Source organism: Maribacter sp. BPC-D8 (assembly GCF_035207705.1).
GTDB lineage: Bacteria > Bacteroidota > Bacteroidia > Flavobacteriales > Flavobacteriaceae > Maribacter.
Genome location: NZ_CP128187.1, coordinates 1,153,429 through 1,384,114, shown reverse-complemented (window position 1 = coordinate 1,384,114; position 230,686 = coordinate 1,153,429). Strand labels below are relative to the sequence as shown.

Below are 230,686 nucleotides of genomic sequence, written 5' to 3'. Positions count from 1 at the left end.
TAATGAGGAATCCCTTCAAATTTTAAAAGACTGCGGAATTTCCATTGATAATGGTAAAGACCAGTTGAAGGCTTCATCAAGAAATTTCCCGATGGAAGTTTTCTATTTAAGAAATGGAGATATACCGCAATACTTGAGAGACGGAGTGGTAGATATCGCTATTATTGGCGAAAATGTATTAATTGAAAAAGGAGAAGATATTTCAGTTGCTGAAAAATTGGGCTTTTCAAAATGTAAGGTATCCTTAGCTGTACCAAAATCAGTGAAGTATAATTCGGTAAAGGATTTTGAAGGCAAGCGTATTGCAACATCCTACCCAAATACAGTATTAAATTATTTGAAAGAAAAAGGTGTGAAAGCCGATTTACACATCATTAGTGGCTCTGTTGAAATTGCACCTAATATTGGACTGGCAGATGCTATTTGCGATATTGTTTCTAGTGGTAGTACTTTATTTAAAAACAACCTGAAAGAGGTTGAAGTAATGTTGAAAAGTGAAGCTGTATTGGCAGTATCACCAAAGATAAATGAAGAGAGAAAAGAACTTCTTGAAAAGTTACAGTTTAGAATTCAGTCAGTTTTAAGAGCTAGAGGATCTAAGTATGTGTTGCTTAATGCACCAAATGATAAGTTAGACGGTATTCTAAAGCTTTTACCAGGTATGCGAAGTCCGACAGTATTGCCTTTGGCTGATGAAGGATGGAGTTCTGTACATACTGTAATCAATAAAGATAAATTTTGGGAAGTAATCGACGAGTTAAAGAAAGCAGGAGCAGAAGGTATTCTTGTTTGCCCAATTGAGAAGATGGTATTGTAATTAGGCTTTTAGCTTTTAGCCATTTGCTATTAGCTATTAGCTAAATTAGATGTTTGTGTTTTGCCAAAAGCCAAAAGCTTAGGGCTAATAGCTAGTTAAAGAAATGAATAAAATATATAATCCAGAGAGAGCAGATTGGTCGAAGGTTTTAAAACGCCCGACACAAACTGTTGCCGATATTGAAGGATTGGTCAACACTATTTTTGAGGAAGTTAAGCTTGGAGGCGATAGTATCTTAAAAAAGTATACTGAGCAATTTGACAAGGTGAGCTTAGATGATCTTTTGGTTTCAGAGGATGAAATTAAGGAAGCCAAAGCATTGGTTTCAGATGATCTTAAAGCTGCTATTCAATTAGCGAAATCGAATATTGAAGTATTTCATACCGCTCAGAAAACGGGTAGGGTTGAAGTGGAAACTACAGCGGGAGTTTCTTGTTGGCAAGAGAAAAGACCGATTCAGAAAGTCGGATTGTATATTCCAGGAGGAACGGCTCCTTTATTTTCTACTATCTTAATGCTCGCAACACCTGCAAACATAGCAGGTTGTAATGAAATTGTTTTATGCTCTCCTCCTGATAAAGAAGGAAAGCTGAATCCTGCTATTTTATATACAGCAGATTTATGCGGAGTTACCAAAATTGTAAAAGTAGGGGGAATTCAAGCGATCGCCGGAATGACTTTTGGAACAGAAACCATACCACAGGTGTATAAAGTTTTCGGACCAGGAAATCAATATGTTACTGTAGCGAAGCAAATAGCAACAAAACACGGTGTTGCAATTGATATGCCTGCAGGTCCATCAGAATTATTAGTAGTAGCCGATGATACTGCAAATGCTGCTTTTGTTGCTTCAGATTTATTGAGTCAGGCAGAACATGGTATCGATAGTCAAGTAATTTTAGTTTCTACTTCTAAAGAAATGATTGATGCAGTGGAGAAGGAAGTAGCCCTACAATTAGAAGATTTACCGCGAAAAGAAATTGCAAGACAAGCAATTGCCAATAGCAAGTTGATTTATGTTGATAATGATCAAGATGCTATTGATTTGATTAATGAATACGGACCAGAGCACTACATTGTTTGTGTAGAAAATGAAGATTTCTATATCGACAATACGCTGAATGCGGGTTCAGTATTTATCGGTAATTACACTCCAGAAAGTGCTGGTGATTATGCTTCTGGTACGAATCATACTTTACCAACAAATGGATATGCTAAGCAATACAGTGGTGTAAACCTTGATAGTTTTATGAAGAATATGACTTTTCAGAAGATCACAAAAGAAGGTATTCAAACTATTGGTAATGCAATAGAACTGATGGCAGAAGCAGAAGGTTTAGAAGCACATAAAAATGCAGTAACCTTAAGATTAAATAGTTTAAAATAATGTCATTTCGACTACGCTCAATGACCAACACCATATTGAACTAATGATTTTCAATTTAGATAATATAACAAGAGAAAACGTAAAGGGCTTGAGTCCGTATTCTTCTGCACGCGACGAATATGTTTCTGATGGGTCTACCATGGTTTTCTTAGATGCGAATGAGAATCCGTTTGAAAACGGAGTCAATCGCTATCCTGATCCTCAACAAAGAGGCTTAAAAGCGATATTGGCTGAACAGAAGGGTATAAAGGAGGAAAATATTCTTTTGGGTAATGGTAGCGATGAAGTTTTAGATTTGTTATTCAGAGCTTTCTGTGAGCCTAAACAAGATAATATCATTACACTACCACCTACATACGGAATGTACAAAGTGCTTTCGGACATCAATCTAGTTGAAAATAGAGAAGTCTTATTGACGCATGATTTTCAGCCTAAGGTTGAAGAGATCCTAAAAACCATTGATAGCAATACTAAACTATTGTTTATCTGTTCACCTAATAATCCTACAGGGAATAGTTTCTCAACTAAAGCTATTGAAGAACTTTTGAATTCTTTCAACGGACTAGTTGTTATAGACGAGGCATATATAGATTTTTCATTCGAAGAAAGCTGGACATCAAAACTGAATAATTATCCGAATTTAATTATCACTCAAACCTTATCAAAGGCATATGGTATGGCGGGTATACGTTTGGGTATTTGTATTGCATCTGCAGAAATTATTGCTGTGGTGAATAAAATTAAACCTCCGTATAATGTAAATCAATTAACACAAGAGAAAGCAACTACTCGTGTGTTAGATAAACAGGCGGTTAAAAACGAGGTTGATGATATTTTAGCGGAGCGAGCAAAATTAGAAGAGGCTTTAAAAACAATTTCTTTTGTTGAAAATATTTACCCTACCGATGCAAACTTTATTTTGGCAAAGGTAGATGATGCTACACTCAGGTATAATCAATTATTAGCCAAAGGGGTTGTTGTTAGAAATCGTACCACACAACCATTATGTGAGAATACCCTACGTTTTACTGTAGGTAGTGCTGTAGAGAATAAAACACTTGCTGAGGCGTTAAAAATGATATAACCTTTAAACCAAAACCAATGAAAAGCAAGTTCATTTATTTTATCGCCTTATTAGTAACTGTTAGTATAGCTCATGCTCAAGATATTGAAAGACTAGAATTTATAGCCGACAGTCTCAATTTAAGTGATGAAGAAACAGAAGATCTTATAAGTTTTAAACTGTATTCAGATAGTCTAGAGAACACCTTTACATATATTTATGATAGGTCTATGTTAAATGGAGATGTAGCCAAAATAATGGTGCCAGAAGGCTATAAGTTTTTAGATAGTGAACAGGCGCAACGTGTACTTACAGATATTTGGGGAAACCCTAGAGATGAGTCCGTTATGGGTCTTTTGCTGAAAGAAGATGAAACTCCGGTAGAGACAACTTACGCTATTGAAATATCATATTCAGAAGATGGATATATTGAAGATAACGATGCACAAGACATGGATTATGATGACTTGCTAAGTGAAATGCAAGATGATGTTAAAGAAGCAAATCCGCAAAGATCTAGTATGGGTTACCCGACTGTAGATTTGATAGGTTGGGCATCAAAACCTTATTATGATTCAGAAAACAAAAAATTATACTGGGCTAAAGAATTACTTTTTGAAGAGGAAGAAGCCAGTACTTTAAATTATAATATTAGAGTTTTAGGTCGTAAGGGTTACATGAATCTAAATGTTATTGGTGATATGGACACATTAGAAGATGTAGAGAATAACTTAGATCCAATTTTAGGTAGTGTATCATTTAATACTGGGTATAAGTACTCTGAATTTGATCCTGATTTTGATGATGTAGCAGCATATGGAATCGGTGGATTAATAGCAGGTAAAATTTTGGCTAAAGCCGGATTCTTTGCTCTAATACTAAAATTTTGGAAATTTATAGCCATTGGCGGTGTAGCGCTATTCGCAGGGGCAAAAAAGTTCTTTTTTGGAGCTAAAGAACAAACAGCAATTGAAGGTCCTAAAGATGATTCTAAATTGTCTTAGTATTTACTCGATAATCGAGATTAAAATGCTTCGACGCTTGCGTCGAAGTATTAATTATGTTTTCAATTCAATGCCTCGCGGACTTGTCCCTAGGTTATTTACTATTATATGAAAAAGCAATGAAAAAAAGAGTACTATTTATTGATCGTGATGGAACCATAATCAAAGAAACGGTAGATGAGCAGATAGACGGATTTGAAAAAATGATTTTCTATCCGAAATCGTTCACATTTCTTGGTAAAATAGCTAAAGAACTCGATTATGAGTTGGTAATGATTACCAACCAAGATGGATTGGGTACAGATGTATTTCCAGAAGATACCTTTTGGCCTGTGCATAATTTTATTCTTAAATCTTTTGAAAACGAAGGTGTTGTTTTTGATAAAGTGTTTTTAGATAGAACTTTTCCACATGAAAATGCCGATACTAGAAAACCTGGCACTGGCTTATTGACCGAGTATTTTTCTGATGAATATGATTTAGAAAATTCTTATGTAATTGGTGATCGATTAACCGATATGGAATTGGCTAAGAATTTAGGTTCTAAAGGTATTTTCATAAACGACGAAACCAACTTGGGTACTGGTGAAATTACGGTAAAACGTGATGAGCTAGATAGCCATATTGCTATTGAAAGTAATGATTGGGAGAAGATTTATGAGTTCTTGAAATTGAATGATAGAACTGCTGAAATTCATAGAAAAACCAATGAAACTGATATTGCCATTAAACTGAACCTAGATGGTACTGGTAAAAGTGATATTAAAACCGGATTGGCATTCTTTGATCATATGTTAGATCAATTGGCGCGTCATGGGCAAATGGATTTAATGATTAAAGTTGATGGTGATTTAGAAGTTGATGAACACCATACTATTGAAGATACAGGTATTGCTCTTGGCGAGGTATTTCATATGGCTTTAGGAAATAAATTAGGTATTGAACGATACGGATTCTGTTTACCAATGGATGATTGTTTAGCGCAATCCGCTATTGATTTTGGCGGTAGAAATTGGCTAGTATGGGATGCAGACTTTAAACGTGAAATGGTAGGTGATATGCCTACCGAGATGTTTCATCATTTCTTTAAATCGTTTACTGACGGTGCAAAAGCAAATCTTAATATTAAGGCAGAAGGTACTAACGAACATCACAAAATAGAAGCCATTTTTAAAGCTTTTGCAAAGAGCATAAAAATGTCGGTGAAGAGAGATGTTGAGAAAATGGTACTACCGAGTACGAAAGGAGTATTATAAGGTACGAGGTGTGAAGTTAAAAGTACAAAGTAATGCAAGATTTAAAAAAACGAACTAAACAATTTGCTATTGATTGTTGGATATTTTGTAAACAAGTTCCAAGATCAAGGGAATTAGATGCTTGGGTAAGACAATTAATTAGAAGTTCTAGTTCCGTTGGTGCAAATTATAGAGCTTCGCAAAGAGCAAAATCTACTGCTGATTTTATAAATAAACTTAAAATAGTTGAAGAAGAGATAGACGAATCTGCATACTGGTTAGAACTATTTTTAGAAGTTAATTCTGAAAGGAAAGAAGAAATAGACAAGTTGCATAAAGAGGCTAAAGAAATTTTGGCAATAATTGTTGCCTCCATAAAAACGTCAAGAGCAAATAGAAAGTAAAGAAATGAAAAATACGATAAACACCTTGTACTTTGTACTTTTAACCTTGTATCTGAGCTTATGAAAATTGTAATTATAAATTACGGAGCAGGAAATATTCAGAGTATCAAATTTGCTATTAAACGCTTAGGTTACGAAGCAGTTTTAAGTAATGATGTTTCTGAAATACAGCATGCTGATAAAGTAATATTCCCAGGAGTAGGCGAGGCGAGTAGTGCCATGCACAAACTTCGAGATAGCGGATTGGATAAACTTATTCCAAACTTAAAGCAACCTGTTTTAGGTATTTGCTTAGGTATGCAATTAATGTGTCATTCGTCTGAAGAGGGAAATACGAAAGGACTCGGAATCTTCGATGTTGATGTCGTAAAGTTTGATAAGACGGTAAAAGTTCCTCAAATTGGTTGGAATCAGATTACGAACCTGAAATCCGATTTATTTAATGGTGTTGAAGAAAAAGAACATATTTATTTAGTGCATAGTTTTTATGCGCCATTGTGCTCAGAGACCATTGCTGAATGTACGTATGGTTTAGATTACAGTGCTGCATTGAAAAAAGATAATTTTTACGGTACTCAGTTTCACCCTGAAAAATCTAGTGATGTGGGAGAGAAGATTTTGAAGAATTTTCTTTCTAGTGAACTGAAATAAAAATATGGACTAGGCATTATAAAGAAGTTTAAAATAATTAAAGTCATTACATTGAGAACTTATGACTTAGTACTTATTACTATAAAATATGAGAATAATACCAGCCATAGATATCATTGACGGTAAATGTGTTCGCCTTTCAAAAGGTGATTACGATACTAAGAAAATATATAATGAAAATCCGTTAGAAGTTGCGAAGGAGTTTGAAGCTCACGGAATTCAACATTTACATTTGGTAGATTTAGATGGTGCAAAGTCAAAGCATATTGTAAATCATAAAGTATTGGAGCAAATTGCATCTCAAACTGGTTTACGAATTGATTTCGGAGGAGGATTAAAAACTGATGATGATTTGCGTATTGCTTTTGAAAGTGGTGCGAAGCAAATCACTGGCGGTAGTATTGCGGTAAAAGACCCTGATACTTTCCTTGGTTGGATAGAAAAACATGGTGCTGATAAGATAATTTTAGGAGCAGATGCTATGGATGAAAAAGTAGCGGTTTCTGGTTGGTTAGAAGAATCTAAAGAGGAACTAATTCCGTTTATACAATCATATCAACAAAAGGGAATTCAATATGTAATTTGTACAGATATCAGTAAAGACGGTATGTTAGAAGGTCCGTCATTTGATTTATACAAAAAGATAATTGCACAAACGGATGTCAGTCTGAGCGCAGTCGAAGACCAATCTGTGTTACAAATAAAACTAATCGCCAGTGGCGGAATATCAACTTTTGATGAATTACCTAAATTAGCAGAAATGGGTTGCGAAGGTACCATTATCGGAAAGGCTATTTATGAAAATAGAATTAGTCTTAAGCAACTTGAATCTTACATTTTAAGCAATGGATAAGGAAGAACGCTTAGTTGAAGAAATTGTTGAAAATGCGATGTTTCGTATGGACGAAAGTACACGTATGATCAAGAAAAGTCTTGCTGAAATATCGGAAGAAGAAATCTGGCAGAAGCCTAATGCTTCTTTGAACAGTATGGCTAATCTCATTTTACACTTATGTGGTAATATGACACAGTATGTCATTTCTTCCATAGGCGAAATCGAAGATAATAGAAATAGAGATGCGGAGTTTTCAGTAAATTCTGGTTTAACGAAAGGGGAGTTGTTACATAAGTTAGAAGAGACAGTAGACTCGGTAAAACGTGTTATTTTTGATTCCACAACCGATAAGTTGATAAAAGTAAGATCAGTACAAGGAATGTCCTTTTCCGGAGTTGGAGCAATTATGCATGTTGTTGAACATTACTCATACCATACCGGTCAAATTGCGTTTTATGTGAAACTAATCAAAGAAAAGGATTTGGGATTTTATGACGGAGTGGATTTGAATATTAAAAATGAGTAAAAAGTATCAAGTACAAAGTATTAAGTAAAAAGTACAGCTTGATATTATGTGTGATATTTATTGAATACTTAGTGCTATTTAGGTAGTACTTAATACTAAAAAAATATGCTAGCTAAGAGAATAATACCTTGTTTAGATATCAAAGATGGTAGAACTGTAAAAGGCGTCAATTTCGTTGACTTACGTGATGCGGGTGATCCTGTTGAACTGGCTGAAATATATAGCCGCGAAGGTGCCGATGAATTAGTCTTCTTAGATATTTCGGCAACGGAGCAGAAAAGAAAAACATTGGCAGATTTAGTATATCGCGTAGCGGAAAAAGTAAATATTCCGTTTACTGTTGGTGGCGGAATCTCATCTGTTGAGGATGTAGATGTTTTACTGCATAACGGAGCTGATAAAGTTTCTATCAATTCATCGGCTGTAAAAAATCCGCAGTTGATTAATGATTTGGTTGCCAAATTTGGGTCGCAGTGTATTGTTGTAGCCATAGATGCTAAACAGATTGATGGAGAGTGGATTGTGCATTTAGTTGGTGGTAAAGTGCCGACGGACAGAAAATTATTCGAATGGGCAAAAGAAGTGGAAGAACGCGGAGCGGGAGAAATTCTATTCACTTCAATGGATAATGATGGTACTAAAGACGGCTTCGCAAATGAAGCATTGGCAAAATTATCGACGGAGTTAAATATTCCGATAATTGCTTCAGGTGGTGCTGGTAATAAACAGCATTTTACTGATACCTTTGTTGAAGGTAAAGCAGATGCGGCATTGGCAGCAAGTGTTTTTCACTTTAAGGAAATTGGTATTCAGGAGTTGAAACTTGAGTTGAAGGAAAATGGGATTCCGGTTAGGATTTAGTTTTTAGTAAACAGTTTACAGTTGGCAGTCGCAGTGTTCAGTATCAGTGCCAGTTTTCAGTAGGCAGTGTTCAGTTTACAGTTTTGATTATCGCACTTCGGCTACGCTCAGTGACCGAATTACAATAATGAATTAAAATGCCACTTCAGCTAGGTTGACTTACTAAATTTGAATTGTTAATCGAAATGTCATCCTGAGCGCAGTCGAAGGCTTGGGAACATCTATTTCACTTCGGCTATGCTTAGTGACAAATTTTGAAAACTGAAGGTTTAAAATAGAATAAAAATAAAATTAGAATACAATACATATGGAGTTTAATACACCAAATTGGGAGAAAATGAGTGACGGACTAGTACCTGCAATCATACAAGACGCACGTACGAAGAATGTATTGATGCTTGGCTATATGAATGCCGAAGCTTTGAAGAAAACTACTGATAGTGGTAAGGTTACATTTTTTAGTCGCTCTAAGCAACGCTTATGGACTAAAGGAGAAGAAAGTGGCAACTTCTTAAACCTGGTATCAATTAAAAACGATTGTGATAACGATTCTCTTTTAATTTCTGTAAACCCTGTGGGTCCTACATGTCATACCGGTACAGATACCTGTTGGAAAGAAGAAAACAGCTCTCAATTCGGATTCTTTTCTGAGTTAGAAGAGACTATTAAAGAAAGAAGAACTACTGCAGACGATAGTAAATCTTACGTAGCATCTTTGTTTAAAAAAGGTATTAATAAAATTGCCCAAAAAGTAGGGGAGGAAGCTGTAGAAACTGTTATTGAGGCAATGGATGATAATGATGAATTATTCTTGTACGAGAGTGCAGATTTACTTTTTCATTACTTAATGCTATTACAGGCAAAAGGTTTTACCTTAAAAGATATTGAAGCTGAATTAATGAATCGCAAGAAATAGGCGAACTACTTCTTATATTATTTGAGTACTGAATAAGCAGTTAAATACGTGTTTGCTTTTAGAAAATAAACACCCGTGTTTAATTGCTTTTTCAATTGTTGTACTACTTCATTGTATAAATCAGAGTATTTATAGGCTGCAGCGATGCTGCTATAATCATTTTTAGCTGAGAGTAATAAATGGGCTAAATCAGAGATGCTTATTTCAAATTCAACAGATTTTTGTGTTTGTTCCAATAATTGTAAAGCATCCGTTTTCAGTCCGGTAAAGTTTGTTTCATGATTGTAGTCACTAGCTAAAAATGAATCTTTACATACGCCTAGTGCCTTAAATACATCTTCCATAAGAACTTCAAAATCATACACTATAATTTTGCAATTCGGTTTAGAGACTCTAATTGTTTCATTAAGAATCTCTTGATATTTGGCATAAAATAAAGAACCAGCGAAGGTGATGATATCAAAAGTATCGGTATTAAAATCTAACGTATTCTTCTGCATCAATTGATACGAAATATCAGTATGATTAATAGAGTTTTGTATCATTTGTTTACTTGGGTCAACTCCGATTACTTTTGAGCACTGAGTAACTAAACTGATGGCGGTATATCTAAACCTATTTCAAAATATTCATCAGAATGTAAATAAGATTTTAGTATTTGAGAATGCAACGATGGTCTATAAGAAGCATAATGAAATGCAGTAGTTTGGTCGTATTCATGTGCCATTAGTATTTAGGTAAAATTTTCTCCATCACAACGAAATCTATTCCGCTTTTGACATAGGTTTTTTCAGTTATTGTCATTCCGAATTTAATATAGAAATCAGTTTTATTTTGTCTCGCATTACACCAGATTCTTGTTAGAGATTGGTTAGCGGAAATTTGCATTATTTCATTTAGAAGTAAACTTCCATATCCTTTACCTTGGTAATTTTCTAATGTAGCAAATTTTCTAAATTGAGCCTCTCCGTCATTAATAAATAACGAGATTACCGAAATTAATTCGTTGCCTAATATTAGTCCGTAATGTAGACCTTCATGGTCATTAGGTAGCTTTACGTAATCTAAAGGTTTAGTTGACCACATTACCTGATGTCTGATTGGTAATGTTTCTTTAGAAGTAATTTGTATGATTTTTGGGTTCATGATTCCTGTAATATTCCGACCCAAATATACTTATGTATTTGTGTTATTCAAGAACCAAACAATCTTGAACTTTACCAACAGATACCCATTTGAATTGTATTGGTGACCACATTTCATTGTTACTAGATGTTGACAAATTGGTCTCTTTTATATATACCTGATCATTTTCGGTAAACACATGCTGTGTTTCTATGACTGCTTGAGAATATACTCTGATAGGTTTCTTTTTTCTACTCATTGTACGTTTTTCTTATATCAGTTTTCCGTCGTTCCTAACTAATTACAATTGGCACGAGAAATATTAGTATTCAGCTAATTTGTAGTGGCTTTTTTATTTTCTGATTTATTACCTTAAAGACAATCTTAATAACAAATTGTTGCACCAAAAACTGATATTTTTTAAGTAAAACCTATAATTCTCAATTTTGTTGTGTAAAAAAGAATCTAATTGATTATGAGTTAGCTATTTACCGTATCGTTTACTCCCCAAGAATCTAAACTTAGTAGAATTTCTTTCAAGGTTTTTGCTCGGTTACTTAAGCTGTATTCTACTTTTGGCGGTACTACAGGAAATACTTCTCGGGTGATCAATCCGTCTTTTTCTAACTCTCTTACGGTTTGGGTAAACATTTTATTAGATATACCTGGCACTTTTTTCTAAAGTACTCCAGAGCGTATTGGTCCCTCAAGAAGATGAAAAAGTACAATGGGCTTCCACTTTGTGCCAATTAAATTCATGGTATGATCTAACGGACAATAATTTTTTAAACTCATATTAAATATAACTATCTATAAAACAGCAATTAACTCCTTTTGGTGACTATGGTACTTTTCGGTAAGTTATTGCCAATAAGGCAAATATAGATTTATTTTGTATTAAAATTAGAACTATGGATAAGATTAAAGAATACCCAAAATCATTTTCACATATTGGTATTACTGTACCAGATTTAGAGAAAGCAGTAGAATTTTATTCTGAGGTAATGGGATGGTACGTGATTATGAAACCGTCTAAAATTAAGAAAGAGAAAGAAACGGCAATCGGTTTAATGTGTATTGATGTTTTTGGTAACGACTGGGAAGAATTTGAAATTGCCCACATGTCTACATCTGATGGAATCGGAGTAGAATTATTCTCTTTTCCTCACGGAGTAAAAGAAGCGCCAGAATTCAATCCTTTCAATACAGGATTATTTCACTTTTGTATACAAGACCCAAATATTGAAGACTTGGTTGCCAAAATAGTGGCTCATGGTGGTAAACAACGTATGCCGATTCGTTCTTATTATCCTAATGATAAGCCATACAAAATGTGTTATGTTGAAGATCCATTCGGTATCGTGTTTGAAGTATACACACACAGTTATGAATTAACGTATTCTTCTGGAGCATATACCGAATAACTAGAAGATTGGAAATTAAAAAAGCGATTGATTACTAAGATGTAACCAATCGCTTTTATATTCATAGAGATACAGCATCTTTACTTCTTATCCATATCAAGATAATACTCTTGTAGTGTGAAAAACGCTTTCTTTTTCATGCCTTGTTCAGAAATCAATCCTTTTCTATTAAAATCGTCTTGAATTCTTCGTAGAGGGCGTCTTGATGAACGAAAATCCATCAGGATCCAAGGAGATAATCCTGCCATAAAATCAATATTTTTCATCATTTCAATATTAGATTTAAATAAAGCTTCTTGGTATTCTTCTGTCCAAATTTCATTCTTATCACCATGAAGACCAAATAAAGCACCACCACCAATTTCACTCATAATCATGGGCTTGTTGTAAGCACTTGCCCATTTAATACTGCTACATGCATCTACATCGGCATAATACCATCCGCAGTAATTATTAATACCAATAACATCTACAACTTCACCTAATGGGTCTTCAATTAAATTACCATCATCACTTGTACCTTGGGTATCTAAGGCAGCTGTAATTAGTCTGGTATTATCTAACTGACGTGCTTTCTTAGCTAAGTTGCCTATAAATGCTAGACGTGGTTCACTTTCAGGTGTTTCATTTGCCATAGACCATAAGACAACAGATGCTCTGTTTTTATCGCGTGAAATCATTTCGGTAAGTTGATTCTCAGCATTTGCATAGGTATCCTCATTCTCGAACTGAATAGTCCAATACACCGGGATTTCTGACCATATTAAAAAGCCCATTTTCTCTGCTTCTTTTACCATAGCCTCGCTATGTGGGTAATGTGCTAAACGTAGAAAATTACAACCTAATTCTTTTGCCCAATTCAATAGTACTTTACATTCTTCAACAGAAACTACACGCCCTGTTTTAAATGCCGCTTCTTCATGAATACTAATACCTTTAAGGAAAGTTTCTTTTCCGTTTATAAGTATTTTAGAGCCATCAGTGGTTACCGTTCTAAAGCCGATTTGATCTATAATTTTATCTGTAGTTGTTTCTAAAACCACCTCATATAACTTCGGGGAATCTGGAGACCATAAACTTGGTTTAGCATTAATTACAAAAGAAGCTTTCCCATCTTTTACAGTAGCTTTTACAGTTTTCTTAAGTTCAGGTATTTGAACGCTTACGGCGTCACCGTCTTTTGCATTGGCTACACTTACCCATCCACTTATTTTATTGGTCACTCCTTTTTCTAATTGAACCGAGTAATCTTCTATATGAGTTTTAGGTACGTTTATTAAATGAACCGATCTTGTAATTCCACCATAATTCCACCAATCTTGGTTTACTGTTGGTACATTTTCTTTTTTACGTTTGTTATCGACCTTTACAACAACAAAGTTATTGCCTTCAACAAGTTTATCGGTAACATTGAATTGAAATGGCGTGTAGCCACCAACATGTTTACCTAGTTTCTCGCCATTTAAATAAACGATTGCTTCGTAGTTTACGGCTTCGAAATATAGAAAGCTTTCTTCATTTGAAGTTGCAGTGTAATTAAAATCTTTCTTGTACCACAATGTACCTTCATAGTAGTAAAGCTTATCCATTTGAGTATTCCAATCACCCGGTACATTTAACTGAAGGCTGGTATCGAAATTGTATTCTACTAGGTCAGAGGGCGATTGCATTTTTGCGTTCTTAAAGTATCCTTTATCATACTCTTGTAGTCTATGGTTGTAAAATCCGTTTTCTAACGGATCTACGATAATATCCCATTTACCGTTTAAAGATGTTTTTTCTCTAGAATCTATGTTTTGAAGTAGATCGGCATATTTAGCTTCTTGAGCTGTTATTGTTACGCTGAAAATAATACATAGAAATAGTATACTATTACTTAAGCTTTTCATTTGGTTCATCTAATTTTGGTTCAAGACTGAAATTTACCCTTTTAATTAAATATAGACCACATTTTAAAATGTATTTTCTAAGCTTAATTTCTTTAGAATAACGCAATTATTGTCTTGAGTGCACTTCGTTTTTATCTTAAAAAATAGATAGCGTAATTTAAATTGTATTATTTAAGCAATCAAAATTTTGAAGTTACTCTGATTCAGAGGTTTGAATGTTACTATTTTCTTAAAAATAGAATAGAGGTGTAACCTTCTTAAAAAAAAGTTGTCAATTAGTAGCGTTAATCAATCAATTAAATAAACAACATGATCAAAAAAGGAAAACAAAAAGTACGCTTAAGGCGGTTACTAATGACTGCTATTTTTACATTCTTGCTAAGCAACTTGCAGTTAATGGCTCAAGAAAATTATACCATTAGTGGTAAAATTTCTGACATTGATAACGGGGAAACCCTTTTTGGGGCATCGGTGTTTTTAGAGGGTACAACAATTGGTGTAGTGACCAATGAATATGGGTTTTATTCTATAACAGCACCTGAAGGCGAATATCGATTACTAGTCACTTATATGGGCTATGCAGATATTAAACAAGATGTAAACTTGAATAAAAATCAGAATTTCAATTTCGAAATTTCTGAAACTTCTACAAAATTAGATGAAGTAGAAGTTACGGCAGAAGAATCTGAGATTGCCGTTTTACGTAAACCAGAAATGAGTGTTCTTAAAATGAACATTGAAACAGTAAAGCGAATGCCTGTTGTTTTGGGTGAAGTAGATATTCTAAAATCTTTACAAATGCTACCTGGTGTTACCAATAATGGTGAAGGTACAGGCGGTTTTCATGTTAGGGGTGGTGCCGGTGATCAAAATCTTGTTTTATTAGATGAGGCTATAATTTATAATACCTCGCACATGTTTGGTTTTTTCTCTGTCTTTAATGCCGATGCTATAAAAGATGTAAAGTTGTACAAGGGCGGTATACCTGCTAGATATGGCGGGCGTGTTTCTTCTGTTTTAGATGTACGTCAAAAAGATGGTAATAGTAAGCGTTTTGCAGCTACAGGTGGTATCGGAATTATATCTAGCCGGTTGGCTTTAGAAGCACCATTGTTTAAAGAAAAAGGATCTTTTTTAATTGCTGGTAGAAGCTCATATGCAAATCTATTATTAAAAGCGGCTGGCGAAGATAATAGTGTTGGTTTTTATGATTTAAACCTGAAAACGAATTATAAAATCAACTCGAATAACAGACTTTTTCTTTCTGGTTATTTTGGAAGAGATTCTTTTGAACTAGGGGATAGTTTCAGTAATTCTTACGGTAACTCTACCGGTAACCTTCGTTGGAACCATATTTTTAATGACAAGCTCTTTTCAAACCTTTCTGTTATTTATAGTAAATACGATTATAAGTTAGGTCTTACCTTTGCTGAATTCGACTGGGTTTCGTCTATTACCAATTACAATCTCAAATATGACCTTAAATACTATTTCAGCGATAAATTTAAATTAGATTTTGGGGCAAGCGGAATATATTATGAGTTTGATCCAGGCGAAATAAAACCAACTTCTGAAACCTCGGCTGTAAATCCGTTACTGCTAGATCGTAAAAAGGCAATCGAAAGCGGAGTCTATGTAAATGCCGAGCATAAATTGACAGATAAACTAACGGCGCAATATGGGTTACGTTATAGTGCTTTTACTAGATTGGGTGGGCAACCCATGACCGAATACGCAAATAATCAACCAGTAGTCTACAATTCAGCCTTAGGTGTCTATGAACGTGGTACAGAAATAGGAGAGACGGTTTATGATAATGGCGATGCCATTAAATCTTTCGGTAATTTAGAACCTAGAGCTTCTTTAGCCTATACTATTGATGACAACTCTTCTTTAAAAGCTGGCTTCTCTAGAGTAGCGCAATACATCCATTTATTATCGAATACTTCTTCTGCTACACCTTTAGATGTTTGGGCACCAAGCGGACAGTACATCGACCCACAACTATCTAATCAATATGCGCTTGGGTATTTTCGAAACTTTAAGAATAAGGCGTATTCTATGGAAGCTGAAGTATATTATAAGAATACCGATAATAGAATCGACTATATAGATGGGTCAGATTTAATTGGACAAAATACGATTGAAACCGAGATTTTAACGGGAGAATCTAGAGCATACGGATTAGAACTATTATTCCGTAAAAATGAAGGGAAATTTACAGGATGGATTGCTTACACCCTTTCTAAATCTGAACAAAGAACTCCCGGTGGTATAGCTGGCGGACTTGGTATTAACGATGGCAATTGGTATAACACTCCGTATGATAGAACTCACGATATTTCTATCTCTGGATCTTATCAATTAAATGACAAATGGAGTTTTGGAACCAACCTTGTTTTTCAAACAGGTAGACCCGTTACGTACCCAAATGGTCAGTATGAGTATGAGGGCGTTTCCATTGCCAGTTATGCCGATAGAAACTCTGATCGCCTACCTGCTTATCATCGTTTAGATCTATCGGTCAATTATAAACCAAATAAAAAACCAAATGCGAAATTAAAAGGAGAATGGGTATTAGGACTTTACAATGCATATAACCGTAAAAATGCGGCTTCCATTTCATTTGGTCAGAATATAGAAACAGGAGCTAATGAGGCTACTAGAACTGCTATTTTCGGTATCGTGCCTTCATTAACCTATAACTTCAAATTTTAAGACATGCAAAATCCAATAAAATTTATAACACTTTTGTTTTTATGTACCATAGTTTCATGTACAGATGTAATTGATGTTGATGTGCAGAGCGATAGCACTCGTTTGGTAGTAGAAGCGTCTCTAGATTGGGAAAAAGGTACTACCGGTAATGAACAAACCATTACGCTACGTACTTCTACACCATTTTTCGATACCCAAAGTACCGATGTCATTGGGGCACAGGTATCGGTTACCAATGATGTTGATGGAGAAGTTTATCTCTTTACAGACCAAGCTGATGGTACATATACTACCGATACATTCAATCCGCAATTACAGGCTAGTTATACTTTAGAAATTATTTATGACGGACAAACATATACTGCAAATGACACCATGAATCCGGTGGCAGATATTATAGATGTATTTCAAGATACGGAAGATGGATTCGATGATGAAACCATTGAATTGCATATTGTTTTTAATGATTTTGAGGCGGAAGGTGATAACTATTTTTTTAAGTATGAAAGACCACAAGATCTTTTACCAATACTAGAATCAGGTGATGATGAATTTATAAACGGTAACGAGGTAGATTGGTGGTTCGAGATAAATGACGATGAGGATGATGATGATGAAGGCAATATAAAACCATTAGCCCCAGGTGATGTGGTAACCATAAACATGCACAGTATTTCTAGACCATATTACAATTATATTGATATTGTAATCGATCAACTTGGCGGTGTCGGTATTTTTGAGTCAACGCCCGTAGCAATAAAGGGTAATTGTATTAATACCACAAACCCCGATAATTACGCACATGGCTATTTTAGGGTAACACAGAAAAACACGATAATCTATACGGTAGAGTAGTAGGTGTTTAAACTAGTAGTAGAAAAGCCAAGCCTTATTAGGGCTTGGCTTTTTAGTTTCTAAAGAAGTCTTTCAATTTATCAATATCACTATTGTTTCATTTCGCCTTTAGCAGCCCAATAGATTCCACCGAATAAATGGTCTAAATACCTTTGATCTTGAAAAGCTTCTGGTTTATGACCAAGTGTTGTATAAAATGAGCGTCCACCGTCGTATAATTGATACCACGCTATTGGATGATTTTTGCCCATACCTTCTAGCGGTATTTCATCATATCCTTTCTGGTAATCAAAGGTGCTTTCATCTACCGAAAGAAGTACTGTAATATCTTCAGATTTTAATGATTTAAAATTGTACCACTCCTCACTCCACAACCATTTTTCTGGTAGGTGTAAGTTTGATGGAAAATTAGAATCATGATTGGTTAATACAGCAGTTTGAAATTGAGGATGATCCTTAAAAACTCCGCCCACTAGATTATCGAACCAAAGGTTTCTAATATCACTATCAGATGTGGAATGGACTCCCACAAAACCTTTACCATTGTGTAGGTGCGCTTTTAAAACATCAAGCTGTTCATTGTTTAAATTATCTGTATTAGCATTTAAAAATACAACCACATCGTAAGATGGTAATTTTTCGGCTAGGTCTTCTGGGTTTTGGGTCCAATCGAATTTAAACTGTTGTTCTGCTGCCATTTTATGGAAAGCATCTACTGCACTAGGTATGCACTCATAATGCCAGGTGTCTTGTACTGTAAATAACAACACCTTAAATTGATCTTGGGCAAAAGCCATTTGGTTAAAAGTTATAATGATAAACAATGATAATTGTAGAATTCTGGTTTTCATAAAGTCAAGTGTTGCTAGTGAATTGTTATAGTATATTAAAGTATAAATAGTTCCATGCAGAATTGATGCTATACCATACTGGGTAATTAAAAGCTTCAACTTCTGCTACCGTATATTTAAGACCGGCGGTTTTCGCGTATTTAAAGTATAGTTCAAAGTCCATTTTACCACTCTGCCCTAGTTCTTTGTAATCTTTTACATGCCAGCTTATAAAACGGTTCTCATGTCTCTTGAAATAATCGATTGGGTCAACGTTAGAAAAATGCATCCAATAAAGATCAGCTTGAAAACTCACGTATTCCGGATCGGTATTTTCTAAGAGGTAGTCATAAATAACCTTGTTTTCTATGATCTTAAATTCATCGGAGTGATTGTGGTAGGCAAACCTAATTCCTCTTTCTTTACAAAGTTTTCCAATAGCATTGTAGTACTCTGAATACTCTTTGAGTTCGGCAAGGGTATTTATTTCTTTAATTTGATTGTTAGATATGGTAAGGTATTCGACACCTGCTTGCTTGTGGTCTTCTATACATTCTTGCCACCACTGCATCGCTTTTTTCCATGCTTTATTGTCATTAGAAGGAAGGTCGTAGAACGTCATGGACCCTGTAAATTTCAAGTCGTTATCCTCTACTAGTTTCTTAAAATCTAATGGAGATAATCCATAAAAAGAGTGGTCTTTATAAACAAAGGTTTCAATATAACTATAGCCCATTCTATCAAGATACTTTAAGGTCTCTTTAGGGTTTTTCTGCATTTGTTCATGTACCGAAACCAATTGAATACCAATATTCTTGTTCTTTGGATTTTTCTTGATATAACGGGTTTGCCAAAGAATTTCGTTCTGCGGGTTAACTCCCTTTAAAAGAACATCAGTTTGATTCTTAAAATCAAAAGTAACCGTCATGGTCTCTTTATCGGTAAAGTCACGGTCTTTCATTATCCATTCAGTTGCGCTCTTAAACCCTCCTTTACCAAGAAACATATCACCTTGTGCACTTTTACCTAATGCAAAAATAGAATCGGTTTTGGTGTCGTGCCCAATAAGCTCTGTCAAGGTATGTTTGTAGATATCTCCTTCCTTTTGAAATACATCAACAGACATTGCGGTATTGTCTATTTTAGGGTAGTTGTTCATTTTTATTAAAGGCACGTTGGCAACACTATCCGTTTTATAATCAATTGAACTGACCCAAAAACCTAAATACTGCTGCAATCTATCTGCCTGTTTTGAAATAGGTATTTGTGAGAAAACAGAATTTGTACCTATTAAAATCAGCAGTAATGTGATTCTATTTGTTAACTTTTGAATACTAAAATTGCGAATCATCCCTTCATATTTATGATAGTAAATATAAACGAGTTGCTTGTCTAAGATTATAACCAATCAAGCAATGACTGGTACTGGTGTTGCATATGGGTAACTATCTTCATCTGAAGCCAAATTAGAAAGCCAATTATATGAATCGCTCTATGTCTATAATTCTGAATTAAAGTACAGATTATACAAATATTTCTAAGAATAGGGAATGCCACATTTGTGTTATAGAATGCACAATTTATTATATAATCTAGATAGGATAACATTTACCTTCGAATTGAGCGAAACATAAGTATTGAATATCTTTTTTGCTGAAATATTGTAAAAGAATTAATCTGAGATACTATAAAATAGAAGAATATTTAATTATAAATTTTAAACAAATTCAACTTATGAAAAATTTACTTTTTACCGCATTGGCTGTAATATGCATTTCAAACTTCAGCTATGCCCAATCTTCTGAAAAAAAAGATGGTGATATAGAAAACACAGAGAAAATGCTTTTAACCATTTTCTTGAAACACGATCAATCAATGAATTTAAGTGAGATAGAAGCCGTTAGGACTAAACAGGGGTTTTATGAAAATTTTCCTCCAGAAGGAGTTTCGGTCGTTAATTGGTATGTAGTAATGGGTATTGGTCAAATGGTGGTATTAGAATTACCGGCTTCTAAACTTAGAGATGTGAACTTAGCGATAGAAAAAACGGCATGGAAAGCTTTCAAATCTGAATTTTATCCTACCTATGACTTGTACCCGCTTATGGAAAAAAAGTTAGATAATAAGTCTAAAGTAAGTTATTAAGTAGTGATTTAACTCATCCAAATTTCTTTAGTTCAAAGCGATTTGGATGAGTCAAAACTTACTCAAAATAGTCTAGATTTTATAACAGTATTCAATTAAACTATGTTCTTTAAACACTAGTTTTTAAGTGGTACCGCATATATTATACCTGCCATCATATCGGGCACCAATAATCTGTCTTTATCTTCTTCAAGATAGAAATCTGCGGCAGATTTTAGTCCTTCAATAAGTACGGTTGACACTTCTGTTTCAGGGTCTATTTTCCAAACTTTTCCAGAGACCCAACTGCTTACATAATAATTACCCTTACTATCTTGTTCTACGGCGTCAGCTCCTCTAAATTGACCTTTAAGCGGACTAAGTACACCATTTTTAGTAACCAAAAAATTACCATTAAAAAAAGCTGCTACCATAATATTTCCATCATTGTCAACACCTACGCCATTGGGGTTTAACATAAGTGGTGAAGTATCTTGTTTTATGGTGATGCGCCCATCTAAATCTACATGATAAATACGCCCTAATTCAGGAACATTTTTTGCTTCTTCACTGTCTAATGGCCATAAATCATTATTAGAATCACGCATGTATTGGGTAGCACCCATATCGGCTACGTACATTCCGTTTCCTTTACCATCTAATGAAACATCGTTTAGATAGAGTGCAGTTTCCGGAAAGTCGGCTTGATCTACAAAAATGCTTGCTTTTCCTTCTCTATCAACGCGCCATATTCGTGTAATATCAGAGAAATACAGATACCCATTTAAGTAAACGATTCCCTTAGGCTCATCAAAACCCTTGGCAAAAACCTTGACGCCGTTTTTAGATATTTCTATCAATTCACCATCTCCTGGTTCTTTTGCGTTCATTACAGTTACGTAATAATTATCGTGGAAACCTTTTGTGATACTCTCAGGTTTCATACCCACCTCAATCGGAAATGCTATTTCAGATTGTGCCTGACATACAAATGCAAATACTAAAGTGATTATGAATGTGATTGGTTTAATTTTCATAACTGTTCTTCTATAATGTTAAATTATTGATATGATGTAAATTTATCATCCATTAATTTGTCATTACAACAATTTTGAAGCAGATGCTAGGAAATTTGTAGCTAATATGGTTTTAGATTGAGCTGATAAGAAAATATATCTTTTAAGCTCTGTTTTTCATTATCGGAAAACCATATTACAATTATATTGATATTGTAATCGATCAACTTGGCGGTGTCGGTATTTTTGAGTCAACGCCCGTAGCAATAAAGGGTAATTGTATTAATACCACAAACCCCGATAATTATGCTCATGGGTATTTTAGGGTAACACAGAAAAATACAATAATCTATACGGTAGAGTAGAAGGTATTCAATCTAGTAGTAGAAAAGCCAAGCCTTATTAGGGCTTGGCTTTTTTTGGTTTGCTTAACTATTTTAATATAATAAACATGCAATAATAAATCATTGTATTTCAAACTAGCGTGTTTTTTAATGGTATCTAATTCTAAATTCAATTCTTGAATTTTACTTTTACAATACGCTATAACCTCAGGTTTATAATCACTATTTGATTCAATAATTTCTATCAATTCATACGCACCCAGATGGCTATAATATTTGTCAAAATCTATCATTATTTTTAGTAATTCTTTTAGTAAAATATTATAATACCTATTGATTTGAATTGTACTCTGATAAAGACATAGCTGCATAAATTTGTATGTTTTTATCTAAACTACTTATTTTTAGAGATTTTACTGCCGATTTGAAAAATGGCAATAGTGTATCGGTTAACATAATTTGGTATTTTCCTTCATATTCTGGGTGCGTACTACGAGACAACGTAATTATACCTTTATTAATTTCAAAGTCTGCATACAAATCTTCATTTCTATTTAGCTCAATAGTAATTTGATTAATCTTAAGTTGCTCGATATATAAGTTTCGAATTCTATATACCTCTTTTACTTTGTCGTTACCTAATACATCTACACCATCTTTATAAATATGTATCAAATTCCAGCTACCAATAATTTGTGGTTGCTTATTATTATTTACGCATGACATAAATATTAATAGTACAAAGAGATAAAATAAAGTTTTAAGCTTTTTCATGTGTAGTTTAAATAAATACTTTTCTAAACTAGAATGGTATGCCAACTGTTAGTCTAAGGGTAATTTTTTTACTCTAAAAAAGCGCTGACATTATTTGTCCATTGTTCGTTGTATTTTATTAAATAGTTTTCGTGTCCGGCCTTAGAGTATAACTCTAGTTGTTTTTTTCCTTTCAAGTTTCTAAATATTTCGTCAATTTCTTGTCGGCTTACTTTTTCATCTTGTTCACCATACATTAACAAGGTTGGACAATAAATGTTTTTGGCATATTCTGAGGGATTATGTCCAAATGCCCAAAATCCGTTCTGAATACCACCCCAAAACATTAATAAACCAGCCATAGGGAATGTTGGAGCATTCATAGTTTCAAATCTAGCACTAACAGTTTTATACATTGAACCAAAAGGACATTCTATTATAATTCCTTTTGGTTCTAATTTGAATTCATCTATAGCTTTTAAAATTGCAACAGCACCCATAGAAGTACCGAATAAATAGATATTTTTTTCTCCTTTTTTCTTCAAATACTCAATACTTTCTTTTACTTGTTTTGATTCATGAAATCCTATTGTTGTTTGATTTCCTTCTGATGCGCCAGAGCCCATGAAATCAACTAAAAGCGTATTGTACCCTAGATTAAGAAATATATTAGATTTATCCAATAATGAGGATTTTTCGCCGCCATACCCATGAAAAAGAATTACTGTTCCTTTAGAATTAATTGATTTTATATTCCAACACTCAATTCTTTTATCAGAATTTAATATAATAGTTTCAAAATTTTGGGTTGGCAATGTTTTGTTTAATGGCTTTGGATTATTTACTCCAAATATTAAAGTTTTGGTTTTTTCAATGGTCGTAAGCTCTTTTGGATTTCCTGTTTTTTCAATAGAGTTGATATCAAAATGAGTAAACTTATATGCATGAAAATATGCTATAAAATTTAACCCAATGAAGATTGTCATTATTAAAATTAAACCCTTTTTTAAAATTCTTTTTCTTTTTTGCAAGGGGTATTTTTTAAGTTGAAGATAAGGTTTAGTTAAAGCTTATTGTATAGTTTTATTTTTTCTTGTCCGAAGCTAAATCCATTCCCGATAGTTATCAGGATTAGCGGCTTTATAAATATATGTAGACCTTTCGGTTTAGCACAAATTCCCTATGTTTTTTTATACAGTAATATCAACTGGTTTTTTTGTTTTCAATATCGTCAAAATTACAAGTATTAGAAATGAAATAATTGATCCTATAATAAATCTGTCAGGGTAAAAGTATTCAGTTAAGGTTTTTGAATCCATTGAAAAAAACAGAACAGAATTACAAATAAATAAAATAGATAAAAAACTATTTATTATTAGTCCAATTTTATTTTTTGAAAACGAAAATCCGATTAATGAAATTAGAGATAGAATCAGCATTAATTCCGTTGAAATTTCGTTTGTAGAATATGGCAATATTTCAGAAACTAAATAAGACAAGTAACCTCCAAAATACCCGAAAACCATTTGTCCAATTGGTGAAGTCACTAAAAAAATAGCACATATTACTGCTGGTATTTTAAGTTTATTGGGTTTCATTTGTACTTGTTGCTAACGATTTGGTTAAGCGTAATATGGAGGCAAGAAACTTTTCGTTTCCGTCTGCCGACGTAGCTAAAGCTTATTGTTTTGCTTTTTCTTTTATTTTTACAAAGCTAAATCCATAAGATTTAGCGACATTATAAATATACACATACCTTTCGGTTTGATCCTAAAATCCGCATTTCGTATAGGTTGTGTTGGTAGTAGTAATTTATCACTCTGCTAGGAAAAAATATTTGTTCCTATCAATCTTGTTTTTTAGTTCTGCATGAAACTCAGCGTCAAATTGATAACCATAGTTAGATTCAATACCTCTACGAACTTCTCCTTTAACTATTATATTATACAGTCCATTTTTTCTTTCGATTTGAAATGAGCAATTTAAAATCAATAAATGTTCAAACTGGTAAAAGCTGCTGTAAACATACTTTTCCCAATCTTGATGGTTTGTATCCGCTTCTGGAAATTTAATAACTGACTTATTAGCAAGTTCATTTTTTTCTAAAGGCATAATCAAAGAGAAACTTAAATCTGGAATATATACTTTGTGTTCTCCATGAATTTCGTGGTGAGATGCAATAGCAGAAATATACAGAAGTGATTGTCCATTAATTTTTTCAACACATAATTCGCTTTCTGAAATTTCGAAAAAATCAGAACTATCTCCAGCTTTGTATTCGATTTTCCCCAAAGATGGATTTAGTTGGATTATATTTTCCATTTTTTGCTATTATTACTGTCAACGTCACTTGTATGGTGCCTTTGCATCCCGTAGGGTGCATATGCATTAGACAAACTGTTATGTGCTTTTTTATTTATCTTTTGGTTCAGGCATATCATCATATGGGTACTCATATCCATAATCGTCTTCCCATTCTTTTTTGACAATATCTCCGTATATTACTTGACGAACTTCATAGTCTTTAGTATCCATTGTTCCAACAAATATCCGCTTATGCTCAGGAACAGCTTCATAAGCTATTTTTAATTCCTCCATTAATTTAACATTAGGGTTATTTTTGTATTCTTCGAAAATTCTTGCGCATTTGGTAATGCTATTTTCTTTACCATTAAGTTCATTTAATTTATCTGTCAGTTCGTTTAACTTGAAATTTATATCAACTCCGCTTCCAGATTTAATTTTAAAAGAACCTAAATTTAGGATTGTAACAGTTTCTCCAATTTTTAAGTCACTAACTAAAACCTTCTCATTTATTAAGTTTTTTACATCCGAAAAATTAATAACTTTCTTAGTTGGCAGATTAGTTAATTCTACACGTCCACTTTCATAAATAGAGAGTTCTGTTAGGTAGGTTTTATTATCGTTGATTCTATAAAAGAAATGAAACTTTTCTCCGTTGACTTTATTTGGGAGTATTGAATCAAGATCATCATAATGGTAAGGTTTTGGCGAAGGATCAAAGTGCTTAGCAACGTCTACTTTTCCTATTTTTTTTGAATTATTTCCATTGTAATTATGAAGATTTTCCAAAGTAGGATTTAATCTTTTAATTAAGGACGAAATAAACTCATATAGAGATTCTTTTGTATGATCCCATTCTCCTTGTTCAATATACCAATTACCTAAATTAAAAATTGAAATTGCTTCTCCGTTTGGAATTTTGGTTACAATCCATCCTTGGTTAATTTTATTTCTTAGTATTGATAAGTCTACCATTTCCCAACAAGAAATTAAACCATCACTATAAACTTGTAAATCAGTAAAATGGTATTGCATATTGTGGATTATTCCAGGAATAGAGAATCCTTCAAAAGTTTCAGTCCTTGTTATAGTTGTCAGGTCTGAAGTCTTATCAACGTTCTTTTTTTTAAATATTTTATCAAATAATTTCATTCCTCTCTAAATGCCTTTCCGTATTGCACATATTCCCATTTTAAAAGTAATCTAATTCTCACCTAAGTAAAAATTGGTGGTTGTCAAAAACCATTAGCATTAATACCATACCATAAAATAAATGCTCAAATCTAGTTTTAAATATTATAGGAGCTATGTCATATTGTGATTTTTTACTGATGCTATCAATTGATGCTATCAGAGATTCAATCAGTTATTATTTTATGAGGCTTTTTTATGTTTTTTATTGTTATAACTAATCGGAATCTATATAATTACATATATCAAATATTTTAAAATTGTCTAATCAATACCTTCTAAAAATTTGATTTTCAAGAGTTACCACCAAACCACAAAAAACTTCTCAAATTCAGTATCACCTTTCATCATCCAAACCATAGGAGCACTTTTATTATTGAGGCGTTCTTCAATTATTTCAATAACAGCATCGTGAGAAATCCATGCTACTTCTTCAAAAGGATTAAACACCCACTCACTTTTAGTAGGTATGTAGAATTTGTGATCCATAAAGTCAGAAGAATTGAACTTCGCCATTCGTAACCAATAACCCACAATACAATGGGTGTTTATTGGTGAAATATCTAATGAAGCAATTTTATAGGGTTGAAACAATTGTGCTTTATAACACACCTGTTGTTTAATATTTGTAGTGTCTATTCCTTTTTCTAAAAGTGCTTTTTGACCAATACTGGTATGTATTAAAGAGAATTGATTGTTCTTAATTTTCTCTAACTTTTTATAAAATGCATCACTTCGATTTGGTCCGACTAATTGATGAATAGGATTCTCAATTGCTGTATCGATTAAGTAGAATTTATAGGTGAGTTCTACATGTATCAGTTGTTGCGTGGCTGTCTCTTTAAGTATAAAGTCTATTTCTCCAATAGTCTGTTTTCCGTCTCGTATTGGCATATTATGAAGTAAAACCTCATATGCATCACTAGTATCCAACAACTGCTTACATACATATTCCATCTGGTGCCCTAATCGTAATTTCTCAAGTATAGCTATCGGAGTAATCTCATTCAAATCCACCTCAGGAAATTCAAATTGCGACACGCCAAACTGTACACCTTCCCATATTGGTGGCGTAGCTAAAAAGCTTTTGAGCTGGTTGATAGTTGTTTGTTCTTTATTGATGATATATTGTTTAATTGTTGATTGTTGATTGATGGTTGCTCGTGAATTGAATCGTATTGATATTCGGTGACTGAGCGTAGCCGAAGTTACTTTTTAAAACGCTACGCGCAAAACGCAATCCGCTGAGCGCTAAATGCTACGCGATTATCACATGCATGCATTGTAATTTGTATCTTAGGTACACGAAACAAACAGATTGCTTCGTCGCTAAAAAGCTCCTCGCAAAGACGAACTTGAGAACGCCGCGAGCAAAACGCTTTACGCTATACGCCATGTACTAAACTCATATAAAATAGTTAATTGCGTCAAGCGCTTAGCGTCTAGCGAAAAGCGAACGTTAAACAACAACGTTAACATTTCTTAAATACTACGGGCATCCACTGTAAAAGTGTTAATTTTATACTATGGCTATGAATGAACGAAAAGGGTTCCGCTTTGAAACTTACAAAGCACCCGAACAATCAATTTTTGATAGGCTATTTGATATTTTTCAAGAGCTTATTACACATACATCCGGAGACTTTGACGAAGCTATAGATTGGTTACGTGAATTGGACAAGGAATATGAACTTACAACTGAAGATTATACTATTGAAGACTTTATTGAAGAATTAAAGGCGAAGGGTTACATACGCGAAGAGTTTAAAGATGGCGGTGGAGATGCTCAAGATGGCGAAGAGGGTTCTGGTGGTGGAGACATTTCTATTACCGCAAAAATGGAACGTATTATTCGTCAACGTGCGCTAGACCAAATTTTCGGCAAACTTAAAAGAAGTGGTGCTGGTAATCATAAAACGGGTAAATCTGGACAAGGAGATGAGCATACTGGAGACTTACGAGAGTACCGTTATGGTGATGGTCTAGAAAACATATCTATGACCGAGAGTATTAAAAACGCTCAGATTAATCATGGTATGGGAAGTTTTCAACTGAGTGAAGATGACCTTGTTGTAGAAGATACGCAGCACAAAGCGCAAATGAGTACTATTCTAATGATAGATATTAGCCATAGTATGATTTTGTATGGTGAGGATCGTATTACGCCCGCTAAAAAGGTTGCCATGGCTTTGGCAGAATTGATTACGACGAGATATCCGAAGGATACACTTGATATTTTAGTTTTCGGTAATGATGCCTGGCCAATACCGATTAAAGATTTGCCGTATTTAAAAGTAGGTCCGTATCATACCAATACCGTTGCAGGTTTGCAATTGGCGATGGATATGCTTCGTAGAAAACGGAATACCAATAAGCAGATTTTTATGATCACCGACGGTAAGCCAAGTTGTCTTCGCATGCCCGATGGTACATATTATAAGAATAGTGTTGGTTTAGATGATTTTATTGTGGAGAAGTGTTACAACATGGCGCGACAAGCACGTAAGTTGCATATTCCTATAACGACTTTTATGATTGCACAGGATCCTTATTTAATGCAGTTTATTCGTCACTTTACCGAAGCAAATAAAGGCAAGGCATTCTTTACGGGATTAAAAGGATTGGGTGAAATGATATTTGAAGATTACGAGGCGAATAGAAAAAAAAGACTGAAATAAGAACGGAGAATGAATTCTTATAAGAGACCTTGGTATAAGTTAAAAAGAACATGGATAATTCTGTTCTTATTGACTTTTATAGGTTTATTCGTTTCAACTTTGCCACCAGAATTGTCTCGTAATATTACTTATTTAACAAAGGCATATTCTGAGCCTGAAATATGCGAAGGTGCTTTAGCAATTGCAAAAACAGATACAACAGTTTTAAAATTGCTTGGTAATTTAGAGCCTTTAGGTTCTTTAGATATGTTAAATGGTTCTGTAGGGTATTCACAAAATGGTGATTCTGTAGGAATTACTATAAATGTTAGGGGAGATAAAGAAATAAATAATATCCGTTCAAAAATGGATGTTTTGGCTGAAAAAATAAATAACAAATGGGAATATATTTCCATAAATATTCGAATTAAGAAACCGGAAGCGTTAAAGCAAACGATTCCTATTTTAAAGAAATAAGACTAAGAAAATTTTATGAAATTAGATTATAAAAAAATACATACACTAGGGGAGTTAAAAGCTGCCGGATATAAAACAAAGAGTGTAAAAGACGAATTACGTGATAACCTTATTGAGAAAATTAAAAAGGGAGAAGATGCTTTTCCTGGAGTTTGGGGTTATGAAGACACCGTTATTCCTGAATTGGAGCGTGCTATTCTTTCTCGTCATAATATTAATTTATTAGGATTACGTGGTCAGGCGAAAACTCGTTTGGCGCATTTAATGGTGAATCTGTTAGATGAATATATTCCGGTTGTAGAAGGTTCTGAAATCAATGATGACCCGATGAAACCCATGTCTCGTTTTGCGATGGAACTTATCAAAGAAAAAGGTGATGATACTCCCGTTACTTGGATGCATAAAGACGAGCGTTTTGCTGAGAAACTGGCTACTCCCGATGTAACAGTAGCAGATTTAATTGGTGATGTAGATCCGATAAAGGCTGCAAATCTAAAATTATCTTATGCAGATGATAGAGTGATTCATTTCGGAATGATTCCACGTGCGAACCGTTGCATTTTCGTTATCAACGAATTACCAGATTTACAGGCTCGTATTCAGGTATCCTTATTTAATATATTGGAAGAAGGAGATATACAGATCCGTGGCTTCAAACTGAGATTACCTTTAGATATTCAGTTCGTATTCACTGCTAACCCAGAAGATTACACCAATAGAGGTAGTATTGTTACTCCGCTGAAAGATAGAATTGGCTCTCAGATATTAACGCATTACCCAGATGATATTGAAATAGCTAGAAAAATTACAGAACAAGAAGCGAAGCTAGATTCACGCCAGACTGATGCTGTATATGTGCCAGATTTAGCAAAGGACTTGTTAGAGCAGATTATTTTTGAAGCGCGTGAAAGTGAGTATGTAGATGCTAAGAGTGGTGTAAGTGCCCGTACCAGTATTACTGCCTTTGAAAACTTGTTAAGTACAGCTGAGCTTAGGTCATTATTAAACGGCGGAGATCATACGATGGTTCGCTTGAGTGATTTCTTGGGTATTATTCCTGCTATTACCGGTAAAATAGAATTGGTGTATGAAGGAGAGCAGGAGGGAGCAGATGGCGTTGCTGCGATATTAATAGATGATGCTGTTAAAACCTTATTCCCAAAATATTTTCCAATAATCAATAAACTGGAGCGTAAAGATGAAGAAACCGTTTATGACGAATTGTTGCATTGGTTCTTTCAAGGTGACGGAATTGAGTTAATGGATGACTTTACTGATGAAGAATATAAACGTGCTTTAGATAGCATACCTGCATTAAATCAATTGTTAAAAGATCATCAACCAGATTATGATTTGAAAGATGTTTACTTCTTAAAAGAGCTTTTGCTTTGGGGACTGGTTTCTTACAAAAAACTGAACAAACAACGTTTCACCGATGGGTTTGAGTTTAAAGACCTCTATAGCAGTTTCTTAAAAGATATTTAGTAAAAAAGCCCTTTCAATAATAAAAGGGCTTTTTTATTGCTCTAAATGTAAATTAATTAACGATTTGTTATATTTTGATATTCAGTGTGTTGTGTAGCTATTATAAGATTTTACTTACAATCACTTTTTATTATTGTTTTTGCTTATAAATGTATTAACATACCTTTAACTCAAACATTATATAAAATCATTAATTATTATGAACATTATGAGAAAACCCCTGATGTATTTATCAGTTGCTGCTTTGTTATTTTCGTGTACTAAAACGGAAGAAGTAGAAGTAGAAAGAATTGTAGAAACTGAAGTAGAAGTAGAAGTAGAGAAAATAGTTGAAGTGCCGACGGCAATAGATTTATCTCAAGTTTCTTTAGCATCAAGTGCATCGATGACAACAGAATCTGATGCGCAAATAATTATTATTTCTGCCGCAATTGAAACGGCACAAGAAGAAGATGCAGTTATTCAATTAAACTTTGCAGGCTCTGCAGTTTTAGAATCTGATTATTCTGTAAGTTCAAGTTCAATTACTGTTGCTGCTGGTGAACTTACTGGTACTACAGAACTTACCATTATTTCTGATGGTGTGTTTGAAAGTGGTGTAGAAAACATAGTAATCAGTTTAGCAGAATTATCTAATACTATTACACCTAGTGCTAATGGTAGTATATTACAAATTGATATTACTGACGGAGAAGCACTAATAGGTTTTGAATCTTCATCTATCACTATTGATGAGAGTTCATTTTATTCTCTAAACTTCGTATTAAGTAAAGCTTTAAATGAAGATATTGTAGTGTATTATACTGGCGAAACTTCAAATGATAGATATGGTTTAAGTGGTAATGGCGAGTTGATTATCCCAGCAGGTCAAACTACAAGGTCAATAACTATTGATGCAAATGATAGTCGTATTACTAGTACAGGAGAGAATACGATTTCAGTTTCTATAGATGCAGTAGAAAACGATGATGTTGTTATTGGTTCTAATAGTACTATTGCAATTACAACAAACGAGATTAGCGAAGGATTACAAATTACAAGTACTTGGACAACTCAAGATGATTTATTTGATTTAAGGGTTTACAATTCAGCAGGAGTATCTGAAGCATCTACACTTACAGGTACAAATGGTTCTGAAGAACTATTTATAAATAAATTAGATTTTTCTCCATTAGAAAATGGAACCTATACTATAGAATTGATTGCTTTTGACTTTGATGGTACAGTTTCTGAAACAGTAACGTTCACGTTCCTTGATGAAAATGGTGGAACTTATAATGGACCATATACATTTGTTGCAAACAATGCACCTGCAAATGATAGAATACCAGTTTTTGATTTAGTAGTATTAGATGGTGTGTATACTATTACACAAACCAGCACTTCTAACTAAGAATGTTGTTTTAGGTAGTTTTATTTTGACTATCTACATTATAAAAAAAGCCCTATCCAAATCGGATAGGGCTTTCTCTTTTTCACAGCAAAATTAAAATTATTGTAATTGATAAGCAGGCAGTTTAAATATGAAAGAACTTCCTTCATAGGGTTTGCTTAAAACTACTATGGTTGTATCATGTAAATCCATAATTTTTTTGACGATAGCTAAACCTAAACCGAGTCCTTGTTTCTTGGTATGTTCATCAACTTGCTTGTAGCGATCAAAGATAAAAGGTTGATCATTTACTGGTATACCATTACCGGTATCGGTTATATTTATTTCAATCTGTTTGCCCATTTTCACTAGACTTAAAGTAACCTTACCATTAGGCTCAGTGTATTTGATGGCATTTTCAATTAAATTCTGTAATGCTCTTTCAACCAAACCTATGTCTGCATAAACCATACAGTTTTCTTCAGGGTTCTCTAATTGTAATTGTATTTGTTTTTGTTCAGCCAATAGCTTGAATTTAGCTATTAGATCATGCGATAGTTCTGTAATTGAAAATGGCTCTTTAATAGGAGTTACTTGTTCAGCTTCTAATTTTGAGTATTCAAATAACTGGTTAATTAAACTTGAGAGCTTGTCTATATTATTATGTGTAATCTGTAAATATTCTTCTTTTTGAAGTTCGGTAAGCGAGTCTTTCTTAATCTGTAGTGTTTCAATATACCCTTTTAAAACAGCTAGCGGAGTACGTAAATCGTGAGAGACATTTGCAATTAACTCTCTTCGTAGATTATCTACAGATTTCATTTTATCCATGTTATCTACAATGGTATCTGCCATTTCATTAAAAGACAAGGCTACCACTTCAATATCTGATTGCTCAGGATTTTCGATTCTAATATCAAAATCACCTTCTTGAAATTTGCGTACTGTCTGGGTAATTAACCTAAGATTTTTGGTCAAGAACCAAATACTTAGAATACCGATCAATACAGAAAAAAGCATGGTCAGTACTATAGCACCGATGCTTAGCTTAGTAAAATAGATTCCGAATAAACTATCGCTTATCAATGCTAATTCTTTACCTGCTACTATAATATAAATAAAGCCTTCATGACCGTCGACAGAGAATGGTGCTGCAGAAAATATATTTTGCGCTTCACGATTCAGTGGATCATCACCTAAAATAAATTCTTCACCCTTGGTTTCTATAAACTTATTGATGGGTTCTAGAGATACCGACTTCATCGGCTCATTGTCATTGTGTTCGAGCACTACAGAATATAGAATGTCACCAGATTTGTCTAAAAGATAAACCTCTATACCACGATTTACAGCCATCATATCGTGCATAAGATCTCCGAAAAGTGCTTTGTTAACGGTACCATCTTCTAAAAACGGAGCGGCATTTTGAAATTTTTCTTGAATTACATGGTTTGCCACATTCGCATTAATACGCTGTGTAATAGCTTGGTTGTAATTCAATGTTAGGTAGCCCGTTATAAAAATATATGAGGCTCCCATTAGTACAATTAGAAATATGAAAGCTACCCATAGTTTCTTTACTAATTTCGGAGTAAGGGTTTTACCATTATCTATCATGCCATTATCTCTTCATTAAATTTATACCCAACGCCCCAAGTCGTTAATATGTAATTTGGGTTTGCCATATCAGATTCTATTTTTGCTCGTAACCTGTTAATATGAGAATTCACGGTGTGTTCGTAGCCTTCAAAATTATATCCCCATATAATATTTAGCAATTCGGTTCTGGTATAGTTTCTACCAGGGTTTGACGCCATTAACACCAATAATTCAAACTCTTTGGGTGATAATTCTATTTTGTAGTCACCTAAGACCACTTTTCGCTTATCAATATCAATTGAAAGTCCTTCTGCCAATATAATTGAAGTATCTGGCTGTTTCGTTTCCACTTTATTTGATCTTCGAAGTACTGCTTTTATTCTTGCCAAAAGCTCTCTAATACTAAAGGGCTTCGTCATATAATCATCTGCACCTATCTCTAAACCTAAGACTCTATCTATCTCTTCAGATTTAGCGGTCAACATAATTACGGGCGTATTTTTAGTAGCACGTAGCTTTCTACAAATCTCAACTCCGTCTAAGCCAGGTAGGGTAAGATCTAATAGAATTAGCTCGTAATCGTTTTCGAGAGCTAATTTTAGCCCTTTGTTGCCGTCCATCGCCATAGTGGTTTCATAACTAACATCTGAAAGATGCAGTTCTAATAGCTTAATGATTTCAGGATCATCCTCAATAATAAGTATACGTTTCATAATCAGTTACGAATAAAGAAAAAAAGTATCACAGAAAAATCACATTTAAAGAAAAACAGTTTTTACAAGGTGATTTTGCTTCTTAGTAGGTCGCATAATATTTTGATAATTACATGAACATCAAATAATTATTCCTGTTTATAGGCATCTAATCATAGGGTTGTCAAAAACTTTAGGGCAAAAAAAAACCTCGATAATTTCTTATCGAGGTCTGTATATTTTATTGATTTTTAATTATTCCAATGATCCACATGTTGGTTCATGTCGTCAAATATATAAGTGCCTACCATTTCTTTTCTATATGCAATGGCTAAAAATGTTACTAGTAATAACACCGCATATAAGGCTATCATTACAAATCCGAGAGGTAAAAATGTACTCGGTATAAGATGATTCTCAAAATCAGAATAGCTAGACAATACTATAATTGTCTCAACCATTTTATATATGTATACCAATGATATCGCGTAAAGTACATATTCTAAGGTTCGCATTGGTGGATCACTCAATTCGTTCTCACTTATCTTAAACCATAGTACATATAAAAATACCAAGTGAATAACTGATAAAATAGGAAAGATGTAGTTTTCTATTTTGAAAAAATAAAATTTATTGGTGTATAACCCGTAAAAACTAAAGATGTTCAGTAAAAAAAGCACAACAATAGATACAATTAATGTTCGCTTCCAAGTAAATAATCCTTTGATAGAATTCATAAAATTTAGTTTTCATGGGTTCGGGAGAACCTTATTTTCGATGCAATTACGGGGAAGCTATTGTATTACTTAAAACAATTCGATGAACGGTTAACTTTGTTGTTCAAGACCCTGATTTTAAGTAAACCATACCTTAATATTACTGTTTTTTATGAACATTAACAATAATTTACCTATAATAATAGTGTAGGAATGTATAATGTAATTACCACGTAAAATAAGGAATGTTATTAAAAGTAGATGAAGAGAATTTAAACGAGGTGTTTAGTAATGATTATAATGTAATTACATTTACACTATGAAGAAACAGCGTTTTTGTTATTTGGTACGTCTGCAGTATTTGGGCTTTAGATTTAATGGTTGGCAAGTGCAACCTAAGCTACGTACTATTGTAGGTATGCTCAATAAAACATTTACCTTTTTATACCCCGAAAGTCCCTTTAAAATATTGGGTGCAGGTAGAACCGATGCTAAGGTTTCTTCATTAGATGGTGCATTTGAACTTTTTGTTGAAGAACAATTGTTAGACTTAGCTATTTTCTTAAAAGATTTCAATAAAAATTTGCCTTCAGATATTCGATTGCTTTCTATTGAACCTATTGGTAAAGATTTTAATATTATAAAGGATAGTAAAACGAAGGAGTATAATTACTTCTTTTCTTTCGGATGCAAGAATCACCCGTTTAGCGCACCTTTTATAACCAATTATATAGATGAGCTAGATTTGGAGTTAATGAAAGAGGGAGCTTCTCTGTTTGTAGGTAAGCATGATTTTAGTGTTTATACAGCATCTTTAAAACCCACGACCATCGCAGTTAGAGAAATTGAAGGATGCACTATTGTAGCTAATGATATTTTAACAGCCAATTTTTTTCCAGAGCATAGTTATATTTTAAAAATTGAAGGAAAGGGATTTATGAGATATCAAATTCGCATGATAATGGGGGCATTAGTGCAACTTGGTAAACACGAGCTTAGCTTAGAAGAAATTAAGGCATCTTTAGTTACTGGATCCACCTATAAACTAAATAGTATTGCACCAGGTTCAGGTTTAATTTTAAACAAACTTGACTTTAATAAATAGTTTATAGTTTTAATATATTTATAAAAAATTGTTCATGGCTGTAAATAAGAAGCTCAACTTCCCAAAACGTAAAAAGAAAAAGTCTCGGCAGCATAATAAGCTTGGTAAAGCACCAGGAACCATAAGTTACATGGGTGATAAGGAGCGAAGTGATAGTTTAATCTATAGCACCACCTATAATGCTGATGGTTTTGAAACTAATGAATTTGCAAACTTGGATCAGTTTTTTAAAGAAGAGCGAGCCGACAAAATTTCATGGATCAATGTTGTTGGTATTACAGATGAACCATTTATTGAAAGAATAGGTAAGCACTTTAATTTGAATCCTTTAGTGCTTGAAGATATCGTTAATACCGAACAGCGCCCTAAAATAGATGAATACGAAGATTATATTTTCGGAATCTTTCGCATGCTATACATTTCTGATGAAGATGAAATTATAGGTGAACATATAGCACTTGTTCTGCATGAGAATACCGTTTTGGTTTTTCAAGAAGTTAAAGCAGATGTTTTTGACGGATTGCGTGATCGTATTACCGGTAAACTTGGTCGTATACGAACTAGGGGAGCTGATTACTTATTTTTCGCCTTACTAGATGCCATTGTCGATAATTACTTCTTAGCTATAGAAAATCTTAATAATAGAATTGAGAATTTAGAAGAAGAGGTGTATCAAAATCCTGAGCCGATAGTTGCTAAAAATATACAGCAGTTAAAAAAAGAGGTATTAAAGATTAGGCGATGGGTATTTCCCGTTAAAGAATTGATTAGCAGGTTAATTGATACAGAAAATCAGCTTATTACCAAAGACACTAAACTATTCTTGCGCGATGTATTGGATCACACCATTGAAATAAACGAAAATTTACAGATTTATCGTGAGATGTCTATGAGCTTAATGGAGATGTATATGAGTAATATGAGCAATAAGATGAACGAGGTCATGAAGGTTTTGACCATAATGGCGTCTATATTTATTCCGCTTACGTTTATTGCCGGTGTCTACGGTATGAACTTTGATCATATGCCAGAGCTTCATTATAAATACGGCTACTACGTGGTATGGGCTGTAATGATTATTCTTTTTATAGGAATGATGTTTTATTTTAAAAAGAAAAAGTGGTTGTAAAACCTTATTCTATATTTAGAATATATAATAATTGTAAAGTTTTATAGCATATTTAATAAAACAAAAAAGAGCCGTGTAGACGGCTCTTTTTTTATATCCTATTTTGAAAAATATTATAGTTCAAATAAATCTGATGATAAGTAGCGATCTCCGCGATCACAAACTATAGAAACAATTACACCATGATCTATTTCTTGAGCTAGGCGCAAAGCAACTGTTGCAGCACCGCCACTGCTCATACCAGAGAATATCCCTTCTTCTTTTGCCAATCTTCTAGCCATAGTTTTGGCTTCCAATTCATTGACTTCCATGATGCGGTCTACTTTCTTTGGGTTGAATATTTTTGGCAAGTATTCTTGAGGCCATTTTCTTATACCTGGTATGCTAGCATTGTCGCTTGGCTGTACGCCAACGATTTGTATGTCGCTATTTTGTTCTTTTAAATAGGTAGAAGTACCCATTATAGTACCGGTTGTACCCATTGACGAAACAAAGTGGGTGACTTTACCATCGGTATCTTTCCATATCTCCGGACCTGTAGTTTTATAATGTGCTTTCCAATTATTTTCATTTCCGAATTGGTTCATCATTATATAACCTTCGTTGGCAACCTTACTTTCTGCGTAATCTCGTGCACCTTCAATACCTACATCTTTAGAGGTTAAAGTTACTTTGGCACCATACGCTCTCATGGTCTGTACGCGTTCTCTAGTAGCATTCTCTGGCATTACCAGTTCAATGTCAAGTCCGTAAACGCCCGCAATCATAGCTAAGGCAATACCGGTATTTCCACTGGTGGCTTCTATTAATTTGTCATTGACGGTAAAATCGCCATTGTCAAAACCGGTTTTAATCATGTTGTATGCTGCACGATCTTTTACACTACCACCTGGGTTATGCCCCTCTAATTTAAAATAAATAGAAACATTAGGGTTTGTATTTAGAACTCGTGACTTTACTAGCGGAGTATTGCCAATAAGAGATAATAAGGTATTAGACATGCGGTAATGTTTTAATTTTAATTTCAGGTGTGTGAAAAACTGTTGAATTTGGTGGTACAGATGCGGTTATCCAAGCGTTTCCGCCGATTATACTGTTTGCACCAATAATAGTATCGCCACCTAAAATAGTGGCATTTGCGTAAATAGTTACGTTATTATCTATGGTTGGGTGACGTTTGGTTTGCTGTAATTTTTTAGCAACAAAGAGTCCGCCCAAAGTTACCCCTTGGTATATTTTGACATCATTCTTTATAATGGCAGTTTCCCCAATTACAACTCCGGTACCATGGTCAATATGAAAAGACTTCCCTATTTGTGCACCTGGGTTAATATCGACACCAGTTTGCCTATGCGCATATTCCGTCATTAATCTTGGCATCAACGGAAAACCAATTTTGTATAATTCATGAGCTAACCTATATACTGAAATGGCATAAAAACCAGGGTAAGCCATATAGACTTCTTCAATAGATAATGAGGCGGGATCACAATTTACCGTCGCTTCAGCATCAAGGTTTAAGCTCTCAAGAACTAAAGGTAGTTTCTCTACATAATTCTCCCAAACCTTCTTACAAGGTTTATCGCTTTCCCAGCAGGCTAAATCTACAAGTTCATCAAACTGTTTTTCAAGTGTATCTAAACTTTCTGCTACTGGTGTTTCAATATCAAACAACATATAAAAAAGAAGGTCGGTAAATTTCTCCGTATTCTTTTTTAAGCGAAATCTTAAATTCGGTTGTTTTTTGTGGGTGTTAATCTTTTCGATTATAGATCGATGGTCCATGGGTCTTCATTAGTTCATCAAAATTAACCAAATAAGTAAAAGTACTTCTCATCTAATGGTTAACTTTAGCTTAAAATCACAACAGGTAAGTCGAATGTTAGAAACGAAGATTACAAAAAGCACTTTTCAATTTTTGGATAAGCTAAAGAAAAATAATAATCGAGATTGGTTTACAGAACATAAAGCAGAATTTAAAGCGGAGGAAACTAAAGTAAAAAGTTTTTTCAATCATGTATTTGAAAAACTAAAGACACATGATGAAATTGAAAAATTAAAAGTATTTAGAATTTATAGGGATGTTCGTTTTTCTAAAAACAAAACTCCATATAAAAGTAATTTATCAGCATCTTTCTCTAGAGCGGGTAAACATCGTAGAGGTGGGTACTACTTACAGGTAGCACCCGGTAATAGCTTTGTTGCCGTGGGATTCTGGAATCCTGAAAAAGAAGACTTGTTGCGTATTAGAAAAGAGTGGGAGATAGATACCACTGATTTGACAGACATTATCGATGATAAAAAATTTAAAGCTATCTGGGGACCATTAGTTGGCGATGAATTAAAAACTGCCCCTAAAGGTTTTGATAAGGAAGACCCTAACATTGAATTTATACGTAAAAAGCAATTTATTTTCGTTAGGAATTTTACCGATAAAGAAGTCTTATCTGATGATTTTGCTAATAAGGTAGACGAGAGTTTTGTAGCAATACGCCCTTATTTCGATCTAATGAGTAATATTCTAACCACTAACCTAAATGGCGAATCACTTTTGGATTAGGTCATATTTTTCAAAATATTGAATTTGATCTTGAATTCTTTTTACGACCATATTAATCATACGTTTATTAAGCGCTGATGAGTTTTGTACATAAGCTTCATATTCTTCAATTGTAAATTGACCTATAATCATTCCCTTTAAAGAATTTCTATATTTTATATCTTTTTGAATGGCTTTGGTAATGTAATCTATACGTTTTTCAAGCTTGAGCTCGTAAAATGTATTCTTCATTTTGATGATATAATTCTGAAAAGAAGCCAATAGTAAATCATTTTGAAGTTTAAGAATTGGGCGTAACGTTTCATTCTGAAAACGTTCGTCTTCGCTCATGTTGGGCATTATTTTGGCAGAGGCAATTGTTGGTCGAATTGATTGCAATTTCTGTGTCCTGTCCATTATATTTTGATTTTACTTAAAGGTACGTATTAGATAAAATGCCTGCTTAACCCTTTACATAAGTTTTTAACCTGTTATGAACAAAGTCGGTCAAGGCAAAAAATAGGGGTAGAAATTAGGGTTATCATAATTCTATCTAGAGACAATTGTTAATTTGTAAAGTATTAAATACACAATTGTTACAATTGGTAAATCGGGCTGCATATAACTTCAAAATTGTGCTGTTGAGAATTTTTAGACATAACTTTGCAAAGTAAATTTTCAAAAAAAGAGACTATGAGATTTCATACTAGAAAATTAGTAAAGCCTGGTGATTTGAATTCTAACGGAACATTGTTTGGAGGTCGATTATTAGCTTGGATAGATGAAGAAGCTGCACTTTACGCCATAATTCAATTAGAAAATGGTAAAGTGGTTACTAAATATATGTCAGAAATTAATTTCATGAGCGCTGCCGTTAAAGGTGATGTTATTGAAATTGGTATCGAAGTAGTAAAGTTTGGTAAAACATCTTTAACCCTAAATTGCGAGGTTCGTAATAAAATGAATCATGAAACAATTGTTACCGTAGACAATATTATTATGGTAAACCTTGGTGAAAACGGAAAACCTGCAGCACACGGTAAAACTAAAATAGAATTTGTAAAAGATCGCCTAGCGGCAATGGGTGAGGAGCATTAGCTCTCACCCATTTTTTTAGCTATTTCTTGTACTTGATCAAGTACTCTCATAAGGTTACCTCCCCACAATTTTGCGATATCTTCTTCAGAATAGCCACGTTCTACAAGTTCTAGGGTTACATTGAAGGTTTCAGAAGCATCGTTCCACCCCTCAATTCCACCGCCACCATCAAAGTCAGAACTAATACCAACGTAATCGATACCGATTAACTTTACCATATAATCTATATGATCTACGAAATCTGAAACATTTACAGCTTCTGGAGCGTCAGACTTGTTGACAACCAATTCCTTTCCTATTTTTAAAACCTTTGGGTAGTTTTCCATAAAGGCTTCTTTATCAGCATCAGATAGACTCGAGAACTGAGAACGCTCGTACCAAGCAATATCTAAAGAATCAGCTACTTTTTCATAAATAGATTTCATGTAGGCAGCTCTAGCATCATGTTTTTCAGTATTTAAGTACGAGCTAAACGCCACGGTTTGTACTACACCGCCATTTTCTTTCATCATCATTAATTGCTCGTCATCTAAGTTTCGACTATGGTCACATAATGCCCTTGCAGATGAATGAGATGCTATTATCGGTGCTTTTGATAATGCGATCATTTGTTTCATGGCTTCTTTTGAAGGGTGCGAAACATCTATCATTATACCTAGCTTATTCATTTCTACTACAGCTTGCTTGCCTAAATCACTTAATCCGTTATGCAACCATACATCATCAGCTTCACCGGTATTGGAATCTGAAAATTGACTATGTCCATTATGAGCCAAAGAAATATAACGGGCACCTAAATCATGGTAGGTTTTAAACTGCGTTAAATCTGTACCAATAGGGTAGGCGTTTTCAACACCGATCATTGCAGCTTTTTTTCCAGCCCCAACAATTCGTTGTACATCTGCAGAGGTTAACGCTAATTCTATCTCTTCAGGAGCAATTTCTTCGCACAATTTATGAATAGCTTCAAATTTTGACATGGCGTTCTCTTTTGCCTTGGCATAGCCACCATCATCTGTCAACGTATCTTGACCTGTATAAACGATGAGCCAAGTGACGTCTAAACCACCTTCTTTCATCTTCGGTAAATTAACTTGGTTATCTAACCTCTGACTGTAATTTACACTATCTACAAAGTTTTTGACATTGATGTCATTATGTGTATCAATAGTAATAACAGCATCATGAATTCGATGTGCTTTTTCTAAGGTAGTTTCTTCAATTTTTTCTTTTTTTTCTCCGCAAGAGATTACGGATATAACACATAATAAATAGATGAACTGCTTCATTGAGTAAGTTTAGACCTACAATTTAAGTGTATTCACAACAAATAACCACTCTTAGAGAACATTTTATTGTTCTCGCAACTGTATTGATGCATTTTTAGATAAATATTAACAAAACCCCCATAAACTAAAGAATACCTATTTATGTCAATTTCAAAAACTAAGGATTTACTTGGTCAATTATCTCAACTAGAAAGAACAGTTAGTGAATTCTCTTTTGAAGAATTAAATGCAGCAGAAGCGAAAGCGTTAAAAGGCTCTTTTAATACTTTTCGATCTAGTTTAGAAAGACATATTTTTTCGCCTAAATCGGATCAAATTGTTACTAAGAAAATTGAGGTTACTGCTACAGAAAATCAACAGATTTCAGAAAAGCAGTTTATCACTCATGTTAGTCACGAAATTAGAACTCCGTTGAATAGTATAATAGGGTATGCAAATCTTTTGAAAGAAGAAAAGCTAACGCGTGGTCAACATAAAAAAGTAGATGCCATACAATTTGCATCAAATACACTTTTGAAATTGATTAATGAAGTTTTAGAATATTCTAAATTATCTTCTGGTAATAATAATTTTGAGACGGTAGATTTTAATCTGCATAGTTTACTTAAAGACGTTATGTTTTTATGTGAGACATTAATTTTAGATCGCAAAATAGAATTGTTAATCGATATCGATGAGAACGTACCTAAAATTATAAAGGGCGACCCATCTAAACTATCTCAAATTCTTCTTAACCTTTTAGGTAATTCGGTGAAATTCGTTCATCAAGGATTTATAAAATTAGAGGTTTTTACTAAAGAACAGGTTAATAATGAATGTCTTATAGAGTTTTCTGTTGTCGATACAGGTATTGGTATCTCTAAAGAAAAAATTAAGACCATATTCAAGGGTTACACACAAGCAGAAGATGATACTTCTAAAAAATATGGAGGTACAGGGCTAGGGCTAACCATTACAAAAGAAATTATAGATAAGCTCAACGGCGAAATCGAAATAGATAGTACTATAAATAGCGGTACAACTGTTTTGTTTAGAATGCCTTACGTTATCGGTAGCGCTACTACGGTACCACGTAAATCTTTAAAACAGGATACAAAAAAGAAAAACAGCGGTTTATTAGCCGGTACCGAGATATTGGTATTTGAAGATAATATAATGAACCAACACCTAATTGTTGAACAATTGACAAAATGGGGTTGTAAAGTTCATGTCGATGTTGATTTAGATAAAGGCTTGTATTTGCTTTCATCTAGAAAGATTGATCTTATTCTGATGGATTTAAAAATGCCTAATCAAAACGGATTTGAGGTATCTAAAGCCATACGAGATCATAAAAACAAAAAAGTAAATTCAGTTCCGATTATTGCCTTTAGTGCAGATTTTACAGAGCAGGATAGTAAAGATTGTAAAGAAATCGGAATTAATGATTTTCTTCTAAAACCATATACTCTAGACGATTTAATGTCAACCATTGTAAAAAATAAAAAACTAAACTCAGAGCATACAGATTTTGCCTCAATACTTCAAAAACCAATGATAGAATTAAAAGAAACCACGGTTGTAAATCTAAATAATCTGTTGAAAGATTGTTTCGGAGAAATCGATATGTTGAATGAATTATTAAAGTTGTTCAAATTGAACGCAATTGAGTTCATTGGTAATGTGAAAATTCATCTTAAGACCGAGAATTTAAAAGAAATCGCTTTATCTGCGCATAAATTAAAAGCTGGTTTTGCGATGATAAAAGCTGACGGAATGCGAAAGTTAATTGTTGAGCTAGAGAGTAGTTGTAAAACAAATCAACCTGAAAAAGTAAAAGAACTTTATAAAATTTTCTTGAATGATTATCCATTATTAGAAGAGAATTTGAATAATGAACTAGAAAAAATGAATAAAAAATAAGATGGGAAAAAGTGTACTATTAGCAGATGATGACCAACTTTTAGCCTCTTTATTAAACTTTAGGCTGAAAAAAGGTGGCTATGCAGTACATCATTCCGTTAACGGAAAAGAGGTTAAAGAGTATTTACAAAATACAATGCCCGACATTATCGTGAGCGATATTATGATGCCTTATTTTTCTGGTATCGAGCTTATAGATTATGTACGAAATGAACTTAAATCAAACACACCTATAATTATCATATCATCGGCAGGTAATGAACAGAACGTTCTAACCGCTTTTGAATTAGGTGCAAATGATTTTATTACGAAACCAGTAAGTCCAACAGAATTATTAGTTAGAATAGCACGAGAAATAGATAAGTAAATAAGATAAAATTTGTTAATTCCCCCTAATCAAATTAAAATATCGGTAATAACTGCACCAGAATTCAATTTAGAATATCTCTGGTGGCTTACAATACTGTTTTTTGTATTGTCTGTTATTTATTTTATTGGGGTATTTATTATCAGAAATAGAATTACATCTACCAGCAGTCGAACGAAAGATAAGAAGGTCGAATTTTCCCCTATGATTAATGAATTTCTTTTCTATGAGGATTCAAATACTAAGGAGGAAAAAATGAATTACCTAAATCTAAAAGTTCAGATCAGAGAATTAATAAAGCATAATTTCGATAGAGATGTTCTAACGGAGGTTTTACTTGATTTACGAAAAGATTTATCGGGGCAGTCACAAGCTGTTTTAATACAACTTTATACCGATTTAGGACTTCACCACGATGCTTATGAAAAATTAGGCAGCAGAAAATGGCAAGTTGTTTCTAGCGGAATAGTAGAATTGACCACTATGGAAGTTGACGAGTCTTACGGATTAATTATAAAATTCATAAACCATAGGCAAAGTACCATTCGTAAACAGGCAGAAATCGCAGTGGTAAACCTTCGAGAAGAGGGTATTAAATATTTTCTTGATAATACCAAGTTTAAAATTGCTGAATGGCAACAATTGAAGTTGTTAGATGTACTTAGACATAAACCTAATTATAATCCGCCTCAATTTGCACTCTGGTTAACTTCAACCAATACCCATGTAGTGTTGTTCTCATTACGTTTGATCAAATATTATAGTCAGAACGGTGCTGAACAATCTATAATAACGCTTTTAAAGCATAAGAACCGCGATATTCAGGCAGAAGCTATAGAGTGTATTAAAGATTTTCATTTCGCGAATGCTTTAATCACATTAAAATTGGTGTATTCCAAGGCTAGTCAGGATATCAAAATAGCAATTTTAGATGCTATTGGTGAACTGGGTACAAAGGCAGAAGCCTCTTTTTTAGAAAATCTGCAATTGACAGAACGTAATTTTAATATAAAAAGTAAAGTAATAGGTACACTCAACAAAATTGATCCTGAAAGAGTTTTGCCTACCAAAAATATTTCTTCGTCAGATTTTTATGATGTTCAATGGGATGATGCATTGCAAGAAGATGAGCATGCAATAATTGATAATCATAATGATATTGTTCTAGAGGATGATATTGCAGCTATTTCTACTGAGATAGATATTGAAACTATAGTTACTGACGAAATAACCGAAATAGCTCCTTCTTTTGAAGAAGAAATAACATATAAAGAAACTGAAGAAGTAATGAATGAAGAGTTTGTTAATGAAGAGAATACAGAATTTGATGCAGAATTGCAGCAAAATGATGTAAAGAAAATCAACTCAATAGAAGATATCGATTTAAGCTTTTTACCTCATATTAAAGATGAAGAAGCGTTAGATGAAAAACCTGAAGAAACTGAGGCAGTTGTCGAAAATGGACAAGACCAAGAATTAGAAGAAGAGCTTACTTTTAATTTTCTGCCATTTGTGGTAGAAGAAGATGTTATTGAAGAAGTAACTACTTCTTATAATGATGATGATTTTAAACCATTGTTTGAATTAGACGATGAATTATTAGGAGAAGTACCAGAAGAAACTTCTGTTAACCCTTTAGATAATACTTCAACGAAAATGGCTCATGTTTTTGATTGGTCTACTTTAGATTCAGAGAACGAAGAGCAGCAAAAAGTAGTTATTAAAACAATCGATTCGGTTGAACCTCTTATTTCTTTTGAAAACGATAATGTTTCTTTCGCTGCAAACTTTATGCCTAAAGAAGAGCTTGATGCCATGGTAATGTTAGAAAATATTTCTGAGCTGGGCGACTGTCGCGAACTCATACTATTATATCAAATTATAGAGAAAAATAGTTCTGAAGTAGTTATCGAAAGAGCGAATGAATTAATTCAGAAATTCTCTTACCAATCACCAAGACCTAGTGAGTTGTTTTCAGATGATAATGACCTATCAGAAAGTGTATTTACAGATATTTATAATCTAGCCGATTATGAGACAAAACTTATGCTTATCGGTGAAATAAAAAAGGTAGGTGACCAGAAAGAAATTGAATTATTAGAAAGCGTTATTCAATCTGAATCAAAAAAACTTGTGAAAAAGGCTAGCGAGGCTTTAGAATATATAAAGTCGCAGTTATTAGAACTTGATGATAAACCTAAAAGTACACCAGACGAAGATTCCATTTTGAATGTTGGTTTTGAGTTAGAATCAAATAATTCAATAAAATATAAGGGAACAGTTTCGAACGAAAATGGTTCTACCTTATTTGATCAGTTATGTTCCATGTCCAACTCCTTATACAGAAAGAAAGATGGATAGTGAACTATTTGGTGTGGTACTGGAATACATCAATTTTGTATTCTTTGTTTTTACCTTAATTCTGTTTGTTCTGTTTTCATTAATGGCGTATTTCTCTACAAAGAACTCTCTTCATTATAGAAATAAAAACAGTTTTACAGATATCACCAAAATAATGGCTTCACCTTTGGCGCCAACAATCACTATAATAGCTCCTGCTTATAATGAGGGCTTAACCATTGTAGAAAATATTCGTTCGTTATTATCACTTCAATATGTCAATTATGATGTAATGGTGGTAAACGATGGTAGTAAAGATGATACGTTACAGAAACTGATAGATTCTTACGACCTCGAAAAAATAGCAGTTGATATGGATCCCGACTGGAAATCTAAACCTGTTCGTGGAATCTATAAATCAAAAAATAGGGCTTTTGAAAAGCTTACCGTTGTCGATAAAATGAATGGTGGTAAGTCCGACGCTTTAAATGCCGGTGTTTCATTATCTACCAGTAAATATGTAGGTTGTATAGATGTTGATTGTCTATTACAACCAGATGCTTTATTACACGTAGTCAAATCATTTTTTCAACGTTCTAAGAAAAGAGTGATTGCAGTTGGCGGAGTAATTCGTGTAGCCAACTCTTGTATTATACAAGGTGGTCAGCTTGAAGAGATTAGATTACCTACAAATTGGCTGGCTAGATTTCAACTTTTAGAGTATACCCGTTCCTTCATTTTAGGTAGAATGGCGTGGGGGAGAATAGATAGTCTTCTTATTATTTCTGGGGCATTTGGTTTTTTTGAACGTGAAATCGCATTAGCGGTAGGCGGGTATGATACCGATACTGTTGGTGAAGACATGGAGATCGTTTTTAAAATGCGTCGTTATATGCATGACAGAAAAGAACCCTATACGATAGAATATATACCTGATCCATTGTGCTGGACCGAAGTACCTGAAGATCTTAATATTCTCGTGAACCAAAGAGACCGTTGGGCTCGTGGTAATTTAGAAACATTGTTCAAGCATAAAGACATGTTATTCAATTCTAAATATGGCAGACTAGGTCTATTAAGTTATCCATATTGGTTTTTTTATGAATGGCTTTCTCCGTTATTAGAATTCTTTGGTTTTTTCACCATTTTACTTTTTGCCTATTTAGGTATTCTGAATTGGGAATTCTTCTTCATGATTACGTTGGCGATATTCCTGTTTTCTATCATGATTTCATTCTATGCCATTCTTTGGGATGTGTATTCGTACAACCAATACCGAAAAACAAAAGACATTTTAATACTAATGGGTCTGGCAATTCTAGAACCTTTCATTTTTCACCCAATTGTAGTGTATGCTGCAGTAAGGGGAAACTATAAAAAATTATTCAAAATAAAATCTGGTTGGGGATCCCAAGTTAGAAAAGGTTTTGCAAAAGCATCTTAAAAAGCAATGAACACTAGTCAAATAGATAGATATTCCCTAAAGCAGTACACGCGGCTTATGATATCCTTTTTCGGATGTTTGTTCGTGTTGACGCTTTTTCAATACGGCATGCTGTATTACAAAGGGGTTATCGATACTATTTTTTCGGTGAGTTTTTTAAAAGCTATAGTTCATCAAATAGGTTTTACCGCTTTAATGGGTATTGCTATGGTGTTTCCCTTCAATTTTTGGGAAAACCTGCGCTCTAAATACGGCTTTAACCTGGTCTTCGTTTTATTGAGTTTTATACTCATATTCGAAGCGCTACTTACTGCCTATTACTGTACTACTTTAGTGCCTTTAGGTTCAGATATCTTAGGATATAGCTATGCTGATATGAAAATAACGATAGCTAATTCTGGCGGATTCATGATTTCAGTTTATCTGCTCATTGGCATAGCTATATTAATAAGTCTATTTTTAACACTTTACAGAGTCACTTCTAAAGTCTATCATCGAATTAGTAAAATGTATCCGTTTACTATCGTATTATTCAGTCTTTTTATGGCTTCTTTATTTACAGACGGCAAACCTATTAATCAGAATAAAGTACAATACCTAGCTGTTAACGTATACAATACAAGTACCGAAGACAATTCGTATACATCAACAGAAGAATATCCATTGGTGCAAAGTGCCAATGTAGAAAATGTATTGGGTGAGTATTTTGATTTAAAAGAAGAGAAACCCAATATCGTTTTTATAATGGTTGAAGGTCTTGGTCGTGATTTTGTCGGTGAAGGTGCCGAGTACGGCGGCTTCACTCCGTATCTAGATTCCTTGACAACAAAATCTCTTTATTGGGAAAATTTCTTGAGTAATACAGGTAGGACATTCGGTGTGCTACCATCATTATTAGGCTCGTTGCCTTTTGGTAAAAGCGGATTCATGGAGTTGGAGGAGTATCCAAACAAACTGACCATGTTCAGTGTGCTTAAAAATAATGGGTATCACACGTCATTTTATCAAGGCACCAATAGTTCTTTTGATAAGGTAGACCGATTTTTAACCAGTGAGAATGTTGATTTTGTATTGGATAAATCAGGATTCGGAAGTAAATATCAAAAACAAGCAGAAGATGCCGCTGGTTCTTCTTGGGGATATCCTGATATGGAATTGTTCAAGAAAAGTCTAAGTTTTGAAAGAAGTGAAAATCAACCACGATTAGAGGTGTACATGACTATTAGTACGCATGAACCTTTTATTCCGCCAAATCAAGATCTGTTTGAAGACAAAGTAAAGAATATACTAGTTAATGGTAGTTTTGACTCTAGAGTCGAGAAAATCATTAAACAAAATGATAACGTTTTTGCTACGCTCTTATACACCGACAATTCTATAAAATGGTTTATGGAATCCTACAAAACGCAACCAAATTATGAGAATACTATTTTCATAATTACTGGCGACCATAGACTTATACCAATACCACAGCGTAATAATATTAGCCGTTTTCATGTACCTATGATTATGTACAGCCCTATGCTGAAAACGACCCGTAAAATGAGTTCTGTTTCTTCACATTTCGATATTACTCCGTCTATACTGGCATTACTATCTAATTCGTACGAATTGAAAATGCCTAAAAAAGTAGCGTGGATGGGTGGTGCCCTTGATATGGAAACTGCATTTAGGTCTACCAAAAACATTCCGTTGATGCGTAATAAGAATGAATTGAAAGAATATATCAGCGGAGAAAAACTGTATAACGATGGTGACATCATGGAGCTTGACGAAGATATGAATATTAGCTCTGCTTTTGGTGGTGGTGCTATTGAATCTACTTTAGAACGATTTAAATCTGTGAATCATTACGTTACTACAGAGAACAAGATAATTCCTGATAGCTTGGCAATATTTACGATTCAAAAAGAACAGTTTACCGATAGTGAAACCGTCTGGTTGAACAGTGTTTATGATGGTAAAGATTCTGACAAGGGATATTTTAAGGCGAGGGATTTAGCATGGAATAAAAAGTGGGACAAAGCGTTATTACTTTGTCGTTACAACCTTTCTGGTGCACCTAGTCATATCGACACCAAAATACTAATGGGAAGAGTGAATTCTTGGAAAGGAAACCATGAAAAGGCGGCTGAAATATTACAAGAGTGTATTTCTATTAATCCGAATTATATAGATTCTTATGCTGCACTATTCGATGTTTATTATTGGTCAGATAAATTGAAAGAAGGTTTAGAGCTAATCGATAAGGTTGAAGCAAATAGTTCTAGTGCCAATGAGATATCAGATAAAATTTCAAGAGCACGAACAATTGCAAGAAATGCCGGTATTGAAGCTCATAAACCAAATCAAAAAGAAACTGCTAATACCATTGCATCCATCAAATAATGAGAAAAAAGCATTTACATATCATTCTTTTGGTTCTATTAGCCGGTATTTTCCGCGTTAGTAGTCAAGATACTGAGGGTAGTTTTGATACTGCTTATGCATTGGCATATGAGGGCAAAACCAATACTGCACATAATATGCTGTATTTAATGATTAATAAACCTGTTACCGATATCGATACTTCGATATTATGGGCAAGTACGTTGAGCTGGCGAGGCGATTATGATTTAGCACGTACCGAATTCAACGCTATATTATCAACTACTAAGAACAATAGAGAAATTTGGATTTCTGCTGTTAAAAACGAACTATATGCAAAAAACTATGCTACAGCATTGGGCCTGGCAAATAAAGCATTGGTGCATATACAAGATGATGAAGAGCTAATGAGACTTCAAGCAATAGCTACTGAAGGCATTAATGGTTCGCTGTATGCAGATAAAGGTTGGTATAATGTAGAAAGCGATGTTAAAACTAAATTGGTTGCTGCCAAAAACACAGAAAAAACGGTAGTGAAAGAAGTTGAAGACAAAAACGGAGAGTTATTAAGAAAAACGCCAGTAACAGAAGAGAAACTAAAAAATTCTGTAATGGTGAATAGTGCTGTTACTTTCTTTGATCAGCGTTTTGATCCTATTACGACGTCTAGTATTGCTTATAAAAGACAAACTCCTTTTGGATCTATTATTCCAAGAATAAACAATAGTAATAGAGTAGGTAAAAATGGAATTCAGTTAGACCTAGATTTGTATCCAAAAATTGCAAAGGGATTTTATGCCTATGTAAATTATGGCTATTCTGAATCTGACCTATACCCAAACCACAAGATGGGTAGTGATATATATTATAATCATAAAAGCGGTGTTGAGTTTTCTGCCGGTGGTAGATTCATAAATTTTGCTACTAAAGATGTCAAATCAATAACCAACTCTTTAGGCTATTATAAAGGCAACTATTATTTCTCGCTACGCTCATATATAACCCCTGAGTCTAATAATCTTACCAGGGTATCGGGTAATTTGTTAGTGCGTAAATATTTAAAGGATGCCGAAAATTATATGGGTTTAAATGTAGGTTATGGTTTTTCACCTGAGTTGAGACAATTTACTTCGGGCGATCAATTGTTGGCAGAAACACTACTATATATTGAATCGCAACGTTTAAGTTTAGAGTACCAATTTACCAGTAAAAATAATTTAAGTTCCTACAGAACAAATGTAGGTGTTTTGCGACAAGAGCAATCTTTTGATCCTGGTAGCTATTTTTATTCTATCTCTGCAGGTTTAACCTATGAGTTTAATTTTTAGACTGCATGGCAGCTATCCATTTATCGGCATACATACCATACACCAATCCTAATTCATTATCGTAGACATACTGCTCATCTTTACCAGTGTCAAAATTTACGTTGAAGACATATACCTTAATTCCCGCATCTCTTAACTGCAGCATCAATTTCTTCTGACTTGCAATTATTCTTCTTGAAACCGCTACATGTTTTACATTATTAACTTTTAGAAAGTTTACTTTATCTCCTTTAATAGCCATTAATGGCTCTTGAGAAATCATGGTGTGTATACCATGCTCAGAAGCCTTTTCTACTGCCATTACACTAAAGAGTTCCATAATTAGACGGTCTTTATCTATAAATGCATCAGCGAAAGCTATTGGATCATTTACTTTGTCGGTAATAAGTTTAGCATCTGGGTGACTTTTAAACCAGGCATTTATTCCATCCATATCTAAGGTAGTATAATCGCCATAAATTTTCTGTTTCATAAATTGAGCGTGAGTAGGAGGTAAGCTTCCCGAATAATCTGTAAAACGTGCCCACATGTTCCAATCATGTGCTGCTACCAATTTTCCGTCAGATGTTTCTATGATGTCCAATTCAAAATTGCGGAATCCCTTTTTATAATTTTCATCTAAAGCGTGTTTTGAGTTGGTAGATTTTACTCCGTTAATCTCTCCACCGGCATGGGCAATGTATCTATCTATGCTAGATTCAAATTCATACACCTCTTTTGGAAAGTAAATTGCTGTACTACCAATAGTTGATGTAATACTTAAGGTTTCTGTAACGGAATTATCATTTACCTGTTCAGTGATTGTACCATTTATATTATGCATAAGGTAGGCTTGTCTTCCTTTTAAGGTGCTTAATTGTAGAAAACCTAAATTAGATAACTGCTTCTCGAATCCTGTTAATTGTGCTGCTGCAGAATCATGTGCCAGTATTGCAAAGATTGCATTAGCTGCTTTCATCTGAGTAAGTACTTCTAACAATGCTTTTACATCTTCTTTACTGCCATAGGTGTCAAAAGTCTTGAATTCAAACTTGTTGTCTGCTTGTAGATGAACAATCGTTAATCCGCGTTCTATTGATTCGGTTTGTGAGTCGTAGGTAAATGTACTTCGCTCATGTGTATTGAAACTATGACTGCTTATTACTAGTTCTATTGAACTCAAGTCTTTAAAAGCGGAATCTATAGTATTTACATTCTCGGCTTTTGTTGAAGTCAATGTAAAAAGAAAAAGGAATAGAAATACAACTTTGAAGTTAAATAGCATAGGGGGGAATCTCTTCATTATAATTTGATTAAAGCTTTTAATAATGATATATGTACATCAATACCGCTATTATAAAACGTGACTACTTAAATGGTATTGTAACGCTAAAACCTTCTTTTTCTTGGTATTTAGCTTGTTATGACTAAGAACATACTTATTCCTCAAATTAGATATAAAGATTTATACGCTCTTTTCTATTTCTAAAAGGTATTCATTCACTGCTAAAGAGTACATTTTCATAGACTTATCGTTAAAATACCAATAAACAGGATGAAATGCACCCTTGTAAAGCCTAGTAAAATAGGGTATTCAGCAGTTTAATATGCTTTACAACACCTTTTCATGGGTTTTACAACATATTTAAATTGGTTCACCACAATTTGTTGTCACGACATCAACATCTGTATATATTTACTTCAAGATATGAATGTCCAAATCAAGATTAACTTTTAAACCTACAATATGCTTTACGACACCTACGGTGAAGAATACCTTGTGTTTCTTCAAGATTTAAATGAAATTCTTAGTATCAACGAATTAGCTGAGTTGGACTATATGTAAAAGTCAAATAAACCAAAACCAAAAAAAATAATCCCATGGCACACCAAAATCAAGATTTTTCATCTTATCAAAACTTTATTCAGGATCTTAATAGTATCCTCGTAAATTTTAATATCAACAAATTAACCTATTCATAGTGTTTCAAAACAGTATGAAAAAAGAAAGCGCCCGTATAAACGGGCGCTTTCTTTTTTTAAAACAATACTAAGGTCTAGCCTAAATAGGTCTTCAATAATTTACTTCTAGAGGCATGACGTAATTTACGAATTGCCTTTTCACGAATTTGTCTTACACGTTCTCTTGTTAGATCGAATGTCTGTCCAATTTCTGCTAAAGTCATTGATTGTTGGTCACCGATACCATAATAAAGTTTAACTACATCTGCCTCTCTTGGCGATAATGTATCTAAAGCTCTATTGATTTCAGTATTCAAAGACTGTTGTAATAAAACATTATCTGGTCTTGGAGATTCACCTGAACGTAAAACGTCATATAGGTTAGAATCTTCTCCTTCACGTAAAGGCGCATCCATAGATACGTGTCTACCTGAATTCTTAAGTGATTGCTTCACTTCAGAAACCGTCATTTCTAATTCTTTTGCAATTTCTTCTGGAGAAGGCGGACGTTCGTGTGCCTGCTCTAAATAAGAAAATGTCTTTTTAATTTTATTTATTGAACCAATTTTGTTCAACGGTAAACGAACTACTCTAGATTGTTCTGCTAAAGCTTGTAGTATAGATTGTCTGATCCACCATACGGCATAGGATATAAACTTAAATCCTCTTGTTTCATCAAATCTTTTTGCTGCTTTAACTAAGCCTAAATTTCCTTCATTAATTAAATCTGGTAATTTAAGACCTTGATTTTGATATTGTTTTGCTACGGAAACTACGAATCTTAAGTTTGCAGTGGTTAATTTTTCCAAAGCTGCTTGACTACCTTCGCGAATCTTCTGCGCTAGTTCTACCTCTTCATTCGCTGTAATCAAATCAATTTTACTGATATCTTGCAAATATTTATCCAGTGATTTCGACTCACGATTCGTTACCTGCTTGATAATCTTTAGTTGCCTCATATGTGTGTATGGAATTTAGAAGTTGTACAAGTTTACAACATACCGCTTTTTATCCGTATTTCCTAATCAAATTCACTATACTTCTACAGCATTTATTAGCTTTAACAAAGAATTAAGCTTTTAGGAGGTTGTTTCTGTAAAGCGTATTTTTGAATATAGACACTGTATTTTTATGAGTAAAAGGGCACTAAAATCTTATATATCCAAGCTTCCAAAAAAGGCGCTTGAAGAGCAAATAGTAGAGCTATACGAGAAATTTCCTGCCGTAAAGACCTATTACGATTTTGCATTCAACCCCAAAGAAGATAAATTGGTGCAAGATGCAAAAGCTAAAATATCTAACGAGTATTTTCCGCTCAAGCGAAGAAGACCTAAAGCAAGACGTTCTGTTGCTCAAAAATTCTTGAAGCATTTTATCAAATTAGGAGTTGACCCACATTTAATTGCCGATGTTATGTGCTATAATCTAGAAATCGCACAAACCTTCTCGATGGAGAAGAATGTACCCGATTCTTTTTATAGAAGCATGCTAAATTCATTTAACGAGGTTATACAATTTACAACAGTGCAGGGTGTCTTTCCTGAATTTAGAGAACGTATCTTAAAAATATATACAGAAACACAAAAACAAAAATGGCTATTTGAAGATGAGTTCTCAAAAGCATTAGATATTATAGATTAGCATATGGCAATAGTAGTTATTAGACAAGATAATAAAATTGAACTTTGGAAGAATGCCTTGCAAAAGGCAGATAACTCATTAAAGGTATATAGCTATCTGGAAGACCACCCAAAAGATGAAATTACCATGGCGGTCATCTGGAAGCATCCTACCGGTACACTTGCCAATTACCCTAATTTAAAATGTATTGCTTCTGCCGGTGCTGGGGTAGATTATATTTTTGAAGATGAAACCCGTCCTAAAAATATTCCTATTACACGTATTGTAGATCCGTTTTTAGCGGGTGATATGTCTGAACATGTTCTAAGTGTTATACTTGCTCATCTTAAAAATTTAAACGCTTATAAATTAGACCAGGTCGCCCATATATGGGAACCGAAAGAGTACTTAAGAATTAAAGATGTAACCGTTGGTATTTTGGGGCTGGGTGAATTGGGTGCACTAACTGCTACTGACCTTACCAAATTCGGATTCAAAGTACAAGGGTGGAGTAGGAGTAAAAAGAATATTGAGGGCGTAACAACCTTTTCTGGTGCAGATGAACAAAAAGAGTTCTTAAAAACTACCGATGTTTTAGTGTGTTTATTACCACTAACTCCCGCAACCGAAGGTATTCTAAACAAAGCGTTGATGTCTCAACTTCCTAAAAATGCATACGTTATTAATGTTGCTCGTGGTGGTCATTTGGTAGATGATGATTTAATTGAGCTGTTAGATGAAAATCATTTGTCTGGGGCTTGTTTAGATGTATACCATACAGAGCCATTACCCAAAAGCCATCCTTTTTGGGATCATAAAAAAGTGCATATGACTCCGCATTACGCTAGTGTTTCCGATACTAATTCTGTAATTCCGCAGATAATAGAAAACTATAAAAGGATAGGTTCCGGAGAAAAATTGCAAAATTTAGTAGATTCTGACAAGGGCTATTAATATTGTTTTTTTCAAGTTTTTTATTTCCTAGACCCATAAAAATCCCATAATTTTATAAGGTTTTTGCATTATTAACATAAATAAACGCCTACAAACCTTTTGAAGCTACATAACGATATTACTGAGAAGACCCTGTACGATTATCAAGAGGAGGATCTACATTCCATTTTTAAATATTTAGATGAGAATGGCGATAATTCTAATTTGTTATACCAATTGCCTACCGGTGGTGGTAAAACGGTGGTATTCTCTGAAATTGCCAAACGCTACATTGCAAGAACTAATAAAAAAGTAATTGTACTTACGCATCGTATAGAATTAAGTCAGCAGACGTCTAGAATGCTGAACGGTTTCGGTGTTAAGAACAAAATCATAAATAGCGAAGTAAAAGAGTGGCAAGATCAAGATGAGTTTATGTGTTTTGTGGCCATGGTCGAAACACTGAATAATCGTTTGCAAGAAGAGAAGATCGAGATTAATAATATCGGACTCGTTATTATTGATGAAGCGCATTACAATTCGTTCCGTAAGCTTTTTAAATTCTTTGAAAACTCCGTTATTCTTGGGGTTACGGCTACTCCGTTGAGTTCTAATATTAAACTACCCATGAAAGACAACTATAAAAAGTTGATTGTGGGCGAGTCTATTGAATCGTTAATTCAGAAAAAGTTCTTGGCAAAGGCAAACATGTATAATTACGATGTTAGCCTACAGACCCTAAAACTTGGTATTAGCGGTGATTATACAGTTAAATCTTCTGATGAATTATATGGTAATCACAGCATGCTTAACAAGCTAGTTTCTGCCTATAATGAAATTGGTAAAGGCACGAAGACGTTAATATTCAATAATGGTATTAACACGTCTAGGTATGTTTGTGAGACTTTTAAAAAGGCTGGTTACAATATTCGTCATCTTGATAATAAAAATAACGCCACAGAGCGAAAAGATATTCTAAAATGGTTTAAAGAAACGCCCGATGCTATTCTTACATCGGTAAGTATTTTGACTACTGGTTTCGATGAGCCTAGTGTAGAGACTATTATTTTGAACCGTGCTACAAGATCATTGACACTTTATTTTCAAATGATTGGTCGTGGTTCTCGATACCTGCCTCATAAAGAGGAATTCAACGTTATTGATATGGGGAACAATGTTGCCCGTTTCGGATTGTGGAATGCAGGTATCGATTGGCAAGAAATCTTTCATTTTCCTGATTTCTACTTAGAGAATATCAAAAACGATGAAGAGATCGAACGGGAATTTGTTTATGAAATGCCGGCAGATCTTCGTGCAGAATTTGCAAAATCTACAGAGATAGACTTTGATATAAAAGCAGAATACAAAAAGAGTTTCGCTAACGGCGAAAAATCTAAATTGGTTCTTGAACGAAGTATTCAGCAGCACGCCAAAATATGTGTAGAGAATTCAGAAGATGTTTTTGATGCCCGTATTCTAGCCAAAAAACTAAAAGAGGAAATCAAATATCGTGTACGCCAATATTCTTACTGTATAATGAACAATACCAAGAATTATAAAGAATGGCTAGAAGAGGATTATGAACGAAAATTGCGTTCTAAGATCTCGAAGATGTTTGCTGCGAAAATGTAAATAGAAGAAGTAGAATTTTTACCCAATACCAAAGGTTCTCGATACAACTTTTTGGTTTCCGCTATGCTGCAACTAAAAAGCCACTCGAAGTGACATTTTTGTGAAGGAAATGTCATCCTGAGCGCAGTCGAAGGGAATGGAACACGCAATAACTTTCTAACTAGCAAGGGTCTGCGACTGCGCTCAGACTGACATGTTAACTGAAAACTGAGACTGCCTACTGTAACTGATCACTGAAATCTACTTCCTAACATACAACTAACAGATTGCCACGTCGCGAAAAGCTCCTCGCAAAGACGTTTTGAATTCGTCATAGCGAGCAGAGCGCAGCTATCTGTTTGTTTGGGACACGCTCACTTCGGCTACGCTCAATGGCCTTAGCTTTCTTATTTAACGTTTTGTCAGTTCGAGTGAATTTCGAGGCACGAGAAATTAGTATCGAGAACCCTTTTGTGTACCAAGGTTCTCGATACAACTTTTTGATTTCCCCTAGTCTACAACTAAAAGCCACTCGAAGTGACATTCTTGTAAACATAATGTCATCCTGAGCGCAGTCGAAGGGAATGGAACACGAAATAACTTTCTAACTAGCAAGGGTCTTCGACTGCGCTCAGACTGACATGTTAACTGAAAACTGAGACTGCCTACTGTAACTGATTACTGAAATCTACTTCCTAACATACAACGAACAGATTGCTACGTCGCGAAAAGCTCCTCGCAAAGACGTAGCAAAACTAAAAACTTGCCATCCAACAACCATTTCCCGTACTTTGTACTTAATACTTCGGACTTTGTACATAAAAAATAACTCCAAAAATCTCCTCGTAATTGCTCTCGTATGGCCAGAACCTGCTTCTACGGCTGCTGGTGTTCGTATGATGCAGTTATTAGACGTATTTCAAAAGCAGGGATATTCGATAACTATTGCTTCTGCGGCTTCTCGGTCAGATTTTTCGGCAGATGTAACTTCTTTAGGATATCAAACGGCGGATATAAAAATGAACGATAGTTCTTTTGATGTTTTTGTTTCGGAGTTGAAACCTAATGTGGTATTGTTCGATCGCTTTTTGACCGAAGAACAATTTGGGTGGCGCGTGGCGGAAAACTGTCCCGATGCGCTTCGTGTTTTAGATACTGAAGATTTGCATTCGCTTCGTCATGTGCGTGAGCAATGTTTTAAAAAAGATATTCCATTTACTACAGATGCTTGGTTAACAGATGATAAAACCAAGCGAGAAATTGCCAGTATTTATCGGTGCGACTTGTCTTTGATTATCTCTAGCTACGAATTAGAGTTATTGAACGATGTTATCAAAATAGATAAAAGTCTATTGTTGTTACTTCCGTTTATGGTCGATGAAATTACTACCGAAACCATTTGGAAAACTTTTGAAGAAAGAAAAGATTTTATATTTATTGGTGGCGGAAAACACGCTCCTAATATAGATGCGGTTAAATACTTAAAAACTACTATTTGGTCACTAATTCATACCCAATTACCTGAAGCCAAATTACATATTTACGGTGCCTATTTACCACAGCAAATTGTAGAAATGAATAATCCTGCAACGGGATTTCAAGTACACGGTAGAGCAGCCGATGTTAATGAAGTAATGCAATCAGCCAAAGTATGTTTGGCTCCGCTACGTTTTGGAGCGGGAATTAAAGGAAAATTACTTTCAGCTATGCAAAACGGAACACCAAGTGTCACCACAACTATAGGCGCCGAAGGCATGCACGGTATTCTAGATTGGAACGGTGGTATAGAAGATGATCCTAACGAGTTTGCTAATGCCGCTGTACGTTTGTACACAACTGAACCTGAATGGGATAACGCTCAAGAGAAAGGCAAAACATTAGTGAATACTTTGTATGCTAAAACCAGCTTAGAAAGTATTCTTTTAGAAAAAATCGACCAACTGCAAAAGGGTTTAAAATCTCACAGAACAAAAAACTTCACCGGAGCATTATTACAGCACCAAACCATGACGGCAACTAAGTTTATGAGTAAATGGATTGAGGTGAAGAATAGGGGTTAGTTTGTTGGGTTTCGTTATCGATTGAAATTATACACGAGCCAATTTTAATATTTATCTTTCTTTCTCCAAATAGCCAAAATTAAGATTTGGCGACCTTGCAAAAATACTTGAACATTGAGTTAAGCGACAAATGCATTATTATTTTTATAAATTTTTGTGCGTTGTTTTTTTGCGTCCAAATTTTAAAAAATATCTTTCGTAATATTTGTAAACAAAGTAACTAAGTAAAAGAGTCATTGCGATTGATAATGAAAGTTGAATAAAAATTGGGACTTCTATTTTAAAAACTTTAGCATTTATTAAAGTAATTATTACTCCCATAGCACTATAAACTAAGGGGTGTAATAAATAAATGGAATAACTCGTCTCACCTATTATCATTAAAGGCTTGTGTATAAAAGATGGTAGTTTTATGGAAAGTTTGTAAATAGTAGCACAGATAACCAAACAGCAAGCTGTTAAGCCTAAGCGATTAAATCCTGTAACAATAACTATAGTATCGCCTGATACTGGATATAATATAAAAATTAAAATACTTGCTAGTAATCCAATAGATAGAATAGTATTGTTCAATTTCACCTTATTTGAGAATAATCCAATTAAAAACCCTCCAAGAAAAAGAAAAATTTGATTTAATGGATTTACGTAATTTGTCCATTGTTCGCTTAAAGGAAGCTCTACTTTTAATAAAAAAAAAGCAAAGTAAACGTAAAGGCTAAAAATTATAATTGATAATACAATCATTATAGACTTATATGACTTAGAAAGTAGTATAAATATTGGGAGAAAGATGTAAAACACTAATTCATTTCCGATAGACCAAGCTCCAGGTGAAAAATAGGTGTCCCATTTCAAAAAACCAAAGAGACCAGTTAAGTTTAGAAATAAATCATAAAAATTTGGAATATTTCTTGAAATTATAATTGCAAATATTGTTACAAGCCACAGCAATGGGAAAATTCTAAATATTCTTTTACGAAAAAATAAAGAAAGGTCATTTTTGTTAAATGTCATTCTATTGTAGTATACATAATAAAGAGTCAGACCACTTAAAATATAAAAAATTGAAACGCCGTAAATCCCAAATTTACCTAAAAAAGCTTCTGCTGAAAATTTTCCATATGTCCAGGTGAGATAATGATAAATCATAATTCCAAAAGCAGCCAATCCTCTTAGATAATCTAAATTGTAAATTCTATTCATTTTTTTTAAATAATGCCCAACTTGTAGCTAACAAAAGTTTCAATACTTGGAAAAGCTCAGCACAAGGTCTTTTTAACACATGATAACGAAGTTCGTTCTTTCAAAAATTTTATGCAAGTATTAAAACTTAAATGGCTACTAAATTCATGAGCAAGTGGATTAAGGAGAAGAATAGAGGATAGTTGCTTAGTTTCTTTTTTAAACTAGTAAAATATGTTAACTAGCAGATTTATATCTTTGCACTAAATAATGAAACAAATATGAAAAACCCTACTATTGGATTTATAGGACTCGGCCTAATGGGCGCCAACATGGTTGAGAACCTACAAAAAAGAGGTTTCCAACTAAATGTAATGGACCTTAACAAAGATGCAGTAGCAACTGTTATCGCTCGCGGTAATGCTAAAGAAGCTGCCTCTCCAAAAGAATTAGCAGAAAATAGTGACATTATCATGTTCTGTTTAACGACTTCTGCTGTTGTAGAAAAAATCGTTTACGGTGAAAATGGTATTCTTGAGGGTATTAAAGAAGGTGCTGTTTTAATTGATTTTGGAACATCAATTCCTGCATCTACGCAGAAAATTGGTAAAGACCTTGCTGCAAAAGGCGCTGGTATGATCGATGCTCCGCTTGGTCGTACACCGGCTCACGCAAAAGACGGATTGCTAAACATTATGGCTGCTGGCGATAAAGATACCTTTGAAAAGGTAAAACCTATATTAGATCAACAAGGGGAACATGTATTTCATTTAGGACCTTTAGGTGCAGGCCATACTACAAAGTTGATTAATAACTTTATGGGTATGACTACCGTTGTAGCAATGTCACAAGCTTTTGCAGCGGCTAAACTTGCTGGTGTAGATGGGCAACAACTTTTCGATATTATGTCTTCTGGACCATCGAATTCACCGTTCATGAAGTTTTGTAAAAACTACGCAGTAGATAATGTAAGTGATTTAGGTTTTTCTATCGCCAATGCGAATAAAGATTTAGGCTATTTTGTACAGATGATGGATGATCTTGGTACAAAATCTAAGGTTGCTTCTGCTACATCTGCTAGCCTACAGGCTGCTTTCGATGATGGTATGGCAAGTGCAAATGTTCCTGAAATTTTTGATTATTTTGTTAAGTTGAAAAAATAATCAATTAAGATATTTTTAGTTGTGTGATATAGTGTACACAACAGTTAAGCTAAGCTTGGTGCGTAAATAATTAAACTAATAGTTTTTTTGAACGCACAAAGCTTAGCTTTTTTTGATTAAAACTAAATCCGCAGTAATAACTGCTACCAAAAGTTTATGGGTAAATAAATAGAAAAGAAGAATAGGGTGTAGTTGGGGTTTCGTTATCGTTCGGTGTAAAATGTGTTTTTACACCTTGTTAGTAGCTTTATTTTTTATGTATTTATCCAAATCTTCAAGTTTTCCATCAAATGGTTCTTGTTCCGTCAGTTGATTCCATAATTCTGAGTTCATCAATTCTTCAGGTAGTTTGCCTTTAAATACATGATATGGTTCGAGGCTTTGACCATATTTTATAATTCTTGTATTATAACCACTTGTTTTGCTTGAGTCCATTAGTTCTATATATTCAATCTTATTCTTGAGCTTTCTTACACCATCGAATTCCTGACCACCTATCATAATCAGTTTACCATCTCGTTCAATGATGTAATGATCGCCTTCGTCATTGTAGCTTTTAATTTTGGCATATCGATCTATATTTATTTCTCGAACTCTTGCAATACCGGTTTCAATTATCGCCACTTTTTCTTTTAAGAATTTAGGTAAACGGGCTAAATCTTTTACTTCCATTACTAACATCCATATCATGAAGAACGATATAATTAGTATTGGAATGATTAACCATAGCGTAGGGAAATTGTAAATTACAATTATGAACCCTAGTAAAACTGGAAGTTTAATTAGAACAGATTTTTTTGTTTTAGGAAAGTAAGATTTTGTTTCCTTCACTTCCTTTAAAATAACTTTCTTATCCGATTCAGATAAATCTCTTTCGTATTCTTTAATCAAGTCGTTCTATTTTACTTTAATTACTGCTATCGTGGAGCTAAGAAGAGTTTCAATTCTTTTTAGCAGATGATACCGAAGTTCGTTTTTATTAAAATTAAATGCAAATACTAAAACCTAAATAGCTGCTAATTTTATGATGAGAAAAATAGGGGGTAGGTTTTTAGGTTTCGTTATCCTTCTATATAAAAAACCTAGCGCTATTAATATATAATATGTTTCTGTTTTGTAATAAGCCAAATTTTATATTAGAAGACTTTTTAAATACATACAGGCATCTCGATTAAGGCTAAGAATTCTATTTTTTCTTTTACATTGTTATAATGTGTTTCATTTAGTCGTCGATACTTTAAAATATCTATTTGTAGTTTCAAAAATTACCAACCCGTCTAGATTTACAATGTTGTTTATACGATGTGGGAATTTAAACTTTAAACTTTTACCTTCTAATTTCAATTCATAATAATACAATTTGCTAGAACTCATTCCTATTACAAAATGATTACTACCTGTAAAATTGTAATCCAATCTTACTGAATCAAATAAATCGAGTGAACTTTTATTGAAATAACTGGTTTCATCTAATTCATAATTACTGGAATTACAGTTGCTAATGCCTTCTAATTTTGTTTTGATGAAAGTACCTCTGTATAAATAACTACTATCATCTATATAGACATCTTTGTTATTAAAATGAGCAATTGCAGTATTACTTTTGTCTAACTTTGTAATACATAACAGTGTATCTATAAACCTTTCTTTAAGTATTTCAAAGCGCTTCTTTTTTATAAAACTGAAATATTTTTTCTCATCTTTCAGTAATTCTATATCTTTTATTTCAGAAGAATAAATTTTCTTTAAATTTTCATTACTAGCATAGTCTAGGGAGTGTTTTTCTAAAAATGTTTTTTCATATTTTGGAGGACTATATTTAAAAGATTTTTCTGTGTTTTCATCAAAACCGTAAATAACACCATCAGCATTTATATTAATGTAATTGTTTACTAGAGATATTGTTTTATATAATTTTTTGGTTTTTTTATTATAGATCAAGACCTTACTTTCAGGTATTGAATTATTAGTGAGAAAAAAAACATATTCATCTGTATCTCTATGGTACCAGGGAATTGCATCAATTTCCTCAAATATAAAGTCACCTTTCATGTTTGGTTCAAAAACATCCATTTCTGGATATTTATCTTCCTCTGTTTTGCAAGAAGATAAAAAAATGAATACAACTAAATAGATGTATGTTATTAGGTTTGTTTTTTTTAAAATACGCATTACTTGGTGGTTTTAGTGTGTTATGTCACGGAGCTAAGAAGAGTTTCAATACTTCGGCAAACTCAGTACAAGGTCCTTTTAGAAGGTGATATCGAAGTTCGTTCTTTCAAAAATTGAATACAATTACTTACAATAGGAGTTGTATTCAATTTATTAACGAAAAGGGTAATAGTTTATTATGGTTTTAAGAGAAATGAGCTACTCAGTTTCTAACTGTACTTCTAAATTACTTTTCAATGCTACTTTTCACTAAATCCATCAAATCTTGGCCATGTAATTTTTTTAGCTATTACCACTTTGTTATTGCCTATTAAAAAATGCAGTGGATCTGATTTAAAATCGCTTGATCTAGAATAGTTTTGTATTAGCTTAAAGAAGAATTGGTTTGTTTTTCACCTCAGTTCTTTGTTTGCAAATGGGTTTTTGAATTTTCAATTGCAATCAGTAAATATTTTAATATTTTGGGGAATACGATTAAATCTAATTTTCTAATTCAATGCTCAAATTGCAACTCTTTCTTTTTATTAACCAAACTATCAATATACTAATAAGTACACTGGGTATCATCACAAAAATTTTATCGAAAGTCAAAGTATCATGGCTCATGCTTATATGAGAATACTTGTTAAAATCAATAAAATATAGTACAAGATACTGCATAAGGTGAGCAGCTAGTGTTGAAATTATAAATACAGAGAGTATTCTTCTTTTAAATTTGAATATTAAAATATATGCCAATATCAAATTAAAGAATAAGAAAAAGGGAATACTCTCAATCCACAAAATTGCAATTGGCGATGCGGGAATAATCAATAAATCTTTTAATTCAAATGAAAAATCATTCATGTGAATTCGTCCAATTAAAGTGTAAATTAAAATAGAAGAAAGGCTATAGAATAAATAATCTAAAAAACATAAAGTTACAAATGAACATCTTATTTTACTTTGCTTCATTTTTTAAATTTTTCTTTAAAATTGTCTAATAGATAAAATGAGGCTCTATTTATTGTATTAACGATCTTTTTTATATAATAGTTTAGGTTTCTTTTTTCAACTTTGCAGTAAACCTAGAATTAAAAAGAGTTTCATTTCTTTTTTGCGGATGATAATGAAGTTCGTTCTTTCAAAAATTGAATGCAACTACTTACAATAGGAGTTGTATTTAATTTATCAACGAAAAAGCTGATAAACCGGACAATCAATTTTAGGGGCAGCAAAGTACTAAAATGTTAATGGTTACATGTTTAAAAATCATAATAAAAAAATAGCAGCTAAGAGTTAAACCAAAAGTTTAATTCTTAGCTGCTCTTATGAGTAGCTATTATGCAGTTTCTACTTAAGCATCTACAAAGATTACTTGGCCAGTAATGAATCCGTCTACAGAACGCTCAAAAGCTTTTCCTACTAAAGCCCCTGGTACAGGTTGAAAACCAGGCATCATTTCACCATAAACATCCCAAGCTTCTTCTAATACTGTTGGGTTAATTGAGTTAATACGTATGCCTCGTGGCATTTCTAAAGCTACACACTTAACAAAAGTATCTATGGCGCCGCTTGTCGTAGCATCTGCAATGGCAGAAGGTATTGGTTTTACATTTAAAATTCCTGTTATCAGGGTGAATGATCCGTTGTCAGCAATGTATTCTTGACCAATACGTACAATGTTTATTTGTCCCATCATTTTGCTCATAATGGTACTCATCCATTGTTCTTCGGTCATTTCGGTGAAATTGGCGTATTCACAAACGCCCACTGTATTTACAACTGCATCAAAATGACCTACATCTTTATATAGTTTTCTTAATGATTCTACGTTAGTAATATCTACTTGATAATCATTGTTATCGGTAGAACGACCGGCAGTTATTACTTTGTGCTTACCAAAACCTGTTAAGGCTGCTTGTCCCATTTTTCCGTTAGCTCCTATTAATAATATTGTTTTCATATGATATATATTTTTAGTTAAAAATTATATGCAAATTTATTACGAGCAAAAGGTTTATGAGTAGGACATTTGTCTAATAAGATATATTTGCCCTAATTCTGCTGAGATGCCTTTGGGTAATTCCTAAATACGAGGCTATAAAATAAAGCGGAATTTCTTGTATGTATTTGGGCTGCTTGGTTATCAAATCTAAATACCGTTGTTGCGCTTTATCTTTTTGATGATTGAAAATCCATTTTTCTAGCTCCACATACTCTTTTTCAGCAATAATTTTTAAAAACAAAAGCCAATTACTATTTGATTTTGCTAAAGTATCTAATGTAGTTTTAGGTATTGATATAATCTCAGCATCTGTTAGCGCTTGAATATTTTCTTCAGATTTTTCTTGTGAAATAAATGAAGAATAAGCCATTAGTAAATGATCAGGAAAAGTGAAGCAATAGGTTATTTCATCATCAGTATTTGAAAAATAGAACGAACGAAAAATTCCCGATTTCACGAAAGATAAATTGTCACACACTTCATCTCTATGAATAAAAAAATCATTCTTTTTTAATTCTCTAGTAGTTGTGAGAAATAAGAATTCGTCAATTTCTTCTGCACTAAATAGATCGAAGGTTTTAAGATATGCTTTCATTGTTCATCGTAACTGTGAGTTTTTACAAATTACAACTTTAGTTTTAACTAGGTGAAACCATGTTACTACTAAATGTCACTTTCATAATTTTCAATAGTGATATGAAAACTAGTGTTTTCTTAACTAGTCATAAGATTTTGAGCAAATGGATTGAGGCGAAGAATAGGGGGTAGTTGGTTGGTTTCGTTATCGGTTTTGTAACAAGAATAGTAGGGCAGAAAAAAGGGACTACCGTTGGTGTAATAGAAAAATCAGCCGAAGTCATAGTACCTACTAGAAACGAGGTGTAATAAACTGCATAGGTCTCACAAGTGGGAAAGGACTGAACGCTATCCTTCTGGAAATTACCATGGGAGCATTGATTTTCACTAATTGGGTGACCGATTCCCAAGAAAATCTGTAGCCTTTTGAAAAAATACAGAATAGTTTCAATTGGTGTAAAGAGCACTTGAAAAGATGGATTGCGAACCGCCGTAAACGAGACCCGTATGTGCGGTGGTGTGGAGTGCACTCCGTCATTTGATGGCGGAGCCATCCTCTCGACTAGCAATAGTTTTATTTTTTTTGTTCCTTAATTACTACGTCGTATAAATTAATTTCTCTCAATTCTTTAATTTTATTTTTATCAAAATAGGTAATCACATAGTTTAATCCATCTTTTTCATTTGGATTTATTTTTTCTAATTCAAGAAGTCCTTTAAAATTTGTTATTGCTAATTGAAAAATAAATCCTCTCTCAAACATATGAGAACTTTTTTCGTCATCAAAATCATCAGATAATTTCAACGAGCTTTCTTTTTTTAAGTTTATTGAGTATGTGAAGGTTTCTGAATTATCATTTGTATTACAAATTACTATTCCAATTCTCTTGTTGTTTTCAATATCGTTGTCGTAGACATATTCTTCGATTATTATAAATGATTCAATTTTTTCATATTCTATATTCTTAAGACTAAAAATCTGTTTATAATAATCGGTTTTATGTTCTTGTGAATTAGTACAACATATATTTAGTAAAGTTAAAATCGCAATTAAAAAAGTGTTTTTATTCATTTTTGTATAAATGTCTGACTAATGTTTTTTATGGTGTAAAAAATCAGTTGTTAGTGTTTTTTGCTTTCAGTAATAATTCTTTCTTTAAACATTAACTCAATGTAATTAATTCCCCTTCGAAATGAGATAAATTACTGCTAACATGGAGCTAAGAAGAGTTTCAATTCTTTTTAGCGGATGATAATGAAGTTCGTTCTTTCAAAAATTGAATGCAAGCACTCAAAATATGGGTTGTTATCAATTTATTAACGATAAGGGTAATGGTTTATTATGGTTCTAAAGGAAAGGAGCTACCTAGTTTCTAATAGTTTTTCAATATTACTTTCCAAAACTACTTCTCACCAAATCAATCAAATCTTGGCCATGTATATTTTTAGCTATGACCACTCCGTTACTATCGAGAATAAAGTTCGCAGGAATGGTACGAACACGTATTTTCTTTAAAAAAGGAGCATCGTCACCTTGTAAATCTGAAGATTGTAGCCAACGACCTGCGCCATCGAGCTTTGCAGCGGTTTTCCAGGCTGCTTCATCACTTTCTAGGGCATAGGCAACAATTTGTAAACCTTGGTCATAATACTCCTCATAAAGCGGTACTAGAACATTACGGTTCTCTAATCTGCAAGGAGCACACCAAGATGCCCATAAGTCTATAATAGTAAGTTGTTTGCCTAACATATCTTTAAGGTTTACCGTATCTTTTGCCATCATTGGAAACTGAATGTTCGGGAATTTAACTCCGATTAATACAGGCAAATTAGCTGGTTCACTTTTATTACAGAGTTGTTTTACCCACGGATGACCGGATTCTTTTTCTTTCCACTTCGTACATTGATTCACTAAAAATTCAGGCACGCGTTCGTAATCGTTTTCTGGACTTACCCATCTTAACGCTACCAATGCTGTTAGAAGATAAGGAGTGCTATCTGCAAAGGTCATTAACGCTGACTTGTATTGTGAAATGGCATACTCTTTTGCCATTAATTCATCGCCGTCTTCTACATTCCAATGCTTATCGGCAAGATAGGTTTGGTAAGCCTTCGCTTTGATATCTCTTACCGCTAACAAAGCGTTATTCAAATCTGAAGGATTTTCTATCGTAAAACTTTTTTGAAATTCATCAAACTGCGCTGCGACTTGAATTGGCTCTCCGAATTGCCAAACAATAGGCATATAGTTAGCCTTGTTTGGATTGTCGGTTAGTAAATAATTACCCGCCTTATCAGTAGGCTGAACGGCTAATTCTAACAAAACCGGTTCTTTAGTAGTTGGTGGGATGTGGAACTCAAAACTACTATCACTATTTACAATGGCGGAGTCTATGACTTTCCCTAAATAACTTGCTGCCACATGCTGTAGGTCATCTGGTTGAATTAAGTAGATTTTAGTGTTTTCTTTTTCTAGACCTTCTAAAGTACCAGATATAGTTGCAGGAGAATTACAAGCCGTAAGATTTAGCGCCAATAGGATAAGACCGGTAATGATTTTTATAGGGGTAGAGCTCATTTATATCAAATTAAATACAAGGCTAACTATTTAAAATTTTAGAATTTAGGCAAGGTCAACATTAAAATCCTTTTTAATAAGTTTGTTACTCACCATTATTATATTTTTCAATAATATATTTTATGTTTTCCAAGCTCCCTTTTAGGGTATCAAATTCCACAAGTAATTCGGGTTTATCTTCTAATAATTTACGAATTTGCGTGTGTGCAGTTTTTCTTGCAAATGTATGACCAACCTTTGTTGACCTAAGAATGGAGTTATCTTTTATATAATAAAATGTAGGGGAATCGCCCGTAGCGTCACCGACAGACTTATAAAATTTAATTTTTCCTTCAAAAATTCTTTCTAAAAAGAAATGTTTATCTCTTGATACGAAATAAGCATCTCCGTCTTGACCATCGATAGTGTGAAATAGTCTTACTTCATTGGGTTTTATTACGCTTTTCTTTTTGTTATTGTCTTTAAACTTAAAATTATATTCAACGTAAAGGGTTCCATAATCTATTTTCCGTTTCACCTTACCATAAATTGTATCATTATCAAAAGTTACTATGTATTCTTGATTTTGAGCGATACAGTTAACACAAATCATTGCTATAATTATAAAGACGAAATACTTTTTATTTTTCATTTTTAAAACCTTATGGTCATTAATTCTTTCTATTGAAAAAATTAATCTTTTCAATAAATTCAACCTGTGGAAGATAATAAATTACTTGTGAATACTTTATATATCATTTATGTTGTAATGGTGTTTTTTCCAATCATTCAAGATTCCTGTAAAATCACTCATCATTAGCTCAAAATCATAATCTAATTTCTTCTTCAATTTATCAGAAGTCTTATTTAAGGCTACTAAAAAATATTTGCCTAATTTATCTCTTTGTTCTGAATGCGTTAATTCACTAAATCCTTTTTCAAAATGTATTGTAATTCGGGTTCTTCCTGTATCTTTTCTAAAAGGTCCATACTCAATTCTATTCCTCAAAAAATAGCCGTTTTCTTCAATTTCTTTTTTTGAAAACATTTTTTGTATTTCTACATAAGCATTTTTACTGCTTATTTTTTTGTTACTTTCTTTTATGATATAGTTAGTCTTACAATGGTTGTCGTCAAAAAAACTAAATGAACAGGTTATAATAATCCTATTAACACTTCTACCATATTTTTCAGGCTGCATTTTTCTGTTTAATGCTATTTGAAGGTCTTTTTGTAATGACTCGATTACCGGCTTAGAATTTTCATAACAATTACTAAGTCCTGCTCTAATTCTTATTGGGTTTTTAGGTATCCAATTTCGCTGACTTAATAGTTTAATATCTTGAATATGTTCTTTTGTAATGTAATCAGATAAAATAGTTTCTCGTTGCTGGCTATCATTAGCACTTGCATGGAAACTAGTTCTACCTTGCTCCATTGTAAAGCCATCTTTTCTTTTTGACCAAATAGCATCAACAAACCGAAATTCTCCAAACCTATTAAGAAAATAAGTCATTGGGTTACCATTAAAGAACATTCCTCTTAATGCTTCTACTGGTTCGTTATCACCCCAACCAACAATTGCTAAACTTTCACAAATACGTACAGCTTTATTCCACTCTTCTGCATTTTTATAATCAGCATATTTTGAGAATTCGCTTAAAAGTTTACTTCTTAAATCTTCTATATTAGTTTGTTGAAACAAATAAGCTTCTAATTTTGTAAGTGTCTCAAATTCAGCTATTTTTTCAATCATGGTAATCTTTTTCAAGAGGGTTATTTTAAAATATTTCAGATTAATTATACCAGTTATTCTCTACCCAAATCTGTTATCAATAACGGATTATCTTTCTTTAATTCATTAATTAGTTTTTCTACTTCGGTAGTTTTAGGGTTAGCTTTTAATCGTTCTACTTCATTTTCTGTGATGCCTACTAGTTGTAAAAAAGCAACTTCGCCGTGTGGTGTTTCTATAGTACCTAGTTCTGGGTCTATGGCAAATACAAAACCTACAATTTTTGTATCTGTATTTAAACGAATAGGTCCGTTTGCAGGTATGAAATGATTTTCTTCAAACCATTTTCCGCTTTCAAAAACATAACGAGCTAGGTTATTCATTACTTGAATTGCCCAAATAGGTTCGTCTTTATCTTCTTTAAAAGGCCTTAGTCTAAAGGTAAATTCAAATCCCCATTTACTAAATTCTTCGTCTGTTTTATCTTCATTATAATATAGCTCGGACATACCATAACTTACAATATGTTTATGAGGCTCTTGATTTGTGGCCTCATAAATACTAGCACCATCTATGGGATCAGTACCGCCAATTGAATAATGCATGCCACATAAAGGGCCGTAATGTTTTGGTTCGGTTTTACCATACACTTTCTCTAAAGCATTGTCTATTGATAACCAACCGACAGCATCTTCCTCGTTAAATTTCTTTTTATAAATTTCTTTATCCATTCTTTATAATTTTTCAAAAAAAAATAGTCTCACAAATGATTTTATGGGACTATTGACATTACTACTTTCTTTAATTTTAAATGCTGTATAACGAACCATGCACAACTTTATAATTGTTGACATGAAACTCGTTTCTATCATTAAAAGCTATAAACGGTAGTAGCCCATCAGAGCCCAAAGCTTTTCTTGGTAATTTTTCATTTTGACTATCAGAGAAGCCTATTGTTGCTACCCTTATATCATTTGAGCTAACCTTTTTATTATCGAATTCAAAGTCATAGGCATCTAATAGGGTTTGATCAAGTTTAATGTCGAATGTAGAATCTGGATTATCTAAATCATCATATAGTCTTATCATTTGTTTTGACAAACTTTCAGATAAATCTTCCTCTTCTTCATCTCTAAAATCATTTAGAAGCTCACTAATTGCTTTTAAGAATAAAGGGTTGTTCTTGAACTCCCCATCTTCAACCAATGCACAAACTAGCATACCATAGCCAACATCTTTATTTACTTCCCATAATTGTGGCGCGCATTGAATTACTGTAGATAAAATAACTTCACCTTGTTTTACTTTTTCTAACCATTTGTCTTTACCTATTAATGGTGCCGACATGCTTTTCTTAAACAATTCAGAATTAATATCAATTCTTGAATACATGAATGGCTTTAGTAAACCAACATCTGTAGGATTAGGAATTTTACTTTTTTCCATTTCAACATTTTCGAATCTAATACGATCTAATAGTTGATTTTTATTTTCTCCTTTTTCATATTTTTCAAGCAATTCTTTTACATCATAACCTTTGCCTTCCATTTCTTTCAGCTGCTCGTATGTGTAGTCTTCCGTATCAAAACCGGTATCAACTTTTCGCATTAGATTGATAAACATGTCTTTTAATCCCATTTTATAATATTTAGTTTAGATTGAATTATTCTAGTTTACAACGTTTTGTTTCTTAACCTATTATATGTTAAACCCACCATATTAAATACAATATCAATAACCCGAAAAAAGTATAAATACTTCCCATTAATCGGCTATACCATTTTTCTCCTATCGAATTTAACCAATCTCTTTGCTTGGTACTGGCAGGACTAACAATCCAACCAAAACCGTTAAATCTTTCTATTCGAAATAGATGAGCAAGTCCGAGTAGGATAACAATTACAGCAATAATAGTTTGAACAACATTTGGGTCTGAAAAGAAAGATTCTTCAGTTTGTAATACGATTAATGCTTTTATAGAAGATAGTTTCATACTTCAATTTATATAATAAATGATTTAAAATGTAGGGGGACTATATACATGAACGACTTATTAAAACATATTGTATAATTTTTAAATAGTTTTATTTATTATGTAATTTCGAAGGGTCTAAAGACAAGAACTATGGAGGCTATTAGAATGAAGAGTTATATTAAAGATGTATTAGAAAATATGCCAAGTGATTGGTTGAACCTAACTACGCATCGGTTAGATATTTACAATGAAGAATTGGCTAAAGTTCAGTTCTTAAATCAGTTTGAAAATTTAGCTAAAGAAAATAATTCTGACACAGCTGCTCTTCGTAATTTACCTACGGCTTATGATTACATCCGGCTTGGTCACCCATTGTCTTGTGTTTTAGAATGGGCTATCGGTAATTTGAACAACCTAGCACCAGACCAGGTGATTAGTTTTTTGTCAAAGACGACTCCTATTTTATCCATCCTTAGAACAAATTTATTAAAGAATAGAAATACGCTTATTGCTTATACGGGAGAGTTACCTAGTTCTTTTGATGAAGCAGTATTACGAACAGTTTACGGTTATACTTTTGAATTAAAGAAAGTTGATAATGTTGCAGATATAGTAGCGTTTGATGGTAGTACGATTTTTGTATCAAACCAAGAGGAGATTGCCGCTGTTGATCTAAATCTGAATATTGATTTTTATGTCAACCTTCATGGTGATTTAGGTAGTGTTCTATTGGTGAATGGAGAGCATAATAAAACATATATTTCAGATATTCAGCATGTGAGAAGAAGAGAGACTGTAGCCATGACTCCGGCAAACTGTCTTGCTGCTTTACAGTCTTTGGTGAAACAACCTTCTTCAGATATTCAGAAATCAAATGCAGCTGAGAACAAGGCAGTGGTGTTAGATTTAATTAGAGAGGTTAGTAGTACCAATACAACTCCGCTGGTAGCTTCAAGCGGATTATCCATTCAATATGCCATTATGATGGGATTGGTTGATCATGCTATGGAATATCATAAAGGCAAAGCGATTAAAATTGTTGTTCCCCCAAATTGTTATGGTGGTACAAACGACCAAGCAAGACGTGTTGCTGCTTGTAGCGATGCTATTGAAATCGTCGATTTACCTGTTGATGGAGACAACGATATGGTACAAAGTATTGCTATCGTTTTAGATAAACTAGCAAAAGAAGATGCTATACCATTTATCATTGCCGAAATACCGACAAACCCGAGGGTTGAAGTGCCAGATGTTCATAAACTAAGAGATGTTTTAAGTGCTAAACGAAAAACGGCAAGTGGGAGTGAAGCTATGGATCCCGTTTTTATTCTGGATCAAACTTTCTGCCCAAATGTTCACTTTTTAGGGGATGCTGATATATTATCATCCGTTAGAACAATTTCATTCGCGAGTGGATCAAAATTCCCAAGTGGCGGAAAATGTACTGCAGGTTACTGTATCGCAAATAAAATAGCGGAACCTTTAATGGATAAAATAGCCTTGCACCTAAGTATTTGCGATAACGAAGCTACTGATTTACAATATGAAATTTTAGCAAAGCAAATGCCATCGATGATACAGCGTATTCACGATGCTTATGTAAATACACTTGATTTTGTAAACTATATTAAGAAGACACTACCTGCCGCTAAAATCAATTTTGTATCTGAAGAATTGGCAAATGAAGGATTTACGCCCTCTGTTTTTTCATTAGACCTACCAACAAAAGGCGATAGCCCTCAAGAAAGAGAAACGTACAAACGAGAAATGAACCATAGGTTAATCAACCTAATGATTACCGAAATACCAAATGAGAGTAAATACTGTGTCAGCTACGGACAGTTAAATGGTTGCTACTGGACGATACCGGCAACTTCTACCCAAGGCACCACTAAAGAAGATGATAAGGACTACATAGCCCGTGTATCACTTTCTCCGAATATGGATGTGGAACTGCACAAAAAAGTATTTTTGAAGTTTGTAAAACTGTTTGAAAAAGGCTATTCTATATAGCCTTTTTCACGCATCCAATCATCATTGAACATTTTACCAATATATCGGCTACCGTGGTCATGAAATAAGACTACGACCACATCGTCTTTTGTAAAATGTTCTTTTAGTTGCAGTACTCCTTTTATGGCAGATCCAGCGGAGTTACCTAAAAACATACCTTCTTCCTTAGCTAAACGTTGCGTATACACTGCACCGTCTTTATCGGTTACTTTGGTGAATCCGTCAATAATGCTAAAGTCCACATTTTTCGGCAAAATATCTTCACCGATACCTTCGGTTACGTAAGGGTAGATTTCCTTTTCATCAAAAATGCCTGTTTCGTGGTATTTCTTAAATACGCTACCATAGGTATCAATTCCCCAAATTTTAATATCCGGATTTTGCTCTTTTAAATACTTCCCTACACCCGAAATTGTACCTCCAGTACCTACACCAACCACAAAGTGGGTGATTTTACCATCGGTCTGTTTCCAGATTTCTGGCCCCGTGCTTTCGTAATGTGCTAATGCATTACTTGGGTTGTCATACTGATTTACATACCAGCTATTTGGTATTTCTTTTGCCAGTCTTTTAGATACAGAATAATAGGACCTTGGGTCTTCTGGTTCTACAGCAGTTGGGCAAACTACAACTTCAGCACCTACAGCACGTAAAATATCGCACTTCTCTTTTGACTGTTTATCCGCCAGAACAAAAATACATTTGTACCCTTTTATAATTGCAGCTAGTGCCAGCCCCATACCGGTATTACCCGAAGTTCCTTCAATAATGGTCCCGCCAGGTTGCAGTCTTCCGTCAGCTTCTGCATCTTCAATCATCTTTAAAGCCATACGATCTTTAACCGAGTTACCCGGGTTAAAAGTCTCGTATTTGGCTAATACTAAACAAGGTAACTCTGCTGTAAGTTTATTCATTTTTACAAGAGGAGTGTTACCAATTGTACCAAGTATATTTTCTGCGTATTCCATAGCTGCTTTTAAAGTCGTTCAAAAGTATAAAACTAGATTGATACTAGCAATATTGTTGCAGATACATCAATAATTGAATTTCCGTCATAGCGAGCGAAGTGAAGTTATCTGTTTGTTTGGGACACGCTCACTTCGGCTACGCTCAGTGACCTAATTATCATTTGTCAGTTCGAGTGGATTTCGAGGTACGAGAAATTTGTATCGAGAACCCTTACGTATACGAAAAGGTACTCTAACTCGCATGGGTCTTCGACTGCGCTCAGACTGACAGCTTTACTTAGGATATACTTAATTACATAAATTCAACAGATTGCCACGTCGCGAAAAGCTCCTCGCAAAGACGTTTTGAATTCGTCATAGCGAGCGGAGCAAAGCTATATATTTGTTTGAGACACGCTCACTTCGGCTGCGCTCAGTGACCTTGATTTTTTTCTTCAACATTTTGTCAATTCGAGTGAATTTCGAGGGACGAGAAATTTGCTTGCCCGCCAAATAGGAGGGTATCGAGAACCCTTTTGTGTACCAAAGTTCTCGATACAACTTTTTGATTTCCGCGATGCTTCAACCAAAAAGCCACTCGAAGTGACATTCGTATAAACGCAATGTCACCCTGTGCGCAGTCGAAGGGACTGGACCACGAAAAGGCTCTCTAACTCGCTTGGATCTTCGACTGCGCTCTGACTGATAGTGCTACTTGGATAGAGAATTGGTTACTTTGATTTGACAGACTACCACGTCGCGAAAAAGCTCCTCGCAAGGCTGATGTTAAAAAAGAACAATGATAATTTATGGGAGTTTCATTATCATATTTTAAGCTATAATTTATAAAGAGCTATTGCTATACTTATTCATTCAAGTTGTGTTATAAATTCTTCAATGTCTTTTTGCATAAATTCCCCAGCTTTTTTTCGAAATTCGCCTTTTTTATTTATCACTATTAAACCATAGCAAGTTTTGTCTTTAGTAAAGACTTTGTTTAGAAAAAAATTATTAATGTCATCAAAATGATTTTCCGAATCAATAACCTTATTTGCTTTCAAATTGTCGGAGTAAACAAAAATGTTTCGAATGTTTGCTATTTCCATTTTGGAATAAAATTCAGTCCACCATTTTGCAGACTTTTTTAAGTTTTGATAATTGTTATAATGACAACTGGTTCTTGGTTGTCTAAAATTTACAATTAATAATCTTTCCGATTTCCAATCATAACTTTCCATTATAAAACTTAACTGTGCTTCCGTCAGTTTTTCATTATTTAAATTTATACAATCTTCATTAAAACTTAAAAATCCAACAGATAATATTAAAAGTATAATTATTTTTTTCATAGATGTTACAAGGTCAAGTTAAATGGTGTTTCAATACTTTGACAGGCTCAGTATACAGTCCATTTGGTGGATGATAACGAATATCGTTATTTTCATTAATGAAACCTAGTACTTACAATTTTATAAACGCAATGTCATCCTGAGCGCAGTCGAAGGAACTGGAACACGAAAAGGCTCTCTAACTCGCAAGGGTCTTCGACTACGCTCAGACTGACAGCTTTACTTAGAACATACTTAATTACATAATTTCAACAGATTGCCACGTCGCGAAAAAGCTCCTCGCAAAGACGTTTTGTAACCTGTCAACTGTTACTGAAAACTGAGAACTGAATACTGAATACTGATAACTAAATTATTATGGTTCTAAAAACTCCGTCGTAACATCTGCCCAGGTACTATAATCTAGATTTTCTCTGTGATACAATTTTTTTAAATTTTCGACAATTATATTTCTGTCTTTTAGATTGTACCTATAATGTTTGAAATCATCTTTTGTACCCGCTCTTAATTCAATATCAAAAGAATTGTCTTCATTAATTATTGCTTGAATGTACATGATATTATGTATCGGTTCTTTCAGGTCTAAAACAATAAATGAAGGCTCTTCTTCATCATATTTCAAACCTTCTATAGCAGTATTAATATCTGTCCAGGTTGGGTTATTGTTATCAATTTCGTCTGTTTCTAGATAAAAATCAGATGCGAATTTAGAGCCTTCTTTTGGTAACTCTTTATTGATAATTAATTCGATAACATCGTTATAATCTTGTAAATCTCTTTCATCTTCATAATAGAGATATTGCCATTTAAAATTCTTGATTAAGATTTTTTGACTAATATCTTCATCCCATTCAACGTCCAGTCCTTTTTCGGCTAAAACTTTTGCTATTTTTCTACCAACCTCTAAGGTGACATTACCATCGGTATTATTGATTCTTTGAAAAGAAATAAACAAAGAAGGATTTTCTATACTTACAGCACGCGACAAGTCTTGTTCGTGATAAAAGCAATATCCATAAGAGGCTATTTTCTGTTTGTTTAAAGCTTTTTCAACTTCACTTACTTCATATTCTCCATCGCTATTTTCAAAGCCGGCATTATGTAATGCAATTATATTTTCTTTACACAATTCATCAAAAGCTTCAATTAGCTTTTCAGTATCTGTAGGCCTATTCCAGTTTTGACTCTCAGATTTTAAGGTATTATATTCTTTGTCAATAATTTCAGAAGCCCATTCTTCAGAGATTTCATCTTCAAATCCGTTATCTTCAATTTCTTCAATTATATTATCCTTGATTTCTGATACAGAAACGAATCCCATTCTAACTTGGTTAAAAATAGATTCAAAAATAAATTCTTCGTTTTCAGTCATTTTACTTTCTGTTTATATAGATTAAAGTTCTTGGTTACAGGTGTTGTCTTGATTAAGAAAATACCATTTTCCCAAAGAGGAGCGATTTTTAAATATGGAAATATATTTTTTATTTATGATATAAAATGTTTCGTTTATGATACTAGGTTTTCCATACTCATTGTATGATAATACAATTAATCTATCATCTAAAGTCCAAGTATACGTGTGGCCTTTATAAACCAAAATATCACAGACCTGAGGTTTACCGTATTTATTGGTAAGCTTTTTTAATAATTTACTAAAGCCTGTTGCTGGTACTTGATAATTACTAGCTAGAAGAGCGATAAATTCATTGTTGTTTACATCACTTTTAATAATGTCGACCATATCAAAACTTTTTTCCTCATAATAAGCGTATCGAGGTTTTTTAAAAAAGCCGATCATTTCGTACTCCGTGGCCAATATTGAATCATTAGAAACCATACGATGTACATTATAAGTCTGCTCAATTTCATCTATGTATTCTGAATAGTATTCTTCTACATTAAAATTTAAATCAAATTTTTCTAAATCGATGATATCTTCATCTCGTTCAGGTCCATTTTTACAGGAAAAGCAGAGAACTATTAAGCTTAAAATTATATATTTTTTCATAGTAGTTGGATGCTCCTTTAGGCTAAAAAACAGTTCTTAACGAATAGAGGAACTTCGTAATAGTAATCTAAATCTCTTATTAATTATAACTGCTGTTATCGAAGCTTATTTTATCGAAAGGTTTTTTACTGACAAGTCTAACAAACTTAACAAGGTTACATTCTCACCTATACTTACAGCTTTTAAATCTATTTGCTTTTTAGGTGTATTTACAATTATACCTTCTGAGTATACTTGATAGGTAACATCGCCATTTTCAAATGTTAGTGTGTTCTTGTTTTTGTCATATATAAAATCGCCTGAGTATAGTAATTCAATTTTTTCGTCTTTATCTGTAAAAACATATATTAAATAGTCTTCAAAAGAGAATACACGGTATATCTTCATTTTTTTTCCATTCTTAAATGTCATGGAATAGAATTCAATAATATCGGCTCCACCAGCTAGGTAACTATATTTTGTTTCAACGAATTGATTATCAACTCTATTTTTCTCTATATAATCTGCTGTGACTCCGTCTTCACCAAGACTACTCTCTATAATTTTAACAGGAATGGGTTTGTTGTCCTGAACTTCGAATTCTGAATATTGATGCCAACAACAACCACTTTTAGTCATGGTTTTAATTAATTTATTTTCATAATCTACCTCAAACATTCCGCAGTATTCTTGCGCTAATTCGGTAAACTCAGGACTATGAACCAAACTATCATTATTCTCTAAATACACTTGAAAAGACGGACCATGGTAACAGCTGAACTGCCCGTCCATTATTGCCAAATCTTTTTTTCCATCAAAATTAAAATCTTGATACATAAGTATACTCTGTTCGCCATAGGGTAGTTCTGAAATATTTGTTTTTATAGCTCCGTTTTCATCAATATCAAATGTTAGTTGATCAGATTTTATATTTATAATTTCTTTATTGTCTTTTGATTTTAAAATAGAAATAGTCCCTTTCTTGAATACCTCATTTTCAGAGCCATCGTCTATCGTTAGCTTTCCATAATATTTTTCGGAAAATCCGTTAATTTCATATGTTGTCTGGCTAAATATAGATAATGAGGTGAAAAGAAATATGATGTTTAAAATTTTATTCATTTTATGTTTCTTACGTGTAAAATTGAGATTGAAGAACTACGCTTTAATCTCTTTCTATAGTTGTTAACGAAGTTCGTTGTTTAGGTAAATGAAGACAAGTTTTTTAAAGATTAGTTTCACCATCGAAATAGGAGAAAGGCTGACTTATTGTTTGCAACTTGCGATCATGCTACATATCGTATGGTTTGTATAAGTGAATTTCGAGATATGAGAAATCAGCTTGCCTACTTAGTAGGAGGGTATCGAGAACTCTTTCGTTTACCAAAGTTCTCAATACATCTTTTTGGTTTCCGCGATGCTTCAACTAAAAAGCCACTCGAAGTGACATTATTATAAACGCAATGTCATCCTGAATTTAGCGAGCCGTGCTAGGCTTAGTTTGAAGCATACGAACACGCCAGTCCAAAACAAAATGTGCTGTCAATTCGAGTGAATTTCAAGGAACGAGAAATTTGTATCGAGAACCTTTCGTGTACCAAGGTTCTCGATACATCTTTTTGGTTTCCGCGATGTTTCAACCAAAAAGCCACTCGAAGTGACATTCTTATAAACGCAATGTCATCCTGAGTGCAGTCGAAGGGATAGGAACACGAAAAGGCTCTCTAACTCATATGGGTCTTCGACTGCGCTCAGACTGACTATGGTACTTAGATAGAAAAATGGTTACGTAAATTCAACAGATTGCCACGTCGCGAAAAAGCTCCTCGCAAAGACGTTTTTTATTTGTCATAGCGAGCGGAGTGAAGCTATCTGTTTGTTAGGAACACGCTCACTTCGGCTACGCTCAGTGACCTTGACTTTTTTATTCAACATTTTGTCAGTTCGAGTGAATTTCGAGATATGAGAAATCAGCTTGCCCACCGAGTAGGAGGGTATCGAGAACCCTTCCGTGTACCTAGGTTCTCGATACATCTTTTTGGTTTCCGCAATGCTTCAACTAAAAAGCCACTCGAAGTGACATTCTTATAAACGTAATGTCATACTGAACGTAGTCGAAAGGACTGGAACACGAAAAGATACTCTAACTCACAACGGTCTTCGACTGCGCTCAGACTGACAGTAGTACTTAGAAGAAAAATGGTTACTTAAATTCAACAGATTGCCACGTCGCAAAAAAGCTCCTCGCAAAGACGTTTTGTATTCGTCATAGCGAGCGGAGTGAAGCTATCTGTTTGTTAGGAACACGCTCACTTCGGCTACGCTCAGTGACCTTGACTTTTTTATTCAACATTTTGTCAGTTCGAGTGAATTTCGAGGGACGAGAAATTTATATCGAGAACCTTTTCGCGTACCTAGGTTCTCGATACATCTTTTTGGTTTTCGCGATGCTTCAATCAAAAAGCCACTCGAAGTGACATTCTTATAAACGTAATGTCATCTTGAGTGCAGTCGAAGGGACTGTAACACGAAAAAGTTCGCTAACAACTTTGGGTTAAGTACCAAAATCGGTATAAATCACACAAATTTTTGTGCGTTCAGCTTTATGTTTTTACTTTATTGGATAAACTCCTTTTCGGTATTTTAGAATTTATTCGCTTTATACTATAATTGATTTCTTGTTTGAATAGTTCATTGTTTTTAGCTAATAGACTTTCGGCTATAGAAATCCATAAATTGTCCCTTAAACTAAAATCTGAATTTCCATATTTTACTCTTGAAGGAATTTCATTCAATACACCTTTTAAATAATTAAAATTCTCGGTATTCTGGTTTTTTTTATTAAGCTCGAAAGCCTTTGTTAGAATTATTTCTTTGATGTATAACTTAGGTACTTCAAACCTAGAATCATTCAGTAATTCTTTTACTTCATCAAAAGTTTTAATTTTTACAATTGGTAGCAAAGCAGCTATATAATATTTATTACCGAATTCTCTTCTTTCAATTAGCTCAAATGATTCTTCTAATGAATTTATACAGGAATAGTTTTCTATAAAATTTTCTTTAATACATTCAATTTCATAAACATCTTTTCTCGCATCACATTTTTTTAAAATTTTAAGAAAATTATTTTTGTCACCTTTCAATCCATAAAAATTAGCAATTAATCTATAACTACTGTAATGATAACTTTTATCGGATATTTTAGAAATTAATTCAAGCGATTTTTTTACTTCATTTTGAAGCAATTGTTTCTTAATAACATATTCGGTTAAATGATATTGTAAAATAATGTACTCTGCTTTTTCAAGATATTCTATAAGTTGTGTTGTGCTTAATTCTAAATTTTCAAAACTTTGAAAAAGTCTATCTTTTATGTTTAAATATGAGCAACCATATCTTTGGTTGTGAATAGCCAAGCTTTCATCTACATTATTTAATGTGTTTATAATATTTTCAATAATTTTAAATAATGATAATGATGGTAGTGTAAGTAAAGGTTGCTTATCAATTCTTTTCTTATCTAATTCAATAGATTTATTTAAATAGTTATTTGCTTTAATTTGTGAAAGAATTTCATCATTAGATATAGAATAATCTTGAATCCAATTTATCAAATTAATACAAATATCTAATTCTTCTTTTTGTTTCATTTTCTAATGATTGAAAAGTCCGTTATCATGATATAAGGTTTTGTATTGACCAACGACTATTCGAAATAACAACTCTAATACTTAACCGTACAGTTAAAACCAACGCCTATTGTACCTACTTTTTCCCATTCTGCCTGGCTTGTAGTTCTAACAATCATAGCGTGACCAAATAGTGAACCTGAAAAACCAATATCATCATCTTCATTTGGCGTTTCAATTAATTCAATAGTGCAGTAAATATCATCTTCAACATAAATTCTATATTTTTCTAGGTTTAAAGAGAAATCACCCTTTTCTACATCAATAGGAAAAATGATATTTTCATTTACTATTTTCTTATCTGGTAGTCCATTTTTAATGCTATAAATATTTAAACGATACTTTAAAGAAGTGTTGGTGTTTAATACTATGTGAGTATTGAAGCTCTTAAGAAATGTTGGGTTGTGCTTAATATTGATTTTTATACCAAGCTCATTACCCAATTCATTTACACTAAAGCCAAGTTTAAGAGATTTTGATCTGGCTTTATTACCTAATACCTTTTCTTTTAACTCTCTGGCGGTAATGGTTACTTCGTTTAATTCAGTTACATCGGCAGTTAGTGGAAGTACAGCATCGACCCTCATTTTCTCAATAAAATCAGATGCTACCAACGAAATTGTTTTATAGCCTATTGATGATACCCTAATGGTATCTTTCATAAAATCGTTTTGCACCTCAAATTCGAACTTACCCGATTCATTTGAAACGGTACCCAAAGTCTGCTTTAGTATACCAATATTTACATATGGTATTGTTTCATTGGTTTCACTGTCCACAATAGTACCTGAAACTACCTTTTGTGAAAAAATTGAACATGTAAAAAGTAGTACTGTAATCGTAAAAATAGATTTCATCATTTTATTCTTGTAAAATTGATTGAAAGTTAAAAGTAACTTTATACTCCACTTTGATTTAGTTTATGCTTGTTAGTATGATGCTAAAGAACGATTGCTTGTTATTAGCGCCTAATAACGAATTTCGATATTTAAAAATTTATACCCAAGTGTTTTCTTACATCATTTGTATCCATATTTTAATTAAAGTCCAAAATGATTAATTGGTCCGTTACCAAGACCTAAGGTTTTGTATTGACCAGCGGCTATGGCTTTGTTGACATACTCACATCCTTTTTTAATGGCAGTTTCCATAGGTTCACTTAAACTCAAAAAAGTGGCAATACTTGATGACAGACTACAACCGGTGCCGTGGGTGTTATTGGTTGCTATCCTTGGGTTGGTGATGGTTATTGTTTTACCTGTAGGGTACTCATAAAATACATCTGTCATTTCGTTGTTGTCAATGATATGTCCTCCTTTTAGAAGTACCGAGGTTTTATAGTTTTTTGCTATTTTCTTTGCCATTTCTTCCATATTATCCCCATTGATTTTTTCATCTATCAATAGTTCTGCTTCTGGAATATTCGGAGTAATTAAATTGACGTGCGGCAGAAAGTTTTTTAAACATTCAATGGCATCATCGGTAATTAATTTATGACCAGATGTGGTCACCATCACTGGGTCTAAGACAATGTTCTTTAGTTTGTATTCCGCCAGTTTTTCTTGTACCAAATTAATCACTTCGCAAGAATGAAGCATCCCAATTTTAATACCTCCGAATTGAATATCACTCAGTACTGCGTCTAATTGCTTTTCGATATGAGAAATGGGTATGGCGTGTATGTCTGTGACTCCCAAAGTATTTTGAGCCGTAGTGGCGGTAATTACCGTAGCAGCATATGCGCCGCAGGCACTTATACTTTTTATATCTGCCTGTATACCGGCACAACCACCGGAATCGCTTCCAGCGATGGATAGCACACTTTTGTATGCTGTCTTTATATTTTCCATGCTTCTTTATTATAGGCGCTGTCCCAAAACATCCATTCTAGTTTAGATGCTTTCTCAAAGGCAGTTTCCATTTTCTTTAAAACATCATCAGAGGCGTTTGTAGCGTATTTGTTGGTGATTGCTATGGCATTATTTACAGAGCTTGCAAATGCTTCGCCACCATAGGTGTCTATCCAATTTTGATACGGATTATCGGCTTGATTCGTTTGGTTCGCCTGTATATAATCTCCGATTTCTTTATAAATAGTAAAGCAGGGCAGTACGGCAGCCAATGCTTCTTCTAAAGAATGATTCGCCACTATACGGGTCAAATAGCTAGTGTACAGTTCGCAAGTAGGAGAGGGCTCATGTGCGAGCTGATTATCCTTTAAAAATATTTGATGCAATGCATTTTCTACATTGATAATCCCTGTGGCGGAATCTAGAAAAAACTGGGTATCATCTACATGCTCACATTTTACGCCGATTGTTGCCAGTATTTTTTTATACTCAGCCAAATACATGGCATCTTGATTAATGTAAAATTGAAATACCTCTGTTGATAGCGTACCGTTCATCAGTTCTTTGATAAAGGCTTGCCCTTTTATAGCTTCCAAAATATAATCTGTTTGTGTTCTTGCTAGTTTGTAAAAGTCTTGCATACTATTTCTTTAAGTTCTTTTGTTGCCGCTTCTGGATTATCTGCTTTAGAAATGGCAGAAACTATTGCTATTCCGTCCGCTCCATTTGCTATAATTTCGTGTGTGTTTTCTTTGTGAATTCCGCCAATGCAGACAATCGGCTTTTTGTATAGTTCTCGTATTTTTTTTAATCCCGAAATACCCAACGGTTGCGCTAAATCCGTCGTCTTTGTATTCGTAGAAAAAATAGGGGAGATGCCAATATAATCTGCCGCCTGAGCATCCCATTTTACGGCTTGTTCTTTATTACTAACCGATAGTCCAATAATCTTACTATTGCCCAATAATCTACGTGCAATATCATAAGGCATGTCGGTCTGACCAATATGTACGCCGTCTGCATCTATCGCAAGTGCTATATCCAACCGGTCATTAATAATCAGGGGAATTCCGTAGGTGCTACACAATTGTTTACATCGAACTGCACGTTTATAAAACGCTAAAGTATCTAAAGATTTCTCTCGTAATTGAATGATAGTTGCACCGCCTTTTAAAGCAGCTTCTAAGATGGCAAAAAAGGAATTATCATCTCTAATGCTGTCATCGGTAACATACATTAAAGCGTAGTCTAATTTAGGCATTGGTCTTCACTTTTGCGTCTAAAATTTCCGGAGTGATATCATATAAACTATCGTAAAAATTCATTTGAAAACTCCCTGGTCCGGCACTTTTTTCATTTGCCATATCGCCCGCAACACCCATAATCGCCATTGCCGCAGTTGCTGCCAAATGCGCATTTTCTTCCACACCTAAACAGGCACCAACCATTGCAGTTGCCGTACAGCCCATACCGGTAATTTTAGCCATAAGCGGACTCCCGTTTTCAATTTTACTAACGTTATCTCCGGTAATGATATAATCAGTTTCACCACTAATTACTACCGTGTTATTGAATTTCTTTGATAGTAGGGTAGCACCTTTAATAGCATCTTGCGTACCCATAGTACTATCGACCCCTTTGGTGGAATTGGTTAATTTTGCCAATGCCATAATTTCTGATGCATTACCACGAATTACATTGGGTGTGGCAGCATTAAGAATCATTTGGGCAACTTCGGTTCTGTATGCAGATGCACCAACACCAACAGGATCAAATACAAAAGGAGTGTTGGTTGCCTTTGCTTGCTCTGCAGCCATTAGCATACTTTCTACCCATTTTTCGCTCAATGTGCCCATGTTTATAACTAACGATGATGAAATATTAACAATATCTCTAACTTCTTCAATAGCATGTGCCATAACGGGTGATGCGCCAACAGCTAACAATGCATTGGCGGTGTTGTTCATTACTACATAATTGGTAATGTTATGTACTAACGGACCTTTAGTTTTTACTTGTTCTATTACGGATGCTATAGTGCTCATTATAATACTTGATTATTGATGAATGATTCATTTTAAACGGAATCAACTAAGATCGCAATAATCAAAAAAATAGCATGCAAAATCATGTTACGATTGTGATAAGTTATTAACGGTTTGTAATTAATACTAACAAAATAAAACCACTGGTATTTCGTTAGCTTGTTTAGAGTGGTTCACGTAATTTCGGACTGCATAGAATAACTTTTATTATGAAAAATATAGGAAAGAGTATTTGTCTCATTTTAGCGATAATCTCAATGGCATGTTCATCTAGTGATGATACCACTGTAACTCCTCTAATTGAAGCTATCCCTGAAGAGATAGCATCTCTAGAAACCTTAGATTTTGTAAATGCAGAGTTTGTTGTAGATATGCCTGTATCTCAATTTAATACGAGCTTTGTACATGATGATAAAATTTATGCTACAGCTGAAGATGAGACCTATTCTTTCGATATTGAATCAAAAAATTGGAGTCTATTAGCCACAGATACAAATACTCCAAAGACAAGTTTTGATATCGGGTTAAATTTTTTACGTGATGGAAAATGGTATCGATTAATTAGAAAAGGACTATTTGTATTTGATTTTGAATTAAATGAATGGGAAATTATTAAATCATTTCCCTTATCAGATTTAATATATTCTATACAAGGGTATTACATAGAAGCTGAAAATGCTGTTTATGTCTTAGACCAAATAAACCGAGCGGAAATCATCTACAAGTATGATCTTTTAACTAATGAATTAATAGAACACTCAACTTTTGATAATAATGCTGGTTGGTATCCAATATCTGAAAATGCTTTTATAATAAACGACACGCGGTATGTAGCTCATTTAAGTAATTGGGAGGATATGAAAATATCTAAATTCAATGAAGATTACACGGTTTTTGAAACCATAAATGAATTAGAAACCGAAAGCTATTTAGACGAAGGTGTTGCTTGCCAATTTGGTGATTATATCATTTTTGGATTAGGAGGTGTTCCTACAGGAGATGCAGATGGTAATATATCATCTGACCCTTCTACCATAAATTTTCATTACTATAATACAATTACGGATACCTTTGGTACTATGAAAACTCCTTTTTACGAAAGCTGCAGAGATGCTCAATTGGTAACTTATAACAATGAGTATTATCTAATTGGTGGACTTACTATAACAAACAACCGGACCGAATTTAGAAGTACTATTGAGAAGTTACAATTTGAAACTATAGCTCCTTAAATAGTTAGCAGATAAAAAAATGCTTCAGTTTTGTGTCTGATTTAATCATTTTTAGTAAAATAACCTTCATTAGAAACGGCTGCATCGCTAACGCTAATACTAGCTGTTTTAAACCAAACTTCTGCATAGTTACCATCTGCATATTGTTTTTGAATATCACCGCCATGTGTTTCTGCACCTGAGCACCAATTCATATTTACATCAGGAGATTTACCATTTGTTTGGTTGTAAGTACCCAGTTTAAAAAATAGACCTTCACCAGCATAAGCTTCTTTACGCTCGACACCATCTTGACCAATCGGGAAGAATAATTTCTTTGTTTGCTCAGGAATATCAGCTTTTGTAGCGTATTCAGATTCTAATAAGTTTTTAGTAAATGTTTTAGTTTCGTGCCCGTCACTCATAAACTTCAAACTCATAATACCGTCTTTTACGACAACTTCATAACTAAATTCTTCGCCCAATGCAATACCATCTTCCGGTTCTGCAGGATATGTATCTGCCGTTTCACCAACCACAGAAAAGTCATTTCCCCAAACTGCATTAGAGTAATCCCATCTGCCAGCGTTATCATCTCCAGCCGTATTAATTTCATAATGCCAGAATACAGAACCTTTGGTATGACCAGGAAATATCTTGTAAAAGATTTTCAAGGGTTCATTTTCAAAGGCATCTGCACTATGAATTTGACCAACAACAACAGCATGTGTTGCTGCAACACGTGCATCACCCGTAGCTGAAACATTCATAACTTTTAATGTAGCGGTCAGTTTATCATCTGCCGTTTCTGGATAAAACTTTTTAATCTGCGCTAATTCGGTTCTGGTATTATTAGATGTACCGTGCGTATCGCCACCATTGGGAGCTTTAAAAACTACCCAATCATCTTTGCCGTCATTTGTAGTATAGAAGAATTCTTTGTTTTCGAAATTATTGGCAATTCCTGCATTAGATCCATCACCCAGAATTAATTTCCAATCATCGAAAAACGGAATCACATCACTTGCGTAAACGGTTTCATCGGATTCATTTTCTATGGATGTATCTTCGGTGGAATCAGATGTTTTTTTGGTAGTATTCTTGCAACTAGTAAAACTAAAAATTAATAGTAGAGAAGATAAGGCAATTGTGTTGTTTTTCATTCTATAATTATATAAGATCATAAGATAGAGATACTATTAGGATTATAATATAATGTTTCTATTTATTATCCCAGTCATTCTTTAAGTATTCTAAAGCTTCAATTAGTGCCTTCTTTGATGGTTTAGTTTTAAAACCTAAATCTTGAATTGCATATGTAATATCAAAATCTTGTTTTAATCCGTAGAACATATCAATATAATGTCGTTGCATTAAAGGCTCTTTTCCTGTAAGTTTACTGCTAAACTCCATTAAGCCAGCAACGGAATATAAAAGCCATTTGGGGATTTTTTTAGGATTTTTCAAATTCAATTCCGGATATCGTTCTGATGCTATTTTTACGCTTTCTTGAAGAGTAGTATGTTTTTCATTGGCAAGTATATATCGTCTGCCATTTTTGCCCTGTAACATGGCATTAAACGTACCTTGGGCAACATCTTTTACATCTATCCAATTTAAAGAAACATTTGTATCGACTGGGATTTCGCCATTCAAAATTTTATTTACCAAATCGTTAGAATAGCTTAGTTTAAAAGCTTTACTACCTATCATTGCAGAAGGTAAAATCAATACAGTTCTGATACCATATCTCTTACCCAATTCAAGCGCCAATTTATCTGAATCGTTTTTAGAATTATAATACCAATTTCTTCGGTCTTTATTATAACCGTTATCAACATGTGCAGGTAGTTTGGTATAATCTAACGAGGCGACAGAGCTTATATAAACGATGTTTTTAACACCACATTCTTGAGCAATATCAAATACATTTTGTGTCCCTACTAAATTGTTATCATAAACTTCAACTTTAGCATTTTTTGACCACATGCTAAAATTTGCTGCTACTGCATATAGGTTTGTAACACCTTTAAATGCTTTTTTCAAAGCGTCTCTATTAGTTAAATCGGCTTGTACAACCTCACAACTTAATCCTTCTAGAGGTATTTTCTGATCAATCTTTCTTATGGTTGTTCTTACCTTTATATTATTGGAAAGTAAAAGTCTAATAAGGTTATTGCCCAAATGACCATTGCCACCAGTTACCAATGAAATTTCGTTACTCATGTTTTGATTTTTGTTTTCACAAATTTCAAGTTTTACCGGTCAAGTAAAAATAACATTTGTTAGAAAACGATTTGCTTTCGTATTCTACTCAAAGATTGTGGTTCAATACCTAAGAAAGAAGCAATATTATCTACAGAAACACGTAAAGCTAATTTAGGATACTGCTTTAGAAATTTCAGATAGCGTTCTTTAGCGTTCAGAGTCTGAAAATCTTTGACACGCTCTTGCTTACAATTTAAATGCTCATTTGTGACCGTATTCACTACATCACTCCAGAACTTGGTTTTTGCTTGAAGAAGCTCAAAGTCAGACTTAGAGATTTTTATCAATCTACAATCGGTAATTGCTTCATAATAATCTAAAGTGGGACTCTCGTTTGTAAAGCTTTCCAAAGATGTAAAAAAGTCATGTTCTTCAACCAAATGTTGTACGACGAATTTTCCATCTATATTTTGATAGCCCTTAACAATACCACTACTAATAAAATATACATGCTGTTCTATCTGACCTGCTTCTAAAACTTTAGTTTGTGCGGTAATATAAACGGTCGTCGAATACTGTTCTAATAAAGCAATATCGGCTTTCGAAAGTGTAAAGCGTTTTTCAATATAGTTTAAGAGGTTTTTCATTTGTACATTTTGTTATTTGGCAGTTGACTGTAAATCCTTTTCAACCTTCATATCTGGCTGATTTACAGCATTAAATTCAAAAATATCATTTCTTGAGTAATGACCGATAACATCAAAATCTAATTTGGCTTGTATAATTTCGTCTAAGTCAATTTCTGCAACCAGTGCACCAGATTCGTCGAATAAAGGTCCAGCAATAATTTTACCAAGTGGCGAAACAATAACACTACCACCACGACATAAATTCTCTGGCTCATTTTCAACCAAATGCTGATATTCTTTCGGATACATTGACTTCGTATAAAACTGATTGCAGCCCAATACAAAGCATCTGCCTTCAAGAGCAATATGTTTCATGGTAGAAGTCCATTCGTCTCGTGAGTCTGCAGTAGGAGCTATGTAAATTTCCACACCTTGTTTGTACATTGACATTCTCGCCAAAGGCATGTAATTCTCCCAACAGATGAGTCCGCCAAGCTTTCCAATTTTAGTATCGAAACTAACTAAAGATGAACCATCATCTTCACTCCAAATAATACGTTCGCTACCTGTCGGCTTTATTTTTCGGTGTACACCTAAAAAACCATCAGTAGGGGAGATGTACAGCATTGAACAATACAGACTGCCGTTATTAGATTGCTTCTCTGTAACACCAATAACCAAATATACCTTCTCGGTTTTGGCTAGTTTAACCAGTCTTTGTAATTCCTTACCTTCTAAATCTAAGCTGTTTTTATGGTAGTCGGCATATAGTTTTCTGCCTTCATCTGTTCTGCTACCAACCACTGCACCAAAAGAAAATCCTCTTGGATAACCAGGAATAAACGATTCTGGAAAAACAATTAATTCACACCCTTGCTTGGCATGGGTCTTTACTAGGCTTTCTATTTTATCGATAGTTTTCTCGATATCAAAGAAAACGGGACTATCTTGAATAAGGCAGACTTTTAATTTCATGGGTATTGCATATATACCCTGTAATATATGGCAATTATTCCAATCCTTTTTTATCGGGATTCCAGAAAGGCTTTGTTTTTATTTGCTTTGTACTCCAATTCAATTCTTTTCTGAAATAATTGGTCAATGCAATACAAACGCGACTATCACCAGCGATATACACTATGGTATCGCCTTTCATCTCAGGAATTATACTATTTAATTTTTGGATAATTTCTGTGGATGGATTTTCACTCATCACATGAAAATCAAAGGGATTTGCCCCATCAACATCTGCAAAAAAATCGATACTGTCTTGACTGTAAACAACACTCTTAATCTGTTTATTATCCGCAAGATTTCGATTGATGATATACAAATGTGATAATGCTGATAAATCACCGATCATTAGATAACTATTAGCTGAATCATCAACTAAAAATTTTCCTTTTTTCCATTTGAAATACACCGTATCATTTGGGCCACAGGTTTCTACCCATTGTGCTCCGATGCCTTGACTATGCGTTGCGATAGCAATATCTAAAGTATTTTTCTCTTTGTTGATATCCCAAGCACTATAACTTCTGACTTTATCTTTTAAAGAAATATCATCTTTACCAATACCGACACCTAATCTTAAAAAGTGTCCTGGTTCAAAATCATAGTTACCAATGCCGTCACTTTGAATCCGGATTTTATAAACCGAATCTGAAAGTTTTGTTTTCTCTATAATGGTTCCCTTTTCAAGGACCTTTTTTATGATGGATTCAACTATTCCCATATTCTATTATTCAAAATTAAAAACAAAGTACACGGTATCTGGAACACCATGTACTTTGTCTTTAAATGTAATTAGTCATTATTCTTAAAATCAGAAATCATCTCAAAAAGAGATTTTGGAGCTCTACCAGTTGCTTTCTCATATTCTGAAGGTACGTTATTCGCTCCGCTTTTTATACCCTCGTAAATGCCTGCAATTACGGTACCGATAAAATCACCTAATGCGGCTCTTCTATCTGCGGCATAATTTTCAACGGTCACCGAATTATAGATTAGGTTGGTACCATATACCTTATTAATATTTTCTGCCAATTCACTTTGCGTAACAGGCTCGCCAACTAGATTGTAAATATTACCATTATGCTTGTCTTCGGTGAGCATTTTAGCATATGCAAAACCTAATTCTTCTCTACTGGTATAGGTACATTTACCTTGACCCGCACAGTTCTCGATTCTGCCTTCTTTTACATAGGTATCTATATACTCTAAATCTGGTTCTATATAAATTCCGTTTCTGCCAATTACCCATTGTAAACCTGATGCCTGTACGTCTTTTTCTGTCTGTCTGTTACTCTGCACAATAGGGCTGAAGGCATTTTTATCTTCATCACCGACAATACTGGTGTACACTATTTTCTGAAGGCCATTTTGCTTGGCTGCTTCTATTACATTTCTGTGTTGTTCAATACGTTTTTGAGGTTCGTCCATACCAGAAACTAAAAGAACTGCATCGACACCTTGTAATGCTTGGTTAAAGTCTTCGCGACTATTGTAATCACCTTTTCTAATCTCTATGCCTAAATACGTTGCCTTTTCAACGGTTCTGGCAATACCGATTACATTTTCTTTACCAATTAAACTTACTAGATGCTTAACAATAGATGCACCTAATTTTCCACTTGCTGATGTTACTGCTATTTTCATGCTATATTATTTTAATGTCTTTACCTTAAGCTATACTTGATTTTTTTGTTCTTAATGCTATCAATTTCTCTTTGATAAATGGTATTCTAATGATAAAACCAATACCAACGATTATAGCATAAATTAGCCATGTTTTTTCTAAAATTGCTACATGTAAAAGACTAAGTACAATTGCTGCATATGCCCAACTCTGAAGTTTTTTCCATGTTCGTTTTAACTTCTTCATCCATTTTCTATTTGAAGTAAATAGTAGTGGAATCAATATTAAAATAGCTATAAAGCCTGCTACATAATTTACTTGTGTAAAGGTTTCTAAAAAACCTTCTGCCCATATAAAAATAATAAAATGTAACAAGCTCCAAACTGCTGTTGCAATACCCATTGCTTGACGTACAAAGAGATTATTGACACCGAAAAGTATGAAGAAAGGGGTACAGGTTAGTACAGCTGTCATCCATCGAATAGCAAACTCGCCCGAAATATGGTAAAGCATTTCTAATGTGGACATGCCTTCTTTACCACCGTTATCAACCAAGCTTAAAACAAAACCATTGGTGGTATCAATTTTAAACATGCTGCTTAAAATAAACAATGGAATAATTGCTAAAACAGCAACTATCATCCACCCGTAATTTCTTTTTAAAAATCCCATATTACAAGGTAGCTTTCAACGCGTTCAATTCTTTTTCTAAAGACTCAGCTTTCGCCTTAAACTTTTGCATAGCCTTTTTCAATTGACCTATTTTTTTGAAAGCCTCTTCATCTTGAACTGCTTCATAAGTTGTTTCGCCGTTTTTCTCTTTAAATTTTGACTTGCTGCCGCATGTTGGGCATAATGCTATATCGCTCATGTTATTTAATTTTTATAATGACTACTTTACCACCATATTTTGATACTAAATGGTACTTCTTATTTTGACTAATAACACTTAAAAACCGCTGTGTATCAGACATATCTGCATTATCAACATAAATAATGGTGTTGTTATGAAAATTTGGTTCTAGCATTTGAAATAGCGATAAGTATAAATCTTTCCAACCATCTAGAAATAATAAATCTACAGGTTCTGAATGCCCTTTTAACGTATCGATAGCATTCCCAATCCTTACTTCAATTCGATGGTCAACTCCGGCTTTTTTAAAATTCTCAATGGCTTTTTCTGCCTTAGAAGCTATTAGTTCAGTTGTAATAATACTGCCTTCTATTTCTAGCACCCCTTCTGCTAAATACAATGTAGATATACCAAAAGAAGTACCGAATTCTACAATGTTTTTTAACTCATTTTCTTTTATTAATTGGACTAGATCAACGCCTTGTTTTTTTGAAATTGATAGATATGCGTCTTTAAAATCTGAAGGTTTCATGGGACCAATAATACTTTTTGCCAAGGCCTTCATTATTCTTAATTGGTCGTACTTGGCGTCTTCAAACAATTCAGCCAATGTGACTTCAATTTTGTTATACGCTGTTGTTATCATAGTATTTGAAATTATGAAAAGGAATAGCTGTGGTAATAACTATTCCTTTTTATCACTTATGTATTTATACCAAAATGTTAGAATTTTCCGTTTTCGTTTTTCCACTCAGATTTTGCAGGAATCGGTGCAATAACATCCCAGTGTTCTACCATTAAACCATTCTCAAGTCTAAACAAATCGTAATAAGCCGTGTGGTCTCCTTTACCGAATTTACCTTCGCTTACACTTAATACAAAGTTACCTTGACCTAAGACCATATGAAGATTATCATACTCCATTACCAAACCGTTTTCTGCGAAATACTTCATTGCTGCCCCAAAACCATCTAAACCATCTGCAACTGCCGGGTTGTGTTGAACGTATTCTTTAGGATTGATGTAACTAGCCACTTTATCCATTTGGTGACCTAACAATACATTCTCAATAAATCCTCTTACTACAGCTTTATTAGCTTCTGTTTTGTCTAAATCTGATAGCGCAGTTGTACCGTCGAACTGAGTATGTCCGCTTGGGTTTGGTTTTTGAACCGGTAATAAATTATCCCAGTGCTCTACGATTAATCCGTCTTCGAATCTGAAAATGTCAAATGCAGCTTTTGGACCGAAGAATTCATATTCTGTATGTGTAAATACATAATCGCCATCTTGAAAAGCACGAATAACATTTGCTTTAAATCCGCCTTCTGGAGCATTGTGCATTAGTTCGCCAAAACCTTTTAAACCGTCTGCAACGCCTAAATTGTGCTGAATGTATTTATCTGGATTGATATACGATATAGGAGTCTGGTCACCTGTATTAAAACTGTTCAACAACGCTACTACCTTATCTTTATTCGTTAAGGCTACATTCTTTAAAGAGGTTAAAGATTGATATCTAATCATATCGATACTTGACTGATCCATCATGCCCATAAATTCTTTGGCAACAGGAGCATTCATGAAATCATTGATTACGGCATCTGAATTTGATTTGGTATCCCAATAGGCAAGGGCAACTTGTTCACCAGCTTCATTTTTACCGGTAATACGTTGTAAAAAGCCAGTTTGCTTTTCACTAAATTCTGGTCCGACTCTGTCATTAACCTTATTAAAAACTTCGGCATTGGCACCTTCGTTAGTTTTAAAGGTCATTACTTCTGTAAAGGTGCTATTGCTTGCCGTAAATTCATCGGTTATGGTAAATCGTGACATCTTCATTGTTGAACCTTCTATCATGTTGGCATAATTGGCAACAGATGCATCTGCCATAAACTTATCCATAGAAGCTTTTGCATCTGCTTGAGATTTCCAATATACCAATACAACATATCTACCTTGATCATCTACACCACTTTGGCGTTTTATGTAACCGGGTTGTTTGCTAGTAAATGTTTCTTCTATTTGAGCGTCTAGGGTATTAAATTCTAATTCGCTTGCTGTAGTTTTTATATGGAAGCTAGTGACTTCTAATACGGTTTCTACCTTTTTGTCTTCATTGTTACAACTAGCTAATGCTATTGCAAAAAGACTTAATGCTGCTATTTTAGTTTTCATAATATTGTATTTAATTTTTTAGTTGGTGATATTTCACACTGCAAAATTAAATGCGGATTACTAACTTATGATAATCAAAATGATGCTAAGAATGGTAAATGTGTGATTTTGTTAATTATTTGTTTTTGAACGCTTTAGGAGATAATTGCACATTCTTTTTAAAGAATTTGGTAAAATTGGTCAGCTCATCAAATCCGATTTCAAAGGCGATTTCTTTAAAACTTAAGTCCGTACTAACAATGGCACGTTTGGCTTCTAAAATGACATAGTTGTCTATAAAAGTTTTGGTGGTATCTAAGGTAAATTCCTTTACTATTTCGTTTAGGTTTTTAGTTGTAATAGAAAGCTTTTCGGCGTAATCTTTTACGTTTCTTGTTTGCGTGTAGTTTAGTTCTACTAAATTTTTAAAAGCGATAAAAAGAGGGTAGTTCTTGGAATTGTTTTGGATTGAAACCTCTTTGTTTTCACGTTCTAATCGTAATAGATAGAGATTAATTAATGATGCGACAATATTATTCTGAGCAAAAGAAGTGGTATTAGAGAGCTCAGCATTTAGCTGTTCTAAAAATAATTTGTTGAGATTTTCATTTTCAGAAATAGGAGAGGTGATATGGTAATTGTATAAATGAGAAATGATGTTTATAGAAGATTTTGAGAAATGATACATTACAAATTCTTCTGTAAACAAGATTAAAAATCCTTCGTACTTGGCATTCTTTTCAAATGAATGAACTTGACCTTTTGATAATTTTAATACCGTTCCTTTTTTTAAAGGGTAGTCTATTAAATCTATCTGATGGGTTCCGGTACCTTTTGTGACTATAAGTAATGCAAAAAAATGAATTCTATGGGGAAGTGTAGGGTTATGGTCTACTATCTCGGGCAGTCTTTCAAAAAACTTGTTCAGATTTAAACACTCGAAATTATGTTCGTTTTCTACATCTTGAAATGATATGTTGGGAATTTTTTTCAAACTTGATAGCGTAGACTTCAATAACTAATAGGCAATTCTACTCTGTCCATATCCCAAGCTATATACATAACACCAACTCCTTCTTCTAAATCATCAAATTGTATTGAAAATTCTTCAACTGACTGATTATTATGTAATACGTGAGCATTTACTCTGAGAACATCATTGTTTTCATCGTAACTGTAATGACCCCAGTGATCTAAAGCGGTATTGAATATTATAGTCCACTCTTTTTCAGTAGGTATTGCATACATAGAATAAGTACCTTTTCTAAGTAATTTTCCATCTATTTCTACATCTTTATAGACCTTGATTTCTGTAGCTTCATTAGCACCTAAGCGCCATATTTCATTGTATTTGACCATATTACCGAAAACTTGTCGACCATTTTTCTGTGGTCTACTATAATCAATTCTTAATGCAGGAGAATCAGGAAGATTTCTTTCTGGAGCAAATTTTATGTCGTGCGCAAAATGGTCTGGCAAATAGACTCTGTCTAACGGACTTTTATCTAACCCTCTAAATTCTTGGGCGAACCCAAGGGTGGTAAATAAACTAAAAATGGCAACTACGGCGATAAATTTTCTCATACTACTTTATATGTTGAATCAATTGGTACGGGAATTTAAGAATTATCAGCCAATTTTGAGATTATACCTGGTTAATCTATTTACTTTACTTCATTTATCAACTCCGTATTATTTTTAAAAGCCTTTATGTTCTCTAGAGTTGTTATCGTTATTTGATCCATAGCCTCTTTTGTAAAGTAAGCTTGGTGCGAAGTAATCAATACATTCGGGAAACTCAACAACCTCAATATTTGCTCATCTTGAATGATGTGTTCAGATAAATCTTCAAAGAACAGATTTTCTTCTTGCTCATATACATCAATACCTAAGTAGCCAATTTTCTTAGTTATTAGACCTTCAATAGCATCTGCAGTATTAATTAAAGCGCCACGGCTAGTATTAATAATCATAACGCCTTCTTTCATAGCGGCTATAGAAGTTTTGTTAACAATATGTTTGGTGTGCTTGTTTAGCGGACAATGAAGCGATAAGATATCTGACTGTTTTAAATACGTCTTCTAATGAAACATATTTAACTCCCAATTCTAACAACTCTTTATTCTCTGCGATATCATAAGCGATAATATTACAGCCGAAACCTTTAATTATTTTGCAGAAAGTAGCTCCGATTTGTCCGGTTCCGATAACACCGACTGTTTTTTTATGCAGATTAAATCCGATGAGATTCTTTAGGGAAAAATTACCTTCTCTAACTCGGTTGTAAGCTTTATGTGTTTTTCTATTTAAGGTTAGTATCAATGCTAATGCATGTTCTGCAACTGCCTCAGGAGAATACGCGGGAACTCTGACTACTTTTATGTTATGATTTTTAGCCGCTTCTAAATCTACATTATTATAACCTGCACAGCGTAATGCTATTAATTTTATTCCGTTAGATGCTAATACCTCAATCGTAGCTTTGTCGACAACATCATTTACAAAAACACAAACTACATCGCTATCTGTGGTAAGTTTAGCCGTGTCTGAATTTAATGCAGTTTCATAAAACGAGAACGTATATTGGTGTGCATCGTTATACTTTTCGAAGTATTCTTGGTCATAAGACTTGGTACTAAAAACAGCTATTTTCATAAAATTCAATTGGTAAAATATTACGCAATAAAATTACTTAATGGAACTTAAAATTTTATGACAATTATCAGGTTTGTAATTTAAGTTTGTGGATCTTTTCTAAACAATTCGATCAAGTCAAACACTAGTATACAGAAAATTACCCAAATGAATCCGGCGATGAATCCGCCTGCTATATCCGAAGGAAAATGGACTCCTAAATATATTCTGCTTATACCTATGCTTAGAATTATTACAATCAATGAGATAATCAAAACATATTTTAAAACTTTTTGGATTTTGAACTTGGTCACTAGAAAAATTAAGAATCCGTAGAAAGCCATTGCACTCATGGCATGACCGCTAGGGTAACTTAACGTTTCTACCGATACTAAATGTTCAATACTAGGGCGGGCACGATCTATAAAACGTTTCAACATCATATTAGAACCTGTAGCTAATGCTAAAACTAATGTCGCTTGCAGCACATATTTCCATCGTTTAAATACTAAAAGAGATACCAAAAGAAAAACAATAAGTACTATTAAATACCCATATGCATTGCCAACAAGGGTCATGAATTTAAAGTACGAGGTTAAACTAGGTGTTCTATAAGAAATCACGTAATCTGTAATCGCCGTATCATAAGCGGCAAGCGTTTCTGTCTTTAGGGTTTCTGTTAATTCTATGAATAAATTTATCCCTCCAACAACTATGACTAAAGCAACTATAACTGTAATTACATACGGTAATGTGGTATTGTATTGGTTTAGTTTATTCGCTAAGAATTCACGAAGCGATTTTATAAATGTAAAAAGAGATTGTTTCATGAAACCTACTATTGATTTTGTGTAAACATAGTCGTTAACACCCACATCTACTATTTCAAATAAATTGATAACTGACTCGATTGAGTTAAGGTCTTTTTTTATGTCAAGGAACCTAGTTTTCAAATTTGGACAGGTATACTTTGAACCCTTATCTTTATACCATAATAGAATTGTTAGAAATTATGAAATCACCCAACTGGAAAACAGCTATAGAATTTGATGATATTACCTATAAAAAATGCGACGGCGTAGCGCGTATAGCGTTTAACCGACCTAATGTGCGAAATGCTTTTAGACCACATACGACAAGTGAGCTAATTAAAGCTTTTTATGATGCTCAAGAAGATACGTCTATCGGCGTGGTTTTACTTTCTGCGGAAGGTCCTTCAACTAAAGACGGAATATGGTCTTTTTGTTCTGGTGGTGATCAAAAGGCTAGGGGCGAGAAAGGATATGTTGGTCAAGATGGTCAGCACCGTTTAAATATATTAGAAGTTCAGCGGATGATTCGCTTTATGCCAAAAGTGGTTATATGCGTTGTACCGGGATGGGCCGTTGGTGGCGGACATAGTCTACACGTTGTTTGCGATATGACTCTAGCTAGTAAAGAACATGCTATATTCAAACAAACCGATGCCGATGTAACTAGCTTTGACGGCGGATATGGTTCTGCTTACTTAGCTAAAATGGTGGGACAGAAAAAAGCACGTGAAATATTCTTTTTAGGTAGAAACTATTCTGCACAAGATGCTTTAGATATGGGTATGGTAAATGCCGTGGTACCTCATGATGAGTTAGAAGATACTGCTTTTCAATGGGCTCAAGAGGTTTTAGAAAAATCGCCTATATCAATAAAAATGCTAAAGTTCTCTATGAACCTAACCGACGACGGAATGGTCGGACAACAAGTATTCGCAGGTGAAGCAACAAGATTAGCCTACATGACCGAAGAAGCTAAAGAAGGTAGAAATGCTTTTCTAGAAAAGCGTAAACCGAATTTTGGTAAAGATAATTGGCTACCGTAAGAATGGCCGCTAGCTTTTAGATGTTGGCTATTGGCTACATTAAAAAAAGTTCATTTTTCCTTTTGGAAAAATGAACTTTTTTAGGCTAAAGGCTAAAGGCTAAAGGCTAAAGGCTAAAGGCTAAAGGCTAAAGGCTAAAGGCTAAAGGCTAAAGGCTAAAGGCTAAAGGCTAAAGGCTAAAGGCTAAAGCAGATTGTTGAAACGCGAAGCGTTTCCGAATCAATTAAGCAGTACTTAATACTTAGTACTTTTTACTTAATACTCTTTTTTCTGAACACTGAACACTGATACTGCCAACTGAATACCGAAACACCCGTAACTAAAAAGAGTCCGATCAGTTAAGATCAGACTCTTTTACGAGAACACTATATGAAAATGAAAAATTTTTAATTCGTTTTTATTCCATAGTTTAAGTAGCCACCCCTTCCTATATTAAAAAAGAAATGATGTGTAGAGAGTAAAACATGTTGTGAATACCCATGTTTATGTTTTTAAAGGCAATGAAATTATATTTTCGTCGTTAAACCAACTCAACAAACAATCAAATTATGCTTAAAAAACCTATTGCACTTTTTTTATTGACCTTGTCTTTTTTAGGATGTTCTAAAAATGAATCCGATGATTCGCCTGAAACTCCAGAAGAGGTGGTTTTGAGTGATTCCAAAGAGATTATTTCATTTAAGATTAGTATTGACAATGAAGATTATACGGCCATAATCAGGAACGACAGTGTCTTTTATACTTTTCCTTCTACGACGGATTTAACTGCTTTGGCACCGATAATCACCTATTCCGAAATGGCGGATATAGATCCCGCTTCGGAAGAAACGGTAGATTTTACCGGTCCGGTTAAATATACGGTAACAGCTGAGGACGAATCCCAAAAGGAATATACAGCCGTATTGGACAAATCTGATTCCGATAATGAAATTACACTGGTAACATTTGAGAATTCGGGTAGTTATAGCACGGGTTTTTACGGGCAAAATCCGGCAGATATAGATACGTTGTACTATACATTCACCTTTGCCGATATAACAGATTTAAAAGCACAGATCGAGGTTTCTGAAGGATCTACTTTGGCGCCTGATCCCGCCGGGATAACTGATTATTCTTCTCCGGTCAAATATACAGTGACAGGAGCCGACGGCACAACAAATGAGATTCTTGTTTTGGCTAAGAATAGGCCACTTGAAGAAGTGAGAATAGATGGTTTTGTTTCAAGTGAATTTGCTGATGTGCCTTTAGGAGGCGATATAACGTTCGAGGTGAATGAACTCACACCTTATCGCGATAGTATCCAGGTACGGTTGCTCAGTGATTTGGAGTCGTTTGACCTCGAGGTAAAGAGTATTAATGAAGAAACCAAGGAAATAACGGCAATCCTCCCCGATTCCTATATAAATAACAGATTTGCACTTGAAGTTTCGATAGCAAGTGAAAATACCGATGAATCTGACGGATTTAGGTTACTTAAAGGAAGGTCGAATTTCACAAGGGTGATAACCCCTTATAACGATGGCAATCCAATACCTGTTGAGAAAGCAATATGGCCGGGGCATTATTTAGATTTGTTTGTATATATAAAGGATGATGCTGTGGATGATCATGAATTTTTCCTGTTAAAGGATGGGGTCTATTATGAATTGATTAAAAAAGATGAGTATAATACATCCATTACATCAGGGGTTAGGGTTGAGATGCCGGAACTTCCAAATGTATTGCCGGCAGAAGGTACCGATTTTAAATTGGCCATACGAAATGCCGATGGGGAGGAAGTATTTGACCTTGTCAATAGCGAAGGAAATACAATAGAGGTTGTTTTTGCCAAGGAACCGGTAGTTAATTCTATAAGTACTGCTTCGGTGCGCAAAGATGGGACTTTTAAAATAGTAGGGGAAAATTTGTTTAATGGTCCTATTATTGGTTATACCAACTCAAACTTTTTAAGGGAAAAAAGTAATGTGTTGCTTAGTGATAGTATGGGTAATCGCTATTATGTATATAGTGAAGAAGTAGATGCTAATGGAAACCTTATCGTTGATCTTTCATCTCGCCAATACATGCCAACGGGAACCTATGAAGTGGCTTATTCCAGTAACTATACGATCTATCCCTTAGATTACATCGGTTACAGCATTACTATTACGCAACTGCCTTCAGAGCACCCAACTTTAGAGGTTGCTGAGTCAAAGCTATATAGCCAAAGCAATGCTACTTCTGCAAAACAGATTCTTTTGACTTTCAATGAAGATATTGAGGATTATACTATAAAGAGAATCGTAACAGGTAAAAATGAAGAGGTTGTAATAGAGAACTATTTCACTTATCCCACCACGGTATTAACAGGGGCTTTATCCAATGAAGATTATGCCTTAACGGTGAATGATCGCGACGGTTATGTTGTGGTAGAGGATAATGGCGTTGAGTATAAAATCTATTTTACGATGCAACTAGAAGATTAAAATAAATTCAGCAACTATATCAATGCCCCATATAAATGGGGCATTTTTTGTTTCTGTTCTTTTAAATACGTGATAAACTAAAAAGAGTCTGATCAGTGAAGATCAGACTCTTTTACGAGAACACTATATGAAAATGAAAAATTTTTAATTCGTTTTTAATAACACTGTAAATGTATATATCATTTAGAGTTCTTTGAAACTATTGTTGGCAAACAAGAGAAATTTGTTGTGAACTGCTCAAAAAATGTGGTATTGCATTTAAAAGGTTAAAGTTTTGCCCTTTTTATCGAATAGAAGCTATTATTTCTTTCAATAGGGTATTGAATTGTTCGTCGGTCTGTTCTTTGAGTCCGGTTCTGACAACAACAAGATCTTTTGAAGGTATTATAAAGATGCGTTGCCCTTGAAATCCGTTTACTGAATATAGGTCTGTGGGAATGTCTTCATATTTTCCTTCGGCATTCAACCAAAAGTGTGCTCCGTAGGTTCCGTTTGAATTTATAGTAGGTTTAGCAACGTAGTCTGACCATGTTTCAGAAAAGATGCGATTACCATTCCAATCTCCCTTATTTAAGTATAACAATCCGAATTTAGCCCAATCTCTTGTTGTTGCCCATCCGTAAGATGACAAAATATAGTTGCCAGATAAATCGGTTTCTAAGAGCATAGAATTCATTCCAATTTTATCAATCAGTTCTTTATAGGGGAAATCTAAATATTCTTGATGCGAATTAAACTGCTCTCTTAGAATACCAGAAAGTAAGTTCGTGGTGCCAGAAGAATAGTTCCAAACTTCTGTTGGTTCGGCAATTACTTTTTTATTGCGTTGTGCCAAAGTCATATCAGAATCTAAGAACAACATACGGGTAACATCAGAAATTTTAAAATAGTTCTCGTCCCATTCCAATCCGCTTTGCATGCGTAATAGATGATTTAGCGTAACATTCATTTTCTGACTTTTCATTCTAATCTCATCAGAAAAAGGTTTATAATTCATATCAATTTTATCTTGATACTCCAAAATACCATAAAGTGTAGACAAAATACTTTTAGTCATTGACCACCCAAGAATTTTTGTATCCTTAGAAAACCCTCGAATATACCGCTCCCCAATAATTTGGTTTTTATGAACTACTAATAGAGATCTTGTTTTTTGTTCAGGATCCTGAAAAGCATTTTCGAATGCCACTTCTAATTTATCATAAGCTACATTTTCTAGTACCGTATCGATAACTCCGTTATTTCCATAAGGGAAAGGCAGTGAATCTTGTACTTTAAATCTATTGGGAACAATATCGAAATTATGCTTAGAAAACTCTTTATTGGTAAGTACAGCGCCAAGTCCTTCTTTATAAACCGCTGTTCTTGGCATTAGTCCATATACCTTGGCAGTAGCAGATTTATTCTCATTTGACACCTCTGTATCTGCCAATTTTATTAATGGCATATCATTATCGTTCAATGTAATATCATCTGGGTCTCTATCTGCTATAAAAACACAGGAAGCCATGTTTTTAGAAGCATAACCCGATATTAGATTTAGTTTAGGGTAGTTGAAATATGCCGCAGCAATGATACCTACTAAGACAATACCTAAAAGCAGTTTTCTTTTTCTCATTCTTAAGGTGTTCTTTATTTAATTATTGTTGTTGAATTATTTTAGTTTTTCCCATGTTTTATCTGATGTAAGTTTAAAACTACCAACATGGTTAAAGTTACATTCTTGAGGTAAAATCAATGATAGAAATGTGCTTTCATCCTTTGCCTTATATAAATGATATTCTTTACCAACAATTGGCTCAAAACTGAATTTAGCGCTGTATACAAGGTTGTTGTATTCAAAATTATCCATCAGTTTCTTGTATGATGCTTGTAGTGCTTCATATTCAGCCTTAAACTGATTATTGGCACTTACAATATGTGTGTTCTTCCAAGAAGTTACATCTGGCGGAGTAATTTTTGGTGCTGACACTCCGGTTGCAAAAGGGGATAGTTTTCCGTGATACTCTTGGGTATCTTCATTGAAAACTACATTATCTGGTTTCTTTTCTTTTTTCATAGCAGTACAAATTTAAAGAAAAGCCTGCATTTATCACTTGCAAGATTATAGGGGTATAGGTATCTTCCATTCTTCAAATCTGAATTCAACAAAACCAACTAATTCTAATGGCTTTAAAATCTGCCTTCTACCTTATTTTGTTATGCTTTATTGTATCGTGTAACACAGAAAAACGTCCTAAAGAAGTGGTACTTTATGAAAATTATTGTGCCAGCTGTCATATAGCACCGAATATCAATGATTTGCCAAAAGATATATGGAGAGATAATATACTGCCAGATATGGGTGCTCGATTGGGAATTATTACCCCAGAAAACCACCCCTATTATGAATACTCTTTCGATGAGCAAATTGCTATTATCAAAACCGGAATCTATCCCAGTAGACCTATTATAAATGAGCAAGATTGGGAGTTGTTGGTCGATTATATAATTAGCATGGCACCAGATAGCGTTGTAAACAATCCTGTTAAAATTGAAAATGCTGAACTATCTCAATTTAACGCCAAACCTGTTGCATTAGACAGTGTTAAAGGCAATCTATATACTTTTTTAAGTATAGACACACTGCATCATCAAGTACTTACCGGTAATAGGAGAGGAGTATTAAGCGCGTATGATCTTACAACAAATACCAATAGCGACATCGGTAATTTTGATTTAGCCATTACAGATGCACGAATAATTGGCGACAGTATTTTTGTGACCAACATGGGTGTGATGGACCCAAATGAAATACCTAGAGGAAAATCTGTTCTTAGAAATGGAAGCGCAACCGCTGTTCTACAAGATTCATTACATAGACCTGTACACACCTTATATATCGATTTAAATAATAATGGAAATGAAGAAATTATTATTAGCGAATTCGGTAACCTAAAAGGTAAATTAACGTTACTTGAAAAAGATGAATACGGATTCTATAAGAACAAAACATTACTGAATGTACCCGGAACGATACGAGTAATTGCAAAGGATATGGATCGCGATGGAAAAAAAGATTTAGTAGTAATGGCAGCACAAGGCGATGAAGCGATGTACATATTATACCAAAAAGAAAATTTGACTTTTGAGCTTGACAAAGTAATTCGTTTTAGTCCCGTTTATGGCTCTAGTTGGTTTGAATTGGTTGATTATAATGGAGACGGATTTGATGATATTATAACCGTCAACGGTGATAATGCAGATAAATCTATATTTCATAAGCCTTACCACGGTATGCGTATTCATTTAAATGATGGTAACAATAACTTTAAAGAAACCTTCTTCTTTCCTTTAAACGGCGCCACTAGAGTTATTGCCAATGATTTTGATCAAGATGGGGATGTAGACTTTGCGTTGTTATCAACGTTTCCTGATTATGAGAAGCACCCAGATTATAACATTGTGTATTTAAAAAATGAGGACAGTGAAAACTATTCTTTTACATCTGAGCATTTTGCAGATATAAATTTGGGGCGATGGTTTTTGATGGATGTTGCCGATATTGATAATGATGGAGACGATGATTTGGTATTAAGCGCATTGAATTATTCTTTTACGCCTGTACCAGAATATATAGCAGATGCTTGGAAGGAAAGCTATACCGATCTCTTAATTTTAGAAAATAAACTACATTAGTAGGTATGAAGAACAAATTATTCATTGTTTTATCTCTTGTTATAGCGCTTAGTTGTACAGATAAACCTTTGAATGATAAGTACGATTGGGTACCAATGACCGTTACCGCAACTGCCTATAATTCTTTACCGTACCAAACTTCATACGAGCACCCAGCAATTACAGCATGGGGAGATTCTATAAAGCCAGGTCAAAAATGGATTGCTGTTTCTAGAGATTTGTTAAAGAAAGGATTAAGCTATAACACCATGGTTAAAATAGACACTTTTGAAGGTGTCTATATAGTAAAAGACAAAATGCATTCGCGTTGGCGAAATAGAATAGATATTTACATGGGCGAAGATGTAAATGAAGCAAAAGAATGGGGCAGGAGAAAAATCAACATTTCGTACGCCGTTGAAAAGGATAGTTTAGAAATTATTGAATGAAGAAAAAGAGTATAATTTATTTTGTTTTGGGCTTGGTATTAGTATCATGCTCTTCTACAAAAACAATTGTAGAACACCCGATAACTTTTAATGAAGAGCGTAAAATATTAACGTTGGAGTATCTTCAAAACAGATATGGATTAGAGCAAGATTCCCCAAAAATTGAGCCTAAAATGATTGTTTTACATTGGACGGTCATTCCCACATTCGAAAAATCATTTGAAGCCTTCGACCCTGTAACTTTGCCCAATTGGAGACCAGACATTAAAAATGTAAGTGGCTTAAATGTGTCTTCTCAATTTATGGTCGATAGAGATGGTACAATTTATCAGCTATTGCCAGAAACGACCATGGCGCGCCATGTTATAGGGCTGAACCATTGTGCTATTGGAGTGGAAAATGTTGGTGGTACCGAAGAATTACCCTTGACCAAAGCACAATTAAAATCTAATATTTGGTTAGTGAAGTATTTGAAAGATAAGTATGATATTGACTATTTAATCGGACATTATGAATACACCCTTTTTGAGAATCATCCATTGTGGTTAGAAATAGATGAAAGCTATAGAACTGTAAAGACAGATCCAGGACCTGAATTTATGGCTAACGTAAGAAAGGCAGTAACGAATTTAGATTTTAAAGAACTACCCATTAAATAATAGAAAAAAATAAAGAATAACAATACATGAAAAACATACTTCTATCCATATTAAGCTTATGCTCGCTATCGGTTATTGGGCAATCTGATAATATTACTACTCAATTATACGATACCTACGAAAACTATAAAGAAAGCTCGATTGGCAAACGGCGCATAAAAAGAACCGATATTCAACCGCTTATTGACAAACTTTCTGCTAATAACAAGTTTAAAGTACATACGGTCGGTAAATCTATTGGAGGCAAAGATTTAAGCTTGATAAGTATTGGTACTGGGGAAACCAATGTTTTTCTTTGGTCTCAAATGCATGGTGATGAACCAACGGCTACACAAGCTATTTTTGATATTCTTAATTTCTTTAATAGTGAAGATTTTAAAGAGGAGAAAGAGGCGATTCTTGCTAATTTAACGGTTCACTTTTTACCAATGCTAAATCCTGATGGGGCTGAACTTTATCAACGTAGAAATCTGCTAGGCATAGATATTAACAGGGATGCATTGCGTTTACAGTCACCAGAATCTCAAACTTTAAAAAGAGTAAGAGATAGTCTTGATGCCGATTTCGGATTCAATCTTCATGATCAAAGCACATATTATAATGCTGAGCGTACCGAAAAACCTGCAACAATATCTTATTTGGCTCCGGCTTATAATTATGAGAAAGATATTAATGAAACCCGTGGTAATGCTATGAAAATCATCGTTTTTATGAATGATATTTTACAGAAATATGCACCAGGACAAGTTGGTAGATATAATGATGATTTTGAACCAAGAGCGTTCGGAGATAATATTCAAAAATGGGGGACAAGCACTATTTTAATTGAATCTGGTGGATATGCTGAAGATGTTGAAAAACAAGAAATCAGAAAGTTGAATTACACGTCTATTTTATCGGCTATTTATACTATTGCTCAAAAATCATATGAAGCTATCGGAATTGAAGAATACGAGAAAATTCCGGAGAACGATAGAAAGTTATTCGATTTAAAAATTGTTGGTGCCAACTATAATCTTATGGGCAATACATATACCATAGATATTGGTATGAATCAGATTGAGGTAGATTACCCAGACCACAATTCTTTCTGGTATAGTAGTAGAATTTTAGATCAAGGAGATCTTTCTACGTATTATGGTTATGAAACATTTGATGCCACTGGTTACACCATTAAACAAGCAAAGGTGTATCCGAAAACCTTAAATAATTTTGGTAATATTGAAGGCTTGAATTTTAATGATGTACTGAAACAGGGTTATGGTTATTTGCGTTTATCAACGTTCCCTGCAAAAAATATTAATTCACCTTACCCAGTTCATTTAATAGGGACAAAATACATCGTTCCTGAGTTGAATTTAATGCCAGGTATTAACCCAACTTTCTTCTTAGAAAAAGACGGAGTTACTGAGTTCGCAGTGATTAACGGATTTTTGGTAAACTTAAAAGAATCTGAAATACAAGTGCCAAACGGAATGATCTTTAGATAGCTGGTTTAAATTTAAAGCATAAAAAAAGGGAAGCAAATGCTTCCCTTTTTATTTTTATAATACCGTAAATCTTACTTATTATCGTCTGCATCTAAAAGTGCAAAGAATTTATCTAAGTTAGGTAAGATGATGATTTTTGTTCTTCTGTTCATTGCCATGTGATCTTTAGAATCATTTTCCACTAAAGGCAAGTAGCTACTTCTACCTGAAGCAATTAATTGAGAAGGATCTACATCATATTCTTTCTGTAATTTACGTACAATAGAAGTCGCACGTTTTACACTTAGATCCCAGTTATCAGAAACCATCGGCGTGTTGATTGTTCTTGAATCTGTATGACCTTCAACCATAACTTCCATACTTGGCTCAGACTTAATTACATCTGCCAATTTTTGTAAAATCTTGTTTGCTTTACTGCTAACATTATAACTAGCTGTGTTGAATAATAACTCATCAGAGATATTGATCATTACTACAGTCTTATCAATACTAACATCGATATCTTCACCTTCTTCAGAAATTGATTGCTTCAATTTGTAAGATATCGCCAAGTTCATTGAATCTTGTAATGTTTGTGCAGCTGCTAATTTAGCTGGATCAACATTTTTCAATGTATTTCTCATCTTAGCTTTTGTATTGTTACTCATAACAGCAACATCATCAACACTAGTGAACTGACTATCGTTCATATCTTTCAATGAGTTGATTTTTGAATTGTACTCTTCTACACGAGCTTCAATTTTTGTCATTTGAGCTTGTAGCTCTTCTTTCTCAATTTGAGTCTTTTGTAACGTACTCTGTGTTTGAGATAGGTTATCTTCTAATGCAACAAATTTCTTTTTAGATACACATGAAGTTAAAAGCGCTACCGATACTATAGTAACTAAGGATAATCTTTTCATTTTGTTCTCTTTTAATTAATATTAGTCTAATCGGTTTTATATACGGCACAAATCGTTAAACGGATGTTTAAATACAGAAGCTATGTTCATCGCTTTGGTAATATATAGCTCAACAAAATGATTATCAGCAGGTTGTTGATTTCAGTTTAGTGCAAAAAAAAAGAAGCATTTTCATGCTTCTTTCTATATTTTGATTGATAATTACCTATTGGCAACCACCTGTAAATCCGTTTGCACTAAACTTGGTCTGTACTGCACCTTGTCTAGAACCTGTGTTGATTTCGATAGCTAAGTTGTTTTCGCCACTACCATCTCTTTTAGGACTACAGTATTCAAATAAGTAAAAGCTATTAGCTCTTTCAGATACCTTTTCAGAAATGTCTCTAAATGTTCTTTCTAATTCATCTTTATTGGTAGCAAATACACTAGCGGTTTTACCAACAGCTGTTAAAACTTCAGTGTCAATTTCTGCACCTAAACCAATACTAAAGAATGATATGTTAGCATTCGCTTCATCTACTTTTTTCAATGCTGCTTCTTCTGTAAAACGAGAAGCTTGATCCGTACCATCTGTAAATATTACAACTGAAGCTGCACCAATTTTACCATCTGCAGTAGATACCTTAACCAAATCAGATGCAATATCTGTTGACTTTATAACTGCACCGTACAAATCTGTAGAAGGGTCATTACTGATATCATCAGTAATTCCATCAACTGCCGCTGTAAGTTCAACTCTTGAAGATGTCAATTCATTTAATAAATGCAACTCATCTTCACCGTCAAACCAATAAATAGCCATTTTTACAGATTCTGATGCTGTTGCCGGCATAACTGCTTCTATAAAACTCGTAGATGCTAATTTCAGTTCTTCTAAGCTACTACTCAACACACTATTACTTAAATCTAATACTAGTAAAGTGTTATTTGAGAAAATCTGTGAGTTTGGTGATATACGTGCAGAAGACTCTGATGTAGATATGGTGTTGAAACAATCGTCATTTCTACCTTGTTCGTAAATAGTAAATTGATCTGCCGTTAAACCCGGTACAGGGTTACCGCCTGTATCTGATACTCTAAAAAATACAGATACTTTACCAGGTAGAGTTGTATATTGTTCTTGTATAGATAAAACCAGTTCTCCTTCTTCGAGTCCTAAACAATCATCTACTTCAGTACCTTTTCCTAATCCGTCGCCTGTATTTAGGTTCAAGCTTACATCATCATCTGCATTACCACAAGAAACAAGTAGTGTTAAGATAAATAACACACTGAAACTCTTAAAAAAATTCTTCATATTCATTAATTATAGGTTCAACTAGCAGAACGGACAAAGTTTATTTAAATTATGGCGATTGAAAAAATAAATGTTAAAGATTGTTAAAGCGGAAGCTATCACATGTCAAAAGTTCTCAAAAGACCTATATTTCTTTAGGTTTAAGTCAAATGTACTTTCGAAATATTAGCCTTAATTTTACTAACTTAGAAGTAGTAAAGCTGTAATTAATGACCCACGAATTCAAGAATATTATTAAAGAGTATATCATTGCTACATCTGCAAACATAAAATGCGTTTTGGCAACGGTAGTCGATTTAGACGGTTCTTCATATCGTAAGCCTGGTGTTCGTATGCTTATTCGTGAAGATGATGTAATGATAGGTGCGGTTAGTGGTGGCTGTGTTGAAAAAGAAATTTTGTTTCAGGCACAATCTGTATTTGAGAATAAAACTGCAAAACTAATGACCTACGATGGTCGATTTAGATTGGGTTGCGAAGGTATACTTTACATATTGCTAGAATCTTTTTCCCCAAGTGAAGCACTCATAGAAGATTTTAGCACAGTCATTGAAAATCGTCAATCTTTTGAGCTTCATACCTCATACCAAAAGGAATATGGTATTTTAGATGGATATGGCAGCTTCATAAAGCTTAACTCTAAGTCATACACTTTTAATGTAAAAACCAAAACGCAGTCTCAAGCTTTGTATTTTACACAAACAATGCAACCTTGTCAACGACTTTTATTAATAGGTAGTGAGCATGATACTGTTCAATTAGCACATTTCGGATTAAGTATGGGGTGGGAAGTTAATGTTGCCGTAACTCCGAAGGAAAATAAATCAATTTCAGACTTTCCTGGTATTGATACTTTGCTTGACTGTGAACCCGAAGACTTCCCAGTTGAAACAATAGATAAGAATACAGCCATTCTTTTAATGACGCATAGCTACGTTAAAGATTTAAAGTATTTAATGATGCTTAAGAATAGTAGCCCCACATATTTGGGAGTATTAGGACCAATAAAACGCAGAGAGAAATTGTTGTCTGAATTGTTGGAACATGATTTGGATGTTGACTTAGATTTTATAGAAGGTATTCACGGTCCGGCAGGATTGAATATTGGTGCAGAAACTCCGCAAGAAATAGCAATATCAATTCTTGCAGAAATTTTAACCGTTATTCGAAAAACAAAACCGGTAATGTTGAAAGACAGATTGAAACCAATTCATAATTGAAAACAAATTTAGATATAGCAGTGCTAATTATGGCAGCTGGTGCCTCTAGAAGAATGGATGGCATCAAGCAATTAATGCCTTGGAGAGATTCTAACTTTTTATTAGAAACCATTAAAACTGTTCAGAATACCAATGCTAATTCGTTTCATGTTGTCTTAGGCGCAAACGCTGAATTTATTACTACTCAGTGTAGTTTAAAAGAAAAAAAAATAAATATCATCGTTAATGTAAATTGGGAAAACGGATTGGGTGATAGTATTGCACTCGGAGTTAAAGTGTTACTTAAACAAAAGCCTACCTTAGACGGAGTATTAATTTGCCTTGCTGATCAGCCTTTATTGAGTTTTGAATATTTAAATTCCTTAATAGCAGAGTTCATAAAACATCCATCAAAAATCATAGCAACTAACTATGGTAAAAATGTAGGTGTACCTGCATTGTTTCCTAAATTGCTGTTTGAAGAGTTGTCTGTATTGAAAGGAGATTTCGGTGCTAAAGAAATTCTAAACAATAAAAGCAATATAATTATCTCATTAGACGCGGTAGATCAAATTGCTGATGTAGACACAAACTTAGAATACCAGAATCTAATAAATCGAACCAATAACACGCTTAATTCGTAATATGATCAAATTAAAATATACATTCATTGTCCTTCTAACTACTTTACTATCCTCTCCATTACTAGCCCAAGAAATGGGTTTTGAAGAATATAATCCGACATCTACTTTGGTGGTGCCTGGTGGTGAAATCACCAAAGCAAAATTCCCTTTTATAGACGTACATAGCCATCAACGAGATATGTCAGTTGAAGCTTTAAACGGATTAATTTCTCATATGGATGCTATGAACGAAGCCATAATGGTGAACTTAAGCGGAAGGTCTGGTGAAAGTCTTAAAGAGAAAATTGATAATATTAATAAAAGCTATCCAAATAGATTTGTTGTCTTTGCTAATGTAGATTTTGAAGGTGCAAAAGATATGGAATGGGGAAAACAGGCTGCTGCCCAATTAGAACAAGATATTAAGAACGGAGCTAAAGGATTAAAGATTTTTAAAAGCTTAGGATTACGTAATAAAGATGTTGACGGTAATCGTTTGGCAATAGATGATCCCCGTTTAGATCCTATATGGGCTAAATGTGCTGAAATGGGAGTACCAGTATTAATTCATGCTGCAGATCCAAAATCTTTCTGGGATGATATGAATTCAGATAACGAACGTTGGTTAGAATTAAAAACGCACCCTAGAAGAAAGCGTACAGCTACGGATCCTGCGCCTTTCGAGCAGATTATTCAAGAACAACATAACGTGTTCAAAAAACATCCGAATACCAAATTTATAAATGCTCACATGGGCTGGCATGCGAATAACCTTGAAAAATTAGGGGAGTTATTAGATGAAATGCCAAATATGAATGTGGGTATATCTGCTGTTATCGCTGAGCTGGGTAGACAACCGCAAAATGCTAGAGCCTTTTTTATTAAGTATCAAGACAGGGTCTTATTCGGAAAAGATAGTTGGAAACCTGAAGAGTTTCCTACTTATTTCAGGGTATTGGAAAGCAACGATGAATATTTTCCGTACTACAAAAAATACCATGCATTTTGGGCAATGTATGGCTTGAACCTACCTGACGATGTGTTGAGAAAATTGTACTATAAAAATGCGCTAAACCTTATTCCTGGTTTAGATGCATCGTTATTTGAAAAGTAGATTATACTTTTTTAAGTACTACCGTTTCTGCTTTAACAGGAATATCTTTTATATCTTGAAAAATACCGCATGATACTTGCTTTTTAGCTAGTGCTGGGGTATTTTTTCTTTTTGTCAAAGCCTCTATTTCCGAATTTAAAAACTGCATATCAGAATATTTTTTTTAATAAAACGTACATATACACCTCATGTTGTATGAGTTAGGATTATTATACTCTAATTTAAAAAAGAATTTACATTGAAGTGTGACAAACTACATAAATCTCATACTAATGGGTAAATAGGTTTTTATAAATGCAAAAAGAAGCAGTCTTTACTAATTTAATAAGAGAGCATCAGGCGCTATTATATAAGGTGACTTCAATTTACACCGATAATAAAGAGGACCAAGAAGATCTGTTTCAAGAAATAGTCTACCAACTTTGGAAGTATTTTGACTCGTTTCGTAACGATTCAAAAATCACAACTTGGATGTATCGTGTGGCAATGAATACAGCAATCACATTTATCAAGAAAAAAAAGAAAAGACCAGATTCCCTTCCCATTGCAGATATTTTTATCAAGCAATCAGACACTAATAATGATGCCTACGAAGAGCGATTACGATTGCTATATCAGCATTTAAAACATCTAAACACCTTAGAAAAAGGACTCATTTTTCTTTTACTGGAGGGTAAAAGCTATAAAGAGATAGCACAAATTACAGGGTTGAACGATAGCAATGTAGGTACTAAAATATCTCGAATAAAGAAGAAATTAAAAACTAACATGACAAAGCATTAATCATGGAACTAGAAGAACTACAGTCTGCATGGACACAAATGAGCGATGAACTAAATCATCAAAAAAAATTAACGAACCAAATAATATTAGATATGACAAAGAAGAAATATCAAAATAAGTTCTCTACCATTACCAAATACGAAACCTTAGGTGCTGTAGTCTGTTTTGCTATAGCATTCTTTGTGCTGCTAAACTTTGGTAAATTAGATACTTGGTACTTGCAAATTTGCGGAGTACTTACCCTTTCATTTTTAATTGTATTACCCGCAATGGTACTTACAACTTTAAAAAAAATAAAAAATATAGATATTTTAAACGGGTCTTATAAAGAAAATTTAAAGTTTTACTTGAAGACTAAGAATAGACTTTTAAGATTGCAACAAATTGGTATGGCAGTTGGTTTTATTGGACTATTATTTATAGTACCGGTAACTTCGAAAATTATTTCGAATAAGAATGTATTTATAACCAACTTAAAAACAGAGCAATACGTAGTATTTACTGTAACATTAATAGTAATGTTGTTTTTCTTTAGATGGGCATATAAGGGGTACATTAAAGTAACCCAATCTGCACAAGAGTTGATACAAGAATTAGAGTAAATTCTCTATTCAGTAAGTTTCTTTTGAACGTAATTTAAAATCAACATCCAATTCATTTTTAATAGGAGGGAAGCGGTCGGTACATTGTCATCGGCAATTGCAGAAATAATAGAATCATGCTGATTGTCAGATTTGTTGTAGAAAGAATCATCATTTGTAAAGGCACGTTCATAAAAGAAGATGCGAGTCTTTAAATCATGTAAAATTTTAAGCGCCAATTTGTTTTTATAACCTTGGGTCAATAATTTATGAAATTCTAAATCAGCTTGAATTCTATCGATAGCGTTTTTTGCATTTTCAAAAACCTCTTGTTGATTTTTTAAATTAACGATATCTTCTTGACTAAACTCCGTATTTTCAATAGCCATTACTTCTAAGTTCGCTACTAGCTCATACAAGTCTTCCGCCTCTTCAACATCAAGTTCAGCAATTATGAATCCTCTATTGGGTATAGCCTTAATAATGTGTGCTTGTTGCAACTGTGTTAATGCCTCTCGTATTGGAGTTACGCTAACATTTAAATGACGAGCAAGTGCAGCTAAGTTGATAGTTTTACCAGTTTTCAGATTACCCGTAATCATCTCTGACAACAAGTAATTGCGCACTTGATCTCTTAAATTTATTTTAACCAACATATATCAAATATAATATATCGTATACGATTATAACCGTATTACAGAGAATTTAGTGCATGTATTATCTAAAAAATATACACGTAAAAAAGATATGAATGATGAATTCATATCTCCGTTACTATTAGAATGCTAAATGTCTTTCAATAGATAATAGTTTTCTCTGCTTGTCTTTTATAGCATTTAATAAATTATGCTTAACTGATGTTATAAGTAATACTCTTTGAAAATTTCTCATGATGTTTGTTTTTAGATTCGGTGATTAGCCGAGTGATTGATGAATATTTGTTGTAACTATTTTAATGGGTATGATTTCTCGATGATGCCCATTGTACTCTTTTACTATTCTTAAAACTTGAAAAGAATGAATTTCTTCTTGTTTCTGTCGGTGTGTTTCTGATAAAAGTTCTCATGACGTTTGTTTTTAGGTTCGGTGATTAGCCGAGAGATTGATGAATGTTTGTTGTAACTATTTTAATGGGTATGACTTCTCGATGATGCCCATTGTACTCTTTTACTATTCTTAAAACATGAAAAGAATGAATTTCTTCTTGTTTCTGTCGGTGTGTTTCTGATAAAAGTTCTCATGATGTTTGTTTTTAGGTTCGGTGATTAGCCGAGTGATTGATGAATATTTGTTGTAAGTATTTTAATGGGTATGACTTCTCGATGATGCCCATTGTACTCTTTTACTATTCTTAAAACATGAAAAGAATGAATTTCTTCTTGTTTCTGTCGGTGTGTTTCTGATAAAAGTTCTCATGATGTTTGATTTTAGGTTCGGTGATTAGCCGAGTGATTGATGAATATTTATTGTAACTATTTTAATGGGTATGACTTCTTGATGATGCCCATTGTACTCTTTTACTATTCTTAAAACTTGAAAAGAAAGAATTTCTTCTTGTTTCTGTCGGTGTATTTCTGATAAAAGTTCTCATAATATTTGATTTTAAATTGATGATTAATTATTTTCTTATACTTACAAGACGAGGATATTTCAAATTTGTTACAGTACTATGCATAAAAAGGTACTATTTTTAACAAAAATCCATTCGATGAAACATTAAAATATGTGATTTGCAATAAGTTAGGTCATTTTGTAGATTTTAAAATTTTAACATTATTTCTAAATTCAAATATTCTAATCTCATTTTAAGGTTAGGAGAAAGGGTTGAAAACCAAAATTGAGGCATATATAATATGATGTGAATTAAAAATTATCATAAAGTCTCTTAAAAGTTTGTTAGTTTGAACCTTACTAATGCTAAATAATTGAAATACAAATCATATCTTTGCAGAACTTTAAAGGGATGCAGATGATTCTTGCAATGACCTTACAACAAGTGGCATTAATTAAGTTTACTCAAAATACTTACCATTTGTTATATACGTCAACACGTATTTCAATTCCTTTACAGTAAAATCTATTATTATCATTAAAATTACGAATGGCAAAATCACAACAGACATTTAATAAAACTGAAAAAGAAAAAAAACGCTTAAAAAAGCGTGAAGAAAAAAAGAAAAAAATGCTTGCTCGTAAAGCAGCTACCAAAGAAAGTGGTACTTCTGGTATTCCACTTGCTTATGTAGATTTCAACGGAAACTTGGTAGATACTCCGCCAGATCCGGCAATGAAAGTCGAAATTGAGGCAGAAGATATCGTTTTAGGTATTCCTAAAAAAGAAGAAGGTGATGTTGAAGAATTCGATCCAGTAAGAAACGGTAAAGTTTCTTTCTTCGATACAACAAAAGGTTTTGGTTTCATCATAGACGCTGAGAATAACGAAAAATATTTCGTTCATGTTAGTGGTCTTATCGATGAGATTATGGAAAACGATAAAGTTTCTTACGAGTTAGAAAGAGGCATGAAAGGTATGAACGCCGTTCGTGTTAAGAAAATTTAGTTTTAAAGATTTTTAATGGCGAAAATGCAACGTAACACCGTACTGGTAGTATTGTCATTTTTCGCCATTTATTTCATTTGGGGTTCTACCTATTTATGGAATAAAATTGCAGTAACAGAATTACCCGCCTTTATGTTGGCAGGTATTCGTTTTGTAATAGCCGGCAGTCTTATTTTTATAATATCAAAAATATTAGGCTTCTCTCTAAAAATTACCAAGCAACAATTTAAGAATACCATTCTTGCAGGTTTTCTATTTCTAACTTTTGGAAATGGAGTTGTAGTCTGGGCACTTAAATTTGTAGATAGCAGTTTTGCCGCTCTCGAAGTATCAGCGCAACCTTTAGTGGTTTTAATAATGATGCGCGTATTTCAAGGCAAAAAAATACAACCTATGTCAATAGTGGGTGTAGTTCTCGGAGTAACAGGAATTTTTCTTTTAGTCGGACAGAAAGACATCATTGCTCAAGACGGAGCGATATTGGGTATGGTATTAATTTTTTTCTGTATGCTTAGCTGGTCTTATGGTAGTTTATTTGTTGGTAAAGCCGATTTGCCAAAAAACTTCTTTGTAAACACCGGTTACCAAATGTTCACCAGCGGTATATCGTTGTTAATTATTAGTATCATATTTGGCGAACAATGGTCGTCACCAAACACGTGGAGTACTCCCGTTCTTTGGTCTATGTCTTTATTGATTGTTTTCGGTAGCATTGTAACCTTTACTGCCTTCAATTACTTGCTGCGTATTGTATCTCCAGAAAAAGTAGCGACTTCTACGTATGTAAACCCAATAATTGCTATGATTCTCGGGTGGTATTTTTTAAACGAAGATATTACCGCGCAATCAGCGATTGCATCGATTGTATTATTAACAGGTGTCTATTTCATTAATAGCAAAAAGAGCTTAACAATATTCTCAAGGTTTTCAGGAAAACGTATTCCTAAAAATCCTGTAGAGTAATTTTAATAGCAATTACTTCTCTTGGTTTCATATTCTCTAATTGCATGTCACCGATTCGTATACGAATTAACCGAACTGTAGGAAAACCTACAGCTGCGGTCATTTTACGAACTTGACGAAATTTACCTTCTTTTATAGTTATGCTTACCCACGAGGTAGGTCTGTGCCTACCAATTCGTAATGCCATATCTGCATCGGGTAGCGATGGTAAATCTTTTAAAACCTTTATTTTACAAGGCTTGGTCGTATATTTCTTTCCAAATATTCCGATAGTTACACCGGCTGCTATTTTTTGAATTGCATCAGGGGTGATTAAGCCATCCAGTTGGGCTAAGTATTCTTTTTCTATTCCTGAGCTATTTATGGTGTCACTCAACTTACCATCCGTAGTCATTAATAGTAATCCCTCAGATTTCTCATCTAATCGACCAATCGGCATTATCCCTTCAGGAAAATCATAGAGCTCACTCAAAAAGCGTTTTTTGCGTAGTTGCCGATCTTCTCCTGATGTCATCTGACTCAACATTGCGAAGGGTTTGTAGATTTTAAAATGAATGTGTTGCATTAATTTAACCGCTTACAATTTATTTTGATGACATATGGTCGCAAAAGATACCCTTTTTAACGCATGAATTAGTAATCTACTATAGAGAATGTTACCTTTGTAAGCTCCAGAGAAGATTTTATGCAAGAGACAGTTTTTGAATTACAAGATAGAAAGACCGATAAGGAACTTTATAGCTATCAACAAGGAGCAATTCAACAAATTTTTGACAAGTTCGATTCAGAAAAAGAAGATTACCATCTTCTATACCAACTACCGACTGGTGGTGGTAAAACGGTGATTTTTTCCGAAATGGTACGTCAGTATTTAAAAAACCATAACAAGAAAGTTTTGGTAATGACGCACCGTATTGAACTTTGTAACCAGACTTCTTCAATGCTGACCAGTTTTGGTGTTGTAAACAAAGTAGTCAACAGTAAAGCAAATCTTGATGACCACGAACGTTACAGTTGTTATGTAGCCATGGTTGAAACCTTAAACAATAGGTTGAACGACGATCAATTAGATATTTCTGATGTTGGTCTTGTTATTATTGATGAAGCTCACTATAATTCTTTCACCAAACTTTTTAAGTTTTTTGAGAATTCTTTTGTTCTTGGTGTAACGGCAACCCCGTTAAGTTCTAATAAGGACTTGCCTATGAACAAAAACTATGATGAGCTTATACCTGGCGAAACCATAGAAAACTTAATAGCTAACGATTTCTTGGCTAGGGCAGAGGTTTTTCAGTATGACATGGGACTTACATCTCTTGAAATTGGTTCTAATGGTGATTACACCGTTAAATCATCAGCTGATTTATATACGAGTCCAGCAATGCTTGGCAAGCTTTTAGAAGCTTACACCAAACATTCTAAAGGCAAAAAGACATTGATTTTCAATAACGGTATAGAAACATCTATACAAGTATATCATACTTTTGAAGCTGCAGGTTTAAACATAAGACACCTTGACAATACTGCTACCAAAAAGCAGCGTAAGCAAATATTAAAATGGTTTAAAGAAACACCTGATGCTATTCTAACATCGGTTAGTATTTTAACTACTGGTTTTGATGAACCTACTATTGATACTATTATTTTAAACAGAGCAACAAAATCACTAACACTTTACTACCAAATGATCGGTAGGGGTTCTAGGGTTTTGAATAACAAATCGAAATTTACAGTTATTGATTTAGGTAACAACCTTTATCGTTTCGGACCATGGGGTGCAGATTTAGATTGGGGAGCTATATTTAAGTCTCCGAATTTCTACATGGATCGTATTAAAGACGATGAAGATATTGAGAGTGATTTTAAGCTTGAGCTTTCTGATGAAGTTAAAGAAGAATTTAAAAACTCTAAAGAAACTTATTTCGATATTAAAGAAACCTACGAAACGGCAACGTTTGCAGGGGAATCTTCTAAAGTTGTTTTAGAACGTTCTATTGCTCACCATGCATATATGTGCATAGAAAACAGTGAAGATGTTTATGATGCATTAGCTTTAGCTAAATTATTAAAGGAAGATATTGATAATCGTATTCATGTTTACGGAAAGTGTATTAGTAAGAGTACTTACAATTTCTTAAGCTGGTTAAAAGATGATTACCAAAAGAAATTGAACGCTTACTTGCGTGAGAATTTTGATACGGTTTTTGAAGATATTCACGGGCATCCGCCAGAAGATTAAATTGAATGATATTTCTCATTTTCATTTGAGAATTTATAACATAAAAAAGGGCTGTTCATTTAAGAACAGCCCTTTTTATTTATAGCTAATTACTTCTTATTCAACAATAAGACTGTATTGCGGAGTAGGGTTCAAAGGACAGAAATATACATATTCGCCTTTTTCTAATTTCGTTTCTTTAGAATGACCTACAGTGTTATTCTTTACAGCAGCAGTTACATATGCAGTCTGAATATGGTTTTCTGGTTTAGAGGCATCTTTACCTTTTTTTACCAATACCAAACCAACATCTTTACCTACATTGTTATTTGCAACATCGAAAACATAAGTTCCTTCGCTAACAGTAATTGATTTCTGCGTAAACTCGCCAGTTGTTTGCTCTAATGCAATTTTTTTAACTGGTTGCTTCATCATTTTATCTTGAGCGTTTGCGCTAAATGAGAATGCTAATACGATAACTAAAATTGATAATACTTTTTTCATGTGTTTAAAATTTAAAAGCTTTTGCCTAATGGATAGATTAATATTAATTGTTTGTAAAATTGTTTATAATGATGGTGCTACAGGGAAATCAACTGGTACTTGCGTAGTGCTATGTATGTAGTTCGATATTGTTTTATCACCTACTAATGAAATGGTATCAATTAAATTCGCTTTTGTATACCCTGCTGCAAAATAGTTTTCTAAAACTTTTTCGTCTGTACGACCTCTATTTTCAGTAATATTCTTAGCCAATTGAGCCAAAGCGTCTAATTTAGAATCAAATGATGCCTTACCTGCTCTTAGTTCAAGAATTTGCTCATCATTGAATCCGTTCATTTTACCAATTGCGGTATGCGCAGATAAACAGTAGATACAGTTGTTTACTTGACTAACTGCTAGATTAACAACTTCTTTTTCTTTAGCTGACAAAGATGTCTTAGCATTAGCAAAATTTAAATAATTTTCTAAAGCTGTATCACTATTTGCGTAGGTTGCATATAAGTTTGGTACAAAGCCTAAAGCTTTTTTAAGGTTGTCGAAAATTGCTTGGTTGTTTTCGCTTACTTCTTCTCTTGTTGGTACATTAAATGTGCTCATGATTTTATTTTTTTAAATGTTATTATGTATTGATTTATTATATTAATAATCTGGTACAAAGGTATATTCAGAATGATGTTCTAATCATGTAGAGACTTCCTTTCTACATGTCAATTTTTCCTTTATGAAAATGTATTGAATACTTTAGTTAACCTTGAAGAGCTATCAGAATCACAGTAGTAATCTGATAAATGGTTATGATGACAATGTTTTTCTACATTGATAGTATTTGTAACCACCGCCTTTTTAGACGTAAATATTTCTATTAAATTGAAGATTGATTTGTGTTTTAAATTCATGTCTTTGTTGTTTTATTTCTACACTACAAAGATCTAGTTATTATGAATCTTAAAACGGGCAATATCACCCAAGATGTTGTCGATATTTCCCTAAATTGGTTTTTTGAGTTGTTTTTTGAAATCTGATGGAGATTGTTGTGTTTGGTTTTTAAATAGTCGACTTAGATGCGAGGCATCATCAAAACCAATTTCATAAGCTATTTCTTTTGCCGTCTTATCGGTATAGATAAGTAATCGCTTTGCCTCAAGAATTATACGCTCATGAATTATTTGCAGTGGAGTGGTATTAAATTTAGAAAAGGTATTAGATAAGGTTTTTGGTGATTTAAACAATTTATCTGCATAGAACGAAACTGAATGTTCTAACTTGTAATGCTCTTCAACCAATAAATTGAATCCTCTTAGCAAATCAACTTTTACATCGTTGGCAGCTTCACTGAATCCTTCTTTAGCCTTAAGTAATCTTGTGCTCATAATCATAAAGCGAGCCATGAGCATACGCAGCATTTCTGCTTGTATAGTGTCTTCGGTTTCTAACTCATCAACAAACACCTCGTGCAACGTATCGAATTTTCGTTGTTCCTTTTCGCCTAAGTCTATAACAGGTATGTGAGCATTACCGAAAAATAATAATCCGGCACAGCTTACTTCTTGGTCATGATCTTTAATGCAATAGAACTCTCTGTTGAATTGATAGACAATTAAATCGCTACCTTCTGTATATCGAAAAAACTGGATAGGAGTCAATGCCAATAAACTATGTTCAGAGATGGTATACGGAACACCATCTACTTCTATAGAAGCTTTTTGTGTAGTAGTTCTAATAAAAATATAAATACCGGCTTGCTTTGGTTTTCTATAAGATTCTAATAATAATTCATTACCAATTTTGAGTAATCCACCAGTACTAAAATCTTTAAAAACTTCTTGCATAATGCATTGGTCTAAAAAAAGGTTGATTCATTACATATGCAATGAATCAACCTTTATAAATTTTATGAACATCAATTCTATTAAAAACGCACAGAAACCTTTCCTCTTAAATAAAACGGAGTACCAGGAGTAAAATGAATTTCTTCTACTGATGCAGTTTCATTGAATAATCTACTTTCGGTAGCAAACTGAGTTTCGTTCCATTCGGTATCAAATAGATTTTCAACAATTACACCTACCGTCCAATTTTTGATATGGTAGTTTAGGTTTAAATCCGTTACGAAATAACCTTCTGCAACAATACTATTATCTTCATTTGCAGCTCTATCACCTAAATACCTATAATTAAGGTTTCCTGAGAAATTACCTACATCACTAAATGACAAACCACCAACAGCAGTAAAGTCTGGTGCTAAAGGAATATAATCTTCGCCATCTGCTTCTTCAGTACTTCTAGCATACGTATAGTTTACATCACTATAAAGGTATAGCCAATCTAGAACTTGGTAGCGACCACCAATTTCGACACCAACTCTTCTGGTTTTTCCGCTTGGCTCAACAATACCAGCATCACCAACATACACAAATTCTTGGTCTAAGAACAGCCCCCACAAAGTTGCATTAAGCACCAGTTTATCTATTGGTTTAATGATTGTTCCGAAATCTACGCCATATGCTTTTGGCAGAACATCTCGACCTTCATTTGCCGTTACCACTCGTGCATCATTTGAGTGAAAACCTATACCTGTCTTCAAGAACAATTGCCAATTTCTATTCACAGAATATAAGGTGTTTAATTTCGGACTTACAATTGCTTTACTTTCGCTTTTGTTATCATATAACTGGCTAAGCTTGTTTTCATATTCAAAATTAAAATAGTCTATTCGCACTGACGGATTAAAGGTCCAGTTTCCTGTTTTGTACTCTCCATTGACAAATCCATAGATATTAGTTTCATCAACATCGCCAAATGCATATTGCTCTAGAGAGGTTTTTCTATTTAAGGTGTGCTCTAAAGTAACATCATCTACATTATCATTTCTAAACCCGATTCCTGTAGCATATTTGAATCTATCATCAGCGCCTACAGTAATATCAATCTGTTCAAAAACAGTTTCAGCACCCATAATGGCTCTATCTTCATACTGTCGTATTTGGTCTCCATTAATAGGGTCTTCTAAAAAGAATGTGAAGTTTGAAAACAACTCAAAATCGTACTTGCTTACAAAAGCGCGTGTCTTTAAAAATTGATCTTCACCTAAAAATTTAGTATGATTCAACATGAAGTTCGTTCTACTTGTTTGTCCGCCTTCAGTGTCATCAATAGCTCCAAAACGACCTATTATATTTTGATCTATCGCACGTTGTGGTATTTGACCAGAGGCATCCCACTTACTTTGAAAATGAGAAGCGGTTAATGTCAGTTCTTCTTTTCCTATATCATTATAATGATAACGACCCAAAATATTTACACGGTTAAAGTTTTGAGGAGAATCAAAAGGTCCGTCGGTCAAATAAATTTCTGAAGCTATATACCCATCACTTTTACTGCTTTCTAGAATATTGAAAAGCCCAACAAATCGATTGGTGTTAAACTGACCCGATTCATAAGAAACCATGCTTTTATCAACGCTTTTCTTAAGACTTAAATCGACATATCCTGCTGTGTTAAAATCTCCTTTATCAGCATAATACGGTCCTTTTCCGAAGTTAATATTATCTATCGTTTCTGGAATTACAAAGTGTAAATCTGCATACCCTTGTCCGTGGGCATGAGATACCATGTTTACTGGCATACCGTCAACACTAATTGCGACATCTGTACCATGATCAATATCAAATCCTCTTAAAAAAATCTGTTCTGCTTTACCGCCACCCGCATGCTGACCAATTAATAGTCCGGGTACTTTACGTAGTATTTCTTGAGATGATTTTACAGGATCGTTCTGCACATCTATATTAACAAATCTTGTCATGGCATCTACCTTTGACACTACGACAACTTGATCTAAATTAATACTCGATTCTTCTAACGTTATATGTACTCCTTCATCTAAATGGTTTTGATTTACAAGGAGTATAAAAGTTTTGAATCCTAAATTAGAAAAATAAACTGAGTCATTTACTGATGTGGAAGTCAGCGAAAATACACCTGACAAGTTTGTGTGACTGTGTTGCCCTGATGTTTGATTAAAAATGCCGACATTCTCTAAAGCGATGCCTTCTTTATCGGTTACTGTTCCTTTAAGGTTCTGTGCTTCTACACTAATTGATGCAATAAATAAAAAGGTGAATATTAAAAGCTTTAATGCCCGATTACAGCTGTAATTCATAAAATAAAATTTAGATAAGGTTGTCTTTGGCAGTACCTACGATAAAAAATTAGAAAGGTTTTAATGATTGTTAGAAAACGGCAAACCTAATGGATGTAGGTATCATTTAATATTTTTTCGATTTATAACAATGTTTTAACGATTAGAGTCAAAAAGCCCCATTTAATAGTAAGATCTTTGTAGCATACAACAAAACATTTTAGACACATATACATGAGCACTCAAGCATTATTAACTCCGTTTCATAAAAATTTAGATTTAAAAAATAGGATAGTCATGGCACCTATGACTAGAAGTAGGGCGGCAAATGAAGGAAATATACCTACCGAAGATTTACATGTTCCATATTACGCACAAAGAGCATCTGCAGGATTAATTATTACCGAAGGTTCGCAAGTTTCTAAAGATGCCGTAGGTTATATAAACACTGCTGGAATATACTCTAAAGAACAGGTAGAAGGCTGGAAAAAAGTAACAAAAGCTGTTCATGATAAAGGCGGAAAAATATTTATTCAATTGTGGCATGTTGGACGTATGTCTCACCCAGATTTTCATGATGGCGAATTGCCATTGGCTCCGTCAGCAATAAATCCGAATGCGAAATCATTCACACCTGAAGGATTTAAAGATACCGTGATACCAAAAGCAATGACTACTTCTGACATTAAACAAACAGTTGAAAATTTTAAAAACGCTGCTATAAATGCGATTGAAGCGGGATTTGACGGAGTGGAAATTCATTCTTCTAACGGCTATCTATTTCACCAATTTTTTAATAGCACTTCTAACATCAGAACAGATGAATATGGTGGAAATATAGAAAATAGAACTCGTTTCTTTTTTGAAGTTTTAGATGCTATGAAAGCCGTTATTCCACAAGAAAAAATAGGAGTACGATTTAATCCGTCGTTGAACGATATGTTCGGTATCACTTTAGATGAAGAAACAATACCAACTTTCGAATATATTATCAAGAAATTAAATGATTATAATTTGGCTTACGTTCATTTGTCTGAGCCATTTAATGACGTTTCTAATGTGCCATTCGCTGTAGAACATATTGCGAAACATTTTAGACCACTTTATAATGGAACTTTAATGATCAATGCTGGTTTTGATCAAGAATCTGGTAATAAAGTTATTGAAGAAGGTAATGCAGATTTGGTTGCTTTCGGTAAGCCGTTTATTTCTAATCCGGATTTGGTTGAGCGTTTCGAGCATAATTATCCCCTTGCAGAATGGGATGCAGATACTTTTTATACTGCAGGTAAAGAAGGTTATATAGATTATCCAGAATACAGCGAAGTAAACTAAAGTTTAAAAAATAAAGTAAAAATAAAAAGCAGCCATTAGGCTGCTTTTTATTTTCTACTATCTAATAGTATCGGTGTCTTGTTCTAAATTTTCATTTTCGGCTCCGCCTTGGCTATATAGCTGATTCTCCTCATCCTTTAGGTTTATTTGATTTTTTGGCAAACTACGTCCAGGTACATCTAAATCTTTGCCTGCAAAATCAATTTCATTTTCTCTATCAATTAACTGAACATCATCTCCACCATCTGTTCTTGTATTCTTTGTCTTTTCTCCTAATGCAGATAAATCTTGTTCTGTTACATCAGAATTATATTCCACTTTATTATTTTAACTTTTCATAATTATTTTTTTAAGTATTATAAGCACAAGGTATAGGTACTACATCTTTATCCTTATCGCTTTCAAATAAAATTTATGCTCTTTTAAGAAAACCTGAATTGCATTTCTTCATGTCAATAGAAAAATGTTATCGTGTTAAGAAAAAAAGGTAAAGCATTAAGGTTAACGGTAGTATTTAGCCAACTTGCAATCAAAATAAAGAACATGGAAAATATATTAGTAGCCGGAGCCAACGGTACAACCGGAAAAAAAATAGTAAACCTTTTAAAGAATTCTCAATATTTTCAACCTATAGCAATGGTTCGAAAAGAAGAGCAAAAAGAACAGTTTGAAAAAGAAAACATAAAAACAGTGCTTGGTGATTTAGAAAAAGATTTATCGCATACTGTTGAAAATATCGACAAGGTAATTTTCGCTGCTGGATCTGGTGGTAAAAAAGTAATCGAAGTTGACCAAGAGGGAGCTAAAAATCTAATTGATGCCTCTAAAAAAGCAAATATTAAGAAGTTTGTAATGCTTAGTTCGATGGGGGCAGATAACCCTGAAGAGGCGAGCGATTTAAAAGAATACTTAAAAGCGAAACATAATGCTGATGAATATTTAAAGTCTGCAAATTTAGGGTATGCTATTGTTAGACCTGGATCTTTAACAAATGAGGTTGGTACAGGCAAAATTGAACTACAATCTAAACTGAACAAACAAGGTTCTATTACCAGAGATGATGTAGCGCAAACATTGGTAAGGTCTTTACACGATGATGCGGCAATAAATTCAACTTTTGAAATTATACAAGGCGAAACATTGATTGGGAAAGCCATGGATGCTTAATAGGTAACTAAAAAACAGTCTCTAAACAAGAAACGAAAGTCAATACTATTAGTATTGACTTTTTTAAGTTCAATAACCTTTCACCATGACTATTTAAAGTATTTATACTTAACCATGTTATGTATCTTCGTAATAAACTAAACAACCTATAATATGAAAAGTTCATTTTTAAAGATAACTATGGTGCTCGCCGTAGTAATATCGCTAAATTCTTGTAAAGAGAATAAAAAAGAAAGCAATGACAGTGCCGCAACTGAAGTAGAACTTGATAGCACCGATTTGGCTTTGTTAGATTTAAACTTACCTGAAGGTTTTAAAATTGAGGTTTACGCTAGGGGAGTAGATGGTGCGCGTTCTATGGCTATGGGTGATAATGGGACCTTATTTGTGGGTACTCGTACAGAAAACAATGTGTATGCAATTCAAGATACCAATGGCGATTTCAAAGCTGATAATATTATAGTGCTCGATACGATGGAAGTACCAAATGGTATTGCCATGAGAAATGGAGATTTATATGTTGCTCAAGTTGGTAGCCTTTGGAAATATCCGAATATTGAAGAACAAATTGGTGGCGAGCTAGTAAAGGAATTGATTTATGATGATTTTCCGACGGAATTTCATCACGGATGGAAATATATAGCCTTCGGACCAGATGACAAGCTTTATGTTCCTGTTGGGGCACCATGTAATATTTGTAATAAGACGGATGAAGATGGGCGATTTGCAACCATTTCAAGAATGGATCCTGACGGTAGCAATCGAGAAATTTATGCTAGAGGAGTTAGAAACTCTGTCGGATTCACTTGGCATCCTGATACGAAACAAATGTGGTTTACAGATAATGGTCGCGATATGTTAGGTGACGATATTCCGCCTTGCGAACTAAATACAGTTACCGAAGCTGGTCAGCATTTTGGATACCCATTTTGCCATGGTGGCATTGTTAAAGACCCTGAATTTGGAGATTTACGCCCTTGTTCAGATTTTGTTGATCCTGCTTTACAGTTAGACGCTCACGTTGCTCCACTTGGTATTAAGTTTTATACTGGCACTATGTTCCCTGCGGAATATAAGGGTAAAGCTTTCATAGCAGAACACGGTTCTTGGAACAGAAGCAAGAAAGTAGGGTATCGAATTATGATGGTTGATATTGAAGATGGTGAAGTTGTAAATAGTGAAACATTTATTGATGGTTGGTTAGATGAAGTAGCTCAAAAAGCTACCGGAAGACCTGTAGATTTATTAGTATTAGAAGATGGCTCTATGCTGATATCTGATGATTTTGGAGATGCAATTTACAGACTATCATACAGCAATACTGCGGTAGCGAGTAACTAATAATTATAACTTCTTAAATTTTAAAAAAGCAGCCTTTTAGAGCTGCTTTTTTCATTACTAAATGTTCAAGTTCTTTTCGCAACCCTTATATTTATAGTTCGAATTTATTACAACTTCAGCAACATACCATGAACAACTCTAATTCTCGCAGAACATTCTTAAAACAAACTGGTGTACTTTCGGTAAGTTCTATGCTACCCTTGTCTGTATTGCCGATGGATTATAAATATAAAATGGGTTTACAATTGTTCACCATTCGCGATGCAATGGCGAAGGACCCAATCGGGAGTGTTAAATATGCACGTGAACTAGGGTATGTTGACGGGGAAATTTATGGTTATGATGGTGAGAACGACACCTATTACGGTATAAAATCTAAGGAATTTAAAAAACAGATAGATGATTTAGATTTTACTATTTCTAGCGGCCACTACGATTTTTCTAGTCGTTTTAAAGAACCTAATGAAAAGCTCGAACGTTATGTAGACCAATGTATTGAAGGTTCTATTATCTTAAACAGCACATACATTACATGGCCATGGTTGGCACCAGAATATCGTACAATTGAAAATTTTAAAATATTAAAGGATAAATTAAATGTAATAGGGGAACAGGTAACCAGTGCTGGGTTGCAGTTCGCTTATCACAATCACGATTTTGAATTTACAGACCATAATGGTGAGCAAGGTTATGATATTATTTTATCTGGTACAGATGCAAATTTGGTAAAACTACAGATGGATATGTATTGGGTTGAGCATTCTTCAGATAAGAGTCCGGCTGAATTGATTGCCGAGAATCCTGGTCGCTATGTTATGTGGCATATTAAAGATATGGACAAAGTAACTCGTGATTATTCTGAGATGGGTAATGGATCTATTGATTACAAAAGCATGTTATCATCTATTAACAAAGATGATTTACAATATTACTATATAGAGCAAGGCGGTAATTTTGCAGAGAACTCTATGCAGAGTATTACTGATAGCGCTACCTATTTCAAAAAACATCTTCAACGTTATTTATAAGTTTTATGAGTTATCCTGATAAAGTATATCTAAACGGAAGTATTGTGAATTCTGCGGATGCTAAAGTATCTGTTTTCGATCGCGGATTTATTTTCGGTGATGGATTATATGAAGTAATGGTTCAGATAAACGGTAGATTCTTTTATGAAAAAGAACACCTTGACCGCTTACAATCAGGACTCCAAAAAATTAATATTGAGTATGATGCTAGCTTGCTCAAAAGTGAAATTTCTACTTTATTAAAGTCAGTAGGGCTAACCGATAAAGACTGCATGCTTTACATTCAAATTACTAGGGGAGTAGCACCAAGACAACATTCATATCCTGCAGATATAAAACCAACGGTTATGATGTATGCGGTACCAAAAGTATTGCCTGAAATAAATACTGTAAATGCCCATGTAATTACTAGAAATGATTTCAGGTGGTCTCGCTGCGATATTAAGATGACTTCATTACTGGGTAATGTAATGTTGAACGAAGAAGCCATGCAACATGAGTGCTACGAAACCATTTTACATAGAAACGGAGTTTTTACAGAAGCTTCGCATTGCAATGTGTTTTTTGTCAAAGATGGAGTCGTTTACACACATCCGGCAGATGAGTATATTCTTAATGGCATTACTAGAATTGTGGTTATTGAGCTTTGTCATTCTTTAGGTATAGAAATTAAGGAAATTCCTATTTCAACAGAAGAAATCAAAACAATTGATGAGGCGTTCTTGACAGGTACGAGTACACAGATTGCTGCGATTCAAAAAATTGACAATCATTTACTATTTATAGGAAATGAAAAAGGCCCCGTAACGCAAAGATTACAAGAGGCCTTTTTAAAACTTAAATAAGATTTTAGTCTACCTTAAAATAGGTAAAGAATTCATCTGCATCTTTAATATCCATAAGGTTTAAAATATAGCATACTTCACTTAAATCAGAAAAATCAAGTCCGCCTTCATCAACACTTTTATTTAAATATCTATCATCTTTACCATTATATTCATCTGCTAAACGAATAGCCGTATTCCATACCTTGGTTAAATGATCATCATTTAATTTCGATTCCCAATCTACCTTACCATCAGACTTTAAACCCGGTGTACCATTACCGACTTCATTTCCATCGGCAATTCTATGGTAATCTGTAATTGTTTGTGTGTATTTGAGTTTTGTAGGTTCTGTAACCGATTCGTTCCAATCGCTATGCTGAACCACATGAACTTTCTCTTTTATATTTAAAGTAGGCTGCTTTTCTACAAGTTTTAAAACCCAATCAGCAGTAAAATCTGACTGTCCCGCTTCAGCTATCCAAATAGAGCCACCATTATCAATATATTTCTCTGCTTCAAGTAAAACTTGATTTACCGATTTATCCCAATCGGCATGCGCGTCTACCCAATTTTCATGAAAGACCATCGGCATTAATTCGTTCGGTGGTACGTACAAACCTTCTTGAATACCATAAGTACCTGCAACAGCAAGATAATTCAGATCCTTATAATCTTGGTGAGCTAGTAACGTAGCGAAACTTGCTGCGGTATGTAAATCGTCAATATCGGTTTTAGAGTCTAACTGCACTAGCAATAAATCTTTATCCATATTGAATGCTGCTTTTTGGGCATTTATTCCGATACTAAAGAGTAAGGCACATGCTAAACCTGATATTATTTTATTTGCACTGATTGCTTTTTTCATTTTAAGAAATTTGAGTTGATTAATTTGTTGTTTCTACTAATGTACCAAATATTAGCTTGTCATCAATAGAATACATAGCGGTTCGAAAAAAGATTAATAAATCTTAATGCATATAACTTGATAAACAAATGCTATCTAAATCTCTTATCTTACTAGGCCAAACAACAAAACTCAAACAATGCAAAAATCAATTCTAACTTTATCTGTATTTCTTTTGCTGCTGATGCTAAATCCGCTTTTAGCAGTAGAACCGGCAATAAAAACAATTTCTAATTATGAAAATGGTAACTACACTTTAATTTTAGAAGGATACGATTGGGGACCAGCAGTGAAAAAGGTAGTACTACCAACTGCAAAATTGACAACTGAAGCTAATGCTAGCGATTATACAATCGAAGTTGAAAGAAGTGCAGATGGCGTAGAAATGAAGCTAGAAGAAGTAAAAGGTAGTCGAGAAATAGTATTCGCTTATGTTTCTGATGCCAATGGGAGCAGAGTACCTGAAGGAAATCATGTAACCTTAGTTTTATTAGTGCACCCCAACAATCCTTTAGATTCTCCTATTAAATATGTAATTAAAGATGGTAGAGGCAGTAATCAGTGGATTGATTATAAAATGACCATTACCAATACGTCAACAAATAAAATATGGAATAAAGAAGATTCTCGAATATTTAAAGATTTGGATAAGTTTGATTTAAATGGAAAGTATTCTAGTAATGGCATAAGTTTAACGTATGCTTCTTTTGAACCTAAAACGACTTCAGCGAAATCTCCTTTAATTATATGGTTACATGGTGGTGGCGAAGGTGGTACCGACCCAAGTATTGCCTTAGTTGCTAATAAGGCCACTAAATATGCATCACCTGAAATACAATCCTTTTTTAATGGTGCATATGTTCTTGTGCCCCAAGCACCAACTTTTTGGATGCAAGATGCCAATGGAGAATATACAAGAGGTGATAATGATGATATTTATAATAAAGCCTTATTCAACCTAATTGACAATTTCGTAAAAGATAATCCGAAGATAGATACAGATAGGGTTTATATTGGTGGATGCTCAAATGGTGGGTATATGAGTTTGAAACTAATACTTGAACATCCAAAATATTTCGCTGCTGGTTATATAAGTGCTCTTGCTTATTTAGATTCGAATGTTACCGACAAACAAATTGAGAGTATTAAAAATGTGCCGATTTGGTTTGTTCATTCTAAAGACGATACAACGACAATACCAGATGAAACTGTTGTACCATTATATAATAGACTAATTAATGCTAAAGCACCGAATGTTCATTTCTCTTATTATGAGCATGTTATTGATTTAACCGGATTTTATGGTGGCGAAAACTACTATTATCCTGGGCATTGGTCTTGGATTTATAGCCACGCTAACCATGCAAATTTTGATTTTAATGGAGAACCAGTCTTATTACAAGGTGAAAATGTGACTATTATGGAGTGGTTAGCTGCTCAAAAAAAGTAAGAATTACCCTAATTATACTCAAAACAAGCAAAAACTCTTAAAATATTCACAAAATATCGATTTAAAATAAGTTTAAACCCTGTATGTCAACAATTGGCGTCATCTTTGCAACTTAATAAGTATTATAAATTAAATTACATTACAATGAGTAAAGGAACAGTAAAATTTTTCAATGACACAAAAGGATTCGGTTTTATCACTGAAGAAGGAGTTGAAAAAGACCACTTTGTACACATTTCAGGTTTAATCGATGAAATTCGTGAAGGCGATGAAGTTGAATTCGAACTAAAAGAAGGAAACAAAGGATTAAACGCAGTGAACGTTAAAGTTATCTAAGACATATATACTTTCAAGTTTAATAAAAAGCTCTTCAGAAATGAAGAGCTTTTTTTATTACCGCTCATTTTTAAGTCTATCAAAATCTTTTTCTAATTGAAATAGTTTCTCTTCTATATTAAAGTTGGTCTCTGGTAATCTGTGATAGAACACGTATCTAACACGCCACATCTCTTTTATTTCTTTAGATTGCAATTCCACATCATCTACATTTTTGTGCTCGGCACGTAAAACATAAGTATCATTGGTTATAAATAACCGCCTTAGAATAATGCTTTTATCCGTAATTACAAAAACAAGTGTTCCATTATTCAATTTTGAGTAAACCGATGGCGGTATCAATTCGCCTATGGCAATATCTTTTGGAAACATGCCCAATTCATTTTTACTCATTTCTAAATTCTGTACCGTATAAGCCCTAAATTTTTTATCGGGATTAATAGGTAACGATAGAAATGGTAAATCTTGAATGTAAGAATCTTTATTATAATACTTTATATAATCGTTCTGATTTAAAGTGGTAATACAAGGTACTTTTATAAAAAATTCTTGCTCACCTAAATCTTGTTCGACAGTTAAATTCCCTTTAAACTTTAATAAATTATTTACGGTTAATTCTGTTGTTAATAGGTCATCTATAGGAATGCTAAAATAATTAGCAATTTTAATTAGTGTTTCTAATTTAGGTTCACTTCGTCCTTCTTCATATGCTCCTAAGGTCCCTCTTTTAAGCTCAAATAGCTCTGCAAACGCCTGTTGGCTGAGACTTTTTAAACTTCTTATTTTTCTAATATTCTTTCCGAAGTATGACATATTTTGCTAATATAATTTGCAATTGATAAAAATATTATTATATTTGTCTAACAAAATTAGCAATAATTATTCGAATTGCTATTATTTTGAGCTAGTATTTTTTATTAACCGATTTTAAAACACAATATTATGTTCATCGTCGTTGTTTACATTTTAGCGTTCCTAATCTCAATTTAAGAAATCACATCAGTAATATTTTGTATTATTGAATTAAAGAAACCACCTACATAAACCAACATATATGAAAAACCATTTTAATATAACCAGAGATTACCTTCTTCAATTAAACTTTAATATCGTTAAAGAGAATAGAGCAGACGGTATTTTGGTTGTAGAGAAAGAAGATTCTGGGATAAAAAATCTGATTTTAGGGGTGTCACCACCAATACTGATTATGGAGCAATTTATATTTTCTGTTCATAATCAATCCGAAAAAATCTTTAAAAATTTACTTCAGAAAAATAGAGATATCATTCATGGTGCTTTTGTACTAGATGAAACAGCAAACCGGGTCATATTCAGAGATACATTACAAATCGAGAATATGGATCTAAACGAGTTTGAGGCCAGCCTTAATTCTTTAAGCTTATTAATGAGTGAATACTCAGATCAAATAATTGAATTTTCTAAATATTAAAAATAAAAAATCATGAATATATTTAAAAGACTATTTAAAATAGGAGAAGCTGAAACTAATTCGGCAATTGATAAAATGGAAGATCCTATAAAAATGACAGAACAGGGCATTAGGGATATGAAAATAGACCTAGAAAAAAGTTTAGAAGCGCTTGCACAAGTAAAAGCACTTGCCATACGTTCTAAGAATGATCAAGACGTTTACAAGAACAAAGCAAAAGAGTACCAAGACAAAGCCATTATTATTCTAAAGAAGGCTAACAATAAAGAAATGGATGCTGCCGAAGCAGATAGACTTGCTAAAGAAGCTTTAGTTCAAAAAGAAAATAACGAAAAGCAATTAGAAGCTACCAAGACAGAAACTGATAAATTCGAAACTAATGTTAGCCAGATGCAAGGTAATGTTGAAGCTTTAAAAGCCAACATTGGTAATTGGGAAAATGAGCTTAAAACGCTTAAAGCTCGTGTTAAGGTAAGTAATGCGACCAAAAATTTAAACAAGCAAATGGCTGAATTAGATAGTACTGGTACGGTGTCAATGCTTGAAAGAATGAAAGAAAAAATTGCTCAAGAAGAAGCCTTGGCTGAAGCTTATGGCGATATAGCAAATTCTAGTAAATCTATTGATGAAGAATTAGATAAAGCTGCTGATACTACTGAAGCCGCTGCAGATGATGAACTTCAAAAACTAAAAGAACAACTAGGGTTTAATAAAACCAAAAAATAAAAATTTGAATCAATTAATAGACATATTATTTTCTGAGGTAAATATCACGTTAACCTTGTTATTGATACTCCTTCTGGTGTATTGGATCATAACAATGATAGGTGGTCTTGATTTCGATTTAGATATTGATGTTGATGTCGATATAGATGTCGATGCCGATATAGACCTTGACTCTGGTATAGAAGGTGGTAATCTTGATTTTGAAGATATCTCGAATACCGAAGTCAATCAAGATGATGTCATAGGCAAAAGGCGTAGACCACTAAAATGGTGGCAAATTTTTCTAATCTACTTCAACTTTGTAGGCTTACCTTTCATGTTTACGTTCACCTGTTGGATATTTGTTTGGTGGTTGATTACAACACTAATGACTACATTGACGTTTACCTATGATAACTTTATAGGATTCATTATTATGATTGCTGCCCTTTTTCCTGCGTTGTTTGTCAATAAGTTATTTACCACTCCGTTTAAAGGCTTCTTCAAGCAATTGAATAAAGATGGCGATGCACCTGTAGATTTTTTAGGCAGGCAAGCGACATTGTTATCAAACATTACTGAAGACAAAATGGGTAACGCAGAAGTAAAAGCAGACGGTAATAGTCATTCTATTTATGTAAAATCTTTAGACCGTAAGCCATTAACTTATGGTAGCTCGGTTTTAATCATCAAAAGATCCGCGGATCACACATATTTTTTAGTACAATCTTATAACCAATAAAACTTAAATCATTTATGGAATCCATCTTTTCAATTATCGGTATAGGTTTGGGGGTCATCCTCTTCCTTATCATTGTTTATTTTGCAATCATTGCAATGTTCTACAAAAAAGTTCATCAAGGTCAAGCCTTGGTTAGAACCGGATTTGGAGGAACTAAAGTAGCTACGGACAAAGGTCTGTATGTTGTACCAGTATTTCACAGGGTTGAAATAATGGACATTTCAGTAAAGAAAATTCAAATTGAAAGACTCGCTACTGAAGGTTTAATTTGTAAGGATAACATGCGTGCCGATATTAAAGTGGCATTCTTCGTTAGGGTAAATAATGAGGTAGATTTTATTAAAAAAGTAGCACAAACTATTGGCGTTCAACGAGCATCTCGTCAAGAAACCTTAGAAGAACTATTTGAAGCAAAGTTTTCTGAGGCTTTAAAAACCGTTGGTAAAAAGTTTGATTTCATTCAATTATATGAAGCTCGTAGAGAGTTTAGAGATGAAATCGTTGACATCATCGGTACAGACCTTAACGGGTATACTTTAGAAGATTGTGCTATTGATTATCTAGAACAAACGGCTGTTGCGCACTTAAAAGCTGATAATATTCTTGATGCAGAAGGTATTAAGAAAATTAACGATTTAACGGCTGCCCAAAATGTGAAGTCTAATCTTATTAAGCGTGATGAAGAGAAAACTATACGTAAGCAAGATGTTGAAGCAAGAGAAGCTATTCTAGAGCTTGACAAGCAATTGGCTGAAAAAGAAGAGCAGCAAAAAAGAGAAATTGCGAATATAAAATCTCGCGAAGAATCTGAAATTTTAAAAGTATCTGAAGAAGAATTATTAAAGTCAGAAACTGCCCGTATTGCTACTCGTGAAAAAGTGAAAGTTGCCGAAGAAAACATGGAGCGTCAAATTATTGTTGCTCTTAAGAATAAGCAACGTACTGAAGCCGTAGAAACTGAAAGAGTAGAAAAAGACAGACTTTTAGAAGCTACAGAAAGAGAAAGAGTAGTTACGCTTGCACAAATTGAGAAAGAGAAAGTAGTTGAAGTTGAGAAGAAGAACATTCAAGATGTTATTCGTGATCGTGTTACTCTTGAAAAAGGAGTAGTGGAAGAGCAAGAAAACATGAAAGATATTCAAGCTTTCAAGACTGCTGACCGAGATAAGCAAGTAAAAATAACTGTTGCTGAAGCAAATGCACAAGAAGACTTAATTAAAACAATTAAGGCAGCTGAAGCTCAAAAAGAAGCTGCTAAGCAAAAAGCAGAAGAAATTAACATTGAAGCTTTAGCACATAAAGAAGCTAGTACGAAAGAAGCTGATGCTCGTAAAATTTTAGCTGAAGCTCAAGCGAAAGAAGAAGCAATTGTTGGTATGTCTGAAGCGCAGGTGATGCATGCGAAAGCTGATGCTTATGAGCGTGAAGGAATTGTACAAGCTATCATCATCGAGAAAAAAGCGAAAGCAGAAGCAGTTGGTATCGAAGCAAAAGCAGATGCAAAACGTAAAGACGGATTAGCAGAAGCAGATGTTATTAGAGAAAAAGCTATAGCAGATGCCGCTGGTATTGAAGAGAAAGCTAATGCAATGAAGAAATTAGATGGTGTTGGGAAAGAGCATGAAGAATTCAAATTACGTTTAGATAAAGAGTTACAAGTTGATCTTGCTCACATCAATATTCAAAAAGATATAGCAGATGCTCAGGCACAGGTTATTGGTGATGCTTTAAAAGCTGCTAAAATTGATATTGTTGGTGGTGAAACGATGTTCTTTGACCAAATTATCGGGCAAATTACTAGAGCTAAAGGGTATGATAGATTGGTTGAAAACAGTACCAACATACAAGATGTAAAAGATGCTATTTTAGGTAGTGATGACGTAAAAGGTAATCTATTAGAGAAAGTAAAAGAATTCGCTGATAAATACGGAATTTCATCTGAAGACCTCAAAAACGTAACTATAGCTAATTTACTGATGGACTTAAAGTCGAAGTCTAACGATAGCGACGAGCAAACGTTATTTAGTAACCTATTTAACCTTGCAAAGGGATTAGGTATGGGCGATAAAAAACTGAAATAACCGAGTGCGCTAAGAGTTTTTAAGTGAATTATTAATGTAATACTAAAGCCTAGTTACTTTTATGGCAGAAGAATCCCGAACAGACAAAACGGAAGAACATATTTTAGATGGTGGTACTTACGATGTAATTAAAAACCGACTGCAGAAGCAGAAGGAATTTTTACAGAGTAAGCTCATCGAACTAAATGACGATAGAAAAACCGTATTTGGCTCATTAGAAACAAAACTTATTGCGAATGCCAGAATCAATACAGAAAACAATTGTATTGCACGCGACATTGTTTCTTTTGGCGATACGTGTCTGTTCGGGTATAATGTTCATTTCGGACTCAGAACCGAGATAACTATTAAAGATGTTTTTAGCGCTTATAAATTTGAAGAAAATAGTTTTAAAGCTTCTACTCTAGATATACTAGATGATGAAATTTTTAAATCTGACTTCACTAATTTATACAAGTACTATAGAAACACGATATTTTCCAATTTTGCTATTATTGGTAATTATCTACATATGGTTTTTCAGTTAAGCGAAAGCTCTACAGATATTAAAACTTTTAAATGGCTATTGGTTGATAATACCCTAAAGTATATTGATAACCGTAGCGAACATGAATATAAGTTTCCTGTTCAGCAAGAGTTTAAATGGCAAGAGGCTACAAGAGATATGCAACGTTACGGCGAGCATCCTCATGTATCTATAAAAGACCGTGTGTTTGTTGAAACTATTGGTGGTGATCTTACTATCAAAATTGAAGATAACACTGCTGAAGGTAAAGGTATTTTAGATGAACCTGTAGAATACGTTGACCAAACTCTTGATGATGGTCAATATCGTTTTGGGGATTTGGGCAATCTTTTAATCCTAGAAATAAAACCGTTTCAAGAAGTTCCTCGCTATTTTGTTTTTAACGACAAAATGAAAGAGGTTCAGAAAATTGAATCGGTTAAAAATGCCTGTATTTTATTGCCAGATGATCAGGGTATCATTTTTCCAACGGGTTATTATTTACAAACGGGGGAGTATCATATTTTTGATAATGCTATTCCCAATGTAAAATTTCAAGAACGTATTGTTTCCCCCAACGGAGAAGATTTTCTGTATGTATTTTATTCTGCTGCAGAAGGGCTTTATAACCTTATGTCTTATAACATTATAAGTCAGGTTATTAAAACACCTATTATTTGTAACGGTTTTACAATTTTAGAAAATGGTGAGCTTTGTTACTTTAAAACAGAACAAGAGCAAACCAAACATCATGTCGTTCAAATTTGGCAAACTCCTTATTTAAAAGGTGATTACGTGCCTTCGCAGCATGAAGATACACTGCTATATAAAATAGGAAATAAAGATATTGTAAAAGCTATGGCAGAAGTCAATGGCTTAATTACATTATTGAATAAAAACGATAATTACGCCGGACTATATAGTGATATTGCTAAGTTCTCGAAAGATATATTAGATGCGTATTATTGGTTACCTGAACCAGAAACACATCAATTAAACGAGCCTATTGAAGAAATCAACAAAGCATCTAACGCTGCTATTGATGAATTTGAAAAGGTAGTACAACTTCGAAAGAATGCTCAAAATCAGTCCAAATTAATTCGTCAAAACGCTGAGGAGTTATTTAATAAAATTAAGAGTACCTCTTTTAAAAGCATAGATGAATTTGTTGCGCTACTTACAAGATTAAGATCTTTAAGAGGCGAAGCTATTTCACTAAAAGAAGTGAGATATATTGATTTAGAATATATAGAGGTTCTAGAAGAACAAATAGGGGAGCAGACCAAGAAAATATCTGAACGATGTGTTCAATTTCTTTTAAATCCGAATGCGCTACAACCGTATCATGATGCTTTAAAAGATAAAAAGGAATTTATTGCCAAAGTTGAAAAGGTAATTGAAGCAAAAGAGAAAGAAGAAGAAATTAATGAGATCAGCGCCGATCTTGAAATGTTGATCGATATTGTTTCTAATTTAGAAATTGAAGACACTGCGCATTCAACAAAAATAATCGATGATATTTCATTGATTTTCTCTACTATAAATGAGCTTAAAGCTGCTTTAAAAAATAAGAGAAATTCTCTTGGTATATCTGAAGCAAAAGCAGAGTTTGCCGCTCAGTTAAAATTGATTGATCAAAGTATCATCAATTATTTAGATATGGCATCTACACCAGAAAAGTGTGATGAATATCAAACAAAAACATCTATTCAATTAGAAGAGCTCGAGGGTAAATTCACCGATTTTGAAGAGTTCATTGAAACTATTATTGAAAAAAGAGAAGAGGTATATGCTGCTTTTGATGCCAGAAAGAACTCTTTAATTGAAAAACGAAATAAAAAAACTAGTGCATTAGCTAATGCATCTGGCAGAATTCTAAAGGGTGTTCAGAAAAAGGCTCAGAGTTTTAAGTCTGCGGTAGAAATTAACGGATACTTTGCATCTGATCTTATGATCAATAAGCTTCGTGATATTATTTCTCAGTTACAAGAGCTCGATGATAGTGGTAAAGCTGAAGAAATTGAAACCCAATTAAAGACTGCTAGAGAAGATGCCCTAAGAAAGTTAAAAGATAAACTTGATCTTTATGAAGACGGTGATAGTGTAATTCGATTAGGAAAACACAAATTCGGAGTTAATAAGCAACAGTTAGACTTAACAATTGTTTTTCATAACAATGTACTTAACTATCATTTGACAGGTACCGATTTTTACAAGGAGCTGAACAATGAAGCGTTCGTTAAAAATCGACATTTGTGGGATCAAGAATATGTATCGGAAACCGATGACATATATCGTGCTGCATATTTAGCGTATAAAATATTTACAAATTTCACTGAAGATGATTTGCTTCCGCTAAGTGAAGAAGAACTTTTGAAAGTTGTTCAAGAACAAAGTAGAAATGATTATTCTGAAGGTTACATTAAAGGTGTTCATGATGTAGATGCATCAAGAATACTAAGGCTTTTAGTACATAAGCACCATGAATTAGATTTGCTTACATACCGACCAGAAATTCGTGGTTATGCCCAATTTTTCTGGAATGATTTAGATAAGCATGTTAAAGATGAATTGGACCAGGGTTTAAAAGCCGCTGGCGAGGTTTTACAATACTTCCCAGAATCTAAAGAGTATGCTTCTATTATAGTAGAATTACAAAAGAAAATTGAGGTGTTTGCCGAAGAAACGAAGTTATTCGATGCGCTTTTAAGCACAGATATTGCTGAATATTTATTTGAAGAGTTAAAATCAGATTCTGAATTTGTTTATAGTGGTTTCGCCATTCAATTAAAAGATGAGTTTCTAAAATTACTTAAATCTCAACAAGCAGATTTAAAGTTTAAGAAAAGTGTTGAAGAAGCTCCTAAACTTGCATCTAAAGTTCGTTTGGTAAAACAATGGGTTGGTGCATTTTTAAAATCTAAAAAAGATGTTGAAAACGCAATTGACAGTAACAGATATGAAAATGAAATTGTTGGTGCAATTTTATTTAGAGACGAATCTGCTTCTAAAATTAAAGCGGTTTCACCTAATGAAGCTTTAAAAGACTTGAGAGGATCTCATGGAACAATTGTTGAAGGAATCTATTCATTCAATTATCATGATTTTATCTCTAGGTTGAATTTATTTCTAACAGATGAAGTTCCTGCTTTTCTAAAATTTAAAAAGACAAAACTTGAAATTACCGAGAAATTAAAGACCGATTTAAAGTTAGAAGAGTTTAAGCCTAGAGTGCTTACCTCTTTCGTACGAAACAAATTAATTGATGAAGTTTATCTTCCAATTTTCGGGAATAATCTAGCCAAACAGTTAGGTACAGTAGGGGCGAACAAACGTACCGATAGAATGGGAATGTTGCTGTTGATATCTCCACCAGGTTATGGCAAAACTACTTTGATGGAGTACATTGCGAATCGCCTAGGTTTAATTTTTGTTAAGATTAACGGACCGGCAATTGGTCATGAAGTAACCAATGTGGATCCTGCTTCGGCAAAGAATAGTGCTGCTAGAGAAGAACTTAAAAAGTTGAATCTTGCTTTTGAAATGGGGAATAACGTAATGCTTTATATCGATGATATCCAGCATTGTAATCCGGAGTTTCTTCAGAAATTTATTTCACTATCAGATGGTACTCGTAAAATAGAAGGTGTTTATGAGGGTCAGCCAAAAACCTACGATTTACGCGGTAAAAAATTCTGCGTAATTATGGCGGGTAACCCATATACGGAAAGTGGAGAGAAATTTCAGATTCCAGATATGTTAGCCAACCGTGCCGATATTTACAACCTTGGTGATATTATTGGTGAAACAGAACACTTGTTTAGATTAAGTCTCATTGAAAATTCGCTGACCGCAAATCCTATTTTACAACAATTGGCGAGTAAAGAATTCGACGATGTGTATACCTTGGTAGAACAAATTGAGTCTAAGTCTGACGAAGGTCAGCTTATTGGCAACCATTCTAGTCAAGAAGTTGAGGAATATAAAAAGGTATTGGAAAAGGTGTTAAGAGTGAGAGATGTATTATTGAAAGTAAATGCAACGTACATTAAAAGTGCTGCCATGCAAGACGAATACCGCACAGAGCCTTCTTTTAAACTTCAAGGTTCTTATAGAGACATGAATAAATTGGTTGCTCAGATAGTGCCTATCATGAACGAAAAAGAACTAAACACCATGTTGCGTTCACATTACGAGAACGAAGCACAAACTTTGACCGGTTCTGCTGAAGCTAATTTATTAAAGTACAATGAGTTAATAGGTAATCTTTCAACAGAAGAAGATACCCGTTGGAGTGCTATTAAAGAACAATTTGTAAAAAATAATAAGCTAAAAGGATTTGGTAATGCTAATGAAATGGCACAAGTGCTTTCTCAAATGATGGAATTTTCTGAAAATTTAGCGGGTATAAAATCTGTTCTTGAAAAAGGTCTGAACAACGAGTAGCTATCAACTAGAGGTTATTTTTTTCTTTTATTACTGAATTTCAAGCTTTCACGTCAAAATAAAGACGTAGTTTTGCACCCGCAAAAAAGCTGTATTATGAAGCGCATTAATGAATACAAGAAACTCTTCGGGGTTGAAAAAGAAATTGAACTTAAAGCACTTAAGTCCACGTATAGAGGTTTAGTAAAAGAATGGCACCCAGACAAGTTTCAAGAAGGTGATGAGAAAAGAGAAGAAGCTGAAGTTCAAAGTCGTCGTATTATTGACGGATACCACTTTCTAGTAAGTATCGCTCCTGAAACCAAAGAAGCTAATAAAGAAGTATACAACGAGTCTATTAACTCTGGTGTTGCCGATTTTCAGCATAATGGTTTAGTTTTAGAAGTTACTTTCGTTGATGGTGCTACTTATGAGTACTTCGGTGTAACGAAGCCTATTTTCCAGAAAATGATCAATTCTAACAAGTTGAACAGATTTGCGAAAAGAACAATTTTTCCAAATTATCTTCACAGAAAATCGAAACGTGACCTTCAAGAGGCATAATCGTATATAAATTAATGGATATTAAAGACGCATGAAAAATCAAAAAGAGATTTTATCAAAATTGAATATTGATGCGTTAAATCCGATGCAAGAGAGTGCGTTAGATGCTATCTCATCATCGAATAATACCATTTTACTTTCTCCGACCGGTACAGGAAAAACATTAGCTTTTCTTCTACCGGTTTTAGAATTTATGGACCATGACAATCCTGAAGTTCAGGTATTAATCTTAGTTCCTTCTCGCGAATTGGCTATTCAGATAGAACAGGTTATTCGTAATATGGGTACTGGTTTTAAAGTGAATGCCATTTATGGTGGTAGGGCAATGTCTAAAGATAAGATAGAGCTAAAACATACACCTGCAATTTTAGTCGGAACGCCTGGTAGAATTCTTGACCATTTTATGGCAGATCGTTTTACCAAAGAGCATATTAAAACTTTAATTCTTGACGAATTCGATAAGTCTTTAGAAGTCGGATTTGAAGAGGAGATGACTGAAATTCTTGCCGAATTACCAAATCTTAAAAAACGTATTCTTACTTCTGCAACCGAGGCTGTTAAAATTCCCAAGTTTGTGGGAATGGAAAACCCTAGAAGAATCAATTATCTTAAGAAAGATACACCATCAAAACTTACGATAAGTACCGTTATCTCTGAAGAAAAAGATAAGTTGAAAACATTAGTTCAACTTTTAAAATATATTGGTGAAGAACCAGGTATTATCTTTTGTAATTTAAAAGATAGTATTGATACTGTTAGTTCGTTTCTAAGTCAGAAACATATTCTGCATGAGTGCTTTTCTGGTGGTATGGAACAGAAAGACCGCGAACGTGCTTTAATTAAATTTAGAAATGGTAGCAGTCGTATTTTAGTTGCAACTGATTTAGCCGGTAGAGGTATTGATATTCCTGAATTAAATTTCATCATTCATTACGAATTACCGCAACGTATTGAAGAGTTTACGCATCGTAATGGTAGAACTGCTCGTGTAAATGCAACAGGTACCGCCTATGTTATAAAATGGGATCAAGAATCGTTACCTGGATTTATTTCAAATTCAAAGCCAATTGGCATCGGTAAAACCAATAGGTTAGGGGACCCTTTTTGGGAAACGTTATTTATTTCTGGTGGCAGAAAAGATAAAATATCTAAAGGTGATATTGCCGGACTTTTCTTCAAACAAGGTGGTTTGAACAGAGAAGAATTGGGAGACATTGAACTAAAACAAGATTGCGCTTTTGTAGCTGTGGCTAAAAGCAAATCAGATAAACTTGTAAACGAGTTAAACAACTCCCGATTAAAAAAGAAAAAAGTGCGTATTACCGTACTTTAATCATAGTTAGTATTTTTGCCCTTTTTAAGGTAGTATGATGAAGGATAAACAACACGAGAACGAAACTGAAATCGATTTAACCGAGATTGAAAGTTGTATTGAAATTTTAAATCGTTTGGTAACTGATACCAATCAAATATTTGAAATTCCTGAAGACAGAAGAATTGCCTTAATTAAAGTTGCTGGTCAATTATCTCGCCCTAACAAGCAAGAGTTCGCTAAAAGGGTAAAGGATGCCAAACGTAACGAAAAAAGAAAGCAAGCAGTTCGCGATAAGCATGCTCGTAAAGAAACGGGTATAAGAAGCGCTCGCGAAGCTCATGTGTTTGTTGCTCCGAAATTATTACCTGCTGCAGAATTAGCCAGTAAAGATTTACCAGAACTAACAACACCCCGTAATTGCTACGTTTGTAAAGCGGAATTTACTAAACTGCATCACTTCTACGATACCATGTGTACCGATTGTGGTGATTTCAATTACGCGAAAAGATTTCAGAATGCCAATGTAAAAGGTCAAGTTGCGGTAATTACCGGATCTCGTTTAAAAATTGGATACCATATTACGTTAATGCTTCTTCGTGGTGGAGCAACTGTGATTGCAACCACACGTTTTCCTGTAGATTCTGCACTTCGTTTTTCTAAAGAGGAAGATTTTATGGAGTGGGGGCACCGACTTAAAATACACGGTTTAGATTTACGTCATATACCTAGTGTTGAAATCTTCTGTAATTTTATTGAGCAGCAATACGATAAATTAGATATTCTTATTAATAACGCTGCACAAACAGTACGTAGACCTGCAGGTTTCTACCATCACTTAATGGAGAATGAAGAACGTGAGTTCGCTTCATTGCCGAAATTTGCTCAAATGGTTTTAAGTGACCATGAAAGTTGTTTAGATGAATTGAAATCGTTCAGTAATAAAGCGTCACCAAACCAAAATATGCCCGTTACTTGGCATGGACCAGAACCTGGTATTGGTTTAAGAGCTTCTGCAAAGCTGTCTCAAATTCCGTATAGTTTTGATAATGCTTTGGTTGCCCAAGAGGTTTTCCCTACGGGGGAATTGGATGCCGATTTACAACAGGTTGATTTACGTAAAACGAATAGTTGGCGCTTAAAGCTAGGCGAGATAGAAACTACCGAAATGATTGAGGTTCAGTTAGTTAATTCCGTAGCACCTTTCGTGTTATGCAACCGTTTGGCAGAGTTGATGAAGAAAGAGAATACAGGTCAAAAGCATATTATTAACGTTACGGCGATGGAAGGTAAATTCCACCGTTTCTTCAAAGAATCTCGTCATCCACATACTAATATGGCGAAAGCTGCATTAAATATGTTGACGCATACTGCTTCAGGTGAATTGGCTAAAGACGGAATTTTTATGAATGCCGTTGATACCGGTTGGGTTACTGATGAAGATCCTGCTGAATTAGCTAAAAAGAAACAAGAAGTTCACGATTTTCAACCTCCTTTAGATATTGTTGATGGTGCTGCTCGTGTAATGGATCCTTTATTTGATGGTATTAATACGGGCAAACATTGGTGTGGGAAATTCTTAAAAGACTATTTTCCAATAGATTGGTAGATGTATTATTCTTAGAATATGTGCATTTTGTTGCTGCATTCTTAATTGTTTAGAAACATTTAATAAAAAGTTAAAACTCTTACTGTTCTTATTTACTAGTCTGAATCTATTTTCGTTTTTTTGCGGCATGATTAGGCTAACTATCAAACCATTACTACAATTTCTTGTATTTATAGTTGTCGGAATTTCTATTCCGATGAATGCTCAAGAAACGCAAACGTATAACGGACCTTTACAAATAGGTAAGTATAACGGTAAAGCAACGTACTCTTATAAACTTGTTGAGAACGACACTGTTCTTGATGGGGATTTTACGGTACTGCGTTCAAATCTTCAAGAACTTTTAGAGAAGCAAGATTACTCCTTTCAATTTAAAGGTGCTTTCGTTGACGGTACCGCTAATGGACCATGGAAATTTCAATTCGGAGAGTTCAATTCTAAGAGTCAGTCTGAGGTCATAGATTACCAATATCGGGTATTGGTTAGCGGAATTCAGAAATCTGCCGCCGGAAAAATAAAAATGGGCAAACCCAATGGTAAATGGACCATTTTAGAAGAACAGATTGAAAACTCTGAAATATCAAGCACCCTATTTAAAAGTGTCGTTTCTTTTGATAACGGCGTACCACAACAAAATTTCAGTATTAATAATGAAAACTATACGCTAGTAGGTAGATTTCTACGAGATGGTTTGGCGCATGATGAGTGGTCATTGTTCCCTTCAAACGGAATGGACCAATCTGAAAGCTGGTATTTTAAAGATGGTATACTTCAATCTATTAGAGTAGATGATGATAATGACCATAAAACCATACAAGCATACAAAGGCTATAGTGGAGAAACAAGGGTTATTAATCTTGATGCAGGTTATATTAAGGCTTTAGAAATTCAACTTTCACAAGTTGATGTTGACATCCTGCATCATAATAGTCTACCCGAACTTTTAAAGCAAAATGCAGCACGTTACCAAGAGGTTGATGGTATATTATCAGAACTCGGCAAGTCAGAATTTCTTCCAGAATTTAAAGTTAAGGTACCTTATTACCCCTTAGATTCTTCACAAATTCGAAAGGTTGATAGCATCGTATCCTATTATAAAAAAGCAAATGAATTAAGTGAATCTATACTACACAATTCACAATTGAATATTCTAAGATTATCTGATACCAATACAGCATATCAGTATAATACAGTGCTTCAGTTAAAGGAAAATTATCTTAAACCGATTCAAGAAATAGTAAGTTATGATTCTTTGGGTATCCTAGAATATACATCGCAAGAGCAACTGGTCAATCACGTTTTTGCAAATGGAATGCCAAAATCTGAAATGGATATAGAGATACAAGTTGATAGTGTTTCTTCATCCAAATCATATACTATTCCAACAACTTCCTTAACTAAGTCTTCAAATTCAAATATCGAAAATATTGAAGCTGTTGCTAAAATGGGTTATGACGGTATTCTAGCAATTGCCAATGAAGTAAAAGAAACGCTGGCTCAAGAAAAACGACAGAATGAGTTAGCTAGTTTAGAAGAGGAAATCATATTGCAAAACGATTCATTAGTCTCTTTTATTATAGCCACAAATGATAGTATTCCATTAAAATATGCCAATTCTTTACAACAAATTAAATCATTTGCAAACACAACGCTAAACGATTACTCAAAAGTAAAATCTGCTCAAAACAGGTTAATTGCTGCTAGAAGTACCGTTAAATGTCTTGACAATTTAAACGAGTTGTCAAGTACGGTTTCGCAAATGCCGGCATACAAAACCACCATAGAAGAAAGTTATACCGACCGAATTTGGAATCCGTTTATGGCAACTTTAATGGATGAGGATATTAAAAAGAAAATCACTTCAGCTTATTCCAAAATTTTAGAACCCTACTTCTTAGCTGAAATAGAACAACACTTATCGTGTGACATTATTGAAGATTTAAACAACACTATTACGGCTACGTACAAAAAGGTGCTAGAACTAAAAGATCAAGACACCAAAAAGCTGGAACGAAAGCTCAAAAAGGAAAAAGATCCTGTTACCGTATTAGAGATGTTGAATGTACAAAACACTACAAAGCAATAGCCTATGAAAACGTTTCGTACACATATCGTAAAGATTTCATTTTTAATGCTTTTTGCCTTTGTTTTTCAAGGATTAGCACAAGAGAAAGAAGCAGTAGAATTACCAGAATATTCGAAGTATAAAGATTTAGGCACCAAAACCTGGATCAATACTTACGGTAATATTAGAATAAGTAAACGCTTATTTTGGGATGCACAAACGCATTTAAGATTAGAGGAAACGGAAGCTACACCATTTTTTGGTCAGGTTGCACAGGTTTATAATAGACATGCCATTGGGTATATACACTCAAAATATTTTAATGTTCGTTTAGGCGGAGTATTGCGTTTAAACTTCAATACGGATGAGGCTTCTACAGACCGTAATTTAGTACCTGAATGGCGTATTTGGCATCAGTATCAATTTGCACAGTCATTGGCTAGTATGATGATTTATCACCGTATTCGTATTGAACACCGTTGGACCCAAAGTTTTGTGGAGAATAGTGAATACATTTTTAGAAACCGATGGAGGTATATGTTTAGAATGAAAATTCCGTTGAACAATCATAAGCTAAAACCTAAGACATTTTACGTTGCACCAGAGGCTGAATTAATTATGCAAAGTGGAAAAGCCGTTGTTGCAAGCCCGATGGAAGATTTACGATTAACCACTACCTTAGGTTATATTCTTACACCAAGATTAACGGTTGCAGCTGGTGCCATGTATTCTCAAGGTCAAGATTTGACCAATGGCGGATATTACAAACAGAGTTGGGCAATGCGTTTTCACGTGTATTTTTCCCCAGATTTCAGAAAGGTAAAAAACAAACTTCCAGAAATTCACTTAACAGATTAATACCATAGAGCAAACAAACACTATGAAAAAAAGAGATGTAACATTGTACGGTCTGTTAGCCATCATATCTGTATTGGCAATTTATTTTGGTATCAAGTCAAGCACGCTTGAAAATGAAATAGGGAATAGTAGTAAGGCAAAAGAGGAGTTAAATGTTCTTGTAACAGGTAATAAAGAATTAGTAGCCATCGACTCTGTTTTAATGAAAGGTGATTATAATAAAGCTATTGAATCTTATAACACAACTCTTGAAAATCACGAAGAGTTGAATTCGGTTATTCCCTTACGTATCGCGTTAGCTCAAAAGCTAATGCAGAATGATATAAAAAGTAACTCTGAAAAAGTAAATGAAGAGATTTCTATCGATTCTATTGCCATTGCACCAGTTAATCAAAGTGAAATTAGAAGTATCGATTCTCTGAATTTTGCATTAGAGAAAGCACGTGTGCAGTTAAGTAATATGCGTAAGCAACTTAATAATAAATCGTTCGGTGAATACCTTAGTTTTAGTAGTAAAAAAGGAACTGCTTTGCATTATGTTGGTCAGGTAAAAAACAACAAAGCAAATGGTGCCGGTATTGCCGTACTTGAAACGGGTAGTAGGTACGAAGGCGAATGGAAAGACAACCTACGCGAAGGCAATGGTACTTTCTACTGGCCCGATGGGGAATATTACATTGGCAGTTATAAAGATGACATGCGAAATGGTGAAGGAACTTATTTTTGGCCAAACGGTGAAAAATATAAAGGACAGTGGAAAAATGACAAGCGAAATGGCAAAGGTATTTTTCATAAAAAAGAAGGCTCTGTCATAAGTGGTATTTGGGAAAATGATAAACTTAAAGATACTGACAAGTAGATTTTATACTATCATAACAGCGTATTACATAAATTTCTATAACGAGATTACGTCAAATCTCAATATGTAATTGTTACATTAAGAAAATCGTAAAAATCATCTTGAACGTATGTTTTGCGTAATGGTTTAAGTAACTTTAGGTCTTAACCAAACTATTACTCAAACCTAAATGAAATCGTTCTTTCGTTACCTAGCCGTTGCATCGTTTGTATGCATTTCTTCTTCACTTTTTTCACAAGATTTTTCAGCATTAGAATATCGTACTATTGGACCATCGCGAGGTGGTCGTGTTACTACCGTTACGGGCACACCTGTTTTACCTGGTACTTTTTACTTGGGCGCCTCTGGTGCCGGAGTATGGAAAACCGATGACTACGGAACATCTTGGAATAATATTTCTGACGGATTTTTTGATACGCCTTCTATTGGTGCAATTGAAGTAGCTGTTAATGACCCTAATATTGTTTATGTGGGAACTGGTTCTGACGGATTACGTAGCAATATCATTAGCGGAAAAGGAGTTTACAAATCTATAGATGCCGGACAAACATGGGACCATATCGGACTTGCGAAAGCCGGACAAATTGGTGCCGTAGAAATTGACCCTACGAACAGTAATGTGGTTTGGGTGGCTGCAATTGGTGATGCTTTCAAGGCTAATGAAGAACGTGGCATTTACAAAACAATTGATGGCGGAGTTTCTTGGGAAAAGATGCTACATATATCTAACACAACCGGGTTTGCTGATTTAGAGCTTCTACCTGGTAACCCCAATGTAGTCTACGCAGCCGCTTGGAAAGCGCAACGTACACCTTGGACAATTATATCTGGCGGAGAAAATAAGGAAGGTGGAATCTATAAATCTGTCAACGGCGGTAAAGATTGGATAAAGCTAGAAACAGGTTTACCTAAAGGATTGATCGGAAAAATAGATTTAGCGGTTTCTGCAGTAGACTCCAGTATTCTGTATGCCGTAATTGAAGCACCGGGAGATGAAGGTGGAGTTTACAAATCTGTAGATCAAGGAAAGACCTTTGTACAGACATCTAATAATAAAGGTTTGGTCAATAGACCATTTTACTATATTAATATTGAGTTAGACCCAACCAATCCTGATATTGTGTATTCTAATGCTAATCCATTATTGAAATCTATAGATGGTGGTAAGAACTGGGCAATGATGTCAGTACCTCATGGTGATAATCATGATATATGGTTAAATCCTAATAATCCTGATTTATTGATTCAATGTAATGATGGTGGTGCTAATGTTTCGCATAATGGTGGTAAAACATGGTCTTCACAATTCAATCAGCCTACGGCAGAAATATATCAGGTTGCAGTAGATGACCAATATCCTTATTGGATCTATGGTGCACAGCAAGATAATACGACCATAGCCATACCAAGTTCAGCCCCTAGCGGTACTTCTGCACAGGGCACACAAGTTATGATTGAAGTTGGTGGTTGTGAAACCGGACCGTCAATACCAAAACCTGGCAATCATAATATCATTTATAACAACTGTAAAGGACGATTTAGTGTTTACAATAAAATTACAGGTGTCGGTAGAGAATATTCTATTGGTGCTTCTAATATTTATGGACATAACCCTAAAGATTTAAAATATCGTTTTCAACGCGTAGCTCCCGTTCATATTTCTCCTCACGATCCAGATGTGGTGTATATGGGCTCGCAATTTGTACATAAAACAAGAAATGATGGAGTTATTTGGGAAACAATTTCTCCTGATTTAACTGATTTTGAAGCGGATAAGCAGGTAATATCTGGTAACCCCATTACTAGAGATATTACGGGTGAAGAATATTACAGCACCATTTATTCCATCCGAGAATCGAAAATTAAAAAGGACTTAATCTGGACAGGCTCCAATGACGGCGTAGTTTCTCTTACTCAAGATGGCGGTCAAACTTGGACGAACGTGACTCCGAAAAAAATGTCAAAAGGAGGTAGAGTAGAATCTATAGAGCCTTCTCAATTTAATCCCGCGAAAGCATATATATCGGTGGACAGGCATTTATTGGGTGATGCTACTCCGTACTTCTACAAAACCGAAGATTATGGTAAAACATGGGAGTTATTGACTAGCGGAATACCGGCTGATCATACAGCTAAAGTTTTACGTGAAGACCCTAAAACAGCGGGACTTCTTTATGCCGGTACAGAATACGGAATGTTTGTTTCTTTTAATGACGGACAACAATGGGAAGCTTTCCAACAAAACTTACCTGTAACTCCGATCACTGATATTATCATTAATAGAGGAGATTTAATTTTAAGTACCATGGGTCGTGGTTTCTGGGTATTGGATAATATTACTTCGTTGAGAAATCCTGATGTTGCTACTTTAAGTGATTCACCTGTATTATTTCAACCAGATAACACAATACGTTACAGAACTCCGCGACGTGACAAAGGTTTTCCTAATTATCCAACAACGGGAGTTTTAATTGATTATTACCTACCTAAAGATGGCAAAAACAATGTTCAACTAGAAATTTTAGATGCCAACAAGCAATCTATAGCTACTATAATAAGTGATTCTACAAAGGTAAAATCTACTACAGAAGAAGTGGAAGATATGAGTCTAAGCATGTCTTTCAGCTACTTTGATACGAAACTAGAAACCAAGAAAGGTTTAAATAGATTTCAATGGAATATGCTTCAAAAAGGAGCTTGGAGCGACAAAGAATCGAGAAGCTACAAAAACGGACCTATGGTGCCACCTGGAACTTATACCGCGAAACTAACCGTTGGAAAAAAAACATTTGAACAACCATTTGAAATTCTTGTAGATCCTAGATTAGTAGAAGAAGGCATAGATAAAACCATCATCGCGGAGCATTTAGCTTTTGAAAACAAAGTATTGGATTTACTGACAGAAGCGAGAAAATTTCAATCGAATTTAGAAGCAGAAATCAAGAAAAGTACGGGAGATAAAAAGCAATCTTTAGAGAGCGTTTTAAAAACGATAAAGAATGAAGAAGGAGCATATCCGCAGCAAATGCTAGTGCCACAAATAGCGTATCTATCATACATTGTTGGCGGTGCCGATAAAATACCTGGTAACGAAGAAGTAGAGCGATTAAAAGACCTAAAACAGCAATTCAATGCTGTTAAAGAACAGGCAAAACTTAACTAATTTATTATTGGGCAATTGTTACTCAGATAGCAATTGCCCAAAATACTCGTCGATAAAATTCCACTTTCCGTATAAAGAAAAAGGCTAGACTTCTATTACTTTTTAATAATGTAGTATAAAGTTTCACTTTTGGAGTGTTAATTAAAAACACGCTTAAAATGAAACAAATTATAATCATAACAGGCATTTTATGTGCTCATTTTGGTTTTTCGCAAGAAGTAGAAACCCAAGTAGCATCAAAAATATGGTCTTTGGAAGATTGTATTTCGTATGCCATTGAAAACAATATCACTGTAAAAAATGCTGAAATAAACGCAAGTATCTCTGAGGTAGATTATAAAACGGCTAAATCAGCCAAGCTACCTAATCTATTTGGTAGTGCATCTCAAAATTTTTCTAATGGTACTACAATTGACCCTATTACAAGTGATTATGTTTCTGATCAGATACATAGTACCAATTTAGGAGTTAACAGTTCTATGACGCTCTACCAGGGTAATCAATTGAGTAATCAAGTAAAGCAAAATAAACTTTTAATAGAGCAAAATAGTTTATTGGCGCAAGAGGCTAAAAACAATATTGTTATTAGCATCTTAGAGTCATATCTACAGACATTATATAGCAAAGAGGGCATCACAATTGCAGAAAACAATTTAACTGCATCAGAAAAAGAAGTGTTAAGAGCAAAATCTAGGTTAGAGGCAGGTACAATTGCACTAAGCGATTATACTGAAGCACAAAGTCAAGCAGCTACCAATAAATACAACGTTATTGCCGCTAAAAATGATTACGAGCTTAACATTATAGACCTAAAGCAATTGTTGGAATTATCACCATTAGATGATTTACAAATAGAAACGGTAGATGAAAATCAAGATTTAATATACCTAGAATTAAACAAAGAAGCAATCTATACAAATGCTTTATCGTATTTACCAGAAGTAGAGGCTAGTAATACTAATATTTTAATCAACGAAAAAGAGCTAGAAATAGCTGAAGGAGGTTATTTACCTACGTTATCATTAACAGGTAGTCTTGGTTCTGGATATACAAGCATTAGAGATAATAATTTCTATGACCAACTAGATGTCAATTTCAACCAGAGACTTGGTTTAAGTTTAAGTGTTCCAATTTTTAATAGAAATAAGACTAAGTCTGCCGTACAAATTGCTGCATTTAATATAGAAAAAGCAGAAATACAAAAGCAAGTAGTAGAAAAAGAAGTTATTAAAAAGGTTGAAATAGCCTACCAGTTTGCACTTTCTTCTCAAGAGCAATTAGTTGCCGCAGAAGCATCACAGAGTGCTGCAGAACAATCTTATAACCTTGCGCAAAAGAGGTATGAGCTTGGAGATTTAAGTACTACCGATCTAGTTGTAAGTCAAAATTCATTTACCAATGCACAACAGAATTACATACAATCTAAATACTTAAATATTTTATACCATCAATTATTACAATTTTATCAAGGAAACGACATTAAACTTTAATATAAACGATCATGAAAAAAAATAAAAAATTAATTATCATTAGCATTGTAGTGATTGTGCTCGCTATTGTAGGATATACTTTTATGAATAAAGAAGGCGCTGTTGTGATAGAAGCACAAACTGTTACTGCCAAAAAAGGAAGTGTAACCACAATGGTAACCGCAACAGGAACTATAGAACCGATAGAACAAGTAGAAGTAGGAACGCAAGTTTCTGGTGTTGTAGAAAAAATATATGTAGATTATAACAGTGTAGTTACAGAAGGACAATTAATTGCAGAATTAGATAAAACAAACTTAAATGCTGCAAAAACACAAGCCCAAGCTGCTTATGACAATGCAGTAAACCAAAGAGATTATGCAAAAACGATTTATGACCGACAAAAATCCCTGTACGATAGTCAAGTGATTAGTAAGTCTGATTTTGATGATGCGAACTACAATTATGAAATTGCAAAAGGTACTGTAACCCAACGTTTATCGGATTTACAAACAGCAAAAACAAATTTGAGCTATGCTAATATTTATTCGCCTATTGATGGAGTGGTATTATCTAGAGCTATTGATGAAGGACAAACAGTTGCTGCTAGTTTAAGTACACCGACATTGTTTACAATTGCACAAGATTTAAAAGAAATGCAAGTAGAAGCAGATGTTGATGAAGCAGATATAGGACAAGTAATAGAAGGGCAACGTGTTGAGTTTACCGTTGATGCATATATTGGTGAAACCTTTAACGGAATTGTAACACAAGTACGTTTAGACCCTACGGTGACTTCAAATGTAGTAACTTATACAGTTGTCGTTAAAGCAGATAATGAAGATTTAAAATTGAAGCCAGGCTTAACAGCAACCATTTCAATTTTCACATTGGAGTTGAATGATGTATTAACTGCAGAGGCTAAAGCCATTAATTTCAAACCAGAAAGAGAGGTGTTTGCGACATACAATCAACAACATGACTTAGAAACAAAAAATAGCGAAAGATCTAGAGAAGCCACTGCTCTTTGGGTGTTAGGTACTGATGGATCAATTACACCGAAGATGGTAACACTTGGTGCTAGTGATGGTGTTAATGTGCAAATTTTAAGTGGCATTTCCGAAGGTGATAAATTAGTGTACAGTTTAAAAGGAGTTTCTAAATCGGAAGCTGGAACTGAGGAAAAAAGTGAAAGTCCTTTTATGCCACAACGACCAGGCGGTAACAGAAAAAAATAGAGAACGATGACTAAAGAAATCATTAAAATAGAAAATTTAAAACGTGAGTTTACCATGGGAGCCGAAACGGTACGCGCTTTACGAGGTATCTCATTTACAATTAAGGAAGGCGAATTTGTTACCATCATGGGCTCTAGTGGTTCTGGAAAAAGTACCATGCTTAACATATTGGGCTGCTTAGATCAACCCACATCTGGTACTTACGAGATTGATGGTGTAAGTATGAAAGACTTAAGTAGAAATGAACTGGCTACAATTAGAAATGAGAAAATAGGATTCATTTTTCAATCTTATAACCTTTTAGCTAGAACATCCGCAATAGAAAATGTAGAATTACCATTATTATACAATAGTAAGGTTTCTACTGAAGAACGAAGAAAACGTGCTATAGAAGCATTAAAAATGGTTGGTTTGGGTGAAAGAATGGATCACACGCCAGCGCAACTTTCTGGAGGACAACAACAACGTGTTGCCATTGCAAGATCGTTGGTTAATAAACCTGTAATGATTCTTGCTGATGAAGCTACAGGAAATCTAGACACAAGAACGGCTTACGAAATTATGTCGATTTTTCAAGACCTAAACGAACAAGGTATTACTATCGCTTTTGTAACGCATGAACCAGATATAGCAACATTTAGTAGTAGAACCATCGTATTAAAAGATGGAGAGATTATGCAAGATTATCAAAACCATAATGTGCAATCTGCGGCAGTTGAGTTAGCAAAATTACCTAAACAAGACCATTAATTATGAGGCTATTAAATTTATTTAAAATCGCATTCAAAGCAATCATTCTTAATACAACTAGAACATTGCTAACAATGTTAGGTATTATTATTGGCGTTGCTTCTGTAATTGCAATGCTAGCCATTGGTGAAGGATCTAAAGAAAGTATTCGTACTACTATTTCTGCAATGGGATCTAATATGATTACCATTCAGCCTGGTGCAGACAATAGTGGTCCAGCAAGAGGTAGTGGAGGAGATGTACAAACATTGACATTGGCTAATTATGAGAAGATTAAAGCGCAAGCCGATTTAATTAGTTACATCACGCCTGTAGTTAATGGTAATGGACAAATTATTAACGGTTCTAACAACTGGCCTTCTTCAATTTATGGTGTAAACCCAGAATATTTAGACATTAAAGTGGTTGGTTTACAAAGTGGAAGTATGTTTACCGATGCTGAGGTTAAATCGGCTTCTAAAGTGGCAGTAATTGGACAAACGGTGGTTGATAATGTGTTTCCTGATGGACAAGAACCGGTAGGGCAAATGATTCGTTTTAATAATATTCCGTTTAAAGTAATTGGTGTATTAGAAGAAAAAGGAGAAAATACTTTTGGTCAAGATCAAGATGATGTTGTAATAGCTCCTTATACGACAGTACAAAAACGTATTCTAGCAATAGATCACTTAAACCAGATTATAGCATCGGCTATTAGCGAAGATGATGCTCCTGCAGCTGTAACTCAAGTGTCTGAAATTTTAAGAACAGAACATAAATTACTGGATAACGAAGAGGATGATTTTTCAGTACGTTCTATGGAAGAATTGATATCTACTTTTAGCTCAACAAGCGAAATGTTGACCGTATTATTAGTTGCCGTGGCAAGTATATCTTTACTTATTGGTGGTATTGGTATTATGAATATTATGTATGTATCCGTGAAAGAAAGAACTAAAGAGATTGGTCTTAGAATGGCAGTTGGTGCCAAAGGAGCTGATATTTTAATGCAGTTTTTAATTGAAGCTATTTTAATTAGTATTACCGGAGGGTTACTGGGTGTATTATTGGGCTTAGCAGCTACGGTGTTTATTGAAAAGTTCTTACTTTGGCCTACAAGTGTAGCATTATATTCAATTGTGGTATCATTTGCGGTTTGTGCCGTAACAGGTATCTTCTTTGGTTGGTACCCTGCAAGAAAAGCATCGGCATTAGACCCAATTACAGCTTTACGTTACGAATAAAAAGATTATGTATAAAAACAGAAAAATAATGATTGCTCAGCACCTTCTCATATGGTTGGTGCTGTTTAGTATGCCTTTTATTCTTTCGTACAGCGAAGATCAAGACTTAAATAGGTTGATTGCGCATTTCTTTATACCTATGCTTTTCTATGCTATTATCTTCTACACTAATTTTTTAATGTTGATTGATAGATTCTTATTTGCCAAAAAAACCTGGACTTTTATAGGTATTAATTTAATTATGATCTCGCTTTTTATTCTAGTAAAAGAACAGCTAGAGGATAATTTCTTTAAAGAGCTTATTAGAAAACCTATGGAAAATGGTAGAACTGGTCCTCCATTGAAGCTGTTTCTCTATGTACAGATGCTATCCTATGCAGCACCATTGCTTTTTTCAATAGCAATAAAATCAACCAAAAGGTTGGTAAGAACAGAAGCAGAGCGTAAAGAGGCAGCAAACTTTAAGCTACAGACAGAGTTGCAACATTTAAGGTACCAACTACAACCGCATTTCTTCTTTAATTCTTTGAACAATATTTATTCTTTGGTCGATTTATCGCCAGACAAGGCAAAATCAACCATTCATAGCTTAGGTAAACTTATGAGATACCTGCTTTATGAAACCAATACAGAGCTGGTTTCATTAGGTAAGGAAATTGAGTTCATGAGAAAATATATAGAACTCATGAAACTTCGGTTAACCGATAAAACAATTGTCGAATCTAGCTTTCCTATTAGCAAACCTAACATTGAAATTTCACCATTACTATTCATATCATTAATTGAAAATGCATTTAAACATGGTGTTTCTGCCAGTACAAATAGTACGATTTCAATTGACATGATAACGAAAGAAAATAGTGTCATTTTTCAGATTGAAAACCACAACTTTCCTAAGCAAACAACTGATAAAAGCGGTTCTGGTATTGGATTACCTAATTTAGAAAAGAGATTAGAATTATTGTATCCGAACAAACACCTTTTTCAACAAGAACTTAAGGATGATGTATATTCGGTATATTTAAAAATAGAAACTTAAAATGGAAGCTATTCAAATAACCTGTATGATTGTTGACGATGAGCCAATGGCTGTCAACTTAGTAGAAAGCTATGTAGAGAAAACTCCTTATTTAAAACTAAAGAAGAAGTGTAATAGTGCTATTGAAGCTATGCAATATTTGAATACCGAAAAAGTGGATTTGCTATTTTTAGATATTCAGATGCCCGATTTAACCGGATTGGAATTTTCAAAAATGTTACCAAAACAATCTAGAGTTATTTTTACAACTGCATTTGATCAATATGCTTTAGAAGGTTTTAAAGTAGAGGCTTTAGACTACCTATTAAAACCATTTGATTATGCAGAATTCTTAACTGCATCAAACAAAGCTCTAGAGTATTTTTCATTAGTTAGGGGTAAAGCTTCTACCACTGTGGTATCTGAAGAAAAAGAGTTCCTTTTTGTAAAATCTGAATACAAACAACTGCGAATTAAACTTGCCGATGTGCTTTATTTCGAAGGATTGAAAGATTATATAAAAATTTGGTTGAAAGATAATCCTAAACCAATATTGACTTTAATGAGTCTCAAAAGTTTAGAAGAAGAATTACCTGGTTCGCACTTCATGCGCGTTCATAGATCTTTTATTGTATCTCTAAAATATGTTGAAGTAATTGAGCGTAGCCAAATTATTATCAATAAACAACGTATTACAGTTTCTGAACAATACAAACCTCAGTTTATAGAATACATTAGTAATAATTCATTGAATTCTTAAAGCTTAAAATTGATATTACTACTAGAATATAGCTTCACTTTAGAAGATTCATTTTGATAACTCCATGATTTTTTAAAATTTAATTAATTGGGGTAATTATATATTGAATCTCATTAATGACCCCTACTTTGAAATATTAATTTTATATAAAATTGATAGACAATGAGCAGAGGGTTTGTTAAGGAAGAAGATCAAGAAGAAATACCGATGGTGCCACCTAGGGCAGATTTACCTAACGGAGCGGTTAATTATGTAACCAAAATTGGGTATGACAATTTGTTGGAAGAAAGAAATGATTTATCACATGAAAAAGAATCTTTACAACACGACAACGAAAAAGAAAGACGTATTGCGAATAATTTAATCAATGCTAAATTACAGTTGCTGAATGAGCGAATTGCAAGCGCAAAAATTGTAACCTTAAATGAACAACCTCAGAACGAGGTTCGTTTTGGTGCAACAGTAAAAGTAATAATTGATAATGCTCAAATACCACAACAATTTCAAATCGTTGGTGTTGATGAAGCAAACATAGCAAAAGGTAAAATTTCGTTTCTATCGCCGATTGCTCGAGTTTTAATATCTAAACATGTTGGTGATACTTCTATCTTAAACTTAGGTAAGGTTGAGCGTGTGTTTAAAATTGTAGATATATCGTACAAATAACAAATGCAGTAAACTATAAACTGCTATGAATAAAAAAGTGTCATACTTGAGAAAGTTTACTTTCTAAGTATTTTTTCATTTCAATATTTAATTCTAGCTGATTAGCTAGCGGTTCTTTACTAAAAGGTGCTTGTGGCATATACGGAAATGGTCCAAACTCTGGGGTTATAGTAAAATTAGACAATGTTTGATGCTGTTTGATAATTCTTTGCCACCAAGTCATAAATTGGTCTAAGTATGCTTCCCATTCTGGTGCAAAAGGATTATTCACTTGAGGACATTGCTCAAAACCTATTCGGGCATGAATATGTATTATATGTGGAAAAATCTGCTCTAATACATGCTCTTGGTCCTGAAGCATACTTTCAGAGGTTACGCACCAATGCGATAAATCGCCCACTAATTTTAACTTCGGATATTTTTGTAAATAGGTTAGGGTAGAAGCTGAATGAAAAGTAAAGCGCCCTCTATGAATTTCATGATATATAGGAATTTTATGTTTTGAAGAAAAGGATTCAATAGCTTCAATTACTTTAGAATTCTCATCAAAAGAATAATGGTCTTTTCCTGTATGAGAATTTATAAAATCTGGCTGATATGGTAATGTTCTTTTCAATTGTTTTAAAACGTTTGAAATATATTCTTGAACCGTTTCTTTTTTTACCGGTAACACTTGTTGCAAGACAACTATGAAGCTAGGGTTACGTTTTCTTATATTTTGTAATTCATCTAATAATTCATTTTCAAAGGTTTTATCATTTGGCAGATTTATTTCTATACCTTCAAAACCCTTTGATATTACCAACTCGATAAATTCTTTCGCTGTCAAATTTTCGCTACCCCAATGCGGATATAAATATTTAATAGTAGCCATTTAATATAGTATAGGATTTAACGGAGAATTTATAGTTTCACCTATTTTCACTCCTGGGCACCAAGTATCCCAATCATTCTGTTGTCCGGCATTAGCTGGCTCTTGCAGTTTCATATCTTTATCCATGTAGATTATGGTCATAACTTTTCGCATTTCATTAGTAGTATTGGCACCAGCGCGATGAAATACCCAGCCAGAGTGAAAGCTAATCTCACCAACATCAAACGGCTCTATAACATGTTCAAAATCAGTTACTTTCAATCTGTTTTGAATTACTTTTTCACTCTCATCACTTATTGATAAATCTCTACCATCCATAATTTCATGACTGCCAGCACTAAATTCAAGCGGACCCATTGACAATGGTGTGCCTTGTAACGGTATCCACGTTGTAACAGTTTTATCTGTTTGTAAAGGCCAATAATATTGATCGGCGTGCCAAGGCGTAATTCCTCCACCGGCTTCTTTAAATAAAGCCTGATCATGATATAGGCGTACCCCATCGACTTGTAATAAATTTGAAGCTATTTGGGCAAGGCGTTTAGAAAATACAAATGTTTTAATGCTATCATCTTCTTTCCATAAATTAAATAATTGTACAAAGGCTTTGCCATATGTATCTCTTTTATCTAAGGGCTTAGGCGCCTTATTTAACTCCATAACTTTCTTAGAAATTACATCATTAAAATAGGATAGGGTTTTACTATCAAAAACATCTTTCAATTTTATAAATCGGTGTTTTTGATAAAAATCGATTTGATCTTTTGAAAGGGAATAGGTCTTATCAAGTAATTCTTTTATATGCATAACCGTGATATTATTTCTGTAAAACTAACATTGATAAAAGCAAATCACTTTTTATATTTTAACCAATACTATGTGTATCTAAACATTAAATATTTAATTTAGTTTAAAACATTGTTTACATAAGTTATATGAAACCTGTAGTAGAAAATATTGGCTTATTGAATAGTAAGCAGTCATTTCATTTCTTTAAACTGGAGGTAAGTAATTTTAAACCCTTTTGGCATTATCATCCTGAGTTGGAGCTTACCCTTATAATTAAAGGTCGAGGCACTAGATTTGTGGGTAACAGCATTTTACCCTTTACCGTTAATGACCTAGTCCTTCTTGGGGCTAATCTTCCGCATAATTATACCTCGGTAGCTGATAATCAAAACATTAGTCATGAGGCTATTATAATACAGTTTCCAAAAGATATTTTCAAGTCTTTCAAAGAATGTGAGATGTTACATCAACTATACATTGATGCAGAAAGAGGGATTCAATTTAAAAATCCTTCAGAAAAAACACTTCAATTATTGAACGATTTTGATACTTTAAGTAAACTACAGCAACTATCTGTTTTAATTGAAATACTAGATGATTTATATAATGATAATGACAGAAATTATCTTTCTTCCTCAACGTATCACCATCATCTGGCAAGTTCAAAAACTCAAAATAAAATTAAATCGGTAACAAGTTATATTCTTGAAAATTTAGATAAGAAATTAACGGTAACTATAATGGCCGATAGAACTAATATGGTAGAACAATCTTTCTGCCGTTGGTTTAAAAATGCAGTCGGTCATTCTTTTATTACCTTTTTAAATTTGGCTAGAATAGAACAAGCCTGCATTCATTTATCAACTTCTGACAAATTAATACAGGCTATAGCTTTTGATTGTGGCTTTGATAGCCTATCGCATTTTAATAGAACCTTTAAAAAATTAAAAGGTATGAGTCCGAGAGAATATAGGACTTAAACTTCAGCTTCTGCCTCAGTTTCTACTTCTATTGGATCTTCTTCAATAACTTCTGCATCTGCTGGAACTGAATCTTTTAAAACTTTGAATTTTTCCACTCGTTCCATATCATCTTCTTCACCTGAGAAATATGGAAAAACATCCATGATAGGTGATTCTGCTATGGAAGGTACAGAGTATTCTCCCATAGTATCTTTCATTACACTAATTGTATTATCGTAAGCTTCTTTAACGTCGTTCGCCTGTATTAATAAATACATATTAGTTTTACGTTCTTTACCACTTTCTTCATCAAAAGCAATTAAAGAAACTTTAGATTTAAACCATCTATCTGAATTTTCGAACGGATGAATTTCAGCGAAATTAGCCACCTTAATATTGGTGATTTTAATTTCTTCTGTATCACTCATGTATACCGACATTTCTTCGGTAATTCTACTTTCGGCTTCGGTATAAGAAATGGCATCAACCAAAAAAGGTTCGGTTTTTACCTTCAACATTCCTGAAGCTTCGTCTAATTTTCTATATTTTATTTTACACTCGTACCAAGTTGCACTCATAATTTCCTTTTATTTTGGGGTGCTAAATATACTTCTTAGTCATAGTTTGTAAAGCCAAAAAAAGCAATAGATATTCACAATTTAATGGTAACGACTTTAGTCCTCTAAAAATTAGACACTTAGAAGCTCTGCGTTAATTTCAGAAATTTTGAATTATTGGGTAGTATAAAAATGGAAAAGAATATCGATTAAAATAATTCATCTTTTACTCGATCATAGTACGAATCACTTACAGGTATAACTACATCAGATAGCATTAAATCTCTACCTTTTAGTCCCGTTACACTGCTTTTGTTAATAATATAAGATCTATGAACCCTCATAAACATTGCACTAGGTAATTCTTGCTCTAAAGCCTTTAAACGTTGATTGCTGATAATTTTCTTATCGGCCATATGGAAGGTAACATACTCACTATCGCTTACGATATACTGAATATCTTCATATTTTACCTTATGTAAATCATAGCCAGATTTAATAGTAAATGAATCAGACTTTTGTATTGTATTAGTTGTCTTTACCTTATTCACAGCAGTAACAAAGCGCTCAAAGGTTATTGGCTTTAAAAGATAGTCTACAGCATTTAATTCATAGCCTTCTAATGCATATTGAGAGTATGCTGTGGTGAAAATTATTTTGGTAGTATCATCTACCATTTTAGCAAAATCAGTACCTTTTATCTCTGGCATTTGTATATCTAAAAACAGTAGATCTACTTGGTGATTCTTCATTAATTGTAATGCCTCTAATGGATTTTCAGCCTCGCCTACCAAATTCAAAAAATCTAATTTTTCGATATAAGTTTTCAATAGCTCCCTAGCCAATTCTTCATCATCTACAACAACACAATTGATACTAGCCATTTAATTGAAGTTTTAAATTTACTTTAAATGTTTGAGCGGTTTGGTTTATTACTAATTCATGACGATTAGGATACAAAATTGCCAATCGTTTTTTTACATTTTCAATACCAATACCACCAACATCATCGGTTATTACCTTAAATTCTGGTTTACTATTTTCTAATTCAAAATCTACACTACTATTAGTAGAACTAATTTTTATTCTAATAAAAGTACCGGTTACTTTTTCAATATTACTATGCTTTAAGGCATTTTCCAAAAAAGGAATCAATAACATAGGTACTATTTGAACATTTTGATTCTCAATTGAAAATGATGTCGTTATGGGGTATTTTTTACTACTTTTTAAACAAAACAGCTTAATATAATTTTCAATGTAATCTATCTCTTTATAGAGTGGTACTATCTCTTGCTCACATTCATACAATACGTACCTAAGCATATCAGACAAATAGCTTATACTTTGTTGTGTTCTTGTAGAATCAATAGCAGATAAGGCATAAATATTGTTCAAGGCATTGAACAAAAAATGCGGATTGATCTGTGATTTCAACAGTTTTAATTCGGTCTGTAAAGCTTCGTTTCTATTTAAAATTATTTCTTCTTCTTTACGCTGAGCAAATAAAAATAACTCTACCAAAGTGGCAATTGCAGAAGCGATAGCTATTAAAAGAAGGTTAATGAAAAATTTTGAAGGTGGTCTACGGTTGGCTGCTATATGTATTCCGTCTTCAAATCTAGAACCTCGACCAGGTCTTGGACCGGGAGTCATTTGTGTGTCTAAACCTAGTACGGTATCTGGTTCAACATTAGTTAAAACTAGTGTTACAACCACAACAGTAGCTATCGAAACCAAAGTAAAAGCTACATATTTCTTCTTTAATAATAATTGTGGAATCGTAAAGTATATAAGTATAGCAATAACTACTATTTGGCATATCAATGCCATAACATTTACATTTACAAATTGAAAATCCCTACCGCTAAATATCCAAGCGGTTGCCCAAATTAAAAGCCATAGGGCTACATGAAATAAAAAATTCTTATGTCTGTTCATGATGCAAATAAAAGGAATAAAATTTCAAACAACCTTCGAAAAAAAGGCTATAATATGGTCAAATTAAAGTGTTCATTGTTTCTATAAAGCCGTTCACTTAAAAGTAAACGGTAATCACTTAATACGCTCATCTTGTATTGAAGATTCGTACATCTTTGTAATCGAATTATTAATCATTAAAAATAAAACATATGAAACGTATTACTTTAAAAACAGGATTATTATTTGCCATGTTAGTGGCTTTTGGAACAGTTACCGTAAGTGCACAGTCTAAAGGAGAAAGAAAAGAACGACCTACGTATGCTAAGCTTATAAAAGAGATGGATAAAGACGAAGATGGTCTATTATCTAAAGATGAAGTAAAAGGACCCTTAAAAGATAATTTTTCTGAAATCGATACTGATGAAGATGGTTTCATTTCTGAAGAGGAATTTGACAATGCACCAAAGCCAAAAGGGAGATCAAGAAACTAAATCACATTAATTCTTAAAATTATACACATGAGTTATAAAGATATCAAGTCTGTTTTTCCGATTGAAAAGATGTTGTTTTTCTTATTTATTTCTGTTTTTATTGCTTGTAGCGATGATGACACGATAACAAGTACTGACGAGGATGATGAAGAAATTGTAGAAGAGGAAGAAGTTAGTACAACTGTTGACGATACCGATTTTGAAGCTACAGATTGGACCACGGCAACACACAGTAAAGATGCCGACCCAGATTTTGAAGAGGTATTTGAAGATAATGCGGTAAAACGTCTTGATATCGTTATAACCGAAGACCGTTGGGATAGTATGTTAGATAACATGACATCTCTTTATGGTTCTTTTGGCGGATCTAGCCAAGGTGGCGGACAAGTTAGCACTACGTCAACTGATGAAGACCCTATTTTTGTGCCAGCAGAAGTTTTTTATGAAGGTACCGAATGGTATAGGGTAGGGGTTCGTTTTAAAGGTAATTCTAGCTTACAATCTACTTGGCAATCTGGTAATTTAAAACTTTCGCTTAAACTAGATTTTGATGAATTTGAAGAGGATTATCCACAAATTGATAATCAACGTTTTTACGGATTTAAAAAATTAAGTCTTAAAAATAATTACGATGATAAATCTATGCTTCGCGAAAAAGTAGCTGCAGATGTGTTTCGCAGCGCTGGTTTAGCAGTTTCTAACACAGCATTTTACACGTTGTATGTGGATCATGGCGATGGACCTATTTATTTTGGACTGTACACGCTAGTTGAAGAAGTTGACGATACTGTTATTGATGAACAGTTTTCTGATGATGATGGTAATCTTTACAAACCAGATGGCGATGCCGCAACATTTGCTTCAGGCACATATGATGAAGATGAGTATGTAAAAAAGACTAATGAAGATGATGCCGATTTTTCTGATGTAGAAAGCCTATTGAATATTTTACATGATGCGTCAAGAACAACAGATGCTGCAACATGGAGATCAAATTTAGATGCTGTACTCGACACAGATGTATATTTAAAGTATTTGGCGACCAATACAATCATTCAAAATTGGGATACCTATGGTAGAATGTCACACAATTACTTTCTATATAACAATCCAGATACTAGTAAACTGACGTGGATCCCTTGGGATAATAATGAAGCCTTGCAAGATGGTAAGCTACAAGGCTCACCAGAGCTAGATTTCTCTGATGTAACCGCATCTCAATGGCCATTAATATCATATTTATATAATGATGATGTTTACCAAGCTAAATATGATACCTATGTTCAAGAAGTCATTGAAGGTGCTTTCAATGAAACTACAGTTAAAGCTTTATATACTAGCTATTCGACACTGGTTGAACCTTATGCAACTTCTGAAAATGAAGGGTATACATTTTTGAATTCTAGTGCAGATTTTCAAAATGCAATAAACGAACTTAATAAACATGCAACTAGTAGAACAGCAGCAGTTAACAGTTATTTAAACAGATAATTTTTGTTGAAGTTAGCCCAAAGCTTCATTAGAAATCGTGAAGCTTTTTTTCAAATTAAGTCAATAAGACTTGTATTAAGATAACTGACAATGGTATTATTCAGAAAAGTTAGAAATGAACTAATACGGTTAGAAAAGTTTAAAACATATTTCATTTATGCACTTGGCGAAATAGTACTCATAGTACTAGGTCTCTTAATTGCTTGGAAAATTAATGACCTAAATGAAATTAGAAAAAATAGAATAGTAGAAGTAAAGATTTATAAAAGTTTAAGTCAAGAGTTAGATACAAATTTAGTTGTCTTAGATAGTGCAATTGTAAACTACACAAAGAGTATTCAAATGCTACAGAATACAATTAACTATTTGGGCGATCAGCCCAATGAATTAACTCAAGAAGCGAAGTCGTTGATTGTCAATTTAAACTATGATAAAACCATTGTAAGAAATGAAGCTATTAATTCAATAAATGCCACAAGTAAGTTTGAGTTTATAGAAAGTGACACGCTAAAAGAGTTGATTGCTGCATACCCAAATGAACTAGATAGCTTCAATAACCAACAAAGTAAAATTGAAGCTATTATTTCAGACAGGTTAAAGCCCGTAATTGAAAAACATATCTCTCTGATGGAGATTTTACCTGAAAATAGTTACAGCTATCAACGTGTTAAGAACTACGGTATACAATCGAACTATCCAGATTTATTGGTTAGTAGGGAGTATCAAAATGGAGTCATCGATAGGCTATTACAGACTAAAGGTCAATTAGTTATAGCAAAAAATTTAAGAAGCAAAACTAAAACTATTGCCACGAAACTAGATAAAGAATTACATAGACCATAAATGCGTAGAATAAATTGAAAACCTAATTGCGCTTTTAGCTAAAAAACTGATTGAATTAAAACAAAAGTCAGTATCGGTAAATACTTAATCTGAAAATTACCGTGAATTCGCTGAAAACTACGGACTACTCACTGATTTGTACATTTTGGTGTGCGTTAAGTGCTTAGTATTGTATTGATTATAAATAGAAACTTAACTCAAATTAAATATTATGAAAAAAAATAGATTTAAAAATGTTCCTTCATTTTCCTTTGTATTGGCATTGGTATTCATTTCTGCAATCGCTTGTAGCAGTGACAGCGTAGATGATGATATTACCGATGATATCGCCAGTGATGATTCTGATACAGATGACGAAGAAATTGCTACTGAACTTCATGCCGCATACGCCGCTTTTGATACAGATGCAGTTACCGTTTATTTAGATGGTTCTGAAGTTGTTATTGAAACAACAGGTTTACCAAATCATGAAACAGTCTATTGGGGCGAAGGTAATTCGCTTTACAAAGAAGAGTCAGATGTAGCCTTAACACCTAGTATTATGTCAAGTAATAACAATGCAACAACTATTCGGGTAGATGCTACGCCAAATTTAACTGGTAGTACAATCGAAACCGAATTGAATACGATAGGTATTGCTGTTAGTGGTTCTTCGATATTTAATGACCAAGAAGGTGGTGGTACATTGGATCAAGCTGCAGCAAGTTTAGATTGGACAGGTGCACATATTGGTCCTGGTGTTTATCATTACCATTTAGAACCTGTAGCATTTTCAGATGATGATGATAAGCTAGTTGGTATTCTATTAGATGGTGTCTTCCTTTACGGTCGTAAATGTAATGAAACTGGTGATTACCCTACTGATTTAGATGCTTCTGGTGGTCATACTTCTACTACTCAGTATACTGATGGTGAAGAAGAATATCACTATCACATTATTAATGAAATTTATTCAACAACTGGTTCGTACTTAGCATTTGCAGGTCCTTACCAAGGCTATTAAAATATGAAAAAGTTCCATTTCCATATCATTTGTTTTATACTACTTTTTCAAGTTGCTTGTAAAAATACAGTTGAACTAGAAACTGTAGAAGAACAAATTATAACGATAAAGGAAGAAACAAAGTTTAAGGAAGAATTAGTCCTTAATCAGCTTGAAGGAACTTGGTATTACAAAAACTCACCTTATGATGGCTATTCATTAGCCTTACATGAGAACGGAACTTTGGCAGAAAAGGTGGGTTTTATTAAAGGTAAAAGAGAAGGCGTTGTACAAAGATGGTCAAACACCGGTGTATTACGAGTTGAATTTCATTACAAAAATAATCGTCTAGAGGGTTCTTACAAAAGTTGGTGGGAAAATGGGCAATTAGCTCAAGAAGCTACCTATGTTAATGGTAATATGGACGGAGTTGAAAAGAAATGGTACCCAGACGGTCAATTGGCAAAAGAACGCCAATTAGTAAAGGGTAGAGAAGAAGGACTTCAAAAAGCATGGTTGCAAAACGGAATCTTATACGTGAATTACGAAGCCAAAAACGGACGCATATTCGGATTAAGAAGAGCAAATTCTTGCTATCAATTAGAAGATGAAGTTGTCATTAAATCAGAAAACGAATTATTATGAACAAGACAGTACTTTATATAGTTGCGATACTACTTTTTACTGCTTGTAAACAAACGGTGAAAAAAGAAAACATACAGGTTACCGAAACCAGTAGAGTAGAGTACTTACCTTATTATAGTGATGAGTCTTTTACTCCGCATTGGATCACTCCCAATTCTGAAGAAGAGAAACAATTCCATAAAATTTCAGACTTTAAGCTGGTTGATCAATTAGGAGATACATTGACACAAAAGTCTTTTGAAAATCAAATTTACATTACGGACTTCTTTTTTACGAGTTGCCCAGGTATTTGTTTGAAGATGACCAATAATATGACAAAAGTACAAGAAGCATTTTTAGATAATCCTGATGTAGCAATTCTTTCACATTCCGTTACTCCTTCAATAGATTCAGTTTCTGTTCTTAAAACATATGCTGAAAAGAACGGAGTTATAGATTCTAAATGGCACTTGGTTACAGGTGATAAAACTGAAATTTACAACTTAGGCAGAAACGAATATTTTGTAGAAAATGATTTAGGTATTCCAAAGGATATCAATGACTTTCTACATACCGAAAACTTCTTATTAATTGATAAGAACAAACACATAAGAGGTATTTATAACGGATTAAATAGAGCATCTGTTGCCCAATTAATAACCGATGTAAACGCCCTATTAGAAGAGAGTTGATAGTTATTGATTAAGTCGTTAATACAAAAAAGCCCATAAACATTAGTTTACGGGCTTTTTAAATTTAATATGAAATGCTATTTTTTCAAAGCAGCTAATAATTTCTCTGCTACTAATTCAGATGATGCAGGGTTTTGACCTGTAATTAAATTACCATCTTGAATTGCATATGCTGCCCAATCTTCTTTTTTAGAGTAGATTCCTCCATTCTCTTTCAACATATCTTCTACTAAGAAAGGAACAACCTTTGTTAATTGTACCGCTTCTTCTTCAGTATTTGTGAATCCGGTTACTTTTTTACCTTTAACTAATGGCTGTCCATCAGTTCCTTTAACATCTTTTAATGCTGCAGGCGCATGACATACAAATGCCACTGGCTTCGCTTGCTTATTGAATGTTTCAATCAATTTGATTGATGTTGCATCGTTAGCTAAATCCCATAACGGTCCGTGACCACCTGGGTAGAATACGGCATCAAAATCAGAAGCATTTACATCAGCTAATTTTTTAGTGTTGTTGATAACACTTTGAGCATCTTTATCATCTTTATAACGCTTTGTATCTTTTGTTTGAGCGTCTTCAGTATCACTACTAGGATCAATTGGTGCTTGACCACCTTTTGGTGTTGCTACTGTAATTGTAGCACCTTTATCCAATAATGCGTAATACGGAGCTGCAAACTCTTCAATCCAAAATCCTGTTTTCTTTCCTGTGTCTCCTAATTGATCGTGAGACGTTAATACGAATAATATTTTCATTTTATTTTTGTTTTTAAGTTATTGATTTATAGCAGGTCTTGTATTTAGACTTTAACTATCATTTTTCCTTTATTCTTACCATCCATCATATCTAAGAACGCTTGTGGCGTATGCTCAAATCCTTCAACGACAGTTTCTTTATACTTTAATTTACCTTCACCTAACCAAGTTGCTAATTGCTTCATAGCTACGGGAAATTTATCTGCGTAGTTAGAAACAATAAATCCTTGCATTAGTGCACTATTCTTAACTAAGAATGGTTGTACAGCCACTGCCATTGGTATTTCTGTTTTGTTGTATACAGAAATTGCACCACAGATTATAATACGCGCAAACTGATTGATATTGAATAGAACAGCGTCAGATATTGGTCCGCCAACGTTATCAAAATAAATATCGACACCATTAGGGGCTGCTTCTTTTATAGCAGCTTGCATATCTTTAGTGGTTTTGTAATTGATACCGTGGTCAAAACCTAGTTCCGATGTCAACATATTAATTTTCTCGTCGGATCCAGCGATACCGATAACATTCAAACCAAGAATTTTACCTATCTGACCTACTACGCTACCAACAGCGCCTGCAGCGCCAGATACTACTAAAGTTTCACCCTTCTTAGGCTTCCCAATTTCGTGTAGACCTAAAAATGCCGTTAAGCCCGTCATACCAACGATACCTAAATAAGCACTTAGGGGCGCTTTGCTTTTATCTATTTTCTGCAAGCCTTCACCTGTAGAAACCTGCTTTTCTTTCCATTGTAATAATCCTGATACAAAATCACCTTTCTTAAAACCATCATTGTTAGATTCTATAACTTCTGCAACAATACCTGAGCTTATTGGCTCACCTAGCTTAAAAGGTGGAACATAAGATTTGGCATCGTTCATACGACCTCTTAAATAGGGGTCAACAGAAATATATTTTGCTTCTAAAAGTAGTTGACCATCAGAAATACTAGGATTTACATCAGATTCAACAAACTCAAAGTCAGAAAGAGTAGGAGTACCTACCGGACGTTTTTTTAAATTAATGGACTTATTCATAAGTTATTATTTAAATTCTATGATAATTTATAGTCTAAGAAATATGTGATAATTAGTGCATTCACTAGTATACTTTTATATAATAGATTGCAAACTTATAATCTGTGTTTCTTAGACAGTTCAAAGATATTACAAAAAAAGAATGAACATTCATTTTTTAACAAAGGTTTATAAAACGAATTACTTTTTTGAATTAAAAAAAAGCATCGGTAAAGATGCTTTTTAGTTCTTATTACAATCTATTCCATTATAGTAATGGCTTTCACATTCACAAATTCTTTCATTCCGAATCCGCCATGTTCTCTTCCGTAACCTGAATCTTTTACGCCACCAAAGGGCATCATCGGATTTGCTAATCCGAAGGAATTTATAAATACCATTCCCGTATCAAAATGCTTTTCTGCCAATTCAATTGCCTTATCGACATTTTTAGAAAAAATTCCGCCACCTAATCCGAATCTACTATCATTAGCGATGCGCATAGCATCTTCATTGTCCTTTGCCTTAATTAACGAAGCAACTGGTCCGAACAACTCATCATCATATGCTGGTTGACCTGGCGTTACATTTCCTAAAACCGTGGCAGGGTAGAAGTAGCCCTCACCATCAGGAATTTTTCCTCCACATAAAATTTCAGCACCTTTATCAACACTTTCTTCAAGCTGTTGGTGAATTTTTTCTCTTAAATCTTCGCGAGCCATTGGTCCTAATTCGGTTTCCTCATTTTTAGGGTCCCCAACTTTTAAGGCATCCATTGCTTTAACGAATTTTTCTTTGAATTCGTCATACACTTTCTCGGTCGCAATAAATCGTTTTGCAGCGATACAGGTTTCTCCATTATTATAGATTCTCCCCATAACACTCTTTTCTACTGCCAAATCAATATCTGCATCATCTAACACCAAATAGGCATCATTACTACCCAATTCTAATACTGTCTTTTTCAATTGTGCACCAGCCAATTCGCCAATTTTTTCTCCTGCAACCGGACTACCAGTTAGGGTAACACCTCTAATTAATTTGTGTTCTATTATCGCATTAGGCTGCTCATGCTCAATAACCATTACATTAAATAAATTCTCTGGTAAACCAGCAGTATCAAAAATTGATTTCAATAATTTTGCCGTACCCGTTACATTAGATGCATGCTTTAATAAAATACTATTACCAGCCATTAGGTTTACAATAGTATATCGCAATACTTGAAAACTTGGGTAGTTCCAAGGTTGAATACCATAAATTATTCCCATGGGTGAATAGGTAATAATTCCTCTTCCTCCATCTGATAATTTTCTTTCCTCATTCTTTAAAAATTCTGGAGCGTTCTCTGCAGAATAATCACAAATTGAAGTACATAGGTCAACTTCGTGCTCACTTTGCGATAAAAGTTTACCCATTTCATCTGTCATTAATTCTGCTAGCTCTTTCTTATAATTCTGTAATTCTTTACCTATAGATTTTATAATCTCGCCGCGTTCTTCAATGGATTTCATTTTCCATTTTAAAAACGCCTTATGAGACTGTTGTATGCTTTCCTCTACTTGGTCATCTGTCATATAAGTATGAGATGTAATTTCTTTACCCGTAGTAGGATTTATTGTTTTGAAAGTATCTTGTTTTGTTGTCGTTGACATAGCTTTTTTTTAAAAGTTCTTATTACTGTTGTTCACTTGGCAAAATATAAACATCGTTGATGTTGACTCTGTCTGGTTGTGAAATGGCATAATAAATGGCGTTAGCAATATCTTCAGCTTTGAGCGGTTCAATTTGCGGCATTTCTTTCATCTTTTCTTTGACATCCTCATCAGTGATTGTGCTCAGAAGATTGGTACTTACGTTACCTGGTTCTATTGAGGTAATGTTGATTCCGTATTTAGGTGCTAATTCTTGACGTAGCCCCTCAGAAAACATTTTCACTGCCGATTTTGTAGCGCAATACACTGCACCGCCAGGATAGTATCGATGTGCTGCCATTGAAGAAACATTGATGATGTTACCACCTTTATTTTCTATTAATTCTGGTAAAACCGCAGCCACACCATTTAATACTCCTTTTATATTAACATCTACCATTTTATCCCACTCATCGGTTTTCAGATTTTCAACAAATGATAAAGGCATTAATCCTGCATTATTTACCAATCCGGTTATTTTACCGAATTCTCGTTTTGTTTTTGATACCACTTTCTCGAAATCACTTTTTTTAGTGACATCACCTGTAACCACTAAAGCTTCTCCACCTTTTTTATTAATGTCAGATTTAAGGTCATTAAGTTCGTCTTCACTTCTAGCCATTAAAACTACTTTTGCTCCGTTTTCGGCTAATTTGATTGCTGTTGCTCTACCTATACCGCTAGATGCTCCAGTTATTATGAGTACTTTATCTTCTAATTTCATAGTGTTAATTTTTGATTCGAACACAAGATAGCAGTAGCTTTAAAAAACTTTTGACTACATGAATTCAACTATTGACCGATATGGTATTGAGCAAAGGCTTTCTTTTTGTGAGCTAAAAAATTGACTCTATTTACTACAAAAAGAAGATTGAATTATAGATTTATTAAGATGGTTACTTAATTAAATGCCATTAATTTGACCCCTCTTTTTTAATGAGTATTTAGAACTATTGCTATGATGACAAATAAGATGATTGGCATTGTTGGCGCCGTTGGTAGTTATGCGGGTATCGATCTTATCAAAAAAGTATATGACTTAACAGAGGCAACTTCTATCAAAATCATTTACCGGTTTCAATGCTTTCTGTACCCCATAAAATTATAGATAGAACAAAATACCTTTTAGGAGAAACTGATATAAACCCAGGAATCGCTATTTCTGAAATTATAGCTTCTTTAATCGCCAGTGGTTCTAGTATTACTGGTATACCCTGCAACACAGCTCATGCAAAATCTATTTTGAAACTAATTGAAAAAAGCATACCTGAATCTTGTATTTTGGTCAACCTTATTGAAGAAGTGGGATTGTACATTTCTGAAAAGCATCCGGAAATTACCAGTTTAGGAGTATTGGGTACAACCGGTACTATCTTAGCGAAAGTATACCCAGAAGTGCTTGCCAAATATAATATTGAAGTCATTCAACAATCTGATGATATTCAAGAGTTATTTGTGCATCAATCCATATATGACACTAGTTATGGTATTAAGGCATTCTCTAATCCTGTTAATCAAAAAGCAAAAGAAAATCTTAGTATGGCAGCGACCTATATATCTAGAAAGGGGGCACAAGCCGTTATTTTAGGTTGTACAGAAATTCCGTTAGCGATTCAGTACGAAAAAATAGAGGAAAGTTTGATAATCGATGCGACTACAGTTTTAGCAAGAGCATTGATTAGGGAATCTAAAAAAATAGAATTTATTGCTTAGGCACTTGCCGTTGGTGAGCAATACGCTCTTTTCAATAACATGTATTCTCCCTTTATTTTGAAATTACCAATAGACGAACCTGTATAACGTTTAAAGGTTTTAGATATATGACTTACATCTGCAAAGCCTAATTCATTTGCTACTTTTGTAGTAGATAAATAAAATAATTAGAAATACTTACTATGGAATCATTCAATCCAATAGATTTGTTTTCGACTAACGAGGTCCTTAAAACAGAATTTGATTTACCTAGTGCTGCTGTAACTTTATTCGAAAATTTCTTTTCAATAGAAGAAAGCGATCGGTTGTATAATAGTCTTTTAAAAAACACCAATTGGGAGCAAGACCAAATGACTATTTATGGAAAACAAGTAGATCTGCCAAGATTAACTGCTTGGTATGGTGCCACAAGCGAAAATGTTTCTTATGCTGAAAACGACAGTAAAATGCAACCTTGGAATGAAGATTTATTGTTTATAAAAAACCGAATAGAGCAGGAGGTAGACATCAAATTTACACGCTGTTTACTTAATTATTATAGAGATGGAAAAGACAGCGTAGATTGGCATCAAGATTATGATGCAAACCAACGCAAAAACACAGTTATTGGCTCCGTTACTTTTGGAGAAACGAGACCTTTTCAACTTAAACACGCAACTCGCAAAGATTTAAAAAGGTTAGACATTCCTTTAAAACACGGTAGTTTATTGTTAATGCAAGGTGCAACTCAAGATAATTGGAAGCATAAAATTCCGAAGACCACAAAACAAATCAGACCACGAATAAACCTAACCTTTAGATGGGTTGGATAAAACCAAAAATGGTATTAATAAAGCATTAACTAACACTAAATATAAATTATGCAGTTTGGTAGCGTGCTTGTTATCTTTTTTATGAAAAGTTTAGGATTTTACCTCTAATTATACCTGAATCCCCTGTTTTTATACATCTACCTGGATTGATTTTCTAGTTACTTTTGTACTATCATTTATGACCGTTATTGTGAGGTTTTAATACTATACTTACTTTTGTCACTATAAAAATGATAGTTAATTAAAAAACATATAAAAATGAATTTACAAGAAACATTAAACTGGAGATATACTACGAAGGAATACGACACCACCAAGAAAATATCTGATGCAGATATGGGGGAAGTCAAAAATTTATTACGAATGAGTCCTTCAAGTATTAACCTACAACCTTGGCATTTTATTATTGCTGAGACTACAGAAGGAAAAGCACGTATGACAAAAGGAACACAAGGCTTTTTTCATTTTAATGAACCTAAGATTACAAATGCTTCTGCGGTAGTATTGTTTTGTTCAAAAACAAGTGAAAGTGCAGATGATACTTTTTTTAAACATCTTTTAGAAGTACAGGATAAAGACGGAAGATTCCCTAATGAAGACATAAAGAACGGAATGTACGGAGGAATGAACGCTTTTGGAGACATTCATAAATATGATTTAAAGGATTATCAACATTGGATGGAAAAGCAGGTATATCTTAATATTGGTAATTTTTTATTAGGAGTTGCAAGTTTAGGTATCGATGCAACACCAATGGAAGGTATTGATGTAAAAGCGTTAGATGAAGAATTCGGATTAAGAGCAAAAGGATTTACATCTTTAGTAGTTGTTTCTTTAGGATATAGAGCAGCATCAGATTTTAATTCGACGGATAAAACACCAAAATCTAGATTACCACAAAGTGAAATTATCACTGTAATATAATTGTAAAAATTTTAATTTAGATGAAAGCAATAGGATACAAAGAGAATTTACCGATAGACAATGTAAATTCACTACAAGACATAGAAATAGCGACTCCGAAAGCAACAGGAAGAGACATTTTAGTAGAGATTAAAGCCATTTCGGTAAATCCTGCAGATTACAAAGTACGTGCAAATATGCCTGTACAGGGTGACGATTGGAAAATTATTGGTTGGGACGCAACAGGTATTGTAAAGGAAGTTGGAGAAGATGTCACTTTATTTAAAGTTGGTGATGAAGTTTGGTATGCTGGCGATTTTACGCGTCAAGGTAGTTATGCGCAATTTCAGGTGGTAGATGAACGTATTGTGGGTAAAAAACCAACAAGTTTATCCTATGCTGAAGCTGCTGCTTTACCATTAACATCTCTTACTGCTTACGAAATGTTATTTGATAGATTAGAGGTTTCTAAAGACGATGCCAATAAATCTATTTTAATAATTGGTGCTGCAGGTGGTGTAGGTTCTATAATGGTGCAATTAGCTAAAAAGCTAACAAAACTGAACATTATTGCTACTGCTTCTCGTGAAGAAACTACCGATTGGTTAAAAGAATTAGGTGCAGATACGGTTATCAATCACAGAAATAAATTGAGCGAAGAGTTTGAAAAGTATAGCCTTCCTGCTCCAGAATATGTTGTAAGTTTAAATGCTACCGAACAACACGTAGATGAAATTGTAAAGCTGATTAAACCACAAGGTAAATTCGGATTTATTGATGACCCAAAAGTGATGAATGTGATGCCTTTTAAAGGAAAAGCAGTGTCTACACACATTGAGTTAATGTTTACACGTGCTATGTTTCAAACAGAAGATATGATTGAACAACACAACATTTTAAACAACGTTTCCGAATTAATAGACAACGGTACAATTAGAACCACTTTAGGGGAGAACTTCGGAACTATTAATGCTGAAAATTTGCGTAAAGCACACGCTTTTTTAGAAACAGGTAAAGCAAAAGGTAAAATAGTTTTAGAAGGGTTCTAGACTCAATAAGTCAAATAATAACGGTATGTCACTTCGAGTGAATTTTGAGGCATGAAAAATTTGTATCGAGAAGCCTAACAGATAAGATTGGTTCTCGATACAAAATTCTGAAAATAGATTTTCACTCGAACTGACAAACTAACTATTAATCAATATATAAGAATGTCACTTCGAGTGTTTTTATTGAAATAAAATGAAAATAAAAATGTATCGAGAACTTAGGTACACGGTTGCTTTTCAATACTAACAACTGTAGAATTAGTTTCTCTAGAACTGACAAATTAACTATTAATCAATTTATAAGAATGTCACTTCGAGTGTTTTTGTTGAAATAAAATGGAAATAAAAATGTATCGAGAACTTAGGTACACGGTTGCTTTTCAATACTAACAACTGTAAAATTTGTTTCACTTGAACTGACAAATTAACTATTAATCAATTTATAAGAATGTCACTTCGAGTGTTTTTGTTGAAATAAAATGGAAATAAAAATGTATCGAGAACTTAGGTACACGGTTGCTTTTCAATACTAACAACTGTAAAATTTGTTTCACTTGAACTGACAAACTAATTATTATTCAATATATAAGAATGTCACTTCGAGTGTTTTTATGGAAATAAAAATGTATCGAGAATTTGGGAACACGCTTGCTTTTCGATACTAATAACTTTATAAAAAATTTCTTTCGAACTGACATATTTAATAAAATATAAAAATGAAAAACACACTAGCAGCAATAGCAGTAACAACATTATTTGCCTTTAGTACAGCAAATGCACAAGTAAACACCATAGATTCTGTAGCAACATCAAAAGTGCAACATTTCAATTTTGATGAGATGGAATCAGAAACTATTGGCGAAGGAATTAAACGTAAGTGGTTTCACGGACAGAAAGGTCAAATGACCATTTTCAATTTGGAGAAAGATGCACATATTCCTTGGCACAAACACCCCAACGAGCAGATTACCTATATTATGTCCGGTAAGGTAAAAATCAAAACCGTTATAGACGGTAAAGAGGAATTTGTAATTGTTTCAGGAGGTGAAGTAATTGTTTTTCCTGAGAATGTCCCACATGAGTTTTGGGCTTTAGAAGAAACCGTAGATTTAGATGTACACGTTCCCGTACGTGAAGATTGGTTGTCTAAAGAGTTGCCAGATTACTTGAAGAAGACTAAAAATTAATCAAAATTAAAAAAGCATAGTTGTTACTTTAGTTTGAAAAAGAGCGAAGTATTCAAGCCGTTTATTTTCTCAATAGCGTTAAGATAAATAGTATATGAGCGATTAACTATATTGAAGTTAGTCGCTTTTTTATTCCTCTTTTACTAAATTTATACAACGATAAAATAACATTTTAAACAGAACATAAAACAACTAAAAATGAAAACAAACATAGGAATTACAGAAGAAAACAGAGCAAAAGTAGCTGAGCATTTATCTAAAATATTAGCAGACGAATTTTTAATCTACACAAAAACGCTAAGAGCACATTGGAATTTGGAAGGCATCGATTTCCATACAAAACATGTGTTTTTTGAAGACCATTATAATGCTATTAAAGAATTCGTAGATGGTGTTGCAGAACGTATTCGTAAAATAGGTCATTATGCACCTGCTACACTAAAGCAATTTTTACAGTTAACTCATTTATCTGAAGAGATAGAAGGCGACAATTCTAGCCTAAACTATATGAAAGTCTTATTAGAAGACCACGATACAATTATAGTAGAAATTAGAAAAATTATACCTACCATTGAAGAAGATTTAAATGATGTGGGTACCGCAGATTTTCTTACTGGTTTATTACAAGAACATGAAGAAATGGCTTGGATGTTACGTGCTAGCGTAAGCTAGATTACACATGGTATTTTTTCTTATTCATCTTTATAACAACCGAAAATTATGAGCGAAGAAGTATGCAGTCATATAGCCTCTATTTCCGAATTGAAAACGGCTAAAGAACATGTCTGCGAAGAATGTGTCAAATTAGGAGATTCATGGGTACATTTGCGCACTTGTCAAGAATGCGGAGTTACACTTTGTTGTGATGATTCTAAAAACAAACATGCAACAGCTCATTTTCATAAAACTGACCATCCGGTTATAAGCTCAGCTGAATATAACGAAAGGTGGCTTTGGTGCTATAAAGATGAATCTTTTGTAACGTACTAATCCAAGCAAATTATGATAGATGCCAGATTCCCTGAACTCACCAATCAACAGGTAGAAAAGTTAAAAGGTTATGGTACTGTAGAGAATTTTGAAATACCTACTACGATACTAGATTATGGTGACAAGAGATATGATTTCTTTGTTGTATTAAAAGGAGGCATTAAAATTATTGATCCAGAGAAAGACAAGGGGAATGTTACCATTCATGGCAAGCATCAATTTTCGGGATCTAGTAGTATTCTTTCGCACCGAGTTATTGGAGTATGTGGAGAAACATTAGAAAACACTCAAGTAATACGCATAAAGCCAGATCAGTTAAAAAAAGCTATTTCAAAGTTTAGTGATATTAGCGATTTACTTTTAAACGCGTTTTTATTGCGCGAAGAAAGTTTAAAAAACAGTATACAAGGTGTCAAGTTAATAGGCTCGGAACATTCTAATGAAACGTATGCTATTCGCGATTTCATGGACAAAAATGACATTCTATATACTTTTGTCGATTCGGATAAAGAAAAAGGACTCAAAAGTATATTAGAAGCTTTTGATTTAAAAGAATCAGATTTACCTGTTGTGATTAATAGTCTGAATGAGATTTCAATTCGTCCATCTATTGATGAAATAGGGGAGTGTTCTGGTGTTCGGTTAAAGTTAGATGATGAAATCTATGATGTGTTGGTCATAGGTGCCGGACCAGCAGGTTTGGCAGCCAGTGTGTATGCTTCATCTGAAGGATTAAAAGTTTTAACTATTGATAGTAATTCTCCTGGCGGACAAGCAGGCAAGAGTTCTAAAATTGAAAATTACCTAGGTTTCCCAACAGGTATTTCTGGTAGAGATTTAGCCAATAACGGCTATATTCAGGCTCAAAAATTTGGATGTACCATTTCGGTACCGCATAGGGTTGAAAGTATTCAAAAAAATGCAAGTCTTTATGAGGTAAATGCAAGCAACACATCAACTTTAAAGGCACGTACAGTTATTGCTGCAACAGGTGCGGCATATAGAAGATTACCGTTAGATGGTATAGAAAAATATGAAGGTGCAGGTATTTATTATAGTGCGACTTCTATGCATGCTAATATGTGTAAAAACAGTGAAATTGGTATTGTAGGTGGTGGTAACTCTGCTGGGCAAGCGGCTTTGTTTCTTGCCAATTATGCACATAAGGTCTATGTCATTATTAGAAACGAAGATTTAGGTGCTAAAATGAGCGACTATTTGGTACAGCGAATTATAGCTTGTGAAAATATCGAAGTTTTGACTAATAGTAATGTAGTAAAAGTTGATGGAGATACTTATTTAGAGAAAGTTGATATTAAACAGAAAGATAAGTTGGTTACAAATGAAATCAGTTACCTTTTTACATTCGTAGGCGCAAAACCATGTACCGAATGGCTTAATAATATAATTGACACAGATGCTAAAGGTTTCATACATACGGGACTCACCATTTGTGACCAAGCCCTAAAGAATGAAGCGCAATACCAAGTTCGTAAACCATTTACTTTTGAAACTAGTTTACCTGGTTTATTTGCAGTTGGCGATGTGCGCTCTGGATCCGTAAAACGTGTGGCATCTGCTGTTGGTGAAGGCTCTATTGTTATAAGTGATATTCATAAATACTTAGCTCAAGAACATCAGCTCATCAAAACTACTTAGTACAAATTGTATTATCATTCTATCCAATTGACTATTTAATTATCATTCCCTTCTTAAAATAGTTAATTTAACTACATAAGTTTTTACAATTTAAATAGCATGCATGAGTTCAAATGAAAAAAGTATTTCTCTTCGTGAGGCTCAAAAATTAGTTTTGTTATCTCAAAGGCTACTTGGTCAAAAATTAGTCGGTTCTACCAAAAATGCTACGCTTGCCGCCATAGAACATTTAGGCTATGTTCAAATAGATACTATTTCAGTTATTGAACGTGCACATCATCATACACTGTACAATCGTAATTCAAGCTATAACTCGAATCACTTACAAACACTAGTATCAGATAAAAAAGTTTTTGAATACTGGGCACATGCAGCATCTTATCTCCCCATGATAGATTATCGTTTTAGTTTACCACGCAAACATGCCATCGCTTCGGGCAAACAAAAACATTGGTTTAAACGAGATGAAAAGCTAATGGAATCTGTAAGAGACCGTATAAAATCTGAAGGCCCGTTAATGGCTAAAAATTTTGACAAAAAGGGTGTAAAACACGGCGAGTGGAAAACGGCTCCAACCAAGCAAGCATTAGAAAATTTGTTTATGGAGGGTGAGTTGATGATTACTGAACGTATTAATTTTCACAAGGTTTATGACCTTACCGAACGTGTTTTACCAGAAACCGTTAATACTAATACGCCAACAGAAGATGAATATGGTAGGTTCTTGATTAAGAAATTCTTGAGAGCTAATGGAATAGGCAAATTATCTGAAATGACATATCTGCTTAAAAACATTAAACCATTAGTTAGTAAAACTTTAAAGCTTATGGTCGCTGACGGAGAAATTGAATTAATAAACGTTCTAGACAATCAATATTATATACTACCAGAGTCTTTTGAATTATTGAATAAACCACTACCACGAAAGAAACTGAAAATTTTATCTCCGTTCGATAACCTTTTGATTCAACGAAAAAGAGCGAAAGAAATTTTTGAATATGATTATCTTCTAGAATGTTATGTGCCCCAACATAAAAGAAAGCATGGCTATTTTACATTACCTATTTTATGGGATGGAAAACTAGTTGCCCGTATGGATAGTAAAGTTGATAGAAAAGAAAAGATTTTAGATATTCACCAATTGACCTTAGAACCAAGTCTAACGAAAACAGAAGCATTTGCTGTTGCATTTAATAAAGAATTGCAATCATTTTTAAAATTCAATAATTGTAATGGCGTTCGTTTGCATAAAACAAGTCCTATAAATTTTAAGAATGAATTTGAGCGTTTAATTACCAGTGTAGAACTTTAATTATGTGGATAGCTAAGTATCGTTCAATCCTATATAACTTGGGCATTTTCTTTACAAGCTAAACCATGAAATATACCTAATTACCCATTTTATATACCTATTAAATACTACAAAGCGACTGTACCTTTGTTATAAGATTTGAAACCATGAAAGATTTCGAAAATATAAACAAAGGGTATAATTCATTTTTTAAACAAAACGGCCTTAGTATTGGGGTAGTAGTGCCTTTTGAAAATTATTCCGCCAGATCTGTTCCTACAATGCACAGCATTTAGAGCGTGTAAAACTAATTGAGAAATTAGGCTTTAAAGCGGTTTGGTTGCGCGATGTTCCTTTTAATGTGCCTTCTTTTGGTGATGCTGGTCAAACTTTTGATCCTTTTACCTATTTAGGGTATTTAGCGAGACAAACATCTGAAATTGCTTTGGGTGTTTCTAGTATTGCCCTGCCTTTGCATCACCCTGTATATGTAGCAAAATCTGCTGCGACTATAGATAATTGAAAGGTTTCTTAATAATTCCCCCGGTTATTGATGAACCCAAGGAAGAAGCCACTAATTATAGGTGGCTTTTTTTATTCATACAATGTTTAACTTTAGAAAAAACGAATTATGCCAAGAACTATCATCGAGAATATTGTTATCGCAGAATATAAAAAGCAAACCTTTTTTGACTTTTGTAAGTATACTACCATTCGTTTTTTTGAAATTGTTTATTTTGAAGAAGGCACAGGAACTATAAAGATTAATGGAAAAACGGTAAATTATATTCCAAATAGCGTTTTCGTGTTCGTTCCAGATGATATTTACATTGTTAATCCGGAAACACCAACCTCTACTGTTGCTATCAAGTTTTTAAAGAGTTTTTTCAGGAATTCGAATACGCAAAACGATATTCTTCCTGTTAACGATTGGTTTCGTAAAATTGAAGGTATTTTAAACAGCGAAAGTCACCAACTACGTGAAATGAAGTTTGAAACAGAATCAGACAAACTACATTTAGTGTCTTTAATTAAAATGGTTTCTACTGAAAATTTGAAAAAACAATCCTATGATCTATTCATCATTCAAAATTCATTATCCGTTATTCTTCATTTGATTGCTAGAAATATTCAGTTTTTAAATACGGATATGACTGCCAAGGTTGTGGAGTCTTCAAAAATTCAGCAAATCATAAATTTTATTCATACTAATATTTATAATTCAGATTTGTTAAGCACTAGAAGTCTTGCTGAAGAATTTCATATGGCAGATAATTATATGAGTGAGTATTTTAAAAAGCATACAGACATTAGCCTAAAAAAGTACATCATCAATTATAAATTGAAGTTAGTAGAAACACGACTTAAGTATACCGATTTACAATTCTCAGAAATAGCAATCGAACTGGGTTTTACAGATTCTAGCCATTTAAATAAAACTTTTTTAGCCTATAAAGGCATTACTATTGGTGCTTTTAAAGCGGCTTTAGCCTAAGTTTTTACTAATAACCTTGTTTTTTACTAATAGTGCTTTGTTTTATACCAAATTAAACTTTGGTTACTCCTGTAAATTTGCAGTGTAATTAAAACACAACACTAATAATTTAAAACATAACACCATGAAAACAACAGGATTCAAAACATTTAAAGTAGCAGTAAAAGAAGGACAAGCTTGGGTAACTTTTGATAACCCACCAGTAAATATTCAGGATATTCCAATGATCAAAGAGTTGGATGAATTAGCAGCATCTTTAGAAGAGGACAGAAGTATTAAAGTAGTCGTTTTTCAATCTGCTCATTCAGAAATTTTCATTGCGCATGCAGATACTAATTTCTTAAAAGATATGTCTACAACAACTGTAGATAGAGAAGATATTGAGTTATTAGACTTACAAAAAGTATTACAACGCATTAGTAAATTACCACAAATTACCGTTAGTAAAATAGAAGGTTTTGCTAGAGGAGGTGGTCATGAATTTGCTTTAGCAACAGATATGCGTTTTGCAGCACGTGGTAAGGCAGTATTTATGCAGATGGAAGTTGGTATGGGAATTTTACCTTGTGGTGGTGGATCGTCTAGAATGGCACGTCAAATAGGTTTAGGTAGAGCATTAGAAGTGATTTTATCTGCAAAAGATTTTGATGCAGACCAGGCAGAAGCTTACGGACTTATAAATAGAGCATTAGATGCGGATAAAATTGGAGGTTTTGTGGAAGATTTAGTAAATAGAATGTCACAATTTAATTCTGATGCTATCGAAGCTGCAAAACGTACTATTTATGCATCTATAGATTTACCAATTGAAGAGGCTTTAAAAGAGGAAGCATATTGGTTATACCAAGCAACAAGTAAATCTCCAGCAATAAAACGTTTTACGTTAGCTGATGATACGGGATTCCAAAATGACATGGAAAACCAAAGAAACTTCGAGACTTTATTAATGGGATTACAAGGTGTAAACTAAAAACTAGAAATTATGAATACAGCACAAAATAAACAAACTATACTTGATTTTTTCGAACGTTTTTCTGCAGGTGATGCTACAAGCGCTTTAACTTATTTAGATGCAGATGCAACATGGCAATCTATGGGAATTAAAGGGGATTTACCCGTTTCAGGAACCATGGATAAAAACGGAATTGGAGAATTAATTAAAATGGTAAAATCTGCTATTCCAACAGGATTAGAATTAACACCAGTGGGTTGGACTGCAGAAGGCGATAGGGTAGCTGCCGAATTTATTTCTTACGGTGTACTTACAAACGATAAAGTTTATAATAATCCGTATCATTTTTTATTTCAATTTTCTGATGGAAAGATTCTTAAAATAAAAGAATATATGGACACATTACACGTAAAATCAATATTTGTTGATGCGTAGTAAATAATAAATACCTCTTTAAAAAGAGGTGTTTAATAGGTTTCAAAATAAAATCTTTAAATAGACTTTAGCAAACATATTTACTATAAAAAATAGTTACTTCTAGGTCTATATTCTTATTTAAACGAATTGTTTTTTAATTACATATAAGACGATGAATTAATATATATCAAACAACAATATATACAAAAACCAAAATACTCTATAGTGGTTGTTTTGGTAAAAAAAACATGTAGAAACAATGAGAAATAAAAATATAGTAGCACAAGCTCGTGCGCTTACATTGCCAACTCGCGAAGCTTCCCTAAACCGTGATCCTTCTGTGTCACAATTTTGGAATAGTAACCGAGAGTTACTTGAAGATGCATGGAGCGAATGGGAAATTGAAAACAAAGACAGTTTATTAATTCCTGATGAAACGCTACTTGACCCGAAATTGAGAAAAGCGATAAACGATGCTTGGGAAAATCCAGAAAAAGAAAACGCTGTAGCTGATTTATGGGAAGAAATTATCCCTGGAGTGTATTCTGCTCAGTTTTTTGATTTAGAACGCTTAGCGGAATTTCGCAAGTATTTAGAAGATACTGTAAATTCTGAAATTCCTAGACGTGCACCTTATGGTATTCAATTGAATCGTCATGGAGTTATGCTAGATCCACGCTCAGAGGGATACCTTGCAGCACCTAATTTTCAGGCATTTTACAACGAAATAATGGATCGTTATATGCGTCCAATCGCTCGTTTATTACTTGGTACTTATGGCTACGATAACCAAACATTTGGATTCTCTATTCAGTACAATCCAGATAAAGACAAGGATTTGCATGCCCATACAGATGCTTCGGCTGCTACCTTGAATGTCAATATTAACTTGCCTGATGAAGAATTTACAGGTTCGCAAGTGGATTTTCACGATACATCTACAAGAAAAGTTGTTCAAACTATATTTGAACCTGGAAAAGCAATTATTCATACAGGAAAAATACCACATGCTACACACCCAATTACTAGCGGACAACGTAGTAACTTAGTAGTTTGGCTATACGGAGACCGTATGCAAATACCACGAGGTGGTACAAGTAGCTATGGTAGTGTTGATAATTTAGCATCTAAAGTTATTATAACAGAAAATGTAACCGCTCGTGAGCGTTGGAGTATACCAAATAGCCCTAAAGATACTATTGCACCGTTTTAATAATAAAAATAGGAGTGCGACTTTGGAGTAAATTGCAAAAAAGGTATTGTCAGATTTTATTCAAAATTAAAGGAGAAGAAACAAAGCACATAATCAATTGTCCGTTCGAGCGCAGTCGAGAACTACTAATAACCTTTCGACTGCGCTCAAGGTGACATTAAATTAAAAACAACATGAGTAAAACAATAATAATCACAGGAAGCACTGACGGAATAGGAAAGTTAACCGCTTTAAAACTAGCAAAAGAAGGGCATACGGTATACGTTCATGGTAGGAGTGAAGCCAAAGTAGCCGCAGTTGTCAAAGAAATTAAAGAAACTTCCAATAACCAAAATATTAAAGGTTTGGTTGCTGATTTTTCAGATTTAAAAGCTGTTAAAATATTAGCAGAACAGATTAAAAACGACATTCCGAAAATAGATGTTTTAATAAACAACGCAGGAATTTTTAAATCAGAGAGCACTTTAACTAAAGACGGTTTAGACTTTAGAATGGTTGTAAATTACTTAGCACCTTATGTGTTAACAAATGCCATCTTAGAAAATTTAAAGCAATCAGAAGCACCAAGAATTATTAATTTAAGTTCAGCTGCACAAGCACCAGTTTCAGAAGCTGTTTTAAGAGGAAAAGAGCAAGTTTCAGAAAATGATAGTTATGCGCAAAGCAAGTTGGCATTAACTATGTGGAGTTTTAATTTAGCGAAACAAGAACCAAAGATTACAGTTATAGCTGTAAATCCGGGTTCATTATTAAATACAAAAATGGCAAAAGAAGCTTTTGGAGATTATTGGTCTCCTGCAGAAAAAGGTGTGGATATTTTATATGATTTAGCACTTTCTGAATCGCATAATAATGATTCAGGCAAATATTTTGACAATGATAAAGGCGACCCTAAGGGCTATTTTTCACAAGCACATGCTAATGCTTATGATGCCTCTAAAATTAAAGAATTAGTTTCTTTGAGCGCTAAGCTAGTCTAAATAATTTATTTTCTCTTAGGTTGATTTATTATGACCAATGAATTAAGAGTAATTTTACAATTGTTGATATTGGCTTCTAAAAACTAATTAAATGAGGAAAGTAGCAAGAACGTTATTTGTTTGTACAGTATTTATGACCGTGATTTCATGTGGTACTAAAAATGACACCAATAAAATTGAAGCTAGTCTTAAATTACGTTTTGTTGATGAATATGTTTTGCCAGATGAAACAACATTTGAGAACACTAGAGTAGGAGGATTATCTGGAATCGATTATGCTGATGGTAATTGGTATGCAATTAGTGATGATAGTGATGCACCACGATTTTATAGCGCCAATCTTTCTTATGACCTAAACGGATTTGATTCTATAACTATAAAATCGGTTACTCATTTTAAAGATTCAATTGGCGAAATGATACCTAAAGGAATGGTCGACCCTGAATCTATTCGATATGATAATGGTGGTTTTATTTGGACTAGTGAAGGAAATATAAAAGATGGGGTAAAGCCCTTTGTACAGATTGCAGATTCTAGCGGAGTGTTTGTTAAGGAGTTTACGCTAGCTAATCGATATCTGCCAAATACAGACTTGAATTTTGGACCACACCACAACGGAGTCTTTGAAGGCATTACATTGAGTTTCGATAAAAAAGGATACTGGGTTTCGATGGAATTACCATTGAAACAAGATGGAGTAGAACCAACCTTAGAAAAAACAGATTCACCCGTAAGAATAGCTTTCATAAATAAGAAAACAGGACATTTTGAAAAGGAAATAGTATATGAATTGGATAATGTCGCTCGTCCTGCAGCTGATGGAGCTACTTTTGAATTGAATGGTATCGTAGAGATTCTAGAATATGAAAAAAATAAGTTTTTTATCTTAGAACGCTCTTATTCTATGGGATACGCTGACGGAGGTAATACCGTTAAAATTTACGATGTAGATGCTAGTAAAGCAACTGATGTAAGTAGTATCCAAAGTTTAAAAGGTGCTAGTTACACCAAAGTAACAAAGAAACTTTTATTCAATTTTGAGGATATTAGAGAAGAACTTACCAACGGAATCGTCGATAACATTGAGGGTACCACTTTTGGTCCTGACTTCGAAAACGGTAATCGGTCATTAGTCGTAGTAGCCGATAATAACTTCAGCCTATATGGTCCTCAGCTGAATCAGTTTATCATGTTCGAAGTAGAGAAATAAATTTATGACACATTAAATTACCACCAACTTATTCTACTTTATGTTGGGGTTTATCTTGCTTCATTTTGTAATAGTCAGACAAGAAAAAACATATTTTTATTTAAGACAATAAACTACCTAATAAATTACGTTAATAAGATGAACGTAGTTTACATATAATTCTTTTACTGTATTTTAAGAGCTTATATTCGTTACATACAAAGCTAATTATTGACTTGGACCATCTTATAAAAGACATTGTTTTTAATTATTCATATATAGCACTATATGGTCTTACATTCGGTTACTTTATAATCTTATACTTTGGTGTAGGCACGCTATTTTTATATAGCTGCAAGCTATTAGAGCGTAAGCAAATACTAAATAAAGTAATAGCTATCGAAGTTTCTAAAAAGCAGATAGCCTTTGAAATAAAACACTCCATAAAATCAATTGCAATTTTTGGATTTTCAATTATCCCTATCATTTTTTTAATCCGAAATGGGAACATTGAACTATTGCCCAATACGTGGTCTAATGTATTGATAGGATTAGTAATTCTAACCATTTGGAACGAGGTCCATTTTTATATCGTACACCGATTAATGCATAAAAAATTCATGATGAGGCATGTACATAAAATACACCACAAATCTACTGTACCAACTGTGTATTCTGTATTCAGTTTTCACTGGGCAGAAGCCCTATTTCTTAGTACGGTTCCTTTAATAATAGCTCCATTTATACCATTTTCTATCGTTGCGATATTTTTGTATCCATTGGTAAGTATTCTATTGAATTTTGCAGGTCATTGTAATTATAGATATGGGAATGGAAAAGGTCAAAACTGGAAACTTTTTGGCACCCATCACAATGAACACCATAGTAAAGGGCGTAAAAATTACGGATTTGCATTACATCTTTTAGACAAATTATTTTCAAGACATAACCCATAATATATGAGTGAGGTATTTATAACAAGTACAGGTTCTTTTTTACCGAACAAAGCCATTAATAATGACGAAATAGAAGATTATCTAGGTCGTATACAGGGTAAAGATAGCCGTGCAAAAAATCGAGTTTTAAAGCAGAATGGTATTAAAACAAGGTACTATGCAATCGATAAAGATCAAAAAAGCACCCACTCTAATGCACAATTAGCTGTTGGCGCCGTTAATGATGCCATTCAAAAAAGTGGTTTAAGAACTACTGATGTTGAGTTGTTGTGTACAGGAACTACTCAAGCCGATTTACCAATACCTGGTTTTGCCAGTATGGTTCACGCTGGTTTGGATTTTAATAAATGTGAGGTTGCCAGTTTTCAGAGTGTTTGCGCTAGTGGTATAATGGCACTGAAAAATGCATTCGCACAAATTAAATGTGATGAAAAAGAGAATGCCGTTTGTGTAGGTAGTGAAATGGCCAGTAGACTATTTAAAGCTTCACGATTTGAAGCTCAGGGAGTAGATGACCTGCCATTTAATGCTGAATTTTTAAGGTGGATGCTTTCCGACGGGGCAGGGGCGTTTGTTCTTCAAAACAAGAAAAATGAAAATGGTATTTCCTTAAAAATAGATTGGATCGACCTAAAGTCTCATGCCAACGAATTTCCTGTTTGTATGTATACTGGTAAGACTGACAACAAAAACGAACATGAACAAACTTGGTTAGATTACCCTAGTTATGAAGAAGCTTCTAAGGCTGGTGCCATCAATTTACAACAAGACACCAGATTATTAGATAAGGTTATAAAAACAGGAGTTGCTCACTATTTTGATCTCATTGATCAAGGTAAAATCAATACGAATGAAATCGATTGGTTATGTTGCCATTATTCTTCAGAAATGTTCAAAGACCCTATTAAAGAATTGATGCTTAAAGGGGGTGGCGAAATAGCCGACGAAAAATGGTTCAGCAACCTTAGCTCTAAAGGAAATACCGGAGCAGCTTCAATTTTTATTATGCTCGACGAATTAATGCATTCTGGATCATTAAAACCAGGTAACAAAATACTGTGCATGGTGCCCGAGAGCGGTCGATTTATCACCTCATTCATGCAACTAACAGTAGTCGGTGACAGCGATACAGACACAAAACCGTATCCTTTAAGAAAAATAGAATCTCCAGAATTGGTTATCAACAATTCTGAAACTTCTGAATGGTTGATACGAAATTTAACCCAAGTATGGATTGATTTTGAAAATGCTTTGCTTAAGGTACCCGTTATAGCGAAAATACAAGATGGCACGCTTAGCTTGTCTGATTATAAACTATTATTGACAGACCTAAGACAGCAGGTAATTGACGGTTCGCAATGGATATCACGGGCTGCCTCAAATATTGATATTGAACTTTTTGAGCTACGTTCTGCATTTATTAAACATACTGCTGCCGAGCATAAAGATTACCAAATGCTAGAACGAAACTATGTTGCTTTGGGAGAAGATTTGGAAGTAATTCAAAATGGAGAAAAGAATATCGGTACGGTTTCTCTAACTTCATTTATGTTTCAACAGGCTAGTAAACCCAACCCTATTGATTTGCTGGGATCTATGTTTATTATTGAAGGTATAGGCAAGCGTTTGGCTGGTTATTGGGGCAAAATGATAAAAGATCAATTAAATTTGAAAGACGAACAGGTTTCTTTTTTCACCTACCATGGTGTGGCAGATGAAAACCATTTTCATAATTTAGAAGAAGCATTGAATCATCCAGAAATGAATATGGCCGTTGCTGAGAAAATAGTAAAAACTGCAAAAATTACAGCCAAGTTATACACTATGCAGTTAAATGAATTAGGTAATTATTAAGATATGATAGACGAAAACATGGATTTTTCAAAACATGACGAAAGAGACCCTAACCCTTGGTTGGCATTGTTTTTAGATGAAAGCATTCCTATTAATCAAACCACAAAGTTGGCTTTAATGAGAGACAATGCTTCTAAATCTGCAAAATACGTGCTACCTATTGTACATATTGGATCTAAGGTTTCGATGTTCTTTATTCATATTTTTAAGTTCTTTTTACCCAACCTTATTAATTCGTCTAAAATATTACATCGCATTCTAGCTTGGGGATTAAAAACCTTTATAAGTCCGGATGCTAATTTGCTAATTTTCAGACATTTTCATATTGGTACCGAAATATTACAGTTTATTGAAGGTAATATTCCTGAAGCAGAGATTGTAGGTAATCCTTTAAAACCTAAAGATTTTGAAGATGTAAAAGACGACCTATTTTTAAAGCATGATTTGAATTTGTACAATTTTGTAATTCATTTGAACAATCAATTGAAACAAAAAGGCATCAAAATCGAACCACCAAAAAAAATAAATTTAGATATGATTTCTGAAGATCAATTTGATCATATCGAATTTCCGAATAAGTGGACAAACTTTCTTGATTTAAGATCGGCTATAGAATTGTTTACGCCGTACTACCAATTATTCTTAACATCTAACGATTTTATTAGAGCATCAAATTCATTACAATTAGATGAAACCATAGCCATTTACACCTCTCAAATTATCAACACCCCTGGGCATTTAGGTTTGGTCAATAATAAACACCCAATGGTACCAGCTACAACCTATAGTGTTGCTTATAGATTGGTGTTGCACGGTCTAGCTGCTGAAACGCTACATGAAGTCTTGGTTAAAATGAAATTGAATAAAAATCGCGATGGTATTGTAACTCCTTTAGCATAGAATTAAAATTCTTTATGGAAATCAATGATTGTAATGGAGTTCAATTACACCGTACAATTCCATCATCTTTTAAACTTGAATTTGAGCATAGATTTCCTGATTTGATGGATCAGGGAAATTAAAACGTTCTCACCTATAACTTTCTTTGTATCTTAATAAGCAAACGCTATGAGAATAAGGGGAAAAGTATATTTTTGCGGATTTTAAATGCTTAAAATTAAACTGAAAGGTGATAGAGATACAGAACATAAAATTCAATAATGAAAGCAGACCCAATTTGGGTTTTGAAGTGATTCGTTTAGAAGAACTTATGCAGCGCGATATAGAACAGGATATTACCCAGCTTCATAAAGTAGAATTTTATCAGATTATTGTCATCACGGAAGGTTCTGGAAAACATACGATAGATTTCACAGATTACGAATATACCAACCACACCCTGTTTACCATACGAAAAGACCAAGTACACCGGTTTTTTAAGAGCCCTAGCGCAAAAGGGTTTCTTATTATTTTTACAGAAGATTTTCTTGCCAGCCTATTAAGTCATCAAGAAGTAGCACGCTGTCATGAACTTTTCAATAAATTTTTGACCTCTCCAAAAATCTCAGTTAATGACGAGGATTTTAAAGGAGTCGTTTCCCTAATCAATCATATTGAAATAGAATACACCAAAAATTACGATGAATTCTCTAGTGGTATTATTAGAAATGAGTTGCATATATTCATATACAGACTATTGCGCATCAAACTAAAACAAGGGGTGTCATTGCCTCAGCATAAATATGTGGGTGATTTTTTAAATTTTCAACAGCTAATCGAAGACCGTTGTTTTCAGACCAAAAAGACTTTAGATTATGCTAATTTAATGGGCTGTACGCCAAAAACACTTAATAATATCTGTAAAGCTATTGTAGATAAATCTTCAAAAGCGGTTATTGATGATATTTTAGTGACTCAAATTAAACGTCTTTTAATCAATACATCTTTGTCCATTACAGAAATAGCGTATACTTCTGGTTTTGATGAACCAACAAATATGTACAAGTATTTTAAAAAACATACAGAAGCTACTCCAGAAGCCTTCCGCCAGCAGCACGCTTAACTACTTTCCTTTTTTTACAGTACATATACATTTTTCTATAGTCTTTGACTTTAGCATCTGCAATACATTTGCACTATACAATTTAATTAATTTTTTAAAAAATATAGCATATGAAAATTGCAATAACCGGAGCTACAGGACAATTAGGTAGACTAGTAATTAACAAATTAAAAGAGAGAACTTCAAAAGCCAACATTGTAGCTTTAGCGAGAACTCCAGAAAAAGCAAAAGATCTAGGCGTTGAAGTACACCCGTTCGATTATGGAAATAATGACCAAATGGTGCAATCTTTAAAAGGTATAGACAAGCTCCTTTTAATTTCAGGAAGTGAACTGGGGCAACGCATAAAACAACATACTAATATTATTGCGGCAGCTAAGACCGCAGGAGTAAAATCAATTACGTACACTAGCCTTTTAAAAATTGAAACGTCTACTATGGTTTTGGTTCCTGAGCATTTAGGTACGGAAGAGGCTTTAGCGGCATCCGGTATTCCTTTTACACTTTTACGTAACGGATGGTATACTGAAAACTATACAGGTTCCATACAAGATGCTGTAAAAACGGGTACTGTTTATGGTAGCTCTGGTGATGGTAAAATTTCATCTGCAGCACGTGAAGATTTCGCTGAAGCAGCTGCTATTGTTCTGACTTCTGAAAACCAGGAAGGCAAAGTTTATGAATTGGCGGGAGATGAATCTTTTACCATGAGCGATTATGCTAAAGAGATTTCAAAACAGACCGGAAAAGATATTTCTTATGTAAATCTTTCCGAGAAAGACTATGCACAGGCGTTAGAAGACGCAGGAGTTCCTACTCCAATTGCGGGGTTTTTAGCTAGCTCACAGGTATCTACTGAAAAGGGAGATTTATTTGATGACAGTCATCAATTGTTAAAATTATTGGGTAGACCAACTACTCCATTCTCTAAAACTATTGCTGATACTTTGGGGTAATAGTTCTAATCTTAGTAGTGTAAAAAAGAGGCGTAAATCAAAATTGATTTACGCCTCTTTTTATATTTCCTAACTCACAGAGGCTATTTTAGCATAATTAAACTTTCCGTTTTGTACAGTACTTCGACCTTTTTTAATAGGTTTTAATCTTTAAACCTCTTCTATTTTTGCATCAAAATAAAAACAATTATGAAAAAATCTATACTTACAGGAACTATGGTGTTGGCAATTTTAGCTACAGCATGTAAAACAACTGAAAATACCAATTCAGAATCTAAAAAAGAAGAAAAAACGATGAATGTATCTAATCAAGAAAAGACCTTAGCGGTTTTAAAAAGCATTGAAACAGGGGCTCAAGAGCCAGCAGCATACATTAATCCTAATAAATATATTCAACATAATTTAGGTGTTGCAGATGGTTTAGCAGGTTTTGGTGCTTTATTGCAGGCGTTACCTCCTAATTCTGCTAAAGTGAATACAGTGCGTGCTTTTACAGATGGTGATTTTGTTTTTGCACAAACAGAATATGAGTTTTTTGGACCTAAAATTGGTTTTGATATTTTTAGATTTGAAGACGGTCTAATTGTAGAGCATTGGGATAACTTACAAGTAAATACAGGCAAGCCAAACCCAAGCGGACATACCATGATAGATGGTGCAACTGAAATTACGGATTTAGATAAAACTGATGCGAATAAAGAAATCGTAAAAGGTTTTGTTAACGACATTCTTGTTAATGGTGACATGACAAAAATTTCTGGTTATTTTGATGGAGACAACTACATACAACATAATCAAAATGTTCCTGATCAGCTTTCTGGTTTAAGAGCAACCTTAGAAGCATTGGCTAAGCAAGGTGTTTTTATGAAGTATGATAGAATACACAAGGTATTAGGACAAGGTAATTTTGTGTTAGCAGTTAGTGAAGGGCATTTTGGAGAAGATCATGACTCTTTTTACGATTTGTTTAGAATAGAAAATGGTAAAATAGCAGAGCATTGGGATGTTGTTGAAAAAATAGCACTTAAAGAAGATTGGAAAAATCAAAATGGTAAATTCAATTTTCCTAAGTAATTTCTAGACTAAACTATGAATCTAATTATACCTTAAAAAAGGAAGAAGGTATTATGAAGAAGATTTGGTATAATTTGAATAATAGTCTGTAAAAAATGCAGCCAAACGGCTGCATTTTTTTCTAGATTTATTTCTTATTTATTCCTCAAACAGAAACTCACCTTTTGTTTCTGCCGCGTGTAAACCCCAATCAACTATTAGGTTTAAAATGGGCGTAAGCGTTTGACCAAATTCGGTAAGGGTATATTCCACTTTTAAAGGTGGTTTTTTAGTAAACACTTTTCTGCTTACAATTCCATCGGCTTCTAATTGTTTCAGTTGCAAACTTAGTGTACGTTCTGTAATACCAGGAATTTCTTTTCGTAATTCGTTGTATCGTTTTTTGTCACCTATTAAATGGGTAAGGATTACACTTTTCCATTTTCCGCCAATCAATTCCATTGCTGCACTGGTTGGGCAGAACGATATTTTATCATTGATTTTAATCTTTGGTTTTTTTTCAAACAGTTCTTTTCTGTCCATTTCTAAAGTATTTAATATAACACAAAGTTAGTCAGCTTTAATTTAGTATGCAACTATACTTTTTATAGTAAATTATTTAATTAATTATTAGTTTGAAAATCAGTATATTATATATTTATTTTTATACTATACTTTATGACCGTTATTGACTCATAATATCTCAATACATACATTTGAACTATAATTTTGATAGTATTAATAATCAATAGGTTAAAATTTAATAAAATGAACATAACAGAAGCCCTAAACTACCGCTATTCGGTAAAAGAATTTGATTCGACTAAAAAAATATCGGATAGAGACTTTGAACAAATCAAATCTTTATTACGTTTAAGTCCATCTAGTGTAAACTTACAACCTTGGCATTTTTTAATTGCAGATACTGCAGATGGGAAAGAGCGTATTGCAAAAGGAACACAAGGGTTCTTTCATTTTAATACACCAAAGGTTTTAGATGCCTCTCACGTAATTGTTATTGCTGCTCGCACAAATGCAGACGATGCATATATGACTAGTATTTTAGAGCAAGAAGATAAAGACGGTCGTTTTGCTGCACAAGAATTTAAAGACCAAATGCATGGTGGACGTATGTTGTTTGCAGATATTCATAAATACGACCTTAAAGATTTACCACATTGGATGGAAAAGCAAGTATACCTTAATATGGGGGCATTATTATTAGGAGCAGCTGCTTTAGGTATAGACGCTTGCCCTATGGAAGGTGTAGATGTGAAAGCTTTAGATGAAGAGTTTGGTTTACGTGAAAAAGGATACACAGCATTAGCAGTGGTGTCTTTAGGATATAGAAAAGACACCGATTTTAATGCGAAGCTTCCAAAATCTAGATTTTCAGAAGAGACCATTATTACCAAATTATAAACCTTATAAAAACCATATAATTAATGAAAAAATTCTTTAAAATAATTGGAGGTATCATCGTGAGCTTGTTTGTAATTGGTGCTATAGTATTTTTCTTTTTCCCAAAAGTGTTGGTAGATCAAACGAATGCGAGTTATGCTAGTGCTGCAAACTTGGAAAAGAAAACGGTAGAAGTAAATGGATACACCGTACATTTTTATGAAAGCAAAGCGAATGATGATAAACCAAACTTTGTAATGCTTCACGGAATGGCAGACGATAAAAGTAGCTTTTTACAAACTGCTAAATTCTTATCTAATGAGTATCACTTAATTCTTCCTGATTTGGCTGGACACGGCGATAATGAAAGAAAACAGGGGCTGGATTATTCTATAGACGGTCAAGCCACTTTTCTAAAATCGTTTTTAGATCAACTTAACGTAACAAACTTTAACCTAATTGGTAATTCTATGGGCGGGCACACAGCTGCTGCCTACGCTATAAAGTACCCTAATGATGTTAAAAATTTAATCTTGTTAGATGCTGCGGGTATAAAAATAGATGACCACGTTGTGTATGGTGGTTTTGGTAAAAAAATCGAAAACAAAGAAGAGTTAGATGTTGTTCTTCAACGTGTTTTTTATAAAGTACCAGACCTTCCAGGACCTATAGCAGATTATATGATTGAAACTGTGAACAACAGTAAAGATTTTGTTGACGACACTTTGATTCCTGCAATTACAAAAGGAAAATACTTCAATCTTAAAGACGATGTACAGTCTATAAAAGCACCAACATTAGTAGTACAAGGTAAGCACGATGAAGTGGTACGTTTTAATGTAGCTGAATACTACAAAGATCATATCCCAAATGCAACTTTAGTAGTTATAGAAAACGCAGCACATTCACCTCAATTAGAAGTTCCTGAAGAAGTTGCAAACGATATCAATCAATTTATAAAATAATAAAAACACATAATTATGAAAAGCACAATAGTAAAATTCACAACAAAACCAGAACACGCAACTAGTTTTGCAGCAACCTTAAAAGAAGCACAAGCAGCAACACAAAAAGAAGCTGGCAATAAAGAAATTAAAGTATTTGTGTCGAATACAGATGCCAATGTATTTTTTGTTTACGAACGTTGGGCAGACAAAGCAGCTATAACATCTCACGATAACGAGCCACATACGCAAAAGCTAATGCAAGTAGGGCAAACTGCGTTACAAACGGCTCCAGATTTCTACTTTTTAGGTGATACTAATCCGTTACCAGACCATTCTAAATCTGCAAACGCAGAAGATGAAGTATTTATCATTTTCTTCATTTTTAAGTTGAAAACAGCATTTAGAGCACAACTTTTAAATCAGTTTGAAGACCACATTACACATACCAGAAAAGAGGAAAAAGGAAATATTCTTTTTGATTTATACACCGTAGACGACCAAGAAGATACATTGGCTGTTTATGAGCATTGGAGAAAAGAATCTGATGTTTGGGATATTCACTTTCACCAACCGTACGCAGAAAAAACAGGTAAACTTATGGAAGAAGCTGTGATTGGTGATTTAAAGCAGTATATGAATTTTGTAACTGAAATTTAAAAAATTTTTAAAATGAAAAATATAATTACAGCACTATTTTACGTAGTTATAGTTGCAGTTGGTATTCAGGAAATTTCTGCTCAAGAACCAAGTATGAGAACTTTTAATGAAAACACAAAAGCAGTACAATTAGATAAGGGTACGATGCAAATTTTTGATTACGGTGAAACTAAAGTTCACGTTTACGAAACCAAAGGGTTTTTTAATACACACGCTTTTTTTATTGAAAAAAACGGAAAAGGAGTATTGATTGAAACACCACCAATGAAAGATAATTACAAGGAGCTTGTAAATTATATTGTTGGTTTAGGTTACACAAATATTGATGTGATGGTTTCTTATCATTTAATAGGAAAGCACTTTTTTGATACGGACAAACTAAAATTTAACCATATATATTCTAATCAAGAATCTTTAGATTATATGACGAATTCTGGTAATGAATCGCTCTCAAAATTAGCAGAAGTCTCAGGTGAAGATCTAGACGAAACTACAATAGTGCCAACCGATTTACTAGAAGCAGGAGCACAAGAAATTTCAGGAATTCCTTTTATTATTACGCCAACTGGTTTTGGTTTTGATGTAGAAATGCCAGAAATAAAGGCGGTCCACTTGCATATGGTTGGGCACGATAACCATACTATGATTTTTAATTCTGAATTTATAGATACTGTAATGAACGAGCTTACCGCTTTTCAAGAAAAAGGATATACCACGTATTTTTCTTCACACAGTGCACCGGAAACTTCGGGAGAAGTGACCATTAAAATCAACTATCTTAAAGAGATGAAAGCTATTCTTGCAGCTTCTAAAAATAGCGAAGAATTCATTCAGAAAATGGATAAAGCCTATCCTAATTTTGGATGGAGAAATTACTTATTAGGAAGTGCAAATATGTTGTTTACTGAAAACTAATTCAGTTGAACAAAAAAAATCAACCATTATGAAAAAACTAATACTACTATTTTCGTTGGCGCTTGTAGCAAGCTGCGGAAATGAGACTAAAAAAGAAGCAATGTCAACTTCGGAAGAAGCACACGGACATTCACATTCTAAAGGTGAGGACGAACACGGTTTGGCGCCTCATACCGAAAACACCATTCACCAATATGCACCAACGGTTGCCTTGTTAAATAGTATTTACGAAGGTGATATTACCCCGCAACAAATGGTGCAGCAGGGTAACATTGGCATTGGAACCGTAAATCATTTGGCTGGAGAGCTGGTTGCTGTAGACGGAGTTGTGTATACAATTGATGCCGAAGGCGGAATCGCAGAAGCACCAGACGATTTAGAATCGCCGAATATGACGATGATAAATTTTCAGCCGAAACAAACGGTAACTGTTGAAAATATTGAGTCTTATGAAGATTTAACTAGAGAGCTTCAAAAATATTCAACCTCTAAAAATAGCTTTTACGCATATAGAATTAAGGGTGAATTTAAGCACTTAAAAATGGCTTCAGCGCACAAAGTAGAGAACGAAGATGTGTCTTTATTTGAATATTTAGACACACGTGTAATGTATACTAGAGATAACATTAAGGGGACTTTGGTTGGTTTATTTACACCAGATTATTTAGGAAATATTGTAATTCCGGGAATGCATTTTCACTTTTTATCAGACGATATAAAATTGGGTGGGCATTTAGAAGACATCAAATTTGATAAACTTTCTATTGAAATTCAAGAAGTAAACCAAGTGAATTTACAACTTCCAGAAACAGAAAAATTCAGAAATAAAGACTTAAAACAAGGTGCAGCACCAAAGGCTACAGCTAAACAAAACGGAAAATAATAATATTATGAAAAAGCACATAATATTAGTTTTAGCATTGTTTTTTTCCTTTACAACTATTGCGCAAAACACAAAAGAAGACAACTATAAAACAGGTGTAAAAATTGTAAACGAGGTAAATGGCGATGGCGCTTCAAAAGGTCTGGAAGCCGCTTTTAAAAACGTGTCTCCAGATATGGCAGATTATATTATTCGTTATGGTTTTGGAGAAATTTATAATAGACCGGGTTTAGATTTTAAAACAAAAGAATTATTAATAATAGCTAGTCTTACTACACAAGCCAATGCAAAATCGCAATTAAAATCGCATATGAAGGCTGCACTCAATCTTGGTGTAACTCCAGATGAGATTTCTGAAACGATGATTTTGTTAAGTCTCTATACTGGTTTTCCAGCTGCTAACAATGGGATGTTTGCTTTGAAAGAAGTTTTAAAAGAAACCAATTATGTGGCAACTACAAAAGTTAATTCTTCTAATCAATTAATTAAAAATTGGGAATTAGAGGGTTTTGCTATGCCAGAGTCTATAGTAGCTTCTCCAACTGAAGATTGGTTGTATGTTTCTAATGTAAATCAGAATGAAAAAGGATATATAAGCCGAATTACAAAAACTGGTAAAGTAGATAATTATAAATGGGTAACAGGGTTAAACAACCCTGCAGGTTTAGCATTATACCAAGACAAATTGTATGTAGGTGATGGTAAGGAACTTCATATTATTGATGTAAAAAAGGGTAAGCTGATAAATAGCTTTACATCAACAGATGTGGTTTCATTAAATGATGTTGTAGTTTCTAAAACAGGACAGGTTTTTATCTCTGATATTGCAGGCGGAAAAATTTTCACTTTAGAAAATAACAAACTAGTAGTTTGGTTTCAAACACCAGAAATTAAGCATCCAAACGGAATTTTTATCCAAGATGATAATTTAATTATTGCTGATTTTGGTGCAGAATTATCATTAGAGTTAACTCCAGATAAGTATGGTAGTATGTATAAAGTCAACCTAAAAGACAAAACAGCTACGATGATTAAAAGTGGCTATCAACTAGGTGCTTTAGATGGTTTAGCAGCAGTTAAAGATGGATTTTTAGTTACTGGTGGTACGGTTAGCGATTTGTTTTTTATAAACGATAATGCTAAACAGTTAATTGGAACTTTTCCAAAAGGATTAGCAGATATAAGTATTCTAGGGAATACGCTATATGCACCAATTCTTTTTAGTAATAAAATTGAAGCTTTTTCACTTCCAAATAACTTGGATTCTAGCGAGACTATTGATGATAACTGGCATCGAATTAAAACAAAAGAAGATTATTTAAAATTGGCTGCAGATAATTTTTATGGTGATAAAGAAGGTACATCAGTAGCTACTCACGACGGACAAATATTTGGAGTCTTTGGCGGAAAAATATTAACGGGAACTTGGGATTGGAAAGATGCTTTCTTTACTCGTACAAGTAAAATTGGCGATTTGGATTTGGGTTATGACGAAATTGTAATCGAAGTAAATACTACACAGATGCGATTGACCTTAAAACAAGGTAAAGGGGCGACTGTAGTCTACGATAAAAAGTAGGGAGCCTCTTTCTTAATAAAATCACAAAACACCAAGAAGGGCACAAAAGTACAGTCCAAGGGAGCATTTTTACCATTACTAAACTACAAGACATTTTTAGATTTGTAGTAACATTAAAATTAACAAATAACTAAAATTAACAAATAACTAAAATTAAAATTATGAAAAAAGTACAACTAACAGTAGTATTAATTGGTGCTATCTTATTTGCATCTTGTACAGACAATTCTGCGAAATTAAAAAAATTAAATGAAAACATTACAAATTTGGAATCTAAAATAGAGGTTCAAAATAAGGAGCAAGCGACTTTAGAGGCAAACAAAAAAGTAGTAACAGATTTTTATCAAGACCTCTTCGGAAACCAGAATTATCAAAACATGGATAAATATGTTGGTCCGGTTTACATTCAGCACAACCCTAATGTTGCAGATGGTAGAGAAGCGCTTAAAGAAATGTTACCTATTTGGTTAAAAGATGCTCCTAAATTTAAACTCAATTTCAATCTTGTTGTGGCAGAGAAAGACCTTGTTTTCGTTCAAGTAATTACAGAGAATGACGGAAACAGAACATCTACAATGGACGTATTTAGAGTTACCGACGGTAAAATATCTGAACATTGGGATGCCTTCAATACCTTCAAAAAAGGAGATAAGTCTGCGAATGACAATCCATTATTTTAATCAAATTTATCAAATATAATTTTTAAAAAAACACACCATATGAAAGCTATAGTATTAACAAAAGCAGGAGGACCAGAAAACCTTCATTTAGCAGAAGTAGAAAAACCAAGCATAAAAGAAAACGAAGTGTTAGTTGCTGTTAAAGCAATTTCATTAAACCCAGCAGATGTAAAGCCAAAGTATGCTGACACAATGTTGGATTCAATGTATGGTAAAAATCGTCCAGTTATTTTAGGTTGGGATATTGCAGGAACAGTAACTGAGGCTGGTACAGCCGTTACCGATTTTAAAGTAGGTGATACTGTTTTTGGGATGGTAAACTTTCCAGCAGCAGGTAAAGCATACGCGGAATTTGTTGCAGCTCCAGAAGCTCATTTAGCACTTATGCCAAGCAACGTTTCTTTTGAAGAAGCTGCAGCGACAACATTGGCTGCTTTAACGGCTTTACAAATATTAGAAGGAAAAATTAAAAAAGGTGACAGAGTTTTAATACAGGCAGGTTCTGGTGGTGTTGGTCACTTTGCTATACAAATGGCAAAGAGTTTTGGTGCGTATGTTATTGCAACTGCATCAGCCAAGAACAAAGATTTTATACTGTCTATTGGAGCAGATGAAGCTATTGATTATCATACCCAAAATTTTGAAGAGGTGTTGTCTGATATAGACTTTGTTTTGGATACTCAAGGTGGTCAAGTATTAGTGAACTCCACTAAGGTTTTAAAAGATGGAGGAACAGTAATTACCACTTTTGGTATGGATATGCCCGAGGAAGCTAAAGCTATAGCAGAGAAAGAAAACAAAACGGTTTCTAATATTTTAGTGCATTCTAGCGCTAAAGATATGAACACTTTAAAAGGAATGTTAGAAAGTGGTGCTATTAAACCAAACATCTATAAAACGTTTGCTTTTGAAGATATGGCAGACGCGCATAGAGAAGTTGAAAAAGGGAGAACAGTAGGTAAAGTAATTGTTACTATTTAGAATTAATCAATAATTTAAAATCAAGTAAGATGATAAAAGTTATAGGTCAGTTTGAAGTAAAACCAGCATTCCGTTCTCAATTTAAAGAGGCTTTAATTGCTGTTAAAAAGGGAAGTGCTACAGAACCAGGATGTTTGGGTATTCGCTTGTTTGAAGACAAGCAAAACCCTAATATGTTTTTTGGATATGAATTGTTTACCGGAGAAGAGGCTGTGGCATTTCATCGTTCTCAACCCTACGAACTAAAACTAGCAGAATTAGCAAATGAAGCACTTGTAAATCCACCTAAAGCTTATGTTTTGGTTGGTGAAGTTTCCGAAGAAAAAGGAGTTGAAGAGTTTAGTAGTACTGCAAATTCAGCAGAACTACGTGTTATTGCTTTGTTTGATATTAAAGCAGATGAAAACAAAAAACTGATAGCACAATACGAGAAGCAAATTCCGAATGTGCGAGCACAAGATGATTGTGTTTCTTTCAATACATATACGGTTTTAGAAAATCCAAATCAGTTGGTAGTTATAGAGGAATGGAAAACGCAAGAATTTGCACAGAAATTTTCTACAACAGATTCACTTTCTATGGAAACAGGTAAAGTGTTATCAGAAACATTAGAACGTCCTATTCCAGAATATTTACATCAAGTAAACGAGATATGAAAAATTCAATTTACACAATAGTAGTACTGCTAGTCATTGTATTAGCAGGATGTAAGGACAAAGAAGTGCCAAAAGTTTCAACAGATAAAGAAAGTGAGGAGCTAATTACTAACGATTTTTCTGTAGCTATAAAATGGGAATTAGACGGGTTTAAAATGCCGGAATCTGTGTATGCCTCACCAAATCATAAATGGTTGTATGTTTCTAACACCAATGGTGCAGCACCTGGTTTTATAAGTCGCGTTTCTAAAGATGGAGTAATTGACAACCTTAATTGGACAACCGGATTAACAGCTCCTACAGGTTCTGATATTTATAAAAACACCTTGTATGTTGCCGACCAAAAGCAAGTGCATCTTATAAATCTAGATAACGGAAGTATCATAAAAAGTTACGCAGACAACGAAGCAGGTTCTTTAAATGACTTAACCATAAACCAAAAAACAGGACAAGTTTTTATTTCTGATGTGCCTGGTGGTAAAATTTACACTATTGAGAATGACAAATTAGTGGTGTGGTTACAGTCGGATAAAATTCCGTTTCCGAATGGTGTTTTTGTAGAAAACAACACCTTGGTTGTTGCTAATTACGGACTAGAAAATGGAGAAGGATTAATGCGAAAAGAATGGAAACCTGAAGATTTTGGTTCATTATATAACATTGATATCACTTCTAAAAAGGTAACGTTAATTACTTCTTCAAATAAAAAAGGAGTGTTTGATGGTGTTACATCTTTTAACGGTGTTTTACTTGCCAGCAGTAACCCAACAGGACAATTATTCACGTTTGATGGTGATAAAAGCTATTTAATTGATGCGTCTTCCAAAGGAATTGCAGACATTAATACGGATGGTAAAATCATTTATGCACCTTATATTTTCGATAATAAATTGATTGCCTACCAGCCCGTTTCTTGGGATAGAATTACTACTAAAGAAGATTATATAGAAAAAGGAGCCGACAATTATTATGGTGATGAAGGTGGAGCGTCTATTGCTACAAGTGACGGAATAATTAAAGGGAATTTTGGTGGACAAGAATTGAAAGGAACTTGGGATTGGCAAGGCGAATATTTCTGTAGAACAAGCACACTAGGAACAATGGATTTAGGTTCAGACTGTATTCAGATTGATGTTACAGATACTAAAATGCGATTAATTTTAAATAAAGGAACAGGGATGTCTGTGGTTTATGATAAAAAGAAAGACCCAGAAATTACCATTTTATCAACTTTTAAAATAAAATCGGACAAGATTGATTTGTTTAAAAAGGAAATGCTAGCCAATCAAGAGGTGGTGCGTAAAGAGGCTGGAACTTTAGAAATGAAGTTGTTTCAAGATAAAAACAATCCAGAAAATTTTTTGGTCTTCGGAATAAATAAAGGAGAAAAGACTTTAGAATCTCATACGGAAGCAGTAGACAAAAGAGGAATTGCAGATCGCGTAAAATCGGCTTTAATTGAAGCGCCTAAAACATTGTTTTTAAATAACGAAAAACCGTTGCCAACTAATGATTTTAGTCAAATTAAAGTGGACAATAATGAAGTGCTATTGTTTTTCATTTTTGAAATTAAAGAAGGCTATAAAGAAGAGTTTGTGAAACAATTAATAAAGCACACAGAACTTACCAGACAAGAAGAAGGCAACATCCGTTTTGATTTTTACAGCATTAAAGGAAAAGAAAATTCTTTTGCATTGCAACAACGTTGGAAAAATGATGAAGCTGGTGTTACCCACAGAAAACAATCGTATACACAGGTTACAGATAAATTAATGAAAGAGGCTATTATAGCATCTTCGCAGCAAGAATTTTTTGTGAATCAGATTGAAAAATAGAAAAATAAAATCTTAAAACTTTTAATCAGAGCGGTTTTTCTTAACGAAATCATAAAGTATTCAATTGAAATCTATTAAGGCATAAAAGTACACTAGATGGGACCATTTTTACCATTCCCCTCCTTTCTAATCCTTCTAGTTTTGCCTTGTATTTAATTAACAATAAATCAATTTAAAACATTCACTATATGAAAGCTATTGTATTAGAAAAAGCTGGCGGACCCGAGAACCTTCACTTAGCAGAAGTAGCAAAACCAACTATTAAGGATAATGAAGTGCTTGTTGGCGTAGAAGCAATTTCACTTAATCCTGCAGATGTAAAACCAAAGTATCAGGAACCCATGTTGGATTCAATGTACGGTAAAAACCGTCCTGTTATTTTAGGTTGGGATATTGCAGGCACAGTAACTGAGGCTGGTACAGCCGTTACCGATTTTAAAGTAGGTGATGCTGTTTTTGGAATGGTAAACTTTCCAGGAGCAGGTAAAGCATACGCAGAATTTGTTGCAGCACCAGAAGCTCATTTAGCACTCATGCCAAGTAACGTTTCTTTTGAAGAAGCTGCAGCAACTACTTTGGCTGCTTTAACGGCTTTACAAATATTAGAAGGAAAAATTAAAAAAGGTGACAGAGTTTTAATACAGGCAGGTTCTGGTGGTGTTGGTCATTTTGCAATACAAATAGCAAAAAGCTTTGGTGCGTATGTAATTACTACTGCTTCAGCAAAAAACAAAGATTTTGTACTATCTATTGGTGCAGATGAAGCTATTGATTATCATACCCAAAAATTTGAAGAGTTGTTGTCTGATATAGACTTTGTTTTAGATACTCAAGGTGGTCAGGTATTAGTGAACTCCACTAAGGTTTTAAAAGATGGAGGAACAGTAATTACCACTTTTGGTATGGATATGCCCGAAGAAGCTAAAGCTATAGCAGAGAAAGGGAACAAAACGGTTTCTAATATTTTAGTGCATTCAAGCGCTAAAGACATGAACACTTTAAAAGGAATGTTAGAAAGCGGAGCTATTAAACCAAACATCTATAAAACCTTTGCTTTTGAAGACATGGCAGACGCACATAGAGAAGTAGAAAAAGGAAGAACGGTTGGCAAAGTGATTGTTACTCTTTAATTAAGAACATATAAAACATACAGAAAATGAAAACACAAGAAGAATTACCTAATTACACCAAAAAAATATTTGTTGGTGGCGAATGGAAAGACGGAAAAGGACCAGTAATAAAAGATATTAACCCTTGGAATCAAGAGGAATTATTTTCTTTAAGTAGTGCAACAGAAGATGATGTAAATGAAGCTTTTGAAACGGCTGCAATTGCGCAAAAAAAATGGGCTGCAGTATTACCTCCAGAAAAGAGCAGAATGATGCAGAAACTAGCTACGGTTGTTAGAAATCGTAAACAAGAGTTTGCAGAATGGGCACGAAAAGAAGTAGGAGCAACTTTAGCAAAAGGCTATTTTGAAGCTGAGTTAGTAGCTAGTGTTTTTGAAAGCGCTGTGCATTTACCATTATTAGTAGAAGGTAAAATTTTACCAAGAGATATAGAGGGTAAAGAGTCTATTGCAGTTAGAAAACCATTAGGGGTTATCGGATTAATTTCTCCTTGGAATTTCCCTGGACAATTAACTGCGCGTACTTTAGGTCCTGCCTTAGCAGTAGGTAACGCAGTTGTTTTAAAACCAGCATCGACATCAATAGTAACCGGAGGATTAATTTTTGCTTCATTTTTAGAGGAAGCAGGTTTCCCTAAAGGGTTATTAAGTGTATTGCCTGGTGGCGGAAGTACTATTGGTACGGCGATAACAAAACATCCAATCTCAAAATTAATTTCGTTTACAGGTTCAACACCAGTTGGGCGTCAAGTAGGGCAAAATGCGTTGAGTGCAGATATTATTAAAAATATCGAATTAGAATTGGGTGGTAACAGTCCGTTTGTAGTATTGGAAGACGCAGATATTGATCAAGCTGTAGAGGCTGCTGCTTGGGGTAAATTTATGAATCAAGGTCAGATTTGTATGGCGATTAACAGAATTATTGTAGAAGATAAAGTCTATGACGAATTCACAGAGAAGTTTATCGCCAAAGTAAAAACCTTAAAGCGTTTAGATATGAATGATCCAGACACGTTTGTGGGACCAATCATAGATCAAGCACAATTTGACACCGTTAAAAATCTAATAGACGAAGCTAAAGCTCAAGGTTATAAAATGGCTTTAGGTGGTGAAGCAGATGGTTTACATATGCCTCCACACGTTTTTGTAGATACAGACGAAAACTGTCCGTTGTTTAAACACGAGATTTTTGGACCTGCAGTATCTATTACACGTGCTAAAGATATTGAAGATGCATTGCGTTTAGCTAATGCTACAGATTTTGGTTTGTCTAGTTCTGTGTTTACACAAGACGAAGCTAAAGGAATGGCGTTTGCACAAGGTATTGAGGCTGGTATGACGCATATTAATGACCAACCTGTAAATGACAGTGCGTATGCACCATTTGGAGGTGTTAAAAACTCTGGTTTAGGGCGTTTTAATGGACAATGGGGAGTTAAATCGTTTACCGTAGCACATTGGATTACTATTCAGAAAACACCAAGAAAATATCCGTTTAAAGCATCAGATTTTCAATAGAAACAGGTAAAGTTTTATTTGTAACATTAGATCACTCTATTCTTGAATATCTACATCAAATAAGCGAGCTTAAACACTATTAATCATTTAGTATAAATTCTTTTTTAACTAAACTGATCTAGGTCATTTGTAGGGCTTTTATTGAGGAGTAGTTTCGCCAATATAAGCTTTTAAATAGATGACCTAGTTTAGTAATTAAAGACAGTCATTAATATGGCTTAAGAGTAGTACAGATGATAATAGTATAATTTAAAATCGTTAAGATTTTCTAAGACGAAAACCAAAAAAAATGACAACCAACTTTAAAATAGTAGTAGCTTTTTGCTTTACAATGCTAGGTGCTTATGCCTTTGCACAAGATAGCATAGATACACTATCCGTAAAACAACAAAATAATACAAAAGACAATCAGGATCCACTTCCAGTTCGAGAAAAAAGGAGTCGTTATAATGAGAATCGGAAATCGAAGAAAATATCACTCGATTTCATTGGTTATATTAAACTGATTGGCGGAGTCGATTTAGGGAATATTCAAAATACTAGCGAGTTTTATCCCAGTAAAATTCCCATTTATCCAACCTTGCGTGAAGAAAAACCTCGTAGTTTTTTAGATGCTAGACAAACACGACTTGCTGTAGATGGTGAGTATGAGGTGTCTAGTACCGATAAAGTACACATTTATGTGGAAATGGATTTTTTCAACACAGAAGCGGCTACCAGCTTTGTACCACATTTACGCCATGCTTACGGAGAATATAAAGGGTTTTTAATTGGTCAAACGTGGAGTACCATGAAAAACACGTCAGCTTTTCCTGTACAAGTAGATTTCGAAGGACCTAATAGTATTACAGGACCTAGAAATCCCATGATTAGATATACGCAGTCCATCAATAACAAGTATTCTTATGCTGTAGCTTTAGAAACGCATAGCGAAGATTATACCCCTTTTGATGCTAATATAGATGACAGCATGGCTTTTTTATATGTTCCAGATTTAATAGGATATATACAAAAGAACGGTAACTGGGGAAACCTTAGACTAACAGGGATTCTTAAAAACATGTCATATACAAATACCAGCTCAGATGCTATTAAAAGCATAACTAGTGGAGGTGCAGCGGTTTCTGGTATCGTTAAATTTTTTAATAGAAAAGAAATTAATGATGACATTCGGTTTAGCTACACGTATGGAGTTGGCATTGCACATTACATAAACGATTTAAGAGGTCAAGGTTTGGATGCCGCACCAGATAATAAAGACGATATGTCACCAATACCTGTTATGGGCGGTTTTGTAGCCTACAAGCATGCATGGAGTAAAACAGCGACTTCTAGTGCTGTTTTTAGCTTTACGAGTATTGATAATTCTGATTATACAGAAGATAATATGTATGATTTTTCTACGTATGGCGCAGTAAATTATATGTGGTCTCCTGTAGATAGATTGGATTATGGAATAGAACTTATTTATGGAAAAAATCAAAATAAATTAGGTGATAATGGCGTAGGGTATCGTGCCCAATTCATGGCAATCTACCACCTATAATCTAACTACAAATCAGAACTAAAATTAAAATAAATTATGGAAATTATTTACGATACACTCAGAAATTTCCCTTATCTCACCTTGTTTTTAGCAATTGCTATTGGGTATTTTGTAGGGAAGTTTAAAATTGGAAAATTCACCCTTGGTGGTGTAGCAGGTACATTAATTATGGCTGTTGTTATTGGTCAAGTTGGTGGGTTTGAAATTAGTGGAGAAGTTAAAAGCCTCTTCTTTGCTTTGTTTATTTTTATGGTAGGTTATTTAGGTGGTCCGCAATTTTTTGCTTCCTTAAAATTGTCTTCTTTAAAGTTTTTAGTAGCAGCATTTTCAATGACTGTTTTAGGATTATTAGCTGTAGTCGGTCTTTCAATGTGGATGGGGCTTGACAAAGGTATGGCAGCCGGATTGGCTGCAGGAGGATTAACGCAATCTGCAATAATTGGTACAGCAGGAGAAGCGATAGATAAATTAGGATTAGCCACAGAGGCAGCCAAAATTATGAAAACAAACGTAGCTGTTGGTTATTCTATTACTTACATCTTTGGTTCTATTGGTCCAATTTTAATGGTCTCTTTTATTCCTATAGTAATGAAATGGGATATTAGAGCAGAGGCTAAAAAACTAGCAGCAAAACTTGGTGGTAGTAAAGAAATGGTTGAAGGCGAATTTGATCCGATCAAAAGAGTAGATACTAGAGTATTCAAAACTTCAAAAACATCAAAGTATTTGAGTAAAACAGTTCAAGATTTTGAAGCTGATTTTAATACTAATTTAACGGTAGAACTTGTTATTAGCGATGGTAAAAACATAGAGCCTACTGTAGATTTTCAAATTAAAGAAGACGATATTTTATTTGTAACAGGATTAATAACTGCCTTTTCTAATGCTAGTAATACTTTAGGTGAAGAGATTTCAGAATTTGGAGGAAATATTGATTTTACAGAAGAGCAAAGACACGTTATCATTTCAAACAAAAAACTAAAAGGCAAGACATTAGCTGAAATTCGTAAGCAGTTAGGTTTAACTAAAACACACGGTGTTTACATTAATAGCATTATTAGAATGTCTCATGAATTAGCGATTTTAGATAATACCGAAATTCATGCTGGTGACGAAATTACATTGGTAGGTAAGACCAAAGACTTAGATAGAATAGAAAAAGAAATAGGATACAAGCCAACGTCAATCAATAGTACAGATTTTATAGTCTTTGGTTTAGGGATGGTCGTTGGTTATTTAATAGGCGAAATTAATTTTGATATCAATGGAACAAACGTTGCGTTAGGCTCAGGATTAGGATGTTTAGTTTCTGGTTTAATCATTGGTTTTTTAAGAACAAAACACCCAAAAATGGGAGGTATAAACGTTGGTGCTGCTAGTTTTATTCAAACTTTCGGACTTGCTGTTTTTGTAGGTATCGTTGGTTTAAACGCTGGAGCACCTGCTTTTCAAGCCATTTTAAAAAGTGGGATCACCTTATTCCTTTTAGGGATTTTAGTAACAATGATTCCTATGATTGTTCAGTTTGTTATCAACTTCTATATTTTAAAAATAAAAAATCCTGTAGAAGCTCTAGGAGTTCTTACAGGTAGTAAAAGTGCCAATCCAGCATTCTCATCTCTATTAGATAAAACACAAAACGCAACACCAACGCCAACATTTACAATGACATACGCGGTTGCAAATATATTTTTAACACTTTGGGGACCAATAATTATTGCATTGATGCCTTAAATTATAAAACACATTATAATGAAAAAACAAGAAGAAGTAGAACTTAATACGTTAAGTCCGTTTGAAGTAAAAGATACACTAATAAAACTAGCAAAATCAAATCATCAGCATTCCATGATTAATGCGGGTAGAGGTAATCCAAACTGGATTGCAACAAAGCCTAGAGATGCCTTTTTTCAACTTGGTTTATTTGGTTTAGAAGAAAGCAAAAGACAATTTCAGGAACTAGATGGTTTTGGTGGAATCACAGATAAAGATGGTATTACAAAAAGATTTCAAGCATATTTAGCTTTAAATAAAAATGTTATTGGATTACGTTATTTAAATGACTTATTTCAATTTGCTGTGGCTAATTATGGTATAGATTCAGACGATTTAATGTTTGAATGGGTTAATGGTATTATTGGAAATAATTATCCAGAACCAGGACGCATGTTAAAGCATTCTGAAACTATTGCTCATGCTTATTTAATGAAAGAAATGAGCGCAGGAGCAACGCCTCCAGAATCAAAATATGATGTATTTGCTACAGAAGGTGGTACAGCTGCTATGGTTTACATATTCAATTCTTTAAAAGCAAACAAGTTTTTAAAAGCAGGAAATACCATTGCTATTGGGACGCCTATTTTTACGCCTTATTTTGAAATGCCAGCGTTAAAAGATTACGATTTAAAAATGGTCTTGATTAATGCAGACGAAAACGATAACTGGCAAATTCCAGATTCTGAAATCGATAAACTAAAGGATACCAAAGTAAAAGCATTCTTTTTAGTGAATCCAAGTAATCCGCCATCAGTAAAACTAAGTGAGCCTACGTTAGATAAAATTGCCAAAATAGCAAAAGATAGAGAAGACTTGATTTTATTGACTGATGACGTTTATGGATCGTTTACAGAGAACTTTACATCACTAGCAATTAAAGCTCCAGAGAGTACCATTCTAGTGTATTCTTATTCAAAATATTTTGGAGCTACAGGTTGGAGACTTGGAGTAATAGCATTAAATGAAAATAATAATTTTGATAAAATGTTAGCCAAACTTCCTGAGGAAGATAAAGCAGAATTAAGAGAAAGATATGAAACTATTTCATTAAATCCAGATGGTATAAAAATGATAGATCGTTTTGTTGCTGATAGTCGCAGTGTAGCTTTAAATCACACTGCTGGTTTATCTACACCACAACAAATTCAAATGTCTTTATTCTCTTTAGCAACTTTAATTGATACTGAAAACAAGTATAAAAAAGATGTAAAAAAATTGGTTAGAAATAGATATGATAAGCTCTATAAAGACCTACCTGGTAAACCATTAATATCTGAAGATAATAAGAATGCAGCATATTATTACACTTTGGTAGATTTCTTAAATTTAGCTAGAGATAAATACAATGAAGCGTTTAGTAAATGGGTTGGCGAGAATTATAACGCTTTAGATCCAGTAATTCGTTTGGCTGAAGAAGAGTCTATTGTAGCTATGCCAGGTGGTGGTTTTGACGGTCCCGATTGGACTATTAGATTCTCTCTAGCAAACTCTTACGCAGAAGATTTTGAGAAAATAAGTATTCTGATTAATGATATTCTAGATGAGTATTATAACGAATACCAAAGCAAATAGGTGGTACTACTTATAAATGCCAAGAAATTCTATGTTTAAAGCTTCAGATTTTCAATAGAGCACTTTAATATAATTGTTTGTTTAAAAAGCTGAGACTAATTTTAAAATTAGTCTCAGCTTTTTTTATATTCTAATATTTCCCAAAAGATTCAAAATATTCTTGGAATTTCAGTAAGAAATCAAGTTCTTGCATGATTAAATTTTGCTTAAAATAATGAATGATTTAATTACGTTTTCTATTGCTGTTTTTACTGGCTTTTTTGCCATTACAAACCCAATATCTAACATGACCGTTTTTCTGTCTTTAACCCAAGGGGCAGATGAAAAAACCAAAGCTGATATCAATAAAAGAGCCAATATTATTGCTTTTATAATTGTATTGGTATTTGTACTACTCGGAAAATATATTTTTGAGTTGTTCAATATTAGTATTCCTGCATTTAAAATTACAGGTGGTATCTTAATATTTTATATTGGTTTTGACATGCTACAATCAAAACAGTCTAGTGTCAAGAATATTAAACATGTAAATATTGATGAAAACATTGCGGTTTCGCCATTGGCTATTCCTATTCTAGCTGGTCCTGGTACGATTGTTACGGCTATGAACTTTGTATCAAGTGCGCAACCGGTTCAAATAACTATAGTAATTGCGATTTTCGCTTTCATGAGTTTACTAACCTATTTTACTTTTAGATTAAGTAACTTAATTGTTAGGCTTGTAGGCTACAATGTTATTTCAGTGATCGGTAAAATTATGGGTTTAATCATAGCCATTATTGGTACAGGTATGATTATAGAAGGAATAAAAATTTCTTTTGATTTAGTTACTAATTAACTACCAATGCCAATAACTACTTATTTTCCTTAATTTAACGGAACATGAAGAAAGTTCTAATTTTATTTGCTCACCCTAAGTACGAAAAATCAAGAGCGAATATGGTTTTAGTAAATCATATTAAAAATAAAGAGGGCGTTACTTTTCATGACTTGTATGAAGAGTATCCAGATTTTCATATAGATGTACCTTTCGAAAAGAAATTATTAGAAGAGCATGATGTTATTATATGGCATCATCCTATGTATTGGTACAGCTGTCCGCCACTATTAAAACAATGGATCGATATGGTGCTGGAATTTAATTGGGCTTACGGGCCAAATGGAAAGGCTTTATCTTCTAAAATCTGCTTAAACGCTATCACCACTGGTGGAAGTAAAGAATTATATTGTATCCAAGGAATCAATAGCTACACCATAACAGAGTTTTTAAGACCTTTTGAACAAACTGCTAATTTATGTTTAATGAACTATCACAAACCTTTTACTGTGATGGGTACATACAAATTAACAGATGAAGAACTAGAGGTTTATGGAGCACAATACAGTTCATTTATAGACGGACTACAAACTTAAAATGACTATTTTAAATACCTAAGTGATGTCTATATAATAGCATTACAAATAAACCAACCAATATGACCGGCAGCTTATTATTTGATGCAATTGTTTTTCTATTAGGCGCAATAATTTGTGTTTCTATTGCCAAAAAATTAGGACTCAGTTCTGTTATCGGTTACCTAATGGCAGGTGTTATTATCGGACCATACGTATTAGGCTTTATAGGCGAAGAAGGGGAAGATATTCTTCATTTTGCTGAATTCGGGGTGGTGGTTATGCTATTCTTAATCGGACTTGAAATTGAGCCAAAGAATTTCTGGAATATGCGTAAGACTATTGCAGGTTTAGGCGGATTACAGGTTGGTGGAACCATGGTATTATCTTACCTATTTTTTATACTATTAGATTTTGATTGGAAAGTTGCTTTGGTTATTTCTATGGCGGTAGCGCTATCATCCACTGCAATTGCCATGCAGACCATAAAAGAGAAAGGGTTGATGGAAACTACCTTTGGTAATTCTGCCTTTTCTATACTATTATTCCAAGATATCATTGTTATTTTCATGTTGGGAGCCATTCCGTTGCTTTCAAATACAGATGCGGCAGCTACTACCGATACCCATGAAGCCAGCAGCAATCTTTTAGATGGTTTACCAATGGGCTACCAAACACTTGCCATTATATTATCGGTGGCATTGATTATTGGTGCAGGCCAGTACTTAATAGTTCCGATGTTAAGAAAAGTAGCACAAACCGGAGTTCGGGAACTATTAATTGCATCTGCACTATTAATAGTATTCAGTATTTCTTTTTTAATGGAATATGTAGGACTATCGCCTGCTTTAGGAGCATTCTTAGGTGGGGTAGTGCTATCTAATAGCGAATATAAACATGAGCTAGAAAGTACCTTAGAACCTTTTAAAAACTTGCTATTAGGGTTATTTTTTATTGCCGTTGGCGCTTCTATAAATTTTGTGGTTATTGCCAAAATGCCTTTGACGATTGGTGGAATATTAATTGCCGTAATTTTAATTAAAGCATTGGTTCTATTTGCTATAGGCACCGTGTTTAAAATGAAACTGGATCAGAAATTGTTACTGACCTTCGGCTTGGCGCAAATTGGTGAATTTGCCTTCGTACTTCTTTCATTTGCTTTTCAGTTGAATATTCTAGAACAAGAACAAATGGATATTTTATTGGTAATTACAGCATTAACAATGTCATTAACACCAATTATAAGCATCATAAACGAACGATTAATTTTACCCAAAATTGGCACAAAAGAATCTATTAAAAGACCCATGGATCACATTGCAAAATCGCAAAATGTCATACTTGTAGGTTTCGGTCATTTTGGTAGTACAGTAGGTCGTTTTCTAAGATCTCATGGTATAGAAGCCACAATTTTAGATCATGATTCTAACCGTGTTGACTTTCTTCGTAAAATGGGGTTTGAGGTGTATTACGGCGACGCCACACGTATAGATTTATTAGAATCTGCAGGCATTGCACAGGCTAAAATATTAATATGTGCTATTGACAACCCTAGTGTTACCAAAGAAATTACAAAAATGGTAAAAGAAAAGTACCCACATGTTGAACTCATGATTAGGGCGCAGAACAGATATGACGCCTACGAGTTATTGAATATGGGTATGGAGAACATTTATCGAGAATCTTTAGATACGTCACTTTCATTAGCTAAAGATGTGTTGAGCAAACTTGGTTTTAGAAAATATACCTTGAACCAACAAGTACAGAATTTCATTAAATATGATGAAACGAGTTTAAGAAGATTGGCAGCTGAAACAAAGGGAGAAGAGAACTATATTTTTAAAGCTCGTAAAGAATTAGAGGAGCAACAAAAATTATTAGAAGAAGATTTCAAAAGAGGCATTGTTGAGTATGATAACCATTGGGATAGCGAATCTATCAGAAAAGTATTAGAGAATCAGCAAGATAATAATCCGACTTCAACCTAATTTCCATTTTTACATCTAAATAATAAATTTTCAACGTCTATAGAATTCCTAGATTCATAGATGAAATTTACCTACCCGTCTATTTCTGATTTTATTACAAGGTTATAGATTAAACCACCACTACATTTGTTTGTCAAAGAATTGAACGTAAAACATAAGTTTAACCTTTTAAGTATAAAAAGATGAAAACAATTACTAAAACATACGCAGTAGCAACATTACTATTATTTGCATTTGCTTTACCAGCTGCAGCACAATCTTCTAAAAAGAAAGTTACCAAAACAACGGTTACAAAGAAAGTGACTAAAACACCTGGTAAAATATCCAGTAAAAAAGTAACCTATAAAAAGCCTACTAAAAAAGTAGTATCAGTTAGGACGGTACCTAATAAGAAAATAGTAAAGCATAATGGTCAAAGTTATTACTATTCTAATAACAAATTTTATACAACGTCTGGTGGTAGATATATTACCATTGCACCCAAGGTTGGCTTTAGAATAAACACGTTACCGCCAAACTATGCTAGGGTTAATTTTAACAACCGTTTGTATTTTAATGTTGGTGGCACCTTTTATATAGAATCTAATTCTGGCTATGAGGTTGTTCAACCAGAAATTGGAACTATAGTTTACGAATTACCAGATGGTTATGAAAAAGTGACTATTGATGGTTTATCATACTATGAGTATTCTAATATACTTTATGAAAAAGTACAAGTAGATGGTTCTAGAGCTTATGAAGTGGTTGGGATCATTGATATGGAATAATTAAATATAGGTTTTAAAAATCAAGGGCTTACGAATTTCTTCGTAAGCCCTTTTTTATTGTAACGTATAAAACATGATATTGGTTAGGTTTAGAAAAAACCGAATTACTTACTTTTACCTAAGTAACGTGATTACAATATAGAACTCCATTATACATTAAAATGTTATCAATAAATCAATTCATTATAATATGTACGATTCTTTTTTTGGGTCCGATTTGTTCCATAGACAAAGACGTAGCGCCTATAAAAAACACATTTTACTTTGATATTATACATAAAGACAATGTGATCGGTAGTTTAAAGGCATCAAAGACCATTAAAGATTCTAAAGTTCATTACCAAAGTGTAACTACTATAAATACAAGGGTCATCAAAAAAATAGACGTAAATTATTTGTACAATGTCACTTATGAAAATAATAAATTAAAAAGGGCAAACGTAGTTATAGATGTTAATGATAAACCCTATGCAGATATTCTTACCAATTGGGAAATTGATTATTACCAAATATCTAAGAATGATAAAAATGAGTTAGTGGTAGAGGAGGATATCAACTACGCCACCATATTGCTATATTTTGATGAACCAATAAATGTAGAACGGTGCTATTCTGAACAAGACGGGAGTTTTAACACCATTATACCTTTAGGCAATCATTCGTATAAAAAGATAAATGCTAAAAATCACGAGAATATTTACTACTATAAAAACGGCTTTTTAGAAAAAGCGGAAATTAATGGAGGATTAATAAAATTTGACATTATTGCTCAAAAATGATTATTTTAAAGCGTAATAAGAACATTAATTATGATAAATACCGGATTAGTACTATCAGGTGGAGGTATTAGGGGAGTAGCTCATATCGGAGTAATCAAAGCCTTAGAAGAACACGGTATTTACGCAACTCATATATCTGGTACAAGTGCAGGTGCTATAGTTGGCGCTTTATATGCCGGCGGAGTAAAATGGGAAGATATTTTAGAGTTTTTTAAAGTAATTCCGATTTTTCATGCCAATAGATTCGCTCGTAAAAAACCCGGTTTTTTAGACACCGAGAAGTTTTACGATGAGTTTAAAAAATTCTTTCCACAAGATTCATTTGAATCATTACCTAAAGAACTATTTATTACGGCTACTGACATTATTAAAGGTGAATTAAAGATTTTTGACAAAGGAGAATTAATAAAACCTGTGCTTGCATCTGCAACCTTCCCTGGTGTTTTTTCACCTATAAATATTGATGGATCCTTCTATGTTGATGGTGGTGTGTTGAACAATTTTCCTATTGAACCTTTAAAACCATCATGCGACAAAATAATCGGTAGTTATGTAAACGCACTTAAAGCTATTAAAATAAAGGACTTAAAACATTCTTTTAATGTATTGGAGAGAGCCTACAAAATAAAATCTGCCTCTGAATCGATTGCTAAATTTTCAGAATGTGAATTGGTTATTTCACCCGAAGAGCTTTGTGAATATGCTACATTTGATATGCGATCTATAGATGCCATTTTTGATATTGGCTATAATAGCACTATTGATGCACTAAAGAAAAAAGGGTATTCAAAGCAATGAAAAGGCTTACTTTATATCTTTACATGACTAGCACGTTCCATGAAATAATCTTCAAAACGTTCTAATTTAGGATGCATTTTCTCTGAATATATAACATACTGGCATTTCATAATACTCTGCGCAACCGTAATCATTGCGGTATAGTCAGATTTTTGAATTAAAAAATCACCATCATCAATACTACATATTTTTAATTGTGAAGTACTGACACCATTTAATAAAAACAACTTGTGTAGGGTAGTAGGTGTAGTAATCAGTATATCAATACCTTCAAATATTTCCGATTTTTGAATATCTATATGCAACTCTTTATAACTTGCATACACCCGTAATGAACAGTACTTAGTATACCTTAAAAATTCATCATAAAGTTCTAATGCTTTTTCTTTGTTCTGAACTACAACAACTGCTCTAGGTGCATTACCTTCTGCCTCACATTTTAATTTTTGTAAGGTCGTCAAAATCAAGGTTGTTGTTTTACCGCTGCCTTTTGCTGCAGTACAATATACGTTTGCTCCACTTTTAATAATTGGAATACTTTTCTTTTGAAATGCTGTTGGCTCTTCTATAGAAAATTCTTCTAAAGTTTCAAGTATGTATGGGTTCAGTTTTTTAAAAGACATAATATGTTTTATAAAATTCTACGTTTATTAAGAATATATAATTTTGCAAAGATACAGCCTACCAACGGGCTAACCCTATTATAGCACTCTAATTTCTTATAACAAGAAAGCAAGACTATTTCTTATGAATAAAGTATAAGAAAGACGCCAAGCATAATACCTGCTAGCGGTACGAGCTTTTTACGCTTGTTCTGTTCTTTGAAGATGAAACCACCAACGACTACAGCAATCAATATTTGGCTTCGCTTGATAGCTGATAATAACATAATCAAAGCATCTGGGTCTTGTAGTGCTTTAAAATAGAAGTAGTCTGCCGTTTGCAATAATATACCCACCATTGGTATCGTCCATCTCCATTTGAAAGTACCTTTCAAGTTAGGGTTGGTAGATCGTGTAATAAGAACCACGACGCCTATAATCAACATCGTATAGGTACAAAACCAAAATTGTAGGGTAGGAGGGTTCAACGCTAAACTTTGTATTAAAAACTTATCGTACAAACCACTTGAAGCACCTAAAAATGTAGCTCCTATAATGGCATATATCCACTTATTGTTCTTAAAATTTATTCCCTCTTTTTTTCCGATTTTAGAATATAGAAAAACAGAAAATATAATTAAAAAGAAGCCGATCCACTGCAAAAAATTAGGGCGTTCTTGATATATTAAAATCGCACCAATAAAAGTGAAAAACGGACCAGCAGAACGAATTGGTGTTACAATGGTAATTGGTAAATGCTTCAACGCTTGATAAGCCAATACCCATGATGATGCCATAATCATAGATTTGATTATGATAAAGCCGTGCGTCTTCAATGAAATATCCGATACAAATAAATCGATTGATTGTAATTCCTCCGGATAGTATTTAGAACCCAAAAACAAGGGTAAAAACAATAAAAAACCTGTTATTAAAGTACCTAGTAAAACAGAAAAAGCATCATTACCTTGTACGGCATGTTTCTTACATAAGTTGTGTAATCCTAAAAAAAGCGCTGCTAAAAGTCCGAGGTACATCCACATAATGCGCGCGAAGATATTGGTTTTTTATCCTACAGCAACTGTGAACATACATTCATTATAAGCATTTTTATAAGTGTACTGTTGTAGATGAACAACATGGAATTAGATAGTAAAAAAAAATAAACTTAGATTTTATTTATACAATCAAAATATTACCATCCATCTACCACGCATTGTAAAGTGTATGGTTCAGTTTCACTTAAGGGAAGTTCTTCTAACTCCTCGCCAAGGTAGTTACCACTTGCATAACCGGTGGCATTTTTAAATCGGTAAGACCAACAGTATCTGAGGTTGGTTTCTGTTTCTGAATACGTAACAAGATTATCTACCAATATTACATTTTCAAAATCAGAAAATGCTAAAAAGTAACCTAAAAATTGATTTCGTCTAACATCTGCATCTGAACTTTTATACATGTACATACCGCAATTGTTCATGATATTATCATGTACGTAAGTAGCTCTATTATGACCTTTCTCGCCACCACTAGAATATTGTATATAACCTAATCTACCATTTGCTGAACCGTTAATCATGGTCACCGTATTTCTAGCGATTATGTTATGTGTTTTGTGCCAGCTCACTATCGGCCCATCTGTGTATTTACTATCAATACCTTGTTCCATTACATTATCGAGTATGTAGACATTTTCTCCTGTAGCATTTACAATATCTCCACCTGCATTATGATGAAAATAATTATTTTGAATTAAGATGTCTTCATCAATACGACCAGGACCTTCTATATCAATACCAAATTGAGGTGAAGTACCATTTATGTGGTGTATTTCGTTATCACTTATTTCAATACGCACACCACCAACAATTGATATACCTTGTCGTCTATTATTAAATATAGTATTATTTTTAAAAGTAACATCATTTGAATCTAATACTAACGACCCATCACCGGTAACGTTATATATTTTCATATTTTCAATAAGAACATTATTATTATCCCATACACAAATACCATGGCCTTCATCATGAGCCGTTTTACCATCTTCTCGTGGCGTATAAATATGGGTGTCTCGTTCGCCTCTAATTTCGCCATCACGTACAATTATATTATCTCCATTTAAACGTAAAACACAATAATTCCACTTATCGTTGGTATCTATAGTTAATACTGCACCTTCGCTAAAGACAAACTCTGTATTTTCATAAATTTCAATACCACCGTAATAGATATCATTTACATCTTTACCTACTAAATATTCGCCTGTAGGTAGTACTATTCTGCTATATTCTTCTTCATGCGCCCAGTCTATCGCTGCTTGTAAATTTGCTGTAGTTTTTGCAACATCAGTATTTGTATTCGGAATATCCCAACGATCTAGCTCGATAGTATACTCATTAACTTCTGGCATTTCTGGTGATTGAGCACTAAACTGCCGAATAGGTAAACCTTCTGCATCTAAACTCTCAGTATCTGCCGTGTAGGTTTCGTTCGTCATTATTTTGCTCAAATCATCTTTACCACAAGATGTACCTAATAGCAATAAGAAAATTAACAAGTAGTTGAAAGTACTCTTCATGTTGTTGTTTTTGAATCAATTTTAAGTACACACCCAAGTCTAAATAAGTAAGAAAACTGGGGTATATTCTATGAATAAAAAACGACAATGATATTGTTATAGTATTGCATTCTATAGTTTTACGACGAAATGCAGCTTTGCCTTAATTGCCACATTAGACAACGAAAAAAGGGCTGTCTACATTAGACAGCCCTTTTTAAAAAATACTCTGCTTAACTTAATAAGCCATTTTAACTATTTTCTCAGCATCTTCTGGCATTAAAGCTTGACGCTCACCTAATTTCCATCCGCGGGCTGTAAAACGTTTTGCAATTTCTTCGGCTGTACCTTCATAATCTTTGGTATAATCTGACAACTTGGTATCGATACCTAATTCATGAAAGAATGCCTCGGTTTTTTCTATTGCAGCATATGCCTTGTCGTCTATACTACCTTCGGTAATATTCCAAACACGTTCACCGTACTGCGCTAATTTTTCTTTTTTAGCCTCAAAATTGTACTTATAGTGACTTGGTGCGATTACAGCTAGCGTACGTGCATGATCAATACCGAATAATGCCGTTAACTCATGACCCATCATGTGAACTGCCCAGTCACCCGGAACTCCTTTTTGAATCAATCCGTTTAAGGCCATAGTACAGCTCCACATAAAATCTGCAGCTGGTTTATAGTCCGTTGGATCTTTTAATACTTTAGGAGCTACTTCAATTAGTGTTTGCAAAATACTTTCTGCAAATCTATCTTGTAACAATGCATCTATTGGGTACGTCATGTACTGCTCTAGAACATGGGTAAAGGCATCTGTAATACCATTTGCCAATTGGCGTTGCGGTATAGACTTAATAACTTGAGGGTCTAGAATAGAGAACTCAGGGAATAATCCTGGTCCGCTCATTGCTAGTTTTTCCTTAGTCTCTGCTCTTGTGATAACAGAACCAGAATTCATTTCTGAACCTGTTGCCGGTAAAGTTAGAACGGTACCAAAAGGCATCCCTTTTTTAGTTCTGATGTTTTTCGTTAAAATATCCCATGGGGTATCTCCTTCATATACTGCTGCGGCAGATAAAAATTTAGTTCCGTCAATTACAGAACCACCGCCCACTGCTAATAAATAGGTGATTTTTTCATCTTTAATAAGCTGTAAAGCTTTCAACAAAATTGCATACTCAGGATTGGCAGGTATACCACCAAATTCAACGACCTCTATGCCAGACAATGCAGTCATAACTTGATCGTAGATTCCGTTTTTCTTAATACTACCACCACCGTAGAGCATAAGTACTTTAGCATCTTCAGGTATTTCTTTGCTTAATTTTTCTATCGTATCCTTACCAAAAATAATTTTAGTCGGATTCTTAAATTCAAAATTGTTCATTTTCTTTTTCTTTTAATTTTTATTCTTCACTTGCATTAATGACCGCTTATTCAATAACAGTTACCAATTCTTCCATTGGTTTTCTAACCTTCACTAAATTCACCAACCAGTCTTCACTTTCATTTCTATACCCTAATGGCAACAGTACTGCACTGCGTAATCCTTTTTCACGTAAGCCTAAAATTTTATCTACAGCGGCTGGATCAAAACCTTCTATAGGTGTAGCATCTACTTCTTCAAATGCAGCAGCAGCGATCGATTGGGAAAATGCGATATAAGCTTGCTTTGCAGCATGATTAAAGTTTTCTTCAGGGTCTTTCTGCGGATACATATCTAACAACATTTTACGGTAATTTTCCCATCCTTCGTTTTTAAAACCACGAATTTCATTGGTTAAATCGAACATATAGTTGATTCTATCTTCGGTATAATTATCCCAAGCTGCAAAAACCAATAGGTGAGAGCAATCTGTAATCATAGACTGGTTCCAAGCTACAGGTCTAATCTGTTCTTTAATATCTTGATTTTTAACCACTATAATTTCAAACGGTTGTAAACCACTAGAAGTAGGAGCAAGGCGCGCTGCCTCTAAAATACGTTCTACTTTATCTTCAGCTACCTTTTCTCCGTTCATTGCCTTAGCGGCATATCTCCAATTTAATTTATCTAATAATTCCATTTTAATCTTCTATTTTAAGTTGTGTTTTGCTAATTGTTCTATATCGTTTGATGTTATAATAACATCGGTATTACTCGTTGTATTTGCTAAATTCAACATTGCCTGAGCAATGCATTCTGCATTGATAATTTTATATTTTTTCAGCGGACCAATAAATAGCGGCTGAATAGCTTTGAATACTACCAACCCTATTTTTTCTAATACCCTTTGTTCTTCTCTATCACCGCCAATTAATGAGGGTCTTAGAATTGAAGTATTGGGTATGCCTTGGTTGACAACATCTTGCTCCATTTCTCCTTTAGTTCTATTATAGAACACACTACTTTTTTTATTCGCGCCCATTGCAGACACTACTAAATAAGTTGGTATACCATTTTCCTTCGCTAGCTTTGCTGCAGCTACAGGAATACCATAATCAATGCTCTTGTACATTGCTTTATCTGGAGTCTTCTTTGCTGTCGTACCTATACAACAATACACTTCGTCAGCTGTAAAATCATTTTTAAAATGTTCTAACTCTAAAAGATTACCAATATACTGTTGCACCTTGTTTGGTAGTCCTTCTATTCTAGATCTAGAAAATAGTTTAATCGTTTCGTATCTGTCATCTGCTATTAGTTTTTCTAATACTAAACCACCAGTTAAGCCAGAAGCCCCTAAAATAATTGCCGTCTTTTTCATATTAGTTACAAACTTTTATACTGCTCCAAGCTGCTTGGTATGCTTGCTCTAATTCTTCTTTATCCATTTTCACCGAACCACGATTCTGTGTTATCATAAGAAAAGAAAGCGGATTAATTGAATACGCATACAACATGTAATCTGACAAAGGCTTTATAATACCTTCTTTTTTACCACGCGCCCACAAATCGAGTAGGGGTTGTAAATGCTTAATACCCTCTTGTCTGCTTTCTTCATCTATCATTGGTGTATTATCGCATTGGGCAAGAAACATTGCGTTAGCACTTTCTTTTAGTTTAAATTCTGCAATACGTTTCCAAATCACTTCAAAACCTTCTTCAACTGGCATGGTGTCATTATACGTCGCAAATGCATATGCCGTGTAGCTCGCTTTAACTTCTATATACGTTTTGTTTACTAAATCTTGCTTGTTTTCAAAATAGAGGTATATAGTCGCAGGGGACACACATGCCATTTTTGCAATCTTGCTCATGGGTGTCGCATGAAAACCGTCATTGTTTACCAACTCTATGGTGGCATTTATCAATGCGTTTCGCTTATCTATACTTTTTTGAAGTGCTGCCATTTTTATTATATCAAGGCACAAAGATATTGAATAAAAGAATGAACGTTCATTTTTTAATATAAGTTTGTGATATTTGGTATTCTGAATAAAGTAAACTTCTATTATCCTTAATTCTGCATAATTTCTTTTACAGGTTTACGTTGATAAAATATCAATAAACATAAATCAAAATATATCAATGAGATTACTACACTTTTTAACCGCCGTTCTATTACTAAATTCAGTCTTTGGACAAGAAGAATACGTTACGATAGATAAACAATATCACAAACCTACCGATGAATTTAAGAAGAAGATTATTGATGCAAAATATGAACCGGGATCAATTTTTATTAATAACTACCTTACTATAAGAAAAGATGATAAAAGTACATTCGTAGATACTTCGGGAAATATTTTGGGAAATTTATACGATTTTAAAACCGAAATGTCTACCAACAATATTTTCTTCACTGGAGAAATTGTCACCGGCATTAACGATTACGGAAAAAGGGAAAATGACAAATTTATAAATCTACAAGCAGTCGATGCCTCTGGAAATAACATAGATAGTGAAATCAATTCAAAACCAGAATACTACTTTTCATCTAATATGGCTAGAGTGTATGATCACTACATCAGCAAAGACGCAGATTATTTTACAATTCATTATAATAAGCCAGACCCTAGTAAAGGTTGGGGATATGATTTACAGGAAGGTTTAATGAATGGTAAAGGAGAAATAATCTTAGAACCAAAATATAAAAGCGTAAAACAAATTGAAAACGACTTTTTTATTCTGACCGATGGCGATAAAA

The 230,686-nt window shown here is 33.8% G+C and carries 220 protein-coding genes and 1 pseudogene (2 of these 221 running past the window's edge); 127 read left to right on the top strand and 94 right to left on the bottom strand.

What is annotated here, in order from left to right; translation table 11 throughout:
* The 11 genes from hisG to hisIE all read left to right on the top strand — a co-directional run.
* Window positions 1-817, top strand: partial view of an ATP phosphoribosyltransferase gene (hisG, locus tag QSV08_RS06275; RefSeq protein ID WP_073244079.1) — the 3' portion only. The gene continues 41 nt to the left of window position 1, outside the view; only the last 817 of its 858 coding nucleotides appear in the window; its start codon lies beyond the left edge, outside the window; it ends in the stop codon at window positions 815-817.
* Window positions 818-920: 103 nt separating this feature from the next.
* Window positions 921-2,204 carry a histidinol dehydrogenase gene (gene hisD / locus QSV08_RS06270; protein ID WP_324027552.1) on the top strand — a complete coding sequence of 428 codons (1,284 nt, stop codon included), beginning with the start codon at window positions 921-923 and terminating at the stop codon, window positions 2,202-2,204.
* A 43-nt stretch (window positions 2,205-2,247) separates the two neighbouring features.
* Window positions 2,248-3,288, top strand: coding sequence for a histidinol-phosphate transaminase (hisC, locus tag QSV08_RS06265; RefSeq protein ID WP_324027551.1), 1,041 nt, complete (start codon window positions 2,248-2,250; stop codon window positions 3,286-3,288).
* A gap of 17 nt (window positions 3,289-3,305) precedes the next feature.
* The gene (locus QSV08_RS06260; RefSeq protein ID WP_324027550.1) at window positions 3,306-4,271 is read left to right on the top strand and encodes a DUF2167 domain-containing protein; all 966 of its coding nucleotides are present in this window, start codon (window positions 3,306-3,308) and stop codon (window positions 4,269-4,271) included.
* Window positions 4,272-4,390: 119 nt separating this feature from the next.
* The gene (gene hisB / locus QSV08_RS06255) at window positions 4,391-5,527 is read left to right on the top strand and encodes a bifunctional histidinol-phosphatase/imidazoleglycerol-phosphate dehydratase HisB (protein ID WP_324027549.1); all 1,137 of its coding nucleotides are present in this window, start codon (window positions 4,391-4,393) and stop codon (window positions 5,525-5,527) included.
* 32 nt (window positions 5,528-5,559) lie between these two features.
* Window positions 5,560-5,910 (top strand): four helix bundle protein, encoded by a 351-nt coding sequence (locus QSV08_RS06250; RefSeq protein WP_324027548.1) that lies wholly within the window; start codon window positions 5,560-5,562, stop codon window positions 5,908-5,910.
* Between the two features lie 60 nt (window positions 5,911-5,970).
* Window positions 5,971-6,561 carry an imidazole glycerol phosphate synthase subunit HisH gene (hisH, locus tag QSV08_RS06245; protein WP_324027547.1) on the top strand — a complete coding sequence of 197 codons (591 nt, stop codon included), beginning with the start codon at window positions 5,971-5,973 and terminating at the stop codon, window positions 6,559-6,561.
* 88 nt (window positions 6,562-6,649) lie between these two features.
* Window positions 6,650-7,414: a 1-(5-phosphoribosyl)-5-[(5-phosphoribosylamino)methylideneamino]imidazole-4-carboxamide isomerase gene (gene hisA, locus QSV08_RS06240; protein ID WP_324027546.1), complete on the top strand. Its 765-nt coding sequence runs from the start codon at window positions 6,650-6,652 to the stop codon at window positions 7,412-7,414.
* Window positions 7,407-7,922, top strand: coding sequence for a DinB family protein (locus tag QSV08_RS06235; RefSeq protein WP_324027545.1), 516 nt, complete (start codon window positions 7,407-7,409; stop codon window positions 7,920-7,922). Before hisA ends, QSV08_RS06235 begins: the two co-directional genes overlap by 8 nt.
* Before the next feature lie 105 nt (window positions 7,923-8,027).
* Entirely contained in the window at window positions 8,028-8,783 is a 756-nt protein-coding gene (gene hisF, locus QSV08_RS06230) for an imidazole glycerol phosphate synthase subunit HisF (protein WP_324027544.1), read from the top strand.
* 307 nt (window positions 8,784-9,090) lie between these two features.
* Window positions 9,091-9,699, top strand: coding sequence for a bifunctional phosphoribosyl-AMP cyclohydrolase/phosphoribosyl-ATP diphosphatase HisIE (gene hisIE / locus QSV08_RS06225; protein WP_324027543.1), 609 nt, complete (start codon window positions 9,091-9,093; stop codon window positions 9,697-9,699).
* 17 nt (window positions 9,700-9,716) lie between these two features.
* Here hisIE and QSV08_RS06220 read toward each other — a convergent pair whose 3' ends face one another.
* The 5 genes and pseudogenes from QSV08_RS06220 to QSV08_RS06200 form a co-directional block, all read right to left on the bottom strand.
* Window positions 9,717-10,244, bottom strand: a complete 528-nt coding sequence (locus QSV08_RS06220; protein WP_324027542.1) for a hypothetical protein — start codon at window positions 10,242-10,244, stop codon at window positions 9,717-9,719.
* A 44-nt stretch (window positions 10,245-10,288) separates the two neighbouring features.
* Complete coding sequence (locus tag QSV08_RS06215; protein WP_324027541.1) at window positions 10,289-10,426, bottom strand: hypothetical protein; 138 nt, start codon at window positions 10,424-10,426, stop codon at window positions 10,289-10,291.
* A complete protein-coding gene (locus tag QSV08_RS06210; RefSeq protein WP_324027540.1) occupies window positions 10,426-10,845 on the bottom strand; it encodes a GNAT family N-acetyltransferase in 420 nt (139 codons plus the stop codon). Before QSV08_RS06210 ends, QSV08_RS06215 begins: the two co-directional genes overlap by 1 nt.
* Before the next feature lie 43 nt (window positions 10,846-10,888).
* The gene (locus tag QSV08_RS06205) at window positions 10,889-11,083 is read right to left on the bottom strand and encodes a hypothetical protein (protein WP_324027539.1); all 195 of its coding nucleotides are present in this window, start codon (window positions 11,081-11,083) and stop codon (window positions 10,889-10,891) included.
* A gap of 221 nt (window positions 11,084-11,304) precedes the next feature.
* A pseudogene (locus QSV08_RS06200) lies at window positions 11,305-11,619 on the bottom strand (winged helix-turn-helix transcriptional regulator).
* Between the two features lie 116 nt (window positions 11,620-11,735).
* Here QSV08_RS06200 and QSV08_RS06195 point away from each other — a divergent pair.
* On the top strand, window positions 11,736-12,248 hold the full coding sequence (locus tag QSV08_RS06195; protein WP_324027538.1) for a lactoylglutathione lyase family protein: 513 nt from the start codon (window positions 11,736-11,738) through the stop codon (window positions 12,246-12,248).
* 80 nt (window positions 12,249-12,328) lie between these two features.
* On the opposite strand, the gene QSV08_RS06190 is transcribed toward QSV08_RS06195, so the two are convergent.
* The gene (locus QSV08_RS06190) at window positions 12,329-14,146 is read right to left on the bottom strand and encodes a glycoside hydrolase family 2 protein (protein WP_324027537.1); all 1,818 of its coding nucleotides are present in this window, start codon (window positions 14,144-14,146) and stop codon (window positions 12,329-12,331) included.
* Window positions 14,147-14,446: 300 nt separating this feature from the next.
* On the opposite strand from QSV08_RS06190, the gene QSV08_RS06185 reads away from it, so the two are divergent.
* Window positions 14,447-16,855, top strand: coding sequence for a TonB-dependent receptor (locus QSV08_RS06185; RefSeq protein ID WP_324027536.1), 2,409 nt, complete (start codon window positions 14,447-14,449; stop codon window positions 16,853-16,855).
* 3 nt (window positions 16,856-16,858) lie between these two features.
* Entirely contained in the window at window positions 16,859-17,710 is an 852-nt protein-coding gene (locus QSV08_RS06180) for a DUF4249 family protein (RefSeq protein WP_324027535.1), read from the top strand.
* Between the two features lie 89 nt (window positions 17,711-17,799).
* Here QSV08_RS06180 and QSV08_RS06175 read toward each other — a convergent pair whose 3' ends face one another.
* Both QSV08_RS06175 and QSV08_RS06170 read right to left on the bottom strand, forming a co-directional pair.
* Window positions 17,800-18,561, bottom strand: a complete 762-nt coding sequence (locus QSV08_RS06175) for a ThuA domain-containing protein (RefSeq protein WP_324027534.1) — start codon at window positions 18,559-18,561, stop codon at window positions 17,800-17,802.
* A 25-nt stretch (window positions 18,562-18,586) separates the two neighbouring features.
* Window positions 18,587-19,891 carry a sugar phosphate isomerase/epimerase family protein gene (locus tag QSV08_RS06170; RefSeq protein ID WP_324027533.1) on the bottom strand — a complete coding sequence of 435 codons (1,305 nt, stop codon included), beginning with the start codon at window positions 19,889-19,891 and terminating at the stop codon, window positions 18,587-18,589.
* 383 nt (window positions 19,892-20,274) lie between these two features.
* Between QSV08_RS06170 and QSV08_RS06165 the strand changes: the two genes are divergently transcribed.
* Window positions 20,275-20,685 carry a hypothetical protein gene (locus tag QSV08_RS06165; protein WP_324027532.1) on the top strand — a complete coding sequence of 137 codons (411 nt, stop codon included), beginning with the start codon at window positions 20,275-20,277 and terminating at the stop codon, window positions 20,683-20,685.
* A 116-nt stretch (window positions 20,686-20,801) separates the two neighbouring features.
* Here QSV08_RS06165 and QSV08_RS06160 read toward each other — a convergent pair whose 3' ends face one another.
* The 8 genes from QSV08_RS06160 to QSV08_RS06125 all read right to left on the bottom strand — a co-directional run bounded on the left by QSV08_RS06160 (window position 20,802) and on the right by QSV08_RS06125 (window position 27,289).
* Window positions 20,802-21,701: an SMP-30/gluconolactonase/LRE family protein gene (locus QSV08_RS06160; RefSeq protein WP_324027530.1), complete on the bottom strand. Its 900-nt coding sequence runs from the start codon at window positions 21,699-21,701 to the stop codon at window positions 20,802-20,804.
* A gap of 328 nt (window positions 21,702-22,029) precedes the next feature.
* A complete protein-coding gene (locus tag QSV08_RS06155) occupies window positions 22,030-22,317 on the bottom strand; it encodes a hypothetical protein (RefSeq protein WP_324027528.1) in 288 nt (95 codons plus the stop codon).
* Between the two features lie 37 nt (window positions 22,318-22,354).
* Entirely contained in the window at window positions 22,355-22,798 is a 444-nt protein-coding gene (locus QSV08_RS06150) for a hypothetical protein (RefSeq protein WP_324027526.1), read from the bottom strand.
* A 68-nt stretch (window positions 22,799-22,866) separates the two neighbouring features.
* Window positions 22,867-23,763, bottom strand: a complete 897-nt coding sequence (locus QSV08_RS06145) for an alpha/beta hydrolase (protein ID WP_324027524.1) — start codon at window positions 23,761-23,763, stop codon at window positions 22,867-22,869.
* Window positions 23,764-23,967: 204 nt separating this feature from the next.
* On the bottom strand, window positions 23,968-24,375 hold the full coding sequence (locus tag QSV08_RS06140) for a hypothetical protein (RefSeq protein ID WP_324027522.1): 408 nt from the start codon (window positions 24,373-24,375) through the stop codon (window positions 23,968-23,970).
* Window positions 24,376-24,592: 217 nt separating this feature from the next.
* Window positions 24,593-25,099 (bottom strand): hypothetical protein, encoded by a 507-nt coding sequence (locus QSV08_RS06135; RefSeq protein ID WP_324027520.1) that lies wholly within the window; start codon window positions 25,097-25,099, stop codon window positions 24,593-24,595.
* Between the two features lie 90 nt (window positions 25,100-25,189).
* Window positions 25,190-26,233, bottom strand: coding sequence for a DUF7638 domain-containing protein (locus QSV08_RS06130; RefSeq protein WP_324027519.1), 1,044 nt, complete (start codon window positions 26,231-26,233; stop codon window positions 25,190-25,192).
* 339 nt (window positions 26,234-26,572) lie between these two features.
* Window positions 26,573-27,289, bottom strand: a complete 717-nt coding sequence (locus QSV08_RS06125; protein ID WP_416382051.1) for a DUF1853 family protein — start codon at window positions 27,287-27,289, stop codon at window positions 26,573-26,575.
* A gap of 509 nt (window positions 27,290-27,798) precedes the next feature.
* On the opposite strand from QSV08_RS06125, the gene QSV08_RS06120 reads away from it, so the two are divergent.
* From QSV08_RS06120 to QSV08_RS06105, 4 genes are all read left to right on the top strand, one after another.
* Complete coding sequence (locus QSV08_RS06120) at window positions 27,799-28,950, top strand: vWA domain-containing protein (RefSeq protein ID WP_324027515.1); 1,152 nt, start codon at window positions 27,799-27,801, stop codon at window positions 28,948-28,950.
* 9 nt (window positions 28,951-28,959) lie between these two features.
* Complete coding sequence (locus tag QSV08_RS06115; protein WP_324027513.1) at window positions 28,960-29,406, top strand: hypothetical protein; 447 nt, start codon at window positions 28,960-28,962, stop codon at window positions 29,404-29,406.
* A 15-nt stretch (window positions 29,407-29,421) separates the two neighbouring features.
* Entirely contained in the window at window positions 29,422-30,891 is a 1,470-nt protein-coding gene (locus QSV08_RS06110) for a magnesium chelatase (protein ID WP_324027512.1), read from the top strand.
* A gap of 208 nt (window positions 30,892-31,099) precedes the next feature.
* Window positions 31,100-32,284 carry a hypothetical protein gene (locus QSV08_RS06105; RefSeq protein WP_324027510.1) on the top strand — a complete coding sequence of 395 codons (1,185 nt, stop codon included), beginning with the start codon at window positions 31,100-31,102 and terminating at the stop codon, window positions 32,282-32,284.
* Between the two features lie 99 nt (window positions 32,285-32,383).
* Here the strand turns inward: QSV08_RS06105 and QSV08_RS06100 are convergent, their stop codons facing one another.
* The 3 genes from QSV08_RS06100 to QSV08_RS06090 all read right to left on the bottom strand — a co-directional run bounded on the left by QSV08_RS06100 (window position 32,384) and on the right by QSV08_RS06090 (window position 35,291).
* The gene (locus QSV08_RS06100) at window positions 32,384-33,880 is read right to left on the bottom strand and encodes a sensor histidine kinase (protein WP_324027508.1); all 1,497 of its coding nucleotides are present in this window, start codon (window positions 33,878-33,880) and stop codon (window positions 32,384-32,386) included.
* Window positions 33,877-34,575, bottom strand: coding sequence for a response regulator transcription factor (locus QSV08_RS06095; protein WP_324027506.1), 699 nt, complete (start codon window positions 34,573-34,575; stop codon window positions 33,877-33,879). The genes QSV08_RS06100 and QSV08_RS06095 overlap by 4 nt, the downstream gene beginning before the upstream one ends.
* 230 nt (window positions 34,576-34,805) lie before the next feature.
* Window positions 34,806-35,291 (bottom strand): hypothetical protein, encoded by a 486-nt coding sequence (locus QSV08_RS06090; protein WP_324027504.1) that lies wholly within the window; start codon window positions 35,289-35,291, stop codon window positions 34,806-34,808.
* Window positions 35,292-35,589: 298 nt separating this feature from the next.
* Between QSV08_RS06090 and QSV08_RS06085 the strand changes: the two genes are divergently transcribed.
* Both QSV08_RS06085 and corA read left to right on the top strand, forming a co-directional pair.
* The gene (locus QSV08_RS06085) at window positions 35,590-36,375 is read left to right on the top strand and encodes a tRNA pseudouridine synthase A (RefSeq protein ID WP_324027502.1); all 786 of its coding nucleotides are present in this window, start codon (window positions 35,590-35,592) and stop codon (window positions 36,373-36,375) included.
* 34 nt (window positions 36,376-36,409) lie between these two features.
* A complete protein-coding gene (gene corA / locus QSV08_RS06080; protein WP_324027500.1) occupies window positions 36,410-37,504 on the top strand; it encodes a magnesium/cobalt transporter CorA in 1,095 nt (364 codons plus the stop codon).
* Between the two features lie 113 nt (window positions 37,505-37,617).
* On the opposite strand, the gene cysM is transcribed toward corA, so the two are convergent.
* Together cysM and epsC are read right to left on the bottom strand one after the other, a co-directional pair.
* A complete protein-coding gene (cysM, locus tag QSV08_RS06075) occupies window positions 37,618-38,505 on the bottom strand; it encodes a cysteine synthase CysM (protein ID WP_324027498.1) in 888 nt (295 codons plus the stop codon).
* On the bottom strand, window positions 38,498-39,289 hold the full coding sequence (gene epsC, locus QSV08_RS06070; RefSeq protein WP_324027496.1) for a serine O-acetyltransferase EpsC: 792 nt from the start codon (window positions 39,287-39,289) through the stop codon (window positions 38,498-38,500). The genes cysM and epsC overlap by 8 nt, the downstream gene beginning before the upstream one ends.
* Before the next feature lie 94 nt (window positions 39,290-39,383).
* Between epsC and QSV08_RS06065 the strand changes: the two genes are divergently transcribed.
* A complete protein-coding gene (locus QSV08_RS06065; protein WP_324027494.1) occupies window positions 39,384-40,064 on the top strand; it encodes a DUF2461 domain-containing protein in 681 nt (226 codons plus the stop codon).
* Here the strand turns inward: QSV08_RS06065 and QSV08_RS06060 are convergent.
* Complete coding sequence (locus QSV08_RS06060) at window positions 40,050-40,460, bottom strand: glyoxalase (protein ID WP_324027492.1); 411 nt, start codon at window positions 40,458-40,460, stop codon at window positions 40,050-40,052. The two genes, QSV08_RS06065 and QSV08_RS06060, sit on opposite strands and share 15 nt — an antisense overlap.
* A 276-nt stretch (window positions 40,461-40,736) precedes the next feature.
* On the opposite strand from QSV08_RS06060, the gene QSV08_RS06055 reads away from it, so the two are divergent.
* Window positions 40,737-41,141 (top strand): acyl-CoA thioesterase, encoded by a 405-nt coding sequence (locus tag QSV08_RS06055; protein WP_303600666.1) that lies wholly within the window; start codon window positions 40,737-40,739, stop codon window positions 41,139-41,141.
* On the opposite strand, the gene QSV08_RS06050 is transcribed toward QSV08_RS06055, so the two are convergent.
* On the bottom strand, window positions 41,138-42,430 hold the full coding sequence (locus QSV08_RS06050; protein WP_324027490.1) for a dipeptidase: 1,293 nt from the start codon (window positions 42,428-42,430) through the stop codon (window positions 41,138-41,140). The genes QSV08_RS06055 and QSV08_RS06050 overlap by 4 nt on opposite strands.
* Window positions 42,431-42,571: 141 nt before the next feature.
* Here QSV08_RS06050 and QSV08_RS06045 point away from each other — a divergent pair, with 141 nt between their 5' ends.
* The 6 genes from QSV08_RS06045 to QSV08_RS06020 all read left to right on the top strand — a co-directional run bounded on the left by QSV08_RS06045 (window position 42,572) and on the right by QSV08_RS06020 (window position 52,178).
* Window positions 42,572-44,332 (top strand): ATP-binding protein, encoded by a 1,761-nt coding sequence (locus QSV08_RS06045; RefSeq protein ID WP_324027488.1) that lies wholly within the window; start codon window positions 42,572-42,574, stop codon window positions 44,330-44,332.
* Window position 44,333: 1 nt separating this feature from the next.
* Window positions 44,334-44,699 carry a response regulator transcription factor gene (locus QSV08_RS06040; protein ID WP_324027487.1) on the top strand — a complete coding sequence of 122 codons (366 nt, stop codon included), beginning with the start codon at window positions 44,334-44,336 and terminating at the stop codon, window positions 44,697-44,699.
* Window positions 44,700-44,954: 255 nt separating this feature from the next.
* On the top strand, window positions 44,955-47,060 hold the full coding sequence (locus QSV08_RS06035; RefSeq protein WP_324027486.1) for a HEAT repeat domain-containing protein: 2,106 nt from the start codon (window positions 44,955-44,957) through the stop codon (window positions 47,058-47,060).
* The gene (locus QSV08_RS06030) at window positions 47,053-48,483 is read left to right on the top strand and encodes a glycosyltransferase family 2 protein (RefSeq protein WP_324027484.1); all 1,431 of its coding nucleotides are present in this window, start codon (window positions 47,053-47,055) and stop codon (window positions 48,481-48,483) included. Before QSV08_RS06035 ends, QSV08_RS06030 begins: the two co-directional genes overlap by 8 nt.
* A gap of 57 nt (window positions 48,484-48,540) precedes the next feature.
* Window positions 48,541-50,871: a sulfatase-like hydrolase/transferase gene (locus QSV08_RS06025; protein ID WP_324027482.1), complete on the top strand. Its 2,331-nt coding sequence runs from the start codon at window positions 48,541-48,543 to the stop codon at window positions 50,869-50,871.
* A complete protein-coding gene (locus tag QSV08_RS06020; RefSeq protein ID WP_324027480.1) occupies window positions 50,871-52,178 on the top strand; it encodes a YaiO family outer membrane beta-barrel protein in 1,308 nt (435 codons plus the stop codon). The genes QSV08_RS06025 and QSV08_RS06020 overlap by 1 nt, the downstream gene beginning before the upstream one ends.
* On the opposite strand, the gene QSV08_RS06015 is transcribed toward QSV08_RS06020, so the two are convergent.
* Together QSV08_RS06015 and QSV08_RS06010 are read right to left on the bottom strand one after the other, a co-directional pair.
* Complete coding sequence (locus tag QSV08_RS06015; protein WP_324027479.1) at window positions 52,168-53,460, bottom strand: hypothetical protein; 1,293 nt, start codon at window positions 53,458-53,460, stop codon at window positions 52,168-52,170. The two genes, QSV08_RS06020 and QSV08_RS06015, sit on opposite strands and share 11 nt — an antisense overlap.
* A gap of 754 nt (window positions 53,461-54,214) precedes the next feature.
* A complete protein-coding gene (locus QSV08_RS06010) occupies window positions 54,215-55,078 on the bottom strand; it encodes a sigma-70 family RNA polymerase sigma factor (protein WP_027066973.1) in 864 nt (287 codons plus the stop codon).
* Window positions 55,079-55,250: 172 nt separating this feature from the next.
* Here QSV08_RS06010 and QSV08_RS06005 point away from each other — a divergent pair, with 172 nt between their 5' ends.
* From QSV08_RS06005 to QSV08_RS05990, 4 genes are all read left to right on the top strand, one after another.
* Entirely contained in the window at window positions 55,251-55,760 is a 510-nt protein-coding gene (locus QSV08_RS06005) for a DUF6155 family protein (protein WP_299799536.1), read from the top strand.
* A gap of 3 nt (window positions 55,761-55,763) precedes the next feature.
* Entirely contained in the window at window positions 55,764-56,693 is a 930-nt protein-coding gene (locus QSV08_RS06000) for a 2-hydroxyacid dehydrogenase (RefSeq protein ID WP_324027478.1), read from the top strand.
* Between the two features lie 99 nt (window positions 56,694-56,792).
* Window positions 56,793-58,304, top strand: coding sequence for a DEAD/DEAH box helicase (locus QSV08_RS05995; RefSeq protein WP_324027477.1), 1,512 nt, complete (start codon window positions 56,793-56,795; stop codon window positions 58,302-58,304).
* Window positions 58,305-59,095: 791 nt separating this feature from the next.
* Window positions 59,096-60,343 carry a glycosyltransferase gene (locus QSV08_RS05990; RefSeq protein WP_324027476.1) on the top strand — a complete coding sequence of 416 codons (1,248 nt, stop codon included), beginning with the start codon at window positions 59,096-59,098 and terminating at the stop codon, window positions 60,341-60,343.
* Between the two features lie 144 nt (window positions 60,344-60,487).
* On the opposite strand, the gene QSV08_RS05985 is transcribed toward QSV08_RS05990, so the two are convergent.
* On the bottom strand, window positions 60,488-61,546 hold the full coding sequence (locus tag QSV08_RS05985) for an acyltransferase family protein (protein ID WP_324027473.1): 1,059 nt from the start codon (window positions 61,544-61,546) through the stop codon (window positions 60,488-60,490).
* 260 nt (window positions 61,547-61,806) lie between these two features.
* Here QSV08_RS05985 and QSV08_RS05980 point away from each other — a divergent pair, with 260 nt between their 5' ends.
* Window positions 61,807-62,688: an NAD(P)-dependent oxidoreductase gene (locus tag QSV08_RS05980; protein WP_324027471.1), complete on the top strand. Its 882-nt coding sequence runs from the start codon at window positions 61,807-61,809 to the stop codon at window positions 62,686-62,688.
* Between the two features lie 228 nt (window positions 62,689-62,916).
* On the opposite strand, the gene QSV08_RS05975 is transcribed toward QSV08_RS05980, so the two are convergent.
* From QSV08_RS05975 to QSV08_RS05925, 11 genes are all read right to left on the bottom strand, one after another.
* Window positions 62,917-63,579, bottom strand: a complete 663-nt coding sequence (locus QSV08_RS05975) for a hypothetical protein (protein WP_324027469.1) — start codon at window positions 63,577-63,579, stop codon at window positions 62,917-62,919.
* A gap of 327 nt (window positions 63,580-63,906) precedes the next feature.
* Window positions 63,907-64,860: a hypothetical protein gene (locus QSV08_RS05970; protein ID WP_324027467.1), complete on the bottom strand. Its 954-nt coding sequence runs from the start codon at window positions 64,858-64,860 to the stop codon at window positions 63,907-63,909.
* A 1,336-nt stretch (window positions 64,861-66,196) separates the two neighbouring features.
* Complete coding sequence (locus QSV08_RS05965; RefSeq protein ID WP_324027465.1) at window positions 66,197-66,805, bottom strand: short chain dehydrogenase; 609 nt, start codon at window positions 66,803-66,805, stop codon at window positions 66,197-66,199.
* A 73-nt stretch (window positions 66,806-66,878) separates the two neighbouring features.
* A complete protein-coding gene (locus QSV08_RS05960; protein WP_324027463.1) occupies window positions 66,879-67,442 on the bottom strand; it encodes a Crp/Fnr family transcriptional regulator in 564 nt (187 codons plus the stop codon).
* 555 nt (window positions 67,443-67,997) lie between these two features.
* Window positions 67,998-68,495 (bottom strand): hypothetical protein, encoded by a 498-nt coding sequence (locus QSV08_RS05955; protein ID WP_324027461.1) that lies wholly within the window; start codon window positions 68,493-68,495, stop codon window positions 67,998-68,000.
* A 318-nt stretch (window positions 68,496-68,813) separates the two neighbouring features.
* A complete protein-coding gene (locus QSV08_RS05950; protein ID WP_324027459.1) occupies window positions 68,814-70,001 on the bottom strand; it encodes a TlpA family protein disulfide reductase in 1,188 nt (395 codons plus the stop codon).
* Window positions 70,002-70,086: 85 nt separating this feature from the next.
* Window positions 70,087-70,632: a hypothetical protein gene (locus QSV08_RS05945; protein ID WP_324027457.1), complete on the bottom strand. Its 546-nt coding sequence runs from the start codon at window positions 70,630-70,632 to the stop codon at window positions 70,087-70,089.
* A gap of 96 nt (window positions 70,633-70,728) precedes the next feature.
* Entirely contained in the window at window positions 70,729-71,751 is a 1,023-nt protein-coding gene (locus QSV08_RS05940; RefSeq protein WP_324027455.1) for a hypothetical protein, read from the bottom strand.
* A 38-nt stretch (window positions 71,752-71,789) separates the two neighbouring features.
* A complete protein-coding gene (locus QSV08_RS05935) occupies window positions 71,790-72,446 on the bottom strand; it encodes a suppressor of fused domain protein (RefSeq protein ID WP_324027453.1) in 657 nt (218 codons plus the stop codon).
* Window positions 72,447-72,522: 76 nt separating this feature from the next.
* Entirely contained in the window at window positions 72,523-73,353 is an 831-nt protein-coding gene (locus QSV08_RS05930) for a hypothetical protein (RefSeq protein ID WP_324027451.1), read from the bottom strand.
* A gap of 67 nt (window positions 73,354-73,420) precedes the next feature.
* Window positions 73,421-73,708 carry a hypothetical protein gene (locus QSV08_RS05925; protein ID WP_324027450.1) on the bottom strand — a complete coding sequence of 96 codons (288 nt, stop codon included), beginning with the start codon at window positions 73,706-73,708 and terminating at the stop codon, window positions 73,421-73,423.
* Window positions 73,709-73,840: 132 nt separating this feature from the next.
* Here QSV08_RS05925 and QSV08_RS05920 point away from each other — a divergent pair, with 132 nt between their 5' ends.
* Window positions 73,841-75,703, top strand: coding sequence for a cystathionine beta-synthase (locus QSV08_RS05920; RefSeq protein ID WP_324027448.1), 1,863 nt, complete (start codon window positions 73,841-73,843; stop codon window positions 75,701-75,703).
* Here the strand turns inward: QSV08_RS05920 and QSV08_RS05915 are convergent.
* The 11 genes from QSV08_RS05915 to thiM all read right to left on the bottom strand — a co-directional run bounded on the left by QSV08_RS05915 (window position 75,691) and on the right by thiM (window position 87,573).
* On the bottom strand, window positions 75,691-76,671 hold the full coding sequence (locus tag QSV08_RS05915) for a PLP-dependent cysteine synthase family protein (protein WP_324027446.1): 981 nt from the start codon (window positions 76,669-76,671) through the stop codon (window positions 75,691-75,693). The genes QSV08_RS05920 and QSV08_RS05915 overlap by 13 nt on opposite strands.
* Before the next feature lie 848 nt (window positions 76,672-77,519).
* Window positions 77,520-77,999 (bottom strand): hypothetical protein, encoded by a 480-nt coding sequence (locus tag QSV08_RS05910; protein WP_324027444.1) that lies wholly within the window; start codon window positions 77,997-77,999, stop codon window positions 77,520-77,522.
* 355 nt (window positions 78,000-78,354) lie between these two features.
* Window positions 78,355-79,371 (bottom strand): DUF6891 domain-containing protein, encoded by a 1,017-nt coding sequence (locus QSV08_RS05905; protein ID WP_324027442.1) that lies wholly within the window; start codon window positions 79,369-79,371, stop codon window positions 78,355-78,357.
* Between the two features lie 21 nt (window positions 79,372-79,392).
* Window positions 79,393-80,007, bottom strand: coding sequence for a hypothetical protein (locus QSV08_RS05900; RefSeq protein WP_324027441.1), 615 nt, complete (start codon window positions 80,005-80,007; stop codon window positions 79,393-79,395).
* A gap of 105 nt (window positions 80,008-80,112) precedes the next feature.
* Entirely contained in the window at window positions 80,113-81,108 is a 996-nt protein-coding gene (locus QSV08_RS05895; RefSeq protein ID WP_324027439.1) for an XAC2610-related protein, read from the bottom strand.
* Window positions 81,109-82,589: 1,481 nt separating this feature from the next.
* Window positions 82,590-83,639 carry a hypothetical protein gene (locus QSV08_RS05890; RefSeq protein ID WP_324027437.1) on the bottom strand — a complete coding sequence of 350 codons (1,050 nt, stop codon included), beginning with the start codon at window positions 83,637-83,639 and terminating at the stop codon, window positions 82,590-82,592.
* 74 nt (window positions 83,640-83,713) lie between these two features.
* Window positions 83,714-84,538, bottom strand: coding sequence for a carboxypeptidase-like regulatory domain-containing protein (locus QSV08_RS05885; RefSeq protein ID WP_324027435.1), 825 nt, complete (start codon window positions 84,536-84,538; stop codon window positions 83,714-83,716).
* Window positions 84,539-84,718: 180 nt separating this feature from the next.
* Window positions 84,719-85,528, bottom strand: coding sequence for a bifunctional hydroxymethylpyrimidine kinase/phosphomethylpyrimidine kinase (gene thiD, locus QSV08_RS05880; protein ID WP_324027433.1), 810 nt, complete (start codon window positions 85,526-85,528; stop codon window positions 84,719-84,721).
* Window positions 85,516-86,169 carry a thiaminase II gene (gene tenA / locus QSV08_RS05875; RefSeq protein ID WP_324027432.1) on the bottom strand — a complete coding sequence of 218 codons (654 nt, stop codon included), beginning with the start codon at window positions 86,167-86,169 and terminating at the stop codon, window positions 85,516-85,518. The genes thiD and tenA overlap by 13 nt, the downstream gene beginning before the upstream one ends.
* Window positions 86,148-86,789 (bottom strand): thiamine phosphate synthase, encoded by a 642-nt coding sequence (gene thiE, locus QSV08_RS05870; protein ID WP_324027430.1) that lies wholly within the window; start codon window positions 86,787-86,789, stop codon window positions 86,148-86,150. The genes tenA and thiE overlap by 22 nt, the downstream gene beginning before the upstream one ends.
* Complete coding sequence (gene thiM / locus QSV08_RS05865) at window positions 86,782-87,573, bottom strand: hydroxyethylthiazole kinase (RefSeq protein ID WP_324027428.1); 792 nt, start codon at window positions 87,571-87,573, stop codon at window positions 86,782-86,784. The genes thiE and thiM overlap by 8 nt, the downstream gene beginning before the upstream one ends.
* Window positions 87,574-87,782: 209 nt before the next feature.
* Here thiM and QSV08_RS05860 point away from each other — a divergent pair, with 209 nt between their 5' ends.
* Window positions 87,783-88,805 (top strand): hypothetical protein, encoded by a 1,023-nt coding sequence (locus QSV08_RS05860; RefSeq protein ID WP_324027426.1) that lies wholly within the window; start codon window positions 87,783-87,785, stop codon window positions 88,803-88,805.
* Between the two features lie 41 nt (window positions 88,806-88,846).
* On the opposite strand, the gene QSV08_RS05855 is transcribed toward QSV08_RS05860, so the two are convergent.
* The 15 genes from QSV08_RS05855 to QSV08_RS05785 all read right to left on the bottom strand — a co-directional run bounded on the left by QSV08_RS05855 (window position 88,847) and on the right by QSV08_RS05785 (window position 100,733).
* Window positions 88,847-89,947 (bottom strand): polysaccharide lyase family 7 protein, encoded by a 1,101-nt coding sequence (locus QSV08_RS05855; protein WP_324027424.1) that lies wholly within the window; start codon window positions 89,945-89,947, stop codon window positions 88,847-88,849.
* 58 nt (window positions 89,948-90,005) lie between these two features.
* Window positions 90,006-91,010 carry an NAD-dependent epimerase/dehydratase family protein gene (locus QSV08_RS05850; RefSeq protein ID WP_324027422.1) on the bottom strand — a complete coding sequence of 335 codons (1,005 nt, stop codon included), beginning with the start codon at window positions 91,008-91,010 and terminating at the stop codon, window positions 90,006-90,008.
* A gap of 59 nt (window positions 91,011-91,069) precedes the next feature.
* Complete coding sequence (locus tag QSV08_RS05845; protein ID WP_324027420.1) at window positions 91,070-91,639, bottom strand: Crp/Fnr family transcriptional regulator; 570 nt, start codon at window positions 91,637-91,639, stop codon at window positions 91,070-91,072.
* 12 nt (window positions 91,640-91,651) lie between these two features.
* On the bottom strand, window positions 91,652-92,596 hold the full coding sequence (locus QSV08_RS05840; RefSeq protein ID WP_324027418.1) for a carbon-nitrogen hydrolase family protein: 945 nt from the start codon (window positions 92,594-92,596) through the stop codon (window positions 91,652-91,654).
* 34 nt (window positions 92,597-92,630) lie between these two features.
* Window positions 92,631-93,356, bottom strand: a complete 726-nt coding sequence (locus QSV08_RS05835; RefSeq protein WP_324027416.1) for a siderophore-interacting protein — start codon at window positions 93,354-93,356, stop codon at window positions 92,631-92,633.
* Between the two features lie 71 nt (window positions 93,357-93,427).
* The gene (locus tag QSV08_RS05830; protein ID WP_324027414.1) at window positions 93,428-94,279 is read right to left on the bottom strand and encodes an SDR family oxidoreductase; all 852 of its coding nucleotides are present in this window, start codon (window positions 94,277-94,279) and stop codon (window positions 93,428-93,430) included.
* 25 nt (window positions 94,280-94,304) lie between these two features.
* Window positions 94,305-94,931 carry a ferric reductase-like transmembrane domain-containing protein gene (locus QSV08_RS05825; RefSeq protein ID WP_324027412.1) on the bottom strand — a complete coding sequence of 209 codons (627 nt, stop codon included), beginning with the start codon at window positions 94,929-94,931 and terminating at the stop codon, window positions 94,305-94,307.
* Between the two features lies 1 nt (window position 94,932).
* Window positions 94,933-95,130, bottom strand: a complete 198-nt coding sequence (locus QSV08_RS05820; RefSeq protein ID WP_324027410.1) for a hypothetical protein — start codon at window positions 95,128-95,130, stop codon at window positions 94,933-94,935.
* A 1-nt stretch (window position 95,131) separates the two neighbouring features.
* Window positions 95,132-95,758 (bottom strand): O-methyltransferase, encoded by a 627-nt coding sequence (locus tag QSV08_RS05815; protein ID WP_324027408.1) that lies wholly within the window; start codon window positions 95,756-95,758, stop codon window positions 95,132-95,134.
* Between the two features lie 77 nt (window positions 95,759-95,835).
* A complete protein-coding gene (locus tag QSV08_RS05810) occupies window positions 95,836-97,290 on the bottom strand; it encodes a nuclear transport factor 2 family protein (protein WP_324027406.1) in 1,455 nt (484 codons plus the stop codon).
* A gap of 115 nt (window positions 97,291-97,405) precedes the next feature.
* On the bottom strand, window positions 97,406-98,263 hold the full coding sequence (locus QSV08_RS05805) for a helix-turn-helix transcriptional regulator (RefSeq protein ID WP_324027404.1): 858 nt from the start codon (window positions 98,261-98,263) through the stop codon (window positions 97,406-97,408).
* A 17-nt stretch (window positions 98,264-98,280) separates the two neighbouring features.
* A complete protein-coding gene (locus tag QSV08_RS05800) occupies window positions 98,281-98,853 on the bottom strand; it encodes a DUF2911 domain-containing protein (RefSeq protein WP_324027402.1) in 573 nt (190 codons plus the stop codon).
* Between the two features lie 80 nt (window positions 98,854-98,933).
* Window positions 98,934-99,326, bottom strand: a complete 393-nt coding sequence (locus QSV08_RS05795) for an NAD(P)-dependent oxidoreductase (protein ID WP_324028354.1) — start codon at window positions 99,324-99,326, stop codon at window positions 98,934-98,936.
* Window positions 99,277-99,924: an NAD(P)-dependent oxidoreductase gene (locus QSV08_RS05790; protein ID WP_324027400.1), complete on the bottom strand. Its 648-nt coding sequence runs from the start codon at window positions 99,922-99,924 to the stop codon at window positions 99,277-99,279. Before QSV08_RS05790 ends, QSV08_RS05795 begins: the two co-directional genes overlap by 50 nt.
* Before the next feature lie 80 nt (window positions 99,925-100,004).
* Window positions 100,005-100,733, bottom strand: coding sequence for a phosphatase PAP2 family protein (locus tag QSV08_RS05785; protein WP_324027398.1), 729 nt, complete (start codon window positions 100,731-100,733; stop codon window positions 100,005-100,007).
* A gap of 182 nt (window positions 100,734-100,915) precedes the next feature.
* Between QSV08_RS05785 and QSV08_RS05780 the strand changes: the two genes are divergently transcribed.
* Window positions 100,916-101,758, top strand: a complete 843-nt coding sequence (locus QSV08_RS05780) for a 1,4-dihydroxy-2-naphthoyl-CoA synthase (protein ID WP_073244243.1) — start codon at window positions 100,916-100,918, stop codon at window positions 101,756-101,758.
* Between the two features lie 548 nt (window positions 101,759-102,306).
* A complete protein-coding gene (locus tag QSV08_RS05775; protein ID WP_324027395.1) occupies window positions 102,307-104,223 on the top strand; it encodes a hypothetical protein in 1,917 nt (638 codons plus the stop codon).
* A gap of 283 nt (window positions 104,224-104,506) precedes the next feature.
* Here QSV08_RS05775 and QSV08_RS05770 read toward each other — a convergent pair whose 3' ends face one another.
* Window positions 104,507-105,841: a serine hydrolase domain-containing protein gene (locus tag QSV08_RS05770; protein WP_324027393.1), complete on the bottom strand. Its 1,335-nt coding sequence runs from the start codon at window positions 105,839-105,841 to the stop codon at window positions 104,507-104,509.
* 36 nt (window positions 105,842-105,877) lie between these two features.
* Window positions 105,878-106,282, bottom strand: a complete 405-nt coding sequence (locus QSV08_RS05765; protein ID WP_324027391.1) for a DUF2452 domain-containing protein — start codon at window positions 106,280-106,282, stop codon at window positions 105,878-105,880.
* 107 nt (window positions 106,283-106,389) lie between these two features.
* On the opposite strand from QSV08_RS05765, the gene QSV08_RS05760 reads away from it, so the two are divergent.
* The 4 genes from QSV08_RS05760 to QSV08_RS05745 are packed head-to-tail and all read left to right on the top strand — an operon-like array spanning window position 106,390 to window position 110,478.
* Window positions 106,390-107,901 (top strand): FG-GAP-like repeat-containing protein, encoded by a 1,512-nt coding sequence (locus tag QSV08_RS05760; RefSeq protein WP_324027389.1) that lies wholly within the window; start codon window positions 106,390-106,392, stop codon window positions 107,899-107,901.
* Window positions 107,902-107,906: 5 nt separating this feature from the next.
* On the top strand, window positions 107,907-108,329 hold the full coding sequence (locus QSV08_RS05755; RefSeq protein ID WP_324027387.1) for a 3D domain-containing protein: 423 nt from the start codon (window positions 107,907-107,909) through the stop codon (window positions 108,327-108,329).
* Window positions 108,326-108,988, top strand: a complete 663-nt coding sequence (locus tag QSV08_RS05750) for an N-acetylmuramoyl-L-alanine amidase (RefSeq protein WP_324027385.1) — start codon at window positions 108,326-108,328, stop codon at window positions 108,986-108,988. Before QSV08_RS05755 ends, QSV08_RS05750 begins: the two co-directional genes overlap by 4 nt.
* A 26-nt stretch (window positions 108,989-109,014) precedes the next feature.
* Complete coding sequence (locus QSV08_RS05745; RefSeq protein WP_324027383.1) at window positions 109,015-110,478, top strand: M14 family metallopeptidase; 1,464 nt, start codon at window positions 109,015-109,017, stop codon at window positions 110,476-110,478.
* A gap of 71 nt (window positions 110,479-110,549) precedes the next feature.
* Here QSV08_RS05745 and QSV08_RS05740 read toward each other — a convergent pair whose 3' ends face one another.
* Window positions 110,550-111,380, bottom strand: coding sequence for an OmpA/MotB family protein (locus QSV08_RS05740; protein ID WP_324027381.1), 831 nt, complete (start codon window positions 111,378-111,380; stop codon window positions 110,550-110,552).
* A 205-nt stretch (window positions 111,381-111,585) separates the two neighbouring features.
* Window positions 111,586-112,677, bottom strand: a complete 1,092-nt coding sequence (locus tag QSV08_RS05735; RefSeq protein ID WP_324027379.1) for a vWA domain-containing protein — start codon at window positions 112,675-112,677, stop codon at window positions 111,586-111,588.
* A 209-nt stretch (window positions 112,678-112,886) separates the two neighbouring features.
* Between QSV08_RS05735 and QSV08_RS05730 the strand changes: the two genes are divergently transcribed.
* Genes QSV08_RS05730 through QSV08_RS05720 form a run of 3 tightly spaced genes read left to right on the top strand, consistent with a single transcriptional unit; the run spans window position 112,887 to window position 115,613 of the window.
* Window positions 112,887-113,897 carry an XdhC family protein gene (locus tag QSV08_RS05730; RefSeq protein WP_324027377.1) on the top strand — a complete coding sequence of 337 codons (1,011 nt, stop codon included), beginning with the start codon at window positions 112,887-112,889 and terminating at the stop codon, window positions 113,895-113,897.
* Entirely contained in the window at window positions 113,894-114,520 is a 627-nt protein-coding gene (locus QSV08_RS05725) for a nucleotidyltransferase family protein (protein WP_324027375.1), read from the top strand. The genes QSV08_RS05730 and QSV08_RS05725 overlap by 4 nt, the downstream gene beginning before the upstream one ends.
* 1 nt (window position 114,521) lies before the next feature.
* A complete protein-coding gene (locus tag QSV08_RS05720) occupies window positions 114,522-115,613 on the top strand; it encodes an amidohydrolase family protein (RefSeq protein ID WP_324027373.1) in 1,092 nt (363 codons plus the stop codon).
* Window position 115,614: 1 nt separating this feature from the next.
* Here the strand turns inward: QSV08_RS05720 and QSV08_RS05715 are convergent, their stop codons facing one another.
* Window positions 115,615-115,761, bottom strand: coding sequence for a hypothetical protein (locus QSV08_RS05715; protein ID WP_324027371.1), 147 nt, complete (start codon window positions 115,759-115,761; stop codon window positions 115,615-115,617).
* 146 nt (window positions 115,762-115,907) lie between these two features.
* On the opposite strand from QSV08_RS05715, the gene QSV08_RS05710 reads away from it, so the two are divergent.
* Both QSV08_RS05710 and QSV08_RS05705 read left to right on the top strand, forming a co-directional pair.
* Window positions 115,908-116,396 (top strand): RNA polymerase sigma factor, encoded by a 489-nt coding sequence (locus QSV08_RS05710; RefSeq protein WP_324027369.1) that lies wholly within the window; start codon window positions 115,908-115,910, stop codon window positions 116,394-116,396.
* Between the two features lie 2 nt (window positions 116,397-116,398).
* Complete coding sequence (locus QSV08_RS05705; RefSeq protein ID WP_324027368.1) at window positions 116,399-116,998, top strand: hypothetical protein; 600 nt, start codon at window positions 116,399-116,401, stop codon at window positions 116,996-116,998.
* 5 nt (window positions 116,999-117,003) lie between these two features.
* Here the strand turns inward: QSV08_RS05705 and QSV08_RS05700 are convergent, their stop codons facing one another.
* On the bottom strand, window positions 117,004-117,633 hold the full coding sequence (locus QSV08_RS05700; RefSeq protein ID WP_324027367.1) for a GntR family transcriptional regulator: 630 nt from the start codon (window positions 117,631-117,633) through the stop codon (window positions 117,004-117,006).
* Window positions 117,634-119,078: 1,445 nt separating this feature from the next.
* Between QSV08_RS05700 and QSV08_RS05695 the strand changes: the two genes are divergently transcribed.
* Window positions 119,079-119,537: a cold-shock protein gene (locus tag QSV08_RS05695; protein WP_324027365.1), complete on the top strand. Its 459-nt coding sequence runs from the start codon at window positions 119,079-119,081 to the stop codon at window positions 119,535-119,537.
* A gap of 15 nt (window positions 119,538-119,552) precedes the next feature.
* Complete coding sequence (locus QSV08_RS05690; protein WP_324027363.1) at window positions 119,553-120,500, top strand: EamA family transporter; 948 nt, start codon at window positions 119,553-119,555, stop codon at window positions 120,498-120,500.
* Here QSV08_RS05690 and QSV08_RS05685 read toward each other — a convergent pair.
* Window positions 120,481-121,065 (bottom strand): pseudouridine synthase, encoded by a 585-nt coding sequence (locus QSV08_RS05685; RefSeq protein WP_324027361.1) that lies wholly within the window; start codon window positions 121,063-121,065, stop codon window positions 120,481-120,483. The genes QSV08_RS05690 and QSV08_RS05685 overlap by 20 nt on opposite strands.
* A 120-nt stretch (window positions 121,066-121,185) precedes the next feature.
* Here QSV08_RS05685 and QSV08_RS05680 point away from each other — a divergent pair, with 120 nt between their 5' ends.
* Entirely contained in the window at window positions 121,186-122,739 is a 1,554-nt protein-coding gene (locus tag QSV08_RS05680; RefSeq protein WP_324027359.1) for a DEAD/DEAH box helicase, read from the top strand.
* Between the two features lie 96 nt (window positions 122,740-122,835).
* Here QSV08_RS05680 and QSV08_RS05675 read toward each other — a convergent pair whose 3' ends face one another.
* The 4 genes from QSV08_RS05675 to QSV08_RS05660 all read right to left on the bottom strand — a co-directional run bounded on the left by QSV08_RS05675 (window position 122,836) and on the right by QSV08_RS05660 (window position 127,384).
* Complete coding sequence (locus QSV08_RS05675) at window positions 122,836-123,222, bottom strand: hypothetical protein (RefSeq protein ID WP_073244282.1); 387 nt, start codon at window positions 123,220-123,222, stop codon at window positions 122,836-122,838.
* Between the two features lie 63 nt (window positions 123,223-123,285).
* Window positions 123,286-123,819, bottom strand: a complete 534-nt coding sequence (locus QSV08_RS05670) for a carboxymuconolactone decarboxylase family protein (protein ID WP_324027357.1) — start codon at window positions 123,817-123,819, stop codon at window positions 123,286-123,288.
* 389 nt (window positions 123,820-124,208) lie between these two features.
* Window positions 124,209-125,051 (bottom strand): helix-turn-helix domain-containing protein, encoded by an 843-nt coding sequence (locus QSV08_RS05665; protein ID WP_324027355.1) that lies wholly within the window; start codon window positions 125,049-125,051, stop codon window positions 124,209-124,211.
* A gap of 80 nt (window positions 125,052-125,131) precedes the next feature.
* Window positions 125,132-127,384 (bottom strand): TonB-dependent receptor, encoded by a 2,253-nt coding sequence (locus tag QSV08_RS05660; RefSeq protein WP_324027353.1) that lies wholly within the window; start codon window positions 127,382-127,384, stop codon window positions 125,132-125,134.
* A gap of 213 nt (window positions 127,385-127,597) precedes the next feature.
* On the opposite strand from QSV08_RS05660, the gene QSV08_RS05655 reads away from it, so the two are divergent.
* Window positions 127,598-128,698, top strand: a complete 1,101-nt coding sequence (locus tag QSV08_RS05655; RefSeq protein ID WP_324027352.1) for an alkene reductase — start codon at window positions 127,598-127,600, stop codon at window positions 128,696-128,698.
* 57 nt (window positions 128,699-128,755) lie between these two features.
* Here the strand turns inward: QSV08_RS05655 and QSV08_RS05650 are convergent, their stop codons facing one another.
* Window positions 128,756-129,016, bottom strand: a complete 261-nt coding sequence (locus tag QSV08_RS05650) for a hypothetical protein (protein WP_324027350.1) — start codon at window positions 129,014-129,016, stop codon at window positions 128,756-128,758.
* A gap of 225 nt (window positions 129,017-129,241) precedes the next feature.
* Here QSV08_RS05650 and QSV08_RS05645 point away from each other — a divergent pair, with 225 nt between their 5' ends.
* From QSV08_RS05645 to QSV08_RS05630, 4 genes are all read left to right on the top strand, one after another.
* Complete coding sequence (locus QSV08_RS05645) at window positions 129,242-129,865, top strand: SDR family oxidoreductase (RefSeq protein ID WP_324027348.1); 624 nt, start codon at window positions 129,242-129,244, stop codon at window positions 129,863-129,865.
* A 153-nt stretch (window positions 129,866-130,018) separates the two neighbouring features.
* Window positions 130,019-131,206 carry a PQQ-dependent sugar dehydrogenase gene (locus tag QSV08_RS05640; protein WP_324027346.1) on the top strand — a complete coding sequence of 396 codons (1,188 nt, stop codon included), beginning with the start codon at window positions 130,019-130,021 and terminating at the stop codon, window positions 131,204-131,206.
* A 128-nt stretch (window positions 131,207-131,334) separates the two neighbouring features.
* Complete coding sequence (locus tag QSV08_RS05635) at window positions 131,335-132,234, top strand: sugar phosphate isomerase/epimerase family protein (protein ID WP_324027344.1); 900 nt, start codon at window positions 131,335-131,337, stop codon at window positions 132,232-132,234.
* Between the two features lie 5 nt (window positions 132,235-132,239).
* Window positions 132,240-133,079: an aminotransferase class IV gene (locus tag QSV08_RS05630; protein WP_324027342.1), complete on the top strand. Its 840-nt coding sequence runs from the start codon at window positions 132,240-132,242 to the stop codon at window positions 133,077-133,079.
* A 4-nt stretch (window positions 133,080-133,083) separates the two neighbouring features.
* Here QSV08_RS05630 and QSV08_RS05625 read toward each other — a convergent pair whose 3' ends face one another.
* Window positions 133,084-133,926 (bottom strand): hypothetical protein, encoded by an 843-nt coding sequence (locus QSV08_RS05625; protein WP_324027340.1) that lies wholly within the window; start codon window positions 133,924-133,926, stop codon window positions 133,084-133,086.
* 178 nt (window positions 133,927-134,104) lie between these two features.
* Here QSV08_RS05625 and QSV08_RS05620 point away from each other — a divergent pair, with 178 nt between their 5' ends.
* Both QSV08_RS05620 and QSV08_RS05615 read left to right on the top strand, forming a co-directional pair.
* On the top strand, window positions 134,105-135,415 hold the full coding sequence (locus tag QSV08_RS05620; protein WP_324027338.1) for a prolyl oligopeptidase family serine peptidase: 1,311 nt from the start codon (window positions 134,105-134,107) through the stop codon (window positions 135,413-135,415).
* A gap of 144 nt (window positions 135,416-135,559) precedes the next feature.
* Window positions 135,560-135,751, top strand: coding sequence for a cold-shock protein (locus tag QSV08_RS05615; RefSeq protein WP_027067037.1), 192 nt, complete (start codon window positions 135,560-135,562; stop codon window positions 135,749-135,751).
* Between the two features lie 57 nt (window positions 135,752-135,808).
* Here the strand turns inward: QSV08_RS05615 and QSV08_RS05610 are convergent, their stop codons facing one another.
* Window positions 135,809-136,564, bottom strand: a complete 756-nt coding sequence (locus QSV08_RS05610) for a helix-turn-helix domain-containing protein (RefSeq protein WP_324027335.1) — start codon at window positions 136,562-136,564, stop codon at window positions 135,809-135,811.
* Between the two features lie 241 nt (window positions 136,565-136,805).
* Between QSV08_RS05610 and QSV08_RS05605 the strand changes: the two genes are divergently transcribed.
* From QSV08_RS05605 to QSV08_RS05515, 19 genes are all read left to right on the top strand, one after another.
* A complete protein-coding gene (locus QSV08_RS05605; protein ID WP_299317130.1) occupies window positions 136,806-137,201 on the top strand; it encodes a molecular chaperone Tir in 396 nt (131 codons plus the stop codon).
* A gap of 12 nt (window positions 137,202-137,213) precedes the next feature.
* The gene (locus QSV08_RS05600; RefSeq protein WP_324027333.1) at window positions 137,214-137,927 is read left to right on the top strand and encodes a PspA/IM30 family protein; all 714 of its coding nucleotides are present in this window, start codon (window positions 137,214-137,216) and stop codon (window positions 137,925-137,927) included.
* A gap of 4 nt (window positions 137,928-137,931) precedes the next feature.
* Window positions 137,932-138,648 carry a hypothetical protein gene (locus QSV08_RS05595; RefSeq protein WP_324027332.1) on the top strand — a complete coding sequence of 239 codons (717 nt, stop codon included), beginning with the start codon at window positions 137,932-137,934 and terminating at the stop codon, window positions 138,646-138,648.
* A 14-nt stretch (window positions 138,649-138,662) separates the two neighbouring features.
* On the top strand, window positions 138,663-140,729 hold the full coding sequence (locus QSV08_RS05590) for an SPFH domain-containing protein (RefSeq protein ID WP_324027330.1): 2,067 nt from the start codon (window positions 138,663-138,665) through the stop codon (window positions 140,727-140,729).
* 61 nt (window positions 140,730-140,790) lie between these two features.
* Window positions 140,791-145,680, top strand: a complete 4,890-nt coding sequence (locus tag QSV08_RS05585; RefSeq protein ID WP_324027328.1) for a DNA repair ATPase — start codon at window positions 140,791-140,793, stop codon at window positions 145,678-145,680.
* Between the two features lie 96 nt (window positions 145,681-145,776).
* On the top strand, window positions 145,777-146,223 hold the full coding sequence (locus QSV08_RS05580; RefSeq protein WP_324027326.1) for a KTSC domain-containing protein: 447 nt from the start codon (window positions 145,777-145,779) through the stop codon (window positions 146,221-146,223).
* Window positions 146,224-146,254: 31 nt separating this feature from the next.
* Window positions 146,255-147,556, top strand: coding sequence for a DEAD/DEAH box helicase (locus QSV08_RS05575; RefSeq protein WP_324027324.1), 1,302 nt, complete (start codon window positions 146,255-146,257; stop codon window positions 147,554-147,556).
* A gap of 37 nt (window positions 147,557-147,593) precedes the next feature.
* Window positions 147,594-149,144, top strand: coding sequence for an SDR family oxidoreductase (locus QSV08_RS05570; RefSeq protein WP_324028353.1), 1,551 nt, complete (start codon window positions 147,594-147,596; stop codon window positions 149,142-149,144).
* Window positions 149,145-149,271: 127 nt separating this feature from the next.
* Window positions 149,272-151,230, top strand: coding sequence for a hypothetical protein (locus tag QSV08_RS05565; RefSeq protein ID WP_324027322.1), 1,959 nt, complete (start codon window positions 149,272-149,274; stop codon window positions 151,228-151,230).
* 3 nt (window positions 151,231-151,233) lie between these two features.
* Entirely contained in the window at window positions 151,234-152,067 is an 834-nt protein-coding gene (locus QSV08_RS05560) for a DUF2490 domain-containing protein (protein WP_324027320.1), read from the top strand.
* Window positions 152,068-152,089: 22 nt separating this feature from the next.
* Window positions 152,090-152,926 carry an MORN repeat-containing protein gene (locus tag QSV08_RS05555; protein WP_324027318.1) on the top strand — a complete coding sequence of 279 codons (837 nt, stop codon included), beginning with the start codon at window positions 152,090-152,092 and terminating at the stop codon, window positions 152,924-152,926.
* A 169-nt stretch (window positions 152,927-153,095) separates the two neighbouring features.
* Window positions 153,096-156,089, top strand: a complete 2,994-nt coding sequence (locus QSV08_RS05550) for a WD40/YVTN/BNR-like repeat-containing protein (protein WP_324027316.1) — start codon at window positions 153,096-153,098, stop codon at window positions 156,087-156,089.
* Between the two features lie 158 nt (window positions 156,090-156,247).
* Entirely contained in the window at window positions 156,248-157,579 is a 1,332-nt protein-coding gene (locus QSV08_RS05545) for a TolC family protein (RefSeq protein WP_324027314.1), read from the top strand.
* Window positions 157,580-157,590: 11 nt separating this feature from the next.
* Window positions 157,591-158,796 (top strand): efflux RND transporter periplasmic adaptor subunit, encoded by a 1,206-nt coding sequence (locus tag QSV08_RS05540; RefSeq protein ID WP_324027312.1) that lies wholly within the window; start codon window positions 157,591-157,593, stop codon window positions 158,794-158,796.
* A gap of 6 nt (window positions 158,797-158,802) precedes the next feature.
* Window positions 158,803-159,546: an ABC transporter ATP-binding protein gene (locus tag QSV08_RS05535; protein ID WP_324027311.1), complete on the top strand. Its 744-nt coding sequence runs from the start codon at window positions 158,803-158,805 to the stop codon at window positions 159,544-159,546.
* Window positions 159,547-159,548: 2 nt separating this feature from the next.
* Window positions 159,549-160,769 (top strand): ABC transporter permease, encoded by a 1,221-nt coding sequence (locus tag QSV08_RS05530; RefSeq protein ID WP_324027310.1) that lies wholly within the window; start codon window positions 159,549-159,551, stop codon window positions 160,767-160,769.
* A gap of 28 nt (window positions 160,770-160,797) precedes the next feature.
* Window positions 160,798-161,808: a sensor histidine kinase gene (locus QSV08_RS05525; RefSeq protein ID WP_324027308.1), complete on the top strand. Its 1,011-nt coding sequence runs from the start codon at window positions 160,798-160,800 to the stop codon at window positions 161,806-161,808.
* Between the two features lies 1 nt (window position 161,809).
* The gene (locus tag QSV08_RS05520; RefSeq protein ID WP_324027306.1) at window positions 161,810-162,547 is read left to right on the top strand and encodes a LytR/AlgR family response regulator transcription factor; all 738 of its coding nucleotides are present in this window, start codon (window positions 161,810-161,812) and stop codon (window positions 162,545-162,547) included.
* Window positions 162,548-162,709: 162 nt separating this feature from the next.
* A complete protein-coding gene (locus QSV08_RS05515; RefSeq protein ID WP_324027304.1) occupies window positions 162,710-163,213 on the top strand; it encodes a GreA/GreB family elongation factor in 504 nt (167 codons plus the stop codon).
* Between the two features lie 40 nt (window positions 163,214-163,253).
* Here the strand turns inward: QSV08_RS05515 and QSV08_RS05510 are convergent, their stop codons facing one another.
* A complete protein-coding gene (locus tag QSV08_RS05510; protein ID WP_324027303.1) occupies window positions 163,254-164,087 on the bottom strand; it encodes a sugar phosphate isomerase/epimerase in 834 nt (277 codons plus the stop codon).
* Window positions 164,088-164,894, bottom strand: coding sequence for a phytanoyl-CoA dioxygenase family protein (locus QSV08_RS05505; protein WP_324027302.1), 807 nt, complete (start codon window positions 164,892-164,894; stop codon window positions 164,088-164,090). It abuts the gene before it with no gap.
* A 128-nt stretch (window positions 164,895-165,022) separates the two neighbouring features.
* Between QSV08_RS05505 and QSV08_RS05500 the strand changes: the two genes are divergently transcribed.
* A complete protein-coding gene (locus QSV08_RS05500; RefSeq protein WP_324027301.1) occupies window positions 165,023-165,856 on the top strand; it encodes an AraC family transcriptional regulator in 834 nt (277 codons plus the stop codon).
* On the opposite strand, the gene QSV08_RS05495 is transcribed toward QSV08_RS05500, so the two are convergent.
* From QSV08_RS05495 to QSV08_RS05485, 3 genes are all read right to left on the bottom strand, one after another.
* Window positions 165,853-166,416 (bottom strand): DUF4494 domain-containing protein, encoded by a 564-nt coding sequence (locus tag QSV08_RS05495; RefSeq protein ID WP_324027299.1) that lies wholly within the window; start codon window positions 166,414-166,416, stop codon window positions 165,853-165,855. The genes QSV08_RS05500 and QSV08_RS05495 overlap by 4 nt on opposite strands.
* A gap of 188 nt (window positions 166,417-166,604) precedes the next feature.
* Entirely contained in the window at window positions 166,605-167,279 is a 675-nt protein-coding gene (locus QSV08_RS05490; RefSeq protein ID WP_324027298.1) for a LytR/AlgR family response regulator transcription factor, read from the bottom strand.
* Window positions 167,272-168,336, bottom strand: coding sequence for a sensor histidine kinase (locus QSV08_RS05485; protein ID WP_324027296.1), 1,065 nt, complete (start codon window positions 168,334-168,336; stop codon window positions 167,272-167,274). The genes QSV08_RS05490 and QSV08_RS05485 overlap by 8 nt, the downstream gene beginning before the upstream one ends.
* 191 nt (window positions 168,337-168,527) lie before the next feature.
* On the opposite strand from QSV08_RS05485, the gene QSV08_RS05480 reads away from it, so the two are divergent.
* The 6 genes from QSV08_RS05480 to QSV08_RS05455 all read left to right on the top strand — a co-directional run bounded on the left by QSV08_RS05480 (window position 168,528) and on the right by QSV08_RS05455 (window position 173,441).
* Window positions 168,528-168,809, top strand: coding sequence for an EF-hand domain-containing protein (locus tag QSV08_RS05480; RefSeq protein WP_324027295.1), 282 nt, complete (start codon window positions 168,528-168,530; stop codon window positions 168,807-168,809).
* Window positions 168,810-168,836: 27 nt separating this feature from the next.
* The gene (locus QSV08_RS05475; protein ID WP_324027293.1) at window positions 168,837-170,300 is read left to right on the top strand and encodes a CotH kinase family protein; all 1,464 of its coding nucleotides are present in this window, start codon (window positions 168,837-168,839) and stop codon (window positions 170,298-170,300) included.
* Window positions 170,301-170,390: 90 nt separating this feature from the next.
* Window positions 170,391-171,143 (top strand): hypothetical protein, encoded by a 753-nt coding sequence (locus tag QSV08_RS05470; protein WP_324027291.1) that lies wholly within the window; start codon window positions 170,391-170,393, stop codon window positions 171,141-171,143.
* A 211-nt stretch (window positions 171,144-171,354) separates the two neighbouring features.
* On the top strand, window positions 171,355-172,146 hold the full coding sequence (locus QSV08_RS05465) for a YHYH protein (protein WP_324027290.1): 792 nt from the start codon (window positions 171,355-171,357) through the stop codon (window positions 172,144-172,146).
* A 3-nt stretch (window positions 172,147-172,149) separates the two neighbouring features.
* Complete coding sequence (locus tag QSV08_RS05460) at window positions 172,150-172,770, top strand: toxin-antitoxin system YwqK family antitoxin (RefSeq protein WP_324027289.1); 621 nt, start codon at window positions 172,150-172,152, stop codon at window positions 172,768-172,770.
* Entirely contained in the window at window positions 172,767-173,441 is a 675-nt protein-coding gene (locus tag QSV08_RS05455; protein ID WP_324027288.1) for an SCO family protein, read from the top strand. Before QSV08_RS05460 ends, QSV08_RS05455 begins: the two co-directional genes overlap by 4 nt.
* Before the next feature lie 77 nt (window positions 173,442-173,518).
* Here QSV08_RS05455 and QSV08_RS05450 read toward each other — a convergent pair whose 3' ends face one another.
* From QSV08_RS05450 to QSV08_RS05435, 4 genes are all read right to left on the bottom strand, one after another.
* Window positions 173,519-174,199, bottom strand: coding sequence for a type 1 glutamine amidotransferase domain-containing protein (locus QSV08_RS05450; RefSeq protein ID WP_324027286.1), 681 nt, complete (start codon window positions 174,197-174,199; stop codon window positions 173,519-173,521).
* Window positions 174,200-174,243: 44 nt separating this feature from the next.
* Window positions 174,244-175,242 carry an NADP-dependent oxidoreductase gene (locus QSV08_RS05445; protein WP_324027284.1) on the bottom strand — a complete coding sequence of 333 codons (999 nt, stop codon included), beginning with the start codon at window positions 175,240-175,242 and terminating at the stop codon, window positions 174,244-174,246.
* 239 nt (window positions 175,243-175,481) lie between these two features.
* The gene (locus QSV08_RS05440) at window positions 175,482-176,876 is read right to left on the bottom strand and encodes an NAD-dependent succinate-semialdehyde dehydrogenase (protein ID WP_324027282.1); all 1,395 of its coding nucleotides are present in this window, start codon (window positions 176,874-176,876) and stop codon (window positions 175,482-175,484) included.
* A 22-nt stretch (window positions 176,877-176,898) separates the two neighbouring features.
* A complete protein-coding gene (locus QSV08_RS05435; protein ID WP_324027280.1) occupies window positions 176,899-177,639 on the bottom strand; it encodes an SDR family oxidoreductase in 741 nt (246 codons plus the stop codon).
* Window positions 177,640-177,995: 356 nt separating this feature from the next.
* On the opposite strand from QSV08_RS05435, the gene QSV08_RS05430 reads away from it, so the two are divergent.
* The 22 genes from QSV08_RS05430 to QSV08_RS05320 all read left to right on the top strand — a co-directional run bounded on the left by QSV08_RS05430 (window position 177,996) and on the right by QSV08_RS05320 (window position 199,607).
* Window positions 177,996-178,628, top strand: a complete 633-nt coding sequence (locus QSV08_RS05430; protein ID WP_324027278.1) for an aspartate/glutamate racemase family protein — start codon at window positions 177,996-177,998, stop codon at window positions 178,626-178,628.
* 182 nt (window positions 178,629-178,810) lie between these two features.
* On the top strand, window positions 178,811-179,440 hold the full coding sequence (locus QSV08_RS05420; RefSeq protein WP_324027276.1) for an alpha-ketoglutarate-dependent dioxygenase AlkB family protein: 630 nt from the start codon (window positions 178,811-178,813) through the stop codon (window positions 179,438-179,440).
* Between the two features lie 258 nt (window positions 179,441-179,698).
* A complete protein-coding gene (gene nfsB, locus QSV08_RS05415; protein WP_324027274.1) occupies window positions 179,699-180,364 on the top strand; it encodes an oxygen-insensitive NAD(P)H nitroreductase in 666 nt (221 codons plus the stop codon).
* A gap of 20 nt (window positions 180,365-180,384) precedes the next feature.
* The gene (locus tag QSV08_RS05410; RefSeq protein WP_324027272.1) at window positions 180,385-181,392 is read left to right on the top strand and encodes a zinc-binding alcohol dehydrogenase family protein; all 1,008 of its coding nucleotides are present in this window, start codon (window positions 180,385-180,387) and stop codon (window positions 181,390-181,392) included.
* 716 nt (window positions 181,393-182,108) lie between these two features.
* The gene (locus QSV08_RS05405) at window positions 182,109-182,579 is read left to right on the top strand and encodes a cupin domain-containing protein (protein WP_324027270.1); all 471 of its coding nucleotides are present in this window, start codon (window positions 182,109-182,111) and stop codon (window positions 182,577-182,579) included.
* Between the two features lie 198 nt (window positions 182,580-182,777).
* Window positions 182,778-183,251 carry a Dps family protein gene (locus QSV08_RS05400; protein WP_324027268.1) on the top strand — a complete coding sequence of 158 codons (474 nt, stop codon included), beginning with the start codon at window positions 182,778-182,780 and terminating at the stop codon, window positions 183,249-183,251.
* Between the two features lie 48 nt (window positions 183,252-183,299).
* Window positions 183,300-183,569, top strand: a complete 270-nt coding sequence (locus QSV08_RS05395) for a UBP-type zinc finger domain-containing protein (RefSeq protein WP_324027266.1) — start codon at window positions 183,300-183,302, stop codon at window positions 183,567-183,569.
* Between the two features lie 12 nt (window positions 183,570-183,581).
* A complete protein-coding gene (locus QSV08_RS05390) occupies window positions 183,582-185,228 on the top strand; it encodes an FAD-dependent oxidoreductase (RefSeq protein ID WP_324027264.1) in 1,647 nt (548 codons plus the stop codon).
* A 103-nt stretch (window positions 185,229-185,331) separates the two neighbouring features.
* On the top strand, window positions 185,332-186,540 hold the full coding sequence (locus QSV08_RS05385) for a winged helix-turn-helix domain-containing protein (RefSeq protein WP_324027262.1): 1,209 nt from the start codon (window positions 185,332-185,334) through the stop codon (window positions 186,538-186,540).
* 319 nt (window positions 186,541-186,859) lie between these two features.
* The gene (locus tag QSV08_RS05380) at window positions 186,860-187,042 is read left to right on the top strand and encodes an LLM class flavin-dependent oxidoreductase (protein ID WP_324027260.1); all 183 of its coding nucleotides are present in this window, start codon (window positions 186,860-186,862) and stop codon (window positions 187,040-187,042) included.
* 108 nt (window positions 187,043-187,150) lie between these two features.
* The gene (locus QSV08_RS05375) at window positions 187,151-188,014 is read left to right on the top strand and encodes an AraC family transcriptional regulator (RefSeq protein WP_324027259.1); all 864 of its coding nucleotides are present in this window, start codon (window positions 187,151-187,153) and stop codon (window positions 188,012-188,014) included.
* A gap of 124 nt (window positions 188,015-188,138) precedes the next feature.
* On the top strand, window positions 188,139-188,984 hold the full coding sequence (locus QSV08_RS05370; protein ID WP_324027257.1) for an enoyl-CoA hydratase/isomerase family protein: 846 nt from the start codon (window positions 188,139-188,141) through the stop codon (window positions 188,982-188,984).
* Window positions 188,985-188,996: 12 nt separating this feature from the next.
* The gene (locus QSV08_RS05365) at window positions 188,997-189,401 is read left to right on the top strand and encodes a nuclear transport factor 2 family protein (protein WP_324027255.1); all 405 of its coding nucleotides are present in this window, start codon (window positions 188,997-188,999) and stop codon (window positions 189,399-189,401) included.
* 241 nt (window positions 189,402-189,642) lie between these two features.
* The gene (locus QSV08_RS05360) at window positions 189,643-190,596 is read left to right on the top strand and encodes a 2OG-Fe(II) oxygenase (protein ID WP_324027253.1); all 954 of its coding nucleotides are present in this window, start codon (window positions 189,643-189,645) and stop codon (window positions 190,594-190,596) included.
* A gap of 173 nt (window positions 190,597-190,769) precedes the next feature.
* Window positions 190,770-191,576, top strand: a complete 807-nt coding sequence (locus tag QSV08_RS05355; protein ID WP_324027251.1) for an SDR family NAD(P)-dependent oxidoreductase — start codon at window positions 190,770-190,772, stop codon at window positions 191,574-191,576.
* A 91-nt stretch (window positions 191,577-191,667) separates the two neighbouring features.
* Window positions 191,668-192,786, top strand: a complete 1,119-nt coding sequence (locus QSV08_RS05350; RefSeq protein ID WP_324027250.1) for an esterase-like activity of phytase family protein — start codon at window positions 191,668-191,670, stop codon at window positions 192,784-192,786.
* Between the two features lie 215 nt (window positions 192,787-193,001).
* Window positions 193,002-193,721 (top strand): sterol desaturase family protein, encoded by a 720-nt coding sequence (locus QSV08_RS05345; RefSeq protein WP_324027248.1) that lies wholly within the window; start codon window positions 193,002-193,004, stop codon window positions 193,719-193,721.
* A 3-nt stretch (window positions 193,722-193,724) separates the two neighbouring features.
* Window positions 193,725-195,575, top strand: a complete 1,851-nt coding sequence (locus QSV08_RS05340; RefSeq protein ID WP_324027246.1) for a 3-oxoacyl-[acyl-carrier-protein] synthase III C-terminal domain-containing protein — start codon at window positions 193,725-193,727, stop codon at window positions 195,573-195,575.
* Between the two features lie 3 nt (window positions 195,576-195,578).
* Window positions 195,579-196,475 carry a DUF6999 family protein gene (locus QSV08_RS05335; RefSeq protein ID WP_324027244.1) on the top strand — a complete coding sequence of 299 codons (897 nt, stop codon included), beginning with the start codon at window positions 195,579-195,581 and terminating at the stop codon, window positions 196,473-196,475.
* 229 nt (window positions 196,476-196,704) lie between these two features.
* A complete protein-coding gene (locus tag QSV08_RS05330; RefSeq protein WP_324027242.1) occupies window positions 196,705-197,577 on the top strand; it encodes a helix-turn-helix transcriptional regulator in 873 nt (290 codons plus the stop codon).
* A gap of 110 nt (window positions 197,578-197,687) precedes the next feature.
* Window positions 197,688-198,533, top strand: coding sequence for an SDR family oxidoreductase (locus tag QSV08_RS05325; protein ID WP_324027240.1), 846 nt, complete (start codon window positions 197,688-197,690; stop codon window positions 198,531-198,533).
* Window positions 198,534-198,722: 189 nt separating this feature from the next.
* Window positions 198,723-199,607, top strand: a complete 885-nt coding sequence (locus QSV08_RS05320; protein ID WP_324027239.1) for a hypothetical protein — start codon at window positions 198,723-198,725, stop codon at window positions 199,605-199,607.
* Window positions 199,608-199,745: 138 nt separating this feature from the next.
* Here QSV08_RS05320 and QSV08_RS05315 read toward each other — a convergent pair whose 3' ends face one another.
* A complete protein-coding gene (locus QSV08_RS05315) occupies window positions 199,746-200,129 on the bottom strand; it encodes a winged helix-turn-helix transcriptional regulator (RefSeq protein ID WP_324027237.1) in 384 nt (127 codons plus the stop codon).
* A 225-nt stretch (window positions 200,130-200,354) separates the two neighbouring features.
* Here QSV08_RS05315 and nfsB (QSV08_RS05310) point away from each other — a divergent pair, with 225 nt between their 5' ends.
* From nfsB (QSV08_RS05310) to QSV08_RS05210, 21 genes are all read left to right on the top strand, one after another.
* Window positions 200,355-201,008 (top strand): oxygen-insensitive NAD(P)H nitroreductase, encoded by a 654-nt coding sequence (gene nfsB, locus QSV08_RS05310; protein ID WP_324027235.1) that lies wholly within the window; start codon window positions 200,355-200,357, stop codon window positions 201,006-201,008.
* A 23-nt stretch (window positions 201,009-201,031) separates the two neighbouring features.
* Window positions 201,032-201,952: an alpha/beta fold hydrolase gene (locus tag QSV08_RS05305; protein WP_324027234.1), complete on the top strand. Its 921-nt coding sequence runs from the start codon at window positions 201,032-201,034 to the stop codon at window positions 201,950-201,952.
* Window positions 201,953-201,967: 15 nt separating this feature from the next.
* The gene (locus QSV08_RS05300) at window positions 201,968-202,591 is read left to right on the top strand and encodes a putative quinol monooxygenase (RefSeq protein ID WP_324027232.1); all 624 of its coding nucleotides are present in this window, start codon (window positions 201,968-201,970) and stop codon (window positions 202,589-202,591) included.
* A gap of 12 nt (window positions 202,592-202,603) precedes the next feature.
* Window positions 202,604-203,506 carry a hypothetical protein gene (locus QSV08_RS05295; protein ID WP_324027231.1) on the top strand — a complete coding sequence of 301 codons (903 nt, stop codon included), beginning with the start codon at window positions 202,604-202,606 and terminating at the stop codon, window positions 203,504-203,506.
* A gap of 28 nt (window positions 203,507-203,534) precedes the next feature.
* Window positions 203,535-204,389, top strand: coding sequence for an acetolactate decarboxylase (budA, locus tag QSV08_RS05290; protein WP_324027230.1), 855 nt, complete (start codon window positions 203,535-203,537; stop codon window positions 204,387-204,389).
* Window positions 204,390-204,396: 7 nt separating this feature from the next.
* On the top strand, window positions 204,397-205,968 hold the full coding sequence (locus tag QSV08_RS05285; RefSeq protein ID WP_324027228.1) for a carboxymuconolactone decarboxylase family protein: 1,572 nt from the start codon (window positions 204,397-204,399) through the stop codon (window positions 205,966-205,968).
* A gap of 161 nt (window positions 205,969-206,129) precedes the next feature.
* Window positions 206,130-206,648, top strand: a complete 519-nt coding sequence (locus QSV08_RS05280) for an ester cyclase (protein ID WP_324027226.1) — start codon at window positions 206,130-206,132, stop codon at window positions 206,646-206,648.
* Window positions 206,649-206,687: 39 nt separating this feature from the next.
* The gene (locus QSV08_RS05275) at window positions 206,688-207,629 is read left to right on the top strand and encodes an NADP-dependent oxidoreductase (RefSeq protein ID WP_324027224.1); all 942 of its coding nucleotides are present in this window, start codon (window positions 206,688-206,690) and stop codon (window positions 207,627-207,629) included.
* A gap of 29 nt (window positions 207,630-207,658) precedes the next feature.
* Window positions 207,659-208,285 (top strand): putative quinol monooxygenase, encoded by a 627-nt coding sequence (locus tag QSV08_RS05270; RefSeq protein ID WP_324027222.1) that lies wholly within the window; start codon window positions 207,659-207,661, stop codon window positions 208,283-208,285.
* Entirely contained in the window at window positions 208,282-210,120 is a 1,839-nt protein-coding gene (locus QSV08_RS05265; RefSeq protein ID WP_324027221.1) for an antibiotic biosynthesis monooxygenase, read from the top strand. The genes QSV08_RS05270 and QSV08_RS05265 overlap by 4 nt, the downstream gene beginning before the upstream one ends.
* Window positions 210,121-210,308: 188 nt before the next feature.
* Window positions 210,309-211,250 carry an NADP-dependent oxidoreductase gene (locus QSV08_RS05260; protein ID WP_324027220.1) on the top strand — a complete coding sequence of 314 codons (942 nt, stop codon included), beginning with the start codon at window positions 210,309-210,311 and terminating at the stop codon, window positions 211,248-211,250.
* Window positions 211,251-211,276: 26 nt separating this feature from the next.
* The gene (locus tag QSV08_RS05255) at window positions 211,277-212,767 is read left to right on the top strand and encodes an aldehyde dehydrogenase family protein (protein WP_324027219.1); all 1,491 of its coding nucleotides are present in this window, start codon (window positions 211,277-211,279) and stop codon (window positions 212,765-212,767) included.
* A 289-nt stretch (window positions 212,768-213,056) separates the two neighbouring features.
* Window positions 213,057-214,313: a DcaP family trimeric outer membrane transporter gene (locus tag QSV08_RS05250; RefSeq protein WP_324027217.1), complete on the top strand. Its 1,257-nt coding sequence runs from the start codon at window positions 213,057-213,059 to the stop codon at window positions 214,311-214,313.
* A 36-nt stretch (window positions 214,314-214,349) separates the two neighbouring features.
* Complete coding sequence (gene aspT, locus QSV08_RS05245) at window positions 214,350-216,047, top strand: aspartate-alanine antiporter (RefSeq protein ID WP_324027215.1); 1,698 nt, start codon at window positions 214,350-214,352, stop codon at window positions 216,045-216,047.
* Between the two features lie 18 nt (window positions 216,048-216,065).
* A complete protein-coding gene (locus QSV08_RS05240) occupies window positions 216,066-217,661 on the top strand; it encodes a bifunctional aspartate transaminase/aspartate 4-decarboxylase (RefSeq protein ID WP_324027214.1) in 1,596 nt (531 codons plus the stop codon).
* Between the two features lie 214 nt (window positions 217,662-217,875).
* Entirely contained in the window at window positions 217,876-218,499 is a 624-nt protein-coding gene (locus tag QSV08_RS05235; protein WP_324027212.1) for a MarC family protein, read from the top strand.
* Between the two features lie 44 nt (window positions 218,500-218,543).
* A complete protein-coding gene (locus QSV08_RS05230) occupies window positions 218,544-219,074 on the top strand; it encodes an NAD(P)H-dependent oxidoreductase (RefSeq protein ID WP_324027210.1) in 531 nt (176 codons plus the stop codon).
* Window positions 219,075-219,136: 62 nt separating this feature from the next.
* Window positions 219,137-221,041, top strand: coding sequence for a monovalent cation:proton antiporter-2 (CPA2) family protein (locus QSV08_RS05225; protein WP_324027208.1), 1,905 nt, complete (start codon window positions 219,137-219,139; stop codon window positions 221,039-221,041).
* 182 nt (window positions 221,042-221,223) lie between these two features.
* Window positions 221,224-221,808, top strand: a complete 585-nt coding sequence (locus tag QSV08_RS05220) for a DUF6515 family protein (RefSeq protein ID WP_324027206.1) — start codon at window positions 221,224-221,226, stop codon at window positions 221,806-221,808.
* A 161-nt stretch (window positions 221,809-221,969) separates the two neighbouring features.
* Window positions 221,970-222,587, top strand: a complete 618-nt coding sequence (locus tag QSV08_RS05215) for a DUF6134 family protein (RefSeq protein ID WP_324027204.1) — start codon at window positions 221,970-221,972, stop codon at window positions 222,585-222,587.
* A 30-nt stretch (window positions 222,588-222,617) separates the two neighbouring features.
* The gene (locus QSV08_RS05210) at window positions 222,618-223,385 is read left to right on the top strand and encodes a patatin-like phospholipase family protein (RefSeq protein WP_324027203.1); all 768 of its coding nucleotides are present in this window, start codon (window positions 222,618-222,620) and stop codon (window positions 223,383-223,385) included.
* A gap of 11 nt (window positions 223,386-223,396) precedes the next feature.
* On the opposite strand, the gene QSV08_RS05205 is transcribed toward QSV08_RS05210, so the two are convergent.
* The 7 genes from QSV08_RS05205 to QSV08_RS05175 all read right to left on the bottom strand — a co-directional run bounded on the left by QSV08_RS05205 (window position 223,397) and on the right by QSV08_RS05175 (window position 229,889).
* Entirely contained in the window at window positions 223,397-224,008 is a 612-nt protein-coding gene (locus QSV08_RS05205; protein ID WP_324027202.1) for a DEAD/DEAH box helicase, read from the bottom strand.
* Between the two features lie 122 nt (window positions 224,009-224,130).
* Complete coding sequence (locus QSV08_RS05200) at window positions 224,131-225,030, bottom strand: EamA family transporter (RefSeq protein ID WP_324027201.1); 900 nt, start codon at window positions 225,028-225,030, stop codon at window positions 224,131-224,133.
* Between the two features lie 152 nt (window positions 225,031-225,182).
* Complete coding sequence (locus tag QSV08_RS05195; RefSeq protein WP_324027200.1) at window positions 225,183-226,568, bottom strand: right-handed parallel beta-helix repeat-containing protein; 1,386 nt, start codon at window positions 226,566-226,568, stop codon at window positions 225,183-225,185.
* Between the two features lie 217 nt (window positions 226,569-226,785).
* Window positions 226,786-227,943: an iron-containing alcohol dehydrogenase gene (locus QSV08_RS05190; protein WP_324027199.1), complete on the bottom strand. Its 1,158-nt coding sequence runs from the start codon at window positions 227,941-227,943 to the stop codon at window positions 226,786-226,788.
* Between the two features lie 46 nt (window positions 227,944-227,989).
* Complete coding sequence (locus QSV08_RS05185; protein WP_073244413.1) at window positions 227,990-228,622, bottom strand: NAD(P)H-dependent oxidoreductase; 633 nt, start codon at window positions 228,620-228,622, stop codon at window positions 227,990-227,992.
* 9 nt (window positions 228,623-228,631) lie between these two features.
* Window positions 228,632-229,303, bottom strand: a complete 672-nt coding sequence (locus QSV08_RS05180; protein WP_324027196.1) for an NAD(P)H-binding protein — start codon at window positions 229,301-229,303, stop codon at window positions 228,632-228,634.
* Between the two features lies 1 nt (window position 229,304).
* Entirely contained in the window at window positions 229,305-229,889 is a 585-nt protein-coding gene (locus QSV08_RS05175; RefSeq protein ID WP_324027195.1) for a TetR/AcrR family transcriptional regulator, read from the bottom strand.
* Window positions 229,890-230,067: 178 nt separating this feature from the next.
* Here QSV08_RS05175 and QSV08_RS05170 point away from each other — a divergent pair, with 178 nt between their 5' ends.
* Window positions 230,068-230,686: the start of a WG repeat-containing protein gene (locus tag QSV08_RS05170; RefSeq protein WP_324027193.1), read on the top strand. The gene runs 953 nt beyond the window's last position; the window shows 619 of its 1,572 coding nt (coding positions 1-619); the start codon lies at window positions 230,068-230,070; the stop codon falls past the right edge of the window.

What these genes read in the sequence shown, in the direction of transcription:
- hisD (WP_324027552.1), top strand. Translation starts at nt 921, where the DNA reads ATGAATAAAATATATAATCCAGAGAGAGCAGATTGGTCGAAGGTTTTA.
- hisC (WP_324027551.1), top strand. Translation starts at nt 2,248, where the DNA reads ATGATTTTCAATTTAGATAATATAACAAGAGAAAACGTAAAGGGCTTG.
- QSV08_RS06260 (WP_324027550.1), top strand. Translation starts at nt 3,306, where the DNA reads ATGAAAAGCAAGTTCATTTATTTTATCGCCTTATTAGTAACTGTTAGT.
- hisB (WP_324027549.1), top strand. Translation starts at nt 4,391, where the DNA reads ATGAAAAAAAGAGTACTATTTATTGATCGTGATGGAACCATAATCAAA.
- QSV08_RS06250 (WP_324027548.1), top strand. Translation starts at nt 5,560, where the DNA reads ATGCAAGATTTAAAAAAACGAACTAAACAATTTGCTATTGATTGTTGG.
- hisH (WP_324027547.1), top strand. Translation starts at nt 5,971, where the DNA reads ATGAAAATTGTAATTATAAATTACGGAGCAGGAAATATTCAGAGTATC.
- hisA (WP_324027546.1), top strand. Translation starts at nt 6,650, where the DNA reads ATGAGAATAATACCAGCCATAGATATCATTGACGGTAAATGTGTTCGC.
- QSV08_RS06235 (WP_324027545.1), top strand. Translation starts at nt 7,407, where the DNA reads ATGGATAAGGAAGAACGCTTAGTTGAAGAAATTGTTGAAAATGCGATG.
- hisF (WP_324027544.1), top strand. Translation starts at nt 8,028, where the DNA reads ATGCTAGCTAAGAGAATAATACCTTGTTTAGATATCAAAGATGGTAGA.
- hisIE (WP_324027543.1), top strand. Translation starts at nt 9,091, where the DNA reads ATGGAGTTTAATACACCAAATTGGGAGAAAATGAGTGACGGACTAGTA.
- QSV08_RS06220 (WP_324027542.1), bottom strand. Translation starts at nt 10,244, where the DNA reads ATGATACAAAACTCTATTAATCATACTGATATTTCGTATCAATTGATG.
- QSV08_RS06215 (WP_324027541.1), bottom strand. Translation starts at nt 10,426, where the DNA reads ATGGCACATGAATACGACCAAACTACTGCATTTCATTATGCTTCTTAT.
- QSV08_RS06210 (WP_324027540.1), bottom strand. Translation starts at nt 10,845, where the DNA reads ATGAACCCAAAAATCATACAAATTACTTCTAAAGAAACATTACCAATC.
- QSV08_RS06205 (WP_324027539.1), bottom strand. Translation starts at nt 11,083, where the DNA reads ATGAGTAGAAAAAAGAAACCTATCAGAGTATATTCTCAAGCAGTCATA.
- QSV08_RS06195 (WP_324027538.1), top strand. Translation starts at nt 11,736, where the DNA reads ATGGATAAGATTAAAGAATACCCAAAATCATTTTCACATATTGGTATT.
- QSV08_RS06190 (WP_324027537.1), bottom strand. Translation starts at nt 14,146, where the DNA reads ATGAACCAAATGAAAAGCTTAAGTAATAGTATACTATTTCTATGTATT.
- QSV08_RS06185 (WP_324027536.1), top strand. Translation starts at nt 14,447, where the DNA reads ATGATCAAAAAAGGAAAACAAAAAGTACGCTTAAGGCGGTTACTAATG.
- QSV08_RS06180 (WP_324027535.1), top strand. Translation starts at nt 16,859, where the DNA reads ATGCAAAATCCAATAAAATTTATAACACTTTTGTTTTTATGTACCATA.
- QSV08_RS06175 (WP_324027534.1), bottom strand. Translation starts at nt 18,561, where the DNA reads ATGAAAACCAGAATTCTACAATTATCATTGTTTATCATTATAACTTTT.
- QSV08_RS06170 (WP_324027533.1), bottom strand. Translation starts at nt 19,891, where the DNA reads ATGATTCGCAATTTTAGTATTCAAAAGTTAACAAATAGAATCACATTA.
- QSV08_RS06165 (WP_324027532.1), top strand. Translation starts at nt 20,275, where the DNA reads ATGAAAAATTTACTTTTTACCGCATTGGCTGTAATATGCATTTCAAAC.
- QSV08_RS06160 (WP_324027530.1), bottom strand. Translation starts at nt 21,701, where the DNA reads ATGAAAATTAAACCAATCACATTCATAATCACTTTAGTATTTGCATTT.
- QSV08_RS06155 (WP_324027528.1), bottom strand. Translation starts at nt 22,317, where the DNA reads ATGATAGATTTTGACAAATATTATAGCCATCTGGGTGCGTATGAATTG.
- QSV08_RS06150 (WP_324027526.1), bottom strand. Translation starts at nt 22,798, where the DNA reads ATGAAAAAGCTTAAAACTTTATTTTATCTCTTTGTACTATTAATATTT.
- QSV08_RS06145 (WP_324027524.1), bottom strand. Translation starts at nt 23,763, where the DNA reads ATGACAATCTTCATTGGGTTAAATTTTATAGCATATTTTCATGCATAT.
- QSV08_RS06140 (WP_324027522.1), bottom strand. Translation starts at nt 24,375, where the DNA reads ATGAAACCCAATAAACTTAAAATACCAGCAGTAATATGTGCTATTTTT.
- QSV08_RS06135 (WP_324027520.1), bottom strand. Translation starts at nt 25,099, where the DNA reads ATGGAAAATATAATCCAACTAAATCCATCTTTGGGGAAAATCGAATAC.
- QSV08_RS06130 (WP_324027519.1), bottom strand. Translation starts at nt 26,233, where the DNA reads ATGAAATTATTTGATAAAATATTTAAAAAAAAGAACGTTGATAAGACT.
- QSV08_RS06120 (WP_324027515.1), top strand. Translation starts at nt 27,799, where the DNA reads ATGGCTATGAATGAACGAAAAGGGTTCCGCTTTGAAACTTACAAAGCA.
- QSV08_RS06115 (WP_324027513.1), top strand. Translation starts at nt 28,960, where the DNA reads ATGAATTCTTATAAGAGACCTTGGTATAAGTTAAAAAGAACATGGATA.
- QSV08_RS06110 (WP_324027512.1), top strand. Translation starts at nt 29,422, where the DNA reads ATGAAATTAGATTATAAAAAAATACATACACTAGGGGAGTTAAAAGCT.
- QSV08_RS06105 (WP_324027510.1), top strand. Translation starts at nt 31,100, where the DNA reads ATGAGAAAACCCCTGATGTATTTATCAGTTGCTGCTTTGTTATTTTCG.
- QSV08_RS06100 (WP_324027508.1), bottom strand. Translation starts at nt 33,880, where the DNA reads ATGATAGATAATGGTAAAACCCTTACTCCGAAATTAGTAAAGAAACTA.
- QSV08_RS06095 (WP_324027506.1), bottom strand. Translation starts at nt 34,575, where the DNA reads ATGAAACGTATACTTATTATTGAGGATGATCCTGAAATCATTAAGCTA.
- QSV08_RS06090 (WP_324027504.1), bottom strand. Translation starts at nt 35,291, where the DNA reads ATGAATTCTATCAAAGGATTATTTACTTGGAAGCGAACATTAATTGTA.
- QSV08_RS06085 (WP_324027502.1), top strand. Translation starts at nt 35,590, where the DNA reads ATGAAGAAACAGCGTTTTTGTTATTTGGTACGTCTGCAGTATTTGGGC.
- corA (WP_324027500.1), top strand. Translation starts at nt 36,410, where the DNA reads ATGGCTGTAAATAAGAAGCTCAACTTCCCAAAACGTAAAAAGAAAAAG.
- cysM (WP_324027498.1), bottom strand. Translation starts at nt 38,505, where the DNA reads ATGTCTAATACCTTATTATCTCTTATTGGCAATACTCCGCTAGTAAAG.
- epsC (WP_324027496.1), bottom strand. Translation starts at nt 39,289, where the DNA reads ATGGACCATCGATCTATAATCGAAAAGATTAACACCCACAAAAAACAA.
- QSV08_RS06065 (WP_324027494.1), top strand. Translation starts at nt 39,384, where the DNA reads ATGTTAGAAACGAAGATTACAAAAAGCACTTTTCAATTTTTGGATAAG.
- QSV08_RS06060 (WP_324027492.1), bottom strand. Translation starts at nt 40,460, where the DNA reads ATGGACAGGACACAGAAATTGCAATCAATTCGACCAACAATTGCCTCT.
- QSV08_RS06055 (WP_303600666.1), top strand. Translation starts at nt 40,737, where the DNA reads ATGAGATTTCATACTAGAAAATTAGTAAAGCCTGGTGATTTGAATTCT.
- QSV08_RS06050 (WP_324027490.1), bottom strand. Translation starts at nt 42,430, where the DNA reads ATGAAGCAGTTCATCTATTTATTATGTGTTATATCCGTAATCTCTTGC.
- QSV08_RS06045 (WP_324027488.1), top strand. Translation starts at nt 42,572, where the DNA reads ATGTCAATTTCAAAAACTAAGGATTTACTTGGTCAATTATCTCAACTA.
- QSV08_RS06040 (WP_324027487.1), top strand. Translation starts at nt 44,334, where the DNA reads ATGGGAAAAAGTGTACTATTAGCAGATGATGACCAACTTTTAGCCTCT.
- QSV08_RS06035 (WP_324027486.1), top strand. Translation starts at nt 44,955, where the DNA reads ATGAATTACCTAAATCTAAAAGTTCAGATCAGAGAATTAATAAAGCAT.
- QSV08_RS06030 (WP_324027484.1), top strand. Translation starts at nt 47,053, where the DNA reads ATGGATAGTGAACTATTTGGTGTGGTACTGGAATACATCAATTTTGTA.
- QSV08_RS06025 (WP_324027482.1), top strand. Translation starts at nt 48,541, where the DNA reads ATGATATCCTTTTTCGGATGTTTGTTCGTGTTGACGCTTTTTCAATAC.
- QSV08_RS06020 (WP_324027480.1), top strand. Translation starts at nt 50,871, where the DNA reads ATGAGAAAAAAGCATTTACATATCATTCTTTTGGTTCTATTAGCCGGT.
- QSV08_RS06015 (WP_324027479.1), bottom strand. Translation starts at nt 53,460, where the DNA reads ATGAAGAGATTCCCCCCTATGCTATTTAACTTCAAAGTTGTATTTCTA.
- QSV08_RS06010 (WP_027066973.1), bottom strand. Translation starts at nt 55,078, where the DNA reads ATGAGGCAACTAAAGATTATCAAGCAGGTAACGAATCGTGAGTCGAAA.
- QSV08_RS06005 (WP_299799536.1), top strand. Translation starts at nt 55,251, where the DNA reads ATGAGTAAAAGGGCACTAAAATCTTATATATCCAAGCTTCCAAAAAAG.
- QSV08_RS06000 (WP_324027478.1), top strand. Translation starts at nt 55,764, where the DNA reads ATGGCAATAGTAGTTATTAGACAAGATAATAAAATTGAACTTTGGAAG.
- QSV08_RS05985 (WP_324027473.1), bottom strand. Translation starts at nt 61,546, where the DNA reads ATGAATAGAATTTACAATTTAGATTATCTAAGAGGATTGGCTGCTTTT.
- QSV08_RS05980 (WP_324027471.1), top strand. Translation starts at nt 61,807, where the DNA reads ATGAAAAACCCTACTATTGGATTTATAGGACTCGGCCTAATGGGCGCC.
- QSV08_RS05970 (WP_324027467.1), bottom strand. Translation starts at nt 64,860, where the DNA reads ATGCGTATTTTAAAAAAAACAAACCTAATAACATACATCTATTTAGTT.
- QSV08_RS05965 (WP_324027465.1), bottom strand. Translation starts at nt 66,805, where the DNA reads ATGAAAACAATATTATTAATAGGAGCTAACGGAAAAATGGGACAAGCA.
- QSV08_RS05960 (WP_324027463.1), bottom strand. Translation starts at nt 67,442, where the DNA reads ATGAAAGCATATCTTAAAACCTTCGATCTATTTAGTGCAGAAGAAATT.
- QSV08_RS05955 (WP_324027461.1), bottom strand. Translation starts at nt 68,495, where the DNA reads ATGAATAAAAACACTTTTTTAATTGCGATTTTAACTTTACTAAATATA.
- QSV08_RS05950 (WP_324027459.1), bottom strand. Translation starts at nt 70,001, where the DNA reads ATGAGCTCTACCCCTATAAAAATCATTACCGGTCTTATCCTATTGGCG.
- QSV08_RS05945 (WP_324027457.1), bottom strand. Translation starts at nt 70,632, where the DNA reads ATGAAAAATAAAAAGTATTTCGTCTTTATAATTATAGCAATGATTTGT.
- QSV08_RS05935 (WP_324027453.1), bottom strand. Translation starts at nt 72,446, where the DNA reads ATGGATAAAGAAATTTATAAAAAGAAATTTAACGAGGAAGATGCTGTC.
- QSV08_RS05930 (WP_324027451.1), bottom strand. Translation starts at nt 73,353, where the DNA reads ATGGGATTAAAAGACATGTTTATCAATCTAATGCGAAAAGTTGATACC.
- QSV08_RS05925 (WP_324027450.1), bottom strand. Translation starts at nt 73,708, where the DNA reads ATGAAACTATCTTCTATAAAAGCATTAATCGTATTACAAACTGAAGAA.
- QSV08_RS05920 (WP_324027448.1), top strand. Translation starts at nt 73,841, where the DNA reads ATGGAGGCTATTAGAATGAAGAGTTATATTAAAGATGTATTAGAAAAT.
- QSV08_RS05915 (WP_324027446.1), bottom strand. Translation starts at nt 76,671, where the DNA reads ATGGAATACGCAGAAAATATACTTGGTACAATTGGTAACACTCCTCTT.
- QSV08_RS05910 (WP_324027444.1), bottom strand. Translation starts at nt 77,999, where the DNA reads ATGAAAAAAATAATTATACTTTTAATATTATCTGTTGGATTTTTAAGT.
- QSV08_RS05905 (WP_324027442.1), bottom strand. Translation starts at nt 79,371, where the DNA reads ATGACTGAAAACGAAGAATTTATTTTTGAATCTATTTTTAACCAAGTT.
- QSV08_RS05900 (WP_324027441.1), bottom strand. Translation starts at nt 80,007, where the DNA reads ATGAAAAAATATATAATTTTAAGCTTAATAGTTCTCTGCTTTTCCTGT.
- QSV08_RS05895 (WP_324027439.1), bottom strand. Translation starts at nt 81,108, where the DNA reads ATGAATAAAATTTTAAACATCATATTTCTTTTCACCTCATTATCTATA.
- QSV08_RS05890 (WP_324027437.1), bottom strand. Translation starts at nt 83,639, where the DNA reads ATGAAACAAAAAGAAGAATTAGATATTTGTATTAATTTGATAAATTGG.
- QSV08_RS05885 (WP_324027435.1), bottom strand. Translation starts at nt 84,538, where the DNA reads ATGATGAAATCTATTTTTACGATTACAGTACTACTTTTTACATGTTCA.
- thiD (WP_324027433.1), bottom strand. Translation starts at nt 85,528, where the DNA reads ATGGAAAATATAAAGACAGCATACAAAAGTGTGCTATCCATCGCTGGA.
- tenA (WP_324027432.1), bottom strand. Translation starts at nt 86,169, where the DNA reads ATGCAAGACTTTTACAAACTAGCAAGAACACAAACAGATTATATTTTG.
- thiE (WP_324027430.1), bottom strand. Translation starts at nt 86,789, where the DNA reads ATGCCTAAATTAGACTACGCTTTAATGTATGTTACCGATGACAGCATT.
- thiM (WP_324027428.1), bottom strand. Translation starts at nt 87,573, where the DNA reads ATGAGCACTATAGCATCCGTAATAGAACAAGTAAAAACTAAAGGTCCG.
- QSV08_RS05860 (WP_324027426.1), top strand. Translation starts at nt 87,783, where the DNA reads ATGAAAAATATAGGAAAGAGTATTTGTCTCATTTTAGCGATAATCTCA.
- QSV08_RS05855 (WP_324027424.1), bottom strand. Translation starts at nt 89,947, where the DNA reads ATGAAAAACAACACAATTGCCTTATCTTCTCTACTATTAATTTTTAGT.
- QSV08_RS05850 (WP_324027422.1), bottom strand. Translation starts at nt 91,010, where the DNA reads ATGAGTAACGAAATTTCATTGGTAACTGGTGGCAATGGTCATTTGGGC.
- QSV08_RS05845 (WP_324027420.1), bottom strand. Translation starts at nt 91,639, where the DNA reads ATGAAAAACCTCTTAAACTATATTGAAAAACGCTTTACACTTTCGAAA.
- QSV08_RS05840 (WP_324027418.1), bottom strand. Translation starts at nt 92,596, where the DNA reads ATGAAATTAAAAGTCTGCCTTATTCAAGATAGTCCCGTTTTCTTTGAT.
- QSV08_RS05835 (WP_324027416.1), bottom strand. Translation starts at nt 93,356, where the DNA reads ATGGGAATAGTTGAATCCATCATAAAAAAGGTCCTTGAAAAGGGAACC.
- QSV08_RS05830 (WP_324027414.1), bottom strand. Translation starts at nt 94,279, where the DNA reads ATGAAAATAGCAGTAACATCAGCAAGTGGAAAATTAGGTGCATCTATT.
- QSV08_RS05825 (WP_324027412.1), bottom strand. Translation starts at nt 94,931, where the DNA reads ATGGGATTTTTAAAAAGAAATTACGGGTGGATGATAGTTGCTGTTTTA.
- QSV08_RS05820 (WP_324027410.1), bottom strand. Translation starts at nt 95,130, where the DNA reads ATGAGCGATATAGCATTATGCCCAACATGCGGCAGCAAGTCAAAATTT.
- QSV08_RS05815 (WP_324027408.1), bottom strand. Translation starts at nt 95,758, where the DNA reads ATGATAACAACAGCGTATAACAAAATTGAAGTCACATTGGCTGAATTG.
- QSV08_RS05810 (WP_324027406.1), bottom strand. Translation starts at nt 97,290, where the DNA reads ATGAAAACTAAAATAGCAGCATTAAGTCTTTTTGCAATAGCATTAGCT.
- QSV08_RS05800 (WP_324027402.1), bottom strand. Translation starts at nt 98,853, where the DNA reads ATGAGAAAATTTATCGCCGTAGTTGCCATTTTTAGTTTATTTACCACC.
- QSV08_RS05790 (WP_324027400.1), bottom strand. Translation starts at nt 99,924, where the DNA reads ATGAAAATAGCTGTTTTTAGTACCAAGTCTTATGACCAAGAATACTTC.
- QSV08_RS05785 (WP_324027398.1), bottom strand. Translation starts at nt 100,733, where the DNA reads ATGAAACAATCTCTTTTTACATTTATAAAATCGCTTCGTGAATTCTTA.
- QSV08_RS05780 (WP_073244243.1), top strand. Translation starts at nt 100,916, where the DNA reads ATGAAATCACCCAACTGGAAAACAGCTATAGAATTTGATGATATTACC.
- QSV08_RS05775 (WP_324027395.1), top strand. Translation starts at nt 102,307, where the DNA reads ATGCTTAAAAAACCTATTGCACTTTTTTTATTGACCTTGTCTTTTTTA.
- QSV08_RS05770 (WP_324027393.1), bottom strand. Translation starts at nt 105,841, where the DNA reads ATGAGAAAAAGAAAACTGCTTTTAGGTATTGTCTTAGTAGGTATCATT.
- QSV08_RS05765 (WP_324027391.1), bottom strand. Translation starts at nt 106,282, where the DNA reads ATGAAAAAAGAAAAGAAACCAGATAATGTAGTTTTCAATGAAGATACC.
- QSV08_RS05760 (WP_324027389.1), top strand. Translation starts at nt 106,390, where the DNA reads ATGGCTTTAAAATCTGCCTTCTACCTTATTTTGTTATGCTTTATTGTA.
- QSV08_RS05755 (WP_324027387.1), top strand. Translation starts at nt 107,907, where the DNA reads ATGAAGAACAAATTATTCATTGTTTTATCTCTTGTTATAGCGCTTAGT.
- QSV08_RS05750 (WP_324027385.1), top strand. Translation starts at nt 108,326, where the DNA reads ATGAAGAAAAAGAGTATAATTTATTTTGTTTTGGGCTTGGTATTAGTA.
- QSV08_RS05745 (WP_324027383.1), top strand. Translation starts at nt 109,015, where the DNA reads ATGAAAAACATACTTCTATCCATATTAAGCTTATGCTCGCTATCGGTT.
- QSV08_RS05740 (WP_324027381.1), bottom strand. Translation starts at nt 111,380, where the DNA reads ATGAAAAGATTATCCTTAGTTACTATAGTATCGGTAGCGCTTTTAACT.
- QSV08_RS05735 (WP_324027379.1), bottom strand. Translation starts at nt 112,677, where the DNA reads ATGAAGAATTTTTTTAAGAGTTTCAGTGTGTTATTTATCTTAACACTA.
- QSV08_RS05730 (WP_324027377.1), top strand. Translation starts at nt 112,887, where the DNA reads ATGACCCACGAATTCAAGAATATTATTAAAGAGTATATCATTGCTACA.
- QSV08_RS05720 (WP_324027373.1), top strand. Translation starts at nt 114,522, where the DNA reads ATGATCAAATTAAAATATACATTCATTGTCCTTCTAACTACTTTACTA.
- QSV08_RS05715 (WP_324027371.1), bottom strand. Translation starts at nt 115,761, where the DNA reads ATGCAGTTTTTAAATTCGGAAATAGAGGCTTTGACAAAAAGAAAAAAT.
- QSV08_RS05710 (WP_324027369.1), top strand. Translation starts at nt 115,908, where the DNA reads ATGCAAAAAGAAGCAGTCTTTACTAATTTAATAAGAGAGCATCAGGCG.
- QSV08_RS05705 (WP_324027368.1), top strand. Translation starts at nt 116,399, where the DNA reads ATGGAACTAGAAGAACTACAGTCTGCATGGACACAAATGAGCGATGAA.
- QSV08_RS05700 (WP_324027367.1), bottom strand. Translation starts at nt 117,633, where the DNA reads ATGTTGGTTAAAATAAATTTAAGAGATCAAGTGCGCAATTACTTGTTG.
- QSV08_RS05695 (WP_324027365.1), top strand. Translation starts at nt 119,079, where the DNA reads ATGGCAAAATCACAACAGACATTTAATAAAACTGAAAAAGAAAAAAAA.
- QSV08_RS05690 (WP_324027363.1), top strand. Translation starts at nt 119,553, where the DNA reads ATGGCGAAAATGCAACGTAACACCGTACTGGTAGTATTGTCATTTTTC.
- QSV08_RS05685 (WP_324027361.1), bottom strand. Translation starts at nt 121,065, where the DNA reads ATGCAACACATTCATTTTAAAATCTACAAACCCTTCGCAATGTTGAGT.
- QSV08_RS05680 (WP_324027359.1), top strand. Translation starts at nt 121,186, where the DNA reads ATGCAAGAGACAGTTTTTGAATTACAAGATAGAAAGACCGATAAGGAA.
- QSV08_RS05675 (WP_073244282.1), bottom strand. Translation starts at nt 123,222, where the DNA reads ATGAAAAAAGTATTATCAATTTTAGTTATCGTATTAGCATTCTCATTT.
- QSV08_RS05670 (WP_324027357.1), bottom strand. Translation starts at nt 123,819, where the DNA reads ATGAGCACATTTAATGTACCAACAAGAGAAGAAGTAAGCGAAAACAAC.
- QSV08_RS05665 (WP_324027355.1), bottom strand. Translation starts at nt 125,051, where the DNA reads ATGCAAGAAGTTTTTAAAGATTTTAGTACTGGTGGATTACTCAAAATT.
- QSV08_RS05660 (WP_324027353.1), bottom strand. Translation starts at nt 127,384, where the DNA reads ATGAATTACAGCTGTAATCGGGCATTAAAGCTTTTAATATTCACCTTT.
- QSV08_RS05655 (WP_324027352.1), top strand. Translation starts at nt 127,598, where the DNA reads ATGAGCACTCAAGCATTATTAACTCCGTTTCATAAAAATTTAGATTTA.
- QSV08_RS05645 (WP_324027348.1), top strand. Translation starts at nt 129,242, where the DNA reads ATGGAAAATATATTAGTAGCCGGAGCCAACGGTACAACCGGAAAAAAA.
- QSV08_RS05640 (WP_324027346.1), top strand. Translation starts at nt 130,019, where the DNA reads ATGAAAAGTTCATTTTTAAAGATAACTATGGTGCTCGCCGTAGTAATA.
- QSV08_RS05635 (WP_324027344.1), top strand. Translation starts at nt 131,335, where the DNA reads ATGAACAACTCTAATTCTCGCAGAACATTCTTAAAACAAACTGGTGTA.
- QSV08_RS05630 (WP_324027342.1), top strand. Translation starts at nt 132,240, where the DNA reads ATGAGTTATCCTGATAAAGTATATCTAAACGGAAGTATTGTGAATTCT.
- QSV08_RS05625 (WP_324027340.1), bottom strand. Translation starts at nt 133,926, where the DNA reads ATGAAAAAAGCAATCAGTGCAAATAAAATAATATCAGGTTTAGCATGT.
- QSV08_RS05620 (WP_324027338.1), top strand. Translation starts at nt 134,105, where the DNA reads ATGCAAAAATCAATTCTAACTTTATCTGTATTTCTTTTGCTGCTGATG.
- QSV08_RS05615 (WP_027067037.1), top strand. Translation starts at nt 135,560, where the DNA reads ATGAGTAAAGGAACAGTAAAATTTTTCAATGACACAAAAGGATTCGGT.
- QSV08_RS05610 (WP_324027335.1), bottom strand. Translation starts at nt 136,564, where the DNA reads ATGTCATACTTCGGAAAGAATATTAGAAAAATAAGAAGTTTAAAAAGT.
- QSV08_RS05605 (WP_299317130.1), top strand. Translation starts at nt 136,806, where the DNA reads ATGAAAAACCATTTTAATATAACCAGAGATTACCTTCTTCAATTAAAC.
- QSV08_RS05600 (WP_324027333.1), top strand. Translation starts at nt 137,214, where the DNA reads ATGAATATATTTAAAAGACTATTTAAAATAGGAGAAGCTGAAACTAAT.
- QSV08_RS05590 (WP_324027330.1), top strand. Translation starts at nt 138,663, where the DNA reads ATGGAATCCATCTTTTCAATTATCGGTATAGGTTTGGGGGTCATCCTC.
- QSV08_RS05585 (WP_324027328.1), top strand. Translation starts at nt 140,791, where the DNA reads ATGGCAGAAGAATCCCGAACAGACAAAACGGAAGAACATATTTTAGAT.
- QSV08_RS05580 (WP_324027326.1), top strand. Translation starts at nt 145,777, where the DNA reads ATGAAGCGCATTAATGAATACAAGAAACTCTTCGGGGTTGAAAAAGAA.
- QSV08_RS05575 (WP_324027324.1), top strand. Translation starts at nt 146,255, where the DNA reads ATGAAAAATCAAAAAGAGATTTTATCAAAATTGAATATTGATGCGTTA.
- QSV08_RS05570 (WP_324028353.1), top strand. Translation starts at nt 147,594, where the DNA reads ATGAAGGATAAACAACACGAGAACGAAACTGAAATCGATTTAACCGAG.
- QSV08_RS05565 (WP_324027322.1), top strand. Translation starts at nt 149,272, where the DNA reads ATGATTAGGCTAACTATCAAACCATTACTACAATTTCTTGTATTTATA.
- QSV08_RS05560 (WP_324027320.1), top strand. Translation starts at nt 151,234, where the DNA reads ATGAAAACGTTTCGTACACATATCGTAAAGATTTCATTTTTAATGCTT.
- QSV08_RS05555 (WP_324027318.1), top strand. Translation starts at nt 152,090, where the DNA reads ATGAAAAAAAGAGATGTAACATTGTACGGTCTGTTAGCCATCATATCT.
- QSV08_RS05550 (WP_324027316.1), top strand. Translation starts at nt 153,096, where the DNA reads ATGAAATCGTTCTTTCGTTACCTAGCCGTTGCATCGTTTGTATGCATT.
- QSV08_RS05545 (WP_324027314.1), top strand. Translation starts at nt 156,248, where the DNA reads ATGAAACAAATTATAATCATAACAGGCATTTTATGTGCTCATTTTGGT.
- QSV08_RS05540 (WP_324027312.1), top strand. Translation starts at nt 157,591, where the DNA reads ATGAAAAAAAATAAAAAATTAATTATCATTAGCATTGTAGTGATTGTG.
- QSV08_RS05535 (WP_324027311.1), top strand. Translation starts at nt 158,803, where the DNA reads ATGACTAAAGAAATCATTAAAATAGAAAATTTAAAACGTGAGTTTACC.
- QSV08_RS05530 (WP_324027310.1), top strand. Translation starts at nt 159,549, where the DNA reads ATGAGGCTATTAAATTTATTTAAAATCGCATTCAAAGCAATCATTCTT.
- QSV08_RS05525 (WP_324027308.1), top strand. Translation starts at nt 160,798, where the DNA reads ATGATTGCTCAGCACCTTCTCATATGGTTGGTGCTGTTTAGTATGCCT.
- QSV08_RS05520 (WP_324027306.1), top strand. Translation starts at nt 161,810, where the DNA reads ATGGAAGCTATTCAAATAACCTGTATGATTGTTGACGATGAGCCAATG.
- QSV08_RS05515 (WP_324027304.1), top strand. Translation starts at nt 162,710, where the DNA reads ATGAGCAGAGGGTTTGTTAAGGAAGAAGATCAAGAAGAAATACCGATG.
- QSV08_RS05510 (WP_324027303.1), bottom strand. Translation starts at nt 164,087, where the DNA reads ATGGCTACTATTAAATATTTATATCCGCATTGGGGTAGCGAAAATTTG.
- QSV08_RS05505 (WP_324027302.1), bottom strand. Translation starts at nt 164,894, where the DNA reads ATGCATATAAAAGAATTACTTGATAAGACCTATTCCCTTTCAAAAGAT.
- QSV08_RS05500 (WP_324027301.1), top strand. Translation starts at nt 165,023, where the DNA reads ATGAAACCTGTAGTAGAAAATATTGGCTTATTGAATAGTAAGCAGTCA.
- QSV08_RS05495 (WP_324027299.1), bottom strand. Translation starts at nt 166,416, where the DNA reads ATGAGTGCAACTTGGTACGAGTGTAAAATAAAATATAGAAAATTAGAC.
- QSV08_RS05490 (WP_324027298.1), bottom strand. Translation starts at nt 167,279, where the DNA reads ATGGCTAGTATCAATTGTGTTGTTGTAGATGATGAAGAATTGGCTAGG.
- QSV08_RS05485 (WP_324027296.1), bottom strand. Translation starts at nt 168,336, where the DNA reads ATGAACAGACATAAGAATTTTTTATTTCATGTAGCCCTATGGCTTTTA.
- QSV08_RS05480 (WP_324027295.1), top strand. Translation starts at nt 168,528, where the DNA reads ATGAAACGTATTACTTTAAAAACAGGATTATTATTTGCCATGTTAGTG.
- QSV08_RS05475 (WP_324027293.1), top strand. Translation starts at nt 168,837, where the DNA reads ATGAGTTATAAAGATATCAAGTCTGTTTTTCCGATTGAAAAGATGTTG.
- QSV08_RS05470 (WP_324027291.1), top strand. Translation starts at nt 170,391, where the DNA reads ATGGTATTATTCAGAAAAGTTAGAAATGAACTAATACGGTTAGAAAAG.
- QSV08_RS05465 (WP_324027290.1), top strand. Translation starts at nt 171,355, where the DNA reads ATGAAAAAAAATAGATTTAAAAATGTTCCTTCATTTTCCTTTGTATTG.
- QSV08_RS05460 (WP_324027289.1), top strand. Translation starts at nt 172,150, where the DNA reads ATGAAAAAGTTCCATTTCCATATCATTTGTTTTATACTACTTTTTCAA.
- QSV08_RS05455 (WP_324027288.1), top strand. Translation starts at nt 172,767, where the DNA reads ATGAACAAGACAGTACTTTATATAGTTGCGATACTACTTTTTACTGCT.
- QSV08_RS05450 (WP_324027286.1), bottom strand. Translation starts at nt 174,199, where the DNA reads ATGAAAATATTATTCGTATTAACGTCTCACGATCAATTAGGAGACACA.
- QSV08_RS05445 (WP_324027284.1), bottom strand. Translation starts at nt 175,242, where the DNA reads ATGAATAAGTCCATTAATTTAAAAAAACGTCCGGTAGGTACTCCTACT.
- QSV08_RS05440 (WP_324027282.1), bottom strand. Translation starts at nt 176,876, where the DNA reads ATGTCAACGACAACAAAACAAGATACTTTCAAAACAATAAATCCTACT.
- QSV08_RS05435 (WP_324027280.1), bottom strand. Translation starts at nt 177,639, where the DNA reads ATGAAATTAGAAGATAAAGTACTCATAATAACTGGAGCATCTAGCGGT.
- QSV08_RS05430 (WP_324027278.1), top strand. Translation starts at nt 177,996, where the DNA reads ATGCTTTCTGTACCCCATAAAATTATAGATAGAACAAAATACCTTTTA.
- QSV08_RS05420 (WP_324027276.1), top strand. Translation starts at nt 178,811, where the DNA reads ATGGAATCATTCAATCCAATAGATTTGTTTTCGACTAACGAGGTCCTT.
- nfsB (WP_324027274.1), top strand. Translation starts at nt 179,699, where the DNA reads ATGAATTTACAAGAAACATTAAACTGGAGATATACTACGAAGGAATAC.
- QSV08_RS05410 (WP_324027272.1), top strand. Translation starts at nt 180,385, where the DNA reads ATGAAAGCAATAGGATACAAAGAGAATTTACCGATAGACAATGTAAAT.
- QSV08_RS05405 (WP_324027270.1), top strand. Translation starts at nt 182,109, where the DNA reads ATGAAAAACACACTAGCAGCAATAGCAGTAACAACATTATTTGCCTTT.
- QSV08_RS05400 (WP_324027268.1), top strand. Translation starts at nt 182,778, where the DNA reads ATGAAAACAAACATAGGAATTACAGAAGAAAACAGAGCAAAAGTAGCT.
- QSV08_RS05395 (WP_324027266.1), top strand. Translation starts at nt 183,300, where the DNA reads ATGAGCGAAGAAGTATGCAGTCATATAGCCTCTATTTCCGAATTGAAA.
- QSV08_RS05390 (WP_324027264.1), top strand. Translation starts at nt 183,582, where the DNA reads ATGATAGATGCCAGATTCCCTGAACTCACCAATCAACAGGTAGAAAAG.
- QSV08_RS05385 (WP_324027262.1), top strand. Translation starts at nt 185,332, where the DNA reads ATGAGTTCAAATGAAAAAAGTATTTCTCTTCGTGAGGCTCAAAAATTA.
- QSV08_RS05375 (WP_324027259.1), top strand. Translation starts at nt 187,151, where the DNA reads ATGCCAAGAACTATCATCGAGAATATTGTTATCGCAGAATATAAAAAG.
- QSV08_RS05370 (WP_324027257.1), top strand. Translation starts at nt 188,139, where the DNA reads ATGAAAACAACAGGATTCAAAACATTTAAAGTAGCAGTAAAAGAAGGA.
- QSV08_RS05365 (WP_324027255.1), top strand. Translation starts at nt 188,997, where the DNA reads ATGAATACAGCACAAAATAAACAAACTATACTTGATTTTTTCGAACGT.
- QSV08_RS05360 (WP_324027253.1), top strand. Translation starts at nt 189,643, where the DNA reads ATGAGAAATAAAAATATAGTAGCACAAGCTCGTGCGCTTACATTGCCA.
- QSV08_RS05355 (WP_324027251.1), top strand. Translation starts at nt 190,770, where the DNA reads ATGAGTAAAACAATAATAATCACAGGAAGCACTGACGGAATAGGAAAG.
- QSV08_RS05350 (WP_324027250.1), top strand. Translation starts at nt 191,668, where the DNA reads ATGAGGAAAGTAGCAAGAACGTTATTTGTTTGTACAGTATTTATGACC.
- QSV08_RS05340 (WP_324027246.1), top strand. Translation starts at nt 193,725, where the DNA reads ATGAGTGAGGTATTTATAACAAGTACAGGTTCTTTTTTACCGAACAAA.
- QSV08_RS05335 (WP_324027244.1), top strand. Translation starts at nt 195,579, where the DNA reads ATGATAGACGAAAACATGGATTTTTCAAAACATGACGAAAGAGACCCT.
- QSV08_RS05325 (WP_324027240.1), top strand. Translation starts at nt 197,688, where the DNA reads ATGAAAATTGCAATAACCGGAGCTACAGGACAATTAGGTAGACTAGTA.
- QSV08_RS05320 (WP_324027239.1), top strand. Translation starts at nt 198,723, where the DNA reads ATGAAAAAATCTATACTTACAGGAACTATGGTGTTGGCAATTTTAGCT.
- QSV08_RS05315 (WP_324027237.1), bottom strand. Translation starts at nt 200,129, where the DNA reads ATGGACAGAAAAGAACTGTTTGAAAAAAAACCAAAGATTAAAATCAAT.
- nfsB (WP_324027235.1), top strand. Translation starts at nt 200,355, where the DNA reads ATGAACATAACAGAAGCCCTAAACTACCGCTATTCGGTAAAAGAATTT.
- QSV08_RS05305 (WP_324027234.1), top strand. Translation starts at nt 201,032, where the DNA reads ATGAAAAAATTCTTTAAAATAATTGGAGGTATCATCGTGAGCTTGTTT.
- QSV08_RS05300 (WP_324027232.1), top strand. Translation starts at nt 201,968, where the DNA reads ATGAAAAGCACAATAGTAAAATTCACAACAAAACCAGAACACGCAACT.
- QSV08_RS05295 (WP_324027231.1), top strand. Translation starts at nt 202,604, where the DNA reads ATGAAAAATATAATTACAGCACTATTTTACGTAGTTATAGTTGCAGTT.
- budA (WP_324027230.1), top strand. Translation starts at nt 203,535, where the DNA reads ATGAAAAAACTAATACTACTATTTTCGTTGGCGCTTGTAGCAAGCTGC.
- QSV08_RS05285 (WP_324027228.1), top strand. Translation starts at nt 204,397, where the DNA reads ATGAAAAAGCACATAATATTAGTTTTAGCATTGTTTTTTTCCTTTACA.
- QSV08_RS05280 (WP_324027226.1), top strand. Translation starts at nt 206,130, where the DNA reads ATGAAAAAAGTACAACTAACAGTAGTATTAATTGGTGCTATCTTATTT.
- QSV08_RS05275 (WP_324027224.1), top strand. Translation starts at nt 206,688, where the DNA reads ATGAAAGCTATAGTATTAACAAAAGCAGGAGGACCAGAAAACCTTCAT.
- QSV08_RS05270 (WP_324027222.1), top strand. Translation starts at nt 207,659, where the DNA reads ATGATAAAAGTTATAGGTCAGTTTGAAGTAAAACCAGCATTCCGTTCT.
- QSV08_RS05265 (WP_324027221.1), top strand. Translation starts at nt 208,282, where the DNA reads ATGAAAAATTCAATTTACACAATAGTAGTACTGCTAGTCATTGTATTA.
- QSV08_RS05260 (WP_324027220.1), top strand. Translation starts at nt 210,309, where the DNA reads ATGAAAGCTATTGTATTAGAAAAAGCTGGCGGACCCGAGAACCTTCAC.
- QSV08_RS05255 (WP_324027219.1), top strand. Translation starts at nt 211,277, where the DNA reads ATGAAAACACAAGAAGAATTACCTAATTACACCAAAAAAATATTTGTT.
- QSV08_RS05250 (WP_324027217.1), top strand. Translation starts at nt 213,057, where the DNA reads ATGACAACCAACTTTAAAATAGTAGTAGCTTTTTGCTTTACAATGCTA.
- aspT (WP_324027215.1), top strand. Translation starts at nt 214,350, where the DNA reads ATGGAAATTATTTACGATACACTCAGAAATTTCCCTTATCTCACCTTG.
- QSV08_RS05240 (WP_324027214.1), top strand. Translation starts at nt 216,066, where the DNA reads ATGAAAAAACAAGAAGAAGTAGAACTTAATACGTTAAGTCCGTTTGAA.
- QSV08_RS05235 (WP_324027212.1), top strand. Translation starts at nt 217,876, where the DNA reads ATGAATGATTTAATTACGTTTTCTATTGCTGTTTTTACTGGCTTTTTT.
- QSV08_RS05230 (WP_324027210.1), top strand. Translation starts at nt 218,544, where the DNA reads ATGAAGAAAGTTCTAATTTTATTTGCTCACCCTAAGTACGAAAAATCA.
- QSV08_RS05225 (WP_324027208.1), top strand. Translation starts at nt 219,137, where the DNA reads ATGACCGGCAGCTTATTATTTGATGCAATTGTTTTTCTATTAGGCGCA.
- QSV08_RS05220 (WP_324027206.1), top strand. Translation starts at nt 221,224, where the DNA reads ATGAAAACAATTACTAAAACATACGCAGTAGCAACATTACTATTATTT.
- QSV08_RS05215 (WP_324027204.1), top strand. Translation starts at nt 221,970, where the DNA reads ATGTTATCAATAAATCAATTCATTATAATATGTACGATTCTTTTTTTG.
- QSV08_RS05210 (WP_324027203.1), top strand. Translation starts at nt 222,618, where the DNA reads ATGATAAATACCGGATTAGTACTATCAGGTGGAGGTATTAGGGGAGTA.
- QSV08_RS05205 (WP_324027202.1), bottom strand. Translation starts at nt 224,008, where the DNA reads ATGTCTTTTAAAAAACTGAACCCATACATACTTGAAACTTTAGAAGAA.
- QSV08_RS05200 (WP_324027201.1), bottom strand. Translation starts at nt 225,030, where the DNA reads ATGTGGATGTACCTCGGACTTTTAGCAGCGCTTTTTTTAGGATTACAC.
- QSV08_RS05195 (WP_324027200.1), bottom strand. Translation starts at nt 226,568, where the DNA reads ATGAAGAGTACTTTCAACTACTTGTTAATTTTCTTATTGCTATTAGGT.
- QSV08_RS05190 (WP_324027199.1), bottom strand. Translation starts at nt 227,943, where the DNA reads ATGAACAATTTTGAATTTAAGAATCCGACTAAAATTATTTTTGGTAAG.
- QSV08_RS05185 (WP_073244413.1), bottom strand. Translation starts at nt 228,622, where the DNA reads ATGGAATTATTAGATAAATTAAATTGGAGATATGCCGCTAAGGCAATG.
- QSV08_RS05180 (WP_324027196.1), bottom strand. Translation starts at nt 229,303, where the DNA reads ATGAAAAAGACGGCAATTATTTTAGGGGCTTCTGGCTTAACTGGTGGT.
- QSV08_RS05175 (WP_324027195.1), bottom strand. Translation starts at nt 229,889, where the DNA reads ATGGCAGCACTTCAAAAAAGTATAGATAAGCGAAACGCATTGATAAAT.